The sequence below is a fragment of the Pseudomonas sp. TMW 2.1634 genome, from assembly GCF_001703595.1.
GTDB classification, from domain to species: domain Bacteria; phylum Pseudomonadota; class Gammaproteobacteria; order Pseudomonadales; family Pseudomonadaceae; genus Aquipseudomonas; species Aquipseudomonas fragi.
The window spans coordinates 4,442,501-4,673,186 of the sequence record NZ_CP016849.1 but is presented as its reverse complement, the minus strand read 5'-3'; the positions used below and the strand labels follow the sequence as shown (position 1 = coordinate 4,673,186).

Here is a 230,686-nt window from a genome sequence, read left to right as displayed (position 1 = left end):
GGCTCTTCCAGCTACCAAGCTATTACGCCGCGACGACTGCAGTCTTCGGAACGATGCTTACATAGCGACGACCGAAGGCGCCTTTAACCTGGAACTTGATCACGCCTTCCACTTTCGCGAACAGGGTGTGATCTTTGCCCATACCAACGCCGTAGCCAGCGTGGAATTGGGTGCCGCGCTGACGCACGATGATGTTGCCCGGAATGATAGCCTGGCCGCCATACATCTTCACGCCAAGGCGTTTGGCTTCTGAGTCGCGACCGTTACGGGTACTACCACCAGCTTTTTTGTGTGCCATGAGTCAATTCTCCTAGTGAGGAATTAGGCTGAAATTAAGCCTGAATACCGGTGATTTTGATCTCGGTGTACCACTGGCGGTGGCCCATACGCTTCATGTGGTGCTTACGACGACGGAACTTGATGATGCGGACTTTATCGTGACGACCTTGGGAGATCACTTCAGCCACAACAGTGGCGCCAGGTACAACTGGAGCGCCGATGTTAACGTCGTCGCCATTGGCGACCAACAGAACGCGATCAAAAGTTACGGATTCGCCGGTAGCGATTTCCAGTTTTTCGATCTTCAGGTATTCACCTGGAGCTACTTTGTATTGCTTGCCACCAGTAACGATTACTGCGTACGACATGGTATTTCTCCGATAATCCTGCTCACCCAGCGCTTTATAGGTAAAGGTATTGGCTGGCATGGCTGCATGGGGCTGGAACGGCCCAGATGCAATTGCGTAAGGCAGGTGCTGCCCAGGAAGTTCAGGGTGCGCGATTGTACGCAAGCCAAGTCAGGCTTGCAAGGGGCCGTCCATCCGCCTTGACAGGCCCAGCCCCCCGACCTAGCATGCCGCGCAACCCTTCTGGAGCACCTGTCGCTGATGCAACCCCAAGCTTTCTACCGCGCGGTGGCGGACGATTTTAGCGCCGTCGATGGCATCATCAAGAAGCAGCTGACTTCACGCGTACCGCTGGTCTCAAAAATCGGCGACTACATTACTTCGGCCGGCGGCAAGCGCCTGCGTCCTTTATTAGTGTTGCTGTGTGGCAAGGCCCTGGGGCGCGAAGGCGACGACTTGCGCCTGTTGGCCGCAACCATCGAGTTCCTGCATACCGCGACCCTGCTGCACGACGACGTGGTCGACATGTCGGGCATGCGCCGTGGCCGCAAGACCGCCAACGCCACCTGGGGCAATGCCCCCAGCGTACTGGTCGGCGACTTCCTGTATTCGCGCTCCTTCGAGATGATGGTTGAGCTTGGCTCGATGCCAGTGATGAAAATCCTGTCGCAAGCCACCCGCATCATTGCTGAAGGCGAAGTGTTGCAGCTGTCCAAGGTGCGCGACGCCAGCACCACCGAAGAAACCTACATGGAAGTCATCCGCGGCAAAACCGCGATGCTGTTCGAGGCTTCGACCCACAGTGCTGCGGCGCTGGCAGGCGCCACGCCCGAGCAGAGCGAAGCCCTGCGCACCTTCGGCGATCACCTGGGGGTGGCGTTCCAGCTGGTGGACGACCTGCTCGACTACCGTGGCGACGCCGAAACCCTGGGCAAGAACGTGGGTGACGATCTGGCCGAAGGCAAGCCGACCCTGCCGCTGATCTACACCATGCGCGAAGGCACGCCTGAACAGGCAGCCCTGGTGCGCAAGGCCATCCAGAAAGGCGGCATCGAAGACCTGGAAAGCATCCGCGCGGCCGTCGAGGCCTCCGGCTCGCTGGAATACACCGCACAACTGGCCCGCGATTATGTGGCCCGTGCGATTGTATGCCTCGAAGCCCTGCCGCCAAGCGAATACCGCGATGCGCTGGTTGAACTGAGCGAATTTGCGGTAGCGCGTACACACTGACTACCTGTGGGAGCGGGCTTGCTCGCTCCCACACGGTCAATCTGCCCTGCCATCCCCCGCCCCGCACTAAAACCCTATATAATGCGCGCCTTTTAGCCAGCCTGATTCTTAAGGAGCTTTAGTGAGCACGTTGCCACCCTGCCCAAAATGCAATTCCGAATACACCTACGAAGACGGCGCCCAGCTGATCTGCCCGGAATGCGCCCATGAGTGGTCCGCCAATGGCGTAGCTGAAGAAGCCAGCGATGAAAAAGTCTACAAGGACTCCGCAGGCACTGTGCTGACCGACGGCGACACCATCACCGTGATCAAGGACCTGAAAATCAAGGGGACTTCCCTGGTGGTCAAAGTGGGCACCAAGGTCAAGAACATCCGCCTGTGCGACGGCGACCACGATATCGACTGCAAGATCGACGGCATCGGCCCGATGAAGCTCAAGTCCGAGTTCGTGCGTAAAGTCTGATTCTGCTGCATGCCTTTCTGCGCCCTGCGCAGGAAGGTGCTTCACCCTCCCCACCAAGCAATATCAAAAAGCCAGCCACTTTGATCCGCAGCAGTTCTAACGCAGAAAGATCAGAAATCCGCCAATAGGCACTTGCTATTAATTGAATAAGAATTATTCTCATTGGTATTCATCAAGGAGATGACGACCATGACTTATTTAATTGATGCCTGGCTGGACCGTCCACACCCTTACCTGCGAATCCTGCATCGGGAAACCGGGGAAGTCTGTGCGGTACTGGAAGAAGAAGCACTCAACGAGCTGCAGGACCAGGGCGACCTGGATTTTACCGGGCTCAACTCAAGCGAGCCGGTAGTGCTCAAGGAGCTGGTGCGCAATCTGTTCCTGTTCTGCTATGCCCGGGCATTGCGCCCGTGCGGTACAACTGACACTCACCCGCACCACGCCAAGATACAAATATGACGCGGCCGGTGTAGCTGCGGGTTTGCCAGCAAACCCGCAGCCAACGTCAAACCCCGGGGTTCTTACAGAACGTCCAGCAGCTCAACGTCGAATACCAGCACGCTGTGCGGAGCAATGCTGCCAACGCCTTGGGCGCCGTAAGCCAGTTCGCTCGGCACGTAGATGCGCCATTTGCTGCCGGCGTTCATCAGTTGCAGGGCTTCGGTCCAACCGGCGATCACGCCACCAACCGGGAATTCAGCTGGCTGACCACGATCGTAGGAGCTGTCAAATACAGTGCCGTCGATCAGGGTACCGTGGTAGTGAACACGCACGGTGTCTTCACGGGATGGCTTGGCGCCTTCACCTGCAGTCACCACTTCAAATTGCAGGCCGGAAGCCAGGGTGGTGATGCCGTCTTTCTTGGCGTTTTCAGCCAGGAAAGCCTTGCCTTCGCCCGCTGCAGCTTCTGCCTTGGCAGCTGCTTCAGCTTGCATGATCTCGCGGATCACCTTGAAGCTTGCCGACATTTCTTCCTGGCCTACACGGCTTTCCTTGCCCGCGTAAGCGTCAGTCAGGCCAGCCAGGATGGCGTCCAGGCTGATGCCAGGTGGCGGGTTGTCGCGCAGCTGGTCACCCAGCTGACGGCCAATGCCGTAGCTGACGCGAGTTTCGTCGGTCGACAGATTTACTTCGGACATAACACTGCTCCGCTGTGGGGGTGCCCGGGAAAACCGCGCTAGCCGCGGCTGGCGAACACCCCGAACCAAAAAAAGGGCCAGCAGACTACCACAGCCCCCAAAGCCTTCGCAGCCCGGGTTGGTGTGCAACCTGCGGGCAGCCCTTAGTGTTTGGTCAATTTGTCCAGGTAGCCCATCGCAAACGCCGAAACCACAAAGGTCATGTGAATGATCACATACCACATCAGGTACTCGGTCTCGATATTGCGTGCATCCATGAAGACCCGCAGCAGGTGGATCGAGGAGATCGCCACGATCGATGCCGCGACCTTCATTTTCAACGAGGTGGAGTCCATCGTGCCCAGCCAGCTGAGCTTCTCCTTGTGCTCGTCGATATCCAGTTGCGAGACAAAGTTCTCGTAGCCGGAAATCATCACCATCACCAGCAAACCGCCCACCAGCGCCATGTCGATCAGCGACAGGATGACCAGGATCAAATCTGACTCAGTTAGCGCAAACACGTTGGGGATTACATGAAACACTTCCTGGAAGAACTTCAACGCCAAAGCCAGCAGGCCCAGCGAAAGCCCGAAGTAAATTGGCGCCAAAATCCAGCGCGAGGCGTACATTGCATTTTCGATAAAGCGTTCCATTGAATCTCACAGGACGTAACAAAATGGGCGCGAGTATATCAGTGAGAAAAGCACCGTGTTAAAGGGCTGGAAACAGCCTGTAAAAACATTTTCTGCTAGTGTCCACACTCTCAGCATTGTTTACGGACAGGAAAACCGAACCATGGATCTGCGATTCCCCTTGGCTTGTTTTGGGTTCTCGATGGCAATGCTCGCGGTCGGCGGCTGTTCTCCTGACGACGAACACCAGCAGGCCAGCCTGGAGCAGCGCAGTGCAGCGTTCGAACAGAGCCTGGACGGCATCAAGGATCAGCAACTCAAGGATGCTGTGGCCGACCTCGGCGGCTCCCTGCTGTTGCTCGAACGTGCGCGCCTCAAACTGCAGGACAAGCCGATCGAGACCGAGTACGGCGCCGATGACCTGGCATTGCTCAAGCACTACCCCAGCAGCCAGGCGCTTACCGATACCTATATCAACGGTTTGTTTGTACTGCGCAAACACTCAAGCTCCGATTACCTGACGGACCTGGAACCGGTATTCCCGTTCCCGCTCAACAGTGCAGCCGAGTTCCCGTTCCCCCATGCACTGGAATGGCAGTCGGTGACCCTGAGCAACAAACAAGTGGTGCCCTTCCAGCCGGAGTGGTCCGAAAGCGACCCGGGTATCCAGCTAAGCCCCTCCAGCGCCAACCTGAGCAACCCGGACGACCTGACCGTCACTTACCCCTATATCGACGGGATTGAAACCGCCAATACCCAACAGCCCCAGCCCCTGACCCTGCACGGCAAGGTCGAAGTCATCGCGCCAGGCAAAGTGGTCAACTTCAACCTCACGGCCAAGGACGTGGGTAAAACCCGGACCGACGGCACGATCAGCGTCACCCTGCTGGCACTGGGCAAGAACTTTGCCGAGGTGGACATCGTCAACAGCGCTCCCCTGGCCGAGCAAGTGCGTGACACCCCGCTCAACCCGCTGATCATCCAGGCTCGCGACACTAGCGGGCAGTTCCTTACACGTTCGGGATCGATCAACGAAAATGCCGAGCAACTGGCGTTTTATCAGCAGCAACTGGCCGAGATGCTCAAGCAAACCGCCTGGAGTGACGCGTTCGAGCAGCAACTGGATAACGAGCAAAAAGCCTTCGACCAGTTGCACCCGCACCACTACAGCAAGGTGTTTTTCAACGGCACGGTGGCCAATGTCGATATCAACGTGCTCGACTTCTCAAGCGCCGTTGTAACCCGCAAGTCCCTCGACCTGCCGGTGCGCATGCTGGACAAAAACGTGGTGGGCAAAGAGATCCAGCCCCTGGCGCTCAACGTCGTGGTGTATGACGATCAGGCCGCCAACGCGCTAAAAGACGCCACGCTGACCCCAGAACAGCTGGAAAAAAGCGTGGTGATCAGCCAGTCAGTGGAAGATGCCAGCGCAGCGTCCCTGGAGTTCAGCCACCCGGCTACGTTCAACAGCGAAATGCTCGGCGCGCTCCCGGACAAGTCTGACGCGCCGGTTACCTTCTTTGCCGAAGACGACAAGGGCAATCGCAGCGAGCCGCTGGAATTGCCTGCCGAAGCCTTCGATGTGGACCCGCACGCAGGCGTTATCACCTACGACCTGAACCTGTTCCCCGAAACTCCGGCCTATGCGGTTGGCTCGATCCCGCTGTTTATCGCGGATATCGACAAACAGGTGCTGGATATCGCCCACCTGCCCAAAGGCCTTGAGCTCAAGGGCAATGCCCTGATCGTTGATCAAAACGTGTTCCCGGCCGAGGCCTGGCGCTTTTTTGCCAAGGACGATACGGGGAATTATCTGAAGGAAGTGACTGCCGTCAGCCACAGCACCGAGCCCGATGGACCGCCGGTGTTCGACGTGCATTACTTTTATGGTCAGCCGACCCAACTGGAAAGCTATGCCCGCACCGCGCTCAACCCTGTCGAGTACGGGTTTGAAGTCAAACTCGACAAGGCCCCGGAAGCCAGCACGCCACGATAAAACACTGCCTAGCGCAAGGCGTGACAACGCCCGCCATTGATCTGACGCAGCTGGGCCTGCACATGCAGGCACCAGATTTGCGGGTCGTCAGCCAGTTGATAGCCATGCAGGGTCAGGCTTTCAACGATGGATTCAAGAATGGTTTCGGCCACGAACGGCCCGGGGAAAGGGCCCTGCGCCTTGATCGTGGAGGGTTGTTCGCCTGCCAGGCCCGCGGCGAAGAGCAGCGTCCACATCCCGTTATTGCCTGCCAGCGGTCGAATGCTGCATTCAATACGGGTCACTAGGCCCAAGCATTGGCGAGTAAGGCAAAGGTTGCGCGACATGACGGCGACCCTCGGTAGAGCCTGTCTTCAGCCGCAGACTACGGGCTGCATCGTTCCGGTGACGACAGTGGTGTCCATGCCATCAGAATAGAAGAAATTCTGCGTATGAAAAGCCGCCTATGACCAACGGCTTTGTCGATGGGCATCGCAGATCTGTGGGAGCGGGCTTGCCCGCGATGCCTACGCCGCGAGAGCCCTGACAGACTATGCCTGCCTGCATCGCTGGCAAGCCAGCTCCCACAGGTAATACAGCGCTCACACAATCCGGGCGCTTGGCGCTCCCACAGGTTTCGCTTTAAGGGATCAGGCCGGTTTTTTTGCGGCCAGGGCTTCCGCCAGCAGCTCCTTTTCGGCTTCCTTGAGTTCATCGTCGTTGATCATTTCAGCAATCACCCGCAACCGTTCGACCACACGGGCGTTAACGCTGCCTTCAGGGAACTGGCCCTCGGCATCCGGCTCACCGGCAGGTTCGCCCACCAGCAAACTCAAGGCCTCATCGGCCTGGCGCACCGCGTACACGTGGAACTTGCCCTCGCGCACAGCCTGCAGCACCTTCTCGTCGAGCATCAAGGTCGCTACGTTGGCCTGCGGAATGATCGCACCCTGCTCGCCTGTCAGCCCACGCGCCTCGCAAAGGCGGAAGAAGCCTTCGATCTTCTCGTTAACCCCGCCCACCGCCTGCACTTCGCCGAACTGGTTGATCGAACCGGTAATGGCAAAACACTGCTTGAGCGGTGTTTTGGACAATGCCGAAATCAACGTACAGGCCTCACCCAACGACGCACTGTCGCCATCCACATAACCGTAGGATTGTTCCAGCGCGATACTGGCCGAAATCGCCAGCGGGAACTCCTGGGCGTAACGGCTGCCCAGGTAACCGGTCAGGATCATCACCCCCTTGGAGTGAATCGGCTGGCCCAGATTAACCTCGCGTTCGATATCGACAATGCCGCTGCCACCCGGGTACACCGTGGCGGAAATTCGTGCAGGCACGCCAAACGCCGAGTCGCCGACTTCCAGCACGGTCAGGCCGTTGCATTTGCCCACGGCCGCGCCATCGGTGTCGATCAGGATGATCCCCGCCAGCATGTCATCGAGGATGCGCGCCGACACACGCCCGGTGCGGGTGGCCTTGGCCTTGAGGGCACGCTCGATATGGCCCGCGTCAGTCATCTCGTCGCTCGCCAGGTGACGGATGAAGTCCGCCTCGCTGACCAACTGGAACAAATCACCAATACGCGCCGACAAACGCCCCTGGTGTTCGGCCAGGCGCGCGCTGTAGGTGGCCAGGCGTGCCACGGCCCCGGCGGTCAGTGGCGCCATGCCCTCTTCCGAGGTGCGGGTGGTGAGCAATTGGGCGAACTGCTCCAGGCTCTCGTCGACCATCGGGATGTCTTCGTCGAAATCCACCAGTACGCGGAACATCTCCTGGAAGTCCGGATCCAGGTCCTGCAACGTGTAATACAGCTGGCGCGCACCGATGATGATGACCTTGACCTGCAGCGGGATAACCTGCGGGTTAAGGGTCACGGTGGCCAGGCGGCCCATCTCGCCCAGCGGCGATTCCATTTTCAGCTTGCGCGACTGCAGGGCGCGCTTAAGGGCATCCCAGACAAATGGCTCGCTGAGCATTTTCTCGGCTTCAAGAATCAGAAAGCCGCCATTGGCACGGTGCAAGGCGCCGGGGCGCAGCTGGCGATAGGTGGTGTACAGCGCGCCCTGGTCAGTGCTGTATTCGATACGGCCAAACAGGTTGTCGTAGGTCGGGTGCGGCTCGAACACCACGGGTGCGCCGCCACTCAGCGGCTGGCCCACCACCAGGCTCGGCAGGTATTGCTCCTCAAGCAGCTTGCGCGCCTGGGCATCGGTCTTGCTGTCGTCGACCAGTTGCTCGACCACGGTTTTCAGCAGGTACACCTGCATCGCCTGCAGATAGCCGCACACCGCAGCATTTTCGGCGTACTTCTGCGACAGCGGCGACAGCAATGGCTGCAGGGCCAGGGTAATGGTTTCTTCATTCAACTGGCGCAGCTGGTTGTTCGACTCGCGCTTCCACTGCGGCAGGCTGGCCAGCTCTTCGTTCAGTCGCTCTTCCAGTTCGGAAATATCCTCGTGGAAGCGTTCGCGATCGGCTTCAGGCAATTGCGAGAATTCGGCTTCGTCCAGCGCCTTGCCATCGCTCATCGGCGTGAAGGCCACGTTGCTGCTGTCGCGATACAACGCCACGCCTTTTTCCAGGGCCAGACGCTCGATCACATCCAGCGCGCGGTCATAGCGCTGGTTGAAGCCGCGATCAATCGCGCTTTTGCGCTGCTGATAGGTCGGGTGCTCAAACACGGCCGGGAAGGTTGCCAGCAGGTTGTCGATCAAATGGTTGATATCGCCAATAAAAGCGCCAGCGCTACTGGAAGGCAATTCCAGGGCGCGTGGCTCGCGGGGTTCGTCAAAGTTGTTGACGTAGACCCAGTCGCTCGGCGACTTCAAGCGCTTGCCCTCGGCCTTGAGGTAGCGTTTGACGAACGAGAAGCGACCCGTTCCCGGCTCGCCCATGACAAATACGTTGTAACCCGGGCGTGGCATGGCCACGCCGAACTGCAAGGCTTCGACCGCACGCTCCTGGCCGAGAATGCCGCGAAAAGGTTCCAGATCATTGGTGTTCGAGAAGCTGAACTGTTCAGCAGAAAAAGGACGGGTTAGCGCATCAGGCGCTAGACGCAAGCTGGTGGCAACAGAATCAGGCATCGGGCTTCCTTACATCGGGCGGGGCAGATGGCAGCATTCTGGCGCTGGCTGTACATCACTGGCAAGGCGTACAACACGGGAAAACTCGCCCCCCAGTGTTTACGGGGGTGAAATGTGTTCCGGCAGAGATTGTTTTACAAAAAATCACGGAACCTGCCGATCGTGCCTAGACTCCAAGCTGTTACGCGGCTGGAAGGCATAACTGGCCCGTACTGGCGCTTCAGGGCCAGAAACCCTTGTCCATTGGTTGCACACCTATAGAGAACACAGCTTATGAAACGGATTCTTCTTGGTACTCTCTTTACAGTTGTTTCCCTCAATGCGATGGCCCAGGCACCGGGCGGCCCGAACTGCGGTTGGGGCAACATGCTGTTCGAAGGCCAGCGTGGCACCCCTGCCCACTTCCTGGCATCCACCACCAACGGCACGTCCGGCAACGCCACCTTCGGCATGACCTCCGGCACCAACGGCTGTACCACCAAGGACGCCCTGACCTACGGCGGCAAATCGTGGATTGCCATGAATGGCATGATGAACGAGCTGTCCGAGGACATGGCCAAAGGCAATGGCGAAGCCTTGACCACCTACGCGGTGGTCCTGGGCGTCGCCCCTGAAGACCGCGAGCATTTCGCCGCCGTCACCCACGAGCACTTCCAGCAAATCTTCAGCAAGGCTGATGTGACAGCTGAAGACGTTCACTCCAACACCCTGGCCATCCTCAAGGGCGATGCACGCCTGGCCAAGTACGCCACCGCGGCGTAAGTCAATAAGACCTGCCCGCTCCTCCCGGAGCGGGTATTCTCCAGCTTTACTTCCCTTCGTCTGACAACAGTTGCCGAACATGCTCAAACGCCTTGCCTACCTGGCGCTCTGTGCCTGCGCCCCGCTGTATGCCGCACCCCATATCGACGATCAACGTGTGCAGCAGTTGGCCAACGACCCGTTCTGGATCTCACTGGGGCATTACGAAGCCGGCAAGCTGAGCGGTTGGCGAAGCTATGTCAGCGACGACAAATTCTTTCTCGCACCCGACGGCGCCCATCACCCCGATGCCGAACTGCGCGCCACCGTCGAGGCGTTGTATGCGCCCTTGAGCCTGGGCGACAAGCACCCGCAATGCGTCTACCCGGCCCGCACCCGCTGGCTCAAGGCTCAACTGAACCTGAACGACCTGCCCAAGGCCGAATGCGCAGAGTTCACGCAGTGGTTCAAGGACGTGGCGCCACACAGCACGGTGATGATTTTTCCGGCTGCCTACCTCAACAGCCCGTCCTCCATGTTCGGCCATACCCTGCTACGCATCGACCAGGCCGACGTGCAACACAACAAGACCGCCCTGCTCAGCTATGCGATCAACTTCGGCGCCTATATCGAGGGTTCCGACAACAGCATCCTGTATGCCTGGAAGGGCTTGGCCGGTGGCTATCCGGGCCTGTTTGCCCTGGTGCCCTACCAGGAAAAGCTCTCGGAATACCGCAGCCTGGAAAACCGCGACCTGTGGGAATACCGGCTCAATCTGACACCCGAAGAAACCCAACGCATGGTTGAGCATGTGTGGGAGCTCAAGCAGATCCAGTTCGACTATTTCTTCTTTGACGAAAACTGCTCTTATCGCCTGCTGGAACTGTTGCAAGTGGCCCGTCCCGGCCTGCAACTGACCACGCAATTTCCGCTAACCGCCATCCCCACCGACACGGTAAAAGCGGTCAAGGAAGCCGGGCTGGTGGAAAGCATCGAATACCGCCCGTCCCGCGAACGTGAATTGCTGGACCGGGCCAAAGCCCTCGACCCCGAAGAGCAGCAATGGGTATTGCAGGTCAGCGCCGATCAGGCCCAGTTGCAAAACCCGACATTCAAGGCGCTGCCCAAAGCGCGCCAGGCACTGATTATCGACGCCGCCTACCGGCTTGAGCGTTACCGGGCCAATGGCCTTGAGCGTGACCCGGCGCGCTCACAGCGCAGCTTTGAACTGTTGCGGGCGATCAATCAGAACCCGGCGCCCGAACTGCAGGTGGAAAAACCCGAGCTGCCCGAAAACGGCCATGAGTCGCGCACCTGGCAACTGGGTGCCGGTAGCCGTGACGACAAGGCCTTTGCCGAGTACGGCTTGCGCATGGCCTACCACGACCTCAACGATAACGGCCCGGGCTTCCCTCTGGGCGCGCAGATTGAAATCCTGCAACTCAAGCTGCGTCAGTACGAAGGCAACAAGTGGCAAGTGCAGCAACTGGACCTGGCCAATATCCGCTCCCTGACCCCGCGCAATGACCTGCTGCAACCCTGGTCATGGCAAGTGGGCGGCGGGCTGGAACGGGTGCTGGGCAAACACGGCGACGAAAACCTGGTCAGCCATGTCAACGGCGGTGCAGGCGGCACCTGGCAATTGGCGGACAACCTGCTCGGTTTCGCGCTCGGTACGGTGCGCATCGAGCACAACAACGACTTCGCGGCGTTTGTGGCCCCTGCTGCCGGCTTTGATACGGGGCTACTGTGGCGTAACCCGGTGGGCAACCTGAGCGTGGAAGCCAAGGGCGACTACTTCACCAACGGTGAAATCCGTCGTAGCTTGAGCCTGAATCAGCAATGGGAAATTTCGCGCAACCTGGGCCTGCGCCTGAGCGCACAGCGTGAGTTCAGCAAACTGAGTTCACCCATCAACGAAGTGATGCTGGAACTGAAGTGGTATCACTACTGAAAGGAGGTTTTACGACATGGCTGTTAACTGTGATTCCCTTGAGCAAGTGCGCGAGAAAATCGACGGACTGGATCGCCAGATTGTCGGCTTGATCGCCGAGCGGGGGGCTTACGTATCGCAAGCGGCACGTTTCAAGAAAGACAGCGATGCGGTCAGGGCGCCGCAGCGGGTTGAACAGGTGATTGGCAAGGTACGGGGCCTGGCCGATGAGCTGGGCGCCAACCCGGACGTCGCTGAGAGCGTGTACCGCGCCATGATCGCCGCCTTTATCGAACAGGAACTGACGGAGCATCAGGCGCTTGCAAAATAGACAACGCCCATGTGGGAGCGGGCTTGCTCGCGATTGGATCGACGTGATGCAGCAGATACACCGCGTCGTTTGCATCGCGAGCAAGCCCGCTCCCACAGCGGGGGTTGGAGGGAGGGCCTAGACCACGCCCTGGGCCAGCATCGCGTCAGCAACTTTGACAAAGCCCGCAATGTTCGCGCCTTTTACATAGTTGATCCGGCCATTTTCTTCGCCGTAATGCACGCAAGCATGGTGGATCGACTGCATGATGTTGTGCAGCTTGCTGTCCACTTCGCCCGCCGTCCACAGCAGGCGCATGGCGTTTTGCGACATTTCCAGCCCGCTGACCGCCACGCCACCGGCGTTGGACGCCTTGCCCGGCGCGAACAAAATACCGGCCTCGATAAACAGATCGACCGCTTCCAGGGTAGTCGGCATGTTCGCGCCTTCTGCCACACAAACGCAGCCATTGCTCAGCAATGTACGCGCCGCTTCGGCGTCCAGCTCATTCTGGGTCGCACATGGCAGCGCGATATCACATGCCAGGTTCCACGGGTGCTGCCCCTCCAGGAACTCCACGCCGAACTGCCCGGCCAACTCGCTGATACGCCCGCGCTTGACGTTTTTCAGCTCCATCAGTGCTTCCCACTGCTCCTCGCTCAGACCGGCCTCGCAGTACAGCGTGCCTTCAGAGTCCGACAGCGAGATCACTTTGCCGCCCAGGTCCATGACCTTGCGCGCCGCGTATTGCGCCACGTTACCCGAACCGGAAATCGCCACGCGCTTGCCATCGATACGCTGACCGCTGCGCTTGAGCATTTCCTGGGCGAAGTACACACAGCCAAAGCCGGTAGCTTCAGGGCGGATCAGGCTGCCGCCATAGCTCATGCCCTTGCCGGTCAGTACGGAAGTGAACTGGTTGCTCAGGCGCTTGTACTGGCCAAACATAAAGCCGATTTCGCGCGCACCCACACCGATGTCGCCTGCTGGCACATCAACATCCGAACCGATATGGCGATACAGCTCGCTCATAAAGGCCTGGCAGAAACGCATGACTTCGGCGTCGCTCTTGCCCTTGGGGTTGAAGTCCGAACCACCCTTGCCGCCGCCCATAGGCAGCGAGGTCAGGGAGTTCTTGAACGTCTGCTCAAAGGCCAGGAACTTGAGCACGCCCAGGTTCACCGACGGGTGGAAACGCAGGCCGCCCTTGTACGGGCCAATGGCACTGTTCATCTGGATACGGAAGCCGCGGTTGACCCGCACCTTGCCTTCGTCATCCACCCAGGAAACGCGGAACACGATCGCACGCTCAGGTTCGCAAATGCGCTCAAGAATGCCTGAAGTCAGGTAATGCGGATTGGCTTCAAGAAATGGCCACAGACTGCGCAGAACTTCTTCCACTGCCTGATGGAATTCAGGCTGGTCCGGGTCACGTTTTTTCAGGCGGGCAAGGAACTGGTCGACGGATTCGATCATGGTAAGTCTCGGCAAATTTATTGTCGTTAAACGGAGATTGACCGGAACTTTATCAATTCATGTGGCACCGCGACAGCGCAAAATGTCGCAGTTCTGAATTTAAATGGTGCATTTATATAAATAGCACCGATTTATCGGGGTTTTGCGCACCAAAAAAATACTTCTTGTACCCAGTTTTGCACCAACTTATAAACGCCAAAACCCCATTGTGGGAGCGAGCTTGCTCGCGATGGCATCCCTACGTCGTGTCAGGGAGACCGCGTCGTCTGCATCGCGAGCAAGCCCGCTCCCACAGGGACAGTATTGCTCTGCCAAAAAAAACGGAGCCCCGAGGGGCTCCGTCTTTTCTTGCAAACCGCCCTTACTGGGCCAGTTTTTTGTGACGCACACGGTGCGGCAGGGTAGCCGCTTCGCCGAGGCGCTTTTTACGGTCGGCTTCGTACTCGGTGTAGTTACCTTCGAAGAAGATCGCCTGCGAGTCGTCTTCGTACGCCAGGATGTGAGTCGCGACGCGGTCAAGGAACCACCGGTCGTGAGAGATCACAATGGCGGCGCCAGGGAAGTCCAGCAGGGCTTCTTCAAGCGAACGCAAGGTCTCAACGTCAAGGTCGTTGGACGGTTCGTCGAGCAGCAGCACGTTGGCGCCCTCTTTCAAGGTCAGGGCCAGGTGCAGGCGACCACGCTCACCACCGGACAGGTCCTTGACGAACTTCTGCTGATCGCCACCCTTGAAGTTGAAACGACCTACATAGGTACGCGACGGAATTTCGTAGTTACCGATACGGATCACATCGGAACCGTCAGAAATCGCCTGGAATACGGTCTTGCTGCCATCCAGGTCGTCACGGCTCTGGTCCACACAGGCCAGTTGCACAGTGTCACCGATTTCAATGCTGCCCGAATCCGGCTGCTCCTTGCCCATCAGCATGCGGAACAGGGTCGACTTACCGGCACCGTTACCGCCGATCACGCCTACGATGGCGCCTTTAGGCATGGCGAACGACAGGTTGTCGATCAACACGCGATCGCCATAACCCTTGGATACGTTCTTGAACTCGATCACCTTGTCACCCAGGCGCGGACCGGCCGGGATGTAGATTTCGTTGGTTTCGCTGCGCTTCTGGAATTCCTGCGATTGCAGTTCTTCGAAACGCTGCAGACGGGCCTTGGACTTGGACTGACGCGCCTTGGCGCCTTTACGTACCCATTCCAGCTCGTCTTTCATGGCCTTTTCATGGGCCGACTGTTGCTTGGATTCGGCAGCCAGACGATCGGACTTGGCTTGCAGCCAGCCCGAGTAGTTGCCTTCGTAAGGAATGCCCGCGCCACGGTCAAGTTCCAGGATCCAGCCTGCGACGTTGTCCAGGAAGTAACGGTCGTGCGTAATCGCAACCACGGTACCCGGGAAGTCGTGCAGGAAGTGCTCCAGCCAGGCCACCGAATCAGCATCCAGGTGGTTGGTCGGTTCGTCGAGCAGCAGCATGTCCGGGGCCGACAGCAGCAGGCGGCACAGGGCCACACGGCGTTTTTCACCACCCGACAGGTGCTCGACCTTGGCATCCCAGGCCGGCAGGCGCAGCGCATCGGCGGCGACTTCCAGCTGGCGCTCAAGGTTATGGCCGTCGCCGGCTTGCAAAATGGCTTCGAGCTTGGCCTGTTCAGCGGCCAGCTTGTCGAAGTCGGCATCCGGGTCGGCGTATTCGGCGTAAACCTGATCCAGACGCGCCTGGGCGTCCTTGATCACGCTCACGGCTTCTTCCACCACTTCGCGTACGGTCTTGTTTGGATCCAGCTGCGGTTCCTGCGGCAGGTAGCCGATGTTCAGGTCTGGCATCGGACGCGCTTCGCCGTCGAACTCGGTGTCAACGCCCGCCATGATTTTCAACAGGGTGGATTTACCCGAACCGTTGAGGCCCAGCACGCCGATTTTGGCGCCCGGGAAAAACGACAGGGAGATGTTTTTCAGGATTTCCCGCTTCGGCGGCACAACTTTGCCCAGCCGATGCATGGTGAAAACGTATTGAGCCATGGAGAACCTAGGGTCAGTGACGGGTGAATAAGGCGCGAGCAATGCCCGGATCAGGCCATAGCAGAAAGTCAGGGACTGATCGAGATCAATGCCTGCTCGCAGAAAAAGCACAAATGTAGACGCCAGAATCTACCTGAATGCGCGAGGCAGGGCAAACCAGCGCAGACCAGAGGACTGGCACTTTGCCACAACCCAAGGCATGCTTGGCGCCTTTAGGGGGCCTCGCGCCATTGCCGCCAAATTGCAGGATCACAAGTTGCCCAATGTCACCGCGCCCACTATTGTCAAAGCGTCCAACCCATTATTGGGGACGCCTGTGCGCGGAACGCTGAAAAGTGCATTGGCGGCGCTGGTTTTACTGCTGCTGGCCATGCTGTTCTGGTTGTTGATCGAACAGTTCCAGGAAACCCTGCAGCAAGAGCGCCAGGCCAGTATCAATTACAGTGCCGACCTGGCCGACCACATTGGCCTGAGCATGGCCCTGCGCGCTGAAACCGCCCTCAACCTGCTGCCTGTGGACAAGTCGCCGAAAACCGTGCGCCAGCAACAGGCCCTGGTCAAACAACTGAGCCAGTCCCTGCCCGCCTTGCAAAGCCTGGCACTGGTCAGCCCTGAAGGCGAAATCCTGCTCGACAGCCTGGGCACCAGCCCCGATGCCGCCAACCTGGCGGACTGGATCCGGCACAGCCCGTCGCGCAGCCGCACCGAGGGCTATTACTTCAGCAATAACCGTGACGCCAGCGTCATCTATCTGTTGCTGCGCCAGCCCAGTGGCACCATCAATGGCTACTGGCTGCTGCGCATGAGCCCGGATTTGTTGCAAAACCTGACCCATCAGAATGCCAGCAGCCAAAGGCCGCAATGGCTGGTGGAGAACAGCCAGACCCGCAAAGTCCTTAGCCGGGCGGATAAGAACGTGACCCCCGCCTCCACCCTGAACCCGGAGGATGAGGAAGACACCGTTCTGTTGACGCCCATCAACCACAGCGACTGGCAACTGCGCGGGCTGTTCAATGACCGCCAGGCGATCGAGCACCTGCTGCCCGGCCTGATCGGCAAATGCCTGCTTGGCCTGCTGTTTTCATTGCTGCCGATCATTGCCCTGCTGAACATGCGCCGCCGTCAGCGCCAGCTGCATGAAGGCCGGCGGCGCTATCACGATATTTTTGAAGGCACCGGCGTCGCCCTGTGCGTGCTCGACCTGTCCAGCCTGCCGGGGTTTCTCGACCGCGAAAAACTTCACGACGGCGACGCCCTCAAACAATGGCTGGGCGATCACCCCGAGCATCGCCGTCAATTGTTCGAGCAATTGCGCATCACCGAGGTCAATCAGGTGGCCATGCAACTGCTGGAGGTCGACTCCGGTGAGGGCGCCTGGCACAAGCTGATCAACGGTTGCCCGTCGACCAGCACGGCCATTGGCTATCAGATTGTCGAGGCCGTGCTTGAGCAACAACAGCAACTTGAGCTGGAAATAAAACTCACCGATGCCAATGGCCGCGACCAGCATTTATGGCTGGTGCTGCGCCTGCCTGCGGATCACGAGGATTACCACGCGGTGATCCTGAGCATCAGCGACATTACCAGCCGCAAGCTGATCGAACTGTCCCTGCAAGAGCGCGAGAGTTTCTGGTCCGATGTGGTGCGCACCGTGCCCGACCATCTTTATGTACAAAATGTGATCAGCCAGCGGATCATCTTCAGCAACCACCACCTGGGCCATACCCTGGGCTATAGCGCGGTCGAGCTGCAGGAAATGGGCGCGTACTTCTGGGAGTTGCTGCTGCACCCCGAAGACGCCGAGCGTTATCACCAGTTGCGCAAAGAACAGCGGGAAAACGGCTACAAGCAACTGCTGCAATGCCAGTTGCGCTTTCGCCATCAGCAAGGCACCTGGCGGCGCTTCGACATCCGCGAGCAGGCGTTCGCCCGTGACACGGGCAACCAGGTCACGCGCATTGTCGGGGTGGCCAAGGACATCACCGACCAGATCGAAGCCAGCGAGTCATTGCGTGACAGCGAGCAACGCTACCGGATGCTGGCTGAAAGCATCAGCGACGTGATTTTCTCGACCGACAGTTCGTTGCGCATGAACTACCTGAGCCCGTCCATACAAACCGTATTGGGGTATGAGGCGCAGTGGGTGTTCGACAATGGCTGGCAATCGATCATCGCCACCCCGCAACAACTGGAAGGGGTCAACAGCCTGATCGAGCGCATCCGCGCCGCACTGCACAAGCCCCAGCAACTGTCGGCCCTGCGCGCCCAGGTGCAAACCCAGCTGTTTTTGTTCGACTGCCTGCGCGCCGACGGCCACAAGGTGCCCATCGAGTTGCGCCTGGTTCTGGTGTGGAATGAGAACGATGGGTTTGAGGGGATTCTGGGCGTAGGCCGCGACATGAGTCAGCAGCGCCGTGCCGAAAAAGACCTGCGCATGGCCGCCACGGTGTTCGAACACTCCACCTCGGCCATCCTCATTACTGACCCTGCTGGTTATATCGTGCAGGCCAACGAGGCCTTCAGCCGAGTCAGCGGCTACGCCGTGGCGCAGGTGCTCGATCAACTGCCAAGCATGCTCACCGTGGATGCCCAGCAGCGTGCGCACCTGACCTATGTGCTCAAGCAACTGCATGTGCATGGCACCTGGGAGGGTGAGGTCTGGCTCAAGCGCCTGAACGGCGAGCACTACCCGGCCTGGGTCGGCATCACCGCAGTGCTCGATGATGAAGGCGACCTGGCGAGCTATGTGTGTTTTTTCAGTGATATCAGCGAGCGCAAGGCCAGCGAGCAGCGCATTCACCGCCTGGCCTATTACGACGCCCTGACCCACCTGCCCAACCGCACCCTGTTCCAGGACCGCCTGCACACCGCGCTGCAACAGGCCGAGCGTAACAAGTCGTGGGTGGTGCTGATGTTCCTCGACCTTGACCGTTTCAAGCCGATCAACGACTCCCTGGGCCACGCCGCTGGCGACCGCATGCTCAAGGACATGGCCATCCGCTTGCTGGCCTGCGTCGGTGACGACGATACCGTGGCGCGCATGGGCGGTGACGAGTTCACCCTCCTGCTGCAACCGCGCACCACCCGCCAGCAGGCCTTGAACCGGGCCATCAATGTGGCCGAGCAGATCCTCGCCAGCCTGGTAAAACCTTTCGTGCTCGAAAGCCGCGAGTTTTTCGTGACCGCCAGTATTGGTATCGCCCTGAGCCCGCAAGACGGCAACGAGCTCAGCCAGCTGATGAAAAACGCCGACACCGCCATGTACCACGCCAAGGAGCGCGGCAAAAACAACTTCCAGTTCTATCAGGCGGACATGAACGCCAGCGCCCTGGAGCGCCTGGAACTGGAAAGCGACCTGCGCCATGCCCTGGAGCAGCAGGAGTTCATCCTGTTCTACCAGCCGCAGTTCAGCGGCGACGGCAAGCGCCTGACCGGCGTCGAGGCGCTGTTGCGCTGGAACCACTCAAGGCGTGGCCTGGTTCCACCTGGCGACTTTATCCCGGTACTCGAGGAGTTGGGCCTGGTGGTGGAAGTCGGCGACTGGGTGCTGGCAGAGGCCTGCCGCCAGCTCAAGCACTGGCACCAGGCCAAGGTGCGTGTGCCCAAGGTGTCGGTGAATATCTCGGCGCGCCAGTTCTCCGATGGCCAACTGGGCACGCGCATCGCCACGATCCTCAAGGAAACCGGCCTGTCCCCGGCCTGCCTTGAGCTTGAACTGACCGAAAGCATCCTGATGCGCGAAGTCAGCGAAGCCCTGCATATCCTCGCCAGCCTGAAAAACCTCGGCCTGAGCATTGCCGTGGATGACTTCGGCACCGGCTATTCGTCGCTCAACTACCTCAAGCAATTCCCCATCGATGTCCTGAAAATCGACCGCACCTTTGTCGACGGCCTGCCCAGCGGCGAGCAGGACGCGCAGATTGCCCGGGCCATTATTGCAATGGCCCACAGCCTGAACCTGGCGGTGATCGCCGAAGGCGTGGAAACCCACGAACAGCTGGATTTCCTGCGCGAACACGGCTGCGACGAAGTGCAAGGCTACCTGTTCGGGCGCCCGATGCCAGCCGATCAACTGGTGGAGCAACTGCAAGCGGCAAGCTCACAGCTGCAAGCTTGAAGCTCATAGTTGCCCACCGTGAATCGCATTCATATGCCAGATAAAACCCATTGAGTTAGAATGCCCTCCTTTTCTGCCCCCGATCCTTGAGGACCGCCATGTTCAGCCGTGATTTGACACTTGCCAAGTTCGACGCCGACCTTTTTGCCGCCATGGAGCAAGAAGCTCAGCGCCAGGAAGAACACATTGAGCTGATCGCTTCGGAAAACTACACCAGCCCAGCGGTCATGGAAGCTCAAGGCTCGGTTCTGACCAACAAATACGCCGAAGGCTACCCAGGCAAGCGCTACTACGGCGGCTGCGAATACGTAGACGTGGTAGAGCAACTGGCTATCGACCGTGCAAAAGAACTGTTCGGCGCCGATTACGCCAACGTTCAGCCGCACGCCGGTTCCCAGGCCAACAGCGCCGTTTACCTGGCCCTGCTGTCGGCTGGCGACACCATCCTGGGCATGAGCCTGGCTCACGGCGGTCACCTGACCCACGGTGCCAGCGTTTCGTCTTCGGGCAAGCTGTACAATGCCATCCAGTACGGCATCGACGCCAATGGCCTGATCGACTACGACGAAGTTGAGCGCCTGGCCGTTGAGCACAAGCCAAAAATGATCGTGGCCGGTTTCTCTGCCTACTCGCAGGTACTGGACTTCCCGCGTTTCCGCGCCATCGCCGACAAGGTTGGCGCCTACCTGTTCGTGGACATGGCTCACGTAGCCGGTCTGGTGGCTGCTGGCGTTTACCCGAACCCGGTTCCATTTGCTGACGTGGTGACCACCACGACTCACAAAACCCTGCGTGGCCCGCGTGGCGGCCTGATCCTGGCCAAAGCCAACGCCGACATCGAGAAGAAGCTGAACTCGGCTGTATTCCCGGGTTCGCAAGGCGGCCCGCTGGAGCACGTTATCGCCGCCAAGGCCGTGTGCTTCAAGGAAGCCCTGCAACCCGAGTTCAAGGCTTACCAGCAACAAGTGGTGAAAAACGCTCAGGCGATGGCTTCGGTATTTATCGAGCGTGGCTTTGACGTGGTATCGGGTGGTACTGAAAACCACCTGTTCCTGCTGTCGCTGATCAAGCAGGAAATCTCCGGTAAAGACGCTGACGCCGCTCTGGGCAAAGCGTTCATCACCGTGAACAAGAACTCCGTACCGAACGATCCACGCTCCCCGTTCGTAACCTCGGGTCTGCGTTTCGGTACTCCGGCGGTGACCACTCGCGGCTTCAAGGTTGAAGAATGCCGTGAACTGGCTGGCTGGATCTGCGACATCCTGGCTGACATCAACAACGAAGCCGTTATCGACGCCGTTCGCGAGAAAGTCAAAGCCATTTGCGCCAAGCTGCCGGTATACGGCAACTGAGTGTCAAATAGCTGAATAAAAAGCCCGGCTCTTGAGCCGGGCTTTTTTGTGGGAGCGGTTATGGCGTCATCGTCAAGCGCGCAAACCCCTCGCGAATCTTGGCTTCAGGCAGATCATCGGCAATAAACACCATCACGCTTTCGCGCGCCTCACCTTCGGCCCACTCGGTGTCCCAGTCGAACCCATAAAGCTTCAACACACCCTGAAACACCAGGCGTCGATCCTCACCGGCAATGCTCAGCACGCCCTTGTACCGCAGCAATTGCTTGCCGTGATCTTCCAGCAACTCGTTCATGAATGCGCTGAGGCTGTCGATATCCAGCGGCTTGTCAGTGCGCAGCACCAGGCTGGAAATGCGGTCGACGGACGCCGCGGGTTGCACCGGGCGCAAACTCAGGCCACCGCCAAGGTCGGCATTGAGGTTGAACCCGCGCACATCCAGCAACTCGGCCAGGTCGATCTTGCCGTGCTCAACCACACGGATCGGCGCTCGGCGGTTGATACGGGTCAAGCGCTCGCACAACGCGTCAAAGGTGGCGTCATCCACCAGATCGCGCTTGCTCACCAACAGGCGGTCAGCAAAACCGATCTGCGCCTGGGCAATGGTCTGGCTCAAATGCACATCGGCGTGGGCCGCATCCACCAGGGTGATGATGCCGTCCAGCAGGTAACGCTCGCGCAGTTCTTCATCGATAAAGAAAGTTTGCGCCACCGGTGCCGGGTCGGCCAGGCCGGTGCATTCGATCACCAGGCGGTCGAAGGCGATTTCGCCACTGTCCAGGCGCTCGAGCAGCAGGTACAGCGCCTTGGTCAGGTCGGTGTGGATGGTGCAGCACACGCAACCATTGGCCAGGGTCATGACTTGCACCGGCTCGTCGCCCAGCAACTGGGTATCGATCCCGGCATCGCTGAATTCATTTTCGATCACGGCGATTTTCAGGCCGTGCTCGGCCTTGAGCAGGTAGCGCAACAAGGTGGTTTTACCGGCCCCCAAAAAACCGCTGAGGATGGTGACGGGGATTGGAGAGGTCATGCAGTGCCTCCTTAAACAAAACGCCAAAACAAATGTGGGAGCGGGCTTGCTCGCGATAAGAACGGCGCGGTGTGTCAGTCACACCGTGCCGCCTGAATCGCGAGCAAGCCCGCTCCCACAGTCAGATACAGCTCAACCCTGACGGGTTAACAGCACTTGGGCCCACCCTTGCCGCCGTAACGGGCTTCCTGGCGCTCACGAAAGAACGCCTCGTAGCTCATCACCGGCTTGTCCGGGTGCTTGGTTTGCATATGCTCGACGTAATTGTCGTAGTCGGGCATGCCGACCATCAGGCGGGCGGCCTGACCGAGGTATTTACCGAGGCGACTCAGGTCATTGAACATGCTTGCAACCCTCTATCAAACATCCGGCATGGCTTGGTACGGCGACTCTTTATCCGTACGTTCCTTGGTGCCCCATGCAGCGACACCCACTTTGATCGCAAAGAACAGAATGCTGAACACCACGAACAGGAACAGCACGGTCAGACCGGCGTTGGTGTAGGCGTTGATGATCACGTGTTGCATCTGGTCGATGTTTTTTGCCGGGGCAATCACCTGGCCGGCTTCCAGCGCAGTGCTGTATTTGTTGGCCAGGGACAGGAAGCCCACCGCCGGGTTGGCGTCGAACAACTTGATAAAACCAGCCACGGTGGTGCAGATCAGCAGCCAGACAGCTGGCAGCATGGTCACCCAAATGTAGCGCTGGCGCTTCATTTTGATCAGCACAACGGTAGCCAGCATCAGCGCGATACCCGCCAGCATCTGGTTGGAGATACCGAACAGTGGCCACAGGGTGTTGATGCCGCCCAGTGGATCGATCACGCCCTGATACAGCAGGTAACCCCACATCGCCACACACAGGCCGGTGGCCAACAGGTTGGCGCCCCACGATTCGGTGCGCTTGAGTGCAGGCACAAAGCTGCCCAGCAAATCTTGCAACATAAAGCGGCCAGCACGGGTACCGGCGTCAACGGCCGTCAGAATAAACAGGGCTTCAAACAAAATGGCGAAGTGATACCAGAACGCCATAGTGTTTTCGCCCGGCAGCACGTTGTGCAGGATCTGCGCGATACCGACCGCCAGGGTCGGGGCGCCGCCGGCACGGGCCAGGACGGTGGTTTCACCGATGTCCTTGGCCAGTGCGGTCAACGCATCCGGGGTAATGGCAAAGCCCCAGTTGGTGATGTTCTGCGCAACGGTGACCACGTCACCGCCGACGATAGCCGCCGGGCTGTTCATGGCGAAGTACACACCCGGCTCGATCACCGAAGCGGCAACCATCGCCATAATGGCCACAAAGGACTCCATCAGCATGCCGCCGTAACCGATGTAACGGGCGTTGCTTTCGTTATCCAGCAGCTTGGGCGTAGTACCTGAGGAAATCAGCGCGTGGAAACCCGATACCGCACCGCAAGCAATAGTAATGAACAGGAACGGGAACAGGCCGCCTTTCCAGACCGGGCCGGTGCCATCGGTGAACTGGGTCAGTGCAGGCATTTTCAGCTCTGGCATGGTGACCAGAATGCCGATAGCCAGCGCGACGATGGTGCCGATTTTGAGGAATGTGGACAGGTAGTCACGCGGTGCCAGCACCAGCCATACCGGCAGCACTGCGGCGACAAAACCATAACCGATCAGCATCCAGGTGATTTGCGTACCGGTGAAGGTGAACACCGGGGCCCACTCAGGGCTTGCCGCAATCTGGCCCCCCAGCCAGATGGAACCGAGCAGCAGCAGTACGCCGACGATGGAGATTTCACCGATGCGACCCGGGCGGATGTAGCGCATGTAAATGCCCATGAACATCGCAATCGGGATGGTCGCCATCACCGTGAACATGCCCCACGGGCTTTCGGCCAGGGCCTTGACCACGATCAGCGCCAGCACCGCGAGGATGATGATCATGATCAGGAAGCAGCCAAACAGCGCGATGGTGCCCGGGATCTTGCCCATTTCCTCACGCACCATGTCACCCAGCGAGCGACCGTTGCGGCGAGTGGACATGAACAGGACCATAAAGTCCTGCACCGCACCGGCCAGCACCACCCCGGCGATCAGCCAGAGCGTGCCCGGCAGGTAGCCCATTTGTGCGGCCAATACCGGCCCGACCAGAGGGCCAGCACCAGCGATAGCAGCAAAGTGATGGCCAAAGAGAATGTGCTTGTTGGTCGGCACATAGTCCAGACCGTCGTTATTGAGCACCGCAGGTGTGGCGCGGCTGGAGTCGAGTTGCATCACCTGGGTGGCGATAAACAGACTGTAATAGCGATAGGCAACCAGATAGATGGCAACGGCTGCCACAACAATCCACAAGGCGTTGATCGCCTCGCCCCGGCGCAATGCCACTACGCCAAGGGCGCAGGCTCCTACAATTGCCAGCACCAGCCACGGAATGTGGCGTAGCAGGCTATTTTTATTATTCATTTTTTTAATTCCGGCCAGTTGGACAAGAAAGACTGCCCCCGGAGTTTAGCGCTGTTGGCTCCAAAGACCAGCCCCCAAGGTTGGTCTAGAGCCTTCTTTTGCGGTTTTTTGACGGGCGCCAGCCTTACATGAAACGCCGGTGCAGGTCGGGAAAGACCAGTTGTGCGAACCATACCGGGAAGCCCGGATGAATTAGCCGCGACTTGGGCGACGGGCTTTCTACCACGCCCAACTGCACCAATTGTTTCAATTGGCTGATTGCGGTTCTTTCACCCAACCCCATGTACACCTTGAAGTCATTACGCAGCACGGCCCCTTGGGTAATCAGGATATGCAGTGCCCGAGCTGTTTGCGGCTTGATACCCGCTGCGACAAAGCGCTCGTCGAACGCAACGGCACGCTCAAGACGCGCTCTCAAGGCATCACGATCCAGCGCTTGGAGCATGTAAGTCATTTGATCGATGCAGGTTCGCAGCATAAACCTCACAAACTCCTGCAAGGCTTTCAACGACAGTTGCCCACGGCCGTCCAGATCCCCCTGGCGGTGTTGATCGGCCTGGGCAAGATGCCGGTAGTAGGCCTCATGCTCGCGGGCCACCCCCCGGGACAGCGACCATAACGGTGACGCCAACCCCAGTTTCAATAATTGAAGGTGAGTGATCATTCTCACAACCCGGCCATTGCCATCGGGAAATGGGTGCACCCACGCCAGCCGATGGTGGTAAGCCAAAGCGCCGATGAGCCTGTAGCGAGAGTCTGCGATACGCCCATAGACCACCTGCATTCGCTCAAGCATGGGACGCACAATCCGATAGGCCGGGGCATCATGACGACCGACCGAAACATCCAGCCGAGGGATGTCCCGCAGTTGTCCGGGCACCATGGGCGTGTCCCGTCCCTCGATGTGAAGCTCCTGCAGGCTTGCATCACGGAATAGCCCGCGATGAAGCAAGGACAGGAAATTCACGGAGAACAATTGACCCCAATCAGGCCCGCCATCCCTGTCAATCAACCGCTCAAGGGCGCGCTGGACATACACGTGGGAGGCGGCGATGTCGGTGAGCTGTTTGGCTGAACGTTTGATCCGGGCCTTTTGTTCGATGGCTTTGGGCTCGGTGTACTGCCCTTCGATCAGGTTTGAATAAAAGCTATTGGTCAGTTGCAACAACTGACCAATACGGTCGGCGGTTTCGGCGGGATAAAGCCCTTCTAGCCGCCCTTTCAGGGCCAACATCTGATCCGCCATCGCCACCAGATCGGCAGGGATCGGATCAATCAACAAGGGTTCCAACCAGCTAACGGAGTCATAAAGCGCTGACATTTTCGAACTCTTTTGCAGATTTTCAAGCACATCTTATTTATAGCCAACACCCTATAAACAAAGGCCTAAACCGACACTATCAGACTTCAAACTCCATGCCTATTGCAGATTTTTTTGCAGATTTAAAACCCTACTCGAACAACGCATCCAGTGCCTGCTCCAGACGGGTCACGCCAATCACTTTAAGGCCCGGCGGTGATTCCTTGGGGGCGTTGCCCTTGGGCACGATGGCGCGCTTGAAGCCGTGCTTGGCCGCTTCTTTAAGCCGCTCCTGACCGCTTGGCACCGGACGCACTTCGCCCGACAGGCCGACTTCACCGAACACCAGCAGGTCGTGAGGCAGCGGACGGTTGCGCAGGCTGGACATCACAGCGGCCATCAACGCCAGGTCAGAGGCGGTTTCCAGCACCTTGACCCCGCCGACCACGTTGAGGAACACATCCTGATCATGGGTAGGAATACCGCCGTGGCGATGCAGGACGGCCAGCAACATGGCCAGACGATTCTGGTCCAGGCCCAAGGTAACGCGGCGCGGGTTGGACATATGGCTGTCGTCCACCAACGCCTGCACCTCCACCAGCATCGGACGGGTGCCTTCCCAGGTGGCCATCACTACGCTGCCCGGGACTTCTTCCTGGGCGCGGGTAAGGAAAATCGCAGAAGGGTTGGACACTTCTTTGAGGCCCTTATCGGTCATGCCGAACACACCCAGCTCGTTGACTGCGCCAAAACGGTTTTTTACCGCGCGCAACAAACGCAGGCGCCCGTCGGACTCACCTTCGAAATACAGCACGGTATCCACCATATGCTCCAGCACCCGCGGCCCGGCCAGTGCGCCCTCTTTGGTCACATGGCCCACCAGGAAAATCGCCGTACCGCTGGATTTCGCATAGCGCACCAGCAAGGCCGCACTTTCGCGCACTTGCGACACACCGCCGGGGGCCGATTGCAGCTGCTCGGTAAAGATGGTCTGGATCGAGTCAATCACCATGACTTTGGGCTTTTCGAGCTTGGCGGTGGCGATGATGCTTTCGATGCAAGTCTCGGTCATCACCTTGAGCTGATCCTGGGGCAACCCCAGGCGCCGGGCGCGCATGGCCACTTGTTGCTGGGATTCCTCGCCGGTGACGTACAGCGCCGGCATGCGGGTGGCCATCTGACACAGGGTTTGCAGCAGGATGGTGGATTTGCCGATCCCAGGGTCGCCGCCGATCAATACCACCGAGCCATCCACCAGCCCGCCCCCGAGCACCCGGTCCAGCTCGCCGGAGGCCGTGGAAAAGCGCGGCAGTTCTTCAATGCTGACTTCGGCCAGGGTCTTGAGCTGGGCCTGTTGCCCGGTCCAGCCGGTACGGCCGCTGGGCGGCGCTGCAGCCCCGCTTTCAACGATGGTTTCGACCAGGGTGTTCCAGACGCCGCACTCGCCGCACTGCCCGGCCCACTTGGGAAAGGTTGCGCCGCACTCGGTGCAGCCGTAAATGCGCTTGGGCTTGGCCATCTGAACTCCACGGAAAAACCGCGATGATAGCCCACTGAGCCTGGATCAGCGCGCTACCGGCATGCGGATTTCGCCATTGACCAGCCGGGCGGCACTGTTGCCTGCCGTGTCTTCGGCATTCAGGTCGGCGCCTTTACGGGACAAGTCATTGAGCAGCTCAACGCGCTTGAACAGTCCCGCATACATGGCCGCCGTCTGCCCTGCACCATTGCGCTGATCGGGGTTGCAGTCAGTCGCCATCAGGCGATGGGCAATCTTGAGTTCGCCCTTGAAAATCGCGCCCATCAGGGCTGTGTTGCCGCGTTTGTCCTGCACACAGGCATTGGCGCCGGCCTTGAGCAAATGCTCCACCGCCTCGGGCTGGCCGTTGTAGGCTGCCAGAATCAGCGCGGTATAGCCTTTGCTGTCTTGAATATCGAGGGTGTAACCGGATTCGATAAAGGTATCGATGATCGCCACATCGCCTCGGCGGGCGGCGTCGAAATAGTAATCCTGAAGCTGGACCCGGACATCGGGACCGTCAGCCAGGCTCAGGCCGCTGACCAACATCAAGGCCAGGGAAATGAAAATACGCATGGTGCTCACCTGAATCAAAAGCCCCTCACCCTGGCCCTCTCCCAAAGGGAGAGGGGACTGACCGCGTGCGTATTCAAAATCACCGCAAATCAGCTCCCTCTCCCTCCGGGAGAGGGTTGGGGTGAGGGTCAGAGGTTAATCCGCCAGTTTGGCAGCCAGCGCTTTGACCCGGCTCAGATCGCCTTTGGCCACTTTGGCGACACCAGTGCCGTACTCGGGGTCAGCCTTGTAAAGGAACGACAGGATGATGTGCTTGCTTTCATCATCGGTTGTCGCCAGCGAGCCGCCGAAGCTTTCAATCAGGTCCTGACGCTCTTTCTTGCTGTATGAGCGGTACAAGTCACCGGCCTGCTTGAAGTTTTGCTCACGCTGGATCTTCGCCTGCTGCGTAGTACCCGACAGCGCCATTTCGCTGTAGCGCGCGGCTTGCGGCTCTTCACGCGGCATCAGGCGGCTCGGCTGGTAGTTCACACCCGAGGTGGTGTGGCCCAGGTTCATCGCACCATCCTGATTGCCATTGTTTACCGCGACACGAGGAGCGTTGATCGGCAATTGCATGGCATTTGCGCCCAAACGGTACATCTGGGTATCGGCATAGGAGAACACCCGACCTTGCAGCAAACGGTCTTCGGAAGGCTCGATGCCTGGCACCAGGTTGGCCGGGGCCATAGCGACCTGCTCGGTTTCCTGGAAGACATTGGCCGGGTTGCGGTTCAGGACCATTTGCCCGACTTTACGCTCTGCCACGTTCGGCCAGATCTTGGTGGCATCCAACGGATCAAAGTCGAAGGTCTTCAGCTCTTCAGGCTTGAGCACCTGCACATACAGATCCCACTTGGGGAAGTCGCCCTTGTTGATATGCGTGACCAGATCGTTGGTCATGTGGCTGTAGTCCTGGCCCTGAACCTGCGTCACTTGTTTCGGGTCAAGGTTGTTCAGCCCCTGCAGGCTTTTCCAGTGGAACTTCACATAGCGCACTTCCCCCTTGGCGTTGACCAGTTTGTACGCATGCACGCCGTTACCGTCCATTTCGCGGTAGCTGGCCGGGGTACCTGCGTTGGAGTACAGCTCGGTCAGCGTGCGTGTGGCTTCCGGTACATGAGAGAAGAAGTCGAAGCGGCGTGAGTCGTCATCCAGATTAGTACGCGGGTCAGGCTTGAAGGCGTGAACCATGTCCGGGAACTTGATTGCATCACGGATAAAGAAGGTGGGGAAATTGTTGCCCACCAGGTCCCAGTTGCCGTCTGCGGTGTAGAACTTGGTCGCGAAACCGCGCGGGTCGCGCAGGGTTTCTGGCGAGTGAGCGCTGTGGACAACGGCCGAGAAACGCACAAATACCGGGGTGGTTTCGCCCTTGGCAAACACTTTGGCCTTGGTCAGGTCGCTCAGGTCATTGGTCACGGTAAACGTACCGTGAGCGCCGGTGCCGCGAGCATGCACAACACGCTCCGGGATGCGTTCGCGGTCAAAGCGCTGCAGCTTTTGCAGCAATTGCACGTCTTGCAGGAGCACCGGGCCATTGGCCCCGGCGGTTTGCGAGTTCTGGTTATCACCGACAGCGGCACCGTTGTCACGGGTCAACGTGGCGGCCTGGGCCGTAACCGACAGCAGGCTGGCGCTTAATACACACAGCAGGCGGCGCTGTGAAAGCGCGCCGAAGCCTAGGGGGGTGGTCATGCGAAAGTCCTCTGGTTATTGGTTGCGCTATGGGGCGCTGACCAAAGGCTAGAGGCCTGCGAGGCAAATTCTAAATAGAAAGGTCTCAAGCCGGCCATTGAGAAAAAGGTCTGGTATTGAACCCTTCAATCGCGTAATGAGCGCCGATAGAAAACTTCTGACGGTCAAGCGGGTCGATTGCTTACCCGCAAACAGCTGCGCGGGCAAGATCAGCCATGCTGATTTACACTGCACCCACCAACCTCATCTGTAACAAGGAATAACCTATGGGCGTGATAAGTGAGTTCAAGGCCTTCGCGGTCAAAGGGAACGTGGTCGATATGGCCGTCGGTATTATCATCGGCGCGGCATTCGGCAAAATCGTTTCGTCCTTTGTGGGGGACGTTGTCATGCCACCGCTGGGGTTGTTGATTGGCGGGGTGGACTTCAGTGACCTGGCCATTACCCTGAAAGCCGCAGCTGGCGATGCGCCAGCAGTGGTGGTGGCCTACGGCAAATTCATCCAGAGCGTGATCGACTTTATTATCGTCGCGTTCGCTATCTTTATGGGTGTAAAGGCAATCAACCGCCTGAAACGCGAAGAGGCAGTCGCTCCGAGCGCACCGCCACTGCCTTCCAAAGAAGAAGAACTACTGGGCGAAATTCGCGACTTGCTAAAAGTTCAGAATAACCGGCCATAAGTGCTCAATATAAACAACGGCGCCCTTTGGGGCGCCATTGTTTTTTTGATGTCAAACACAATACAAACAACTACCAATAGTTCTCAACTGCAACTTGTCCTGGCCGACGGCTCAGACTCAATTGCATGTTGCGCGCCTTGAGCAACTTGCGCGTGTCATCGATCATTTGCGGGTTGCCACACAACATGACCCGTGAGTGTTCACTGCAGAGCGCAATGCCTGCAGCCTGTTCAAGCTCGCCATTTTCAATCAGCGCAGTCAGGCGCCCGTTCAATGCACCGGGAACCTGTTCCCGGGTAACAATCGGTATATAGACCAATTTGTGCGCATACTCGGCCAGGTATTCACGGCTGCATAACCCGGCGATCAGTTCCTGATAGGCCAGCTCGCAGGCATGGCGAGCGCTGTAAACCAGCACGATACGCTCGAATTTTTCCCACACTTCAAAATCCTGCAGGATCGACAGAAACGGCGCGATACCCGTTCCGGTGGCCAGTAACCACAAGTCACGGCCGTCGACAAAGCGGTCCAGGGTCAGAAAACCGAAGGCCTGACGCTCCACCAGCAAGGTGTCGCCAATTTCCAGGCGATTGAGTTCACTGGTAAATTCCCCGCCTGGCACCACGATCGAAAAAAACTCCAGAAACTCGTCATGGGGTGACGAAACCATTGAATAAGCGCGCCACACCGTGCTGCCATCGGCCTTGGTCACCCCCAGCCTGGCGAACTGCCCGGCGCGAAAGCGAAACCCCGGATCGCGTGTGGTACGCAGGGTGAACAGGCTGGGCGTCAGCGGCGTGACGTCGAGGATCGTCTGCTGGGTGAATTTTTCTGCACTGGCAGTCATGGGGCACTCCATTGGCGAATCTCCCTAGTGTCGCGCAAAGGCGCGCCGAGAAACACCGATGGTTTGTGCTGGCTTTGCGACACCTTGGCGCGTCGCAAACACGGGGGCAAAGGCAGGCCGGGCGAGAGTGACGCCATGCAGGTTCAGGCGCCAGCCCTATTAATCATCCGGCGACTGCTATATACAGGCACTCAAAAATGCATAACTAAATACGCCCTGCAAGTGCTTCAGCCCCACTTATACCCCAATAGATTCTCATGCAGCAAAAGCAACTTATTAAATACTTAGCAATATCTGAAACAGCACCTAAAATGAACTTATCACCCCCCCAAACATCACCACCCACTGACTGGCGGGCCGTAGGAGCGCCTTATGACTTCACATCATTTAATCAGCCAAACTCCCCCTGCTGTTTGCAGAAGCGAGGCGGAAATTTGTTCAGACACACTCAAACGGATAGAAGAGTACGGCTTTGACTTTTTTTTCTTCCGAATGATCCCTAGGCTTGGGAATATCACAACGAATAGTAAAGTAATAACAAACTATCCAAATGATTATGTAGAGCGGTATGAAAAAGGTGCTTTCACTCATAAGAATCCACTTGTAAACCACTGCCAACTGTCGATTGCGCCCATCCTCTGGAGCAGCGATATTTTTCGCGAAGCCCCTGATCAATGGAAAGCCACGCAAACCTTCGGGCTGACGTATGGATGGTCGCAGTCGGTGCACGACCCCAATGGTGTGGTGAGCATGCTGAGCCTTGCCAGAAGCAGCCATCCGGTGACCGAAGGCGAATTTTTCGAGAAAGCCGCCAAAGTATTGTGGCTCTGTAACCAGCTGCACAGTGCCATGCTCGAACGTTGCCACCTGCATCACCGGCTGGAGATTCATATCATCCGCCTATCGTGCCGCGAGCTGGAGGTATTGAAGTGGACTGCCGACGGTAAAATTGCCTCCGACATCGGCATGATTTTGGGCCTGAGCACCCGGACCGTGAACTTCCATATCAGCAGCGCCATGAAAAAACTGGGTGCCAACAACAAAACCTCGGCGGTAGTCATGGCGGCCAAGTCAGGCCTGTTGTAAACCCGCCCTGCCCAGCGGCAATAAACGCATCAGGTAATCTGCGGTAAAAAAAAGTAAAATCACGGCCACCTGTAAAACCCACGGACTCTTCTGCTTGCCCGGCGCCCTCAGGGCCAGGCCACGCAACAGTTGATTCCTCAGAGTTTGTATAAATGCCCGTGCTAGAAAGCCCTTTCGCCCAACTTCGTCTGATCCGCCAACCCGAGCAGCAAAATGAGCCCTTGCAGGCTTTTGATGCGGCGGATGAGTATTTGCTTAATCACTTGGCCGAACAGGCGCTGCCCGAAAATAGCCGGGTGCTGGTGCTCAATGACAGTTTTGGGGCCTTGGCGGTCAGCCTGGTCGGGACCTTGCAGGTCACCAGCAGCAGTGACTCTTTCCTGGCCATGCAAGCACTGGAAAAAAACCTGGTGCGCAATGGCCATGCCTACGATGCAGTCACGATCATCCCGGCCAGCGAGCCGTTGGTCGGCCCCTTCGACTGTGTGCTGGTACGTGTGCCAAAAACCCTGGCGTTGCTTGAAGAGCAATTGATCCGCCTGCAAGGCCAACTGGCACCGGGCGCCCAAGTGATCGCGGGGGCGATGGTCAAACACCTGCCTCGCGCCGCTGGCGACCTGCTGGAACGCTATATCGGTCCGATGCACGCTTCGCTGGCGGTCAAGAAGGCCCGCCTGCTGATCGCCACTGCGCAGGGCCTGGGGCCCTTTACCTCGCCGTACCCTACCCGCTACACGCTGGACAGGCCGGCCATCGAGCTGCTTAACCACGCCAACGTGTTCTGCCGCGAAGACCTGGATATCGGCACCCGGGCGTTCCTGCCGCACCTGCCGAAAAACCTGGGCTCGGCCCGGGTCGCCGACCTGGGCTGTGGCAACGGGGTGCTGGCCATTGCCAGTGCCCTGGCCAACCCGCAGGCACAGTACACGTTGGTCGATGAGTCATTTATGGCCGTGCAGTCTGCGCGTGAAAACTGGCAGGCGGCGCTGGGCGATCGTGAAGTGACTGTGCGGGCTGATGACGGGCTGGCAAGCCAGGCGCCGGACTCACTGGACGTGGTGCTGTGCAATCCGCCGTTTCACCAGCAACAAGTGGTCGGGGACTTTCTGGCCTGGCGCATGTTCCAGCAAGCGCGTGAAGCGCTGGTCGTGGGCGGCGCACTGTATATCGTCGGCAACCGCCATCTGGGCTATCACAGCAAGCTGGCCAAGCTGTTCCGTGGCGTCGAGCAAGTGGCCGCCACGCCCAAGTTCGTGATCCTCAAGGCGCGCAAGTAAGGCAGACCCACAGGTTTTGCGATGCCCGTCCATGTGGGAGCGGGCTTGCCCGCGATAGCATCACCTCAACCTGCCTGACTCACCGCAGCGCCTGCATCGCAGGCAAGCCAGCTCCCACAGGTTTGGCGATGCCCATCCATGTGGGAGCGGGCTTGCCCGCGATAGCATCACCTCAACCTGCCTGACTCACCGCAGCGCCTGCATCGCAGGCAAGCCAGTTCCCACAGGTTTGGCGATGCCCATCCATGTGGGAGCGGGATTGCCCGCGATAGCATCACCTCAACCTGCCTGACTCACCGCAGCGCCTGCATCGCAGGCAAGCCAGCTCCCACAGGTTTTGCGATGCCCGTCCATGTGGGAGCGGGATTGCCCGCGATAGCATCACCTCAACCTGCCTGACTCACCGCAGCGCCTGCATCGCAGGCAAGCCAGCTCCCACAGGTTTTGCGATGCCCATCCATGTGGGAGCGGGCTTGCCCGCGATAGCATCACCTCAACCTGCCTGACTCACCGCAGCGCCTGCATCGCAGGCAAGCCAGCTCCCACAGGTTTTGCGATGCCCATCCATGTGGGAGCGGGCTTGCTCGCGATAGCATCACACCGACAAAATCCAGCCGAAAAAAAACCCGCCGAAGCGGGTCATAAAACCGTAGCCGCAAGGCAACGGGATGGGAAGTCAGTGGCTTTTCATGCCTGCCGCCGTCATAAACATGCGGATCAGCCAGGCAAATACAGCCAGGGTGGCCACACTGCCGGTCCAGATCACCAGCAGCCAGCCAATGCGTTGCCATAAAGGCTTCTTTTCGCACTCTTGCACGTCGTGTAGATAATCCTTGCCAGCCATGTCGGGCCTCCTCTTGGGGAAAAGGCTGTGGCCCTCGGGCCACAGCGGCACTTGCTACTAGTGATAACCGTCTTCGTGGGTGACCTTGCCGCGGAACACGTAGTAGCTCCAGAAGGTGTAGCCCAGAATGAACGGGATGATAAACAGCGTACCCACCAGCATGAAGCCCTGGCTTTGCGGCGGTGCCGCCGCATCCCAGATCGAGATCGAAGGCGGGATGATATTCGGCCACAGGCTGATGCCCAGGCCGCTGTAACCCAGGAAGATCAGCACCAGGGTCAACAGGAACGGCGTGTAGTGTGCCTTGCGCGCAATTGCCTTGATCAAACCGTACATGGTCACCAGCACCAGGATCGGTACCGGCAGGAACCAGAACAGGTTCGGCAGGGTAAACCAGCGAGCGGCAATGTCAGTGTGCGCCAGCGGCGTCCACAGGCTGACCACACCCATCAATGCCAGCACGGCCAGTGCCAAAGGACGACCCAGCTTGTGCATGCGCTCTTGCAGCTCGCCTTCGGTTTTCATGATCAGCCAGGTGCAACCCAGCAAGGCATAAGCCACGATCAGGGCAATACCGCAGAACACCGTGAACGGTGACAGCCAGTCCAGCCCGCCACCGGCGTACTGGCGGTTGACGACCGGCAGGCCATCAATAAAGGCCCCCAGCGCCACGCCCTGGAAGAAGGTCGCCACCAGCGAACCGCCAATAAAGGACTTGTCCCAGATATGGCGTTTTTCCGGGCGCGCCTTGAAGCGGAACTCAAAGGCCACGCCGCGGAAGATCAGGCCCATCAGCATCAGGATCAGCGGCAGGTACAACGCCGACAACACTACCGAATAGGCCAGCGGGAAGGCGCCGAACAACGCTGCGCCGCCCAGTACCAGCCAGGTTTCGTTACCGTCCCAGACAGGGGCGACTGTGTTCATCATCACATCGCGGTCTTTCTCGCCCTTGATAAAGGGGAAGAGGATGCCGATCCCGAGGTCGAAACCGTCCATGACCACATACATCATGATCCCGAAGATGATGATGATTGCCCAGATAAGTGGCAGATCAATACCCATGACTCAATTCCCCTTAGTCAGGCTGTCGCTGTGGCCTTCATCTGTACCCTCATGGGCCGCAGACAGAGGACGGGCAGGCGTGCGTTGCTGGCCTGGGCCACCGTGGGTGTCGTCATCGCCTTCGTGAGTGATCGGGCCCTTGCGTACCAGACGCATCATGTAGCCCAGACCCACGCCGAACAGCGAGAAATACACCAGTACGAACATGACCAGCGTGATGCTCATTTGCGTGACGCTATGGTTGGACGAAGCATCCGCGGTGCGCATCAGCCCGTAGACCACCCACGGTTGACGACCAATCTCGGTGGTGAACCAGCCCGCGAGGATCGCGATCAGGCCCGATGGCCCCATCCACAGCACCAGGCGCAGGAACCAGCGGTTCTCGTACAACGTGCCACGCTTGCGCAGCCACACACTCCACAGGCCGATAAAGATCATCAGCATGCCCAGCGCAACCATGATGCGGAAGGTAAAGAACACGATGGTCGAGTTCGGGCGATCCGCCGCCGGGTAGTCCTTCATCGCCGGGATTTGCTTGTCCAGGCTATGGGTCAGGATCAGGCTGCCCAGGTACGGCACCTCGATCTTGTAGTCCGTGGTCTCGGTTTTCATGTTGGGAATACCGAACAGGATCAGCGGCGTTGGCTCACCCGGCTTGTTTTCCCAGTGGCCTTCGATCGCGGCGATTTTCACCGGCTGATACTCAAGGGTATTCAGGCCGTGGGCATCACCGATAAAGGCCTGCACCGGTGCAACCACCAGGGCCATCCACATCGCCATCGAAAACATGCGACGAATGGCCGGCGTGTTGCGACCGCGCAACAGGTGCCAGGCGGCCGAAGCACCGACGAAAAACGCCGTGGCAACAAAGGCAGCCGTGGCCATGTGGGCCAGGCGGTAGGGGAACGACGGGTTGAAAATCACCGCCAGCCAGTCCACCGGAATAACCCGGCCATCAATGATTTCGAAGCCTTGAGGGGTCTGCATCCAGCTGTTGGAGGCCAGGATCCAGAAGGTCGAAATCAGCGTGCCGATGGCCACCATGACGGTCGAGAAAAAGTGCATCCCGCGACCGACGCGGTTCCAGCCAAACAACATGACCCCCAGAAAACCTGCTTCGAGGAAGAATGCGGTGAGTACTTCATAGGTCAGTAGTGGCCCGGTAACAGCACCGGCGAAGTCCGAGAACCTCGACCAGTTGGTACCGAACTGGTAGGCCATGACCAGGCCCGACACTACGCCCATGCCAAAGTTGACGGCGAATATCTTCGACCAAAAGTGGTACAGGTCGCGGTAGGTGTCGTCACGGGTTTTCAGCCACATGCCTTCGAGCACCATCAGATAACTGGCGAGACCGATGGTAATGGCGGGAAAAAGAATGTGGAACGACACGGTAAACGCGAACTGAATTCGGGCGAGATCGAGAGCCTCCAAACCGAACATAAGTCTTCCTCTATCAGGTATCAGGTCGTTGGGGACACAGGCATCGCGCCTGTATCCAACTACCCTCGCAAGCCGTGGCCGCAGCGAATCGGTGCCCGCTTTTTATCCACAACCGTAAGGGATCTGGCCGGCTGGCCACCCAGATAAAACCCGAAGGGCTTTGATCTGGATCAAGCATGGATGAAAGAGTAGTCCATTCCTGACACACGGCTAATGTGGTTTGTTGTCGCGTGACATGATGCCTCAGCCCTTGATATAGACCGTTGCAAGAAGTGCAGGGAATCGACGCAAGCCCGCAATGCGGACCTTGGCTGATGTGATGTTTTGAGTCATTTCTTGTTACAAAACAGTGATAATCTCGACCTCCCCTGCCCTCGACCACGATCTGCCTACATGACCAGCCAGCCTCTTCTGCTTCGCCATCATCGGCCATTTGTGGCCTTCTGGTTTGCCCGTATCTTTACCGCCAGTGCGTTTCAAATGCTCACCGTGGCCATTGGCTGGAACCTTTACCAGCTCACCGGCAATGTGATGGACCTGGGTTGGGTGGGCTTGATCGAGTTCGCCCCGCGCCTGCTGTTTATGCTGCACACCGGGCATGTGGCCGACCGCTACGACCGGCGCCGGGTGGCGGCCGTGTGCCAGTCGCTACAAGCAATGATTGCCCTGACACTGGCCATCAGCAGCGCCAGCGACCATATCACCCGGGAAATGATCTTTATCCTGGCGTTTTTGCTGGGTGCTGCCCGCTCCTTCGAAATGCCCGCCACCCAGGCGCTGCTGCCTTCGATTGTGCCGGTGGAACTGTTCCCCCGGGCCGTGGCGGCGGCACAGGCGGCGCAGCAATCGGCCACCATCGTTGCCCCGGCATTTGGTGGCCTGCTGTATGCTTTTGGCAGCGTGTGGGTGTATGGCCCGAGCGTGGCGCTGTACTTGATTGCCGCACTGTTGATGAGCACCCTGCCCGCCCGTCAGTTGCCGCTGAACAAGGCCAAGGCCACGCTGGACTCGCTGCTGGCGGGCATCCGCTTTATCCGCAGCCGTCCGGACGTGCTGGGGGCCATCTCCCTGGACCTGTTTGCCGTGCTGTTGGGCGGCGCCACGGCGCTGCTGCCGGTGTTTGCCAAGGATATTCTGCTGACCGGCCCCTGGGGCTTGGGCATGTTGCGCTCGGCACCTGCCATCGGCGCCTTGCTGATGTCACTGTGGCTGGCCAGGTTTCCGGTGGAGCGCAAGGTGGGGCGCGTGATGTTTACCGCCGTGGGCGTGTTCGGGGTCGCAACCATCGCGTTTGGCCTGTCGACCTCCTTCTGGTTCTCGTTGGCGGTGCTGGTGGTACTGGGCGCGGCAGACATGATCAGCATGGTGATCCGCGCCTCGTTTGTGCAACTGGAGACCCCGGACGAGATGCGTGGCCGGGTAAGCGCGGTCAATGGTCTGTTTATCGGCGCCTCCAATCAACTGGGGGAATTTGAATCCGGGGCCACCGCCCACTGGCTGGGCACCGTGCCGGCCGTAGTGCTGGGCGGTGTCGGCACGCTGGTTGTTACCGGCCTGTGGATAAAATTGTTCCCGGGGTTGGCCAATCGGGACCGGATGGTGGAGCAAAAGCCTTGATCACAGCTACCTTGTGGGAGCGGGCTTGCTCGCGATAGGAGCGGCGCGTTTGGCCTGATACGCCGCAGCGATCCAATCGCGAGCAAGCCCGCTCCCACAGAAGGTTTCACCTTATATATAGCTTCACACTCAGCCGGTTGTGCGGTGGTACCAGTGAGCTGTTACTGAACTGGAACCAGCCGCCGTCCTTGTTACCCAGGTCAAAGGTATACACATGCCCCACCGTGGTGCCTGCCCCGTTGCAGGCCACCAGCCCCTCGCCCTGATTGCACACCGGTGACCGTACGCCATCCACTTCCTGGCCATCCAGTGTCACATTCGGCTGGCCGCCGTAGCCGCGCTCCAGCACATACACCTTGATATGCGGGCCGTTATGATCGCAGCGGGTCTGCTCGCGGCCATCCGATACATCCTCTACAGCACAGGAAACAGACGCTACCTTGAGAATTTCCAGGGTACTCAAGGGCATTGCTGGCGCGGCGCTGACGGCAGCACTCAGGAAAAGGCCAAAAAAGACTGATACATGTTTGATGAAGTGCTTCATGGGTCCCTCCGAAAACTGGCACGCAGTATGCCTGCCACATCAAGGTTATAAAACATGGCCCCGCAGGGTAACCAAAGCAGCCATATCCACGAGCTGCTGGTATGATGCGCGGCTTTTTCCAACAGACAGAAAATCTTCAGGCGGTCCGCGCCTGTGCTTTGCTGTTGAAAACGATTTAATCACGGCGCATTTGGCGCCACGGGGACTGGCATGCTGGAAAGGCTGTTTCAACTCAAAGCACACAACACCAATGTGCGTACCGAGATTCTTGCGGGTATCACCACCTTCCTGGCGATGGCCTACATCCTGTTCGTAAACCCGAGCATCCTCGGCGAGACCGGCATGGACAAGGGCGCCGTATTTGTTGCCACCTGCCTGGCAGCGGCCATCGGCTCGGCGGTGATGGGCATCATCGCCAACTACCCGATTGCACTGGCACCGGGCATGGGCCTGAACGCCTTCTTCACCTACACCGTGGTGCTGCACATGGGCCATACCTGGCAAGTAGCGCTGGGTGCGGTGTTTATCTCGGCGGTGTTGTTCTTCCTGTTGTCGATCTTTCGCATCCGCGAATGGATCATCAACAGCATCCCGCTGCCGCTGCGCTCGGCCATTGCCGCCGGTATCGGCCTGTTTTTGGCACTGATCGCCCTGGGTAACGCCGGCATCGTGGTTGCCAACAAGGCCACCCTGGTGGGCATGGGCGACCTGGCCCAGCCAAAAGTGATCCTCGCCTCCCTGGGCTTTGCCCTGATCGTGGCCCTTGAAGCGATGAAAGTGCGCGGCGCGGTGCTGATCGGCATCCTGGCCGTGACCATTGCCTCCATCGCCATGGGCGTAACCGATTTCGGTGGCGTGATGTCGATGCCGCCTTCGCTGGCCCCGACCTTCCTGCAACTGGACATCAAGGGTGCCCTGGACATCGGCCTGATCAGCGTGATCTTCGCCTTCCTGTTCGTTGACCTGTTCGACAACTCCGGCACCCTGATCGGTGTCGCCAAGCGCGCGGGCCTGATGGGCAAAGACGGCCACATGCCGAAAATGGGCCGTGCCCTGATCGCAGACAGCACCGCAGCCATGGCCGGTTCGCTGCTGGGCACTTCGACCACCACCAGCTACATCGAGTCGGCAGCAGGCGTGAGCGCCGGCGGCCGTACCGGCCTGACCGCCATCGTGGTCGGCATCATGTTCCTGCTGGCGCTGTTCTTCTCGCCATTGGCCGCCAGTGTTCCCGCCTTCGCCACCGCGCCTGCGCTGATGTTCGTGGCCGTGCTGATGATGAGCGGCCTGGCCGAAATCGACTGGGAAGACATCACCGTGGCCGCTCCGGTGGTGATCACCGCCCTGGCCATGCCGTTCACTTACTCCATTGCCAGCGGCATCGCCTTCGGCTTTATTTCCTGGACTGTGATCAAGCTGCTGTCGGGCCGCGCCCGTGAACTGAATGCGCCGCTGATCATTCTGTCGATTCTGTTTGTGGTCAAGCTAGGTTGGTTTCCTGCATGAGTGCCTTGCCGTTTGATTCTGCTACTTACGCCGTAGAGCTTGAAGCCAAGGCCAATCGCCTGCGCGAACTGCTGGCGCCTTTCGATGCACCTGAGCCTCAGGTGTTCGATTCGCCGCTGAAGCATTTCCGCCTGCGGGCCGAGTTCCGCCTGTGGCGTGAAGGGGGCGACCGTCATTACGCGATGTTCGCCCAGGACGACAAACGTACGCCGATCCTGATCGAAGACTTCCCGATCGCCAGCCTGCGTATCAACCAACTGATGCCCCAGCTCAAGGCCGCCTGGCAAGCCAGCTCGGCCCTGAGCCACAAGCTGTTCCAGGTGGAGTTCCAGACCACCCTGGCCGGCGATGCGATGGTCACTTTGTGCTATCACCGCCCGCTGGACGAGCACTGGCAAACCGCCGCCGAGCAATTGGCCAAAGACCTCGATATCAGCGTGATTGGCCGCTCCAAGGGCAAGCGCAGCGTGATTGGTCGCGACCATGTGGTCGAGAAGCTCGAAGTGGCGGGTCGCACCTTTACTTATCAACAACCTGAAGGCGCGTTCACCCAGCCTAACGGTACGGTCAACCAGAAGATGCTCAACTGGGCGTATGACGCCCTAGGTGAGAAGTCGGACGATTTGCTGGAGCTGTATTGCGGCAACGGCAACTTCACCCTGCCGCTGGCCACCCGCGTGCGCAAAGTGCTGGCCACTGAAATCAGCAAGACGTCGGTGTATGCGGCGCTAAACAACCTGCGCGACAACGCTGTGGATAACGTCACGCTGGTGCGCTTGTCGGCTGAAGAACTGACCGAAGCCCTCAATGAAGTGCGCCCGTTCCGTCGCTTGCAGGGTATTGACCTGAAAAGCTACGACTTCGGCAGCGTCTTCGTCGACCCGCCGCGTGCGGGCATGGACCCGGACACCTGCGAGCTGACCCGTCGTTTCGACAATATCCTGTATATCTCGTGTAACCCGCTGACATTGGCCGAGAACATCGCCCAACTGCACGATACCCACCGTATCGAGCGTTGCGCGGTATTTGACCAGTTCCCGTGGACGCACCATATGGAATCGGGTGTGTTGCTGGTTCGTCGGTAGGCGTCGACTGCATCGCGGGCAAGCCCGCTCCCACAGGATCAGCATAATACCTGTGGGAGCGGGCTTGCCCGCGTTGGCCACGCCGCAATATGGCTATGTTTAATGGGCTCGAAAATACCCCGCCACCTGCCGCAAATCCCCCTCGTTTAACACCCCCGCGTAATACCTCAGCTGCACCCGTGCCAATAAATAGGCATAGCGCGCCTCGGCCAGATCCCGCCTGGCACTGAACAGTTGCTGCTCAGCATCCAGCACATCCAGATTGACCCGCTCGCCGCCACTCACACTTTTCTGCGTCGCCTGCACCAGAGCACCGGCAGACGCCACCGCCATTTCATAGGCCCGCACCTTGGCCGCCGCACTGCTATTGAGGTTGTACTGCTTGCGCAGGTCCACCAGCGTGCTGGCTGTTTGCGCGTCCAGTTCATACTGGGCCTGGGACAATTGCCGCGCGGCCTGGCGGGTCGATGCCGACACCGATCCCCCCGCAAACAACGGCACGGTGAGCTGAATGCCGACACTGTTGGTGTCGTATTTCTGGTTATAGGTGCTCTCGGAGTCAGAACTGGTCTGACGGCTGCTGGCATACAAGCTGAGTTTGGGCAGATGCCCGGCCCGCTTGCGCTCCACCTCGTACTCGGCCGAGGTCAGCGCATGATGCTGCGACGCCAGCTCCGGGTTATTGGCCAGGGCCAGCTCGCGCCAGCTTTCAAAGCGCTGCGGCTCCAGCGGCGCAATCGCAAAGTGTGCCGCCAGCGGGGCCAATTGCTCGATCTGCAACGGCTCGCCTAGCATCGCCTCCAGCTCTCGCAGGGCTGCGTCCTGGTTGTCCTGCGCCTCGATTTCTTCGGCCACCGCCATGCTCAGACGTGCCTGGGTTTCCAGCACATCGGTGCGGGTGCCCTCGCCGCCCTTGAGCAATCGCTGGTTAAGCTGCAAACGCTCGGCAAAAGCACGCTTTTGCGCGCGGCTCAGTTCAATGCGCTCTTGCGCCAGCAAGGCCTGGCTATAGGCATTGAGCAGCCGCACCGCCAGGTACTGGCTTTTGCTGCGAAAGCGCTCATCAGAAAACAACGCCTGCGCCGCACCCTGCCGGAATCGTGCGTAGGCTTCGTAGTCCAGCAGCGGTTGCTGCAAGGTCAAGGTCGCCGCGTAACTGCGGTAATCGCGATCGGTCCGGGTGCTGGCCTGGGTAACTTCAGACTCGTTGCGTGAGTTGCTGTAGTTCCACGACAGGGTCGGCAGCAAGGCGGAGCGGCCCAGGGCGCGGTTCTCCTCACCGGCGGCACGCTCTTCGATGGCCGCCTGAAAGGTCGGGTCATTGCGCACGGCCAAATCGTAGGCGTCCAGCAACCCCAATGCCTGCACCGGCCCCGCGCACACCATCAATAATCCACATAAAAACGGGCGCACGGTCATTCTTCCACCAATGCCATGTGGGTGCGGTCGAGCAGCGGCTTGAACAGGTAATTGAGCATCGAGCGCTCGCCCGTGCGCACGAAGGCCTCAACCGGCATGCCCGGGCGAATCTGCAACCCGGCCAACTGGGCCATGCCCGCCTCGCTCACCTGGGCACGCAGCGTGTAATACGGCTCGTCCGTGCGCTCGTCCACTTGGCGATCTGCCGATACCAGCGTCACTTCGCCCGCCACCCGCGGCGTGGTGCTCTGGCTAAAGGCGGAGAACATCAGCTCCACCGGCAACCCGGCGTGCACCTTGTCGGCCAGCTCGACCGGCACCCGGGCCTCGACCAGCAGGGGCTCGCCCTGGGGCACGATTTCCATCAGCGCCTGGCCGGGCTTGATCACCCCGCCTTCGGTGAACACGTCCAGGCCCACCACAATCCCGGCCACCGGCGCACGCAACTGGCTGTTGGCCAGTTCAAACTCGGCCGATGCCAGCCGATTGCGCAGGTCCTCTGTTCGTACCCGGGTATCGGCCAACTGCGTACGCACTTCCTTTTGATATTCCTCAGCCAGTTGCCGAATTTTCAGACGCATCTCCAGCACTTGTCGCTGCAACTGGCCGATACGGCCGTAGTCTTCACTGATGGAACCCAGCACCTGGGCGTACACTCGTTCGCTGTCCAGCAGGCGGTTGCGCGGGATATAGCCTTCGCGGGCCAACTCACGCAAACCTTGCAACTGCTCGGCCAGGGCCGTGCGTTGCAGCACCTTGCTGGCCTGGGAGTCACGCACCCCACGCAGCTGCGCCTCGGCACCCGCGATGCTTTCATCGATGCCTTGCTGATCCAGCAATAACGCCTGACGCCGGCTATCGAACAATTGCCGTTGCAATGCCAGGCTGGACGCCACCTCCGGCTCGGCGGCCAATGCCGTCAACTCGACGGGAAAACTCACACTGGCCACACCGTCGCGCTCGGCATCAAGCCGCGCTTCACTGGCCAGCGAGCCATAAAACTGGCTGCGCAAAGATTGGGCCTGGCCCAGCAGCGGGGTTTCCTTCAAGCGAATCAGCACCTGGCCTGCGGCCACCTTGTCACCGTCGCGCACGTCGATGCGCTCAACAATCCCGCCACTGGGGTGCTGCACCACTTTGCGATGCCCCGAAACCATCACCTTGCCTGACACCGCGACGCCTTTATCCAGCGGCGCCAGCGCCGCCCAGCCGAGAAACCCGAGAAAACCACCAAGCATCAACATCCAGCCCAGGCGTGAATAGCGTGTGTCATCCAGTTGCAGCACATTGCTGTCGCCAACGGCCTTGGCGTTCAACTGCGTCATGCCTTGTTCGCCTCTGCCGTACCCAACCGGTAGCTCACATTCATCGCTGGTTTGGCCGCCGCAGGTTTAGCTGCAGCGGGTGCGCCTAGCACCTTGGCCGTCGGGCCAAAGGCTTGCAACTGGCCCTCGCGCAGAATCAGCAGTTGATCGGTGAGGGTCAGCACATTGGGTTTGTGGGTGATCAAAATCAGGGTTCGCTTGTGCTGTTTGAGCTGGACAATGGCCTGCAACAAGGCCTGCTCCCCGGCTTCATCGAGGTTGGAATTGGGTTCGTCGAGCACGATCACCGCAGGCAGGCCGTACAACGCGCGGGCCAGGCCGATGCGCTGCTTCTGCCCGCCGGACAGCCCGGCGCCACCCTCGCCCAGGCGCGTTTCGTAACCTTCGGGCAATTGCAGAATCAGCTGATGTACCCCCGCCAGTTGCGCGGCGGCCAGTACCTTGTCGGCATCCACCTCGGCAAAGCGTGCGATGTTTTGCGCGATGGTGCCGGCAAACAGCTGAATGTCCTGGGGCAAATACCCCAAGTGTGGGCCAAGCTGGTGTTTGTCCCACTGCGACAGCTCGGCACCGTCCAGCCGCACCTTGCCTGCCAGCGGCTGCCATACGCCGATCAACAGCCGGGCCAGGGTCGACTTGCCACAACCGGACGGCCCGATCACGCCCAGCACCTGACCGGCCGGCAGGGTGAAACTCAGGTTGGCCAGGGTGGCGCGACGGGTGCCGGGAGCACTGGCACTCAATTGCTCCACCGCCAGCTCGCCCCGTGGCGCGGGCAATGCCATGCGCTGCGCCCGGGCCGGATAGCATTGCAGCAAGGCTTCAAGGCGCTGATAAGCCAGGCGCGCCGAGCTCCACTGCTTCCACACGCCAATCAACTGATCGATGGGGCTCAATACGCGGCCCATCAGAATGGAGCCAGCAATCATCATCCCGGCCGTGATCTGCCCTTGCACCGCCAGCAAGGCACCGAGGCCGAGCACCAGGGATTGCAGGGCCAGGCGCACGCCCTTGGACCAAGCACTGACGGTGGCGGTTTTTTCGCTGGCCAGATTCTGCTGCGCCAAAAAAGCCGTGTGCTGCGCCAGCCAACGCCCGCGCAAGGTGTCGAGCATGCCCATTGCCTCAATGGCCTCGGCATTGCGCAGATGCGCGCTGGCCTGCTGGGTGGCCTGCACCGACAACTCGCTGGCGGCTTTGAGCGGCGCTTGCGACACACGCTGGTTAACCCACGCCAGAATCATCAACAGCACCGCGCCGCCCAGGGCCAACAGCCCCAGCCAGGGGCTGAACATAAAGATCACAAACAGATACACCGGAAACCACGGCGCATCGAAAAACGCGAACAACGCATTGCCCGTCGCGAACTGGCGCAGGCTGGTGAGGTCATTCAACGCCTGCGCTGCGGCCGGGCTGCCGGTGCGCAATTGCGCCTCGAAAGCGGCGTCGTAGACGCGCTGATTCAAACGCATGTCCATCTGCGTGCCGAGGCGGATCACCACCTGGCTACGCACCCATTCCAACGCGCCCATCAGGCCAAACAGGCCGAGGATCATCAGCGTCAGCATCAACAGGGTCATTTGATTGCCCGATGCCAGCACCCGGTCATAGACCTGCAGCATGTACAGGGCCGGGGCCAGCATCAGTAAATTGATCACGGCCGAGAACAGACCAATATTGAAAAAAGCACGTTTGTAGGCCGTCAAGGCAGCCAGCATCTCGTTGGCTTTGGGCCGGGTCATGGAAAGGTTCCGAGGAAATGGGCCGAAAACCCTGTGGGAGCTGGCTTGCCTGCGATGCATAGGTCGCGGTCTGACTGCCAGACCGTGCCGATGCCATCGCGGGCAAGCCCGGCTCCCACAGGATTGGAGTTCACTGGGGTGAGCGGGAGTTACGCCGCCAGTGCCCAGTCCTGAGCCACATCCAGCACGCCCACCAGGCTGATATCAGCCGCCAGCGGTGCATCGGCGTGAGCCAGGCCAGCCGCAGCCAGCTGGTCGAAGGTCGAATCGGTGCTCAGGCCAAACCCGCTCAGCAAGTTGTTGAGCACGCCTTCCAGACCCGATACGTCGCCTTTCATCAGGCCGTAGATCACGTCCTGAACAGCGTTGCCCGCACGGCCGGCATCGCTGGCGGCAGACAGGTCGAGGCCGTTGAAGGAGGCGGTGTAGTCGCCCAGCGTGAAATCGCTGCCCTGACCGCCGCCCAGATAGTTACCCAACTGCACGTTATCCAGATTGCCCCACAAAAAGTGGTTCATGTTGTCGCCCGCGGACAGCTTAGGGTTGAACACATAATTCAAGCCATTATCGGTATCGCTCTCTGCCACGAAGGCGTAGGTCGAACCGTTAGCGCCCTGAGTTGCATATTGCTCGCCCGTCATTGCACGGCCACCTGTGTTGAAACCACCGGTATGGGCTGCACCATGATCCGCGGTGCGGAAGCCGGTCGACCACTCACTCAATACGTCTTTAACAGAAATATCGCCATACACTGAGTTGTAAGTTACCGAGATAGTCATATTTACTTTCTTCCATTGATAGATTTAGTGACAACTTGCACACGTCTGCGTGCTTTTGCTCAACACGAGCAAAATCTTTAACAACGACAGAATCGCTGTTTTTTAAAATTTGTATTCGAGCATTCCGCTCAATGTACGACCCCGAGCCAAACTCAAGTTATTGGCATCGCCCATGGCAACGAAATATGCCTCATCGGTGGCATTCTCCAGCACCAAGGTAAGATTGATATCGTTAGTGGGCCAATAACTGGCATACAGGTCATACACACTGTATTTGGGCCAAGTGGCTTGCTCGATACTGTAATAGTTATGGGCATTCATATCGGCACCGTTGCCGCGACTGTAGCGCAAGCGAATACCCGTATCCAACCGTCGCTCCAGGAAGCGCGCACCAACTGTCAAGGAGCCCCGGTCGGCGGGCATATGCGCAGCGCTGCCCATAATTCCGCCACAGGCGACATGATTATTTCTTTTATCATCATCCAGATATTCAGACTCTCTCACTCTTCTAAAGCCCATTGACCCATCAGGCTTTACATAGCGTTCCAAGTAATTTACAAACACTTTTCCGCCTTTTTTTGCATCACCCAGATAGTAGTCATTGGCACAAAAATCGTTAGCACCAATCATATGGGTATAACTCAAATTGGTATACATGCGGCCCATATCGTAATTGAGCTGATATTCAAGCCCCCTGAAGCGCGTATCATTCAAGTTATTAACGTATGCCAGATCACCAAAATTACCAATTGCAGACTCCGGCAAGCCAATACCGTACTGCATAAACGTAAAGTTTTTGATGCGATTGTCAAAGTAAGACACTTTCACGCCCAGCCGGTCATTATTAAAAAATAACGACTCTTTGAAGATATTGAAGCCCACTTCCCAGTCTCTGGACTCCTCGGCCTTCAGGTAGGGATTGGGGAATACCCGCTCTGGAGCATTACCGCCATGCGGCCGCCCTGTCATCAATACTTCAGTGACTGCTGGTGGTCGCCAGCCTTTGCCCCAGCGTGCATATAATTGAAGCCAGTCCACACCCGGCTTGATCGCAAGACCGAAGGTAGGTGAAAACTGGCCACTCTCTTCGTCCAGGTCATAGGTATCCTCGACACGCTTAGCCGGATCCAGATTAACCACCGGTACACCATTTTCATAACGAATGATTTCTTTACGGAAGATCGTCATTCCGGTCTTGCCTTCAAGATGATAACGGTCATAGCGCAAGCCACCATTGAGGGTCAGCCAGTCGTTGTAGTTGTACTCCAAATTACTGAACAGGCTGGCCATGGTGCGTTTGCCTGTAGGATTTGCGCCTTCAACATAAGGCGTGATTGTCTCACTCAGGGCCGCAACTTTATCGGTCTTGGGCTTGAAGTTGTCCTGATACATCTCCAGGCCATAATTCCAGGTCAAAAGACCGTAGGTATCGAAGTTGAAGCGTGACGTGTTCTCGCCTTGCAGCCCCCAAGTATCGGTACGGAAATAGTCCTTGTAAGGGTCGTAGTTGTTCCTTACTTCGCTCGTCTGGTGCCCGGCGTTGGAACGCACCAGTTCAGTGGTGACGTAATACAGCTTGGCCTTGAAATCGATCAGTTCGTTGTCGGGATTAAAGCTGTAGTCCAGCCCGAAGTTGGCGGTGCCCAGATTGTTCTTGCTGTGGCGGACGTAGTCATAGTCCGTCTCGTTGTTGATCGCGTAGGTCCATGAATCATTGCTGTCACTGTCGGTATTCAGATAGCTCAGTTGTACACGCTGATCATTGGGCAGGTTGAGGCCGAACTTGACCATCTGTGAGCGCGTCACGCTGCCTGCATCCCCCACTTCATTGTTCAGCCAGTTGTTCCAGGCTTCGCGGCGAGTTTTTTTGACGCGGATTTCATCCCCCAGGTTGTCAGCGTTTTGCCGGCCGCTACGGTAGTTGCCGAAGTGTCGTTCACTGTAGGCAAACAAGGCATCGCCAATGTCGTTTCCGATGGCGAACACTCCACCACCGTTGAAATAAGTACCGTTGCCCAATTCACCGATACCGCTACCTGCCCGGATACGTCCGCCGAACTCTTTGCCATCTTTCAAAAAATCACTGGCTTCGATGGTTTTAAAGGTGGCGATCCCCCCGAGTACTGCAGCACCGCCCATGCCCGACTGAGTACCTTTATCGATTTCAATACTTGAGATCATCTGCGGATCGATCAGCATCACGCCGTTGCGATGCTGGTGACCATTGACGCTGAAGTCCTGGCGCATGCCATCAACGTTCATGTTGACCCGGCCATAGTCCTGAAGACCCCGGATATTGACCGACAAGCCTGGGTCGCGTTGGTCTACTGCGGTGTAGACACCGGGGGTTTCCTCCAGCATGTCGGCTGTGTGACGCGGGGCGCGCTTGTTGATTTGCTCGCTGGTAATCACGGACACCCCTTCAGGCGTCTGGTACACCCAATCCGCCGTATTACCCTCACTGGCCGTCACCGAGGTAGTGCCCAGGGCCAGGGCGCCGTTGTGTTCGCCGCTGACGCGGGTCAGGGTGATCTGGCGTTCGCCGGTAAAGCGATACTCCACCGGGTTGTTGCCCAGCAAGCGCGCCAGGCCTTCCTGTACGCCAAGGTCACCGTTCAACGCTACGGAGTTCAGGCCGCGCAGCATCTGGCTGTCAAACAGCACTTGCAGGCCGGCCTGTTCGGCAAATATCAGTACGGCCTTGTCCAGCGGCTGGGCCGGGATGTGGAAGGCAATAAATTCTTGCTGAACGGCGCTGCTGATCTTATTTGCGGCCTGCACCGGCATTTGCGCCGCCAACAGGGCGACAATCCCGACATGAACTGCAAAGGCTAACCGACTTGCGGATTGCACCCCTTTGCGCTGACTACCCATCATTTTTATTTTCCCCAGGCTTACGAGCTGCTTTGCGAATGAATCTCAATAGCAAGACGTAAGATGGGGGAAAAGTCAGTAAAGGTTTTTGCGATTAATTTGCAAAAGCGCTGAAGGGCACTGTGGGAGCGGGCTTGCTCGCGATGGCAACACTGCGGCCTGCTTGACACACCGTGGCGCCTGCATCGCAGGCAAGCCAGCTCCCAGACGTTTTGTGGTGACTCAATACACCAGGCTGACACCCGCCAGTTCGACGCGCTGCACCTGCAGTTCCCGGGTGAGGGTGTGCAGGGCGCTGTCGAGCATTTCCAGGCGGAATACGCCACTGACCTGTCGACTGGCCAGGGCCGGGTTGGCCAGTACGATCTGGCCGGGGCGATAGCGGTTGAGCTGTTCGATCACATGGCCCAGTGGCTGGCGGTCAAACACCAGCACGCCACGGCGCCAGCTGGTGGCCGCGCTCAAATCAAAACCGGGCAGTTTTTCTACACCCTGCGCTGCGCTGTAGCGGGCGCTCTGCCCCTCCTCCAGGGTTTGCTGCGCCGCGCCTTGAGCCGGTGGCGCCTGCAGGCTGACCTCGACGCTGTGTTGCAGCACGCCGACCCAGGCCCGGTCGCGGCTTTCGCGGCCCACCACAAATTGCGTGCCCAACGCCCGGGTACGCCCGCCCGCGCTTTGCACCACAAAAGGTCGTGTTTCAGCTTCGCCCATCGGGGCGACATCAAACACCGCCGAACCTGCCAGCAGGCTGATGCGCCGCTCGCCGCTGTCGTAGTCGATGCTGATGGCACTGGAGGCATCCAACTGCACCGAACTGCCGTCATCGAGTTGAACCGTGCGGATTTCTCCTGCACCTGTGCGGTAGTCGGCCTGCATCTGTATCAGCAACGTCGGGCCGCTAAACCAGCCGACAGCCAGCACCAACGACAGCACTGCTGCACGCCCGGCCCAGCGCAACGGCCGTCGACGGCGGGTAACCGGCGCGGGCCGGGCTTCTGCTGGTCGCTGGCGATGGGCTACAGGCCGCGGCTCAAGTGCCAAATCCCCCAGCGCGGCCCAGGTCTGCTCGGCAAAGCGCAAGGCCTCGGGATGGCGCGTGTCGGCCGCCAGCCACTGCTCCAGTTGCGCCTGCGCCTCCTCGCTCAACGCACCCGCGTGCAGACGCACCGCCCACTCGGCGGCCGCTTCAGTAATGCTCTGCTGTTCGGGGCCTTGGCTCATCAGGTGTGAATCTCTATTTCTCGTTATATATAAGCAGTGACGTCTCGCCGGCTAAAACTCAGTAAGCCGTTCATCTACATAGTTGAAAGTTATTTCTCGGGCTCTTGTAGGCGCTGCATGACGTAAGCCAAGGCTTTCGACAGATGCTTTTGCACTGAGCTGTCGGAAATTTCAAGATGGCGCGCAACTTGAGCATGGGTCATGCCCTCGATGCGGTTGAGACGGAAGATTTCCTGGGTGCGTTCGGGCAACTCGGACAATGCCTGCTTTAGAGCCATGCGCTGTTGTTCAGCCATCGCCTGGGCCTCCAGCCCTGCCATTTCGTCTTCGATTTCAGCCAGGGCTTCGTGAGTGACCGAGTCGGTCTTGCGCCGGGTTTCCTGACGGATATGATCGACCAGCAAGTTGCCGGCAATGCGGTACAGATAACCGGGGGAGTTGTCGATTTGCTCCTTGCGGCCACGCTCGGCCATGCGCAGAAAACTTTCCTGTACCAGGTCCGCGGCCAGCTGTGGGTCTCGCACCTTGCGCGCCAGATACCCGCGCAGGGTACTGGCATGCTTGAGGAACAAGCCCTTGAGATCCGTATCCAACAAACCGACTCCCTGAGCATGAAGGAAAGGGGCCGCTATCTTACTTTTTGTCGAGAATGATTTTCAATTGGTATTAGCCAATACGTAGCGCAATTGGACAAATCAATGGGTGGTGCACCGACTGTGTAGCAGCTGCCGCAGGCTGCGTCCGGTTGCGCAGCAACCGCAAACCCCGGCAATCGAGTTGAAATGACACACCGCAGTATCTGATTTCACGACTGCTGCGCAGCCGAACGCAGCCTGCGGCAGCTGCTACAAGTGTGCGGGCTGGTCAGGCCTTCAAGTAACGCAACACGGCATCACACATCATGTCGCGCTGACGCTGCTTGACCTGCAGATCGGAAAAGTCGACCTGGAAGATTTCACCCAGGGTGTAGCGATTCGACACCCGGTAAAAACAGAACGAACTGACCAGCAAATGCACATCCAGCGGGTTGAGCCCGGCGCGAAACACCTGTTGTTCTACGCCACGCTGCAGGATGTTCTCAAGTGCCTGCACGATCGTATCGTTCATGGCCTTGATGCCTTCCGAACGCTTGATGTATTCGCCCTTGTGAATATTTTCGATGCTGACGATGCGCACAAAATCCGCGTTCATGTCGTGGTGATCGAAGGTGAACTCCACCAGCCGCCGAATCGCCTCCACCGGCTCAAGCTGATCCAGATTCAGGCAACTTTCGATGCTGCGGATTTCGCCGTAGAGCTTCTCCAGCACCTCGACGTAGAGCTGCTCCTTGCTGGTGAAGTAGTAATAGATCATGCGCTTGGAGGTTTTGGTGCGCTCGGCAATCGCATCCACCCGCGCCCCCGCCAGGCCTTGCTCGACGAACTCGACAATGGCTTCTTGCAGGATGTTTTCCCGCGTCTTCTCGGGGTTGTTCTTACGGCTTTTACGCGGTTCGACTGCCGGTGCCGTGGCGCCGGTGTCGACTTCTGGAGTCTTGGTCATTTAAGGCTCACGGCCAGGTTGAAGTGCTGGCGATTATGGGGCGCCCTGCCCCATGAAGGAAGTCGCCCTACAACTTTGCCTGACGCGCCGCGCCACTGCGCGACTTGGCCATCGCCGCCAACCGCACCGCAACGTTCGCTGCGCCGTAGCCGGCATAGCCGTTTTTGCGCTGCAGCAGCTCGAAGAAAAACCGCCCTTCAAAGGCTTCGGTGTACACATGAAACAGCTCGCCGCCTTGCGCATCGCGGTCATACAAGACATTGAAATAAGCCAGCTCGCTCAAGAACTCATCATCGAAGTCAAAGCGTGCGGCCAGATCGTCATAGTAGTTAAGCGGGATATCCAGCAGCGGGACGCCCGCCGCCTTGGCGCGGCTGACTTCAGCAAACAGGTCGTCGCATTCGAAGGCAATATGATGCACACCCGAACCGCGATAACTCGACAAGGCATGTGAGATGGCGGTGTTTCTGTTTTCGGAAATGTTCAGCGGCAAGCGAATCGAGCTACAACGGCTACGCAACGCGCGACTCTTCACCAGACCATAAGGGTCAGGCAGTACCACTTCGTCATCCGCTTCGAAATCCAGCAGGCTTTTATAGAACAGCACCCAGCTGTCGAGGCTGTCGGCGGGCAATGCCATCGCCATATGATCGATGCGTTTAAGCCCGCCACGGGCTGATGGGGCTGACGTGAGGTTGAAGTCAGATTCATACAACGGCTTGCCGGTAGCATCCTTGTCCACCAGGTAAATCAGGCTGCCATCGGGCGCACGCACTGCCGCCAGTTCCAGTTCATTGGGGCCGACCAGCCCCCGGTAAGGCTGACCCTTGTAGGCCACGGCACGGGCCAGCGCGCTGGCGCTGTCTTGCACCCGAATCGCGGTGGCACATAACGAAGGGCCGTGGGCCTCAAAAAAGTTATGGGCAAACGAATAAGGTTCGGCGTTGAGGATCAGGTTGATATCACCCTGACGCAACAAGCTCACATTTTTTGAGCGGTGCTGCCCGGCCTTGCTGAAGCCCAGGCGTTCAAGCCAGTGGGTCAGTTGCGCGCCCTGGCTTTCATCCACGGCAAATTCGAGAAACTCGATGCCGTCATACGGGCTGGCGGCAGGTGGCGCAAACAGCGGCTGCAGAGTCGCGGCCGGGGTATTTTGCAGGGCAAGCCGCTCGCGGGTCTTCTCTTCCAGATACAACAGTGAACGCAGGCCGTCAGCAGCATTGGCGCGCGGCGGCGCGGCGCGGAATCCGTCGTTGAAAATCTCCAGCGACAGCGGCCCGGTGTAGCCGCTTTGTATGATCGGTGCCAGGAAGCCCGGCAGATCGAACTCGCCCTGCCCCGGGAAACAGCGGAAATGACGGCTCCATTCCAGTACATCCATTGCCAGAATCGGCGCATCGGCCATCTGCACAAAGAAGATCTTGTCGCCGGGAATCTGCGCAATGGCGCTCGGGTCGCCCTTGAGTGACAGGGTGTGGAAACTGTCGAGCAACACCCCGAGGTTAGGGTGATCGATCTCGCGCACCAGGTCCCAGACCTGTTGCCAGGTGTTTACGTGACGGCCCCATGCCAGCGCTTCGTAGCCAATGCGCAGGTTGCGTGCCCCGGCGCGCTCGGCCAGCAGGCTCAGGTCGTCGAGCAGAATGTGCCGGTCACCCACCGAGTCCGCTGCGGCATTGCTGCACACCAGCACCAGGTCGGTGCCCAGCTCCTGCATTAGGTCAAACTTGCGTTCGGCGCGGTCCAGATTGCGGGCAAGGCGGTCGCGACGGCAACCTTCAAAATCACGAAACGGCTGGAACAGGCTGACTTCCAGCCCCAGATCGGTGCATATCTGCCGCACTTCACGGGGGCTGCCGTCGTAATACAGCAGGTCATTTTCAAAGATTTCGACCCCGTCAAAACCTGCCGCCGCAATGGCGTCGAGCTTCTCCGGCAGGGTGCCGCTCAAGGAAACCGTGGCGATCGAACGCTTCATTTATAACTCCCAGGATTGGCGCAGCCTGCAGGCGACGGCATTTCTTAATGGCTTGATTATTAAGGGCGCCCTATTATTGAGCAACCAATCTGTACCAACCGGTTAGTTTTGCGTGCGATTATCGAACAATATGGCCTATCTTGAATTGACGACTTTTTGTCCACTCGCCACCATCAAGCCCGTACTCCTTGCGTCACTTGTTGTGCAACACCACATAAAAATTCCAAGAAACGGGTAAACATCCATGGTCCCTTCTCCGACTGCACGCACCACTTCTGCCCACGCTCCAGGCGCAGGAATCGGTGACAAGATTCGCGGCACCCTGGCGACTGGCAAAACCCGTTGGGGCATGCTCGCACTGGTGTTCTTCGCTACCACCCTCAACTTTATCGACCGCGCCGCCCTGGGCGTGATGCAGCCGATCCTGGCCAAGGAAATGAGCTGGACGGCGATGGACTACGCCAACATCAACTTCTGGTTTCAGGTGGGCTACGCTATCGGCTTCGTGCTGCAAGGCCGCCTGATCGACCGGGTCGGGGTCAAGCGCGTGTTCTTCTGCGCCGTATTGCTCTGGAGCCTGGCCACCGGCGCGCACGGCCTGGCCACTTCGGCAGTGGGCTTTATGATCTGCCGCTTTATCCTCGGCATCACCGAAGCCGCCAATTACCCGGCCTGCGTAAAAACCACACGCCTGTGGTTCCCGGCCAGCGAGCGCGCCGTGGCCAGCGGCATCTTCAACGCCGGCACCAACGTGGGCGCCATGTTCACGCCGATGATGTTGCCTCTGGTACTGCATGTGTGGGGCTGGCAGGCGGCCTTTTTGTGCATGGCGGCACTGGGCGGTATCTGGCTGATCTTTTGGGGTTTGAAGTACTACAACCCGGAAGATCACCCGACCGTCACCAAGGCAGAACTGGACTACATCCAGCAAGAGAAAGAGCCTGAGCAAACCACCGTCTCGTTCGGCACCATCCTCAAGATGCGCGGCACCTGGGCCTTCGCTTTGTCCTACGCAATGACAGCACCGGTGTTCTGGTTCTATCTGTACTGGCTGCCGCCGTTCCTGAACCAGCAATACAATCTGGGCATCAGCGTGACGCAAATGGGTATCCCGCTGATCATCATCTACATCACCGCCGACTTTGGCAGCGTGGGCGGCGGGATCCTGTCTTCGGTACTGATCAAGCGCGGCATGGCGGCGGTCAAGGCGCGCCTGGTGTCGATGCTGTTGTGTGCCATCAGCATCATCGGCGTGGTCATGGCCGCTGGCTCCAGCCAGCTGTGGGTCGCCGTGGGCGCCATTGCCCTGGCCCTGGGTGCGCACCAGGCCTGGACGGCCAACGTATGGAGCATGGTGATGGACTACACGCCCAAGCACATGATGGGCACCGTGTTCGGCTTTGGCGGCATGTGCGCCGCAATCGGCGGGATGTTTATGACCCAATTTGTGGGCTATGTGCTGACCGTCACCAACAATAACTACACCTTGCTGTTCACCATGATTCCAGCGATGTACTTCATTGCGTTAGTGTGGATGTACTTCATGGCACCGCGAAAAATCCCACAGGTTTAACGCATAGAACAACGAGGTATTCGATGACATTACCCACACCCCTTTCAGGGGTGAACCAACCCTTGAAGGGCATCTTGCTGATAGTGACAGCCACAGCGCTGTTCTCCAGCCACGATGCGCTGTCCAAGTACCTCAGTGGTTTTTACCCGGTGGTGATGGTGGTGTGGGCACGTTACCTGGTGCATACCGTACTGATGGCGGGGATCTTTCTGCCACAGTCGGGTTTGCGTGTATTGCGCAGTAAACGGCCTTTGCTTCAGGTGTTGCGGGCTATCTGCCTGCTGGGCTCGGGGCTGTTTTTCACTTACGGCTTGCTGTTTATCCCGCTGGCTGAAAATACCGCGGTCAACTTTCTGGCACCGCTGCTGGTGGCAGCCTTGTCCGGGCCGTTGCTGGGCGAGACGGTGACGCGGGGGCAATGGCTGGCCGTGGTGTGCGGGTTTATCGGGGTGGTGATCATCATCCACCCGGGCGGCGAACTGTTTACGCCTGCGGTGTTATTACCGATGGCAGCGGCGCTGTGCTTTAGCTGTTATCAAATCCTCACGCGCAAACTCAGCGCCTACGACAGCCCCACCACCAGCAATTTTTTTGCCGGGTTGTTCAACGTATTGGTGATGAGCGCGCTGGTGCCGTTTTTCTGGCAAACGCCAACCCTGACCCACGGCCTGCAAATGCTGGCATTGGGCAGCCTGGGCATGACCGCACACTTGCTGTTGACCCAGTCATTTCGCGTGGCGGCACCGGCATTGCTGGCGCCGTTCAGCTACTGCCAGATCGTGTTCTCGGGGATATTGGGCTGGTTGCTTTTTGACCACACACCGGACCTGGCCAGTCGTGTCGGTATTGCGATCATCTGTGCCAGCGGGTTGGCGGCGGCGTGGCAGCAAAGACGCGGGCGGGGCTGAGCCACCAACAAACTGTGGGAGCGGGCTTGCTCGCGATCGCCTCACCTCGCAATACCTAACAGACCGAGATGGCTCAATCGCGAGCAAGCCCGCTCCCACTAGAGCTGGGTGTTCTTAAAAGTCGAAAAACACCGTCTCGCCTTCGCCCTGAATGCGGATATCAAACCGGTAGGCCGTTTTGCCATCGACCTCACAGCGCTGGGCGATCAGGGTTTCGCGCCGTTGCGGTTGCTCGATCAGGTTGAGCACCGGGCATTTTGCATTCGCTTCAGGTTCATCGCTAAAGTACAGCCGCGTTTGCAAATGGATGTTGATACCCCGGGCAAACAGCGCCACGTTGATATGCGGTGCCATCGGCACGCCAGCTGCGTTGTGGACCACGCCCGGCTTGATGGTGTTCAGCGTCCACTCCCCCGCATCGAAGGTGGTCGCTGTGCGGCCAAAGCTGTTGAAGGGTTTTTCTGAGTCGAAATGTTCGTCATAGACCCCTTTATGGTCGGCTTGCCACAGTTCCAGAAACGAGTCGCGCACCAGGTGGCCATTACCGTCGTAGACGTTGCCAAACAGCACAATATGCTCGCCCGCAGCATCGGGCTTGGCCATTTCGCTCCAGACTTCTTCCGGGCGCGACGGGTTGCCGGCCGCAGCCAGCGCCAGGCCGATATGCACATAGGGGCCGGCCGTTTGCGATGGGGTTTCCGGTAGCAGTTCGATAGGCATGACGGGCTCCTCAGCAGTTTTCGAAGTGGGTCTGACGCTGACCGCGCAGCACAATGTCAAAACGATAAGCCAGACAATCCATCGGATTGGCCGCACCCATGTCCAACCGGGCAATCAGGCTCTGCACGGCATCGGCGTTGGTAATCGATTTGACGATCGGGCACATGGGGATCATCGGATCACCCTCGAAGTACAGCTGGGTAATCAGGCGAGTGGCAATCGAGGGGCCACTGATGGAGACGTGGATATGCGCCGGGCGCCAGTCATTAGGCCCGTTGCGCCAAGGATAAGGCCCAGGTTTGACGGTGCGAAAGCTGTAATAACCTTCACTGTCAGTCAGGGTTCGACCCACGCCGCCGAAGTTTGGGTCCAGCGGCGCCAGATAGCGGTCGTTCTTGTGACGATAGCGGCCGCCTGCGTTGGCCTGCCAGATTTCCACCAAAGTATGAGGAATCGGCTTGCCGTATTGATCGCGTACGCGACCTGCCAGGATGATCCGCTCACCTATCGGCAAACCGCCATTGTTGAAATTAAGCAGCAGGTCGTTGTCGAACTTGCCGAATTTCAAGTGGGAAAAGTCAGGCCCGCTGGTTTCGCTGACCGATTGCGGAATACTCACCAGCGCCTGGCGCGGGGAGCGGGCAATGGAGGTCTTGTAGTCGGGGGTCAGGGCTTTGGGGTGCCAGTTGCGGTCACGGATGATAAAGCGCCGGCTGTCTGCATCAGACATGTCGATCTCCTGTTGTTTTTATAAAGGCTGAGAGCCAGTTTTAACCAACAGGGGCGCAACGACTACTGAAAAGCCCAACCCAATACATAACCAAATGGTTATGGATAAATACCTTCGCCGTAAGCCTGGCCCAATTCACGTAACACCTCGACACAGCCCTGGGCCGCCACAGACATGGGCACATGGGCGTTGCTGCAAATACCGATCGAACCGCCCGGCTCACGCTGGCCCAGGTCGATCTCTTGCAGCTCGCCACTGGCCAGGTCCAGGCGCACGGCATCCAGCGGGGCGATCCACACCGCATCGTTGCGCAGCACATAACGTCGGCTGAGGGTAATGGACAGGGTTTCCAGGCGCTGGCGGGACTGGCTGATGCCGCACTGCACAAACAGGCTGTCGGCGAAGGCGCGAATGGTGGTGTTGGCCAACGGCACAACCAGCGGGTAGTGCTCCAGCTGGCTGCGGTCCAGTGCCCCCCGGGTCAGGGGGTGATTTGCGCGCACCACCAGGGTCATGGATTCGCTGTAGAGGTGTTCAAAATTCATACCCTGAATTTCCGGGCTGTCGGTCATGCGCCCCACTACCAAATCCACATCACCTACACGCAACTGCGATAACAGATAGGCGCTAGGCCCGGTCACCACGCTCACCACCAACGACGAATGCCGGGCGTGCAGGCGCTGCACCAACTCGGGTATCAGCAGGCTTTCGACCGTGGACAACACCCCCAGCCGCACTGTGCCGCCCACGTATTCGCCGCCGCGCAGGGCATTCACGCCCTCGCGCAAGGCCTGCACCGAAGGCGTTGCATAACGCAGAAACGCCACCCCGGCCTCGGTCAGGGTGACCCCGCTTTTACTGCGCACAAACAGGCTGACCGTCAACAGCGCCTCAAGCTCCTTGAGGGTTTTCGACATCGCCGGCTGGCTGACCGCCAGCACATCTGCCGCCCGCGCCAGACTGCCCTGGCGCGCCATCTCCAGAAAGCACACGAGGTGACGGTACTTGATACGGGTATCGATATTCACAGGGCTAACAACTCCGGGGCGGGGTCACGCATCATCAACGGGAACGTTCTGCAGATAAAACTCGTGCAGCTTGGCTTGCAATAACTTCTTGTCCGGCAGCCTGGTCTGATACTCAGCGATCAAAGCGGGAGACAGCGAGCGGTTAAGCGCGTATTCAACCACTTCATCGTCTTTGCTGGCACACAGTAAAACACCGATCGCCGGGTTTTCGTGAGCCTTGCGGTGGCCCTGATCCAGGGCTTCGAGGTAGAAGTTGAGCTTGCCCAAGTGTTCGGGTTCGAAGCGACCCACTTTTAACTCAATGGCTACCAGGCAGTTCAAGCCACGATGAAACAGAAGCAGATCTATAGAAAAATCCCTGGCGCCTACCTGCAACGGGAACTCTGAGCCTACGAAGCAAAAATCATGACCCAACTCGGTCAAAAACTCCTTTAGCCGCCCGAGCAATCCTTGATGCAGCCCCGACTCACTGTGACCTTTGGAGAGCTGCAAGAACTCAATGTAATAAGCGTCTTTGAATACGTCCGCCACGCCTGCAACACGTTCCTGCAATGCGGGTGAAAGTCTGGCCGGACGAATGACCATCCGCTCAAACAATGCGCTCTCCAATTGACGATTCAACTCGCGACTCGACCACTTTTGAGCAATCGCGTTACGCATGTAAAACTCTCGTTCCGCCAGTGATCTACATTGGCTCAAGAGCATCAGATGATGAGTCCAGGGCATTTGTGTCAGCAGCGCTGACACTAAGTTTTCATCCTCTTTATACGTTTCATAAAACTGGCGCATGCGGAACAGGTTTCGACGAGTGAACCCTCGTAGCCCCGGCTGGGTGGTGGCAATGTGATTGGCCAGCTGCTCGACTACAGCATCTCCCCATTCAGCCCGCTCCAGCTTGTGACTGATAAAAGCACCCACATGCCAGTAGAGCCCGATCAACTGCGTGTTCACAGCAAGAGCTGCATTTTGTTGGGCTCTCTTGATCATTTGCACCACCGGATCAAACCCGGCGGCGAGAGGCTGCTCTGCTGTAGTTGATGAGTTTGTGCTCACTGCGACCTCGATAAAACATGAGAAGTTGAGGTGCACAGACTACGACCCACCTCCTGCGCCGTCAGTCAGCCCCAGCCCACAAAAAGCCGATATGTGCTGTAGCCTTCATACGTAAATCTTGCCTCTCAGTGCCATACTCCAACCCCTCGCCTAATAAGCATCTGACAGCCGGGCTGGCGTAGCCTCGACTCAGCAACAACACTTTTGACCATGACTTATCAGAGGATTACCCCATGCTTTGGAAAAAAGGCCGACGTAGCGATAACGTCGAAGACGTCCGCGATCAAAGCACTGGCGGTGGCGGCGGAATGCGGATTGGCGGCGGCAAGGGCCTGAGCCTGATGGCTGTGGTGCTGATTGTCGGCTTCGGCTTGTTAACCGGGCAGGACCCGATGCAGATTCTCGGCCAGTTAAGCGGCGAGTTCACCGGCCAATCCTCGCCCCAGGTCACTCAGCAAGCCGGGCGCGCACCCGCTGCCAATGATGAGCAAGCTGATTTTGTGCGCGCAGTGCTGGGCGATACGGAAGACACCTGGCGTCAGATTTTTCAACAAGCCGGGCGCACCTATAAGGATCCGACCCTGGTGTTGTTTCGCGGCCAGATCAATTCGGCCTGCGGCTTTGCATCGTCGGCCAGCGGACCGTTTTATTGCCCGGCCGACCAGAAGGTTTATCTGGATATGAGCTTCTTCCAGGAAATGGCCCAGCGCTTCAAGGCCGGGGGGGATTTTGCCCAGGCCTATGTGATTGCCCACGAAGTTGGCCATCATGTGCAGACCCTGCTGGGTATCTCGTCGAAAATGCAGATGGCCCGTCAGCAAGGCCAACGCATGGAAGGCGCCGGCGGTTTGCTGGTGCGTCAGGAGTTGCAAGCTGACTGCCTGGCCGGAGTGTGGGCCTACCATGCACAAAAACGTTTGAACTGGCTGGAACCGGGTGATATCGACAAGGCGCTGGCCGCCGCCAACGCCATTGGCGATGATCGCTTGCAGCAACAGAGTCAGGGCCGCGTGGTGCCGGACTCCTTTACCCACGGCACTTCTGCGCAACGGGTCAAGTGGTTCAAGACCGGCTTTGCCCAGGGCAATATCAATCAGTGCGACACCTTCTCGGCAGCGAAACTGTAAATGGCGACACGTCCACTTGCGCCGATCCTGGGCCTGTTGCTGACGTGCTCGGCCGCTCAAGCAGCCGGGCACGGGGTTAAAGAACTGAGCCCCGATCATCTGACCATCGGCCCCGGTGAGTTGAGTGTCGGGGTCAGTCAGCAATGGCAACAACCACTGCCGCAGGTGCAGCGCGCATTGATTGTGATTCATGGCCGCCTGCGCAATGCCCAGACCTATCTGCACAGCGCCGAGCAGGCTGCGATCCAGGCCGGGCAGTTATCCACAACCCTGATCGTCGCGCCACAGTTTCTCAATGACACGGATGGCTCGCGCCACGCCCTGCCCGACGCCGTATTGCGCTGGCACGCCAATGACTGGATGGCGGGTGCTCCGGCGCTGAGCCCGGCGCCGCTAAGTTCCTACGCAGCACTGGATAAAATCCTTGAGCGACTCGATGACCGCAAGCGCTTCCCGGCCTTGCGCGAGGTGGTGATTGCCGGGCACTCCGGGGGCGCCCAGGTGGTGCAGCGCTATGCCCTCACCACTCAAGCCGACAAGGCCTTGCAGGCAGACGGGATCAAGGTGCGCTATGTGATCGCCAACCCTTCGTCTTATGCCTACTTCAATGCACAGCGGCCGATTCCGACATTTGATGCAGCGAACTGCCCGGGCTTCAACACCTGGAAATACGGGCTTAAGGAGCTACCTGCCTACGCTGAAGGGCAAAAGCATCGACAGTTGGAGCAGGCGTATGTCGAGCGTGACATCACTTATCTGTTAGGTGCCAAGGACATCGACCCCAATCACCCGGCGCTGGATAAAAGTTGTGAGGCCGAGGCACAGGGGGCGTTCAGGCTGGAACGGGGCAAGAACTACTTTGAGTATTTGACCCAGCGCCATCCGCAGGGGCTTAACCAGCGACTGGTTGAGGTGCCCGGGATCGGGCACAACGGCGAGCAGATGTTTACTTCGCCTGAGGGGCAGAAGGCGCTGTTTGGCGAGTAAGAGCACCCTGTGTAGCAGCTGCCGAAGGAACGAGGCTGCGTTCGATTGCAAAGCGATCGTGAAGTTTGAGTGCACGGTTTAACTGACTCACCGCGCGGCCTGGATTTACGACGGCTTCGTTCCTTCGGCAGCTGCTACACGTGTTTCGTTAACCGAGCAACTGCCGCAGCTCGTAGCAGTCTTTGGCGTGCCAGTCGGTCAGCTCCGGCCACGGGTTTTCAGGTACGTTGACCAGTACGGTCTGGCTGCCGGCGGCGCGGCCACAGGCCAGGTCAAAGTAGTAGTCCCCCACCATCACCATCTTCGCCGCCGCCACGTCCCAGGCCCGAGCCAGTTGCAGCAGGCCGTCCGGGTCGGGCTTGTGCGCCGCGTTGTCACGGCCCAGTACATCCTCGGGGGCAAAGCACTCGCCCAGGCCGATGGCCTTGAGGGTGATATGCGCCAGTTCCTGGGCATTGCGGGTCAGGATGCCCAGGCGACAGCCTCGTGCCGCCAGGTCGCGCACCAGCTCAACGGCACCCGGCGCGGCCGTGGAGGCCTGCGCCAGTTCGCGTTCATGCTCCAGCAGCCAGGCATGCTTGGCCGCCGCCACCTCGGCAGGCAAGCCATTGAGGTGGGTGAGGATGTCGGCATCTGCCGGGATTTCCAGCTCACGGCGGATCAGGGCAAAGTCATGCACGGCGACGGTGAGGGTGCCGTCCATGTCGAAAACCCAATGCTTGACGTCCTTGAGTGTCATGCCCAGTCCTTGCGGTGGCGAATCAAACCTTCCTGCGTGACGGACGCAACCAGCTGGCCAGCACGGTTGTACACGCTGCCCCGGGAGAACCCGCGCGAGTTGCCTGCCCACGGGCTGTCCATCGCATAGAGCAGCCAGTCATCGGCACGCAGGTCGGCATGGAACCACAGTGCATGGTCCAGGCTGGCGACCTGCATGTCCTTTTGCCATACGCCTTTGCCGTGGGGCAGCAACGAGGTGGTCAGCAAGCCAAAGTCCGAGGCATAGGCCAGCAGGTATTTATGCAGCGCCGGGGTGTCAGGCAAGCTGCCATCGGCACGAAACCACACATATTTGATCGGGTCAGTGACCTTGGGGTTGAACGGGTCTTCGCCTATTACCGGACGAAACTCGATGGGCTTGGCGCAGAGCAGTTTTTCCCGCATCGACTCGGGGATCAGGTGCGCACGCTGGCGGATCATGTCCAGTTCCGAAGGCAGATTCTCAGGGCCTACAACGTCAGGCATGGTCGTCTGATGTTCAAAACCGCCTTCGTCGTACTGAAACGAAGCGCTGCTGGTAAAAATCGGCTGACCCTTCTGGATTGCGGTTACCCGCCGCGTGCTGAAGCTACCGCCGTCCCGCACGCGGTCGACCTGGTACACCACCGGCAAGCTGGCATCGCCCGGGCGCAAAAAATAGCCGTGCATGGAATGCACATGGCGGGCGTCTTCTACCGTCTGGCTCATGGCCGACAGCGATTGACCGAGCACCTGACCGCCGAATAACTGGCGAAAGCCCAAGTCCTGACTGCTGCCGCGAAAGAGGTTCTCTTCGATCGGTTCCAGGGTCAGCAAATTGACCAGATCATCCAACACTTGGCTCATTCAGATTCTCCTCACACAGAGCATTACCGTCGTAATCTTCGTTACGCAGGTCAAAATTTTTGGCTTGCGCCGTTAAACACACGCCTAGCCGTGCAGGGTTTCCAGCCACTGTGCCCGCGTAATGCGGTACAGCACATGGGGCCTGAGCGGGTCATCCACGCCCAGTAAGGGATGGTCAAAATCACCGTCCACATCGTGCTGCATGCCAATGGCCTGCATGACTTTCTGCGAGGGCAGGTTCAGTCGGCTGGTAAACGACACCACCTGATCCAGCGCCAGGCGATCAAAGGCACAACGCAGCGCTGCCCAGGCCGCCTCACTGGCGTACCCCAGGCCCCAATGCTCAGGCGCGAGGCGCCAGGCAATTTCAACGGCCGGGGTAAACGGCGCCTCGAACGTGACATTCATCAGCCCGGTAAAACCGATAAAGGCACCGGTATCCTTGCGCTCCAGTGCCCACACCCCGTAGCCATATTCGGCAAAGTGACCACGAATCCGGCCAATTAGCGCGGCGCTTTCGAGGCGGCTCAGGGGCGCGGGAAAATAGCGCATCACCTGGGGGTCGGCGCACATGGCAGCGAACTCGGGCAAGTCTGTGTCACGCCAGGGGCGCAAGTGCAAACGGGCACTTTCGAGTTCTTTGATCTGCTCCATCGGTTCTCTCCGATTTGTTACCGGGCTTTGCGTATGTCAGCAGTGTACAGCGCTGTTAATATCCAGCGCTCGTTACGACGCGAAAATCCCTATGCCTGTACCGCTGATTTACCACGATGACTACAGCCCAGAGTTCCCGGCGGATCACCGATTTCCGATGGACAAGTTCCGGCTGCTGCGTGACCACCTGGTCGAGTCCGGGCTGACCCAGGATGCCCGGTTGCTGCGCCCCGAGCTGTGCCCTGTGGATATCCTCGCGCTGGCCCATGACCCGGCCTATATCGAACGCTACATGGCCGGCGAACTGGCCCGCGAAGATCAGCGCCGGCTGGGCCTGCCCTGGAGCGAGGCGCTGGCACGGCGCACCGTGCGGGCCGTAGGCGGCTCGCTGCTGGCCGCCGAGCAGGCGCTGGAACACGGCCTGGCCTGCCATCTCGCGGGCGGCACCCACCACGCGCACTACGATCACCCCGCAGGGTTTTGTATCTTCAACGATCTGGCGATCATCAGCCGCTATATGCTGGAAAGCGGCCGGGTAAACCGCGTGCTGATTTTTGACTGCGATGTGCATCAGGGCGACGGTACTGCACGAATTCTTGAACATACGCCGGATGCCATTACCGTTTCCCTGCACTGCGAAAAGAATTTTCCGGCGCGCAAGGCGCAAAGTGACTGGGATATCGGCCTGCCTATGGGTATGGGCGATGGCGAATATTTGCAAGTGGTGGACGAGGCGCTCAATTACCTGCTGCCGTTGTATCAACCAGATCTGGTGCTGTACGACGCCGGGGTCGATGTGCACAAAGACGATGCGCTGGGTTATTTGAAGCTCACCGACGCAGGCGTGGCCGCCCGTGACGAGAGCGTGATGCGCCACTGCCTGGGCCGCGACATACCGGTGGTCGGAGTGATTGGCGGCGGTTACAGCAAGGACCGCAAGGCCCTGGCGCGTCGCCACGGGATATTGCATCACAGTGCACAGAAGGTCTGGCTGTCATCGGGGTGTCACTAAGCTGTGATTTTTACCCACAATGCCTGTGGAACTGCCTGTGGATAACCTGAGTGAAAGCGCCTGCAGGCCACAGGTAGTATAGCTCTCAGAGGGCTGTATACTTTTCGTACAGTTATGAAAGCTGTGGGAGCGGGCTTGCTCGCGATGGCCTCTCCAGGGTTTGCCTGACACACCGCAGCGCCTGCATCGCGAGCAAGCCCGCTCCCACAAAGGGCAGATGCGGCCCAGTCAGGTAGAATGCCCGACCTATTTCGCCGATTTGCAGCCTTGCCATGACTGAACCCACCCCGCTCCCTTCCCGTCACGTCGCCATTATTGGCGGTGGCCCCGCTGGCTTGATGGCCGCCGAAGTGTTGAGTCAGGCCGGGGTGAAGGTCGATCTCTACGATGGCATGCCGTCGGTGGGCCGCAAGTTTTTGCTGGCCGGGGTCGGCGGCATGAATATCACCCATTCCGAAGCCTACCCGGCCTTCCTGTCGCGCTACGCCGAACGCGCACCGCAGATGGCCCCGTTGCTGCGCGCCTTCGATGCCGATGCGTTGTGCCAGTGGATTCATGAGTTGGGTATCGAAACCTTTGTCGGCAGCTCCGGCCGGGTGTTCCCCACCGATATGAAAGCCGCGCCGCTGCTGCGTGCCTGGCTCAAGCGTTTACGCGAGTCCGGTGTAGTTATCCACACCCGCCATCGCTGGCTGGGCTGGCAGGCCGATGGCCAGTTGCTGGTGGACAGTCCCGATGGCCAAAAGCAGCTCAACCCCGACGCGGTGCTGCTGGCCCTGGGCGGTGGCAGTTGGACGCGTCTGGGCTCGGACGGTGCCTGGATGCCGTTGCTGGCCGAGCGCGGCGTTGAGCTGGCACCGTTACAGCCGAGTAACTGCGGGTTTGATGTAACGGGCTGGAGCGAGGTGCTGCGCAGCAAATTCGCCGGGGCCCCGCTAAAAAACATCGCCATTGCCCTGGAGCACGGCACACCGCGCTTGGGCGAATGCGTGATCACCGCCAGCGGCATTGAGGGGAGTTTGATTTACGCCTGGTCGGCGCCGATTCGCGAGGCGATCAACCAACACGGCAAAGCGACCATCCTGATCGACCTGTTACCGGGCAAGCCTGTGGATAAAGTGGCGGCCGCATTGGCCAAGCCCCGCGGCTCACGCTCGATGAGCAAACACTTGCACAGCCAGTTGGGGATTGACGGGGTAAAGGCGGCGCTGTTGCGCGAATTGGCACCCGCTGAATGCTTCAACGACCCGGCGCAACTGGCCAGGGCCATCAAGGCGTTGCCTTTGCAGCTGATAAAAGCCCGCCCGTTGGACGAAGCCATCAGCAGCGCCGGTGGCGTGCGGTTTGAGGCTGTGGATGAAAACCTGATGCTCAAAGCATTGCCGGGGGTATTTTGTGCGGGCGAGATGCTGGACTGGGAAGCCCCCACCGGCGGCTACCTGCTCACAGGCTGTTTTGCCAGTGGCCGGGCTGCCGGGTTGGGGGTTTTAAGCTGGTTGCAGGCGCCACGCTGATCAACCTGTGGGAGCGGGCTTGCTCGCGATGCAGGCAACGCTGTCTGGCTGACCCACCGCATGGATGCCATCGCGAGCAAGCCCGCTCCCACAGGTGCCGAGTGTTTACGGCTTGCGCTTGCGCGGGCCGGTGTTGAATACCGGCACTTTACGCACCGGCTTGACCGACGGTTCGGCTGGGGCCGCTTCGCCGCTATCGACCCACTTGCCCAGGTTACGCTTGCCGCCACCGCCCGAGGTTTTCGGTTTTTTCGGCTTCTTCGGCTTTTTGATCACTTGACCCGACGCATCGGTCTCGGGCACGCGGTGCTCAGGTTCGAAATCCTGCTCTTCGTGGCGCGGTAGTGTCTGGCGCGTCAACATCTCGATCGCCGACAGCATATTCACTTCATCAGCACAGACCAGCGAAATGGCTTCGCCCTTCTGACCGGCACGACCGGTGCGACCGATACGGTGAATGTAGTCTTCAGCCACGATCGGCAGGTCGAAGTTGACCACCAGCGGCAGGTCTTCGATGTCCAGGCCACGGGCGGCCACATCGGTAGCCACCAGGATCTGCACTTCGCTGGCCTTGAAACGGTCCAGCGCCCGTTGGCGCGTGGCCTGTGGCTTGTCGCCATGAATACCGTCAGCGTTGACCCCCAAGGCTTGCAGCTTGCCTACCAGTTCATCGACACCGTTGCGGGTTTTGGCGAACACCAGCACCTGCTTCCAGTGCTGAGTGCGCAGCAAGTGCAGGAACAGCTCGGCCTTGCGTTTTTTGTCGACCGGGATGACCCACTGCTTGACGCTGCTGGCGGCCACGTTGCGCGGGCTGACTTCGATGCTCAGCGGGTTGTCGAGCATCTGCTCGGCCAACAGGCGGATCGCGTCCGAGAAGGTCGCCGAGAACAGCAGGGTCTGGCGCTTTTTCGGCAAGGCACGGTAGATGTCGCGCAGTTCTTCGCTGAAGCCCAGATCGAGCATGCGGTCGGCTTCGTCGAGGATCAGGGTTTGCAGTTGGTTGAACTTGATCGCCTTCTGGCGGTACAGGTCCAGCAGACGGCCCGGGGTGGCCACCAGCACATCAACACCTTTGCGCATCTTCATCATTTGCGGGTTGATGCTGACACCGCCGTATACCGCGTAGGTGCTCAACGGCAGGTGTTCGGCGTACTGGCGGATGCTCTCGTGAACCTGTTCGGCCAGCTCACGGGTGGGCACCAGCACCAGTGCGCGCACCGAGTTGCTGGCCACTTTCGGGCCTTCCATCGTCAGCGACTGCAACAACGGCAGGGCGAAACCGCCGGTTTTGCCGGTACCGGTCTGGGCCGCAGCCATCAGGTCGCGACCAGCCAGTACTGCGGGAATCGCTTGGGCCTGAACCGGGGTTGGGGTCTTGTAGCCGAGCGTCTCAAGGGCGCGCAGCAAGGGTTCGATCAGGCCAAGGGTGGCGAATGTCATGGGGATACCGTCGAAAAAGGTCAGCGCGTGGGTGCATAAGTTGCAATGGCGCGCAGTTTACCCTAATTCAGGCCGGTTTCTGCTTGCGCCACTGCGGCAAACCGATCAACACCACGGCACTGATGATGACCGCCATAGCCAGGCACTCCTCAAAACCGATGCTCTCGCCCGCAAAGGCAATCCCCAGCATGACCGCCACGGCCGGGTTGACGTAGGCATAGCTGGTGGCCGCAGCAGGACGCACGTTTTTAAGCAGGTACATATAGGCGCTGAAGGCGATGATCGAGCCGAAGAACACCAGATACAGCAACGCGCCCCAGCCGGCGGCGGTGGGCATTTGGGTCATGCGTTCGCCACTGAGCAGGCTGCCCGCCAGCAACACGGCGCCCGCCGTGAGCATTTCCGCAGCACTGGCCATTGGCCCGGCCGGAAGCGGCAAGTGACGGCTCCATACCGAGCCAAAGGCCCAGGCCGCGGCGGCAAAAATTACCATCGCCGCGCCCATCGGGCTGGCCTGCAGGTTGGACCCCAGGTTGAGCATGCCAATGCCGATCAGCCCCAGGACAATCCCGGCCCATTCCAGGCGGGTGTTGCGGTTGCCCCAGAAGTAGCCGAACAGCAGGGTGAACAACGGCACAGTGGCTACGGCCAGGGCGGCGACGCCAGAGGCCACGCCCGAGTGTTCGGCCAGGGTTACGCCGCCGTTGCCGCACGCGAGCAACAGAAAGCCGATCATGGCCGCCGAACGCCACTGTACGCCGGTGGGTGCCGGGGCACCGCGCCAGCGCATAAAGCCGTACATCAAGCTGCCTGCAATCAGAAACCGCACGCCAGCCATCATCAACGGCGGCCAGGACTCAATGCCAATGCGGATGGCCAGATAAGTCGAGCCCCAGATGATGTACAGGGCAAAAAAAGCACCGATCAGTTGTAGCGGAAAACGACGTGCGGCAGGCATGAAGGCAGCTCAAGGGCAGAGGCAGGGGACTGGAGAGTTTAGACAGGGCGCCGGGAAATAATAAGTAACAGAATGCACCAAAAGGGGCCGTACACTTTTAACGGAACCGAAAAACACTGTCCAGATTGCAGGCAAGGAACACAACCCCTCGTAGCAGCTGCCGAAGGAACGAGGCTGCGTCCGGCGGCAGAGCCGTCGTGAAATCAGGTTCGCCCGAGTGTCAGGCAGACCTGATGGTCTAGGTTTGCGAGCGCTACGCACTCGGACGCAGCCTCGTTCCTTCGGCAGCTGCTACACGATTTCTTGTCCTCGCAACCGCGTCGCGATGCTTTTAAAACCCGCGATAACGCTTGAGATGCTCGTTGATCTTCGCGGCCGGGACTTTTTGCAAACCACACAGCAGGTCGTGATTGAGCTCTTTCAACCCATGCTTCTGGCGCAACTGCTCAGCCAGATACGCCGTCAGGTTGGCCGCCATCTCGGCATCGGCCATGGCCCGGTGAGCCTGGCCGGTATGCGGCAAATCGGCAAAAGTGGTCAGGGTGCCCAGCTTGTGGTTGGGCGCCGCCGGCATCAGGCGTCGCGCCAGCAGCAAGGAGCAGGCGAAATTCTGCAAACGGGTGCGCTTGATGCGGCCCATTTCGAAATCCCAGAACTTTTGGTCAAACGCGGCATTGTGCGCCAGCAACGGTGTGATACCGACGAACTCGTTGACCTCGTTCATCACCTGCTCGGCCGACGGTGCAGTGCGCAACATGGCGTTGCTGATACCGGTCAACTGCTCGATAAACCCCGGCACCCGCACACCGGCATTCATCAGGCTCTGGTAACGCTCGACGATGCGCCCGCGCTCCAGAATCACCACGGCAATTTCAGTGGCCCGGCAACTGCTGCTCGGGGAGATGCCGGTGGTTTCAAAGTCAATTACCGCGATGCGTTCCAAACCTGGTCAATCCTGTAAAAAGTGGGTTACTTGAGCAACAAATTGCCTTCAATCGGCACATAGCGGCTGGCCGCGCGAATCAGTGAGTTGGCGGTCAGGCCGGGCACGCCGTAGGCCACGGTTTCGACGCCGTGCTTGCTGGCAATGCGCTCCAGCAGCAGGTCGAAATCACCGTCGCCCGAGGCCAGCACCACTTCGTCGACATTCGCCGCCGAGTCCATGATGTCGATGGTGATACCCACGTCCCAGTCGCCCTTGGCCGAGCCATCGCTGCGCTGGATATAAGGTTTGAGTTTTACGATAAAACCGAGGTTGCGCAGGATCTGCTGAAACTGCTGCTGCTTGCTGTCACCCCGGTCAATCGCATAGGCATAGGCCTCGACAATTTCGCCGCGCTGGCTGATATCAGCCCACAGGGCGGCGTAATTGAAATGGCAGCCATAGGCCTGGCGAACCGTGTAGTAGAGGTTCTGCACATCCGCGAAGACCGCAATTTTTTTCACCGGCAAACCTCATGGCGCCCGGGCAGCGGGCAGGCGACTGAAAACAAGGTTGCAGTATGCCAGCCTGCCGGGGGTTTGCGCGGATAAACCGCCCGGCGTGCAATCACGCGCCGGGCGAGGGGATCAAACGTAGGAGTCGTCGTCAGAAAAGAAGCCGTCATCGTCCAGACCGACGTCTTCAATGCCCGAGCCGCTGTTGGCGTATTGCTGGTTGCCACTGCCCCAGCCACTGTCGCTGGCAGGGGTTGGCTGTTCGATGATTTCTTCAATCACCTGCGGTTGCTGATTGTGGTGGAACAGGCTGCTGATGCCCTGCGCCAGCATCAAGCCACCCGCCACCCCCGCCGCCGTCTTGAGGGCACCGCCAAGAAAGCCGCCGCCCATTGCCGGGGCCGCAGGCGCCGCTTGAGGAGCCGGAGCCGCTTGCGCAGGGGCCGCAGGGCCATCACGCCAGCCACCACTGCCTGGCGGTGGGCTGGGTGCAGCAGCAGGGGCCTGGGCAGGCGCAGAAGCACCGCCACCAAACAAACCGGATAAAAAGCTGCCGCCTGTGGGCGCTGCGGCCGGGGCGGCCTTGGCCTGGGCCAGTTCGGCCTGCAATTGCCTGTTCTGCTGGTCGAGCTGTTTGAGCGCGGCCTCCTGCACCAGCAGTGCCTGAGCCATGTAGTACGTAGCCGCCGGCTGGCGCGCCAGATGCTCATTGATGCGCGCCTGCGCCTGGGCATCGCGCGGAGCAGAACCTGCCTCTGCTTGCTGCAACCGTGTAAACAACCCGTCAATCAGGGTTTGCTCTTCGCTGTTCATGACAACCTCGTTCGATTGCAGATAAAAACCTGCCCCTTGCACTACGCAGAAGCTCAAAAACCGTTATTGGGGCATTACAGGAAGTTTCAACGGCAAATAGCCTGCATGAACGTTTGTTCATTCAGGGGGTTCATCGGGTAAAGTGACGCACCGCTCTTGACTGCTGACAACTGCCAATGAATCCGCTGACTGTTCTTCGCGACTCCCTGTATTTCTTCCAGCGCAATCTGAGCCAGATCGTGACGCTGTGCCTGCCGCTGGTCATTGTTGAAGCCATATTGCAGCGCATCGTTGACGATGCCGTAGGCCCCGATGCGTCCGCCGGGTTTGGCCTGATCGTCGGCCTGTTGGTGTATCCGCTGTACACCGCGGCCCTGATCCTGTTTCTGGATGCCCGCAGCCGCGGTGAAAGCCCGCGCAACCGCGAGCTGCTGGCGCAAGCTGTGAATCTGTGGCCCAGGTTCGCCCTGCTCTCGGCGATCAGCACGTTGCTGATCGTGTTGGGGCTGTCGATGTTTTTTATTCCGGGTATTTTCCTCACCGTGGTACTGGCCTTCTCCGAGTACCGCCTGGTATTGCGCGGTGAAGCGCCACTGGCGGCCATGAAGTCGAGCTTCAGCCTGAGCCGTGGGCATTTCTGGCGGATTTTTGTTTGCATCCTGGCCGTGCTGGGGCCGTTGATGCTGCTCAAGGAGTTCAGTTATTCGCTGTTCTCCAAAGACGACAACACCCTGCTCTCACTGGTACTCGACAGTGCCAACAGCTTTTTGCAGTTATTTGTCTCTGTAGTCCTATTCCGCCTATTCATGTTAATCAGCGACAAGTCCGACCAATAAAAACGAAGTGCTCCTACAACAAGAGTCTTGGAGTGTCGCACTGCCGTCGGGTATGTTCGACTACTCCCTGTAACATCATAAGCCGAGCCCATGCCACGTTTCTTGCGCCGCACCGTATCTGGTTTGCTGCTGATTTCAGCATTGCTGGCTTGCCTGATTTTTAGCGTCACATGGCGACCCGATGCCCGGGAGGTGCTGGCCTTCACTTGCCCGATCACGGCCCCCGTGCTGGTGCCCGGCCAAGCGCTCAAGGTGATGACATGGAACATTCAGTACCTGGCCGGCAAGCGTTACGTGTTCTGGTACAACCTGGCCGACGGCAGTGGCCCTGATACCCGCCCCACTTTGGAAGACATGGCCTTCAGCCTGGATGAAGTGGCGCGGGTCATCCGTGATGAGCGCCCGGACCTGGTGCTGCTGCAGGAAGTCGATGACAACGCCAAGGCCAGCGCTTACCAGAACCAGCTGGCCCTGCTGCAAGAGCGTCTGGTCGACCTTTACCCCTGCAGCACCCAGGCCTTTACCTGGAAGGCCGACTTTGTGCCCGACTGGCATATTTTCGGCAGTGTCGGGCGTTCTCTGGTCACCCTCAGCCGCTTCCAGATCGAACACGCCGAGCGTCTGCAATTGCCCGTGGCCGCGGCCAACATCATCAGCCGCCAGTTCCAGCCCAGGCCTGCACTGCTGGTCAACTACCTGCCACTCAATGATGGCGGGCAACTGGCAGCGATCAACACCCAGCTGGATGCGCCCTCCGCCGACAACAGCAACCTGAGCCTGCAAATGCAGACCGTCGCCACACTGGCCGACAAGCTCGAAAGCCAGGGCACGCCGTGGTTGATCGGCGGGGATTTCAACCTGCTGCCCATCGGCCAGTACCTGCGCCTGCCCGCACCATTGCGCCAGGGCTACTCGCAAGACAGCGAGTTGCACCTACTCTGGGAAAAGTACCCGATGATCCCCAGCAACCCTGAAGCCACCGGTATCGACCGCGAACTGTGGCTGACCCATTTGCCCAACCGCCCCGACGCCGACGAGCCCGACCGCACCCTCGACTACCTGTTCCACAGCCCCAAGCTGCAACGCATTGAAGGCTATGTGCGCCAGGAAGACACCCAGACCATTTCCGACCACCTGCCCGTGCTGGGCCGATTGCTGCTGCCTGCAGACTGATGGGCGTTGCATCGCTGCATATTTTTCTCCATAGTTGTACGATGACAGATAACTAATAACAATCCCTGCCATCCCCCGAGCGGAGAAACGCCATGACTGATCCAAAGCGCCATAACCATTACATCGGGGGCGAGTGGGTCGCCGCCACGGCATACAGCGCCAATATCAACCCGTCCGACCTGAGCGATGTGATCGGCGAATACGCCCAGGCCGATGCCGCCCAGGTCCAGACCGCCATTGAGGCGGCGCGGGCCGCGTTCCCCGCGTGGTCGACCTCCGGTATCCAGGCCCGCAGCGATGCGCTGGACCAGGTCGGCAGCGAAATCCTCGCCCGCAAGCAAGAGCTGGGCACCCTGCTGGCCCGCGAAGAAGGCAAGCCCCTGCCCGAGGCCATCGGCGAAGTGAGCCGCGCCGGTAATATCTTCAAGTTTTTCGCCGGGGAATGCCTGCGCCTGTCAGGTGACTACCTGCCCTCGGTGCGCCCGGGCGTGCATGTAGAAGTGACCCGCGAAGCCCTGGGCGTGGTGGGCCTGATCACCCCCTGGAACTTCCCCATCGCCATCCCCGCCTGGAAGATCGCCCCGGCCCTGGCCTATGGCAACTGCGTGGTGTTCAAGCCAGCTGATCTGGTGCCGGGTTGCGCCTGGGCACTGGCCGAGATCATCTCCCGCGCCGGTTTCCCGGCTGGCGTGTTCAACCTGGTAATGGGCAGCGGTCGCGTAGTTGGCGACGCGATCGTCCACAGCCCGAAAGTGGACGGCGTAAGTTTTACAGGCTCAGTGGGCGTTGGTCGCCAGATCGCCATCAGTTGTGTGTCGCGTCAGGCCAAGGTGCAGTTGGAGATGGGCGGCAAAAACCCGCAGGTCATCCTCGACGATGCCGACCTCAAGCAAGCGGTCGAACTGGCGGTGCAGAGTGCGTTTTACTCCACCGGCCAGCGTTGCACCGCCTCCAGCCGCCTGATTGTCACGGCGGGCATCCACGACACATTCGTCGAGGCAATGGCCGAGCGCATGCGCTCGATCAAGGTCGGGCATGCCTTGCAGGCCGGGGTTGATATCGGCCCGGTGGTGTCCCGCGCCCAGCTCGAACAGGATTTGGGATACATCGACATCGCCCGCAACGAAGGTGCGCGCCTGGTCGCGGGTGGCAGCCTGGTGACGTGTGACACCGAGGGGTACTTCCTGGCCCCGGCCCTGTTTGCCGACAGCACGGCCAACATGCGCATCAGCCGCGAAGAAGTGTTCGGCCCGGTGGCCAATATCATCAAGGTTGCGGACTACGAAGCAGCGCTGGCGATGGCCAATGACACCGAGTTTGGCTTGTCGGCGGGTATTGCCACGACCTCGCTCAAATATGCCAACCACTTCAAGCGCCACTCCCAGGCCGGGATGGTGATGGTCAACCTGCCCACGGCGGGCGTTGATTACCATGTGCCGTTTGGCGGGCGCAAAGGTTCGTCCTATGGCTCGCGCGAACAGGGCCGCTATGCGCAGGAGTTCTACACCGTGGTCAAGACCAGTTATATCGGGTCGTGAAGCTCTACTCACCGCGTTGATGCCATCGCGAGCAAGCCCGCTCCCACAGGAACTGCGCATTTTTTGTGGGAGCGGGCTTGCTCGCGATGCGTACACCCGTTCACTACGGCTTGCGTGGCTTGATCCGCGCCGTGGCTTCGGCCACTAGCGGGTCATCTGGCCAGTAGTGCTTGGGGTAGCGCCCCTTCAGGTCTTTCTTCACTTCGGCATAGGTACTGCGCCAGAAGTTGGCCAGGTCCTGGGTTACTTGCACCGGGCGCCGCGCCGGCGACAACAGGTGCAGTTTGACCACCTGACGCCCGCCCGCAATGCGCGGGGTGTCCGCCAGCCCGAACAGCTCTTGCAGGCGCACCGCCAGAATCGGCGGCTGCTCGCTGTAGTCCAGCCGCACCGAGGAGCCCGACGGCACCTTGATGTGATGGGGCGCCAGTTCGTCCAGGCGCTGGGGCAGTGGCCATTTGAGCAGGTTATGCACAATGCTCGACAGGTCGAGGTTGGCAAAGTGGCTAAGCCGTGACACACGCCCCAGATACGGCCCCAGCCAGTCTTCAAGCCCGGCCAGCAAGGCGCCATCGCTGACGTCGGGCCATTCGCTTTGCCCCTGGGCCAGCAGATCCAGTTGGCGCAATAACGCCACCCGCGCCTGCCACTGACGCAGCTCGGGCGTCCACGGCAACAGTTCCAGGCCCTTGCGCCGCACCAGATTAACCAGCGCCTGGGTGCGCGCTGCTTCATCGAGCCCGGTCAAGGGCTCGCGGCTGAGCACCAGTTCGCCGACCTTGCGCTGACGCTCAGCGCGCAACACACCTTCGCGCTCGTCCCAGTCCAGTTGGTCGACCACGCTGACCTGCTCGCTTAATACGTTATCCAGCAATCCGGGGTCGAACTCGGCGGCCAGATAGATACGCTCTTCACGTTGCCCCTGACGGCTGCCCAGGTCGGCAATCACCAGCCAGGGCTGTTTCATCAGGCCGTCGACCTCGCTGAACAGCGCCGCCCGACCATTGGCCAGCCGATACTCTGCACCGCCGGGTTTGCGCTGCTGGGCCACGCGGTCGGGGTAGGCCAGCGCCAGCAAGGCGCCCAGCCAGCGCGGGTGATCGGGGTCGGCGACCGGTTGCGTGGCCTTGCCGCGCAGGTAGCCGCGGTATTGCCTGGCCAGTTGTCTGGCCCGCTGCACGCCACCCTGCCCGCCCCGTGCGACGCGGCTCTCGCCCGACAGCAGGGCCAGACGGCTGTGCACGTCCGCCCCGGCGCCGCGCAGGATATCCCGCTCACCGAGAAGCGCCGCCACGTCACAGGCCATTTCGGCCAGCCCCAAGTCCTGCCCGCGAATCAGCAAATGGGCAATACGTGGATGCGCCGGCAATTCAGCCATCGCTTCGCCGTGGGCGGTGAGTTTTGCTCCGTGCAAGGCACCCAGGCGTTCGAGCAATTGCCGGGCCTGTGCATAACTTGCCGACGGCGGCACATCGAGCCAGATCAGTTGCTCGGGCGCCACGCCCCAGCGCGCCAGTTGCAGGGCCAGCCCGGCCAGGTCGGCCTGGAGGATTTCCGCACTGCCATAGGCCGCCAGTTGCGCGTGCTGGTCTTCGGACCACAAGCGGTAGCACACGCCCGGCTCCAGCCGCCCGGCGCGACCGGCACGCTGGGTGGCGCTGGCGCGGGAGATGCGCTGGGTATCGAGGCGGGTCATGCCGCTGCCCGGGTCAAAACGCGGCACCCGCGCCAGCCCGGCGTCGATCACCACGCGCACGCCGTCGATGGTCAGGCTGGTCTCGGCAATATTGGTGGCCAGCACGACCTTGCGCAGCCCCTTGGGCGCAGGTTCGATGGCGGCGCGCTGGGCCGCCAGGTCGAGTTCGCCATGCAAGGGGCACAGCAAAATATCGCTGCGCGAACCCAGCGCCTCGGCCAACTGCTGGTTGACCCGGCGAATCTCCGCCTGCCCGGGCAGGAACACCAGCAGGCTACCGCTTTCATCGTGGATGGCATCGAGCACGGTCTGCACCACCCGCGGCTCGATAAACTCACCCGCCACAAACGGTCGCCCCCAGCGCATCGCCACCGGGTACATGCGCCCTTCACTGCGCAGGATCGGCGCATCGTCAAGGAGGCTGGCCAGCCGTTCGCCTTCCAGGGTGGCGGACATCAGCAGGATTTTCAGCGGCTGCTCGTCACGAAACAGCTCACGCCCGTTGAGGCTCAAGGCCAACGCCAGATCGGCATCCAGACTACGCTCATGGAACTCGTCGAAAATCAGCAGGCCCACCCCTTCCAGCGCCGGATCGTGCTGCAGGCGGCGGGTCAGGATGCCCTCGGTGACCACTTCGATGCGGGTCTCGGGGCCGACCTTGCTGTCGAGGCGAATGCGGTAGCCTACAGTCTGGCCGACTTTTTCACCCAGTTCACTGGCCAACCGCTCGGCCGCCGCCCGCGCCGCCAGGCGCCGGGGTTCGAGCATCAGGATCTTCTGCCCGGCCAGCCACGGCTCGTTGAGCAGGGCCAGGGGCACACGGGTGGTTTTACCGGCGCCGGGCGGCGCTTCGAGCACAGCTTCATGGCGCTCGGCCAGGGCCAGGCGCAGCGCAGGTAAAACTTCATCAATCGGCAAAGAAATCATGGTGGCTCCAGAACAGAGCGACGAGTATAACGGCGAACAGTAATGATCCAGTCCTTTGAGCATGTTTGAGGTTTTTTGTATGCGTATGCCTTCACGAGTCATCGGCGGTGTCGTGGTTGCGGCACTGTTCACCCAACTGACTGCCTGCGGCAGTATTTTCTTCCCTGACCGACGTGGCCAGATCGACGGCAAGATCGACCCCATGATCGCCGTGCTGGATGCCGTGGGCCTGCTGTTTTATGTGATCCCGGGGCTGATCGCCTTCGGTGTCGACTTTGCCACCGGGGCCATTTACTTTCCGCCGGGCAAGACCGCACAAATCGCTCCGGAAAAACTGCGCGAAGCCATCGGCGCGGATGGCAAGGTGGATAACGCCAAGCTGCAGGCCATCCTCGAAAGCGAACTGGGCCGCAGCTTCCCGCTCAACGACCCGCGCCTGATCCAGCACAAGGGCAGTGCCCAGCAACTGGCCATGTACGGCTTGCAGCCTGCGGCCTGAACCCTTTGCCCATCACCAAGGACGCGCCATGACCGGCAGCCCGGAACACGCCCGCCTGTTACGCCTGGCCACCCGCGCCTCGGTGGCGGTGGCCAGCCTGTTGATCGTGACCAAGGCCATCGCCTGGTGGCTCAGCGGTTCGATCAGCATGCTCGCCGGCCTCACCGACTCGCTGCTTGACGGAGTGACCTCGTTTCTCAATTTGCTCGCGGTGCATTACGCGCTGCGCCCCGCCGATGAGGACCACCGCTACGGCCACGGCAAGGCCGAGTCGCTGGCGGGCATGGCGCAAGCGCTGTTTATTGGCGTGAGTGCGGTGCTGATCGCCTTCCAGGCGGTGGAGCGGCTGAAAAACCCCGAGCCGGTGGGCGCGCCCTGGATCGGCATAGGCGTGATCGTGTTTTCGCTGCTGATGACCGTGGCGCTGCTGGTGCTGCAACACCGGGTGATCAAGGCCACGGGCTCCAACGCAGTGCGCGCCGACTCGCTGCATTACCGCTCGGACCTGATGCTCAATGGCAGTATTTTACTGGCGCTGGTACTGGCCAGCGTGGGCTTCCCGCAACTGGATGCCTGGTTTGGCCTGGGGATTGCAGTGTACATCCTGTGGAGCGCCATCCAGATCGCCCGTGAGAGTTTTGCCGTGTTGATGGACGAAGAGTTACCCACCGATGTCAGCGAGGACATGCTCAAACTGGCCTGTGCCGTGCCCGGCGTGTTGGGCGCCCACGACCTGCGGACACGGATCTCGGGCAATATCTGGTTTGTGCAGCTGCACCTTGAGCTGCCGGGCGAGCTGACCCTGTCTGCGGCCCATGCCATCTGTGACCGCGCCGCTGAAGCCATCGCCAAGGTCTACCCGCGGGCTGAAGTGCTGGTGCATGCAGACCCGAAGGAAGTGGTCAGGGGTAAAGCCCTGTAGTCGCTGCCGCAGGCTGCGAAGGGGGTAGCGGGGGCTTTGAGACAACGGGTTGCTACGCAACCCTTCGCAGCCTGCGGCAGCGACTACAGGTGTTCAGGTCAGTACGTCACCTGATATCCACGGCTGCTCAAACAACTGCCCTGCGCCTGCCGATAGGCTTGCACCACGGCCGGCGAAGGCGCATAGGTCACCTTGGCCGGGTCGAAGCCGCTTTGTGTCACCGCCCAGCGGTAACAGTCATAACCATCCTGGCTGACCTGCGCCTGGCTCTGGCCGTTCACGGGGTAGGCCACGACGTCATAACCGTTGCTCACCGGCTGCTGTGTGGTCGGAGGTTGCATCACGATGTAGTCCTGGGTTGCAGGCTGGTAGGCGTAATACGCTCCCGCCGCCAGAAACATCAGCGTGCTGCCAAACCATACTTCTCGCGCAAAGTCAGGCAAGTAGCTGACACGGATGCCGTAGGGCGGCTGCACCACGATGTAACGCGGGCCTTGTGGGCGATACCAGTAGCCACCTGAAAAGAAGTAATTCTGGCCGCGATAAGGTACCTGCCGGTATTGCCCGGGAAAACGGTCGATCACATAGCCGGGCCGGTATTGCGGCCCCGGCCCCCAGCCATTGCCGTGCCCGCTCGGCCGCCCCGGCCAGCGATGGTCGTTGGGGCGCGGCTCATTGGGGCGATAGTTGTTGGCCCCCGGGGCATTACCCGGCCTGTTAGTGGCGCCAGTACCGTGCCAGTTCTGATTGCTGCCTTGGTTCTGGTTTTGCTGCACCGTATCAGGCCGTGGCCGGATCGGCAGGTTATTGCCAGGTTGGGTCGGCCGCGCCGGCATATTGCTTTCACCCTGTGGCCGGGCTTGCCACTTGCCCCCCTGCTGCTCATGAGCGGGACGGTTTTCCGGGCGCGGCTGATTGCCTTCAGGCCGGCCCTGATTGTGTTCCGGGCGCGGCTGACCACCCTCGGCATGGCGCGGGCGATTGTCCTGGGCGTTGCCATCCCCTCGCTCATCGGCCAATAACTGGCCGCTGACACTCACACAGAGCACGCCAACTGTAGCCATCTGCCAGATGCGCGATTTCATGTTGTTACTCACTATGGGAAAGAGCCTAAACATAAGACTGAAAATTCGAGAACCGGTTCTACACCGAACAGTCAGTGAGGCAACTTATTTTTGCCAAACGAAAAAAGGGCGACCCGTCGGTCGCCCTTTGAATTTTTTCGTCCTGGCTCAACACTTGTGATGTTGGCTCACCTCGCTCCGTCTTCTGGACAGTGCGCAGCCCGGGGGCCGGGGCAACCCTGTGGGGTTGGCGGCCGCGGCTGGCCTGATTCGGCGGGCCGCAGTGGACTCTATGTCCGGGCAGTGATTCTGGTTTAAAGAATAGGCGTTTGGCCGCAGCAGGCGATTGCGAAGATTGCTCGATAAAACATTACTTGCGCAATTTTTGACTTAAGGTGGATACTTTCACGCAATAGTTATGACAAAGGGTAACTTCGTGAGCAAACTTGACCGGTATGACCTGAGCATTTTGGCCGAATTGCAGCGTGACGCACGCATCTCTAACCAGGAACTGGCCGAGCGTATAGGCCTGTCGCCATCCCCTTGCTCACGCCGTGTTAAACAGCTTGAGGATGACGGCTACATCAGCCGCCAGGTAGCACTGCTCGACCGCAAACTGCTGGGCTTGAGCCTTACAGCCTACGTTCTGATCGGAATGGACCGACATACACCAGAGCGTTTCGAGAATTTCGAAGCCTGCATCCGCGCATTGCCGCAGGTGCTGGAGTGCAGCCTGGTGACCGGGATGGACGCCGACTACCAGCTCAAAGTGGTGGTCGCCGACATGGACCACTACCAGAAACTGCTGCTGGGTGAATTGACCCGCATCGAAGGCGTGACCAGCGTGCGTTCCAGCTTTGTGCTCAATCAGGTGCTTAACAGTACAGAACTGCCGTTAACCCATTTGCGCACGTGAAAATAAAACCTGTAGCAGCTGCCGAGGAACGAAGGCTGCGTTCGGCTGCGAAGCAGTCGTAAAATCAGCACACGCGACTCTTCAGTTGTACCGTGCAGTCTGATCTTGCGATTGCTTCGCAATCGAACGCAGCCTCGTGCCTTCGGCAGCTGCTACGGGGATAGCGACACCCTCTCACTACCCAGATCAATATCCCCCAGTTCCCTGGCGTATACTCCTACGGCTTTTTCCCACGATGTCGCCGGAGAATACCGATGGATCCTGCCGTACTTGAAGAATGGATGATGACGATTCTGGTCAGCGTGCTGATCATTTTCATGGCTTTTATCGTCTGGGATCTGGCCAAAAAGTCCAAGGCCGGGCGCTTCGGCTCGATGATCCTGTTTTTCGTACTCGGCCTGGGCGTAGCCGCGTTCATCATCAAAAGCGTGGTCATCGGCCTGATCGAATCCGGGGCGCTATAGCCGCGCCGGCACTTCCCGGTATTGCCCCTGCTCCAGCCCTTCAATCGTCCAGTCGCCAATGCGCACCCGCACCAGGCGCAAGGTCGGCAACCCCACTGCAGCGGTCATGCGCCGAACCTGACGGTTGCGGCCTTCGCGGATCACCAGTTCAAGCCAGGCCGTGGGGATACTCTTGCGAAAACGCACCGGCGGGTTGCGCGGCCACAATTGCGGCTCGTCCAGGGCACGGGCCTCGGCGGGCAGGGTCTTGCCATCATTAAGCTGCACACCGTCGCGCAGCTGCTGCAGTTGCTCGGCCGTAGGCTCGCCTTCCACCTGCACCCAGTAGGTCTTGGGCAACTTGTGCTTGGGGTCGGCAATCCGCGCCTGTAACTGGCCATCATTGGTGAGCAGCAACAACCCTTCACTGTCCCGGTCCAGGCGTCCGGCGGGGTAGATCCCCGGGATGGGGATAAAGTCCTTGAGCGTGGCGCGCCCGCCTTCGTCGCTGAATTGGGTCAGCACATCGAAGGGTTTGTTGAACAGGTACAGCTTGGGCTCGGCTGGCGGTGCCTTGGCCACACGGCGGTTGGCAGCTTGCGGGTTGGGGCTTTTGGTGGCCGGGCGGCGCGGGGCGGGACGGGACATGACAAAAAAGGACATCTGGCGATCAGGGCTGGCAATGCTAGCCCCCGGACCGCCAAATGACCATCACCGATCAACGGAACGGCGGTTCGTCGAAGCTGCGCAGTTTGCGCGAGTGCAGGGAATTGAGCTGGCCGCGCATCAAGTCCACCGCCGCAATGCCGATCTTCAAGTGCTGGCTCACCGCACGCTCGTAGAAGGCATTGGCCGAGCCCGGCAACTTGATTTCACTGTGCAGCGGCTTGTCCGACACACACAGCAGCGTGCCGTACGGGACGCGCAAGCGATAACCCTGGGCGGCAATGGTGCCGCTTTCCATGTCCACGGCAACCGCACGGGACAAGTTGATCAGCGGCCGTTCCTGAGCCCAGCGCAGCTCCCAGTTGCGGTCGTCGTAGGTCAGCACGGTGCCGGTGCGCAGGCGCTTTTTCAGTTCGTCGCCGCGCTCACCGGTCACTTGGGCCGCAGCCTCCTGCAACGCCAGCTGGACTTCAGCCAGGGCCGGAATCGGAATATTCGGCGGCACGACCCGGTCGAGGATCCCGTCGCGGCGCATATAGGCGTGGGCCAGTACATAGTCGCCGATGGTTTGCGACTGACGCAGGCCGCCACAGTGACCGATCATCAGCCAGCAGTGCGGGCGCAATACCGCCAGGTGGTCGGTGATGTTTTTCGCGTTGGACGGGCCGACGCCGATATTGACCAGGGTCACGCCATGACCGTCATTGGCCTGCAAGTGATACGCCGGCATCTGGTAGCGGTGCCACACCACGCCCGCCGCGATGGCTTGGGCTTCGCCGTAGTCCATCGACTTTTCAATGATCACGTTGCCCGGCATCACCATGCGTACAAAACGCGGGTTGTCGCGCAGTTGCTCAAGGCCGTGAAGGATGAACTGGTCGACGTAGCGGTGGTAGTTGGTCAGCAGGATCCACGGCTGCACATGGCGCCAGTCGCTGCCGGTGTAGTGCACCAGGCGGCGCAGGGAGAAATCGACCCGCGCCGCGTCGAACAGCGCCAGCGGCAATGGATCGGTGTTCTCCCAGTCGTACAGGCCATCGGCAATGCCGTCGGTGGCCGCGGACAGATCTGTGCTGGGGAACACCCGTGCCAGGGCGGCAGCGGTGACGCCGGAACCGGCCAGCTCATCACCTTGTTCGACGACGTATGGGTAAGGGATGTTTTGTTCACTGACACCGACTTCCACCTCAACGGTGAAATCGCGCATCAACGGCACCAACTGCTCCAACAGGTAGTTACGGAAAGAGGAAGGATGGGTGACGGTGACACTGTATGTGCCGGGTAACTGGACCTTGGCATACGCACGGGTGGTGGTCGGCACTTCACCGTTGATACGGTAGGTCAAACGCAATTCGGGATAGCGAAACAGCGCGCGTTCTTGCGCAGAAGGTTCGACCCTATCCTTGAGATAACGCTTGAGGGCCTGGCTCAAGGCCGTGGTTGCGCGTTCGTGCAAAGCGGCAAGGCGATCAACGGCCTCTTGCGCGGTGGAAACGACAATAAAAGCTTCGGTCACGATAAGCATCCTGTCTTCTGAACGGGCAGGCCTTTATCTTGCCTGTATCGATGGCTAATGGCAGCTACAAAATTGCCTGTTAGAGATTTCCTGTGGGAGCCGGGGGATAACAGAATACTGGCGGCCATACGCAAATCAGTGTGGGAGCGGGCTTGCCCGCGATGGTATCAACGGGGTCTGCCAGGCAAACCGCGCCGTCTGCATCGCTGGCAAGCCAGCTCCCACAGGGCCAGGGATCAGGCCATCTGCGGGGTTGAGCGGGCAACGATGGCGGCCACGTTCACCCCCCGTGGCAAGGTGCCGTACACCCGGCCGCTACCCTGTAGCCGACTGGCGATAAAGCCGTCGCTGACGTCGCTGTTGCCCGCCTCCAGCAGCAATTTTGCCTGCAGGCCCAGGGCGATATCTTCGGTCAGTTGGCGAGCGCGGTACTGGATGTCATCAGTGTCCATAAACGCGTTTTTAAGCTGCGCAATGTGCTGCGCCAAGCGCCGGTCGCCATGCCCGTCGCCCAGCTCGGCAAACAGCGCATCGAGCACCCCCGGCTCTTTGGACAAGGCGCGCAGCACGTCCAGGCACTGCACATTACCCGACCCTTCCCACGTCGAATTGACCGGTGCCTCGCGGTACAGGCGCGGCAGGATACTGTCTTCAACATAGCCCGCGCCGCCCATGCATTCGGCCGATTCATTGATCATGGCCGGGGCCCGCTTGCAGATCCAGTACTTGCCCACTGCAGTCACCAACCGCGAAAACCGGGCCTCCTGCGGGTCATCCAGATGGTCGAGCGCCCGCCCCATGCGCAGGCTCAGGGCCAGTGCGGCTTCGCTCTCCAGTGCCAGGTCGGCCAAGACGTTCTGCATCAGCGGCTGCTCCGCCAGCACCCGGCCACCGACCAGACGATGAGCACAATGATGGCTGGCCTGGGTCAACGCCTGACGCATCAAGGCGCTGGAGCCGACCATGCAGTCGAAGCGGGTCATGGCGACCATTTCAATAATGGTCGGCACGCCACGGCCTTCTTCGCCGATCATCCAGGCCAATGCCCCACGGAACTCAACCTCGCTGGAGGCGTTGGAGCTATTGCCCAGTTTGTTCTTCAGGCGCTGGATATAAAACTCGTTGCGGCTGCCATCCGGGCGATGGCGCGGCAGCAAAAAGCAGCTCAAGCCCTTGTCGGTCTGGGCCAAGGTCAGAAAGCCATCACTCATCGGCGCCGAGCAGAACCATTTGTGCCCCAGCAGTTCATAGGCCTGCCCCGATCCCTTGGCGCCCACAGGGTAAGCCCGGGTGGTGTTGGCGCGCACGTCGGTGCCGCCCTGTTTTTCAGTCATGGCCATGCCCAGGGTCACCCCGGCCTTCTGGCTGATATCGACATTGCGCGGGTCATACTCGGTGGCCAGCACTTTGGGCAACCAGATGCCAGCGAGGTCCGGTTGCAGGCGCAAGGCCGGCACACTGGCGAAAGTCATGGTCAGGGGGCAGCCGCTGCCCGCTTCGGCCTGGCTGTGCAGGTAGGTCATGGATGCCCGGGCCACATGGGCGCCGGGTTGCGGGTGCGCCCAGGGCAAGGACGGCAAGCCGTGTTCAATCGCCGTGCGCATCAGCTCATGGTATGACGGATGAAATTCAACCAGATCGATCCGATGGCCATAACGGTCATGGCTGACAAACTGCGGCTTGTTTTCATTGGCCAGAAAGCCCGCAGCCATCAACGGCCCACCCGCCAGGGCACCGTACTCGTCAATCCGCCCCTGCGCCCAGCCTGCGCCGAAATGCTGGCTCCAGTGCTGGAGTGGCAGGTCAATGCGGTACAGGTTGACGCCGTCCAGGGACGGCGGCTGATTGGTCACCTGATGGGTTTCAGCGTATTGATGCAGGTTCATTGCGCGGGCTCCTGTGGCTCATGCCAATAAGCCAGTGAAGCACGCATCTGAACCTGAACAAGTGGCATAAACGCCTAAAACTCGGCGTTTTTACCACCCTCTTCAATCAATAAGCGCTGGCACAAGGTGTGCTGCAGGTCTTCAAAGCGCAGCGGCTTGAGCAGGTAATCGGTGATGCCATCCACCTGTTCAAGGGCCTCACGGGCCTCGGCCTCGGCGTCGAACAGAGCCAGTACGGGCAGTTGCGCGCACGCGGCAAGGGTCAGCAACTGGCTGCCCATCGAGGTGCCCGACACCAGGGCCAACGGGCACGCCAGCACTACCGCGTCCACCCGCTCGCGGCGCAGGGCTTCGATCGCCGCCTCGCCCGTATCGACACCCAGCACGCGGTAGCCCAGCTTGAGCAGCATGGCGCGTACCACGGCCGGGCTGACCGGGTCTTCCACCAACAACACGACGCACTCCCCCGGCGCACGCATCAGCGTGGGGCTATGCACCTGGAGGGGGGCCGCGGGCTCCAGTTCCAGCAACAATTGAAACTGTGAACCGTGCCCCGGCAGCGAATGATGAGTCAGGCGCCCGCCCAACAGTTCCACCAGGCGCCGGCAAATCGCCAGGCCGATACCCAGGCCGCCATATTCGCGGGTCATCGAGCCATCAACCTGGAAAAAGTGCTGGTACAGCTCGGCTTGCTCCTGGTGAACAAAACCGATGCCGGTGTCGATCACATTGAACGCCAGCGCCCAGCGTCCCGACTCGCCGGGTTTGCCGGTAACACGCACAAGCACGACCCCTTCACGGGTGAACTTGATGGCGTTGTCCAGCAGGCACTCAAGGCACTGACGGATTTTATCGGCATCACCCACCCAATGATCGGACAGCGTGCGTGTCACCTCATAGGAGAATGCCAGCCCTTTGCTGCGTGCCGCAGGCCCGAACTGCTCGCTCAGCCCCTGCAACAGGTCATTCAAGCTGAACGGCCGGGGGCGCGCCACCAGCCGCCCTGCCTGCAGCTCTGTGAGGGTCAGGATGCCATTGACCATATGCATCATTTCCCGCGCCGAGCCTTGCGCAGTCTGGGTGTACTGCTCAAGCTCCGGCCCCATGTCCAGGGTCTTGATCAGCTCAAGAGAACCAATCACACCGTTCATCGGCGTGCGCAATTCATGGGTGACGGTCGCCAGGAATTCGTCCTTTAGCTGGTTGGTGCGGGCCAGTTGCTGGTTCATCGCCGCCAGCTTCTGCCCGGACTCCTGCAGGGTACGCGCCTGCAGGTCACGCATGGCGTTGATGCGGTCGGCCAGCGCCAGCGACAGCAGGCCCACCTCAATCGCCGAGCCGATCTGGCTGGCGTACATGGTCAGGAACACATTGGGCAAATAACCCAGCACCATCAGCGTATTGACCAGCCCCCCCAGCAAAAAGGCCGACCAGGCGATCACGAAGTAGCGCGCCACCCGCAGGCCGCGAACCCAGGCCACCACACCGGCAGTAAAAATGGTGACGATAAACGCCAGCGCCAGGCCCGTGGCCAGGCGCAATGACACCGCATAACTGGTGGTCAGTGCGAGCACCATCACCAGCACGCCAACGGCCATCAGCACCATCAGTGCCCGATCAAGCCAGCGGCTGTGGGAGGCGGTATGCAGGAAGGAACGGGCAAACTGGCAGCCGAAGAAGGCCGACGCACCAATCAGGAACGGGGTGGAGGCATTAGCCCACCACGGGTTGTTTGGCCAGAAGTACTGCACTGCCGCACCGTTGACCGACAGCTGGTACAGACCGAACGAAGCAATATAAAAGATGTAATAGAGGTAACTGGTGTCACGCACGCTGAGGTAGATAAACAGGTTGTAGACCAGCATGCCCAGTAACACGCCGTAGATCAGGCCCAGGATGTAAATGCGCACGGGCTGCTCTTCGAGGTAGGACTGCGCTGACCACAGTGTCAGTGGCGCCTGCACCGAGCCCTGGCTGGCCAGGCGCAAGTACACCGTCTGCCGCTGCCCGGGGCTGAAGTTGATTTCAAAGAGGTAGTTGTTTTCTTTGATCTGCCGGCTGTCGAAGGGCAGCGCATCGCCGGTGCGCTCTACAAGCCGGTAATTGCCATCGGCATCTGCCAGGTACAGCTCGATGGAATCCAGCGGCGGGTAGGCCAGCTCCAGCAGCCAGGTGCGATGCACTTGCGGGTCACGGGGCTGGTACTGCAGGTCCACTTTGACCCAGAAGGCCGAGTGCGAGTAACCGGCGTTGAGTGTGTCTTGGGTATGGGGCTTGAACAGTTCGTCACGCGCGGTGATATCGGCCAGGGTTGCCGCGCCACCGGTGTCTTCAAACACTTGCATCACGCGGCCCAAGGGCAGGCTTTGTGTGGTTTCGTCAAAAGCGACTGCGCTGGCCAGCATCGGTAGCCAGCCCATCAACATCATCAGCAAATAGCGCATACAGCCCCAACGTAGCTCGCCCGGCGACCTGCGCGATCTCATCTTCCCTTCAAGATCACGTCGACCGAACGAGCGGTTATTAATTTAAAGGCACTTTAACATAGCCCTTAATGGCACATACACACTAGGCAACAAAACTATTTAAGCCCTCTAAACCGGGCATTACAGAGGCCCGCACAGATTCAACCCCAATAAACCCGAGCCGATTTAAACGCTATAAACGGCATCTGGCACAGCACCTGGCAAGCGCCGCCAAAAACAGTTTGGTGGTAAGCTCGCGCACCATGAATATCTACAGCTCTCGCCCCGTTGTCCTCTGTCTCTCCGGCCATGACCCCAGTGGGGGTGCCGGCTTGCAGGCAGATATCGAAGCCCTGCTGGCTCAAGGCTGTCACGCCGCCCCGGTGGTGACCGCCCTGACTGTGCAGAACACCGTCAATGTCAGCGATTTCCGCGTGCTGGACCGTGAGTGGGTGCTGGCGCAAGCCGCTGCCGTGCTCAGCGATTCCACGGTCGCGGCGGTCAAGCTGGGCATGCTCGGCTCACTGGAGATGGTCGACACCGTGGTCGAACTGCTGCAGGCCAACCCGCATCTGCCGATGGTCTGCGACCCGGTGCTGCGCGCAGGCGGCGGCGGACGACTGGGCAAGGACGAAGTGGGCTACGCCATGCGCGAGCGCCTGCTGCCCCTGGCCACCATTGCCACCCCCAACCTTCCCGAAGCCCGCATCCTGGCCGAACTGCCCGAGGGCAGCGCCGATGAGTGCGCCGAAAAGCTCCTGCCATTCTGTCGCCACCTGCTGATCACCGGTGGTCACGGTGATGAGCACGAAGTGCATAACCGCCTGTACAGCCGTGACGGCAGCCGCCACACCTTTACCTGCCATCGCTTGCCGGGCAGCTACCACGGTTCGGGTTGCACCCTGGCCAGCACCCTGGCCGGGCGCCTGGCCATTGGTGAAGAACTGGTCAGCGCCGTGCAAACCGCGCTCAACTACACGTGGCGCACCCTGCGTGATGCCGAGCAACTGGGCCAAGGGCAATTTGTACCGCGCCGCTTGCCGCTGGATTTTTGCGCGTAACCAATGAGGCTCACCCCATGACGCTTCGCGGACTTTATGCAATCACCGACAGCCAGTTGCTGGCTGGCAAACTGCTGCCCTATGTAGAGGCGGCTCTCGATGGTGGCCTGACGCTGTTGCAATATCGCGACAAAAGCAACGATGACGCCCGCCGCCTGCGCGAGGCCCAGGCGCTGCTGGATTTGTGCCAGCGCTACAAGGCGCACCTGATCATCAACGACGATGCCGAACTGGCCGCGCGCCTGGGTGTTGGCGTTCACCTGGGGCAAACCGACGGCCCGCTCACGCCTGCCCGTGCCCTGCTGGGGTCACAGGCGATTATTGGTTCGACCTGCCACAGCCAGCTCGAACTGGCCGAACAAGCGGCCAAAGAAGGCGCGAGCTATGTCGCCTTCGGCCGGTTTTTCAATTCCAGCACCAAACCCGGGGCGCCCACCGCGACCCTCGAAGTGCTGGACCATGCCCGCGCCCGCCTCAACCTGCCGATCTGCGTGATTGGCGGCATTACCCTGGACAACGCCGCGCCGCTGGTGGCCCACGGTGCCGACCTGCTGGCCGTGGTGCATGGCCTGTTTGGCGCCGAAAGCGCCCGGGAAGTCACCCTGCGCGCCAAGGCCTTCAACACCTTGCTGTCCATTTAAATACCGAATCCTGATTCAGAGAGAGCCCTCCATGTCTCGTTCCGAAACCCTGTTTGCCAATGCCCAGAAACACATCCCAGGTGGCGTGAACTCGCCCGTACGTGCGTTCAAGAGCGTGGGCGGCACGCCACTGTTCTTCAAGCACGCCGAAGGTGCCTACGTCACCGACGAAGACAACAAGCGCTATGTGGATTACGTCGGCTCGTGGGGCCCGATGATCCTGGGTCACAGCCACCCGGACGTGCTCGACGCCGTGCGTGCGCAACTGGAGCACGGCCTCTCGTACGGTGCCCCGACCGCGATGGAAACCGAGATGGCCGACCTGGTATGTGCCATCGTGCCATCGATGGAAATGGTGCGCATGGTCAGCTCAGGTACTGAAGCGACCATGAGCGCCATCCGCCTGGCGCGGGGTTTCACCGGCCGCGACAATATCCTCAAGTTCGAAGGCTGCTACCACGGCCACTCCGACAGCTTGCTGGTAAAAGCCGGCTCCGGCCTGTTGACCCAGGGCGTGCCAAGCTCGGCCGGGGTGCCGGCAGACTTTGCCAAACACACCCTGACCACCGAGTTCAACAATATCGACGCCGTTGCCCAGCTGCTGAGCGAAGTGGGCGACACCGTGGCCTGCATCATCGTTGAGCCGGTGGCCGGCAACATGAACTGTGTACCGCCTGCGCCGGGCTTCCTGGAAGGCCTGCGCAGCCTGTGCGACCAGCACGGCGTGGTACTGATTTTTGACGAAGTGATGACCGGTTTCCGCGTAGCCTTGGGTGGCGCCCAGGCCCACTACGGCGTGACCCCCGACCTGAGCACGTTCGGCAAGATCATCGGCGGCGGCATGCCGGTCGGCTGCTTTGGCGGCAAACGCGAAATCATGCAGCACATCGCCCCCCTGGGCCCGGTTTACCAGGCGGGCACTTTGTCCGGTAACCCGCTGGCAATGGCCGCAGGCCTGACCACCCTGCGCCTGATCAGCCGCCCGGGCTTCCACGCCGAGCTGAGCGACTACACCACCCGCCTGCTCGATGGCTTGCAGCAGCGCGCCGATGCAGCCGGCATCCCCTTCGTCACCACCCAGGCGGGCGGCATGTTCGGCCTGTACTTCAGCGGCGCCGATGACATCGTCACCTTTGACGACGTCATGGCCAGCGACGCCGACCTGTTCAAACGTTTCTTCCACCTGATGCTTGAAGGCGGCGTGTACCTGGCCCCAAGTGCCTTCGAAGCCGGTTTCACCTCGATCGCCCACGGCGAAGCCGAGCTGCAACTGACCCTGGACGCTGCAGAACGCGCATTTGCTGCACTGAAGTGATCCACAAAAACGGCAAGGGTTAATGCCCTTGCCGTTTTTTATGCCGGTAATGGCCTGATCTTTTGACCCGCCCGTCCAAAATCGTCTTAAATCAATGGATATCGCGCCCAGGCAGCAGAAAAACGAGTAAAGACTTTGTAAGGTTGCCTCCGCTTATTTCATAATGCGCGCCTATACATCCCATGATCGGGTTAACCCGTCATCCAGAGGTACGTCGATTCCCATGAACCGCACCGGCCGCGCCCTTGCACTGGGCTGCCTGTTGCTCCTACAGCCGTTGCTTGCCCAGGCAGGCGGTAACTCGTTGTTGATCCCAGCGATGGGTCGCTGCACCCTCAATACACAGCCTGAAGACCTCGCCGAGGCGCTTGCAGCCTGTGAAGAGGCGGCAAAAGCCGGGGATGCAGAAGCCGAATACGAGTTGGGCGAGTTCTATTACGACGGTAAAAACACCCCGCAAGACTTCAACAAGGCACTGAGTTACTTCGAAAAAGCCTCGCTGCAAGGCCACGCCATGGCCCAGTTCCAGCTCGGCACCATGTTTTTCAAGGGCGAAGGTGTACCCGCCAATAACATTCAGGCTTACATCGTGTTGAAAATGGCCGCGGTCAATGGCGCAGAAGACGCGCTGGACACTGCCGACCTGGTAGCCGAGCAAATGCCGCGCGACCAGCTCGAAACCGCCACCCAGATCCTGGGGCAGATTTTCCGCAAGTATTTGCAGGAGCTGCAATCAACCGATGCCCGCTCGCCGTTTTCGCCGTTGCCTTAACGGCTCACTCGTTGCCGTAACGCATACTGACGGGCTTACTTGTCCGGCATCGGAAACGGAAACGGCATCACATTGCTGACACCCCGCGCTTCGCTGATTTTCGGCGTACCCAGCCGCTCAACCTCATCAATACGCACAATCGAGTGCATCGGCACAAAGCTGCGCACCACGCCTTCGAACTGGGCCTTGAGCTTTTCTTCGCTGGGGTCGACGACCATTTGCGTGCGCTCACCGAAGACGAATTCCTCGACCTCCAGAAACCCCCACAGATCACTTTGATAGATCTGCTTGGCGTACATTTCGAACACCTGGCCCTGGTTGAGGAAAATCACCTTGTAGATTGGAGCTTCACGTTTGGTCATGGTGGGCGGGTAAGCATCTGGAGGTAAAAAAGAGGGCGCGAACTATAGCATAGCCATCAGACGCGCAGCGCTAGGAACCAACGGCTATGCCCCCTATAATGCGCGGTTCTTTGAACCACTTGATGAACACCCATGGCCAAGAAGCTTTACATCGAAACCCACGGTTGCCAGATGAATGAGTACGACAGCTCGCGCATGGTCGACCTGCTGGGTGAACATCAGGCCCTGGAAGTCACAGCGCGCGCCGAAGACGCTGATGTCATCCTGCTGAATACCTGCTCGATCCGTGAACGTGCCCAGGACCGCGTGTACTCGCAGCTGGGCCGCTGGCGCGAACTGAAACTGGCTAACCCCGAGATGGTGATTGCCGTGGGCGGTTGCGTGGCCAGCCAGGAAGGCGCGGCAATCCGTGATCGCGCCCCGTATGTGGACGTGGTGTTCGGCCCGCAGACCCTGCACCGCCTGCCAGAAATGATCGACGCTGCACGCATCACCAAGCTGCCGCAGGTGGATGTGTCGTTCCCTGAAATCGAAAAATTCGATCACCTGCCCGAGCCACGCATCGACGGCCCGAGCGCCTACGTTTCGGTGATGGAAGGTTGCAGCAAGTACTGCACGTTCTGCGTGGTGCCTTACACCCGCGGCGAAGAAGTCAGCCGCCCGTTCGATGACGTGCTGGCCGAGGTCATTCACCTGGCCGAAAACGGCGTGCGTGAAGTGACCCTGCTTGGCCAGAACGTCAACGGCTACCGTGGCCTGACCGAAGGCGGCCGCCTGGCCGACCTCGCCGAGCTGATCCGCGTGGTAGCCGCCATCGACGGCATCGAGCGCATCCGCTACACCACCTCCCACCCGCTGGAGTTTTCCGACAGCCTGATCCAGGCCCACGCCGAAGTCCCGGAGCTGGTCAAGCACCTGCACTTGCCGGTGCAGTCGGGTTCGGATCGCATCCTGTCGGCAATGAAGCGCAACCACACGGCGCTGGAGTACAAATCCAAGCTGCGCAAACTGCGCGCCGCCGTGCCGGGCATTTGCATCAGTTCCGACTTTATTGTCGGCTTCCCGGGCGAGACCGAAAAAGACTTCGAACAGACCATGAAGCTGATCGAAGACGTGGGTTTCGACTTCTCCTATTCCTTTGTCTACAGCCAGCGCCCGGGCACCCCGGCAGCAGACCTGACCGACGACACCCCGGAAGAGCGCAAAAAAGAGCGCCTGAACGCGCTGCAACATCGCCTCAACCAGCAGGGTTTCGAGATCAGCCGCCAGATGGTCGGCTCGACCCAGCGAATCCTGGTCACTGACTACTCAAAGAAAGACCCTGGCGAACTGCAGGGGCGCACCGAGAACAACCGCATCGTTAACTTCCGCTGCGACAACCCGCAGCTGATCGGGCAATTCGCCGATGTGCATATCGATGCGGCCCAGCCGCACTCGCTGCGAGGCTCGTTGCTGAACTGACACCTTCCCCGGTGGGAGCGGGCTTGCTCGCGATACATGCAACGCGGTCCATCTGGATTAGCGCGGTGATGCAATCGCGAGCAAGCCAGCTCCCACATCAAACATTTGGTGAAGTCCTTTCACGCTCGACCTGCTAGCGTTATCCTTGATTTCATCTCAATTGCCTAAGGGCGGCTAAATACGACCTTGAACGCACCCATCGAACCACATCGTTTTCTCCTCGAGCCCTTTGAGGCCCGCCGTTTCGCCAATCTGTGCGGGCAATTCGACGAGCACTTGCGCTTGATCGAGCAACGCCTGACGATCGAAATCCGCAATCGCGGTAACCAGTTCGAGCTGATCGGCGACCCGAAAATCACTTCCTCGGCAGAAAACCTGCTGCGCCGCCTGTATCGCGAAACCAAAGCTACCGAGCTTTCGCCAGACATGGTGCATCTGTTCCTGCAGGAATCCGAAGTCCAGGACCTGGCCAGCAACCCGGTGGCCGAAGCCAGTGTTTCGCTGCGCACCAAAAAGGGCATGATTCGCCCTCGCGGTATCAACCAGCAGCGCTACGTCAAGGAAATCCTGGGCAACGACATCAACTTCGGCATTGGCCCGGCGGGTACGGGTAAAACCTATCTGGCTGTGGCCTGCGCAGTTGACGCCCTGGAGCGCGAGCAAATCCGCCGCATCCTGCTGGTGCGCCCGGCGGTCGAAGCCGGTGAAAAACTCGGTTTCCTGCCGGGAGACCTGTCGCAAAAAATCGATCCGTACCTGCGCCCGCTCTACGACGCACTGTACGAGATGCTCGGCTTTGAATATGTGGCCAAGCTGATCGAGCGCCAGATCATCGAAGTGGCTCCGCTGGCCTATATGCGCGGTCGCACGCTGAACAACAGCTTCATCATCCTCGACGAAAGCCAGAACACCACCGTCGAGCAAATGAAGATGTTCCTGACCCGCATCGGCTTTGGCTCCACCGCCGTGATCACCGGTGACATTACCCAGATCGACCTGCCAAAAGGCACCAAGTCCGGGCTCAATCACGTCATCGAAGTGCTCAAGGACGTGCCGGGCATCAGCTTTACCCACTTCCAGTCCAAGGACGTCGTGCGCCACCCGCTGGTGCAGCGCATCGTAGAGGCCTATGGCCGCTACGAACAGGAAGCCGCCGACAAGCTGGCCGCACTGCCCGCTGCAAAGGATTACCGCCACGATGCTTGAGCTTGACCTGCAATTGGCGACCGACGCCAGTGCCCCCAGCGAAGCCCAGTTCCGCCAATGGTGCGAACTGGCTTTGCGCCAGCGCAGCGCCGATTCGGAAATGACCATTCGTCTGGTAGACGAACCCGAAGGCCGTGAGTTGAATCACACCTGGCGCCAGAAAGACTACGCCACCAACGTGCTGTCCTTTCCGGCCGATGTGCCCGATGAGTTCCTCGATATCCCGCTGCTGGGCGATCTGGTGATTTGCGTGGCCGTGGTTGAACGCGAAGCCGCCGAACAAGGCAAAAGCCTTGAGGCCCACTGGGCCCATCTGGTGATACACGGCTGCTTGCATCTTCTGGGTTACGACCATATAGAAGACGAAGAAGCCGAAGAAATGGAAGCGCTGGAACGAACGTTGCTTGCAGAACTGGGTCATCCTGACCCCTATGCAGACGACGAAACCGAATAACACCCACTGAAACTACCAAGGGATACGAGTAAATCGCTATGAGCGAAGACCGATCGAGCAACGGGCAAAAGTCATGGTTAGGTAAGCTGACCCAGGCCTTTGCCCATGAGCCGAAAAACCGCCAGGAGCTGCTTGAGCTGCTGCGCGAAGCACACCAGAACAAACTGTTGGACAGTGAAGCGCTGGCCATCGTCGAAGGCGCCATTCAAGTGGCTGACCTGCAGGTACGGGACATCATGGTTCCGCGCTCGCAGATGATCAGTATCAAGGCGACCCAGACCCCCCGCGAATTTCTCCCGGCGATCATCGATGCGGCGCACTCGCGCTACCCGGTGATCGGCGAAAGCCACGACGACGTCCTCGGCGTCCTGCTGGCCAAAGACCTGCTGCCGCTGATCCTTCAAGAGAACGGCGACAAGTACAACATCAAGGATTTGCTGCGTCCGGCGACATTTGTCCCTGAGTCCAAGCGCCTTAACGTGTTGTTGCGTGAGTTCCGCGCCAACCACAACCACATGGCCATCGTGATCGACGAATACGGCGGTGTGGCGGGCCTGGTGACGATTGAAGACGTTCTGGAGCAGATCGTCGGCGATATCGAAGACGAACACGATGTCGAGGAAGACAGCTATATCAAGCCACTGCCCAGCGGTGACTTCCTGATCAAGGCCCTGACCCCGATCGAAAACTTCAACGAGTTCTTCGATACCGAATTCTCCGACGACGAGTTCGACACCGTGGGTGGCCTGGTCATGAGTGCATTCGGGCACTTGCCAAAACGCAACGAAACCACTGAAATCGGCCCTTACCGCTTCCGCATCCTCAATGCTGACAGCCGCCGGATTCATTTGATTCGTCTGACGCCGATAGCCCGCTAAACCCCAATACCAAGGATTGAAATGCGCTGGATAACCTCCCCCGGCTGGCCCGGTAACTTGCTGGCCGTGGTGGCCGGCGCACTGACAACCCTGGCGTTGGCCCCCTTCGATATCTGGCCATTGGCACTCGTTGCCCTGGCCCTGTTCTATCTCGGTTTGCGCGACCTGTCGCCAAAACAGGCGCTGGGCCGTGGCTGGTGCTTCGGTTTTGGCCTGTTTGGCGCGGGCACCAGCTGGATCTACTACAGCATCCACCACTTCGGCGGCGCGTCTGTGCTGCTGGCTGGCTTCCTGATGCTGTTGTTCACCGCAGCCATTGCCTGGTTCTTTGCCCTGCCCGCCTGGCTGTGGGCGCGCTGGATCCGCCGCAACGAAGCGCCGCTGGCCGACACCCTGGCGTTTGCTGCGCTGTGGGTCGCTCAAGAGGCCTTCCGTGGCTGGTTCCTCACCGGTTTTCCGTGGCTTTACTCCGGTTACAGCCAGCTCGACGGCCCACTGGCCGGGCTCGCGCCACTGGGCGGCATGTGGCTGATCTCATTTGCCCTGGCCCTGAGCGCAGCCCTGCTGTGCAACCTGCCACGCCTGATCAAGGCCAGGCGCAAAGCTTTTGTCGCCGCAGGCGTGATCTTGCTGATCGGCCCCTGGGTGATCGGCCAGGCACTCAAGCACCACGCCTGGACCAGCCCATCGGGTGACCCGCTGAGCGTGGCGGCGATCCAGGGCAATATCGAACAAAGCATGAAATGGGACCCGGCGCAGGTCAATGCACAGCTGGCCCTGTACCGCGACATGACGTTCAGTTCAAAGCGTGTGGACCTGATCGTGTGGCCAGAAACCGCCGTCCCTGTCCTCAAGGAGAACGCTGAAGGCTTTTTGAGCATGATGGGGCGCTTTGCCGCCGACCGGAATTCAGCGCTGATTACCGGCGTGCCGATCCGCCAGGAAGTGCGTCATGAACCGCGCTACTTCAACGGCATCACGGCCGTAGGCCAGGGCGACGGGGTTTACCTGAAACAAAAGCTGGTGCCGTTTGGCGAATACGTGCCGCTGCAGGATGTACTGCGCGGCCTGATCGCATTTTTTGACCTGCCAATGTCTGACTTTGCCCGCGGCCCTGCCGACCAGGCAATGTTGCAGGCCAAGGGTTATCAGATCGCGCCATTGATTTGCTATGAGGTGGTGTACCCGGACTTCGTCGCCGGGCTTGCGGCCCAGAGTGACATCCTGCTGACCATCAGCAACGACACCTGGTTCGGCACCTCGATCGGGCCGCTGCAGCATCTGCAAATGGCGCAGATGCGCGCCCTGGAAGCCGGGCGCTGGATGATTCGGGCCACCAACAACGGGGTCACGGCACTGATCGACCCGTTTGGGCAAATCACCACGCAGATTCCGCAGTTCGAGCAAGGCATCCTGTATGGCGAAGTGGTGCCCATGCACAACCTGACACCTTACCTGCAATGGCGCTCCTGGCCGCTGATCATCCTGTGTGTCTTGCTGATTGGCTGGGCGCTGGTCACCAGCCGGATTGCCAAGACGGTCTAAGCCAGCCACCTGCACCCACACTGTTCCCTGCGGGTTCGGACTGTGTGGGCGCCGCAAAACCTGTGGGAGCTGGCTTGCCTGCGATGGCAGCAGCGCGCTTTGCCTGTCAGACCGCGCCGCCTGCATCGCGAGCAAGCCCGCTCCCACATGAGTTCATCGACTTAATTAGCGATAAAACAACGGATAGGCCATCTGCCCCACCGCCTCATTGATCAACAACCCGGACTGCCAGAACGCTTTGTACTCCGGCATCCAGCCCCCCAGCGGCCGCGCATTGTCTGCACTGAAAAAACCCACCGGCGCGGGCACCACTTCAAAACCGGCCTGTTCAAAACTCCAGACCGAACGCGGCATATGCCAGCCGTGAGTCACCACGACCACGCGCTTGATCCCCAGCGGCAGCAGAATGCCTGCAGTCATTTGGGCGTTTTCCCAGGTCGTACGGCTTTGTTCTTCTTTCCAGCGTACTTGCACGCCGAAGTCATCACGCAATGAGTCCGCCATCAATTGCGCTTCGCTGGGCGGCGAGCCGTAGTGCAAACCTCCGGTCGTCAGTACCGGCAAGCCCGAGGCCTTGGCCAGTCGCGCGGCATAACGCTGGCGCTCAAGACCAATGCCCGTCGGCTGATCGCTGCCCCAGGCCGGATCACCCCGCTCACGCCCCGAGCCCAGCACCACAATGGCATCGGCACGCCCGGCCAGCGTCGCCCACTCGCTCTGCGCCAGCGGCGGCTCGCGCTCCAGCACCCGGGCGCCCCACTCCACCATCACTGGCAAGCTCATCAGCCAAAAACCACCCAGCCCCAGGGCAAACAGCACGCCCGCCACACGCGGACGCGAACGCCGCAGCCACCAGGCAAGCACCAGGAGCAAGATCAAAATGCCGGGAGGCAACAGAAGTTGTTTCAAAAAATATCGAATAGGCATCGAGCATCTCCAAAGATGCCCGAAGCCTAAGGGGGTTGAGTGAGCGCATCAATAACGCAGGTGAGAAACCCAAACACAAACGTGTGATGCATCAACCCGGGGTACAACCTGTTTTGATACGGCTTTTGTTAAAGGCCGGGCCTGATTCGCCGTACGGCCTAAGCTCCCTGCACCCTGTCTTTGAGCCAGATAACCTTGGCTCTGGGGGCATCCTGCATGTTCACGCTGCCTTGCGAGCGTTTGACTGCCTCACGCCCGATCCGATTCAAATAGAGGTTGATCAATTCCAGCTCGGCATGACTCAAGCCTCGCAATTCCAGTTCGACTGGGCGTTCATCTCGTAATACGACAGCCGTCTTTGCTGAATCAAGAGCCATACTTAAACGATCAATCAGCCGCTCATACACTTGCGATGTTGCTACGCTGCGTTGCAACTCTGCCATCCGTCCACCTCATTTAAGGAAATGAATCTCCCCCAAAGGAGAGCTTAGCTGCGCATGTAAAAGGGGCGTGCTGCTGCGACCAACGGAGTGATGAGGCAATCAGGGTTTCCCTCGATAGAGCGGGGTCATGTATGCTACGGGACTTCCTGTAACCCCTGCTCCAACCTGACCGGGCAACACTGTCGCCGGTCTATGTTGAAGAGGATTAGGCCACCCTTTATCAGTACAAGTAGCCATGCACGAACAATATCAGCCCCGTGAAATAGAAGCCGCCGCCCAATCATTCTGGGACAACCAAAAGTCCTTCGAAGTCAGCGAAGATCTAGGCAAAGAGACGTTCTACTGCCTATCGATGTTCCCGTACCCAAGCGGCAAGCTACACATGGGGCACGTGCGCAACTACACCATCGGTGACGTGATCTCCCGTTACCAGCGCATGCTTGGCAAGAACGTTTTGCAGCCGATGGGCTGGGACGCCTTCGGCATGCCGGCCGAAAACGCCGCGATGAAAAACAAGGTCGCGCCGGCCAAGTGGACCTACGAAAACATCGCCTACATGAAAACCCAGCTGCGCAGCCTGGGCCTGGCCGTTGACTGGTCCCGCGAAATCACCACCTGCAAGCCGGATTACTACCGTTGGGAACAATGGCTGTTCACCCGCCTGTTCGAAAAAGGTGTGATCTACCGCAAGAACGGTACCGTTAACTGGGACCCGGTAGACCAGACCGTTCTGGCCAACGAGCAAGTGATCGACGGCCGTGGCTGGCGTTCGGGCGCGGTGATTGAAAAACGCGAAATCCCGATGTACTACTTCAAGATCACCGCTTACGCGGATGAACTGCTTGAAAGCCTCGACGACATGCCGGGCTGGCCCGAGCAGGTCAAAACCATGCAGCGCAACTGGATCGGCAAATCCCGCGGCATGGAAGTGCAGTTCCCTTACAACGTCGAGTCCATCGGCACAGCGGGCGCACTCAAGGTCTTCACCACCCGTCCTGACACCCTGATGGGCGCCACCTACGTCGCCGTGGCTGCCGAGCACCCGCTCGCCACCCAGGCCGCGCAGGGCAACCCTGAGCTGCAGGCGTTTATCGCCCAGTGCAAAGGCGGCAGCGTGGCTGAAGCCGACATGGCCACCCAGGAAAAAATGGGCCTGCCAACTTCGCTGTTCGTCGAGCACCCGCTGACCGGCGAAAAACTTCCGGTCTGGGTCGCCAACTATGTGCTGATGCATTACGGCGACGGCGCAGTAATGGCGGTACCGGCACACGACGAACGCGATTTCGAATTCGCCACCAAGTACAACCTGCCAATCAAGCCGGTTGTGCGCACCAGTGCTGGCGACGAGTCCCCTGCTCCCTGGCAGGACGCTTACAACGAGCACGGCCCGCTGATCAACTCCGGCGAATTTGACGGTCTGGATTTCGACGCTGCCTTCGCCGCCATCGAAGCCGCCCTGACCGCCAAAGGCCTGGGCCAGGCGCGCACACAGTTCCGCCTGCGCGACTGGGGCATCAGCCGTCAACGCTACTGGGGCTGCCCGATCCCGATCGTGCATTGCGATACCTGCGGTGACGTACCGGTCCCTGAAGCCCAGTTGCCAGTGGTCTTGCCGGAAGATGTCGTACCCGATGGCGCCGGTTCGCCACTGGCACGCATGCCTGAATTCTACGAGTGCAGCTGCCCTAAATGCGGCGCACCGGCCAAACGCGAAACCGACACGATGGACACCTTCGTCGAGTCCTCGTGGTACTACGCCCGTTACGCCTCGCCGCACTATGAAGGCGGTCTGGTCGAAAAATCGGCAGCGGACCACTGGTTGCCGGTGGACCAGTACATCGGCGGTATCGAACACGCCATTTTGCACCTGCTGTACGCGCGCTTCTTCCACAAGCTGATGCGTGACGAAGGCCTGGTCAGCTCCAACGAGCCGTTCAAGAACCTGCTGACCCAGGGCATGGTGATCGCCGAGACTTACTTCCGTACGCTGGACAACGGTGGCAAGGATTACTTCAACCCGGACGACGTGGAAATCGAACGTGATGCCAAGGCCAAGATCATCGGCGCCAAGCTGAAGACCGACGGCCTGCCGGTGGAAATCGGCGGCACGCAAAAAATGTCCAAGTCGCTGAACAACGGTGTTGACCCGCAATACATGATCGAACAGTACGGCGCAGACACCTGCCGCCTGTTCATGATGTTTGCTTCGCCGCCAGACGCCAGCCTGGAATGGTCCGACTCGGGTGTTGAAGGTTCGCACCGTTTCCTCAAGCGCGTCTGGCGCCTGGCCCATGCCCATGTTGGTCAGGGCCTGCCGGGGGCACTGGATATCGCCAGCCTGACCGATGAGCAAAAAGTCATCCGCCGCGCCATCCACCAGGCTATCAAGCAAGCCAGCCAGGACGTCGGCCAGCACCACAAATTCAACACCGCCGTCGCCCAGGTGATGACCGTGATGAACGTGCTCGAAAAAGCACCGCAAGCCACTGAACAAGACCGCGCCCTGCTGCAGGAAGGCCTTGAGACTGTTGCCCTGGTGCTGGCCCCGATCACCCCGCACATCAGCCATGAGCTGTGGAACCAGTTGGGGCATGCGGGTGCAATCATCGACGCTGCATGGCCAACCCTGGATGAAAGCGCGCTGGTTCAAGACACCTTGCAACTGGTTATCCAGGTCAACGGCAAACTGCGCGGGCATATTGAAATGCCAGCCAGCGCCAGCCGTGAAGAGGTTGAAGCCGCAGCCCGCGTCAATGAAAACGTGTTGCGCTTTACCGAAGGCCTGACGATCCGCAAAGTGATCGTGGTACCGGGCAAACTGGTCAATATCGTCGCCAGCTAATTGGAACAGGCGCCCGTGCCAAGCGCGGGCGCCCAACAAGACCTTCAGGGCCGCTCAGTCGGCCTCTCTGGTTTCAAGGGGAGCAACACATGATCAAACGCAACTTGCTGGTGATGGGTCTCGCTGTTCTGCTGAGCGCCTGCGGCTTCCAGCTGCGCGGCACCGGCACCAACCAGCTGACGATCACCGAACTCGACGTCAGCGCCCGTAACGCCTACGGCGACACTGTGCGCCAACTGCGTCAGGTACTGGAAAACAGCGGTGTAAAAATCACGCCAAACGCCCCCTACAAGCTGGTTCTGACTGACGAGAAAGAAACCCAGCGTGCCGCCAGCTACACCGGCAACACGGGCACCGCCGAGTATCAGTTGAACAGCGTGGTCAACTACGAAATCCAGGGCCAGAACCATCTGGTGCTGCTGAGCGACAAGGTTGAGGCCTACAAGGTTTACCTGCAGGACGGCAGCAACGTGGCCGGCAGCAACCAGGAAGGCGTGATGATCCGCAAGGAAATCCGTCGCGACCTGATCCAGCAACTGGTTCTGCGTCTGGAGCAGTTGACCCCGGCCCAGCTGGAAAAACTGCAGCAGCAAGCGCAAGCGAAGGCCAAGGCTGAAGCCGACGCCATCGAAGCTGCGCGCAAGGCTCAAGAGGAAACTCCTCAACAGTCGCCTCTCGAACTGCAAAACCAGTAAGGCATACGGGGCGCTCAAGCGCCCCGCTATCGTTATGGCCCTATGAAACTCGCTCCCGCCCAACTCGCCAAGCACCTGCAAGGCACGCTTTCGCCGGTCTATATCATCAGCGGTGATGACCCGTTGCTGTGCCAGGAAGCCGCCGACGCCATTCGCAGCACCGCCCGCCAGCAAGGTTTCGATGAACGCCAGGTGTTCAGCGCCGATGCCAGCTTCGACTGGGGCACGCTGCTGCAAGCCGGTGCCAGCATGTCGCTGTTTGCCGAAAAACGCCTGTTGGAGCTGCGCCTGCCCTCGGGCAAGCCTGGTGACAAAGGTGCTGCGGCGCTGATCGAGTACTGCTCGCGCCCTGCCGAAGACACCCTGCTGCTGATCAGCCTGCCCAAGCTCGATGGCAGCGCGCAGAAGACCAAGTGGGGCAAGGCGCTGATTGAAGGTGCGCAAACCCAGTTCGTACAGATCTGGCCGGTGGACGCCAACCAGTTGCCGCAATGGATTCGCCAGCGCTTGTCGCAGGCCGGGCTGTCCGCCACCCATGACGCCGTGGAGCTGATAGCCGCGCGGGTTGAAGGCAACCTTCTGGCTGCCGCGCAAGAAATCGAAAAGCTCAAGTTGATGGCTGAAGACGGGCAAATCACGGTCGAAACCGTGCAGGCGGCAGTAGCCGACAGTGCGCGCTTCGACGTATTTGGGCTCGTAGATGCGGTACTTAACGGCGAGGCTGCCCATGCCCTGCGCATGCTCGAAGGGCTGCGCGGTGAGGGTGTCGAGCCGCCGGTGATCCTGTGGGCCCTGGCCCGTGAGCTGCGGGTACTGGCCAACATAGCGCTGCAATATAGTCAGGGCACACCGCTGGACAAGGCCTTCAGCCAGGCCCGGCCGCCGGTGTGGGACAAGCGCAAGCCGTTGATGAGCAAAGCCCTGCAGCGCTATTCAGCCCAGCGCTGGGCGCAATTGCTGCTGGATGCACAGCGTATTGATGCCCAGATCAAGGGCCAGGCAGCAGGCTCGGCCTGGAGCAGCTTGAGTCGCTTGGCGTTGCTGATGTGTGGGCAACGGCTGAACCTGCCAGCTGAATAAACACTGCTTTCTGTGGGAGCGGGCTTGCTCGCGATGCAGGCGCCGCGACCTGACAGGCTGATTGCGCTGATGCTATCGCGAGCAAGCCTGCTCCCACCGATCACTATCCAGTGGACAATACGAAAAAACCGGCCGATGATTTGCGCTTGTTCAAACCACGCGAGAGCAAATGCCATGAGCAAGCGCCCCAACAAGGCCAAATCCATCGTCGCCCAACCCCTGTTCCGCAGCCGCCAGGAACGCCCCGCCAAAGGCAAAGGCAGCTACCGCCGCGAAGCCTTCCAGTCGAGAGACCGGGAGGCTTTTTACTTTCTGGCTGCCTGAGGGCGGGGATGATAAGGTCTGCATCTGATTTGCATTACCTGGACCTGCGCATGCCCTTAAGTCATAAACGTGGTTGGCCGATGCGCCAACTGATTGCTGCTTCCAGCGTCATCCTTTTAGTCGCCTGCGCCGAGAAACCGACTGCAGCCGATGCTCAACCCCTGCCAGTGACGCCTCCCGCTCCTGCGGTGACCACCAGCGCGCCTGTTACCGATATCCCCTTTGTCCAACCCGCCCAGAGCTTTGGCGAGTGGCAAGCCAATTTCCGCGTCCAGGCCCTCAAGGCCGGGATCAGCCCGCAAGTCTTCGATAATGCCTTTGCTGGCATTACGCCGGATATGAGCGTGATCAAGGCCGATCGCAGCCAGCCCGAATTCAGCCGCCCGGTCTGGGAATACCTCGACGGCGCGCTGTCACCTTTGCGCGTGCGCAATGGCCAGCGCTTGCTGGAGCAAAACGCCGAGCTGCTGAGCCGCATCGAACAGCGTTATGGCGTCGATCGCCAGGCCCTGGTTTCGGTCTGGGGTATGGAAAGCAATTTCGGTTCGTTCCAGGGCAACAAGTCGGTTATTCGTTCATTGGCCACCCTGGCCTATGAAGGTCGCCGCCCGGAGTTCGCCCAGAGCCAATTGATCGCAGCCCTGAAAATCATTCAGGAAGGCGATATCAGCCCCGACAAAATGCTTGGTTCGTGGGCAGGCGCAATGGGCCAGACCCAGTTTATCCCCACCACCTATGAAACCCACGCCGTGGATTTCGATGGTGATGGCCGTCGCGATATCTGGAACAGCTCGGCTGATGCACTGGCCTCGACGGCGCACTACTTGCAAAGCTCGGGCTGGAAACAAGGCCAGCCGTGGGGCTTTGAGGTGACGTTGCCTGCCGGCTTCGATTACGCACTGGCGGATGGCGCCGTCAAAAAGAGTGTCGCCGAGTGGCAACAACTGGGGGTCAAGGCACCTGCCAGCGCAGCCGGTTCAGAGCAGTTGAGCGCCACCCTGCTGCTGCCTGCGGGCTACCGTGGGCCGGCGTTCCTGGTGCTGGATAACTTCCGCGCCATCCTGCGTTACAACAACTCGTCGTCCTATGCGTTGGCCGTTGGCCTGCTTTCCCAACGCTTCAACGGTGGCGGGACCATTTTGGCTGACTGGCCAAAAGACGACCGCCCGCTGAGCCGCTCGGAGCGTGTTGAACTGCAAACCCTGCTGAGCCAGCGCAACTACGATGCGGGCAATCCAGACGGCATTATCGGCGCCAACACGCGCAAGGCGATCCGTAGCGCGCAGCAAGCTATGGGTTGGCCAGCCGATGGCTACCCGAGTCACAAGTTGCTGGAAAGTTTGCGTAGCCGCTGAGTCGCGACTCAGCCTGTAGGAGCGGGCTTGCTCGCGATTGCATCGACTCGTTTTGTCAGAGATACCGAGTTGATAGCATCGCGAGCAAGCCCGCTCCCACGGCTCAGGTTTTGACTGTGACCACTGCCTGCTCTAGTACCAATAACTGCCGATCAGCATCCAGCCGCACTTGAGCCCCCATCGGCAAGGTCAGGTTCGGATCGCAATGCCCGCTGCGCCAACCGGCCAGCACCGGTATACCCAGCCCGCCCAGCTCCTGGGTGAGCAACCGCTCCAGCGCCGCAACATCAACCCCGGCCACATCCCCCACCAACACCCCGCGCAACCTGTCGAGCTTGCCCGCCAGGCGCAAATGCGTCAGCAGACGGTCGACCCGGTACAAAGGCTCATTGACGTCTTCGATAAACAGGATGATGTCGTCGCTGTCCAGTTCAAACGCCGTGCCCATCACCGCGCAGATCATCGACAGATTGCCTCCCAGCAAACGGCCACTGGCGCAGCCCGGGGCAATGGTCGTCAACGGCCAGGCCGCGGGATGGTCCAGCACAGGCGGCTGTTGCCCGCTGAGCATACGCAGCAACGAAGTTTCAGTAGGCGGTTGTTTGTTGCCCAGCAGATCAGCGTTCACCATTGGCCCGTGAAAGGTCACAAAGCCCGCGTAACGAGTGATCGCCAGATGCAACGCGGTGATATCGCTGTAGCCGACAAACGGCTTGGGATGACGACGCAACAGCTCAAAATCGATGCCATCAAGCAAGCGCGGGCTGCCATAGCCGCCGCGCAGGCAGAAAATGGCATCAATGCTGTCATCGGCAAAAGCCTCATGCAGGTCGCGTAAACGCTCTGCATCAGAGCCGGCAAGATAACCCTCCCGCTGCCACACCCCCGGATAGACCCGCAGCTGGTAGCCGCGTGCATGCATCCATTGGGTCGCGAGGTTCAGGTCAAGTTCGGCAGGGCCTGCCGGGGCGATCAGGGCGATCACCCCGCCAGCGGGCAACGCGGGCACCGCGCTGTGGGCCTTGAAGGACACTGGCGCGGTGAGCTGGTTAGTCATGGAGTCAGGCACTCACCAGCATGGATTTGACCAGCTTGGCTTGTTCATCAGCGTGGTACGAAGAACGTACCAGCGGGCCGGATGCCACGTTTTTAAAGCCCATTTTGTAGCCTTCCTCGGCAAACCACGCGAAGGTGTCCGGGTGTACGAAACGCTGGACCGGCAAGTGGTTGCGCGACGGTTGCAGGTACTGGCCCAAGGTCAGCATGTCGATGTCATGTTCGCGCATGCGCTTCATCACTTCGATCACTTCGTCGTCGGTTTCGCCCAGGCCCAGCATCAAGCCGGATTTGGTCGGGATGTGCGGCATCATCTGCTTGAAGCGCTGCAGCAGAGTCAGCGACCACTGGTAGTCGGAACCCGGACGCGCAGCCTTGTACAGGCGCGGCACGGTTTCGAGGTTGTGGTTGAACACGTCTGGCGGCTCGGCGGCGGTGATTTCCAGCGCTACGTCCATGCGGCCACGGTAGTCCGGCACCAGGGTTTCGAGCAGTACGCCCGGCGACAGCTTGCGGATCTCGCGGATGCAGTCGGCAAAGTGCTGGGCACCGCCGTCACGCAGGTCGTCGCGGTCTACAGAGGTGATCACCACATACTTCAACCGCAGGTCAGCAATGGCAATGGCCAGGCTTTCCGGTTCGTTGGTATCCAGTGGCTTCGGTCGGCCGTGGCCCACGTCGCAGAACGGGCAACGACGGGTGCAGATGTCACCCATGATCATGAAGGTCGCGGTACCACCGGAGAAGCACTCGCCCAGGTTCGGGCAGGAGGCTTCTTCGCACACGCTATGCAGCTTGTGCTTACGCAGCAGGGACTTGATGCGGTCGACTTCCGGGGAAACCGGAATACGCACACGAATCCAGTCGGGTTTTTTCGGCAACTCGGTGGTCGGAATGATCTTTACCGGGATACGCGCAACCTTCTCGGCACCGCGCAACTTGACGCCGGTCTCAACCTTGGAACGGGCCTCGCTGGCGCGGGCTGCACGTTCTGAGATATCCAGCGTTGGGATCAGGGTTTGAACAGCGTCTTGCGCAGTAGTCATATCAATCGATTCCGCCCGTCAGGGTCGTCTGCTCAGCATAGTCGAGGTGTTTGACGAGCTGCGAGCGCAGCCGGGCACCTACCTCGGCAAATTCAATCGGCCCTGCATGGTCACGCAGCTGGGTCATCGCCAGCCCCGCATAACCACAGGGGTTAATCCGTCGAAACGGTTCCAGGTCCATGTCCACATTCAGGGCCAGACCGTGGAAGGAGCAGCCATTGCGGATCCGCAGGCCCAGTGAGGCGATTTTCGCGCCATCGACATACACGCCCGGCGCATCGGCCTTCGCTGCAGCGCTCACGCCATAGCTGGCGAGCAGGTCGATCAGGCACTGTTCCATCCGCGTGACCAGCTCACGCACGCCATAGCCCAGCCGGCGCACGTCGAGCATCAGGTAGGCAACCAGCTGGCCAGGGCCGTGATAGGTTACCTGGCCACCGCGATCCGACTTGACCACCGGGATGTCCCCCGGCAGCAGCAGATGCTCGGCCTTGCCTGCCTGACCTTGGGTAAACACCGGCGGATGCTGCACCAGCCAGACTTCGTCTTGCGTGTCCGGCACCAGCTTGCGCTCGTCGGTGAATCGCTGCATCGCCAGCCAGGTGCGCTCGTAATCAAGCACACCCAGCTCACGAATACCCAAGACCTGTGACATCACAACACCATATGTACGAAGCCGGTGGCCCGCAATTCGCTGTTGATGTTGTAGAGCTGATCCTGATCGGTTGCCACGATGTGCAACTGGATCGTCGTGTACTTGCCGTTGGTGCTCTGGCGTTCATCGACACGATCATCGTTGACCGTCGCGTGCTTCTTGACGATATCGATGATCTTGTCCTTGTTGCCCACACCCGTGTCGCTGATTACCTTAACCGGGTAATCCACGTTGGGAAATTCGATCTTTGGCGCCTTTACTTCGGTATCGCTCATGGCGTATTGGCCTCGTAAGCCCGGAACAACAAAGGTGCTCCCGCGCAGGGTAAAGCGCGGGGGCACTCAGGTGGGTGCAATCAGTTGAACAGCCCGTAGAAGAATAGACGGATGCTATCCCACACGCGTCGGAAAATTCCACCTTCCTCGACAGGCTCAAGCGCGATCAGGTCAGCGCTGTGCACAACCTTGTCATCGAGTTTGACCTCAACCTTGCCGATCACATCGCCTTTGGCGATAGGGGCCATCAGTTGCGGGTTCATGGTCATGCTTGCGGCCAGCTTTTTCAATTGGCCTTTTGGCAGGGTCATGGTCAGGTCATCTGCCAGACCGGCTTTAACCTGGCTGGTGGTGCCTTTCCAGACTGGAGCCTGAGCCAGCTCGGTGCCCTTCTGGTAGAAGGTCTGGGTTTCGAAGAAACGGAAACCGTAGGTCAGCAGCTTCTGGGTCTCGGCAGCACGGGCGGCTTCGCTGTTGGTGCCGAACACCACGGCGATCAGGCGCATGCCGTCGCGTACAGCCGAAGACACCATGCAGTAGCCGGCTTCGTCGGTGTGACCGGTTTTCAGACCGTCAACGGTCTTGTCACGCCACAGCAACAGGTTGCGGTTAGGCTGCTTGATACCGTTCCAGAAGAACTCTTTCTGCGAGTAGATCGCGTAGTGAGTCGGGTCTTCGTGGATGATGGCGCGAGCCAGCAACGACATGTCGTGGGCCGAGGAGTAGTGATCCGGGTTCGGCAGGCCGGTCGGGTTCATGAAGTGGCTGTTGGACATGCCCAACTCGCCGGCCGTCTTGTTCATCATGTCGGCAAACGCGTCTTCGCTGCCGGCAATGTGCTCGGACAGGGCGACGCTGGCGTCGTTACCCGACTGGATGATGATGCCGTGCAACAGGTCGCTGACCGACACCTGGGTGCCGACCTTGATGAACATCCGCGAACCACCGGTGCGCCATGCGTTTTCGCTGACGGTAACCGGGTCGTTTTCGCCGATCTGGCCACGACGGATTTCCAGAGTCGCGATGTAAGCGGTCATCAGCTTGGTCAGGCTGGCTGGCGGCAGACGCTGGTCGCCGTTGTTCTCGACCAGCACGTTACCGCTGCTGGCATCCATCAGAACATAGGACTTGGCTGCAAGTTGCGGCGGCGACGGCATCATCTCGACTGCCCAGGCGGCAGGAGTGACGATCAGCGGTACTAGCAGGCACAGGCGTTTGGCAAAGGTGGTGATGTTCATCCGTCTCTCGAAGTTGTTAATGGAAACTTACCCTCGCGGGCAAAACTGTACAGGCAGTGCGTTCGACTGACTGCTGCGTATTCAGTTGCAGCCCCTGCCCCTGGAAGGGCTTTTATTCTTGACCTCTGCAACTGCGTTTGGGCCGCGAATGTTCGCGGCCCAACGCTTTGTTCGGTGTTACTGATCCGACGTCACAACGCTCGGCTGGCCCAGATTGGCCAGGCGCACGCTGTTTTGCGTTTGTGCCACTTCACCCGCCGAGGCGATAGGCCCCAGGCGCACGCGGTGCAAGGTTTGCTGATTGCGCACAATCGAGCTGATAAATACGGGTGTGCTGACCATGCCACTGAGTTTGGAGCGAAGCAACTCGGCGGCGTCCGGATTGGCAAAGGCGCCTACTTGCAAGTAGGTGCCCTGGCCCTTGACCATCGGGCTCACTGGCACCACATCGGCGGCATGCTGCTGGGCCGGCGGTGTCCATTGCTCAACCTTGCCGGTCGACACGGTCGGGGCGGTGTTCTGGGCCACTTTCGGCTCGTTGAGCATCAGTGGCGCAGGGCGCCCACGTTGCGCCCACCAGGCTTGCGGGTCAATGCCTTCAACCTTGACCCGGGCCGTACCGGTCTCGGCATAGCCGAGTTTTTTGGCTGCGGCGTACGACAGGTCGATGATGCGGTCCGAATAAAACGGGCCACGGTCATTGACCCGCAGGATCACGGCCTTGCCGTTATCGAGGTTGGTCACCTTGACGTAGCTGGGCAACGGCAGGGTCTTGTGCGCCGCGCTCATGCCATACAGGTCATACACTTCGCCGTTGGCGGTGTTCTGCCCGTGAAACTTGGTGCCGTACCAGGACGCCGTGCCCGAGGCCACATAGGTCTTGGACTCTTGCAGCGGGAAATAGGTCTTGCCCAGCACCGAGTACGGCGCGGCCTTGTACGGGCCGGTGTGCAGGGTCGGCGTGGCGTCGGGGATGCGCGATACGTCGACATCCCACCACGGCGCGCCGTCCTTGTGCGCGCGGTTGATGTCCAGGCCCGGCTTGGAGGTGACGCCCGTCGACGTTTGTGGCGGCGTGCGGCTGCTCGAACAGCTCACCACCAGCAGCGCAATAGCGGCGCAGGCAGCGAGTTTCAACGGTGTGCGGATCGCTTGAAACGGCATTACTTGTTGCCCCGTGCTTGAACCAGCAGATCGGACAGTTGATGCACTGCCATGGCGTACATCACGCTTCGGTTGTAGCGCGTGATCGCATAAAAGTTCTTCAGCCCCATCCAGTATTCAGGGCCGTCGGCGCCTTCAAGACGGAACGCTGTGACCGGCATGTCGTCGCGCAGCGCATCATGACTCGACCAGCCCAGCGCTCGCAACTCCCCGACGGTCTTGACCGGCTCGATGCCCTGGGTCAGGCCTTCATCGACCCGATCACCGCGCACATCGGCGCGGCTCACCACCGGCTCGCCACCTATCCAGCCATGACGCTTGAAGTAGCTGGCAACGCTGCCAATGGCATCGTCCGGGTTACTCCAGATATTGATATGGCCATCACCGTCGAAATCCACGGCATAAGCACGGAAACTGCTGGGCATGAACTGCGGCAAACCCATCGCCCCGGCATAGGAACCCTTGAGGGTCAGCGGGTCGACCTGCTCTTCGCGGGCCAGCAACAGGAATTCACGCAGCTCCTTGCGAAAGAACTCGGCGCGGGGCGGGTAATCGAAACCCAGGGTCGACAGAGCATCGATCACCCGGTAATTGCCGGTATTACGGCCATAAAAGGTTTCAACGCCGATGATCGATACAATCACCTGGGCCGGTACGCCGTATTCCTGCTCGGCACGGGCCAATACGGCCTCGTGTTCACGCCAGAAGTCGACACCACGCGCCACCCGGGCGTCAGTGAGGAACATCGGGGCGTACTCTTTCCATTGCTTGACGCGTTCGGCGGGGCGCGAAATGGCATCCAGGATGCTCTGCTTGCGCTCGGCCTCGCGGAACACGCCCATCAGCTGCTCACCGGCAAACCCGTAGTCACGGGTCATTTCACCGACGAACTCGGCCACTTGGGGCGAGCCTTCGTAATCACCGGCCAGCGCGCCCGGCGCTGCCCCGAACAGGCCCAACAGGCCCACCCACGGCGCGTATCGAGCGGCCCAGCCACGCATTGCTTGCATTGAATAATTCACCTTAATCAAACTTGTGCGATCCACTTGCGATGCGTGTGAATCGACATCAAAACCCCAAACGCTGACAACAGCGTCACGAGGGAAGTGCCGCCGTAACTGATAAATGGCAAGGGCACACCCACGACGGGCAACAAGCCACTGACCATACCGATGTTGACGAAAACATAAACAAAAAACGTCATGGTCAGGCTGCCCGCCAGCAACTTGCCAAACAGGGTCTGGGCCTGGGCGGTAATCACCAGGCCACGACCGATCAACAGCAGGTAGATCAGCAGCAAGGCACAAATGCCCACCAGGCCGAACTCTTCGCCCATTACCGCAATAATGAAGTCGGTATGGCTTTCAGGCAGGAAGTCCAGGTGCGACTGGGTGCCCAGCAGCCAGCCCTTGCCGAACACCCCGCCCGAGCCGATGGCCGCCTTGGACTGGATAATGTTCCAGCCGGTGCCCAGCGGGTCGCTTTCCGGGTCAAGGAAGGTCAGCACGCGTTGCTTCTGGTAGTCGTGCATCACGAACATCCACATGGCAATCGCCACTGGCACGGTGGCGGCCAGTACGCTGAGGATCCAGCGCCAGCGCAACCCGCCCATAAACAGCACAAACGCTCCCCCCGCCAGTACCAGCAGCGCCGTACCCAGGTCCGGCTGACGCACGATCAGGGCAAAGGGCACGCCGATCAGCATCAGGCTGACCGCCACATGCTTGAGCTGCGGCGGCAGGGTGCGCTTGGACAGATACCAGGCGATGGTCGCGGGCATCAGGATTTTCATGAACTCCGAGGGCTGAAAGCGGATCACCCCGGGAATATTGATCCAGCGCGTTGCGCCCATTGCGTTGTGGCCCATGATGTCCACCACCACCAGCAACATCACCCCGATCAAGTAGCCGATCGGCACCCAGCGTGCCATGAACCGTGGCTCCAGCTGGGCGATGATAAACATCGAGACCAGGCCGATGCCGAACGAGGTTGCCTGCTTGCTCAGCAGGTCCCAGCTCTTGCCGCTGGCCGAATACAGGACAAACAGGCTGCCCGCCGCCAGGGTCAGGAGCAGGATCAGCAACGGGCCATCGATATGCAAACGCTGAAGCAGCGTGGCACGGCGACGCATCACATCCTCACTGGAGAGGATGCGGTCGAAATTACTCATCATTGGCCGGAACCTCTGCCTTTACGGGGCCGCCGTACTCGGGTTTGAGTTTGCCGTCTTCACCCAGCAACCAGGCATCCATGACCTTGCGCACCACGGGCGAGGCGACACGGCTGCCGGCTTCGCCGTTTTCAATCATCACCGAAACGGTAATCTGCGGGTTGTTGGCCGGCGCAAAGCCGACGAACAAGGCGTGGTCGCGGTGACGCTCCTGCACCTTGGAGCGGTCGTATTTTTCGCCCTGCTTGATCGCCACTACCTGCGCCGTACCGCTCTTGCCGGCAATCAGGTACTGCGCACCAACGCCCGCCACCCGCGCCGTGCCGCGCGCGCCATGCACCACTTGCTGCATGCCGTGGTTGACCTTGGCCCAGTTGGACGGGTCACGCAGGACGATATCCGGCACCGGGTCCGGATCCACCGGCGGCACGCCCTCGATGGTCTTGGCCAGGTGCGGGCGGATCCACTTGCCTTTGCTGGCGATCAGCGCGGTGGCCTGGGCCAGCTGCAAGGGGGTGGACTGCATATAGCCCTGGCCAATCCCCAGAATCAGCGTCTCGCCCGGGAACCAGGCCTGGCGCCGGGTGGCGCGCTTCCATTCGCGGGACGGCATCAGCCCGGCGGACTCCTCGAACATGTCCAGCGAGACCTTGCGGCCGATGCCGAACTGGTTCATGTAGCTCGACAGGCGGTCGATGCCCAGTTTGTGGGCCAGGTCATAAAAATAGGTGTCGTTGGAACGCATGATTGCGGTATCCAGATCGACGTAGCCATCACCGGTGCGGTTCCAGTTACGGTATTTGTGATCGTAATTGGGCAACTGGTAATAGCCGGGGTCATACACCCGCGACGAGCCGGTGATCACGCCGCTGTCCAGGCCAGCAATCGCCACCGCAGGCTTGATCGTCGAGCCCGGTGGGTACAGGCCGCGCAGGATGCGGTTGAACAGCGGTCGGTCAATGGAGTCTCGCAGCTCGGCATAGGCCTTGAAGCTGATGCCGGTGACGAACAGGTTGGGGTCAAAGCTCGGCTGGCTGACCATGGCCAGCACTTCGCCCGTCATCGGGTTCAGTGCCACCACCGCGCCACGACGCCCCGCCAGGGCTTCTTCGGCCGCCTCTTGCAGCTTGATGTCGAGGCTGAGCACGATGTCCTTGCCGGGGATCGGGTCGGTGCGCTTGAGTACGCGCAATACCCGGCCACGGGCATTGGTCTCGACTTCTTCGTAACCCACCTGACCGTGCAGCTCGGCTTCGTAGAAACGCTCGATGCCGGTTTTGCCGATATGGTGGGTGCCGCTGTAATTGACCGGATCGAGGGTTTTAAGCTCTTTTTCGTTGATCCGCCCCATGTAACCCACCGAGTGCGCAAAATGCGCGCCCTGCGGGTAATGACGTACCAACTGCGCAACCACTTCAACACCGGGCAGGCGGAACTGGTTCACGGCAATCCGGGCGATCTGTTCTTCGTTGAGCTCAAACAGGATGGGCACCGGCTCAAATGGCCGCCGCCCCTGCTTCATGCGCTTTTCGAACAGGGCGCGGTCTTCGGGCGTGAGCTGCAGCACTTCAACAATAACGTCGAGCACTTGCTGCCAGTCGCCAGAACGCTCGCGGGTCATGCTCAGGCTGAAGCTGGGACGGTTGTCCGCGATAACCACGCCATTGCGGTCAAAAATCAGACCCCGGGTCGGTGGAATCGGCTGCACATGCACCCGGTTGTTTTCCGACAAGGTGGAGTGGTAGTCGTACTGCACCACCTGCAGGTAATAAAGACGCACGAGCAGCACACAAATAAGTGTCACCACCACAATTGCACCAACCACGACCCGTCCGCGCACAAGGCGTGAGTCTTTCTCGTGGTCTTTAAGGCGAATCGGCTGAGACATTCAGGGCGCTGAGCTATTTGTGATACGGGTGCCCGGACAATACAGTCCAGGCGCGATACAACTGCTCACCGATCAGAATCCTTACCAACGGGTGTGGCAGCGTCAACGGCGACAGCGACCAGCGCTGGTCGGCGCGGGCGCAGACTTCCGGCGCCAGCCCTTCCGGGCCACCGACCATAAAGTTCACCGTGCGCGAATCCAGGCGCCAGCGGTCAAGCTCAACCGCCAGCTGCTCGGTACTCCACGGCTTGCCGTGCACTTCGAGGGTGACGATGCGCTCACCCGGGCCGACCTTGGCCAGCATGGCTTCGCCTTCCTGACGGATAAAGCGGGCCACGTCGGCATTCTTGCCACGGGTGTTAAGCGGAATTTCCACCAGTTCAAGCGCCAGCTCGGATGGCAGACGCTTGGCATATTCATGCCAGCCTTCTTCCACCCACTTGGGCATACGCGAACCGACAGCGATCAAACGCAGGCGCACAGCGAACCCTTACTCTTGGTCTTTGTTGAGCTTCAGGAAGTGCTCATGGGTGTTTTCCGGGCTGTGGTGAGCAGCGCTGCCGGCACGGCTTTGTTCTGCACCGGCCCACAGACGCTCCAGGTCGTAGAACTGACGGGCACTGGCAGTCATCATGTGAACGATCACGTCGTCCATGTCCAGCAGGACCCAGTCGCTGTCGCCCTTGCCTTCTTCGCCCAGCGGCTTGACGCCCAGAGCCTTGACCGCTTCACGGATCTTGTCGAGCATCGCGCCGATCTGGCGGTTCGACGTACCGGTAGCGATGATCATGAAGTCAGTGATGCTGTGCTTGTCACGCACGTCGATGACCTGGATGTCCTGGGCCTTGACGTCTTCAAGGGCTGCAACAGCAACCTTGACCAGCTCTTCACCTTTCAAAGGCTCGGCGCTGAAGGTTTTTTCTGGCAATGGCGCGCTTTTGAAGGTGCCTTTGCGCTTTACTTTGCTTACATCTTTGTCAGTCATATAAAACTCGTTTTGCTCGTATGTTCGGGTGTTTCAATACGCGTCAATTGGCGCCTTGAAACACACCCTTTTCAGTTCGACGCACGGTAAAGCCCGTGCGCATCGATGTAGGCCAGGACCGCGTCGGGCACCAGGTAACGTACCGACTTACCGCTGGCCAGCAGTTGACGGATCTGGGTGGCGGATACCGCGAGCGGCGTCTGCCAAACGAATGCAATCTGCCCGCTGGCCCCCTTCAGGGCCAGCGGGTCGCTTACCGAGCGCGCTGCCAGCAGGTTGCGCAAGGCATCCGGCGGTTCGCTGTCGGCATCCGGGCGCTGTAGCACCAGGATATGGCAATGCTGGAGCAACTCTTCCCAGCGATGCCATGTGGGCAGGCCGCAAAACGCGTCCCAGCCCAACAGTAAAAACAGCTGGTCATGCGCGGCCATCTCGGCCCGCATCAATTCCAGCGTATCGATCGTGTAGGACGGTTTGTCCCGTTGCAGCTCCCGGGCGTCCACTACCAGCGTAGCCACTCCTGCGACCGCGCACTCGACCATCGCCAGACGGTCGTGGGCCGACACTTGCGGCGTGTCACGGTGAGGCGGCCTGGCGTTGGGGGTCAGACGCAGCTCGTCGAGCCCCATCATCTCCGCCACTTCCAGCCCGCCACGCAGATGGCCGATATGCACCGGATCGAAGGTTCCGCCCAGTACGCCAATGCGCTGGGGTAACACGTCGATCACAGGGGCCGGCGCTGACGCTTTCAGGGTGGCCAAGTCAGACCGGCTCCTGGCCGCGCAACTGGCCATCACCGACCACAATGTACTTCTCGCAGGTCAGACCTTCGAGACCCACCGGGCCGCGGGCGTGCAGCTTATCAGTAGAAATGCCAATCTCCGCACCCAATCCGTATTCAAATCCATCGGCAAAGCAGGTGGGTGTGTTGAGCATCACGGAACTGGAGTCCACTTCGGCCATAAAACGCCGGGCATCGCCCTGGTGTTCGGTGACGATCGAGTCGGTGTGATGGGAGCCATAGTGATTGATATGCTCAATCGCCTGGTCCAGCCCGTCAACGATGCGAATCGACAAAATCGCGTCCAGGTACTCGGTGCTCCAGTCTTCTTCGGTAGCGGCAACCACGTCGATCAGCGCCCGGGTGCGTTCGCAGCCGCGCAGTTCGACGCCCTTGGCGCGGAATTGTTCAGCCATTGCCGGTAAAAACTCTGCGGCCACGGCCTGGTCCACCAGCAGGGTTTCCATCGCCCCGCAAATGCCATAACGGTAGGTCTTGGCATTGAACGCAATGCGCTGCGCCTTGGCCAGGTCGGCGTGGGCACTGACGTACACATGGCAAATACCGTCCAGGTGCTTGATAACTGGCACCTTGGCGTCACGGCTGACCCGTTCGATCAGGCCCTTGCCGCCACGAGGCACAATCACATCAACGTACTCGGGCATGGTGATCAGCGCGCCAACGGCGGCACGATCGGTCACTTCAACCACTTGCACCACGGCCGGCGGCAAACCGGCCTCGGCCAGGCCGCGCTGGATGCACACGGCAATGGCGCGGTTGGAGTGAATCGCCTCGGAACCACCGCGCAGGATGGTGGCGTTGCCCGACTTCAAGCACAGGCTGGCCGCATCGATGGTCACGTTCGGACGCGACTCATAGATGATTCCCACTACACCCAGCGGCACACGCATCTTGCCTACCTGAATACCCGAGGGGCGGTAGCTCATGTCGCGGATCGCGCCAATGGGATCTGGCAGGCTTGCCACCTGACGCAAACCGACAATCATGCTGTCGATGCGTGCAGGGGTCAGCGCCAGGCGCTCCAGCATGGCCGGCTCCAGGCCGTTGGCCCGGCCGGCGGCCAGGTCCAGTTCGTTGGCGGCAACCAGCTCCAGACGAGCGGCGTCCAGGGCAGCAGCAGCGCCGTGCAGGGCACGGTTTTTCTGCGCCGTACTGGCACGGCCGATCACGCGGGAGGCTTCGCGAGCAGCGCGACCCAGGCGGGTCATGTAGTCAAGAACGGACTCAGTCATGGTCTCAAGGGTCTTGGCAGGGAGGAAAGCGGCCGATTATAGCGGTCCAGCCGCCTTACGCACAGCGGTGGCAGGCGGATGGTCGAAATGGACTGCAAATACACAGTGTTCAGCTGCGATTAAGCATGACTTGCTATGATCTGCGCCTTTTCAGCTATCCACTGACCGTCCTGCACATGCCCACAATGCTGCCCGATGCCTTTTTCGACCGTGACGCCCAGCTGGTTGCCCGCGAACTGCTGGGTAAAGTCATTCGCCATCGGGTCAACGGCCTGTGGCTCAGCGCACGGATTATCGAGACTGAAGCCTATTACCTTGCCGACAAGGGCAGCCACGCCTCGCTGGGCTATACCAACAAACGCAAGGCGCTGTTTCTTGATGGCGGGCACCTCTACATGTATTACGCCCGCGGCGGCGATTCGCTGAACTTCAGCGCCCACGGGGCCGGCAATGCCGTGCTGATCAAGTCGGCCTTCCCCTGGCAGGACGAACTGGCAGGCCCGGACAGCCTGGTGCAAATGCAACGCAACAACCCCGATGCCCAGGGCAACCCTCGGCCGCCGCAAAAACTGTGCGCGGGGCAAACCCTGCTGTGCAAGGCGCTGGAGCTGAAGGTGCGCGAATGGGATGCAAAATGTTTCGACCCCGAACGTTTGTGGGTCGATGACGTCACACAACGACCTTCGCGAATCATCCAGACCACGCGCCTGGGCATCCCTCACGGGCGGGACGAGCATTTGATGTACCGGTTTGTGGACGCTGACTACGCTAAGTACAGCACCCGCAATCCGTTGCGCCGTGGCCAGGTTGAGGGGCGGGACTTCATCATCCTGGAACACAACTGACCCTGTGGAACGGGCTTGCTCGCGATGGCATCAGCGCATTTTTCCTGACAGACCGCAGGGCCTGCATCGCGAGCAAGCCCGCTCCAACAAATAGAGCCGGGCCAGCTTCAAGACTGTAGCCCCTGCAAACACCCCAAACGCAGACAAGGAAATCGAAACATGGGCCCGTGGCTCGATAGCATCACCGGCTGGCTCACAGCCAACCCGCAGTGGCTGGGCCTCGCGGTATTTATTGTGGCCTGCGTCGAATGCCTGGCAATTGCCGGGATCATCGTCCCCGGCACCGTGTTGCTGTTCGCCATTGCCGTCATGGCTGGCAGCGGCGCCCTGTCTCTGGGCCAAACCCTGCTGCTGGGGTTTCTTGGCGGGCTACTGGGTGACGCCGTGTCCTACGCCCTGGGCAGACGCTTCCATCAGAACATCCGCCGCCTGCCCCTGTTGCGCTCGCACCCGGAGTGGATGAACGGCGCCGAAAGCTATTTTCATCGTTATGGCATCGTCAGCCTGCTGGTCGGGCGTTTTATCGGCCCGCTACGCCCCATGCTGCCAATGGTGGCAGGGATGTGCGACATGCCAATCCCGCGTTTTATCGGTGTCAGCCTGCTGGCGGGTGCTGGCTGGTCGGTGGCGTACCTGCTGCCGGGCTGGGCGACCGGCGCGGCCATTCGCCTGCCGTTACCTGAAGGCTTCTGGCCCCAAGCTGCCATCGTAGCGGTGGGCCTCGCCGCACTGCTGGGCTTGAGCATCAATGCCAGCATCCGCCGCCAGCCCCGGACCACGCTGCTGATCGGCACACTCAGCCTCGCCCTGCTGCTGGCCGTTTTTGTCGGTTATCCGCATATGACCGCCTTCGATCAGGGCATCACCGCCCTGGTACAAGAACATCGCAGCAGCACCCTGGACACCGCTGCCGTACTGGTGACGCAAATCGGCAACTTCCGCACGCAGTTTCTGGCGGCAGCACTGGTGTGCGTCATTCTGCTGTTTACCCGGCAGTGGCGGGCGATGTGGTTCTTTGGCGGGGTCACGCTGGTTACCGCGCTGGCCAATACCGCCACCAAGCACTTCTTCGCCCGGGTACGCCCCGAAGTACTGGCCGACCCGCTGACCAGCTACAGCATGCCCAGCGGCCACAGTTCGGGCGCCTTTGCGTTCTTTGTCGCCCTGGCGATCCTCGCCGGGCGCAATCAGCCACAGCGCATGCGCGTCACCTGGGTATTGCTGGGCTGCCTACTGGCGATCACCGTGGCCATGTCACGGGTGTACCTCGGCGCTCACTGGCCGACCGACATCACCGCAGGCGCCCTGCTCGCCATCACCGTCAACGCGTTTGCCCTGGCCCTGAGCCAGCGCTTCATGCCCCTGGCACCGGTCCCGCAAAAAGTCTGGTGGCTGATCTTGCCGTCAGTCACCGCGCTCTACGGGTTTTTCATGCTCGCGCATTTGTCCAGGGAGTTGCTGCGCTACGCCTACTGACCTCAGTTGAGGGCCTCGCCCTGGATCTCATCGAGCAGCACCTGGATCCCGTCCAGTCGCTGCTGCGGGTCATTGACCTGCAGCAGCTCGATCTTGTCGGCCTCGGCAAAGGGCAACAGGTACGCCAGCTGATTGGACAAGGACTGCTGCCCCGCCACCTCGGTACTCATGTTCAGGGCCGCCACCATCGGGTGCTCGGCCAGGGCCTTGAGCAAGGCCAGCAGGTCCTGATCCTCTTCCTGCAGCGGCTGCTCGGGGATTTCATCGAGCCACTCGACTTCGGCTACCAGCAGTTGATCGCGCTGCAACTCGGTACTCAGCACTTCAAAGCGGCGCCCGCCTTCTACCCGAATCCCCAAGAGGCCGTTGTCCTGGCGCTGGAAATCGCGGATCAGTGCTTCACAGCCAACCCCGGCGATGTCCTGCGGGGCATTGCCGACTTCACGGCCATCCAGAATGCACACCACGCCAAAGCCTGTGCCCTGTTTCATGCAGCGGGCGATCATGTCCAGGTAACGCGCTTCAAAGATCTGCAAATCCAGCACGCACCCCGGAAACAGCACGGTATTCAACGCAAACAGCGGCAATGTCATAGCTTCACCCTTACACCATAAGGGTCACGGCCAACGGCAAGAACACCGCCGTAGCCACACCCATCAAACTCATCGCCAACGCCGCAAAGGCGCCGCACTCTTCACTTTCCTGCAGGGCCACCGACGTGCCGACCGCGTGCGCCGTCATGCCCAGCGCCATGCCCCGGGCCTCGGGGCTGCTGACCCGCAACAGATTCAGCAGAGCTGGCCCGCAAATCGCGCCGATCACACCGGTGATCAACACAAATACCGCCGCCAGCGCCGCAACACCACCAATCTGCTCGGCCACCAGCATGGCGATCGGCGAGGTGACGGATTTGGGCGCCAGGGTCATCAGCACCATGTGCTCGGCCCCGAACCACCAGGCCAGGCCCACCACCAGCGCGGTGGCAAACACCCCCCAATCACTAGCGTAGTAAAAATGGGCCAGAACAACTGCCGGATGCGCCGCAGGTTCAGGTACAAGGGCACCGCCAGCGCCACAGTCGCGGGGCCCAGCAAAATACTCAGGATATCGGTGCTTTTTCGGTACTCCGCGTAGCTCAAGCCGCAACTGAGCAACACACCGATCACCAGCAGCATCGAAGCCAGTACCGGTTGCAGGAAAATCCAGCGGGTTTTTTCGTACGCGGCGAGCACCAACTGATAGGCGCCCAGGGTGATACCGATGCCAAACAGCGGATGGTGGATAACGGACTCCCAAGCGCCCTGCCATTGCATATTCATGGGCGTTCCTCGGTATGGCTGTGGTTCTTGAGCAGTCGCTGCATCAACACCCCGACAAACGCCATCGAGATCAACAGCGACAGCACCAGCGCCCCGACAATGGCCCAGAAATCGGCAGCAATGTCGGCGGCATACACCATCACGCCCACCGCAGGCGGCACCAGCAACAATGGCAAATAGCGCAACAGCCCGCTGGCAGCCTGGCTCAATGGCTCGCTGACTTGACCGCGCACCACCAAAAAGCCCAGCAGCAGCAACAATCCGATAATAGGCCCGGGCAACACGGGGACGAACAAGTGATTGAGGGCCGTACCGAGCAATTGAAACAGCACCAGCCACGTCAAGCCGCGTAACAACATTTCACCTCTCCAGCGAATATTTTTGTGCCGCATTATAAGCACGTCCCGCCGACCAACGGCCCAGGCTTACACCTTGGCATTGAATAACTGTTGATGTTTCATCCGGGCCTATAGACAGCCTGTATTGCTACGGCATACTCGGTGGCTTAATTATCCGGATCCCGTTATGCGCCCACTTGCCCCCCTTGCTTTGACCCTGCTGCTGACGGCCTGTGGTGACGGTGAATCACTGTCCCCCCCCGATGCACGCCTGCCCGATGGCGGACGCTACCGAGGCGAAGTGGTCAACGGGTTGCTGCAGGGCCAGGGCCGTATCGACTACCCGAACGGCAATTGGTACGCAGGGGGCTTCAAAAATGGCCAGTGGCACGGCCAGGGCGAGTGGCACGCCAGCAATGGCGACAGCTATCGCGGCGATTTCGCCCAAGGCCTGTACAGCGGCCAGGGCCGCCTGACGACCCACGACAGCACCTACGAGGGCGGGTTCAAGCTGGGTAACCGCGAGGGCGAGGGCACGCTCAAGCAAGGTACCCTGAGCTATCGCGGCGACTTCAAGGATGACCAGTTCTCGGGCGAAGGCCATCTGGAGCTGGAAGACGGCAGCCAGTACCAGGGCCAGTTTGCCCACGGCAAACCCCACGGCACCGGCCGGCGCAGCGACGCCAGCGGCAATGAGTTCGTCGGCGAATTCGTCAATGGCGAGCTGGAAGGCAACGGCGTGTTCAACAGCGCCGACGGCGACCAGTATGAGGGCGCGTTCAGGAACAACCAGCTCAACGGCAAGGGCCGCTATGAAAATGCCGACGGCGATGTGTGGATCGGCGACTTCAAGGACGGCGCCTTGACCGGCCAAGGTGAACTGATCGGCATCGACGGCAGCCACTATCGCGGCCAGTTCAACGAATGGCGCTTCAATGGCCCCGGCCATCTGAGCCTGCCTGACGGCAGCACCTATGACGGCGAATTCGCCGCAGACACCTATCAGGGCCAGGGCACCCTGACCCTGAGCGACGGCACCGTACAAAGCGGCTACTGGCTCAACGGCCAGCGGGTGCGCGATGCCAAGGGCGCGATCCTGCCCGACCCGCTGGAGCTGGGCCTGCTCAATCAGGGCACACTGCTTAACCAGGCCCTGGCCGACGTTGCCCCGTCCACCCCGGCCATCGAGCTATACAGCCTGGTGCTGGCGGGCGACGGCAAGCAGAGCGTGTTCAAGCGCGAGGCCGACTACGTCAGCGACATGCTCACCAGCCGCTTTGGCAGCCGTGGCCGGATCACCCTGGTCAACCACCGCGATCATTTGCTCGATCGCCCGATGGCCACCCGCGAAAACCTGCACCGCGCCGCAAAAACCCTGGCCGAGCGCACCGGCCCCGAAGACCTGGTGTTTATCTACCTCACCAGTCACGGCACCCAGGAGCACGAGCTGGTACTGGACCAGCCGCGCATGGAGCTGGCCGATCTGCCCGCCGACGAACTGGCGGCGGCCCTGGCGCCGCTGAAAAACCGCGACAAGATCATCGTGATTTCATCCTGCTACTCGGGTGGTTTCATCCCCGCGCTCAAGGATGAAAAAACCCTGATCATGACCGCATCCCAGGCTGATCGGGTGTCCTTTGGCTGCTCGGAAGAAGCCGACTTCACCTATTTCGGCAATGCCTTGTTTGCCCAGGCCCTGAACCAGACCGACGATCTGCAAAAAGCCTTCAAGCTGGCCAAGCAGTATGTGGCCGAGCGCGAACAGGCTGATGGCTACGAGCCATCCGAACCGCAAATATGGGCGCCAAAAGGCGTTCTGACCCACTGGCAACGCTTACGTCAGCAACAGGCAAAACAGGCTTTGCAGTAAGCAAATACCCCTGCAATGACTAAGCTGTTTGTATCAAGGGAGAAACACTATGCACTTGACGCCGTCACATATCCTGCTCGCCGGGGCCACTGGCCTTACGGGCGAACTGTTGCTCGACCGCCTGCTCAATGAGCCCACCATCAGCCGCGTGCTTGCCCCTTCGCGCAAACCCCTGGCAGCGCATCCGCGCCTGGAAAACCCGGTGGGTGACCCGGTGGTGTTCCTGCCCCAGCTCAGTGGCCGGGTCGATGTGGCCTTCTGCTGCCTGGGCACCACGATCAAACAGGCCGGCTCCGAAGCCGCCTTCCGCGCCGTCGACCATGACATGGTGGTGGCTTTCGCCAAGCGCGCCCGGGAAATGGGCGCACGCCATCTGGTGGTGGTCAGCGCGATTGGCGCCGACCCCAAATCCTCGGTGTTTTACAACCGGGTCAAAGGCGAGATGGAGCAATCTTTACGCGCACAGGACTGGCCGCAACTGACCATCGCACGCCCTTCGCTGCTGCTGGGCGATCGCGTCGAGCCCCGCCTGGCCGAACAGATCGCCGGGCCCTTGTCCAAGCTGATTCCGGGCAAGTACCACGGCATTGAAGCCTGCCAACTGGCCCGTGCGCTGTGGCGACTGGCACTGGAAGAGCAGGACGGCGTGCGGGTGATCGAATCCGATGAGCTGCGCAAACTGGGCAAGTAATCGCCCAGCCTGCGGGCTACAAGCCGCCGCTGGCCTGAAAGCCCACACCCAGCACCGTCAGCACGGACAACGGCAACAGCACGGTATCGAGCAGCGCGCTGGCGGGCAGGTCCAGGCCCGGGTGGCGCGGCGCCTCGGCGCCGAAGCGATCCTTGGCACAACATCCGCCCTCCAGCGCATACAGGTCCAGCCGGGTCCCCGAATAGACCACCGGCGCGCCGGGCTTGGCGGCATCCAGCGTACGAACGCTGGCACATCCACACACCAGAGCCGCTACCAGCAGTGCCAGCAGCGCCTTACTCATCGCCGCCAACATGATGCTCACCCCAGCGCGGCAGCATATCCTGGGGAATGTTGAGCAGATTGAGAATGCGCGCCACCACAAAATCCACCAGATCATCGATGGTTTGTGGCTGGTGATAGAAACCCGGCGATGCCGGCACGATCACCGCGCCCATATTGGACAGCTTGAGCATGTTTTCCAGGTGAATACTGGAATATGGCGCCTCACGCGGTACCAGAATCAGCTGGCGGCGCTCCTTGAGCGTCACGTCGGCCGCCCGCTCGATCAGGTTGTTGCAAGCCCCGGTGGCTATCGCCGACAGGGTGCCGGTCGAACACGGCACCACCACCATCGCGGCGGGCGCTCCCGACCCCGAAGCCACCGGCGACATCCAGTCTTCCTTGCCGTATACGCGAATCTGCCCGGCGGCAGCGCCCGTGTATTCAGTCAGAAAAGTCTGCATTGCCTGTGGCTTGGGCGGTAGATTGACGTCCGTTTCGGTCGCCATGACCAATTGCGCGGCCTTGGAGATCAAGAAGTGGACTTCGCGGTCTTCGCGCACCAGGCAATCGAGCAGACGCAAGGCGTAAGGCATGCCGGAAGCACCGGTGACCGCCAGGGTAATGCGCTCAGGGCCACTCATTGCAGCGCTTCCGCCAGTTTGCCGTGCAAGCCGCCGAAGCCGCCGTTGCTCATGATCACCACATGGGTGCCGGGTTTAACCCGGGTTTTGACCTCGGCAATGATGGCCTCCAGCGAATCGCAGACGTTGGTCGGCACCGGGCTCGACGCTACGGTCGCCGCCAGGTCCCAGCCCAGATTGGCCGGCGCATACCAGACCACGTGATCGGCCTGTACCACGCTCTGCGGCAGGCCATCACGGTGGGCACCCAGCTTCATGGAGTTGGAACGCGGCTCGATCACCGCGATCAACGGCGCGTCACCAATATGCTTGCGCAAGCCATCGAGGGTGGTCGCGATCGCCGTCGGGTGGTGAGCAAAGTCGTCGTAGATGGTAATGCCGTGAACTTCGGCAACCTTTTCCATGCGCCGTTTCACACTTTTGAACGCACTCAGCCCGTCAATGGCCATGCTCGGCACTACGCCTACATGGCGGGCAGCTGCCAGGGTCGCCAGGGCATTGGCGACGTTGTGCTGGCCGGTCATGTCCCACTCGACGGTACCTTGCAGCACGCCTTCAAACAGCACGTCAAAACGTGAACCGTCATCGCTGAGCAACCTGGCTTGCCATTGGCCGTCAACGCCCGTGGTCTGTACCGGGGTCCAGCAACCCATTTCGATCACGCGCTGCAATGCAGGCTCGGTGGTCGGGTGGATCACCAGCCCTTCACTCGGAATGGTACGCACCAGATGGTGGAATTGCCGCTCGATGGCCGGTAAATCCGGGAAGATGTCGGCATGATCAAACTCAAGATTATTGAGGATCGCCGTGCGCGGGCGGTAGTGGACAAACTTGGAGCGCTTGTCGAAAAAGGCGCTGTCATATTCATCGGCTTCCACCACAAAAAACGGCGTGTCACCCAAACGGGCCGACACGGCAAAGTTTTGCGGTACGCCGCCGATCAGGAAGCCCGGGGCCATGCCCGCGTGCTCCAGCACCCAGGCCAGCATGCTGCTGGTGGTGGTTTTACCGTGGGTACCGGCCACAGCCAGTACCCAGCGGCCCTGCAGCACATGGTCGGCCAGCCATTGCGGGCCGGACACATAAGGCAGGCCCTTGTTGAGAACGTACTCCACCGCCGGGTTGCCACGGGACAGCGCGTTACCGATCACCACCACATCAGGGGCCGGATCGAGCTGTGCAGGATCGTAGCCCTGGGTCAACTCAATGCCTTGAGCCTGCAACTGGGTGCTCATCGGCGGATAGACGTTGGCGTCAGAGCCTGTAACGTGATGGCCCAGTTCTTTGGCCAACACCGCCAGCGAGCCCATGAAAGTGCCGCAAATACCAAGAATATGAATGTGCATAGTCGACCTCGTAAATCATCGAGGAAGGGTAGCGTAGGAGGGTTGTTTTAGCACCTGATGATTCTGATCGACGCTCACACACATCGCTGTTGTGGGAGCGGGCTTGCTCGCGAAGGCATCACCGCGATTTGCCTGACAGACCGCGCTGATACCTTCACGAGCAAGCCCGCTCCCACATGCTCAAGTCACTCTGCTCAGCGTTCAATCCCATGCTTGCGCAGCTTTCTATACAGCGTATTGCGGCTCACCCCCAGTTGCAGGGCGGTATGGGTCATGTGCCAGCGGTGCAGCTGCAGCGCCAGAATCAACGCCTGTTTTTCGGCATCTTCGAGCGGGTGCTCACAGGGCTCGGGCGCCTTGACCGGCGCCAAACGGATGATGGCCGGCAAGTCCTCAAACTGGATGACGTCGCCCTCGCACAGCGCCGCCAGGGTACGCAGCACCGTGCGCAATTGGCGCACGTTGCCCGGCCACGAGAACCCCAGCAGCGCCTCACGCGCCGCAGGGCTGATCCGCAGCCGTTGCCCGGCCGCCTCTTCAGCCAGCAAAAAGTCCAGCAACTGGGATTTGTCCGTGCGATCGCGCAACGCCGGCAAGCCGACTTCCAGCCCGTTGAGGCGGTAAAAAAGATCTTCACGGAAACTGCCGTCGGCCACACGCTCCTGCAAGTTGCGGTGGGTGGCACTGATGATGCGCACGTTGACTGCCAGCGGCTCGCCACCAATGGGCACCACCAGACGATCCTCCAGCACCCTTAACAGACGGGTCTGCAGGGCCAGCGGCATGTCGCCGATTTCGTCCAGGAACAAGGTGCCGCCATCGGCCTGCTGCAACTTGCCCTGCATGCCCTCCTTGCGCGCCCCGGTAAAACTGCCGCCGCGATAGCCGAACAGCTCACTCTCGATCAGGCTTTCGGGGATCGACGCGCAATTGAGCGCTACAAAGGGCCTGCTGCTACGCAAGCTGGCCTCATGCACGGCCTTGGCAAACGCCTCCTTGCCCGAACCGGTCTCACCATTGACCAGTAGCGGCACATCACGTTCAAACACCCGCAATGCCCGGCGAAAGTCCTCCTGCAGCGCCTCATCCCCCAGGCAGATACCGCTCGGGCGCGCACGCGTGGGCTCAGCCTGCACGACGACCGGGGCTGGCACATATCGCGGCTGGCCGCGCAGGGCCGCAAACAATCGGCGCCCGTCGCGGGTGCGCAGCGGCCAGCTGGTACTGGCCTGGGGTGTGGCCCGGCTGAACAGCTCATCACGCGGGCAATCGAACACACTGTCGACCGACTGCCCCAGCAAGCTGTCACGCATATGGCCCAACAGGTTCAAGGCGCTTTGGTTGACAGCGCAGATCACCCCGTCGCCATCAAACGCCAGCATGCCTTCGCTGAACAGCCCCACAGACTCGGCCTGCAGATGAAAGCGCAGCAGCCACTGGTTCTCGAAATGCCCCAAAAAGTAGCTGTTTTCGATGATTTTCGCCGACAGATTGACCAGCGCCATCGTATGAAACTGGCTCTGGCGCGAAGCCTCATGCCGTGCCGAAGACACATCGAGCACCGCCAGCAACTCGCCCTGCGGGTCGAACACCGGGCTGGCCGAACAGGTCAGGCCGGTGTGGCGCCCGCGAAAGTGCTCATCCTGGTGGATGGTCAGGGCCTGGCGCTCCACCAGGCAGGTGCCGATGCCGTTGGTGCCCTCCCGCGCCTCGCTCCAGTCCGCGCCCAGCCACAGCCCGGCTTGCTCGAACACCTTGCGCTCGGAGGGGGCCGTAACGCAGTTGAGGATCACGCCGCGGGCATCCGTCAGCAGTACCGCGTGCCCGGCACCGGAGAGCTGCTGGTGCAGGCTGTTCATTTCGTGACCGGCGATTTTCAGCACCTGCTGCAAACGTTCGCGGCCTTCAAGGATGCGACCTTGCTCAAGCACGGTCGGGGCGATGGTTTGCGCGGGGTCGAGGTGGTAGTCCTCCAGGCAACGCTGCCAGGAGCGGACGATAGACGGGTCACACCCTTGCGGGCGGCCACGGGTGACATCAATGACTTGCCGTGCGTGACGGCGCAAATCGGTGCTGTGCATTTCTTATTGTTCTCCGCTCTGTCTCGGCGGTCCCGTGCTCGTCAGAGGCAAACTTCCCTCAGCGGCAACAAGGATCCAGTCCAAACCGAACCCTCAGCATCCTCTTGCTCTGCGGCCATTGCAATCGCGAACTGACCCGCCGGTCATCGCTTGTGCCAGCGATGGTACAAATTGTCACAGCCACTGTGCCACAACGGTGACATCCGCCCTGCCCCAACACCCCCCTTAAACCCGCAAAGCCACGGCCTGCAAGGCTTTCGCAAATCTGGCCCAGCCCTTGCTCCTGCTTGTAGCAGCGCCACAGCGCGTCCTCCCATAAGCACAATAAAGCCAGGAGACACCCACCATGCGTTACGCACAACCCGGTACTGAAGGCTCGATCGTCTCGTTCAAGAGCCGCTACGGTAACTACATCGGCGGCGAATTCGTGGCGCCCGTCAAAGGCCAGTACTTCACCAATACCTCGCCTGTAAACGGCAAAGCCATCGCCGAATTCCCGCGTTCGAGCGCCGAAGACATCGACAAGGCCCTCGACGCCGCCCATGCCGCCGCCGACGCCTGGGGCGCCACCAGCGTGCAGGCGCGCTCGCTGGTACTGCTGAAAATCGCTGACCGTATCGAGCAGAACCTCGAACTGCTGGGCGTTTCCGAAACCTGGGACAACGGCAAGGCCGTGCGCGAAACCCTGAACGCCGACGTACCGTTGGCCGCCGACCACTTCCGCTACTACGCCGGTTGCATCCGCGCCCAGGAAGGCAGCGCCGCCGAGATCGACGGCAACACCGTGGCCTATCACATCCACGAGCCGCTGGGCGTGGTCGGGCAGATCATCCCGTGGAACTTCCCGCTGCTGATGGCCGCCTGGAAACTCGCGCCAGCACTGGCTGCCGGCAACTGCATCGTACTCAAGCCTGCCGAGCAAACCCCGCTGAGCATCACCGTGCTGATGGAGCTGATCGGCGACCTGCTGCCACCGGGCGTACTCAACGTGGTGCAAGGTTTCGGCAAGGAAGCAGGCGAAGCGCTGGCCACCAGCAAGCGCATCGCCAAAATCGCGTTCACCGGCTCCACGCCTGTGGGCTCGCACATCATGAAATGCGCGGCGGAAAACATCATTCCGTCCACCGTCGAACTGGGCGGCAAGTCGCCGAACATCTTCTTCGAAGACATCATGCAGGCCGAGCCGACCTTTATTGAAAAGGCCGCAGAAGGCCTGGTGCTGGCGTTCTTCAACCAGGGCGAAGTGTGTACCTGCCCGAGCCGTGCGCTGATCCAGGAATCGATCTACGACGAATTCATGAAAGTAGTCATGAAAAAGGTCGAGTCGATCAAGCGCGGCGACCCGCTGGACACCGACACCATGGTCGGCGCCCAGGCCTCCGAGCAGCAATTCGACAAGATCCTGTCCTACCTTGAAATTGCTAAAAAAGAAGGCGCGCAACTGCTCACCGGCGGTGCCGTGGCCAAGCTTGAAGGCGACCTGGCAACCGGCTATTACATCCAGCCGACCCTGCTCAAGGGCACCAACAAAATGCGCGTGTTCCAGGAAGAAATCTTTGGCCCGGTGGTCAGCATCACCACCTTCAAGGACGAAGCCGAAGCACTGGCGATTGCCAACGACACCGAGTTCGGTCTGGGTGCCGGGCTGTGGACGCGTGACATCAACCGCGCCTACCGCATGGGCCGGGCGATCAAGGCCGGTCGCGTGTGGACCAACTGCTATCACCTGTACCCGGCCCACGCCGCGTTCGGTGGTTACAAAAAATCCGGTGTTGGCCGTGAAACCCACAAGATGATGCTCGACCACTACCAGCAAACCAAAAACCTGCTAGTGAGCTACGACATCAACCCGCTGGGTTTCTTCTAACCCCTACGCTCGCCCCGTAGCAGCTGCCGAAGGCTGCGTCCGGCGGCGGAGCCGTCGTAAATCCTGATAATGCGGTGTTTCTGTACGACCGCATTGTTTGAGCTTGCGACGGCTTCGCCGCCGGACGCAGCCTGCGGCAGCTGCTACACAAGGCCCTGTGGCCCAGCTCTTGCTTATCTCCCTGTCATATTTTCTCAAACTATAAAAGAACAGGTGAATTCCCATGCCTAGCGAACCAACTGCCGCTGCGGCGGCGTCCTCTGTCGACTTCGAAAAAGTCGGCTCCGAATATTTCCAACAACGTGAACTGAAAAAAGGCGCTGCCGGCTGGGTCCTGCTGGTGGGCCTGGGTGTGGCCTATGTGATTTCCGGTGACTACGCCGGCTGGAACTTCGGCCTGGCCCAGGGCGGCTGGGGCGGGATGTTTATCGCCACACTGCTGATGGCCACCATGTACTTGTGCATGTGCTTTTCCCTGGCCGAACTGTCCTCGATGATCCCCACGGCCGGCGGCGGCTACGGTTTTGCCCGCAGCGCTTTCGGGCCCTGGGGCGGATTCCTCACCGGCACTGCGATCCTGATTGAATACGCCATCGCCCCCGCGGCCATTGCCTGTTTTATCGGCGCCTACTGCGAGTCGCTGTTCGGTATTGGCGGCTGGATGATCTACCTGGCGTTCTACATCATCTTTATCGGCATCCACATTTTCGGGGTCGGCGAAGCGCTCAAGCTGATGTTTATCATCACCGCGGTAGCGGCTATTGCCCTGGGGGTGTTTCTGGTCGCGATGGTGCCGCACTTCAGCGTCGCCAACCTGCTGGATATCCCGGTTACTGAGGCCAAGGGCGCCAGCACCTTCCTGCCTTTCGGTTATGTCGGCGTATGGGCCGCCATCCCTTACGCGATCTGGTTTTTCCTCGCAGTGGAAGGCGTGCCGCTGGCCGCCGAAGAAACCAAAAACCCCAAGCGTGACCTGCCTCGCGGGCTGATCGGCGCCATGTTGGTACTGGCCACCTTTGCCCTGCTGATTCTGGTGATCGGCCCGGGCGGCGCCGGCGCGCACCACTTGATGGCATCGGGCAACCCGCTGGTTGAAGCTCTGAGCAAGGCCTACGGTGGCTCGACCTGGATGGGCGGTTTTGTGAACCTGGTGGGGCTGGCCGGTTTGATCGCCAGCTTCTTCTCGATCATTTACGCCTATTCGCGTCAGATCTTTGCCTTGTCCCGTGCGGGTTACTTGCCACGCAAGCTGTCCGAAACCAATAAAAGCAAGGCGCCGGTACTGGCCTTGATCATTCCCGGCATTATCGGTTTTGGCCTGTCGCTGACCGGCCAGGGCGATTTGCTGATTCTGGTGGCGGTATTTGGCGCGACCATTTCCTATGTGCTGATGATGGCCGCGCATATCACCCTGCGTATTCGTCGCCCTAAAATGGAGCGCCCGTATCGCACTCCGGGCGGGATTTTCACGTCGGGCACTGCTTTGGTGCTTGCCTGTGTTGCGGTGGTGGCCGGCTTCCTGGTTGATCCACGCGTGGTGATTGGCGCCGCGGTGATCTATGGAGTATTAATTGCCTACTTCGCTTTCTACAGTCGCCACCATTTAGTGGCCGGTACGCCGGAAGAGGAATTTGCGGCTATTCAACAAGCCGAAAAGGCCTTGCACTAACCGCTGAGAATCCGCCAGACGCTTCGCGTCTGGCGTCATGGAGCACGCAAATGGCAACTTTCTCCCATGCGGTTGGCACCCAGACCTACCGTTTCGACAGCCTTAAAGACGTGATGGCCAAGGCCAGCCCGGCGCGATCCGGGGATTTCCTGGCCGGTGTGGCGGCGCAAAACGACGGTGAACGGGTTGCTGCGCAAATGGCCTTGGCTGACATCCCGCTCGCCTATTTCCTGCAAGAAATGCTGCTCCCTTATGAGAGCGATGAAGTCACCCGGCTGATCATCGACAGCCACGACCTGCTGGCCTTCGCCCCGGTCAGCCACCTGACGGTCGGCGGCTTTCGCGACTGGCTGCTCAGCGACGCCGCCGACGAGCACAGCCTGCGCGCCCTGGCGCCGGGCCTGACCCCGGAAATGGCCGCCGCTGTGTCAAAAATCATGCGCGTACAAGACCTGATCCTGGTGGCCCAGAAAATTCGTGTGGTCACCCAATTTCGCGGCACGATGGGCCTGCGCGGCCGCCTGTCGACCCGCCTGCAACCCAACCACCCCACCGATGATCCGGCCGGGATTGCCGCCAGCATTCTCGACGGCCTGCTCTACGGCAACGGCGACGCCATGATCGGCATCAACCCGGCCACCGACAGCATTGCCTCGATCTGCGATTTGCTGAACATGCTCGATGCGATCATCCAGCGCTATGAAATCCCTACTCAGTCCTGCGTGCTCACCCACGTCACCACCTCGATCGAAGCGATCAACCGCGGTGTGCCGCTGGACCTGGTATTTCAATCGATTGCCGGCACTGAAGCGGCCAACGCCAGTTTTGGCATCAATCTGAATATTTTGCAGGAAGGCTACGACGCCGGCTTGAGCCTCAACCGCGGCACGCTGGGCAATAACCTGATGTATTTCGAGACCGGGCAAGGCAGCGCGCTGTCGGCCAACGCCCATTTCGGCGTGGATCAACAAACCTGCGAAACCCGCGCCTACGCTGTGGCACGGCATTTCAAGCCGTTTCTGGTCAACACCGTGGTCGGTTTTATCGGCCCCGAGTACCTGTACAACGGCAAGCAGATCATCCGCGCGGGCCTTGAAGACCACTTCTGCGGCAAGCTGCTGGGCGTGCCGATGGGCTGTGACATCTGCTACACCAACCACGCCGAAGCCGACCAGGACGACATGGACACCCTGTTGACGTTGCTGGGCATAGCCGGAATCAACTTCATCATGGGCATCCCGGGGTCGGACGACATCATGCTCAACTATCAGACCACGTCTTTCCATGACGCGTTGTATGCGCGCAAAACCCTGGGGCTCAAGCCAGCACCCGAGTTTGAACAGTGGTTGAGCAAGGTCGGCATTTTTACCCAGAGCGATGGCCGCATCGAGTTCGGCCATCAGTTGCCTCCGGCATTTCGCCAGGCACTGGCTCATTTGGGAGGGCGCTAAATATGGCCGACAACCTTAACCCGTGGCTGGAGCTGCGCCGCCTGACCCCGGCGCGGATCGCCCTGGGCCGCACCGGCACCAGCCTGCCGACCCAGGCCCAGCTCGACTTCCAGTTTGCCCACGCCCAGGCCCGGGATGCGGTGCATTTGCCGTTTGACCACCCGGGGTTAAGCGCCCAGTTAAGCGAGCGCGGCCGCCAGAGCCTGCTGCTGCACAGCGCGGCCGCCGATCGCCACAGCTACCTGCAGCGCCCGGATTTGGGGCGCAAGCTCAACGACGATTCTGCCCAGCGACTGCGCGACTACGCCGCAGCCAACCCGGGCGGCATCGACGTAGCCGTGGTGGTGGCCGACGGTTTGTCAGCGCTGGCCGTGCATCGCCATACCCTGCCTTTTTTGGCGCGCATGGAGGAACATACGGCGACTGACGGCTGGTCGTTGTCGCCGGTAATATTGGTGGAACAAGGCCGTGTCGCGGTGGCCGACGAAATTGGCGAACTGCTGGGCGCACGCATGGTGGTGATGCTGATCGGCGAACGTCCCGGCCTGAGTTCCCCCGACAGCCTGGGACTGTATTTCACCTATGCGCCAAAAATCGGCCTGACCGATGCGTATCGCAACTGTATTTCCAATGTACGGCTTGAAGGCCTGAGCTACGGCATGGCCGCTCATCGGCTGGCGTACCTGATGCGCGAAGCCTGCCGTCGGCAATTGTCGGGGGTGAACCTGAAGGATGAAGCGCAGGTGCAGACGCTGGATATGGAGGCGCCCAGCGAAAACTTCCTGCTAAAGGGCGAGTAATTCCTGTGGGAGCCGGGCTTGCCCGCGATGGCATCAACGCGGTTGCTATCGAGACCAGGGGGCCTGCATCGCTGGCAAGCCAGGCTCCCACACATTCACGCCGTGATTAACGGTCAATTGAGCACCCTGTCACCCCCAATACACGCTTCGCTACAAACTCAACCTGCAGAATTTGTCTCAATCCGTATAATCCGAATCTTCAAAAAAGTACGAAAAAACTACAATTGTTGTAGTTAACTACGCATCCCTACCCGCACAGACCTGCAGAGCCGGGTCATCAACACAGGTGCTTCACATGGATTTCAACCCGATCGACATTATCCTGCACCTCGATGTGTACCTCGACATGCTGGTAAACAATTACGGGCCATGGATCTACGCCATCCTGTTTCTGGTGATTTTTTGCGAAACCGGCCTGGTAGTGATGCCGTTTTTGCCGGGTGATTCGCTGCTCTTTATCGCCGGCGCCGTAGCCGCAGGTGGCGGCATGGACCCGGTACTGCTCGCAGGCTTGCTGATGCTGGCTGCGATCATGGGCGACAGTACCAACTACGTTATCGGACGAACGGCAGGCGAACGCTTGTTCAGTAACCCGAACTCGAAAATTTTCCGTCGCGATTACCTGGAAAAAACCCACGACTTCTATGAGCGTCATGGCGGCAAAACCGTAACGATGGCGCGCTTCCTGCCGATCTTCCGCACCTTTGCCCCGTTTGTTGCCGGTGTGGCACGCATGTTCTACCCGCGCTTCTTTATGTTCAGCGTGTTTGGCACGATCTTGTGGGTCGGCGGCCTGGTGACCCTGGGTTACTTCTTCGGCAACGTGCCCTTTATCAAGAAGAACCTGTCGTTGCTGGTGGTGGGCATCATCCTGCTGTCGCTGGTACCGATGATCATTGGCGTGATCCGCAGCCGCCTGGGCCGAACCCCAGTCAAAGCCAAAGCCTGATCGGGACGGCGCCACCATGTGGTCTCTAAGTGAATGGCGGCGCCAGCGAATCCTGGCGCAGCACCCGGTCGCCCCTGACGTCTGGCACACGGTGCGCCAGCATCTGAGCATTCTCGACGGGCTGACTGACGAGCAAGACAAATGGCTGCGTGACAGCAGCGTATTGTTTCTGCAAGACAAGCACCTGACCCCCATGCCCGGGGTTGAACTGACTGATGAGGGCCGGCTGTTGCTGGCCGCTCAGGCGCAACTGCCGCTGCTTAACCTGGGTGATCTGGACTGGTATCAGGGCTTTCACGAAATCGTGCTCTACCCCGACGACTTCATCAGCCCCCAGCGCCATCGCGACGCCAGCGGAGTCGAACACGAATGGGAAGGTCATCACAGCGGCGAAGCCTGGCAGCACGGCCCCGTTGTTCTGGCGTGGCCGGGCGTGCTGGCCAGCGGCGGCTGGGAAGGCTACAACCTGGTGATCCACGAACTGGCGCACAAGCTCGACATGCTCAATGGCGCCGCCAATGGCATGCCGCCCTTGCACAGCAGCATGCAGGTCAAAGACTGGACCCAGGCCATGCAACAGGCCTACGACCACCTCAACCACTACCTGGATCACCATAACCCCGATCACGCGCCTATCGACCCCTATGCGGCCGAAAACCCGGCGGAGTTCTTTGCGGTGACCAGCGAGTATTTTTTCAGCGCGCCAGACCTGTTGAACCATGCCTACCCGCTAGTCTATCAACAGTTGAGCCTGTTCTATCGTCAGGACACGCTTGCCCGCCTCAGGCAGCTGCAAACCGAACACCCCGAATACCGCGCGCAGCACTGATCGCCCAAGGGTGACGTCCTTATAGGAATACGCCTATAATCGCCGCCACTTTTTGGCCAAATCGGCCAACCAAACTGGCCTACTAACGGGGGCACCGCCCAATGAGCTACAGCAAGATTCCGGCTGGCAAAGACCTGCCGAATGACATCTACGTCGCTATCGAGATTCCGGCTAACCACGCGCCGATCAAATATGAAATCGACAAAGACAGCGATTGCCTGTTCGTTGACCGCTTCATGGCCACCCCGATGTTCTACCCGGCCAACTACGGTTTTATCCCTAACACCCTGGCAGACGACGGTGACCCGCTGGACGTGCTGGTAGTGACCCCTTACCCGGTAGCTCCAGGTTCGGTAATCCGTGCTCGCCCGGTTGGCATCCTGCACATGACTGACGACGGCGGCGGCGATGCCAAAGTGGTTGCAGTGCCTCACGACAAGCTGTCCCAGCTGTACGTTGACGTGAAAGAGTACACCGACCTGCCACCGCTGCTGATCCAGCAGATCCAGCACTTCTTCGAGAACTACAAAGATCTCGAAAAAGGCAAATGGGTAAAGATCGAAGGTTGGGGCGACGCTGAAGCTGCCCGTGCCGAAATCACCAAATCGGTTGCTGCCTACAAAGGCTAAGCAAACGGTCAAGAAAACCCCGGCTCGCCGGGGTTTTTTTATGCCCGCATAAACGCAATAACACAGCCTGTTTACGACACACAGATGACCTATCGACCGATGTAGGAAATAACTCTGCAAGCCTAGGAATTTTCTAGTTTTATTGTGCTTTTATTGAACGCTTAGTTTATTTAAACGGGCTTGGCTTGCCCGTAGACTCTGTGTTCATGAATACATCCGGTGATCGCCTGAAAGCCCTCCTGCGGGAGTGCCATTTAACCGCTTCGGACTTCGCAGCCAATCGCCGCGTTACGCCGCAGCACGTCAACAACTGGTTCAAACGGGGCATCCCCATGGCTCGCCTGGACGAAATCGCCGAACTGCTGTGCGTCAACAGCCGCTGGTTGCGCACGGGTGAAGGCGTCAAGCATCCGGGCCTTGCCAGCAGCAACGACGAAACCTCGCCGGCCCAGGTGCCGGGGCAACACAAACCGGCGGCTGCCGATGACATTGAGGTGCCGCTCTACAATGAGTCCTTGCACCCCGATGGCTCGGGCAAGACCCGGGTGGTGAGAATGCCCGATTGCACCGTGCGGCTCAGTTGTTCAACCTTACAGGCTCTGGACGTCAGTCCCGACCAGGCCATTTGCGCACCCATGATCGGCAATAGCATGGCCCACCGAATCCAGGACGGCTCCACGGTGGCCATCGACCGCAGCCTGACACAAATCGTCGACGGCGAAATCTATGCCCTTGAGCAAGATGGCATGCTGCGCATCCGCTACGTTTACCGCCTGCCCGGCAACGGCCTGCGTTTGCGCTGCCACAGCAGCCGGGAGTATCCGGACGAAGTGTTCAATGCCGTGCAAGTGCAGGCCCAGCAGATACGGATACTGGGTTGGGTATTCTGGTGGTCCACGCTTAACAGCAGACGACCGCGCGTGCCTTGCGCGCTGGACGAATAGCCTTGGGTCTGGGAAAAGTCCGCAAACCCCAGTATGATTCGCCGCACTTGCGCATCCCCCTCGCAGCCAGCGAGCCGGAATGCAGGGCCCGGCAGCAAAAAGCCGCCCCGCCCCACACCCAGCTGCACTGCACTGGATGTCCCGATTGAAGGCGAGTACGGTTTACCAAAAATAAACCAAACCCGCCCCCGAGAAGCCGGCCACAAGCCGGCTTTTTAATGCCTGAAATACCCCCAATCACCCACCATCATTCCTCGATAGCGATGCCATCACCTGCCAGTTCGCGCTCGATTTGCTCGATGCTGGGCAAACTGGTCTGCAACTCTGCCGGCAGGGAGTCCACCAACTGGTACTCGGCTACGCCGATGGGCCGGGTGTTATCGCGCAAGGCGTACTCGGCCACCACCTTGTTTTTGCTGGAGCACAGCAACAGGCCGATGGTGGGGCTGTCCTGGGGATCCTTTACCTGCCCATCCACGGCGGCCAGATAAAAACCCAACTGCCCAAGGTGCTCCGGTTTGAATTTACCGGCCTTGAGTTCAACCACTACATAGCAGTGCAGCTTGAGGTGGTAGAACAGTAGGTCGATGAAAAACTCATCACCTCCCACATTCAAAAGCACTTGTTTGCCAACGAAGGCAAATCCTGCGCCCAGCTCCAGCAAGAAATCAGTCACATGCCTGACCAGAGCTCTTTCAATTTCTCGCTCATGGGCATCAGCGCCAAGACCAAGAAAGTCGAAGCGATAGGGATCTTTCAACGACTCACGGGCCAGATCGGACTGGGGTTTGGGCAAAAAGAATTCAAAATTACTCACGGCCTTGCCGCTGCGCTCCAGTAAACGGTTCTGGATCTGCATGACCAGCGTATTTCGCGACCAGTTGTGTTCGATGGCCTTGGCCGCATACCAGCGACGGGTCTCGGGGCCGGGGAGTTTGTCCAGCAGCACCAGATTGTGCCCCCAAGGCAATTGTGCAACAGCCTGCTGCACTATTGCCGTGTCAGGCCATGCCTGGGCAAAGGCACGCATGTATTTGAGGTTGCGTGGCGAGAAGCCTTTCATGTCCGGGAAGGCTGCACGCAGATCCAGCGCCAGACGTTCAATCACTTTCGTGCCCCACCCTTGCTGCGTCTGGCGGGTCAAAATGTCGTAACCGATTTGCCAGTACAGCAGCACCAGCTCGCGGTTCACCGCCAACGTGGCGCGCTGCTGGGCGCCATGAATGCGGCCTTTAAGGTCGCTCAACCAGTCACTGTAACCCTCGGGCTGCGCACTCAAACCAACAGGAATTTCACGCATGGCTTTTTCTCTCGTGGCCACGCCAGCGGGCTTGAGACATCTGCAGGGCACAGATGCAATCGCTGGCAGGGCGCACAACATAAGCCTTCAAACTCAGCTTTTTTGTACGAAGCTTCGCTTTCACTCCAGTGAAGCGTCCGAAAATATTCGATTCGGCCAATAACCTGATCTGGCGTTAACACTTGGTGCAGGAGGGAACGGGCCAGCTCCAACCTCTAGCCCGCTCCTGCACAAGGAATGCAATTGCGAGGCTTAGCGGAACACCAACCCGCCATCAATCAGCGGCGCCTGACCGGTCATGTAGTCGGCATCCGGGCTGGCGAGGTAAGCCACGAACGCCGCTACGTCTTCCGGAGTTTCTGCACGGCCCAAGGCAATGCCGCTGACGAATTTCTCGTAGGTCGCGCCAATCGGTGCGCCGGTGATTTCCGACATGCGCTTGTCGATATCCACCCACATATCGGTCCCCACCACACCCGGGCAGTAGGCGTTGACGGTGATGCCGTGTACTGCCAGTTCCTTGGCTGCCGCCTGGGTCAGAGCACGCACGGCGAATTTGGTGGAGGAATACACCCCCAGCAGGGCATAGCCTTCGTGACCGGCAATAGAGCTGGCATTGATGATTTTGCCCTTGCGCTTGAGCGCCTGGAATTTCTCGGCCGCCGCCTGAATCCCCCACAAGGTGCCCTGCACGTTGATGCGGTAGATGCGCTCGACTTCTTCCTGAGTGACATCGGCCAGCGGTTTGACCTGGGAGATACCCGCGTTGTTGACCATGATGTCCAGCCCGCCAAGCTGGTTATGGGCGTAGTCAACTGCCGAGAACACCTGTTCGCGGTCGCCCACGTCGGCCACGAAGGTGACGGCCTTGCGCCCCAGTGCCTGCACTTCTTCGGCAACGTGGCGCAGTTTGTCCAGGTTCAGGTCAACCAGTGCAATGTCGGCGCCATCCTTGGCCAGTCGCAGTGCGATGCCGCGACCAATGCCCTGGGCCGCCCCCGTTACCAATGCAATCTTTCCTGAGAGTTTCATTCGTTGGTTTCCTTTCAACAATGGGTCAGAGTCCAGCCGGCCTTTACCATAGACCACTGAGCAAAAGACCTATTGATGCAGGGCACGATTGTTCGCCGCTCACCCGCGCCTGCCAGGGTTGCCCGCCTCCCGAAAGTTGCCGGTCGGCGCCTGGGAACCCATTGAAAACACCTTTATCTGAATACATGGGCGCCCTGTCGATTTGCCCCAAAACCCGCCGTCTGCTAGTGTCAGCCGGTTTTAACGCCTACCGAGAATGCCGCCATGGCCCGCAAAAAAGCTTCCCTGGATTTCGAGCAGTCACTCGCTGACCTGCAAACACTGGTCGAGCGTCTGGAAAATGGCGAGCTGTCGCTGGAAGACTCTCTGACTGCCTTTGAACAAGGCATCCGCCTGACCCGTGATTGCCAGGGCGCACTGGCACAGGCCGAACAGAAAGTGCAGATCCTGCTTGAACGCGATGGTGAACTGGCCCAAGAGCCTTTTGATGCGGAACAGTCCGAATGATTGATGCTTATCAAATCAGCAGCCAGGCCCGTGTCAACGCGGCGCTTGAACTCTTGTTTGTCGCTCCGGCACCGGAGCTGGCGCGCCTTTACGAGGCCATGCGCTACAGCGTCATGAACGGTGGCAAGCGGGTTCGCCCGCTGCTGGCCTATGCGGCCTGCCAGGCTCTGGGCAGCGCACCTGAACAAGCCAATGGCGCGGCCTGTGCCGTGGAGCTGATCCACGCCTACTCGCTGGTGCATGATGATTTGCCCGCAATGGACGATGACGATCTGCGTCGCGGCCAGCCAACCACCCATAAAGCCTTCGACGAAGCCTGCGCCATCCTGGCGGGCGACGGCCTGCAAAGCCTGGCGTTCAGCGCACTGCTCGACCCGCGCCTGAGCGACCTGGATGCCGACACGCGCTTGCGCATGGTGACGGCCCTGGCCCTGGCTGCAGGCCCGGCGGGCATGGTGGGCGGGCAAGCAATCGACCTGGGCTCGGTTGGCCTCAAGCTCGATCAGGCTGCCCTTGAAAACATGCACCGGCACAAAACCGGCGCCCTGATCGAAGCCAGCGTGCAACTGGGCGCCCTGGCCAGCGGCAACGCAACCGCTGAAAACCTGCAGGCATTGAATGTCTACGCACGCGCCATTGGCCTGGCATTTCAGGTGCAGGACGACATCCTCGATGTTGAAAGCGATACCGCGACCCTGGGCAAGCGCCAGGGTGCCGACATCGCGCGGGACAAGCCGACCTACCCGGCGCTAATGGGTCTGGAGCAAGCCAAAGGCTATGCACTGGAACTGCGCGACCAGGCGCTCAACGCCCTGCGACATTTTGATGCAGCTGCCGAGCCGCTGCGCGAATTGGCACGATATATCGTTGAACGCCGCCACTAAAAGCCGCTCTTCAGTAACGATTTCTGACAGGTCTAATGCCAAGGTCTTACTAACGAGTGCCAGACTGCGTGGGCAGCTTACGTTCCATAAGGTAAACTGCCGCCTCTTCTTATACCTATAACGATTCGCCTGATGCCAACGACGTTTCAAGAGATTCCCCGCAACCGTCCGACTACGCCCCTGCTTGACCGGGCGGGCACGCCTGCGGGCCTGCGCCGCCTGGCCGAAGCCGAGCTGGAAACCCTGGCCGATGAGTTGCGCCTGGAATTGCTCTATACCGTCGGCCAGACGGGCGGGCATTTTGGTGCCGGCCTGGGTGTCATTGAGCTGACCATCGCGTTGCACTACGTGTTCGACACCCCGGACGACCGGTTGGTGTGGGACGTGGGCCATCAGGCGTATCCACACAAAATCCTCACAGGGCGTCGCGAGCAGATGGCCACCTTGCGCCAGAAAGACGGCATTGCCGCTTTCCCGCGCCGCTCCGAGAGCGAATACGACACCTTTGGCGTCGGCCACTCCAGCACCTCGATCAGCGCAGCGCTGGGCATGGCCATTGCCGCCCGCCTGCAAAAAAGCGAGCGCAAGGCAATTGCCGTTATCGGTGATGGCGCCCTGACTGCCGGCATGGCCTTCGAGGCGCTGAACCACGCGCCCGAAGTGGATGCCAACATGTTGGTTATCCTCAACGACAACGACATGTCGATCTCGCGCAATGTCGGGGGCTTGTCCAATTACCTGGCCAAGATCCTGTCGAGCCGCACTTACGCCAGCATGCGCGAAGGCAGCAAGAAGGTGCTCTCGCGTCTGCCTGGCGCGTGGGAAATTGCCCGTCGCACCGAAGAATATGCCAAAGGCATGCTGGTACCCGGCACCCTGTTTGAAGAGCTGGGCTGGAACTACATCGGCCCGATCGATGGCCACGACCTGCCGACCCTGATCGCAACGCTACGCAACATGCGCGATCTCAAGGGGCCGCAGTTCCTGCATATCGTCACCAAAAAAGGCAAGGGCTTCGCCCCGGCCGAAGCGGACCCGATCGGCTATCACGCCATCACCAAGCTTGAGCCGTTGAATGCGCCGAAAGCACCGCCAAAAGCACCGGGCGGGCCGAAGTACTCAGCCGTGTTCGGCGAGTGGTTGTGCGACATGGCTGCGGCCGATGAGCGCCTGGTAGGCATCACCCCGGCCATGAAAGAAGGCTCGGACCTGATCGCTTTCAGCGAGCGTTATCCAAAGCGCTATTTCGACGTGGCGATTGCCGAGCAACATGCGGTGACCTTTGCGGCCGGCATGGCCTGCGAAGGTTCCAAGCCGGTAGTGGCGATCTATTCGACATTCCTGCAACGCGGCTATGACCAATTGGTGCATGACGTTGCCGTGCAAAATCTGGACGTGCTGTTTGCCATCGACCGTGCCGGACTGGTGGGTGAAGACGGCCCGACCCACGCTGGCAGTTACGACCTGTCGTACCTGCGTTGTATTCCGGGCATGGTCATCATGACCCCGAGCGACGAGAACGAACTGCGCAAAATGCTCACCACCGGCCACCTCTACAACGGCCCGGCGGCTGTGCGTTACCCGCGTGGTACCGGGCCGAATGCGCCAATCGAAAAAAACCTTGAGCCGCTGGAAATCGGCAAGGGCGTGATTCGTCGCCAGGGTTCGAAAGTCGCCATGCTGGTATTCGGCGTGCAACTGGCCGAAGCCCTGCAAGTGGCTGAAAAGATCGACGCCACCGTGGTCGACATGCGCTTTGTAAAACCGATGGATGAAGCACTGGTTCGCGAAATGGCTGATAGCCATGAGTTGCTGGTGACCATCGAAGAAAACGCCATCATGGGCGGCGCAGGCGCAGGCGTCAGCGAGTTCCTGGCCCGTGAAAACGTGCTCAAGTCGGTACTGCACCTGGGCTTGCCGGACGTATACGTGGAGCACGCCAAGCCGAGCCAGATGCTGGCCGAGTGCGGCCTGGACGCTGCCGGCATTGAAGCCTCGGTGCGCCAGCGCATGGCGCTGCTGGGGCTGTAAAGAGACATCACCAACTCGTAGCAGCTGCCGCAGGCTGCGTCCGGTGGCGAAGCCATCGTAAACCCTGCCCCCTCGGTATGACCGATACACCGAGGCGTATGGGTTTGCGGCGGCTGCGCCACCGAACGCAGCCTACGGCAGCTGCTACGGATTTCGAGCTTGCCTCAAGTCCTGTAGACCCCCTATGAAACACCTTCGCATTGCCCTGATTCTGGGCTGCATGCCCGCCAGCCCTGTACTCGCCGACTCCCTGGAACGCGAAGAAGCGCTCAAACTCCCGCAAACCCTGATCACCGGCAACCGCCAGGTCGAGGCACGCTCGGACAGCAGCAGCGCCAGCAGCGTATTCACCCGCGATGATATCGACCGCCTGCAACCCACCAGCCTGACCGACCTGCTGGGCCGGGTGCCGGGCGTACAAGTGGCCCGCAGCGGCGGACGCGGCGGCCTGCCGGGGATTTATATTCGCGGCACCAAGTCGGCGCAAAGCCTGGTGCTGGTCGATGGCCAGCGCATGGCCAATGCCACCTCGGCCGACAGCAACCTGCAGTACCTGGCCATGGACCAGATCGAGCGCGTAGAAGTGCTGCGCGGCTCGCGCTCGGTGATCTATGGCAGCGATGCCATTGGCGGGGTGATTCAGATCTTCACCCGCCGCGGCGCCGATCAGGCGCCACAGCTTCGGGTTCACAGTGCGCTGGGCAGTTATGGCAGCCTGGACAACAGCCTGGGCATCTCCGGTGGCAATACGCAAACGCGCTACAACCTGAGCGCCAGCCTGGAGCAGACTGCCGGGATCAACCGCACCCACGAGTCCTTCCCCAGCGACAGCGACCACGATGCCTATCGCAACACGTCACTGAGCCTGAACCTGAGCCACTCGCTGAGCGATGACCTTGAAGTCGGCGTGTCGGCGCTGAAGAACATCGGCAAGACCGAACTCGACAATTCGTTCGGGCGCTGGGACCCGGACACGTTTACCGTCAGTGGCCAGCAGCTTTACAGCGATTTTGATATCAGCAGCGTTGCCAGCTTTATCGACGCACAGCTGAACGAGCACTGGAACTCACGACTGGAGTTTGGCCACAGCGAGAACCGGGAAAAAACCCGGGACAAGCTCAGCACCGATATTTACAGCTTCAACACCTATCGCGACTCGCTGAACTGGCAAAACAACCTGACGCTGGACGATCAGAACAGCCTGATCCTCGGCACCGATGCCTATGAAGACCGTGTACGCAGCAGCACCGTTTTCGAGGAAGACAGCCGCTGGAATCGCGCCGGGTTTATCCAGCACCGCTTCCACGGCGAATACTTCTCGACCGAACTGGGCCTGCGTCACGACCAGAACCAGCAATTTGGCAGCCACAACACCTGGAGCGCCAGCCTGACTGTGCCGCTGAACGCCGACAACGACGTTTTGCTGACTTACAGTGAAGGGTTTCGCGCACCGACGTTCAATGACCTGTACTACCCGCAATTCGGCAATCCCGATCTCAAGCCGGAATACTCGAAAAGCTACGAGCTGCAATGGCGCAGTCAGCTAAGTGAAACCAGTCGCCTGGAAACTTCGCTGTATCGCACAGATATTCGCGACGCAATTGTGGCCGATGCCGACTTTATCCAGCAGAACATCGGCGCGGCGCAAATCACCGGTTTCGAAAGCGCCTTGCAGCAAGAGTGGTTCGGCTGGCAGAGCAGCCTGGGCCTTGCGATTATCGACCCGCGCGATCGCGACACCGGCCACACCTTGAGCCGCCGCGCACGCCGGACCTTGAGCCTGGATCTGTAGTGGTCAACTAATCCCGGACACGACGTTAAGTTTTTTCTCGGCCTGAGCCGGCGTTAGCCCGCCATTAAATTGATGAGGCCGTATCCAGTTGTAGCGATGCATCAAATAATGACTGATGTCTCGTTGTGCCTGCTGAACCGACATATAACCCACTGAAGGTATCCACTCGGTTTTCAAGCTGCGAAATACTCGCTCCATCGGCGAGTTGTCGTAGCAATTGCCCCGGCGACTCATGCTCTGGCTGATGCGGTACCGCCACAGACGCTGACGGAAGTGGCGACTTCCATATTGCGATCCCTGATCCGAATGAAACAGCAGCCCTTGAGGCTTCCCGCGTTGCTCATAGGCCATATCCAGTGCTTTGGTGACCAAGTCAGCATCCGGGTTTCCTGATAACGCCCAGCCCACTATCCGGCGAGCATAGAGATCCATAACCACGGCCAGGTAGTGCCATTTCCCTTGCGCCCAGATGTAGGTGATGTCACCGCACCAAACCTTGTTTGGCTCGGGAACATCGAATTTACGATTCAGTGTATTTGGAATGTCAGGCCGCTCGACCGTTGCTTTTTTGTAGGCATGCGAGCCAGGCTGCTTGCTGATCAACCCCAGTTCCCGCATCAAGCCTCGCACCTTGAAACGCCCGATCTGCTCGCCATCATCCTGCATCATCGACACGATACTTCGGCTGCCAGCAGCGTTTCGGCTCTGGGTGAACAGTTCGTTGACTCGACTGCGTAATCGAATTCTCTCAACGCCCGGAGAACGCCGCCTGAGGTGATGGGCGTAGTAAGTCGAACGGGTGATTTCGAACACCTCGCACAAGCAGTCAACAGGTTCATGGGCGCTTAGCTGATGGATCAGTGCGAACGCTCGAGATCTTCCGACATCAAGAGCGCGGTAGCCTTTTTTAATATCGATTTCTCTCGTTCAAGACGGGCGATTCGGGCTTCCAGTTCCTGGATCTTTTGCTGCTCTGGGGTGAGCGCCTTGCTCTGCGGGGTGACGCCTGTGCGTTCCTGCAGAAGCTGACTGACCCAACGGCGCAGGGCCGACTCGCCAATGCCGAGTGAACGACTGGCTTCGATGCAGCTGTAATTTTGTTTGAGTACGAGGTCAGCAGCCTCGCGTTTGAATTCAGCGGAAAAGACACGACGTTGCTTGGTCATCTGACACCTCGATATGGCGAGCATTCTCGCCTAAATGAGTGTCCGGTTTCATTAGACCACTACAATCTGGATCGGCAATTTGACAGGCTGGGCGTGGGCGCCAGCTGGCAAGCGGTGAGCAGCAGTTTCAACGATGAAAACAACCAGCAGCCCATAGCCGGTTACGCGGTGCTGGGGCTGCGCGGCAACTGGCAGGCCAGCCCCGAAGTGCGCCTGGACGTGAAGGTCGACAACCTGCTGGACAAGACTTTCACTCGCGCGCTCTACAGCTATGACGGCAACTACTACGGCTACCGCGAAGAGCGGCGCAGCTTGCAGTTGGCCATCACCTGGACCCCAACGCTCTGAGTTTGTGGGAGCGGGCTTGCTCGCGATGCAGGCGATGCGGAGTTTCAGGTAAGTCGTGGTGATGCTATCGCGAGCAAGCCCGCTCCCACAGGGGGGGGGGATTAGGGTGACGCCAGTTGCTCACACAGTTTTGCCGTTGCTTCCAGCATCTGCCCGCTCGGGCGCTCCAGGCCTTTGTCGGCCAACAGCAGCAAACGTCCGTGCTTGACCGCGTCAAGCTGCGGCCAGGCGTTCCAGGCATCCAGCTGCGCCTGGGTACTGGCAATGATCACCTCGGGATTACGCTGCAACACGGCCTCGATACTGACCTGCGGCGCCGGCAACGTAAGGTCATCAAACACATTGCTGGCCCCGCACACCGCCAGCGCATCGCTGATGATTTGCCCGCCGCCGAGGGTGTACAGCGGCTGGTCCCACACCTGATAGAACGCCCGCACTGGCGGGTCGCGCCGGTATTGATCGCGCAGTTGTGCCAGGCGTTGGCGCAATTGCGCCGCCAGTGCCTGGCCACGCTCAGGCCGGTTCAAGGCTATCGCCAGCGCTTCAACCTGATCGGCCAACTGGTCGAGGCTTGCCGGTTCGGCTGTGTAGGTGGGGATATTCAGACCGCGCAGTTGTTCACGCTGGGCAGCGCCCACACTGCCCGGCCAGAGCAACAGCAGGTCAGGTTGCAGGCTGACCAGGCGCTCCATGTCCAGTTGCCCGTAACGGCCCACTGAAGGCACGCTGGCAAGCTCAGGCAAGGGTTCGCCCGCCTCCAGACGCCCCACCAGCAAATCGGCGGCGCCCAGTTCAACCACCATTTCGGATAAGGCCGGAGACAGACTGACGACACGAGAGGCCGCCAGTGAAGGCATGCTGACGGTCAGCAGTAATGCCGCCAGCCAGACGCGCATCAGCCGACCTGGCGAGGAATGCGGTAGAGGTAAAACAACACCAGCGTTGACAGCACCAGCAGCAAGAGCGGCACCCCTTCAAGCCCGACAAACACCGCCAGGGTAGCGATCCAGGTGGGCAGGCCCGCCGCCAGCAAGGCACGCTGACGCGCACGCGCCAGCTCATCCCAGGCGGCTGGCTCTTGCGCGGTATCGAGGGCTTTTTGCAGGTTGATCAGGCCATGTTTGTAAGGCCCGAACGTGCGCAACGTGACGAACATCGATGCAACGCCCGCGATAAACAACGGCATCGCCAGCTCAGGCAGCAGCGGCTCGGACTTGCCGAAAAGCCAGGTGACCAGCACCAGCGGCAGCAGAGTCAGCAGCAGTTGCTGCCACCAACTGAAACTCAGGCGCCGGCGACGCTGGCCACGGGTCATGCCGGGTCAGCCTCGTTCTGATGCTGGTTGCCCATCATATGCCCGAGCTTGTTGGCTTTGGTCGCCAGGTACAGCTTGTTGTGCGGGTTGTGCCCGGTGTGCAACGGCACACGCTCGGCCACGGTGATGCCCATGTCGGTCAAGGCTTTGACCTTGCGCGGGTTGTTGGTCATCAGGCGCAGCGAATGCACGCCCACATGCTCCAGCATCGGCAGGCAGATGGCATAGTCGCGCTGGTCGGCGGCAAAGCCCAGGCGCTCGTTGGCTTCAACGGTATCGGCACCGCCGTCTTGCAGCTCGTAGGCGCGGATCTTGTTGAGCAAACCGATGCCACGGCCTTCCTGACGCAGATACAGCAAGACGCCACGGCCTTCGCGGGCAATGGTCTGCAAGGCGGCTTCAAGCTGTGAGCCACAGTCGCAACGCTGGCTGAACAGGGCATCGCCAGTCAGGCACTCGGAGTGCACCCGGCCCAGAACTGGCGCGCCATCCGCCACGTCGCCCAGACTGAGCACAACGTGTTCACGACCCGTGGCCTTCTCAAGGAAGCCATGCATGGTGAATTCGGCAAAGGGGGTGGGTAATTTGCAAGCGGCAACGAAAACGACGGGCACCGTGTGCTCCTGATCAGTTTGAGTACTGGGAATTCGCAAAGGCGACATTGTAACAGGAGGTTCCTGGAGACGCTTAGGCTGAATTACCGAGGATAAATATCTAAAAGTTTGATGACTTACGGCACACACAGGCCCCGTGGGAGCGGGCTTGCTCGCGAAACAGACGATGCGGTGTATCAGGCTTAACGCGGTGATGCCATCGCGAGCAAGCCCGCTCCCACGGGATCACGCACGAAAATGCTGATAACCGCGAACTGCCGGGGTGATGTCCCGCCCTTCGTCATCCAGCAACATCACGCCCTGCCCCTCAACCACGCGACCCACCACATGGATCGGCCAACCATCGGCCAGCAGGGTCGGCAATTCAACGGCTGGCAAGGTAAACGCCAGTACATAGTCATCACCGCCACTCAACGCCGCCTGTTGCGCACCGGCCTCACCCAGAAACTCTTCCAGCACCAGCGACACCGGCACCCGGTCGAGCTCAACCACCAGGCCCACCCCGGATGCCGCCGCGATATGCCCGCAATCGGCCAGCAGGCCATCGGAGATATCCAGCGCCGAGGTGGCCTTGCCGCGCAGGGCCTGGCCCAGCGCCAGCTGCGGTTGCGGCGACCAGTAATGAGCCAGCAACGGTTCGCTGATCATGGGTTGCGCGCTGCGCTGGCCCAATACCAGCGGTAACGCCCCGGCGGCATTGCCCAACTCGCCCCCCACACACAGCAGGTCACCGGGGCGTGCGCCGCTGCGGGTCAGGGCACGGCCCGCGGGCACCCGGCCAAACACGGTAAGGGTCAGGCACAACGGCCCACGCGTGGTATCACCACCAATCAGGCGCAGGCCACAGGTCTGAGCCATCAGGTTCAAACCGCGGGCATAGGCTTGCAGCCAGTCGGCGTCGAACGCCGGCAGGGTCAAGGCAAGGGTAAATGCGAGAGGGGTTGCGCCCATGGCCGCCAGATCGCTGGCCGCCACCGCCAGCGAGCGCTGACCGAGCAGGAAAGGGTCGCAAGGATCTGCGAAGTGCACCCCGGCTACCAGGGTGTCGGTGGAAATCGCCAGCTGTTCCCCGAAGGGAACATCCAGCAGGGCGCAGTCGTCGCCAATACCCAGGGCAACACCCTCGCCGCCCTGCGCACAGGGCGCGGCAGCGAAGAAGTTGCGGATCAGCTCAAACTCGCCCATGGCCGACAGCGCGGTTTAGCGCTTGTAAGCCTTTACTTCAGCTTCACGCAGGCGCGGAGCCAGTTTGTCGAGCACACCGTTGACGAACTTGTGGCCGTCGGTGGAACCGAAAACCTTGGCCAGCTCGATACCTTCGTTGATCACAACGCGGTAAGGCACGTCGACACGCTTGATCAGCTCCCAGGTGGACAGGCGCAGCACCGACAGCTCAACCGGATCGAGTTCTTCGATGGTGATGTCCAGGCACGGAACCAGGGCCGCATCGATCTCGCCTTTGTGCGCAGGCACGCCGTGCAGGATTTCACGGAAGTAGGCAGCGTCAACGTCGGTGAAGTCGTTATCGACGCGGAACTGCGCTTCGATTTCGTTCAACGATTGCTTGGCCATGTGCCACTGGTACAGGGCCTGAGTCGCGAGTTGACGCGCTTCACGGCGCTTGGCGCTCTTGGATGGCTTGCCAGCGTCCGCAGGTTTTGGATCGCGCGGGTTGAAACGATCGCTTTCGTCGGAAATCACTTGGCCTCCAACTGTGCCAACAGGCTGACCGTTTCAAGGGCGGACAAGGCAGCTTCAGCGCCTTTGTTGCCGGCTTTGGTGCCGGAGCGCTCGATGGCTTGCTCGATCGAATCAACCGTCAGCACACCGAATGCAACCGGTACGCCGAACTGCATGGACACCTGGGACAGGCCCTTGGTGCACTCGCCGGCCACGTATTCGAAGTGCGGGGTACCGCCACGAATCACGGCGCCCAGGGCGATGATGGCGGCGAATTCGTTGCGCTGGGCAACTTTTTGCGCAACCAGCGGGATTTCGAACGCGCCAGGGGCACGGACGATGGTGATGTCGCTTTCGTTCACACCGTGGCGAACCAGGGCATCAACGGCACCACTCACCAGGCTTTCGACGACAAAGCTGTTGAAACGGCCAACTACGAGTGCGTAGCGACCTTTGGGGGCGATGAAGGTACCTTCGATGGTCTTCAGGGTCATTCGGTATGTCTCGTATTAAAGAGCCAGAGCGCATTTGCATGCGCTCTTTAGGATATTGGGCCACGAATTCGGACTGGACACGACCGGTCTTTATTCGGAGGGCACGTATTCTACAACTTCCAGATCGAAACCGGATATGGCATTGAACTTCATTGGTGAACTCATCAGGCGCATTTTGCGCACACCGAGGTCACGCAGGATCTGCGAACCGGCACCGACGATGCTGTAGGTGGTCGGTTTTTTCGCCGGTGCGTGGTCCGCCGTTTCGCGGATATTGGCCAGCAATACATCGCCGTCCAGCGGGTGCCCGAGCAACAGCACCACACCGCTGCCCGCCTCTGCCACCGCGCTCATGGCGGCGCGCAGGCTCCAGCGGCCGGGCTGCTTGACCATCAGCAGGTCGCGCAGCGGGTCCATGTTGTGTACACGCACCAGGGTCGGTTCTTCGGCGCAGATCTTGCCCAGGGTCAGTGCCATGTGCACATCGCCTTCGACTGAATCACGATAGGTCACCAAATTGAATTGGCCCAGTTCGCTGTCCAGTGGCTGCTCGGCAATCCGCTGAACGGTACGTTCGTGGATCATGCGGTAGTGGATCAGGTCGGCGATGGTGCCGATCTTGATGCCGTGCTCGGCGGCGAAGGTTTCCAGCTCAGGGCGACGGGCCATGGTGCCGTCATCGTTCATCACTTCGCAGATCACGCCGCTGGGCTCGAACCCGGCCATGCGTGCCAGGTCGCAGGCAGCCTCGGTGTGGCCAGCGCGGGCCAGGGTGCCGCCCGCCTGGGCCATCAGCGGGAAGATATGGCCCGGGCTGACGATGTCTTCGGCCTTGGCATCCTTGGCGGCGGCCGCTTGCACGGTGCGGGCACGGTCGGCGGCCGAGATGCCGGTGGTGACGCCGGTGGCGGCTTCGATCGAGACGGTGAACTTGGTACCAAAGCCAGAGCCGTTGCGCGGTGCCATTAATGGCAACTTGAGCAGTTCGCAGCGCTCGCGGCTCATCGGCATGCAGATCAGGCCACGGGCGAAACGCGCCATGAAGTTGATGTGCTCGGCCTTGCAGCACTCGGCGGCCATGATCAGGTCGCCTTCGTTCTCGCGGTCTTCGTCATCCATAAGGATGACCATCTTGCCTTGGCGGATGTCTTCAACCAGTTCTTCGATGCTGTTGAGCGCCACGCGGCACCCCCTTACGTCAGGATTTGAGGAAGCCGTTGGCGGCCAGGAAGCTTTCGCTGATACCACCCGAAGTCGGCTCGGCGGCTTTGTCGCCCAGCAGCAGACGCTCCAGGTAGCGCGCCAGCAAGTCGACTTCAAGGTTAACCCGGCGACCCGGGCGGTAGTCGCCCATGATGGTTTCGCTCAGGGTGTGCGGGATGATGGTCAGCGAGAACTCGGCGCCATTGACCGCGTTTACAGTCAGGCTGGTGCCGTCGACGGTGATCGAGCCTTTATGGGCGATGTACTTGGCCAGCTCCTTGGGTGCGCGGATGCGAAACTCGATAGCACGCGCGTTCTCTTCACGGGAGATCACTTCGCCCACGCCATCAACGTGGCCGCTGACCAGGTGACCACCCAGGCGGGTGGTGGGGGTCAGGGCTTTTTCCAGGTTAACCCGGCTGCCGCTCTTGAGGTCGTTAAAGGCGGTGCAATCGAGGGTCTCGCGGCTGACGTCAGCGGCAAAGCCGTTGCCCGACAGCTCGACGGCAGTCAGGCACACGCCGTTGATCGCGATACTGTCACCGAGTTTGACGTCGCCCAGGTCGAGCTTGCCGGTGTCGATGGAAACGCGCACATCACCGCCCTTGGGGGTCAATGCACGGATGCTGCCGATGGATTCAATAATGCCGGTAAACATGTCGTTCCCCTTGAGAACAAAGCCTGTTTGAAACGAAGGCTGAGAATTATACGCTGGCTGATGGCACAGGTATGGCTGTGACTCGCCAGTCATCGCCCACCGCGCGCATTTCCGTGATCTTGAGCAATGGCGCTTCGCTCATATGGGTCAGCGGCAGCTCCAGTAATGGCCGCGCCGTAGAGCCCAAAAACTTGGCGGCGACAAAAATCTGGTATTCGTCGACCAGCCCCTGCTCGGCAAAAGCCCCCGCCAGACGCGGCCCGGCCTCTACCAGCACTTCGTTGACGCCACGCGCAGCCAGCGCCTGCAGCAGCTTGCGCAGATCGACCTGGCCGTTGGCGCCGTGGATCACCAGGCACTCGGGGCCCGTGCGGTATTGCTCGGCAGGCGGTACGCAGGTGGCGACCAGGGCCGGGCCAGCCTTGAAAAACGGCGCATCCAGCGGCACCCGCAGGCGCCCGTCGATCAGCACCCGCAATGGCGGGCGGCTAAGCGCCAAGGCTGTCAGCTCGGGGCTCAGGCCCAGCTCGGGGCCGCGCACGGTCAGGCGGGCGCCATCGGCCAGCACGGTGTCCGCACCGGTCAGCACCACGCTGGCCTGCGCCCGCAGACGCTGCACTGCAGAGCGCGCTTCAGGCCCGGTGATCCACTGGCTTTCGCCATTGGCCATCGCCGTGCGGCCATCAAGACTCATGGCCATTTTCACCCGCACAAACGGCAGGCCGTGTTCCATGCGCTTGAGGAAACCCGGGTTCAACGCCCGGGCATCGGCTTCGAGCACACCGCTGCGCACTTCAATGCCGGCATCGGCCAGGCGCTTGAGGCCGCGCCCGGCAACTTCCGGGTTGGGGTCCTGCATGGCCGCGACCACCCGTGCCACGCCTGCCGTGATCAGCCCTTCGGCGCACGGCGGGGTATGCCCGTGATGGCTGCACGGCTCGAGGGTGACATAAGCCGTGGCCCCTCGGGCCAGCTCGCCCGCCGCGCGCAAGGCGTGGACTTCGGCATGGGGCTCGCCGGTGCGCACATGCCAGCCTTCGCCGACGATCTGCCCGTCACGCACGATCACGCAGCCAACCCGCGGGTTGGGGTGGGTGGTGTACAGGCCGTTGCGCGCCAGTTCGATGGCGCGCGCCATGTAGTGGGTGTCTAGAATCGATTGTTCAGGGGACTGGGTCATTCTTTGGAAGGCTCACGGGCAAGGCGGTCGATCTCTTCGCGGAACTCGTTCAAGTCCTGGAAGCGTCGATAGACCGAGGCAAAGCGGATATAGGCCACTTCGTCGAGCTTTTGCAGCTCGCCCATGACCAGTTCACCAACAACCAGCGACTTGACTTCGCGTTCGCCGGTGGCGCGCAGCTTGTGCTTGATCCGGGCCAGCGCGGCTTCAAGGCGCTCGACACTCACCGGGCGCTTTTCCAGCGCACGCTGCATGCCGGCGCGCAATTTATCTTCGTCAAAAGGCTGACGACTGCCGTCTTGCTTGATCAGGCGGGGTAGTACCAACTCGGCTGTTTCAAAGGTGGTGAAACGCTCACCACAGGCCAGGCATTCGCGCCGGCGACGCACCTGATCGCCCTCGGCGACCAGACGCGAGTCGATGACTTTAGTGTCGTTGGCACCGCAGAAGGGACAGTGCATGGTGGCAGCCAACAAAAATGGGGAGCGCCATGTTAGCGCATCCCACTGGCAAGACAAGCCATAGGCTTTACGGTATACAGACGGGCTACTATGTTTTACACCAACTGATACACCGACTGACCTGCCGCTGGAGCCGTGTATGCCGCTACGAACGCTTGTTTTGCTGTGCCTTGCCAGTTTGCTGGTGGCTTGTAGCAGTGAACCGCCAAAATCGGCACAGCCCCAAGTGCTGGCGCAGCCCAAAACCGACGCCCCGGCCGACCTCGGTCCGCTGCCGTCTTATCAGCGCGAGTTGAGCGGCGTATTGACGGGCGTACCCGCAGGCGCCGAGGTGGAGCTGGCCATGCTGATCGTCGACGACCGTGGCCGTCCCCAGGGGCTGATGGCCAGCAGCAAGATCCTCGGCAACAACCAGGCCCTGCCCTTCAAGCTGCGCTTCAACCCTCAGGCCTTCCCGACCGGCATGCGCGTCGAGCTGCGCGGCCGCGCCAGCCAGTCCGGGCAATTGATCCTGCATTTGCCCTCACGCATCATCAATCAACCCACCACCCAGGCGCTGGGTACCCTGGCCTTCGTCAAGGCACCATGAATACACCGCTTGGCCTGCAGCAGTCGCTGAGCGAGTTACTGGGTGATGCGCGGCTGGTGGCCACCGACTTGCCCGGTACTGCGCTCAAGCTCTGGCTGATCGATGCGCACAACATGGATCGCGCTTTCACCCCCGACGAGACCCGGCGCATTCTCTACGAGCCGCCCTACTGGGCCTTTTGCTGGGCCAGCGGGCTGGCACTCGCACGCTTTCTGGCCGAGCAGCCGCAGTGGGTCAAGGGCAAGCGCGTGCTGGACTTTGGTGCCGGCTCCGGCGTTGCCGCGATTGCTGCCGCCAGGGCCGGGGCGCTGGAAGTGGTGGCCTGCGACCTTGACCCGCTGGCGTTGGCGGCCTGCCGGGCCAATGCGCAACTCAATGATGTGCAACTGGGTTATTCCAGCGACTTTTTTGCCGAAGCCGACCGATTCGATCTGATCCTGGTGGCGGACGTGCTCTACGACCGTGAAAACTTGCCATTGCTGGATCAGTTCCCCACCCGCGGGCAACAAACCCTGGTGGCCGATTCCCGCGTGCGCGACTTCCAGCATCCGCTTTATCGACAACTGGCCATGCTCAAGGCACTGACCCTGCCCGACCTGGCCGAGCCCCACGAATTTCGCAACGTCAGCCTGTATCACGCGTGCCGTGAGCCAAGCGCTTTCAGCCGCCCGGCACAGCCTTTATAGTTGCCCTCATTTACCTGCTTCGAGACACATAATGAATCAGCCTACGCCCTCTTTCAGCTTCGACGTAACCTCCGCTGACTTCGACAAACTGGTGGTCCAGGCGTCTTTCGACCAACCCGTACTGGTGGATTTCTGGGCCGAGTGGTGCGCACCGTGCAAAGTGATGCTGCCGATCCTGGAACAGATCGCCGAGGACTATCAGGGCGAATTGCTGCTGGCCAAGGTCAACTGCGACGTTGAGCAGGACATTGTGGGTCGCATCGGCATACAGACCTTGCCCACCGTGGTGCTGTTCAAAGACGGCAAAGTTGTCGACGGTTTCCAGGAAGCCCAGCCTGAGTCGGCCATTCGCGCCATGCTCGCGCCTCACGTGGTCATGCCCGAAGCCGCGGTTGAAGACCCGCTGGTGCAAGCCCAGGCGCTGTTTGCCGAAAGCCGCTTTGCCGATGCCGAAGCCCTGCTCAAAAACATCCTGACTGAAGACAACAGCAACGCCAAAGCGCTGATCCTGTATGGCCGCTGCCTGGCCGAGCGTGGTGAGTTGACTGAAGCGCAAGCGGTGCTGGATGCGGTCAAGAGCGACGAGCACAAGGCCGAGCTGGCAGGCGCCAAGGCGCAACTGACGTTCTTGCGCCAGGCCGCTGACCTGCCGGATGTAGCCGATTTGAAGACCCGCGTGGCGCAAAACCCGCAGGACGACGAAGCCGCCTATCAGCTAGCCATTCAACAATTGGCGCGCCAGCAATATGAAGGGGCGCTGGACGGGCTGCTGAAGCTGTTTACCCGCAACCGCAGCTACAACGAAGGCATTACCCACAAGACCCTGCTGCAAGTGTTCGACCTGCTGGGCAATGATCACCCGCTGGTCACCACCTACCGCCGCAAGCTGTTTGCTGCGCTGTACTGACCCTCACTGTGGGAGCGGGCTTGCTCGCGATTCAGGCGCTGCGATTTACAGACAAATTGCAGTGACGCCATCGCGAGCAAGCCCGCTCCCACAGGGTGTTTTGCCGATTGTTCTACTCAACCCAGCTATAGATCGGTGAATCCGCCCCGCTGACCACTTTCACCTCGGCACAATGGCGCAGGCGCACCAACAGGCGTTTGCCTGCGCCTGTGCTGCCGGCCAGTGCTTCAAGCTGCCCCAGCAACTCAGGCCCGGTCATTTGCCCGGCTTTGCGCAGCAAGTCCTTGGTGGCTTCCCACACGGCATCATCCTGGTTCACGGGCCTGGCAGCCGGCTGGCTCACCGGTGCATCAGCCACAGGCAACTGCGCGCTCAGCTTCGCCCAATCGCTGTCATCCAGCTCCACCGTCAAATCCACCGGCCAGTCGCCTATTGTTCCGCGAATGCGCACCATCGTCGTGCTCCTCAATTTTCATCTCGCCATGCTCCCATGCGTCTTGCGTAACGCCAAGCACACGGGCAAACTCTCGGCATACTTGTTATAAGATCACATAACAAAATTTTCACATTTCTTGCCGGAGTCATCCCATGCGCCGTTTGCTTCTTGCTTTGCCGTTTGCCTTGTTGCCGCTGGCGATGGCTCATGCCGCCGACGATCACGACCATGAGCACGACAGCCTGCCGCCCCACGAGCATGGCGTGGGCAGTTTGAACGTCGCGCTGGATGGTCAGACCCTGGAACTGGACCTGGACGGCCCGTCGATGAACTTGGTGGGTTTTGAGCATGTGGCCACTACTGAGGCGGACAAGGCCAAGGTCGAGTCGACGCGCAAGCAACTGGAAAACCCGCTGGTGCTGTTCAGCATTCCCAAGGCCGCCGGTTGCACTGCCGAGGCCCAGGAACTGAAAAGCCCGCTGTTCGACCCGGCACCTGAAGAAGGCAACGCCAAGGGCGAGCACCATCACAGCGATATCGAAGCCCACTATGCGTTTACCTGCAGCACGCCGGACGCTCTGAAAACGCTGGATCTGTCGCAGTTTTTCAAGACATTCCCGGGCACGCATAAATTCAAGGTGCAACTGATTGGCCCAAGTGGCCAGCAAGCGGTGGAAGTGACGGCCAAGGCACCTACGCTGAAGTTTTAAACACCTGCCTCCCCCTGTGGGGGCGGGTTTGACCGCGATGACATCACCTCGGTGTGCCTGACAGACCGCAGCGTCTGAATCGCGAGCAAGCCCGCTCCCACAGACAGCATTCCCCCACTCCCAGGCGATTCTCCCCCCATGACCCAAGCACTTATCGAACTGAGCGACCTGAGCTTCAGCTGGCCGGGCCACCCCGTGCTGCTGGATATTCCGGCGTTTCGCCTGGAGCCGGGTGAAACCCTGTTTCTCAAAGGCCCCAGTGGCAGTGGCAAAACTACTTTGCTGGGCCTGCTGGGCGGCGTGCAAAAAGCCAACAGCGGCACCATCCGCTTGCTGGGCCAGGAGCTGGGGGAGTTGGGCTCCGGCGCCCGCGACCGCTTCCGGGTTGATCACACCGGTTATATCTTTCAGCAGTTCAACCTGCTGCCGTTTTTGTCGGTACGCGAGAACGTCGAACTGCCTTGCCACTTCTCCAGGCTGCGTGCCAGCCGCGCCGCGCAACGCCACGGCAGTGTGGATAACGCCGCGCAAACCCTGCTCGCGCATCTGGGCCTCAAAGACCCGGCGCTGCTGGAGCGTCGCGCCGATTCGCTGTCCATCGGCCAACAACAGCGCGTGGCCGCCGCCCGTGCCCTGATCGGCCAACCCGAACTGGTGATTGCCGACGAGCCCACCTCGGCGCTGGATGCCGATGCTCGCGAAGCCTTTATCCAGTTGCTGTTTGCCGAATGCCGCGAGGCCGGCACCAGCCTGCTGTTTGTCAGCCACGATCAAAGCCTGGCGCCCTTATTCGACCGCAACCTGTCGTTGTCTGAACTCAATCGCGCCGCCCTGTCGGTAGAGGTCTGAGATGTATCTGTTTCGTCTAGCGCTGGCCAGCCTGGCCAACCGTCGCTTTACCGCACTGCTGACCGCCTTCGCCATCGCCCTGTCGGTATGCCTGCTGCTGGCCGTCGAGCGGGTGCGCACCGAAGCCCGCGCCAGTTTTGCCAGCACCATCAGCGGCACCGACCTGATCGTTGGCGCCCGTTCGGGCTCGGTCAACCTGCTGCTGTATTCGGTATTCCGCATCGGCAATGCCACCAACAATATTCGCTGGGACAGCTTTGAACACTTCGCCAACAACCCGAAGGTGAAATGGGCGATCCCCATGTCCCTGGGCGACTCGCATCGCGGTTATCGGGTGATGGGCACCAGCGAAGCGTATTTCGAGCACTACCAGTACGGCCACAAGCAAAACCTCAAGCTGGCCAGCGGCCGCCCTTTTGCCACTGATCCGTTCGAGGTGGTGCTGGGCGCCGAAGTCGCCGAGGCCCTGCATTACAAGCTGGGTGACAAGCTGGTGCTGGCTCACGGCGTAGCCGCGATCAGCCTGGTCAAGCACGACGACAAACCGTTCACCGTGGTCGGTATTCTCGCGCGCACCGGCACCCCTGTAGACCGCACGTTGCATATCAGCCTGGGCGGCATGGAAGCGATCCATATCGACTGGCATAACGGCGTGCCAGCCCACGGCGCCGGGCGCATCAGCGCCGATCAGGCGCGCAATATGGACCTAACGCCCCAAGCCATCACCGCGTTTATGCTGGGCCTGAACAGCAAGATTTCGACCTTTGCCCTGCAACGGGAGATCAACGATTTCCGCGGTGAGCCGATGATGGCGATTTTGCCCGGCGTGGCCCTGCAGGAGCTGTGGAGCCTAATGAGCACCGCTGAAAAAGCGCTGTTTGTGGTGTCGCTGTTTGTGGTGCTGACCGGGTTGATCGGCATGCTCACGGCCATCCTGACCAGCCTTAATGAACGTCGCCGGGAGATGGCGATTCTGCGTTCCGTGGGCGCCCGGCCCTGGCATATCGCGACCCTGCTGATTTTCGAAGCCCTGGCGCTGGCATTGGCCGGGGTGATCGCGGGCGTAGGGTTGCTGTATGTATGCATTGCCGTTGCTCAAGGCTATGTGCAATCCAATTACGGCCTGTATTTGCCGCTGGCATGGCCAAGTGAATATGAATGGACCCTGCTCGGCGGTATTCTGGCTGCAGCCCTGCTGATGGGCTGCGTGCCGGCATGGCGCGCCTACCGACAATCGCTGGCCGATGGTCTGTCCATTCGTTTATGAGCTTGAGTCTATGAAAAGGTCTGCAATGTCCCGCGTGCTGCTGGCGCTGTTACTGCTGGTGGCGACCCCGCTGTGGGCGGCCGAACCCAAGGAGCTGACCTGGTCGGAGATGATCCCGGCGGATGCACCGCCCGAAGCACCCGACATGACGCCGCTGCATGACCTGTCGCAGATGGGCAGCATGGAAGCCGCCCCGGCAGCCAAACAGGACTTGCCCAATGCGCCGGTGGTCCCGGCGCTGGACGGTCAGCTGATTCGTTTGCCGGGCTATATCGTGCCCCTGGAGGTCAGCGAAGACGGGCGTACCACCGACTTTTTGCTGGTGCCCTACTTCGGCGCCTGCATCCATGTGCCGCCACCGCCGTCCAACCAGATCGTGCATGTGACCAGTAAAGAGGGGGTCAAGCTCGACGAGTTGTACCAGCCGTACTGGATCGTCGGGGCACTGCAGGTCAAGCCAAGCACCAGCGAACTGGCGGATGCGGGGTATCAGATGGATGCGCAGAAGATCGTGGTGTACGAACTGCCGGAGTAAACCCAAGGGCCCCTCACCCAGGCCCTCTCCCAGAGGGAGAGGGGACAAAAAGCAAAAGCAGGTTTGCGCAACGCCCCCAATCAGCCCCCTCTCCCTCCGGGAGAGGGTTGGGGTGAGAGCGCTCTTGGCAATTAACGAATTTTTCACAACTTCACGTTTTCATTGAGCTGGGTCAACTGAAGAGGCCGGGGCGCTCATTACCATTGGTTATATAAATTTTAAATATCCCAATGGAGCTCCCATGCACAAGTCTTTGCTCAGCGCAGCCGCCCTTGCGCTCGCCGTCGTCGCCCCTCTGGCCCACGCCCACACGGAAGGCGACATCATCGTGCGTGCCGGTGCCATCACGGTAAACCCGAAGGCCGACAGCTCCAGCGTCAAGGTTGATCAGGGCCCGTTGGCGGGTGCCGACCTGGGTGGCAAGGCAACCATGAGCAGCGACACGCAATTGGGTCTGAACTTCGCCTACATGATCACCGACCATGTGGGTATCGAACTGCTGGCGGCCACACCGTTTGAGCATGACGTCAAACTCAAGGGCACCGGCCTGGCAGCCGCCAACGGCAAACTGGGTACCCTCAAGCACTTGCCGCCAACCCTGAGCGTTGTGTACTACCCGCTGGACTCCAAGTCGGTATTCCAGCCTTACGTCGGTGCCGGTATCAACTACACCTGGATCTACGACGAACACGTCGGCAGCCGCGCCAGCGCCGAAGGTTTCGACAACTTCAAGGCAAAAAACTCGTGGGGCATGGCCTGGCAGCTGGGTGCTGACTACATGCTGACCGACAACATCATGATCAACGCCCAGGCACGCTATATCGATATCGATACCCGTGCCACCGTCGAGAACAACGCCGTAGCGCCGGGCACCCGTGCCAAGGTCAACGTAGACGTCGATCCGTGGGTCTACATGGTTGGCCTGGGCTACAAGTTCTAAACCCGGCAATCATAAAAAAAGGCGCCTTTGAAAGGCGCCTTTTTTGTGGGCGGGTGGTTCTTAGCGGCCCAGCAGGCGCGCCAGCCCGACACTCATTGGTGTGGTTTCACCCAATGTGAAGCGCTGCAACAAACGGCTGTTGTCGGCACGCGAATGGCGAATGTCGCCGGAGCGGGCCGGACCGTGGCTGATCGGTGGCAGCTCGCCGACAACTTCGCTCAGTGCAGCAAGCATCTGGTTGAGTGTCGTGGCCTTGTTCAAGCCAACGTTGATCGCACCCTCTTCAGCTTTATCGGTCTCGACAGCTTGCACCAGAATCTTGACCAGATCGCCCACATACACGAAGTCGCGGGTTTGCTCGCCATCGCCAAAAATGGTGATGGGCAGGCCTTTTTCTGCTCGTTCGCAAAAAATGCTGATAACGCCAGAGTACGGCGATGACGGATCCTGATGTGGGCCATAGATGTTGAAAAAGCGGAAAATCACAGGTTCAAGACCGTGCTGGCGGCGGTAGAAGTCCAGGTAGTACTCGCTGGCCAGCTTGTCGGACGCATAAGGCGTCAACGGTGCTTTGGGAGTGTCTTCGACTATCGACTCGCCTTCACCGTTATTGCCATACACAGCCGCACTGGATGCAAAGACAACACGTTTGACGCCTGCTTCACGCATGGCTTCGCACACGTTAAGGGTACCGATAAAGTTGCTTTGGTGGGTGCGTACAGGATCATCCACCGAGGCTTGCACCGAAGCCACCGCCGCCAGATGAACCACTGCGCTGCAGCCGGCCATAGCCTTGGCCACCACGGTTGCATCGGCGACATCACCCTCAATCAACTCGACCTTGGGATTATCCAGCGGCAGGTTGCTGCGCTTGCCTGTCGAAAGGTCGTCGAGAATACGCACGCAATGGCCATTGGCCAATAAGGCAGGTACCAGGTTGGAGCCGATAAAACCGGCGCCACCGGTGATTAAAACGGGGGCATCAGCCATGACGATAAAACCTGTCCAGTAAAGCGGGAAGAGCCGCACGCCAGGCGCGAGGCTTGATCCCGAAGGTGTGTAGAATTTTTTTGCACGCCAGCACCGCGTGCTGGGGTTCTTCTGCCGCATCGGGCCGTGCGGCGTGCGCCTGGGGTGTCGGCGCTTCAATTGCCAGCGGGTGCAGGTTGCGGGCCTCGGCCAGGATCGCCTGCCCCAGCGCCAGCGGCGTTGTCGCCTCATGCCCGGCGTAGTGGTAGGTGCCCCACAGCGGCGCCGCGCAATCAAGTTGCTTGAGCACCGAGATAATCACCCGCGCGGCGTCATCCACCGGTGTCGGGTTGCCCCGTCGGTCATCGGCCATCAACAACTCGCCCGGCTTCTCGGCCTGAGCCAGGAAGCGCCCCAGAGTGCCATCGGGGCTGTCATCGAGCAGCCAGCCAAAACGCAGCAGTACGTGTTGCGGGCAAATGGCCCGGACACTTTGTTCAATGCGCCACAACGCCTGACCACGCAACCCAAGCGGGACGGGTTCGTCTTTTTCGCTGTAGGCCGTCGCCCGTGAACCATCGAATACCCGATAGCTGGAAGGCTGCAACAAGATGATGTTGTGGTGCTGGCACAGCTCCGCCAGACGCTCGACAGCGCGCTCCTGGCTGGCAAGCCGGGCCTCGCTTACTGACTGCGCCTGAAACCAGTCGAAGTAGTACGCAAGGTTGATGACCGCATCCGGGCGGGTGTCATCGAGCAGTTGCGTGAGGCTCGCGGCGTCCCAACCGTCTTGCGGCGGGCGCGGGGCTAGGAAATTGATGTCTTCCTCGGCACCCAGACGAATCAGCGCCTGCCCGAGGGCATTTCCGCCGCCCAATAACATAAGGCGCATTCGCATAAAGTATGCAGGCTCAGTCTATTCAGAACGGTGATGTATACCAGAAAATCAGCCGTGAAAGCTGCTGACCCTAATCAAGATAGCCGCATTTTGCGGGTTTCTGGCCCACTCGTCACTGACAAACTGCCTCATGTTAATAGGCCTTCATTGGGATCCGGGCGGAATATCCGTCAGTAATACCCCAGACCGTTGCGCCAAAGCCTGCGCGGACGGCGTTTGTTCCGTCTCGCGCACGGGCATCAGAAACCCCTGTGGGTAATGTTGCGCGAAATGAACATCCGCCGATTTATCCACAAGCTTTTTAAGCCGGTCGTTGAATGCCCGGCTCACGGTGTTCTGCGCCCCGGACATGGTGCGGAACTGCGCGGTGATGGTCACGCCGTCGAGGTTCATGCTGTCGACCCCGAAAATCGTCAGCGAACCTTGCAGGCTGAGCCTGAGCAAGGGGTCGTTGCTGATCTGGTTGCCGGCCTCGCGGATCAGGGCAGTGGCTTTATCCATGTCGGTGTCATAGGTGAACTGCACTGAGAAAAAGGCATAGGCAAACTGGCGCGAATGATTGATCACCGCCTTGATCTGCCCAAACGGCACCGAGTGGACAAAGCCACGCGAATCCCGCAGGCGCAAGGTGCGAATGGTCAGCCCCTCCACTGTCCCCGCGTGGGCAGAGTCGATCACCACCCAGTCGCCGACCGAGATGGTGTCTTCAATAATGATAAACAGCCCGGTAATCACATCCTGTACCAGTTGCTGGGAACCAAAACCGATGGCCAGGCCGATGACCCCGGCCCCCGCCAGGAAAGGCGCAACGTTGACGCCCAGATTGGCCATTGTGGTGATGGTGCAGATCACCACCAGAATCACTTTGATCGCATTGCGCGCCAGCGGCAGGATGGTTTTGATCCGCGTGCTGGGCTCATGGCTGCCACGACGGTTGGTGGCCGGTTCCAGGGCTTGTTGAATGGCCGTATCGAGCACCACCCAGGTCAGCCAGGTCACCAGCAGAATCAACAAAATATGGCCCAGTGAGTCGCTGATGACCTTGCCGGTACTGCTGTCTGACGCAAAGGCCAGCAACGAAAAACCCCAGACTTTGGCCAGCAACTCAATAAAGGTCACGGCCAGGGCAATACGCAGCAGTGCGTAGACCACGCTTATAAACCGCTCCTGGTAGGCCCCCGCACGCTGGGTTCGGGTTCGAAACGAATGGTGCAGCACCGTGCTCAAAAAAACCGTACCGATCAGCAGGCCCGATGTCAGCAAAGCACTGCGCAAGGCGCGTTCACTGCCCTCGCCCACCCCCAGCAAATTACGCGCGCTCACCAGCAACATCAGCAGCACAGGCCAATACCAGAGCACCGAAAAAATCCGCAAGGACTCCTGCAAGGCCGGCTGCCCGAGCCGCTGCGCCAGGGCCCGATTGCGAATCAGGTGGGCCACCGGGCGTCGCACCCGCACCACCAGCCAGGCAAACACACAGCACGCCAGCAGCCCGGCAAACACCGACAGGCAACTGGCGATATTGCCACCGATTTGCCGGGCGATTTGCGGGCTGCCCATCGCATCACTCAGGGCTGAAGAGAAACCGATCAGAAACAGCGGGCGCCTGGAATACTGGCGAATGATCTGCACCGCGCGCCGCTTGTGCCCCGTATCGAACAAGGTGCTGAGGGACAGCACCAGCGCCACGCAAAACACCCCGCCGCTGCCGGCATACGTCAGGCTCAGGCCGAACGAGCGGCCCAGCGTGTCTTGCAAGAATCGGCTGGCATACAGGGTCAGCAACAAGGACAGCAGCGCGGGCACCATATACGGCACCACATACTTGACCAGCGCCTGAATGCGCGGCCTGCCAGCAATCGGCCGGGTTGTGAGCAGATAACGCGCCAGCCATCGCCCGGCAAACATCAGCCCGAAAAATGCGCCAAACCAGATGACCGACAACAGGAAAAAATCGGCCAGCCCGCTCCATGAAGGATGACTGGATGCCTGCTCGACCAGTGCCCCCACTTCATCAGCCGCGCGCTCGGTACGCAGCCCCCAGGTGTCCAGCAGGTGCATGCTCAAGCCCAGTTTGTCCTGAACCTCGTCCATGCCAGCACCCAAAGCCCCCAGCAGGCCGCCATCAACCAGAACAGGCGGTTTGCCATCCGCCTCTTCGGCCTTGATCACGGAAGCCAGTGTGGGCGCGGCATGGAGCAGGCCGTTGCCTGAAAACAACACGACGAACAACAAAATCAACGTTTTGAATTTGAACAAACCCGGGGGCCTCCTGAGCATCCTTGACAGGCCAGCCGAATCGAAGGGATTAGGCTCGATACGGGGCGCGCCTGCGTTTTCGATCACGTGCAGCATAGTCAATGTCACGTCAGGTGCCGGAAATAATCGGTCGAGGCCTGACTGAAGTGACCGCCCTGGCATACACAACCAGACAAAATGTGTAATTAAATACCGGCCATCAGCACCGCAATAAACATCACGCAGAGGATCAAGTATTCAATAAGTGACCGACTTCACTATTATTAAAATAGTTTGACCGCCTCGATAAACGAAACCTTTAAAACCCGGTTTATTCTGCCTCACCCCAAGACTTACTTAAGACGGTACGACTGACTTATAACGTCGCCACGTACTACAAAAGCAAACAACGGCACACGCCCTTTAAATACAACACACCCCACTCAGCGCACTCAATGTTTAGAACACTAAACAGCTGCACACCCACTTCAGAACACGGCAATACCGCAGCGCGCAAAACCCACATGAAAGATTATGAAAGTTTTACCTGACATATTTACAAACACTATTTCATCCCCTAGAGTCCGCCACACCGGGCACTACAGGCTTGTATGCTCATTCGAGTGTTGTATTGAATTTGTAACATTTAACAGTCTTACTTGATTGACTTCCCGGAGTTCGGAAATTGGAAACAATGATCGATGCTATTTTGTCTGCCCTGGATAACCCACAGCAAAGCGCTCTGCGACAGATTACTGTCATAGAAGAGAACGGGGAAGAAAAGAGCATTTCCTATGCCGCGTTGGCACAACAAGCATTGGCCGTTTCTTCAGCCCTGACCGAAATGGGGGTTGTTCGTAATGACTTGGTTATTCTTGCCCTGCCGGCATCCATCGATCATTTGTTGCTACTGACAGGGTGCGTTTTGATGGGCGCCTTGCCCTGCACCGTCGCGCTGCCTGGAAGACTGATGGCAGACTCGCCGCGCAACCAGATACATGTGGCCTGTCAGTTGTTTGCACCGCGCCTGCTGATCGCATCCGAAAGCAACACCCCCGCACTCCAGCGTTTGCTGGCTCACCTGCCTGTGCGTGTGATCTCAAGCCCAGAGGTGAGGGTCGCAGCCAGCGCAGGGTTTCCAGTGCGCGTGGAGCGCTGCCATCCAGACAGCGGCCATCATGTGCAACTGACCTCGGGCTCGACCGGCCGCCCCAAGGCCGCCATCCTCAGCCATCGCAATGTCATCGCCAATGTGCGCGGTATCGGCGGTGTGGTTGGCTACAGTGCCGAGCGCGGCGATGCCTCTGCTTCCTGGCTGCCGCTGCATCACGACATGGGCCTGGTGACGCTTTTGTCGAACCTGTATTACCAGGCGCCCCTGCTGTTGATGCAACCGGCCAGCTTTATTCGCAACCCGCTGGGCTGGCTCAAGCGCATGTCCAGTTTTGGCGCAACCACCACGGCGGCGCCGACGTTCGCCCTGCAGTACTGCATTCGCCGTTACCGCGAAGCGTCCATGAAAGAGGTGGATCTGCGCAACTTGCGCAATATTTTTGTCGGCGCCGAAAGGGTGGATGAAGTTTGCCTGCGGGACTTTGCACAGACATTCGCGCCGCACGGGCTTTCACGGTCTGCACTGCAGCCCTGTTACGGCATGGCGGAATCGACGCTGGCGGTGACCATGCACAATACGAACTTCAATTACGACAAGCAGGCGCTCTCCTACGTCATTGCTGACCGTATCGATTCCGGCGCGGTGATCGACCATTGGCAGGCTCGCCGCGCCGACGAGAACACCCACAGGGTAGAAACCGTACTGTCGATGGGCCGGCCGATTGAGGGCATGCAAGTTGCCGTCAAAGCCCTGGACCGTTCCGACGCCAAGGACCGCGAAGTGGGCGAGATCTTTATACGCGGCACCTCGGTCATGTCCGGCTATTTACCCGCCGCAGGCCAGGCCGAGCCGTACCAAAGCGGCGACTGGTTTGCGACCGGGGATATAGGTTATCGAGTGGATGAACATGTATTTGTACTCGGCCGCAAGAAAGAACTGATCATCATCCGTGGCAGTAATTATTTCCCCCATGAAATTGAAGATGTCATTGCCGCACACCCTTTATTGGCCAGCGGCGGTAATGCCATTGCGGCCTTCGGCATCTACGACGAAGCGCAGAGAACCGAAAGCCTGGCGATTATGATCGAGCTTGACGCGAAACAGGCTCAAATCGAGCTGCGCACCCAACTTCAAAACCAGTTGCGCGACAAGTTTGGATTTGGCGCCCACGCCATCACCTTCGTTGCACCCGGAAGTTTGCCACGCACCACCAGCAACAAACTTAAACGCCTGGAGTGTCGGACAATTTATCTCCAAACAGTAATGGACAATAAAGACAAAACCGATATATCGCAGCTTGTTATTTAAAGTACCCGCCAGCCAGTGACACCGATCGTCTGACGCACTGCAACTTTTAAATACTGGATCATTCACTATGCAAACCTTGACGCAAGGTATAGATGCTCGTTCGTCACGTCATTCATTATTGACTCTTTGTGCACAACCGGTTGTTCATCGCTTATCAATATATGGCGAACTGCCTGCTCACTTGATCCAGATTATCTCGCGCGCTTGCGTGCGACTGATGGATTCAGACATGTTGATTTCGCAGACGATGCACAACTACGAGTCTGCTGAACAATTGAACCGACCTTCGGTGGCCCTGTCGCAGCCGACCCACGAGTTGGAACATATTCTGGAGCGCATTCAGCAAGACGGTCTGGCGTTGCACTACCGATCCTTCATGCAGAACTTCGCCCATTTGTTTTCGCTGTTCCTGACACCGGATCAATACGCACGGGCCCGCGCCAGCATTGATGCCGGCAGCGCCCTGCGTTTCCTGATGAGTGATGCCGGCGGCCCTACCCTCACGAGCTGGCGCACGCTCGCCCAGCCGGAAGGTGAGGGTTTCAAGCTGCATATCGACAAGGTCTGGGGCATGTACGCCAACCTCGACGGTATGGCCATCGTCGCCGCCCGCACGCCGGGCTCGTTTTTCCCGTCGGCCTTCCTGGTCTGGCCCGAGCAATACAAGCCCCTCAAGCGAACGCTCTGCGGCGAGCCCTTTCTCGGCGATGTCGTGCAGCTGGGGAACGTCCAGGGCACGGTGCAGGTTTCCCAGGAGGATCGCCTGAAAGTGGGCGGCCCTGCGGTACTCAAAAAATACCTGACGACGGTACGGCCTTTTCTGGTGCGCGCACTGATGGCCCATCTCGACTGGCTGGCAAGTCAGGGGCGCCTCGAACTGACGCCGGACGAACGCGCGTCCCGCGACTTCATCGCCGCCGCCGCCCGCACCAAGACGCTCTCCGAGCGCTACGAGAGCGAAGACGTACAGCGCGTGCTGGCACTGAAACTCGCCTCCAATGAACTGCTTTTGCAACTGGTCAGCCGCGGCGCCGTGGCGAGTTTTCTCGACCAGCGTGACCTGTTGGCGTTTACCAAAATGGAAGGCAGCTCTTACCGCTGTTACCACGAATTGCGCGCCAGCATGCGCGTAGCCAAGCCTGAATCCGACTCACTCTAATCCGCTCTAACCCCCCCAGGAGAAGCACCTATGACAACGACAACTGAAACCCTCAACACCCTGGAACTTCTGAAGAAGGAAGCCGCCAAGATTCTCAATATCGAATCCGTCGACACCCATGTCGGCTTGGGCGAACTGGGTATCGATTCACTCAATGTGGTTGAGCTGATCGTCTATTGCGAACAGCTCTACGGATCCATTGATCCTGAGCAACTGAACATCACCCAGTACACCACCCTGGAGCAAATCGACACCCAGTTGCATCAGCAACAAGTCGCCTGATCGCCAGCCACCCTCATACCAGAAGCTCACCATGTCGAACTCGCCGCCCTTTGCATCAACGCCGCCACTTGGCACCGTTCCGGCTTTCACGGTCCATACGCTGGCTTACCTGCGCACAGAAACACCCTTTGTGTCGCCCCAGGTGAGCCTGGAGGATGCCGCGTTGGCGTTGGGGCAGCGGGTCGGCGATGAGGCGTGCCGTTATGCAAGCGACGCAGGCCCTGTCGACGATTACGTGGTGAGCTCGACCGTGCTGTCGCAGTTTTTGGCAGACGGTTCGCCCCATGCAGACTATTTCCAGGAGGCGATTGCCACCCGTTACGGGCGCCGTCCTGACTGGATAACCAACGCCTATGAATGCACGGGTTGGGGTTTCATCCTGCGCTATATCCAGGACAAGGCGCAGTTCAACGGTCGTCGCAGGCTGTTGCTGCAGATTGTCGACACAGACATTCACAATTTTACGTACTGGCTAGGCAACAACCGTTGGGGCAAATCCGGGTTTGGCATCTGCACGTTAGTGATTGATGTCATTGCAGAGTCTCAAAACATGCTGCTCATCGGCACTGCAAGCCAGGCCAATGCGCTGCTGCAATTAGGGCGAGGCCTGCGCAGTTTCACCGAAAGCCGGCCAGGCCTGGGTATCGCCGTGCCGTTCTTTCCTGAGATGTCGCGCCGCGCCCTGTTCAAGTGCTTCGACACAGCTTGCGTGCATGCCGACCACTATCAACGATTCGGTCATTCCTTCGGCAGCGACCCCTGGCTTTCGCTACTGGGCGAGCTTGGCGCGGGGTCCGCGCACCCTGGCAGTGACTGCATCGTGTCGTCGCTGGCCATGAACGGCTATTTTTCGATTGCCCAGGTAACCCTCGCGCCCGATCTGCACTCTGCACTGGAAGGTGAAATGTGAAGAGCGCGCAAACCTGTTCGCTGCTGTTGCAGCGCAATCCGGATCACAGCCGGCCTGTCCCTTGTTCGGCTCGCAACCTGCCACTGTTCGAAACGCAAGACTATGCACGCCGAAGTGTGTACGCACACGACAACCCCACCCCGGTGCTGGTCAACAACCAGCAGTACTACACCCTGCTGTCGACGCTGGCCCGGCACATTTGGGACCGCTGTGGTGAGCACACGCGGCTCCTGGCGCAGGTACGCATGCCGTCCATCGACCTTGCGCTGCCAAAAAACCTGCTCGACCCACGTGTGACGCTGGGCGCCCATTTATGCAATGAAGCCTTGTTCTGGGCACGCCAGCTAGAGACGCCAGTGGTCTGGATCAGCGCCGAACAGATTCGGCGCGACCTGTGGGACGGCGGCGATAACTGCCTGCACATCGCCGCCTGGAATACCGCACACACCCCAGCCATCACCGAGTGGTTCTTGCCCGATCTGGACTACTTCGTGGCGCAGGTACACCCATCACCTGCGCATGAGCCGTTCACCACATCTCAACCGAAATGCACGCACGTACAGGGGTGATCATGCAAAACGAGCACACACCGGCACTGGATGATGACCAGCCGATCAAGTGGAATTTCTCGGTCGATGCGTTCATGTCGCAGACCTACGATTTCAGCAATGACAGCTTGAATGCGCTGTATCAGAAAACCAAGGCCAACCAGTGGGATGTCAATACCGACATCGATTGGAGCTACGAGCTCAACCCGGACAATCCACTGGGCATGCCGGACGGCACGCTGCTGATCTACGGCACCGATGTCTGGAACAAAATGAATGAAAAAAACCGTGCCGAAATTCGCCATCACTCCCAAGGCTGGACCCTGTCACAGGTACTGCACGGTGAACAGGCGGCCCTGATTTGCGCATCGAAACTGGCGGTGGCCGAAGAAAGCCTCTCGGCCCGTCTCTGTGCCGCCGGGCAAATCATCGATGAAGCCCGTCATATCGAAGCCTTCGGTCGCCTGGTCAATAACAAGCTGCCCATCAGCTACCCCATGAGCAAGGCGCTCAAAGGCCTGCTGGAAGACACCATTACCACCAGCAAGCTCGACATGACCAACCTTGGCATGCAAGTGCTGGTGGAGGGCATCGCGCTGTCACTGTTTCAAAGCATGGTCGCCTACACCCAGGACCCTTTTATCAAAGACCTGATGACGCGCATTCAGCGCGATGAGGCGCGCCACTTCGCCATTGGCCGCATCACGCTGGGCAGTGTGTACAAGGAAATGAGCAGCACTGAACGCAAGGAACGCGAAGAGTTTGTGGTTGAAGGGGCTTACACCTTGTACGAACACCTGTGCGCCGACGACATATGGGAGCCGATGGGCTTATCCAAAAAAGAGTGCAGCCATCTGGTCAGGAGTTCGGAAGTGGCCAACTCCATGCGCCGTTCCATTTTCCGGCGGCTGGTGCCAACCATCCGCGAAATGGGTTTGCTGACGCCCCGTGTAAGCGATGCCTTTGAAAAGCTCAAAGTGCTGGATTACGCCGCCATGCCAATGCCGGCTTAACAGGAAGACAGTCATGACGCCCCCAACTACCGCGCCAACAAACAGCCCCGCCCCCTTCACGATCGGTATTGAAGCCGCCGCATACGAATTGCCCGGCGAGCGCCAGGACCTCAATGACTGGGCTCAGCAACACAGGTTGCCCGCCGAGCGCATTGAGATGATCCGCAATGCGGGTTGCCGTTATTTCCATGTGTCACCGGACATCGACGAGGTCGAGCTGGCCAAGCGCGCTGTTGCTCGCCTGCAAGAGGAGCAAGGCTTCAAGGGCAGCGACATCGGTGCAGTGATCCATGTGCATACCGGGCTGTTCAGCGTACCGCCGGCGCCACGCAGCCTGCCGCTGGAAGTGGCCACGGCATTCGGCATACAGCCTGTCTGGGCCGGCTCGATCGCACAGCTCAATTGCTCCTCGATCAGCGTCGCCTTTCAGATGGCCCAGGCGTTGATGACGGTGCATAGCCAACTGCACTCGGTGCTGATCGTCTCGTCTGATCGCGTCTTTATCGAGCGGTACCGGGTGCTGCAGGCGAGCATCTTAAGTGATGGCGCGGGGTGTCTGCTGGTGACCCGCAACAGCCGGCGTAACCGGGTTGGCGCGGCGGCCGTGCGCAACTATGGCAGCTGGTACCTGGGCTCCGTGACCAATAACGCGGTGAAACAGGCCATGTTCAATCTGGAGTGGCACTACACCCGCAAAGTCATGATGCAAGCCGTGGCCGACTGTGGCATGGCGCTCAGCGATTTCACCTGCATTTTGCCTTACAACTCCAACCACACTGGCTGGAGCGCCTTCTGTGGCGCCATGGCGATTCCCGCCACCACGCTCTATAGCGACAACATCCTGAACAAGGGTCATTCCTTTGGCTCGGACCTGGCGATCAACCTGGCCGATAGGGGCTTGAGCAAGGTCGATGCGGGCGCGCACCTGATGAATATAACGGAATCGGACAACGGTTCATTTTCGGCATTGACCCTTCATCCGGTGAATTGACATGAGCATGACCCATGCCTCCCCGCCGGTCCGGGACGATGCAGCAACGACCGATCAATGGCTACTGAGTCTTAAAACGCCGTGCTATGTACTGGACCCCACCGTCGTGATGGCCCGTTACGCTGACTTGCGCGAGCGCTTGGGGACACCGCTGATTGTGTCGCTCAAGGCCAACCCCAATCTGGACTTGTTGATCCGTTGCGGCCACGCGTTCATCGACGGTGTGGAGCTGGCCAGCCAGGGCGAACTCGATATTGTCGCGGGTCGCATCAACACCCCCAAATACGTGAACAACCCGTCAATGGATGAAGAGTTCATGCGGGCGGCCCTGGCTTCCCGCTGCATTTTCATCATCGACAGCCTGGAGCAAGCGCAGCGCCTGATTCACGTCATCGGCAAACAGGCCGCGCCGCAAACGGTATTGCGCTTGAACGCGGGCCAACTGGTCAGCTCGGGCAAACACGTGGCGGACCATTTCGGCATGAGTCGCCACGACGCCTTGCTGACGACGGTTGCATTGACCCAGGCCAACGTGCCCATCGTCGGCCTCCATACGTTTGCGGGTTCCAACAGTTTCCACATTGACGACAAGGGTGCCGATGCCGCCGCCCTTGCCCATGCGCTCGCAGCCTTTGCGCCGCAAGTTGCACGACTGAGCGGCCTGCCCGTTACGTTTCTTAACGTCGGCGGCGGTTTCTCCGAGCACTTGCACAACCAGGCACAGACGTTTGACGCGTATCGCCAGCGTATTGCCCCGCTGCACGAAGACTTCAAGGTCGTCCACGAGTCCGGACGCGGCGTCTTCGCTGGCGCAGGCACCTTCGTGACCCGCGTGCGTTCAGTCAAGGCCTTGGGTGAACGCTACGTTGCCGTCTGCGACGGTGGCCTGAGCCACAACTTCCTGCTGGCCAAAACCGAATCCATGTTGAAGCACTACGCGCAGCCGCGCCTGCTGCGGCGCCAGCAGGCACCGGTTGACGCGCCCCTGTTGCCGACCCAGTTCGTGGGCAGCACCTGCAGCCGCGCCGACGTGATCGGCTGGAGCCATGACGTGTCGGCCCCGCCGAGCGTGGGCGATCTGGTGATCTTCGACAACTGTGGCGCCTATAACCAGACGTATAGCGTCAGCGCTTTTCTCTCGCAGAGCCCGGCACACACCTATATCCACCAGTCCTAGGGACGTCACCATGACCGCCCACATCAGTTTGTATGACCTGTTGAAAGACAGCGCCCACCACCACGGCGAGCGCCGTGCGTTCGCCCAGGGCGCAAAGATGGCAACGTATGCCGAGTTGCTGGAGGACGTGCGCCTGACGGCAAAGAGGCTGGCCGATAGCGGTGTGCAAGCGGGCGAACGCGTCGCTGTGTATGCGGGCAAGCAGTACGAAACCATCGTCACGTTCCTGGCGATCAATGCCCGGGGTGCGATCCTGGTGCCCATCAACCCTCAGCTAAAAGAACCACAGGTACGCCATATCCTGCTGGACAGCGGTGCTCGCTTGCTCATCAGTACGGGCCCGCGCCTCAGGCGTATCGAGGCGATGGTGCAGGACATCGGGCTCGATACCTGGCAACTGGAAAAACTACAGGCCGATAACCTGAACACACCGACCGATGCGGCGCTTGTCACCGCCGCCAGCGCAGTCACCGACAGTGACCCTGCCGCTATTTTGTACACCTCCGGCTCAACGGGACGGCCCAAAGGCGTGGTGTTGTCGCAACGTAACCTGGTGTCTGGTGCCGATAGCGTCGCTCACTATCTGGGCTTGCGGGCCGATGACGTCATCCTCGGAATATTGCCGCTGAGCTTCGATGCCGGGTTCAGTCAACTGACCACAGCACTGGTCAGCGGTGCGTGCTACGCGCCGCTGGATTTCCTGCAAGCGGGCGAAGTCCCGACGTTCTGCGAAGCCCAGGGCGTTACCATGATTACCGGCGTGCCGCCACTGTGGATGCAACTGGCGTCAGTGCAATGGCCGCAGCCTGCCGGCGCGCGCATTCGCTGCTTTGCCAATACCGGCGGGCATATGCCACCGCCGTTGCTGGAAAAACTCAAAAACGCATTCCCTGATGCGCAGCCCTACTTGATGTACGGCTTGACCGAGGCTTTCCGCTCGACCTATCTGGCGCCGGAAGCGGCCGCCACACGGCCCGACTCCATCGGCAAGGCGGTGCCCAACGCCGATATCCGCGTGATGCGCCCGAACGGCACTGAATGCGCCGCTGGAGAGCACGGCGAGTTGGTTCACCGCGGCGCGTTCGTCACGCTCGGGTACTGGAATGACCCCGAGCTGACCGCTCAACGCTTTCGTCCCTGGCTACACCCGAACGGGCAGGTTCCGCGCGCCGAAACAGCGGTCTGGTCGGGCGATATCGTCTACCGCGACAGCGACGACTTTCTGTATTTCGTTGCCCGTAGCGACGACATGATCAAGACCTCCGGCTACCGCGTCAGCCCCACCGAAGTCGAGGAAGTCCTGTTTGCCGTGGATGACGTGATCGAGGCGGCAGCGTTTGGTGTGCCGCATCCGCAACAGGGCGAGGCCATCATCATCAGCCTGTTCGCCCACCCGCAGACACAGCTCACCGCCCAGGCACTGATCAAGCTATGCAGGGACAAACTGCCGACCTACATGGTGCCGCTGCATGTGTCCTTTCATGACTCGGCTTTACCGCGCAACCCGAACGGCAAGATCGACCGCAAGCAGTTGAAGCAGCAGTTTTCCGAGTTTTTCTCCTCCCCACTTACGGTCACGGAATAGCCTCATGCTTCGAATCCGCGCTATCGCTTCCCACGTCCCCGACACGATCCCGTTCCGGGCGGTACAAGCCCAGGAAAAAAACATCGGCTATGGCCATCTGTTGTACAAATCCGCGGTCTTTTCCATGCCTCGCGCCAGGGGCAGGATCGACGCCGAAGAAGCACTTCGGCTGCTGCCCACGGCGAGCATCGCCCTGCCGGTAGCCCCCCCCTTGCAAAGCGGCGCCGACCTGGCGCTGGAAGCGGTCGCGCAATTGCGCCAACAGATTCCGGCAGAAACCCTGGCGCAGGTAACCCACATTGTGGTGACCAATGCCGCCCTTAACCAACGCATTAATGAATCGGTCGCCGGCCGCATCCAGCATGCACTGGGTTTGCCCAAAGCGTTGCCATTCGCCATCGGCCAAGCGGGTACTGCCGGCGTGTTCAACGCCCTGAGCATGATCGAAGCGCTGGTCAGCCTCGGCGGCAAGGTGCTGTTGGTGGCGTCCGATAAGTGGCTCTACCCCTTCTTTCGCGCCTGGGGTGATCTGGTGGTGTACGGCGACGGCGCAGCGGCGATCTTGCTCGATGGCGATAGTCAGCCGGCACCAGGCTGGGGGGCGATACGCGCCTCGGCCATGCACTATGGCGCGGCCATCGACAATCCCTGGGGGCTGACGCCTGCCGCCCTGGCTGAACGCCTGCATCCGCTGGCGGTGAGTGCAGCGCAAACGGCGATCGAGCGGGCGGGCCTGCAAGCCAGCGACATCGACTGGGTGCTACCGGCAGGGTTCAGCGACAGCTTCACCCTCGGCGTCAGCCGCGAACTGGGCATTGCACAAGACCGACATTTCGAATTCGGTGTCCGAGGCCATCAGTCGAGCGCGGCCCCCTTGCTGTCGCTTATGCGTCTGCGCGCCACCCTGCCCCCCGGTAAAACGGTCACCGCCCTGCTGTGGGATGCAGCCTTGTGCGGCACTGCCGGTGCCATTGTGGCCGAGATCCAGGCTGGCGCCTGACCCCGGATGCAAACCGCTTATTAATCAGGAAAACCTATGTCTGCTTATAAAGTCAGCCTGCGTGAGCTTCGCTTTTTTTTGTGGGAACTGCATAAAACCGACCAGCATTTTCTCACTCGGGCGCCGTTCAACGACAAGAGCCGTGCCTACTACGATGCCTTGCTGGAGCGCGCCAGGGCGTTTGCTGATGAGTTAGGCAAGGCCTATCAAGCCTCCGACCGCCAGGAATGCCGCTTGCTGGAAAACGGCAATGTCGAAATCCCCAAGGAGTTCCACACACTCTGGCAACGCTACAAGGATGAGTGGATTCAGGTGCTGGGCAACGACAGCGAAACCCAGCAACCGGCCTTGCCCCCCCTGATCCGGCAAACCATCCAGGAGATGTTCATGGGCGCCAACCCGGCGTTCATGACCTACGGCGGCTTCAATTTTCCGGCTATCAAACTGTTGAAGCTGCACGGTACCGAAGCGCAAAAGGCCACTTACCTGCGCAAGCTTCAACGCTACGACTGGGACGCCTGTTTCTGCGCCACCGAGCAACAGGCCGGCAGCGACCTGACGGCCGTCACCACTGTCGCAAAACCTCTTGAAAACGGCGAATACGCCGTCAGCGGCGAAAAGGTCTACATCTCGGCGGGCATGCATACGCTGACCGAAAACACCGTTTACTTTGTCCTGGGCCGCATCAATACCACCACCTCGACCTCCTACTCACTGTCCTGCCTGCTGGTGCCGCGCTTCTGGCCCAACCCGCAAACCGGAGAGCTGGAAGACAACCATGTCGAGTGCACGTCATTGCTGCGCAAAATGGGCTTGAAGGGCTGCGCCAATACCCAACTGGTGTTTGGTCGCAGCGGCACCACCCGCGCTGTCTTGCTGGGCGATCGCAAAAATGCCGGGTTGCTGCAGCTGGTGCCCTTGATGAACCAGGCGCGCATGAGCACGGCGATTATCGGCCTGGGCCTGGCGTCCAGTGCTTATCTGCACTCAGTCGATTTCGCCGGTAAACGGTTGCAGGGCCGCGCCATCAGTCGCACGTCCGATGCCAGCGCTCCTGCGGTGCCCATCATCGAACACGCCGACGTACAGCGCATGCTGCTGGAAATGAAGGCGCGGGTAGAGGGCTGCCGCGGGCTGCTCGGCAAATTGACCGGCGCATCGACCCAGGCATTCGCCCTGGAAGCCGAGCCGGTACTGGACGAAGCCCGGGTCGAAAAGTACCGCAAGCTGGTGCTGCTGTTCACGCCGACCTGCAAGGCGTTCGTCTCGGATCAGGCCTGGAAAATCTGCGAACTGGCGATCCAGGTGCATGGCGGCATCGGCTACACCGATGCTTACCCTGTGGAGCAAAATGCCCGCGACGTGAAAATCCTGTCGATCTGGGAAGGCACTAACTATATACAGTCCCAGGACCTGGTGCGCGACAAGTTGGGATTTGGCCGAAACTCACGCCTGATCAAGTACCTGCGCGAAGAGCTGGATGCCTTCTTGAGCAGCAAAATGGGGGTCGGCACTGAGCTGCAAGCTAAATTCCCGCTGCTGGAAAACGCCATGCTCGCTGTTGAGCAGGCGCTTGCATTCATCAATGAGCACGTGCGTGCGGGGCGCACCCACGAAACCAGCCAGTTCTATACCCGCTTCCTGGAAATGCTCGGTCTCACTGCCAGCGCCTGGGTCTTGCTGGAATCGGCCTGCCTGGCAGAGCGCCAGCTGCACCAGCAACCGAGTGCCGAAGAAGCCGCTTTTTACCGGGGCAAGGTCAAGACCGCGCAGTATTTTTTCGCCAACATCCTGCCGACTGTCACGCAACACGCACAGGCCATAGAAAACCTGCTGGACGCCCACTGCAGCATTGCCCTTGATGAACTGGTACAGGCCGACACGCCCACACCCGCACCGCCGCAGAGCCTGTTTGGCGGACCGCGCAGCCTGTATCGCGGCACCAATATCGACGGTGCCACGCTTGAGCCCAATGAAGGCCTGTGGGTCAGGGGTCGCAACCTCAATGACCTGATCGGCATTGTCGACTTCCCCACGGCGCTATGGCTGGCGTGGTTTGGCAGCCTGCCGTCGCCTGCCGAGAGCCAGGCCGTTGACGCCGTCCTGGTACACATTGCTCGCCACCTGTCGCAGGCACCCGCCTATCGACGCGGCATCGAAGCGGTGGCCGACAGCGGTGCCGGCATGGTGCAGGCAGCCGCCTGCGGCTTTCTCGGCGATCTGGGCGCGCTGGAAAATATCGCCCTGCGCGAAGCGACCGCGCGCGGCTTGCCCACCCATCAGGACTTTATCCAGGGCCTGGTCAGCGTTGCCTCAGCGCCGCACTTTTTGCACGCGGCGCTCGGTCATCAAGCCCCCGGCGCAGCACCGGGCCAACACGCCGAGGGGGTGTTGGCGGCAATGGGCGCGAGCAATATCGACGCATTATCCATTCGTGTCGTTGACGCCCTGCTGGTGGCCTGGCACGCCGGTTTCGGCTACATCACGCCGACGGTGCTGGTACCACGCACCGCCATCGGCACCGGCGTCACCCTTGCGCAGGCCGTAGCGGCCGGGTTTATGGCCAGCGGCCCCAAACATGTCGGCGCAGCCGAAGAAGCGGTGACGTGGCTCAAAACCATCAGTGCCCAAGCCAGCCATGCCGACATACGGCAAGCGGTCGACCACGCGCTGGATCAGCCCGGCAACCTGTTGTTTGGTTTCGGCCATCCGCTGTTTGTGCAGGATCCACGGCCGCCGCATATCAGGGCCCTGTTTGCCCAATGGGGATTCGGGGGGCGCTACCTGGAGATTTTCGACGTCGTCTGTGCCCACGTCCTGGAGCGTAAAGGCCTGCGTCCGAATATTGATTTCATCACCGCCGCAGCCCTGCTTGATCTCGGTGTGACGCAAGCCCGCTGGAGTGTCGGCCTGGGGCTCTGTGGCCGGGTGGCGGCCATCGTCGCGCATGCCATCGAGCGGCGCGACCGTCCTGCTTTCGGTGTCAGCAGCAAAGCCGCGCGCAAGTTGCTGGCCACCGTTCCAGTGGGGTGGCTGTAAGACAAGAAATGAGCCAGACGCAATTGATAGTTCAACGCTGAATCTGCTTCTAACGCCATCCAAGACGAGAACGTATCCATGTTATTGAAAAATCTACGCCCTGCTGACGAATACGATCGCTTTGCCTCGCAAGCACTGGAGCCCTGGGACGTGATGTTCGTCACCCGCATCCGCCAGATTGCCCGCGACCTGCCCGCCGGCGCCCTGGTCGATATCGGCACGGCCACCGTCGTGGTCCCGGTGCGCCTGGCGGCCGACCCGGTATTGAAAGGCTGGCATTTCATCGGCCTCGATCTGGACGAAACCATGCTCGACGGTGGCCGACCGCGCATCGAAGCGCTCGGCCTGAGCGACACCATCGAACTCAAGGTGGGCGACGCCCTGGACCTGCCCTTCGCGGACAACAGCCTGACCATGGCGGTCAGCCGCGCCACCTTGCATCACTTGCCGGACAAGGCGAAAAGCCTGACGGAGATGTACCGCGTCCTGCAGCCGGGCGGCGTCGGCCTGGTACACGACATGCGCCGCGACGTCGCCCCCGACTTGCTGGAGAAATTCACTCAAATGCGCGCATCGGTGGGCTATCCACCGACCCATGTTGAAGAAAAGGTCACCCTGCAAGAAGCGCGCGAACTGGTCATCGAGGCGGGTCTGGAGCATTGCACAGTCGTGACCAGCCCGAGTTCCGGCATGGGCGCACTGGGTTTTGAAATCCTCATTAAAAAGCCTTTGTTGGCTTGATACGCAACTCGCCGGGGAAAAGGCTATGGATCAACGTACAGATCGGGTTGAGCATTTTCAGGCAATGCTGGGCAGCTCGCAGGTGCAGTGTGGTTTCCTGTCACTCGGGCCCATGCCACTCGTTATAACGCCTGTGGACCGCACGCTAAGCGATGACAGCGAAGCGTTTGCGACGTGGTATCGCCACCACCAGTCGATTTTCGACAGCATGCTGCTGGCGTTCGGTTGCCTGTTGTTCCGTGGTTTTGCATTGCGCGAAAGCGCGGACTTCCAGGCCATTGCGCAACAATATCCTGAGCATGCGTTCGGTTATATCGGCGGCGCCACGCCCCGCAACAATATCGAGGGCAGAGTCTACGAATCGACCCGCATCCCGCCCACCCTGAAAATCGGCCTGCATCAGGAAAAGGCCTACATGGCCCACTATCCACAGAAACTCGCCTTCTTTTGCAAACAGCCCTCAGCAGAAGGCGGCGAAACCATCCTGTGCGACATGCGAGCCGTTACCCGTCGCCTGCCACCGCACTTGATCGAACGCTTTAGCGCCGCGCGCATCCAGTACTTGCGCAACTTCCGTGCCCCCAGCACGCCCGGGAATGAACCGCGCAACACCCATATGCGCGAATACCACCGGCCCTGGAATGAAGCGTTCATGACCGATGATCCGCAGCAGGTGGAACAGCTGTGCCGCGATACGCACCTCGACTTCCAATGGCTCGACGATGGCAGTATCACGGTGTCGCATACCGGTGACGCCATGTTGAAACATCCGCTGACGGGCGAATCCATCTGGTTCAATCAACTGTCGACCCAACACAACAATGCCCGCTCCCTCGGCAAGCCGGGTTACGCCTACATCCAGCGCGCCTATCAGGACAAACCGGCACGCCCTTACGAGGTGCGGCTGGGCGACGGTACGCCGATCCCGGAGGATGACATCGCGCCGATTTACGACGCGCTGCAAGCGCAGGAGATCGCGTTTCCCTGGCACAGCGGTGACCTGCTGTTGATCGATAACATTGCCGTCGCCCATGGCCGCAATCCCTTCAAAGGCCAACGCGATGTCCAAGTCGCGTTGTTCGATTGAACATGAACAGTCAAATCCTGCTGACAGACGACAAACACGGGCTGTCCGAACCTGCCGTGCATCCCGGGATGCACTTGGCACCCACGCGTACTGAGGAACCCTATGCGGCGGCGGCCAAACTGATCCGGGTCAGCGCCGGCAGTTTCCGCTTCGAGGTCCGCGATCTGCAGTTCCGCCGCGGTCGGCATACCGCCATCATCGGCCCCAATGGCGCCGGCAAAACCACCCTGGTCGAAGCCCTGCTCGGCTTCCGTCAGGCACATCTGGAAGACGCGCAGATTCTGGGGGTTGCGGCGGCGCGCTTTCTGCAAAGCACCCGCCACCGCAAGCGGCTGGGGGTGCAATTGCAACGGGTCGAATATGAAGACTCGTCGAATGTCAGGGAAATCCTCGATTTGCATCTGGCCCTGTACGGCAAGCAAGACCCGCAGGTGGCGCAGGCGCTGGACATCGAAGCGCTGCGCAAACTGCCCTACCGGGCACTGTCACGCGGTCAAAAGCAGCGGCTCGATTTGTTCGTGGCGCTGGCCCATCATCCGGAACTTGTCGTACTTGATGAACCGTTTACCGGGCTTGATCGCGCTTATATCGAGCGCGTCGCACACCTGCTGCGCTACGACCTGGCTGGCCTGACCATCATCATGATTTGCCATTCGGAGGAAGAGCTGGATGCCGCCAGCGATGTGGTGTGGGTGTGCAATGGCGGGGTTGAGTATCGGGGCGATAAAGAAGCACTGAAGAACCGCCTGGTCGGCACCTTCCATGCTCGTCTGCAACTGGACGACAGTGAACAGATCAACGCCATCTATCGCCAGCTGGAGCGCGAAAGCGCCACGCTGCGGCTGTCGAGGCCATCCAGCACTGAAATCAGCGTCTATGGCACGCAGGCACTGGACCCGTTGATACGCGCCCTGATCGGTCATATTGCGTTCCAGCACTTTGAATTCGGCCCCACCCACTACCGCGATATGTTGCACATCTGCGCCCAGGGAGAACAGGATGTTTAGCATACTGGCGATATTGACGCGCAACGAGCTGCTGGGGTTTTTTCGCAGCAAGTCGGCGCTGTTCTGGGCGCTGGCCTTCCCCATCCTGCTGCTGACCGTGATGCTGATGGCTTTCGGTCATCCAGGCTCACTGGGTACGGTCAATGTCGAGTTTCAGGAAGCTGGCGCCCAGGCCAGCCCGGACACCCGCTGCCCGTTGGCGATTGAACAGGCATTTGCTGGCGGCGATCCCGTAAAGGCCCATTTTTCAACCGTCAGCAGCACTGCCCCCATCGCAGCAGACACGGTGCGCATCGTCTTTGCGGCCGGCGACGAACCGATGCAGGTGCGCTATGACTTCAAGGGTCAGCTGGCGGTACGCGCCGCAGCACGCGTGATCGAGATCGCTGCGGTCAGGTGTTCAGCGGCCAAACACGGCATTGTGTCGACAGACCTGGTGCGTTTCGAAGACACGGCCTCCGGCGCAAAGCCCTTCGACTACGGCCAGTTTTTTACCACCGGCATCTTGGTCATCTGTTTGATGTCACTCGGCATCATGTCCACCGCCTTGTCCATTGCCAGCTTGCGTGAACACAACGCCCTCAAGATCTACGCCTGTTTTCCAGTGCCGAAACTGATTTTTCTGGCCTCTATCCTCTTGTCGCGGGTGGTCATGATGCTGATTTCGGTGGGCACCTTGCTGCTGGTGGCGCGGTACGGATACGGCATCGACCTCTCGCTGTGGAGTGTGCAGACCTTGCGTGCGTTGCCGGTCATTGTGCTGGGCGGGGTCATGTTGCTGTGCCTCGGCACCCTGCTGGCCAGTCGTACCGCCTCGATAAAAGAAACCGAATTGTTGTGCCATCTGATCCATTACCCGGCCCTGTTCTTCGGCAACCTGACCATCCCGTTGAACGATGCGCCAGCCTGGATCAAAAGCATTCTCTCGGTGGTTCCGATCAACCAGTTTGTCTCGGTACTGCGCCAAGTGATGCTCGACGGAGCGTCCCTGCCAACGCTGTGGCTGCCCTTGTTGACCCTGGCAGGCTGGACCGCGTTATTTCTCACCGCCGCCACCTTCATGTTCCGCTGGCACAAAAGTTAAGCCCGGGACCCTGGCATTACAGTGCATCTCTATTCAAGGAAACCAGCATGTCTATCAGCAAGCTAGGCCGTGCCTATTTGTCGAATGCCAGCGCATTCATTCCGGTCATCGTGTTCCTCTTGTATGGCCGTTTCGGCCCCGGTGAGGCAGGCGTGCGCTGGGAGACTGCGTATGTGGTCAGCGGTATTCTGAGCATTGCCCACATGGTCTGGCTGCTCAAATACCGCCCCGGCCATTGGATTGCACTGAGCGTCGACCTGTATCTGATGATTGGTGCCCTGTTGGCCTTGGTCTCTACCGCCGCCTTGCAAGTGTGGGGGCAGGAGCTGGGTGCTGCACCCGTGCTGGCGTGCGTATTGGTGATTGGCTTGGGCGCTACCCGGCTTTCGCCACTCGGTTTCATCGGCGAAGCCAGCAGCGATCATGGGTTGATTAGAAAACTCTCGGTGATGCTGCTGGTTGCCGCTGCCATCGCCGTCGCGGTGTCATTGGCTTTTCGCCATAACACGCTGCTGGGAGGCGTATTGCCAATCGTCGCGCTGGTGCTCACACGCAGCCAGTTGCTCAAACGCGTGGTTGCGACGCCATGAGCAACCTGGAACCTGCATCGGGACTCCACGCGTTCCTGACCGAAGTCGCCGAAGTGCTGGGGCAGGAGTCGCTGCTGACCGGGGTGGCCTGTGCCCCCTATGAAATCGACGTCACTCATTACCGTGGCAAAGCGGCGGCGGTCGTCCTCCCGCGTGATACCCCTGCTGTCAGCGCGCTGATGCGCATCGCTGTGCGCCATCGCATACGGCTGGTCGCCCAGGGCAACCGCAGCGGATTGGTGGGTGGCGCCGTTACCGACAACTCCGGCACGCAAGTGATCGTTTCGCTTTCGCGCTTGCGCCAAGTGCGCGAGATTGATCCCTTGAATCGCACGGTCATTGTCGAAGCCGGTGCGCTCTTGTCAGAACTCAATCGCCAACTGGAAACCCATTCGCTGTACTTCCCTATTGATATCGGCAGCGACCCGGCGATAGGCGGACTGATCGGCGCCAATGCCGGCGGCAGCCGCCTGCTCAAGCATGGCGACGTGCGCCATAACCTGCTCGGTATCGAGGTGGTGCTGGCCGATGGCGACGGCACCGTGGTGCAACTGCTCGCGCCGTTGCGCAAGAACAATACCGGGCTCGACCTCAAGCAGATGTTTGTGGGCACCGGCGGCGCCTTCGGGATCATTACGGCGGCGACGCTTGATCTAAAGCGCATCGACCAGTCGACGCAAAGCGTCTTTGTGGCCTTGCCTGACCACGCGACAGCGCTGCAGGTACTGGATGCCTTCGAGCATCAGTTTGGCGATCTGCTGTGCGCTTTCGAAGTGATATCCGAAGCGGCACTCGCCCTTACCGTGCGTAACTTCCCCACGCTGCGCCACCCGTTTGGCCAATCGCAGGCCAGCTGTTATGCCCTGATAGAGATCGCCAGCAGCATGCCAGGCTTGCACACGATCTTTGCGCAACGAACCGAGCAGGTGCTGGAACAGTTGTATGAAAGCGGCCGGATTCTCGACGCTGTCCTGGGCAATGCCAGCAGCTTTTGGCCGCTGCGAGACAACCTGCCGCTGGCCATTGCCCAGGAAGGTATCCCGCTCTCGTTCGACGTGGCGTTCTCGCGCTCGCGATTGGTCGCTTTCCGCGATCAGGCTGCACAGTGGCTTGAGCACGAACATCCGCTGCTGCAGCTGTACGATTTCGGCCATTTTGCCGACGGCGGCTGCCATTTGATTGTGCTTGTGCCGCACGCCCATATCGCCCAATACGGCATCGCCAGGGTCGTCGCGGTGCGTAGCGGCCTCTACAAGCTGGTGTCCGAAAACGGCGGCTGCTTCAGTGCAGAGCATGGCGTCGGGCCAATGAATGGCGCTTATTACAGCAAGTACACGCCCCCTGGGGTGCAGGCAATCAGCAGGGCCATGCAGCAGTTGATGGACCCGCAGGCGGTGCTGGGCCGCTATCGCTACACCTAAAACCCACCTCCTGCGCCGTTCATTTCAAAGATAAATCGGGCCTGACGATGGCACAGCAAGCGATAGGAAACATGATGATTACCGGCAAAATGCTCATCGGCCAGTCGGCAGTGCGTGGCGATAAAGGATCGCTGGCTGCAATCAACCCTGCCACCCACGAAAAGCTCAGTCCCGACTTCGGCGTCGGCGGTATCGCTGACATCGATCAGGCCTGCACGCTGGCGCAACAAGCCTGCGATCCCTACCGCGCGACCACGCCAGAGCAGCGCGCTCAATTCCTGGAAGCGATTGCCACGGGCATCCTGGCGTTGGGTGTCACGCTGATCGGGCGAGCGTCTCTCGAAACAGGCTTGCCTGCCGCGCGCCTGATTATCGAACGGAGCCGCACCGTGAGCCAGTTGCGGCTATTTGCACAGGTGGTGCGCGACGGCCAATACCTCGGCGCCACCCTGGACTGCGCCTTGCCGACGCGCATCCCCTCTCGCCCCGACCTGAGGTTGCAAAAGATCGCCCTCGGTCCGGTGGCTGTATTTGGTGCAAGCAACTTTCCATTGGCGTTTTCGGTTGCCGGCGGCGATAGCGCCGCAGCCCTGGCTGCTGGCTGCCCGATAGTGGTCAAGGCGCACGAGGCTCACCTGGGTACGTCTGAACTGGTAGGCCAGGTGATTCAACAGGCAGCCGCTGCCCACCACTTGCCTGAGGGCGTGTTTTCCCTGCTTATCGGCGACGGTCACCTGTTCGGCCAGACCCTGGTCAGCCATCCCGCGATCAAGGCAGTCGCCTTCACCGGTTCGCGCCAGGGCGGCCTGGCGCTGATGCGTACCGCGGCGCAACGCAGCGAGCCGATCCCGGTGTACGCCGAAATGAGCTGTATCAATCCCGTGTTCCTGTTGCCCCATGCACTGTCGATACGCGCCAGCGAAATCGGCCGTGGATTCGTGGAGGCTCTGACGATGAGTGCGGGGCAACTGTGTACCAATCCGGGCTTGGTGATTGCCCTGGAAGGTCAGCCCCTGACCCAGTTTTGCAGCACGGCCCAGGACGCACTGCGCAAAAAGGCGGCGGCCACCATGCTGACCCCGGGGATTCATCGTGCCTACCTCGCCGGTATCGAAGAGACGGGCACTATCAACGGCGTTACGACGCTGGGGCAAGGTTGCCCTGCTCAAACGCCATGTGCAGCGCAGGCCACCTTGTTCGTAACGGATGCAGCCACTTTTCTGACGACGGCACGACTGGGCGACGAAATATTCGGCCCCGGCTCGCTGATCGTCGCCTGCAAGAATGAAGATGAAATGCTGGCGGTCGCCGAGCACCTGTCAGGGCAGCTGACGGCGACATTGCAACTGGACCACGCGGATCATGCGCTGGCCAGAAAACTGCTGCCCATCCTTGAGCGCAAGGCGGGCCGGATCCTGGCGAACGGTTACCCGAACAATGTCGAGGTGTCTCATGCGATGGTGCACGGCGGCCCGTTCCCGGCCAGCTCGGACAGTCGTAGCAGCGCCGTGGGCGCCACTGCCATCGACCGATTCTTGCGGCCGGTGTGCTATCAGGACCTGCCTGCGGCCTTGATGCCTGAAGCGCTACAAGATGGCAATCCGCTAGAACTGTGGCGCACGGTCAATGGTGAATGTGTGCTTGCCTAAGCCGAGTAGAGAGGTAGCGTCTTCAAGTCGGAGCCATTTCCCTGATGAAAACCACACTTCAAGGTTAAAAACTTTACGCCGCAAAGCCATAAAAAAAGCCCCTAAACCGGGGCTTTCAAGCTGAATCTTTACATCTATGTCTCAGGTAATTCTCAGAACGGGATATCGTCATCAAAGCTGTCGAAATCCGGAGCTGGCTGCGGTGCCTGCTGTTGCGGTGCAGGACGCGACTGCTGCTGTTGTTGCGGTGCAGGGCGTTGAGCCTGCTGACGCGGAGCCGACTGTTGTTGCTGGTAGTTGTTGCCACCACCCTGGTTTTGCTGGTCGCCCTGTGGACGGCCACCCAGCAGCTGCATGGTGCCTTGCATGTCGACCACGATTTCAGTGGTGTAACGCTTGATACCGTCTTTTTCCCACTCGCGGGTTTGCAGCTTGCCTTCGATGTACACCTGCGAACCCTTGCGCAGGTATTCGCCGGCAATTTCGGCCACTTTGCCGAACATCGATACACGGTGCCATTCAGTCTTTTCGACTTTCTGGCCGGTTTGCTTGTCAGTCCACTGTTCGCTGGTTGCCAGACTCAGGTTGGTCACGGCATTACCGTTAGGCAAGTAGCGAACTTCGGGATCCTGGCCGCATGTGCCGACCAATATAACTTTGTTAACCCCACGGGCCATAACGTTCTCCTAGGCTTCGCACGTCGGCGCTGGGTTAACCAACTGCTCGAGTGTCGCGCGATCCAATAGTTCGGTGTCCAATTTGATATAAATCGCGGACTCTTCAGCCACGATCACTGCATCTGTAACGCCAGTAACAGCCTTCAAACGCTCAGCCAGACCTGCTTCGCGCAGCGCCTCAGGTGATAACGGCAGGCGCAGGCTTGTTACATACGGTGGTTCGCGCATGGTAACAGCAAAGGCTAGCCAGAGTGCAGCCAGACCTGCGCATCCAAGGAACACAACCGACAAACCGCCATGCTGGAACAACCAGCCGCCGAGGATGCCGCCCAGTGCCGAACCGAGGAATTGGCTGGTGGAATAAACCCCCATTGCCGTGCCCTTGCCGCCTGCGGGTGAAACTTTGCTGATCAGCGAAGGCAGTGAAGCCTCCAACAGGTTGAACGCGGTGAAAAACACCACGGTGCCGATCACCAACGCCCGCAAACTGTCGCCGAACTTCCAGAAGAATAGCTCAGTGAGCATCAACGTAACGACGGCACCGAGCAAAACTCGTTTCATTTTGCGTTTCTTTTCGCCGTAGATGATGAACGGGATCATGGCGAAAAAAGAAATCAGCAAGGCTGTCAGGTACACCCACCAGTGCTGCTCCTTGGGCAGGCCGGCCTTTTCGACCAGCGCCAGCGGCAAGGCGATAAAGCTCGACATCAACATGGCGTGCAACACAAAAATGCCAAGGTCCAGGCGCAACAGGTCAGGGTGACGCAAGGTTGGCAGCAACGCCTGCTTCGCCACACCGGACTCACGATGCTGCAAGGTCCCGGTGGAACGCGGCACCATAAACATCACGATCACGATCCCGCACAGAGCCATTGCCCCCGTGGCCAGAAACAGCCCAGACAACCCGAATGCACGGGTCAGCAACGGTCCCACCACCATAGCGACAGCAAAGGACAAACCGATGGTCATGCCGATCATGGCCATCGCCTTGGTGCGATGCTGTTCACGGGTCAGGTCTGACAGCAACGCCATGACGGCTGCAGAAATCGCCCCTGCGCCTTGCAGGATACGTCCCGCAATAACGCCCCAGATCGAATCGGAATTGGCCGCCAGTACACTGCCCAGCGCAAAGACAATCAAGCCCAGGTAAATCACCGGGCGCCGTCCAATACGGTCGGAAATGATCCCGAACGGGATTTGAAAAATCGCCTGGGTCAGGCCATAAGCGCCAATTGCCAAGCCTATAAGGGCAGGCGTCGCGCCAGCCAGGTCCATCCCATAGGTCGCCAGCACCGGCAACACCATAAACATGCCCAGCATACGGAAGGCGAACACAAGGGCCAGACCGCTTGCTGCTCGGGTCTCGCCGCTGCTCATGCGTTCGCTGTGGGGATCGTGCATGGAAAAACCTCATGTGAACCGGCGGCGATTCTATCAGTCCCATCGAGTAACAGCACATACACGAGAGCGCCGCGACGCTTTGTCACGCAAAAGTTATAAAGGCTGCTTGAATGACATCGGGCCATCAAGGCCTGCACAGCTTTCACACAGATCCGTATACTCATTCGTTTACGTTATGCCCGCCAAGCGAGGCCGCAGTGGACAAGATCCTGATACGTGGGGCACGAACCCACAACCTGAAGAACATCGACCTGACCCTGCCAAGGGACAAACTGATCGTCATCACCGGACTGTCTGGCTCCGGCAAATCATCCCTGGCGTTTGACACCTTGTACGCCGAGGGCCAGCGACGGTATGTCGAGTCGCTGTCAGCCTATGCGCGGCAATTTCTGTCGATGATGGAAAAGCCTGACGTGGACACCATCGAGGGTCTGTCGCCGGCGATTTCCATCGAACAGAAATCGACCTCGCACAACCCGCGCTCCACCGTCGGCACCATCACCGAGATCTACGATTACCTGCGCCTGCTATATGCCCGCGTCGGTATCCCGCGCTGCCCGGACCACGATATTCCTCTGGAAGCGCAGACCGTCAGCCAGATGGTCGACCTGGTGTTGGCGCAGCCTGAAGGCAGCAAATTGATGCTGCTCGCACCGGTGATTCGCGAGCGCAAGGGCGAACACCTGTCGGTGTTTGAAGAGCTGCGCGCCCAGGGCTTTGTTCGCGCCCGGGTCAACGGCAAGCTCTGTGAGCTGGACGAGCTGCCCAAGCTCGACAAACAGAAAAAACACTCCATCGATGTGGTGGTCGACCGCTTTAAAGTGCGCGCCGACTTGCAACAGCGCCTGGCCGAGTCGTTCGAGACCGCGCTGAAGCTGGCCGATGGCATTGCCCTGGTCGCGCCGATGGATGATGAGCCCGGCGAAGAGATGATCTTCTCCGCACGCTTTGCCTGCCCGATTTGCGGCCACGCGATCAGCGAGCTGGAACCCAAGCTGTTCTCCTTTAACAACCCGGCAGGTGCATGCCCGACCTGCGATGGTTTGGGGGTCAAGCAGTTCTTCGATATCAAGCGCCTGGTCAATGGCGAGCTGACCCTGGCCGAGGGTGCGATACGCGGCTGGGACAGGCGTAACGTGTACTACTTCCAGATGCTCGGAGCGCTGGCCAAGCATTACGACTTCAGCCTTGAAGTGCCGTTCAGCGAGCTGGCGGCCGACAAGCAAAAGGTCATCCTGTATGGCAGCGGCACGCAAAACGTGGATTTCCGCTATCTGAACGATCGCGGCGATATCGTCAAACGCGCGCACCCGTTCGAAGGCATCGTGCCGAACCTCGAACGCCGCTACCGCGAAACCGAGTCGGCGACCGTGCGCGAAGAACTGGCCAAGTTCCTCAGCACCCAGTCCTGCCCGGATTGCCGCGGTACCCGACTGCGTCGTGAAGCCCGTCATGTATGGGTCGGCGAAAAAACCCTGCCAGCGGTCACCAGCCTGCCTATCGGTGATGCTACCGAATACTTCAGCACATTGAGCCTGACCGGGCGTCGTGGCGAAATCGCCGACAAAATCCTTAAGGAAATTCGCGAACGCCTGCAGTTTTTGGTGAATGTGGGGCTCGACTATCTGTCCCTGGACCGTAGTGCCGATACGCTGTCGGGCGGTGAAGCCCAACGTATTCGTCTGGCCAGCCAGATTGGCGCGGGTCTGGTCGGAGTGCTGTATATCCTCGACGAGCCCTCTATCGGCCTGCATCAGCGCGATAACGATCGCCTGCTGGGCACCCTCAAGCATCTGCGTGATATCGGCAACACCGTGATTGTGGTGGAGCACGACGAAGACGCCATCCGCCTGGCGGACTATGTGGTAGACATCGGCCCCGGTGCAGGTGTGCATGGCGGCCATATCGTCGCGCAAGGCACACCGGCCGAGGTAATGGCCCACCCTGACTCCCTGACGGGCAAATACCTGTCGGGCCGGGTGAAGATTGCCGTGCCTGCCAAGCGCACGCCGCGCAACAAGAAGCTGACACTGTCGCTCAAGGGCGCTCGTGGTAATAACCTGCGCAATGTGGATCTGGAAATCCCCATCGGCCTGTTGACCTGTGTCACCGGGGTGTCCGGCTCAGGCAAATCGACCCTGATCAACAACACGCTCTACCCGCTCAGCGCCACGACCCTCAATGGCGCGACCACGCTGGAAGCGGCGGCGCACGACAGCATCAAGGGGCTGGAGCATCTGGACAAGGTCGTCGATATCGACCAAAGCCCGATCGGCCGCACCCCGCGCTCCAACCCTGCAACCTACACCGGGTTGTTCACGCCAATCCGTGAGCTGTTCTCGGGCGTGCCTGAATCGCGCTCGCGGGGTTACGGCCCCGGGCGTTTCTCCTTCAACGTGAAGGGCGGACGCTGCGAGGCCTGTCAGGGTGATGGCCTGATCAAGGTAGAAATGCACTTCCTACCAGACATCTATGTGCCGTGCGATGTGTGCAAGAGCAAGCGCTATAACCGTGAAACCCTTGAGATCAAATACAAGGGCAAGAGCATTCACGAAGTGCTGGAAATGACCATCGAGGAAGCGCGGGAGTTCTTCGACGCAGTGCCTGCACTGGCGCGTAAGCTGCAAACGCTGATGGATGTAGGCTTGTCCTATATCAAGCTCGGACAATCCGCCACCACGCTGTCAGGCGGTGAGGCGCAGCGGGTCAAGTTGTCCCGCGAGCTGTCCAAGCGTGATACCGGCAAGACCCTGTATATCCTCGATGAGCCTACAACCGGTTTGCACTTTGCCGATATCCAGCAATTGCTGGATGTGCTGCATCGTCTTCGCGACCACGGTAATACCGTAGTCGTGATCGAGCACAACCTGGACGTCATCAAGACAGCTGACTGGCTGGTGGATCTTGGGCCGGAGGGAGGGTCCAAGGGTGGGCAGATTATTGCTACCGGTACACCGGAAGAAGTAGCCGAGATGAAGCAATCTCACACGGGCTTCTACCTGAAGCCACTGTTGATTCGCGACAAGGCTTAAATCGCGGTAAGAAAAAGCCCCTGCCATCGTGAGATGGCAGGGGCTTTTTACTGAGCACTAATCAATCTCTTGTGGGAGCGGGCTTGCTCGCGATGGCAGCGATGCGGCGCATCAGAAAGACTGCGTTGCCTGCATCGCGGGCAAGCCACGCTCCCACCAAAAGCATCTCAGCGTCCCTGGATCAGAACTGCGATTGCAGGTAGTTCTGCAAACCAATCGACTTGATCAGGCCCAGCTGTTTTTCCAGCCAGTAGGTGTGATCTTCTTCTGTGTCTGCCAGTTGAACACGCAGCATGTCGCGGCTCACATAGTCCTTGTGCAGCTCGCACAGGGCGATGCCCTTGCACAGCGCGGCACGGACCTTGTATTCAAGACGCAGGTCGGCAGCGAACATCTCAGGCACCGTGGTGCCCACATCCAGGTCATCCGGGCGCATGCGCGGGGTGCCTTCGAGCATCAGAATCCGGCGCATCAACGCATCAGCGTGTTGTGCCTCTTCTTCCATTTCGTGGTTGATGCGTTCGTACAACTTGGTAAAGCCCCAATCCTCGTACATACGGGAATGGACGAAATATTGGTCACGCGCAGCCAATTCGCCGGTCAGCAACGTGTTGAGATAATCGATTACATCCGGGTGGCCTTGCATCGCCTTACATCTCCCTGCTTGAAAGACTGTAGTTTGAACCAAGCCGACTGAGAGGTCACGGCCAAATCGCAATAAAACCCCTGTTTTGAAGAGAAAACAGGGTTAAAAAACGCAAAAACCGCCCAATTGAGGGCGGTTCTGCTTCTCACTTAGAGTTAGTTACGCTGTACACCCAGGGCCTTGGCAACACCATCGCCATAAGCCTGATCAGCATTGTAGAAATGCTGCAACTGACGCTCGACGACATCCGCCGTCACACCAGCCATAGCCCCTGCAATATTGTTGATCAGCAGCGCTTTCTGCTCGTCGTTCATCAGACGGAACAGGGCACCGGCGTGGCTGTAGTAATCGCTGTCAACACGATGATCGTAGCGATCAGCGGCGCCACTCAGGGCCAACGGTGGCTCAGCGTATTGAGGCGCTTGCTTTGGTGCGTCGCCATAACTGTTTGGTTCGTAGTTCGGTGCAGCGCCACCATTGTTACCGAAGGCCATCGAGCCATCGCGCTGATAGTTATGCACAGGTACCCGTGGCGAGTTGATAGGCAGGTGCTGGTGGTTGGTGCCTACACGGTAGCGATGGGCATCGGCATACGCGAACACACGTCCTTGCAGCATACGGTCAGGCGACAGGCCCACACCGGGGACCATGTTGCTAGGGCCAAACGCTGCCTGCTCAACCTCAGCAAAGTAATTCAACGGGTTGCGGTTCAACTCCAGCTCACCGATCTCAATGAGCGGGAACTCTTTCTGCGACCAGGTCTTGGTCACGTCAAACGGGTTCTCGTAGTGAGCCGCCGCCTGGGCTTCGGTCATGACCTGCATGCACACGCGCCATTTCGGGAAGTCACCACGCTCGATGGCACCAAACAGATCGCGCTGCGCGTAATCCGGGTCGGTACCGGCAAGGCGTGCAGCCTCTGCAGGTGGCAAGTTCTTGATGCCCTGCTTGGTTTTGTAGTGCCATTTGACCCAGTGACGCTCACCCGCAGCATTGATCAGGCTGTACGTATGGCTGCCGAAGCCATGCATATGACGGTAACCATCAGGAATCCCGCGATCGGAAAACAGGATGGTGACCTGGTGCAGCGACTCCGGGGAGTGCGACCAGAAGTCCCACATCATCTGCGCACTTTTCAGGTTGCTTTGCGGCAGGCGTTTTTGGGTGTGGATAAAATCGGGAAACTTCAAAGGGTCGCGGATAAAGAACACCGGGGTGTTGTTACCAACAATGTCCCAGTTGCCTTCCTCGGTGTAAAACTTCAGGGCGAAACCACGAGGGTCACGCTCTGTGTCTGCCGAGCCGCGCTCACCGCCTACGGTGGAGAAACGCAGAAAGGTCGGGGTTTGCTTGCCGATGGTGTCAAACAGCTTGGCGCTGCTGTACTGAGCCATGTCCCGGGTCAGGGTGAAGGTACCGTGGGCACCCGATCCCTTGGCGTGTACGCGACGCTCAGGAATGTTTTCACGGTTGAAGTGCGCGAGCTTTTCAATCAGGTGAAAGTCATCGAGAAGCAAAGGGCCACGAGGGCCGGCAGAACGAGAATTCTGGTTATCAGCAACTGGAGCGCCGCTGGCGGTTGTAAGCGTTTTGGTCTGGCTCATGTGTTTGCTTCCTCAGTCAGTCTTTGTACTGCCGGCTAATCGGCTGACGAGGAGTATTGACCATGAACTACACATGGGCAAATGCATTAAATGATCAGGATCAATAGATAATGATAATCGAACGCGCACAAAAAACCGGGCACTAGGCCCGGTTCTTTGTAGAGACTGACGTCTTACTCAGCGGATACAGCTTCACCGCCAACTGGACGATCAACCAACTCGACGTACGCCATAGGCGCGTTGTCGCCAGCGCGGAAACCGCACTTGAGGATGCGCAGGTAGCCACCCTCACGAGTTGCATAACGCTTGCCCAGATCGTTGAACAGCTTACCAACCATGGCTTTCGAACGAGTACGGTCGAAGGCCAGACGGCGGTTAGCAACAGAATCAATCTTGGCCAGAGTAATCAGCGGCTCAGCAACGCGACGCAGTTCTTTGGCTTTCGGCAGAGTCGTTTTGATCAGCTCGTGCTCGAACAACGACACTGCCATGTTTTGAAACATAGCCTTGCGGTGCGAGCTAGTGCGGCTCAGGTGACGACCACTTTTACGATGACGCATGGTTCATTCCTTACCAAACACAACGTTCGGTGATTACGACGATCAGGCAGTCGCCTTGTCGTCCTTCTTAAGACTTGCAGGCGGCCAGTTGTCGAGGCGCATGCCGAGGGACAGACCACGGGAGGCCAGAACGTCCTTGATTTCAGTCAAGGATTTCTTGCCCAGGTTCGGAGTCTTCAACAGTTCTACTTCGGTGCGCTGAATCAGGTCACCAATGTAGTAAATGTTCTCCGCCTTAAGGCAGTTGGCCGAACGCACGGTCAGTTCCAGATCGTCAACAGGACGAAGCAGGATCGGATCGATCTCGTCTTCCTGCTCGATTACCACTGGCTCGCTGTCACCTTTGAGGTCGACGAATGCAGCCAACTGCTGTTGCAGGATGGTTGCAGCACGACGAATGGCCTCTTCAGGATCCAGTGTACCGTTGGTTTCCAGATCAATAACCAGCTTGTCCAGGTTAGTGCGCTGCTCGACACGGGCGTTTTCCACCACGTATGCGATACGGCGAACCGGGCTGAACGAAGAATCCAGCTGCAAGCGACCAATGCTGCGGCTTTCGTCTTCATCGCTCTGACGCGAGTCTGCTGGTTCATAACCACGACCACGAGCTACGGTGAGCTTCATGTTCAAGGCGCCGTTAGACGCCAGGTTGGCGATTACGTGATCGGGATTAACGATCTCGACATCATGATCCAGCTGAATATCGGCAGCGGTAACCACCCCCGAACCCTTCTTCGACAAGGTCAGCGTAACTTCGTCACGGCCGTGCAGCTTGATAGCCAGACCTTTAAGGTTCAACAGGATTTCAATTACGTCTTCCTGTACACCTTCGATGGCGCTGTACTCGTGGAGCACACCGTCAATCTCGGCCTCGACTACTGCACAGCCTGGCATTGAGGACAACAGGATGCGGCGCAGCGCGTTGCCCAGGGTGTGGCCAAAACCACGCTCGAGAGGCTCGAGAGTGATTTTAGCGCGGGTTGGACTGACAACTTGCACATCAATATGGCGAGGTGTCAGGAACTCATTTACCGAAATCTGCATGGATGCACCTATTTTCTAGCCCTTACTTGGAGTAGAGCTCGACAATCAGGCTTTCGTTGATGTCGGCGGACAGATCACTGCGAGCAGGAACGTTCTTGAAAACGCCCGACTTCTTCTCAGTGTCTACTTCTACCCATTCTACGCGGCCACGTTGGGCACACAGATCGAGAGCTTGGACAATGCGAAGCTGGTTCTTTGCTTTCTCGCGGATAGCGACCACGTCACCAGCACGAACCTGGTAGGACGGAACGTTTACGGTCTGACCGTTAACGCTGATCGACTTGTGCGATACCAACTGACGAGATTCGGCACGAGTAGAACCGAAACCCATACGGTATACGACGTTATCCAGGCGGCATTCGAGCAGTTGCAGCAGGTTTTCACCGGTTGCACCTTTTTTGCCAGCAGCTTGTTTGTAGTAGCCGCTGAACTGACGCTCGAGAACGCCGTAGATACGACGGACCTTCTGCTTTTCACGCAGTTGGGTACCGTAGTCGGATTGGCGACCGCGGCGTTGGCCGTGGATGCCTGGAGCAGCTTCAATATTGCACTTCGATTCGATAGCGCGCACACCACTCTTCAGGAAGAGATCAGTGCCTTCACGACGTGCCAGTTTGCATTTTGGACCAATGTAACGAGCCATTCTTTACAGTCTCCTGATTACACGCGGCGCTTCTTCGGCGGACGGCACCCGTTGTGCGGGATTGGCGTCACGTCGGTGATGCTGGCGATCTTATAGCCACAGCCGTTCAAAGCACGGACAGCGGACTCACGACCTGGACCTGGGCCCTTGACGTTAACGTCAAGGTTTTTCAGGCCATATTCCAGCGCAGCTTGACCAGCACGTTCAGCAGCTACTTGAGCAGCGAACGGGGTGGACTTGCGTGAACCGCGGAAACCCGAACCACCAGAGGTAGCCCAAGAAAGCGCGTTACCCTGACGATCCGTGATGGTCACGATGGTGTTGTTGAAAGACGCGTGGATGTGGGCGATGCCATCAACCACTGTCTTTTTAATTTTTTTACGAGGACGAGCAGCAGGTTTTGCCATGACTAAATTCCTGTCGATTCGCTGGTGCGATTACTTGCGGATCGGCTTACGCGGACCTTTGCGAGTACGCGCGTTGGTCTTGGTACGCTGACCGCGCACTGGAAGACCACGACGATGGCGCAGACCGCGGTAGCAGCCCAGGTCCATCAAGCGTTTGATTTTCATGTTGACTTCACGACGCAGGTCACCTTCAGTGGTGAACTTCGCCACTTCGCCACGCAGCAACTCAATCTGCTCGTCGCTCAGATCCTTGATCTTAGCGGCTGGGTTTACACCAGCATCCGCACAGATTTTCTGTGAGGTAGTGCGACCAACACCATAGATGTAGGTCAGCGAGATAACAGTGTGCTTGTTATCTGGAATGTTAACGCCTGCAATACGGGCCATTCAGTGGGACTCCAATTGACAGCTACCTACGCCCCGGAAGCCAAGAAATAGGGCGCGAGATAATATCGCTGTAATAACAAATAATCAACCCAGCAGCGCACTAGCTGCTGGGCTTCAAACAGATCACACTCAGCCTTGGCGCTGTTTGTGACGTGGTTCCGCGCTGCAAATTACCCGAACAACACCTTCGCGGCGAATAATCTTGCAGTTACGGCACAGCTTTTTCACCGATGCACGAACTTTCATCACCAACTCCTCTCACCTTACGGGGTAGTACTTCAGCGGAGCATGCCGCTGCCGTAGCCCTTCAGGTTGGCTTTCTTCATCAGGGATTCGTACTGGTGCGAAACGAGGTGCGATTGTACTTGGGACATGAAGTCCATAACAACCACAACAACGATCAGCAACGAGGTCCCGCCAAGGTAGAACGGAACGTTTGCCGCAACCACCAGGAACTGGGGCAACAGGCACACGGCCGTCATATAAAGAGCACCGAACAGAGTCAAACGAGTCAAAACGCCATCAATATAGCGTGCCGACTGCTCACCTGGACGGATACCCGGAATAAAGGCACCGGACTTCTTCAGGTTTTCCGCTACGTCTTTCGGATTGAACATCAACGCCGTATAGAAGAAGCAGAAGAAAATAATCCCTGCACTAAACAGCAGAATATTCAACGGCTGACCAGGAGCGATCGACTGCGAGATGTCCTGCAACCAGCCCATACCTTCAGACTGACCGAACCAGGCACCCAGCGAAGCCGGGAACAGCAAAATGCTGCTCGCAAAAATAGCCGGGATAACGCCGGCCATATTCACTTTCAGCGGTAGGTGGCTAGTCTGCGCAGCAAACACCTTGCGGCCCTGCTGACGCTTGGCGTAGTGAACAGCAATACGACGCTGGCCACGCTCAATGAACACCACAAAACCGATAATCGCTACTGCCAGCAAACCGATAGCAACCAGGGCGAAGATATTGATATCGCCCTGACGTGCAGACTCGAAAGACTGCCCGATTGCTCTCGGAAGACCGGCGACGATACCCGAAAAAATCAACATCGAGATACCGTTGCCAACACCACGCTCAGTAATCTGCTCACCCAGCCACATCATGAACATTGCACCCGCCACAAACGTGGTTACTGCAACGAAATGGAAGCCCAGGTCACCAGTGAACGCTACGCCCTGCCCTGCCAGACCAATGGACATGCCAATAGCCTGGACAAGAGCAAGAACGACAGTGAGGTAGCGGGTGTACTGGCTAATCTTGCGACGGCCAGCTTCACCTTCCTTCTTCAACTGCTCCAGTTGCGGGCTGACAGCGGACATAAGCTGCATGATGATCGATGCCGAAATGTACGGCATGATCCCCAGCGCAAAAATACTCATCCGCTCCAGCGCGCCGCCGGAAAACATGTTGAACAAGCTAAGTATGGTCCCCTCATTCTGTCGAAACAGGTCCGCCAGCCGGTCCGGGTTAATACCTGGAACTGGGATGTGTGCGCCTATCCGGTAGACGATAATCGCCAGGAATAGAAAACGCAGTCGAGCCCAGAGCTCGGATAACCCGCCTTTGCTGAGCGCTGAGAGAGCACCTTGCTTAGCCATTTATTCCTCGAACTTGCCGCCAGCTGCTTCGATAGCCGAACGCGCACCTTTGGTGGCGCCGATTCCCTTGCCGATTGTGACAGCGCGAGTCACTTCACCGGACAGCATGATTTTCACACGCAGTACGTTGACGTTGATCACGTTGGCATCTTTCAGGGTCTGCACAGTTACGATGTCGCCTTCCACTTTAGCCAGCTCGGACAAACGCACTTCTGCGCGATCCATGGCTTTCAGGGATACGAAACCGAACTTAGGCAGACGGCGATGCAGTGGCTGTTGGCCGCCTTCAAAGCCTGGAGCGATGGTGCCACCGGAGCGGGAAGTCTGACCTTTGTGACCACGGCCACCAGTCTTACCCAAACCACTACCGATACCACGGCCCGGACGATGCTTTTCGCGACGGGAACCCGGCGCTGGACTCAGATCATTGAGTTTCATCGATTAACCCTCTACACGCAGCATGTAGTAAGCCTTGTTGATCATCCCGCGATTCTCGGGAGTATCAAGTACTTCTACAGTGTGACCGATGCGACGCAGACCCAGACCCTTAACGCACAGTTTGTGGTTAGGGATGCGGCCGGTCATGCTTTTGATCAGCGTTACTTTAACGGTAGCCATGATCAGAAGATCTCCTTGACGCTTTTGCCACGCTTGGCGGCAATAGATTCAGGAGACTGCATAGCTTTCAAACCTTTAAAAGTGGCGTGAACCACGTTTACCGGGTTAGTCGAGCCGTAGCACTTAGCCAGTACGTTCTGAACGCCAGCAACTTCGAGGACAGCACGCATAGCGCCGCCAGCGATGATACCGGTACCTTCAGAAGCAGGCTGCATGTAAACCTTGGAAGCGCCGTGGGCGGATTTCATGGCGTACTGCAGAGTGGTGCCGTTCAGGTCCACTTGGATCATGTTGCGGCGAGCAGCTTCCATTGCCTTCTGGATCGCAGCAGGCACTTCACGTGACTTGCCACGGCCGAAGCCAACGCGCCCTTTACCATCACCAACCACGGTCAACGCGGTGAAAGTGAAGATACGGCCGCCTTTAACGGTTTTGGCTACGCGGTTAACTTGAACCAGCTTCTCGATGTAGCCTTCGTCGCGCTTTTGGTCGTTATTTGACATAACTTAGAACTCCAGCCCAGCTTCACGAGCAGCCTCAGCCAGCGCTTTCACGCGGCCGTGGTACTTGAAGCCAGAGCGGTCGAAAGCCACCTGCGAGACGCCAGCGGCTTTTGCACGCGTAGCGACCAGCTGGCCAACCTTTGTGGCCGCGTCGATGTTGCCAGTGGCACCATCACGCAGTTCTTTGTCCAAAGTCGAGGCGCTTGCCAGGACTTTGCTGCCGTCGGCCGAGATGACCTGGGCGTATATGTGCTGTGCCGAGCGGAACACGCAGAGACGCACGACTTCTAGTTCGTGCATTTTCAGACGTGCTTTGCGAGCGCGGCGCAGGCGAGTAACTTTTTTGTCGGTCATTTGCTATGCCCTACTTCTTCTTGGCTTCTTTACGACGGACGACTTCGTCCGCGTAACGTACACCCTTGCCTTTATAAGGCTCTGGCGGACGGAAACCGCGGATCTCAGCGGCCACCTGACCTACCAGCTGCTTATCAATACCCTTGATCAGGATATCGGTTTGGCTAGGAGTCTCAGCGGTGATGCCTTCCGGCAACTCGTAATCCACTGGGTGCGAGAAGCCAAGAGCCAGGTTCAGCACTGTGCCTTTTGCTTGCGCTTTGTAACCAACACCGACCAGCTGGAGCTTGCGCTCGAAGCCTTGGCTTACGCCTTGGACCATGTTGTTTACCAACGCACGAGTGGTACCAGCCATTGCGCGAGTTTGTTGATCGCCATTGCGAGCAGCGAAACGCAGCTCACCAGCTTCTTCAACAATCTCAACGGACGAATGGATGTTCAGTTCTAGAGTACCCTTGGCACCCTTCACCGAAAGCTGTTGGCCGGCGAATTTTACTTCGACACCAGCTGGCAGCTTAACGGGGTTCTTAGCGACGCGTGACATGCTTATCCCCCCTTAGAACACAGTGCAAAGAACTTCGCCGCCGACACCGGCAGCGCGCGCAGCACGATCCGTCATCACACCTTTGCTGGTGGAGACGATAGACACACCCAGACCGCCACGAACTTTCGGCAGATCTTCGGAGGACTTGTACTGACGCAGGCCTGGACGGCTAACGCGCTTAACTTCTTCGATAACCGAACGGCCTTCGAAGTACTTCAGCTCGATAGACAGCAGTGGCTTGATTTCGCTGCTGATCTGATAATCCGCGATGTAACCTTCGTCTTTGAGAACTTTGGCTACAGCTACCTTCAACGTGGAAGATGGCATGCTTACGACGGACTTTTCAGCCATCTGGGCATTACGGATTCGAGTTAGCATGTCCGCTAACGGGTCCTGCATACTCATGGGCTAGACGCTCCTGATACAAAAAGAATTAGCCTTGCGGCTACAACTGTCGCCGAGTACTCAATGCTTAAAAAGCACGGGCTCAGGCGAGCCGGTCATTCTAGACACACGCCAGAAATGAATCAAGCCCCAATAGGGGCTTGATTCATATTCAAGGTCACCGGCTGTCAGGATCTTGCAACCCTGACAGGGGTAACTTTGCCTGTACGCCTTACCAGCTGGCTTTAACCAGACCTGGTACGTCGCCACGCATTGCTGCTTCACGCAATTTGTTACGGCCAAGGCCGAACTTGCGGTAAACACCATGCGGACGGCCAGTCAGGCGGCAGCGGTTACGCATGCGCGCAGCGCTTGCGTCACGTGGCTGCTTCTGCAGAGCAACTTGAGCTTCCCAACGTGCTTCTGGACTTGCGTTCAGATCCACGATGATAGCTTTCAGTGCTGCACGCTTCTTGGCGAACTTGGCAACCGTGAGCTGACGTTTCAGCTCGCGGTTTTTCATGCTCATCTTAGCCATGGTCCTACTCCAATCAGTTGCGGAACGGGAATTTGAAAGCACGCAGCAAGGCGCGACCTTCATCATCCGTCCGAGCAGTGGTGGTCAGGGTAATGTCCAGACCGCGGAGAGCATCGATTTTGTCGTAGTCGATTTCCGGGAAGATGATCTGCTCTTTAACGCCCATGCTGTAGTTACCACGACCATCGAAGGACTTGGCATTCAGGCCGCGGAAGTCGCGTACCCGAGGCAGGGAGATCGACAGCAGACGATCCAGGAATTCGTACATACGCTCACGGCGCAGAGTAACCTTAACGCCGATCGGCCAGCCTTCGCGAACTTTGAAGCCTGCGATGGACTTGCGAGCGTAGGTCACTACACATTTTTGACCCGTGATTTTTTCCAAATCAGCTACAGCGTGCTCGATGATTTTCTTATCACCGATCGCTTCGCCCAAACCCATGTTCAGGGTGATTTTGGTAACGCGCGGAACTTCCATCACGTTCGAAAGCTTAAGTTCTTCCTTAAGTTTCGGAGCGATTTCCTTCCGGTAAATCTCTTTTAGTCGTGCCATGGTCTCATCTACCTAGCAGTGTTCAAGCATCAACCGCTTTTTGGGTCGACTTGAAGACACGAATTTTTTTGCCTTCTTCTACTTTGAAACCAACGCGATCTGCTTTGCTGGTTTCGCTGTTGAAGATGGCCACGTTAGAAGCGTCCAGTGGAGCTTCTTTCTCGACGATACCGCCTTGTACGCCCGACATCGGGTTAGGCTTGGTATGACGCTTAACCAGGTTCAGACCGCCAATAACCAGACGGTTGTTAGCGAGAACCTTAAGCACCTTACCGCGCTTACCTTTGTCTTTGCCGGCGATCACGATGATCTCGTCGTCACGACGAATCTTTTGCATGTCGGATCTCCTTACAGCACTTCTGGGGCGAGCGAGACGATCTTCATGAACTTCTCAGTACGAAGTTCACGGGTCACTGGCCCAAAGATACGGGTGCCGATCGGCTCTTGCTTGTTGTTCAGAAGAACAGCAGCGTTGCCATCAAAGCGGATAATGGAGCCATCAGCACGACGTACGCCGTGACGAGTGCGGACTACAACAGCAGTCATCACTTGGCCTTTTTTCACTTTACCGCGAGGAATTGCTTCCTTCACGGTAACTTTGATGATGTCACCGATACCAGCGTAACGACGATGGGAGCCACCCAGCACCTTGATGCACATAACGCGGCGTGCGCCGCTGTTATCGGCCACATCGAGCATGGATTGAGTCTGAATCATATAATTTCTCCGACCCCTAGTCCTTAGACTTCCACAGCGCGTTCGAGAACATCAACCAGGGCCCAAGACTTGGTCTTGGCCATCGGACGAGTTTCACGAATAGTGACTTTGTCGCCGATGTGGCACTGATTGGTTTCGTCGTGCGCGTGCAGCTTAGTCGAACGCTTAACGTATTTACCGTAGATCGGGTGCTTAACGCGACGCTCGATCAGTACGGTGATGGTTTTGTCCATCTTGTCGCTGACAACACGGCCAGTCAGCGTACGGACAGTCTTTTCGGCTTCAGCCATGATTACTTACCTGCCTGCTGTTTGAGCACAGTCTTCACGCGAGCGATGTCACGCTTAACTTGCGAGAGCAGATGCGACTGCCCCAACTGGCCAGTTGCTTTCTGCATACGCAGATTGAACTGGTCGCGCAGCAAGCCGAGCAGTTGCTCGTTCAGCTGCTGTGCGGATTTTTCACGAAGTTCATTCGCTTTCATCACATCACCGTCCGTTTAACAAAGGAGGTGGCGAGCGGCAGCTTTGCAGCAGCCAGGGCGAAAGCCTCACGCGCCAGCTCTTCAGTAACACCCTCGATTTCATACAGGACTTTGCCTGGCTGAATCTGGGCAACCCAATATTCCACGTTACCCTTACCTTTACCCATACGAACTTCTAGGGGCTTCTTGGAAATAGGCTTGTCCGGGAATACACGGATCCAGATCTTGCCGCCACGCTTAACGTGACGGGTCAGTGCACGACGCGCTGATTCGATCTGACGAGCGGTGAGACGACCACGAGCAACAGACTTCAGCGCGTATTCGCCGAAGCTGACTTTGCTACCGCGCAATGCCAAGCCACGGTTGTGGCCAGTCATTTGCTTGCGGAACTTCGTACGCTTAGGTTGTAACATTTGGCGTACCCCTTACTTAGCAGCTTTTTTACGAGGCGCTGGTGCTTGTGGCTTCAGTTCTTCTTGGCGACCACCAATTACTTCGCCTTTGAAGATCCAAACCTTTACACCGATCACACCGTAAGTGGTGTGAGCTTCGTAGTTGGCATAGTCGATGTCGGCACGCAGGGTGTGCAATGGCACACGACCTTCGCGATACCATTCAGTACGTGCGATTTCAGCACCGCCGAGACGACCGCTCACTTGGATTTTGATGCCTTTGGCACCAATGCGCATAGCGTTCTGTACAGCGCGTTTCATCGCGCGACGGAACATTACACGACGCTCCAGCTGCTGAGCTACGCTCTGCGCAACCAGCATACCGTCGAGTTCCGGCTTGCGGATCTCTTCGATATTGATGTGCACAGGCACACCCATTTGCTTGGTCAGGTCCTGACGCAGTTTCTCAACATCTTCACCTTTCTTCCCGATAACGATACCTGGACGAGCGGTGTGGATGGTGATACGTGCAGTTTGGGCCGGACGATGGATATCGATACGGCTTACGGACGCGCTTTTTAGTTTGTCTTGGAGGTATTCACGCACCTTCAGATCAGCGAACAAGTAGTCCGCATAAGTCCGGCCGTCTGCGTACCAGACGGAGGTGTGCTCCTTGACGATTCCCAGGCGAATGCCAATGGGATGTACTTTCTGACCCATCTCTTCGACTCCGTTACTTGTCAGCAACCTTGACAGTGATATGGCAAGACCGCTTGACGATGCGATCAGCGCGGCCTTTGGCACGCGGCATGATGCGCTTCAGCGAACGCCCTTCGTTGACGAAAACGGTGGCGACTTTCAAGTCGTCAACGTCTGCGCCTTCGTTATGCTCGGCGTTGGCTACGGCCGACTCCAGCACTTTCTTGATGATCTCGGCGGCTTTCTTGTTGCTGAAAGCCAACAGGTTGAGCGCTTCGCCCACCTTCTTCCCGCGGATCTGGTCGGCGACCAAGCGGGCTTTCTGGGCGGAGATTCGAGCGCCCGACAACTTAGCGGCTACTTCCATCGTTCCTTACCCCTTAACGCTTGGCTTTCTTGTCTGCCACGTGCCCACGATAAGTGCGGGTACCGGCAAACTCGCCTAGTTTATGGCCAACCATGTCTTCGTTCACGAGAACTGGGACATGAAGACGACCGTTATGCACAGCGATGGTCAGACCGACCATTTGTGGCAGGATCATCGAACGACGCGACCAGGTTTTCACCGGTTTGCGATCGTTCTTTTCCGCCGCCACTTCGATCTTCTTCAGTAGGTGAAGATCAATAAAAGGACCTTTTTTCAGAGAACGTGGCACTGTCGTATCCCTCTATTTACTTGCGACGACGGACGATCATTTTGTCGGTACGCTTATTACCACGAGTCTTCGCGCCCTTAGTCGGGAAGCCCCATGGCGATACCGGATGACGACCACCAGAGGTACGACCTTCACCACCACCATGTGGGTGGTCAACCGGGTTCATGGCAACACCACGAACGGTTGGGCGAACGCCACGCCAGCGTTTGGCACCAGCTTTACCCAGCGAACGCAGGCTGTGCTCGGAGTTCGAGACTTCACCCAGGGTCGCACGGCATTCAGCCAGGACTTTACGCATTTCACCAGAGCGCAGACGCAGGGTCACATAGACACCATCACGAGCGACCAGCTGAGCCGAAGCACCAGCGGAACGTGCGATTTGCGCGCCTTTACCCGGCTTCAATTCGATGCCGTGTACGGTGCTACCAACTGGAATGCTGCGCAGTTGCAACGAGTTACCCGGCTTGATTGGGGCCAAAGCACCCGAAATCAGCTGGTCGCCAGCACTCACGCCTTTAGGGGCGATGATGTAGCGGCGCTCGCCGTCTGCGTACAGCATCAGAGCGATGTGAGCAGTACGGTTTGGATCGTATTCGATACGCTCAACAGTGGCTGGAATGCCATCTTTGTCGTTGCGACGGAAGTCGACCATACGGTAATGCTGCTTATGACCACCACCGATGTGACGAGTGGTAATACGGCCATTGTTGTTACGACCACCAGACTTCGATTTCTTCTCGAGCAGCGGTGCGTGAGGAGCGCCTTTATGCAGCTCCTGGTTGACCACCTTGACCACATGACGGCGGCCAGGGGAAGTCGGTTTGCATTTAACGATTGCCATGATGCACCCCTTCCTTACTCAGCACTGCTGCTGAAATCGAGATCTTGGCCTGGCTGAAGGGAGATTACTGCCTTCTTCCAGTCATTACGCTTGCCCACGCCGCGAGCGGTGCGCTTGCTCTTACCCAGAACGTTCAGGGTAGTAACACGCTCAACTTTCACGCTGAACAGGCTTTCGACGGCCTTCTTGATTTCCAGCTTGGTTGCATCAGTAGCAACCTTGAAAACGAACTGGCCTTTCTTGTCTGCCAGAACCGTAGCCTTCTCGGAAACGTGCGGGCCAAGCAGAACTTTAAATACGCGTTCCTGGTTCATCCCAGCAGCTCCTCGAATTTCTTCACGGCCGACACGGTGATCAACACCTTGTCGTATGCGATCAGACTAACTGGATCGGAACCTTGCACGTCACGTACATCAACGTGTGGCAGGTTACGAGCAGCCAGGTACAGGTTCTGATCAACACCTTCAGACACGATCAGGACATCAGTCAGACCCATGCCATTCAGCTTGTTGAGCAGATCTTTGGTTTTCGGTGCTTCAACAGCGAAGTCCTGAACCACGACCAGACGATCAGTACGCACCAGCTCAGCAAGGATGGAACGCATTGCTGCGCGATACATCTTCTTGTTCAGCTTCTGAGAGTGATCCTGTGGACGAGCTGCGAAAGTGGTACCGCCGCCACGCCAGATTGGGCTACGGATAGTACCGGCACGAGCACGGCCAGTACCTTTCTGACGCCAAGGGCGCTTACCGCCACCACGAACGTCGGAACGGGTCTTTTGCTGCTTGCTACCTTGACGGCCGCCGGCCATGTAGGCCACGACTGCTTGGTGAACCAGCGTCTCGTTGAATTCGCCGCCGAAAGTCAGTTCGGAAACTTCGATCGCTTGAGCGTCATTTACATTTAATTGCATGTCAGCTTCCCCTTAACCGCGAGCCTTGGCCGCTGGACGTACAACCAGGTTGCCGCCAGTAGCGCCAGGAACAGCACCCTTGACCAACAACAGATTGCGTTCAGCGTCGACGCGCACTACTTCCAGGGACTGCACGGTCACGCGCTCAGCGCCCATATGACCGGACATTTTTTTGCCCTTGAATACACGACCAGGAGTCTGGCACTGGCCAATAGAGCCCGGGACGCGGTGGGAAACGGAGTTACCGTGAGTGTTGTCTTGGCCACGGAAATTCCAACGCTTGATCGTACCCTGGAAGCCTTTACCTTTGGACTGACCGGTTACATCAACCAGTTGGCCAGCGGTGAAGATTTCAGTGTTGATCAGATCGCCAGCCTGGTACTCGCCTTCTTCAAGGCGGAATTCCATTACGGTACGACCGGCGGCAACGTTTGCTTTAGCGAAGTGACCCGCTTGAGCAGCTGTTACACGCGAAGCGCGACGCTCGCCGACAGTGACTTGCACTGCACGATAGCCATCGGTTTCTTCAGTTTTGAACTGGGTGACGCGATTCGGCTCGATCTCAATGACCGTGACCGGAATGGAGACACCTTCTTCGGTGAAAATACGGGTCATACCGCATTTACGACCGACTACACCAATAGTCATGTTGTAAACCTCATGAGTGTACGGGGCTTTCACCCGCTATGGCCGCCCATTTCAGAGCGTTACACGACTAAGACCCAAGTCTTAGCCGAGGCTGATCTGCACTTCCACACCGGCCGCAAGATCAAGCTTCATAAGTGCATCAACGGTTTTATCCGTTGGCTGGACGATGTCCAGTACGCGCTTATGAGTACGGATCTCGTACTGGTCACGCGCGTCTTTGTTGACGTGCGGGGAGACCAGAACGGTGAACCGCTCTTTACGGGTAGGCAGTGGAATTGGACCACGCACTTGAGCACCAGTACGTTTCGCGGTTTCCACGATTTCCTGGGTTGATTGGTCGATCAGGCGATGGTCAAAAGCCTTCAACCTGATACGGATTTGCTGATTTTGCATTGGATTTCAGACTCCAGATTGCTGTTCCCACCGAGCGCAATACGCCCGTTAAAAGGAGGCGCAATTCTATAGACGACCCCAGTAGGTGTCAACTCAATAAAAAAAGCCCCCGCTGAGCGGGGGCTTTTTTCAGGCAAACATCACTTACGCGATGATTTTGGCTACAACGCCAGCGCCAACGGTACGACCGCCTTCACGGATTGCGAAACGCAGACCGTCTTCCATTGCGATGGTTTTGATCAGGGTAACAACCATTTTGATGTTGTCGCCCGGCATTACCATCTCAACGCCTTCCGGCAGTTCGCAGTTACCAGTTACGTCAGTAGTACGGAAGTAGAACTGAGGACGGTAGCCTTTGAAGAACGGAGTGTGACGACCGCCTTCTTCTTTGCTCAACACGTACACTTCAGCTTCGAAGGTAGTGTGTGGCTTAACCGAGCCTGGCTTAACCAGAACCTGGCCACGCTCTACGTCGTCACGCTTGGTGCCGCGCAGCAGCACGCCGCAGTTCTCGCCCGCACGACCTTCGTCGAGCAGCTTACGGAACATTTCAACGCCGGTGCAGGTGGTAACAGTAGTGTCACGCAGACCAACGATTTCCAGCGGATCTTGAACGCGAACGATACCGCGCTCGATACGACCGGTAACAACAGTACCACGACCCGAAATCGAGAATACGTCTTCGATTGGCATCAGGAATGGCTTGTCGATTACGCGAACTGGATCTGGAATGTAGGTGTCCAGAGTTTCAACCAGTTTACGAACGGCAGTGGTGCCCATTTCGTTGTCGTCTTTGCCTTCCAGCGCCATACGAGCCGAACCGATGATGATCGGAGTGTCGTCGCCTGGGAAGTCGTAAGTCGACAGCAGGTCACGAACTTCCATCTCAACCAGTTCCAGCAGCTCAGCGTCGTCTACCAGGTCAGCCTTGTTCAGGAAAACCACGATGTACGGAACGCCAACCTGACGGGACAGCAGGATGTGCTCACGGGTTTGTGGCATCGGACCATCAGCGGCCGAACAAACCAGGATCGCGCCGTCCATCTGGGCAGCACCGGTGATCATGTTCTTCACGTAGTCAGCGTGACCTGGGCAGTCAACGTGAGCGTAGTGACGAATGTGCGAGTTGTATTCAACGTGCGCAGTGTTGATCGTGATACCACGAGCTTTTTCTTCTGGCGCGCTGTCGATTTTATCGAAGTCAACGATTGCCGAACCGAAAACTTCGGAGCAAACACGGGTCAGAGCTGCAGTCAGCGTGGTTTTACCATGGTCAACGTGACCGATAGTGCCAACGTTGACGTGCGGTAGGGAACGATCAAATTTTTCTTTAGCCACGACAATTAACTCCTTGCCTAAAGGACTGAACTAAATCAGCCTTGTTTTTTAGTAACAGTTTCGACGATGTGCGCCGGAGCTGTATCGTATTTTTTGAATTCCATAGAGTAGCTTGCGCGACCCTGGGACATGGAACGAACGTCGGTCGCATAACCGAACATTTCACCCAACGGTACTTCAGCACGAATTACTTTGCCGGAGACCGTATCTTCCATACCCTGGATCATGCCGCGACGACGGTTCAAGTCGCCCATCACGTCACCCATATAGTCTTCAGGTGTAACAACCTCTACCGCCATGATCGGCTCAAGCAGCTCACCGCCACCTTTGGTAGCCAGTTGCTTGGTCGCCATGGAAGCAGCCACCTTAAACGCCATCTCGTTGGAGTCGACGTCGTGGTAAGAACCATCAAACACGGTAGCCTTCAGGCCGATCAGCGGATAGCCGGCAACAACACCGTTCTTCATCTGCTCTTCGATACCCTTCTGGATAGCCGGGATGTATTCCTTAGGAACCACACCACCTACCACTTCGTTCACGAACTGCAGACCTTCCTGACCTTCGTCAGCAGGTGCAAAACGAATCCAGCAGTGGCCGAACTGACCACGACCGCCGGACTGACGAACGAACTTGCCTTCGATCTCACAGTTCTTCGTGATGCGCTCACGATACGAAACCTGAGGCTTACCGATGTTGGCTTCGACGTTGAACTCACGGCGCATCCGGTCAACCAGGATGTCCAGGTGCAGCTCGCCCATGCCAGAGATGATCGTTTGACCAGTCTCTTCATCAGTTTTAACGCGGAAAGATGGATCTTCCTGAGCAAGTTTGCCCAGTGCAACACCCATTTTTTCCTGGTCATCCTTGGTCTTAGGCTCTACGGCAACCGAAATAACCGGCTCCGGGAAGTCCATGCGAACCAGAATGATTGGCTTGTCAGCGTTGCACAGAGTCTCACCAGTGGTGACGTCCTTCATGCCGATCAAGGCCGCGATGTCACCAGCGCGTACTTCCTTGATCTCTTCACGGGCGTTTGCGTGCATTTGCACCATACGACCCACGCGCTCTTTCTTGCCTTTAACCGAGTTGATCACGCCGTCGCCGGAGTTCAACACGCCCGAGTAAACACGGACGAAGGTCAAGGTACCCACGAATGGGTCGGTAGCGATCTTGAACGCCAGAGCCGAGAACGGCTCGTTGTCGTCTGCATGACGCTCCAGCTCGATAGTCTCGTCATCCGGGTCAGTACCCTTGATGGCAGGAATATCGGTTGGTGCAGGCAGGAAGTCGATAACGGCGTCGAGAACCAGGGGAACACCCTTGTTCTTGAAGGAAGAACCGCAAACAGCCAGGACGATCTCACCAGCGATAGTACGCTGACGCAGAGCCGCCTTGATTTCCGCGATGGTGAACTCTTCACCTTCGAGGTACTTGTTCATCAGCTCTTCGTTGGCTTCGGCCGCAGCCTGAACCATGTTGTCGCGCCACTCGTCAGCAAGATCTTTCAGCTCAGCTGGAATCTCTTTGCGAACAGGAACCATACCTTTGTCAGCATCGTTCCAGTACACAGCTTCCATGTTGATCAGATCGATCTGACCCTGGAAGTTGTCTTCGGAACCGATAGCCAACTGGATTGGAACTGGAGTGTGGCCCAGACGCTTCTTGATCTGCTCGATAACGCGCAGGAAGTTAGCGCCAGCACGGTCCATCTTGTTTACGTAAACAAGACGTGGAACGCCGTATTTGTTGGCTTGACGCCATACGGTTTCCGACTGAGGCTCAACGCCCGAGGTACCACAGAACACAACGACCGCGCCGTCGAGTACACGCAGGGAACGTTCAACTTCAATGGTGAAGTCAACGTGGCCCGGGGTATCGATTACGTTGAAGCGGTGCTCGTCTTTGTACTGCTTGGCAGAACCTTTCCAGAAGGCGGTAATGGCAGCAGAAGTAATGGTAATACCACGCTCCTGCTCCTGAACCATCCAGTCTGTGGTCGCGGCGCCATCATGCACCTCGCCCATTTTGTGACTTTTGCCAGTGTAAAACAGTACGCGCTCGGTGGTGGTGGTTTTACCAGCATCCACGTGAGCGACGATACCGATGTTACGGTAGCGACTAATCGGAGTAGTACGAGCCATAAAGCCCTCGCAAAATTAGTGAAGCTGAAATTAGAAGCGGTAGTGCGAGAAAGCTTTGTTAGCTTCGGCCATACGGTGCACGTCTTCACGCTTCTTAACAGCAGCACCTTTACCTTCGGCAGCGTCCAACAGTTCGCCAGCCAAACGCAGAGCCATAGACTTCTCGCCGCGCTTGCGGGCGAAGTCTACCAACCAGCGCATTGCCAGGGCGTTACGACGGGACGGACGAACTTCGACCGGAACCTGGTAAGTAGCACCGCCTACACGGCGCGACTTCACTTCGACCAGCGGAGCGATGGCGTCGAGAGCTTTCTCGAAGAGTTCCAGGGGATCGCTGTTCTTGCGTTCTTTAACCTTTTCCAGCGCGCCATAAACGATACGCTCGGCAACGGCTTTCTTGCCGCTTTCCATCACGTGGTTCATGAACTTGGCCAGAATTTGGCTTCCGTATTTTGGATCGTCAAGCACTTCGCGCTTGGCTGCTACGCGTCTTCTTGGCATGGATAAGCCCTCAAACGGTCTTCAGGTTAGCTCGGAACCATTACATCTGAAAGATGCAGGTCCGACCTTACTCTTATCGACTCAGAAAAAAAGAAATCTGCATTATTTACCGGAAACCGAAGACTACTTCGGCTTCTTGGTACCGTACTTCGAACGACCTTGGTTACGACCTTTAACGCCGGAAGTATCCAAAGAGCCGCGAACGGTGTGATAACGAACACCTGGCAAGTCTTTTACACGACCGCCACGAATCAGTACCACGCTGTGTTCTTGCAGGTTGTGACCTTCACCACCGATGTACGAGGAAACCTCGAAACCGTTGGTCAGGCGCACACGGCATACTTTACGCAGTGCCGAGTTAGGTTTTTTCGGCGTAGTTGTATACACACGGGTGCATACGCCACGACGTTGCGGGCAGTTTTGCAGCGCAGGTACGTCGGATTTCTCGACGATACGCTTACGCGGCTGACGTACCAGCTGGTTGATAGTTGCCATCTACTAGCTCCACTGTTGTCTTGCGACGCTATTGTCTTGCAAGAAAAGCAAAATGGCAGGAACGAATTCCCGCCAAATTTAGGGGTACAAGAGTCTAAAGAGGATCTTGTCCCCAGTCAAGGCAAGGCCCCGACCTTCCTGCTCATCAAACCCAGACAAAATGTCTCGATTCGATGAACGGAACGGCCGGGGCCCACCCTTCATCTACCGCAGAACTCAGTTACCGCTCGAGTTCAGCGCTTCGGTCAGTGCAGCTTCCACTTCACTGGCGCTTACGCGCAACGGCTTGTCAGCCTCACGGCGGCGCTTGCGCTCGCTGTGGTATGCCAAACCGGTACCTGCCGGGATCAGACGACCCACGACAACGTTTTCTTTCAGGCCGCGCAGGTAATCGCGCTTGCCGGTTACCGCTGCTTCGGTCAGTACGCGGGTGGTCTCTTGGAAAGAGGCCGCGGAGATGAACGATTCAGTCGACAACGACGCCTTGGTGATACCCAGCAGGACGCGAGTGAACTTGGACACGAACTTGTCTTCGTTGCCCAGACGCTCGTTCTCGGTCAGTACCTGCGTCAACTCCATCTGGTCGCCCTTGATGAAGGTGGAATCGCCAGACTCGGCAATTTCAACTTTACGCAACATCTGACGCAGGATGGTCTCGATGTGCTTGTCGTTGATTTTTACGCCTTGCAGACGGTAAACGTCCTGGATCTCGTTAACGATGTACTTGGCCAGCGCACTCACACCCAGCAGACGCAGGATGTCGTGTGGATCGCTAGGACCGTCGGAGATAACTTCGCCGCGGTTCACTTGCTCGCCTTCGAAGACGTTCAGGTGACGCCACTTTGGAATCAGCTCTTCGTACGGATCAGTACCGTCGTTCGGGGTAATAACCAGACGGCGCTTGCCTTTGGTTTCTTTACCGAACGCGATGGTGCCGCTGACTTCAGCCAGAATCGAGGCTTCTTTCGGACGACGGGCTTCGAACAAGTCAGCAACCCGTGGCAGACCACCGGTGATGTCTCGAGTTTTCGAAGTTTCTTGCGGAATACGAGCGATAACGTCACCGATCGCGATTTCCGCACCATCCGCTACACCGACCAGGGCGTTGGCTGGCAGGAAGTACTGAGCGGGTACGTCGGTACCCGGCAGCAGCAGATCCTTGCCATCCACACCTACCATCTTGACGGCTGGACGGATGTCCTTGCCGGCAGCTGGACGGTCTTTGGCGTCAAGTACTTCAATGTTGGTCATACCGGTCAATTCGTCAGTCTGACGCTTGATCGTGATGCCTTCTTCCATGCCCACGTAGGTCACGGTACCTTTCATTTCGGTAACGATTGGGTGAGTGTGCGGATCCCACTTGGCTACGATCGAGCCAGCGTCAACCTTGTCACCTTCTTTAACCGAAATCACGGCGCCGTACGGCAGCTTGTAGCGCTCACGCTCACGACCGAAGTCATCAGCGATGGCCAGCTCACCGGAACGCGATACCGCTACCAGGCAGCCATCTACGCGCTCAACGTGCTTCAGGTTGTGCAGACGGACAGTACCGCCATTCTTCACCTGAACGCTGTCAGCAGCGGAGGTCCGGCTTGCCGCACCACCGATGTGGAACGTACGCATGGTCAGCTGTGTACCCGGCTCACCGATCGACTGGGCAGCGATAACGCCGACAGCTTCACCGATGTTCACCTGGTGACCACGAGCCAGATCACGGCCGTAGCACTTGGCGCAGATACCGAAACGGGTTTCGCAGCTGATTGGCGAGCGCACGATCACTTCGTCGATGCTGTTCAGCTCGATGAATTCAACCCACTTCTCGTCAACCAGAGTGCCGGCAGGAACGATAACTTCCTCGGTGCCCGGCTTGAATACGTCACGGGCGATCACTCGACCCAGTACGCGCTCACCCAATGGCTCAACAACGTCGCCGCCTTCGATGTGCGGAGTCATCAGCAGACCGTGTTCGGTACCGCAGTCGACTTCAGTCACAACCAGGTCTTGCGCAACGTCTACCAGACGACGAGTCAGATAACCGGAGTTAGCTGTCTTCAAGGCGGTATCCGCCAGACCCTTACGAGCACCGTGAGTCGAGATGAAGTACTGAAGTACGCTCAAACCTTCACGGAAGTTCGCAGTAATCGGCGTTTCGATGATGGAACCGTCCGGCTTGGCCATCAGACCACGCATACCGGCCAGCTGACGGATCTGCGCAGCAGAACCCCGTGCACCGGAGTCGGCCATCATGTACATCGAGTTGAACGACTCTTGCTCAACCTCAACGCCGTGACGGTCGATAACCTTCTCTTTCGAGAGGTTGGACATCATCGCCTTGGACACTTCATCGTTAGCTTTCGACCAAAGGTCGATTACTTTGTTGTACTTCTCGCCCTGGGTTACCAGGCCGGAGGCGTACTGGCTTTCGATTTCTTTCACTTCATCGGTTGCAGCCGCGATGATGCGAGCTTTTTCATCCGGGATAACGAAGTCGTTAACACCGATGGAAACGCCGGAAATAGTCGAGTAAGCAAAACCGGTGTACATCAACTGGTCAGCGAAGATAACGGTCTCTTTCAAACCAACCACGCGGTAGCACTGGTTGATCAGCTTGGAGATCGCCTTTTTCTTCATTGGCAGGTTGACGACGTCGTACGACAGGCCTTTTGGCACAACCTGGAACAACAGCGCACGGCCGACAGTGGTGTCGACGATACGGGTGTTGGTCACGCTGCCGCCGTCACGGTCGTTAACGGTTTCGTTGATACGAACCTTGACCTTGGCGTGCAGAGCGGCTTCGCCGGCACGGAATACGCGGTCTACTTCCTGCAAGTCCGCGAATACACGACCTTCGCCCTTGGCGTTAATCGCTTCACGCGTCATGTAGTACAGACCCAATACAACGTCCTGCGACGGAACGATGATTGGCTCACCGTTGGCTGGCGACAGAATGTTGTTGGTCGACATCATCAACGCACGCGCTTCCAGCTGGGCTTCCAGCGTCAGCGGTACGTGCACGGCCATTTGGTCGCCGTCGAAGTCGGCGTTGTACGCAGCACAGACCAGAGGGTGCAGCTGGATAGCCTTACCTTCGATCAGTACCGGTTCAAACGCCTGGATGCCCAGACGGTGAAGGGTCGGTGCACGGTTGAGAAGCACCGGGTGTTCGCGGATAACTTCAGCGAGAACGTCCCACACTTCCGGCAGCTCGCGCTCAACCATCTTCTTGGCAGCTTTGATGGTGGTAGCGAGACCACGCATTTCCAGCTTGCCGAAAATGAACGGCTTGAACAGCTCGAGAGCCATTTTCTTCGGCAGACCGCACTGGTGCAGACGCAGGGTCGGACCTACGGTAATTACCGAACGACCCGAGTAGTCAACACGCTTACCGAGCAAGTTCTGACGGAAACGACCCTGCTTACCCTTGATCATGTCAGCCAGGGATTTCAGAGGACGCTTGTTGGAACCGGTGATAGCGCGACCACGACGGCCGTTGTCGAGCAAGGCGTCGACCGCTTCTTGCAACATACGCTTTTCGTTGCGCACGATGATGTCCGGAGCGGACAGATCAAGCAGGCGCTTCAAGCGGTTGTTACGGTTGATCACTCGACGGTACAGGTCGTTGAGGTCGGAAGTCGCGAAACGACCACCATCCAACGGTACCAGAGGACGCAGATCTGGCGGCAGAACCGGCAGAACGGTCAGCACCATCCACTCAGGAAGGTTGCCGGAGCCCAGGAAGGCTTCCATCAACTTCAGGCGCTTGGACAGTTTTTTGATCTTGGTTTCGGAGTTGGTTTGCGGAATTTCTTCGCGCAGACGGCCAATCTCGTGTTCCAGGTCGATAGCGTGCAGCAGTTCACGGACAGCTTCAGCACCCATGCGGGCATCAAAGTCGTCGCCGAACTCTTCCAGCGCTTCGAAGTACTGCTCATCGTTCAGCAGCTGACCTTTTTCCAGAGTGGTCATGCCCGGATCGATAACGACATAGCTCTCGAAGTAGAGAACGCGTTCGATATCACGCAGGGTCATGTCCATCAGCAAACCGATACGGGACGGCAGCGATTTCAGGAACCAGATGTGAGCAACTGGCGATGCCAGTTCGATGTGAGCCATGCGCTCGCGACGGACCTTGGCCAGTGCGACTTCAACGCCACACTTCTCACAGATCACACCGCGGTGCTTCAAGCGCTTGTACTTACCGCACAGGCACTCGTAATCCTTTACCGGGCCAAAGATTTTGGCGCAGAACAGGCCGTCACGCTCAGGCTTGAACGTACGGTAGTTGATGGTTTCCGGTTTTTTAACTTCACCGAACGACCACGAACGGATCATCTCAGGCGATGCCAATCCAATACGGATGGCGTCGAACTCTTCGACTTGACCCTGGTTTTTCAGCAAATTCAGTAGGTCTTTCAAGGCCTTTCCTCCTGGCGGAGCAGAGAGCGGGCCATACAGCCCCGCTCTCGATTCGCGTCACGTGTTATTCGGTTTCCAGATCGATATCGATGCCGAGGGAACGAATTTCTTTGATCAACACGTTGAAGGACTCGGGCATGCCCGGCTCCATACGGTGATCGCCGTCCACGATGTTTTTGTACATCTTGGTACGACCGTTCACATCGTCCGACTTCACTGTGAGCATTTCTTGCAGAGTGTATGCCGCGCCGTAGGCTTCCAGCGCCCAGACCTCCATCTCCCCGAAACGCTGACCACCGAACTGCGCCTTACCACCCAGCGGCTGCTGGGTAACCAGGCTGTAAGAACCGGTAGAACGAGCGTGCATCTTGTCGTCTACCAAGTGGTTCAGCTTCAGCATGTACATGTAGCCAACGGTAACCGGACGCTCGAACTTGTTGCCGGTACGGCCATCAGTCAGCACCATCTGGCCGCTGTCTGGCAGGTCTGCCAAACGAAGCATTGCCTTGATTTCGCTTTCCTTGGCACCGTCGAACACCGGGGTAGCCATTGGCACACCGCCGCGAAGGTTCTTCGCCAGATCCAGGATTTCCTGATCGGAGAAGTCATCCAGGCTTTCTTGACGACCGCCAATTTCGTTGTAGATCTCATGCAGGAACTTACGCAGGTCAGCGACCTTGCGTTGTTCTTCAATCATGAGGTTGATCTTCTCGCCCAGACCTTTGGCTGCGAGGCCCAGGTGAGTTTCGAGAATCTGACCAACGTTCATACGCGAAGGTACGCCCAACGGGTTGAGGACCACATCCACCGGGGTGCCATTGGCATCGTACGGCATGTCTTCAACCGGCATGATCACGGAGACCACACCTTTGTTACCGTGACGACCAGCCATCTTGTCACCCGGCTGGATGCGACGGCGGATTGCCAGGTAAACCTTGACGATTTTCAGCACGCCTGGAGCCAGGTCATCGCCCTGCTGCAGTTTGCGCTTCTTGTCTTCGAACTTGTCGTCCAGCAGACGACGGCGATCGATGATGTAGGCCTGAGCTTTTTCAAGCTGCTCGTTCAGAGCATCTTCAGCCATACGCAGCTTGAACCACTGACCATGCTCAAGACCGTCCAGGATTTCATTGGTGATTTCCTGACCTTTCTTCAGACCGGCACCGCCTTCGGCAATGCGGCCAACCAGAGCAGAGCGCAGACGTTCGAAGGTAGCGCCTTCAACGATACGGAACTCTTCGTTCAGATCCTTGCGGATCTCGTCCAGCTGGGTCTTCTCGATCGACAGTGCACGAGCATCACGCTCAACGCCGTCACGGGTGAAGACCTGCACGTCGATAACAGTACCTTTGGTACCGGTAGGTACGCGCAGGGAAGTGTCTTTAACGTCGCTGGCTTTTTCACCGAAGATTGCACGCAACAGCTTCTCTTCCGGAGTCAGCTGGGTCTCGCCTTTCGGAGTGACCTTACCTACCAGAATGTCGCCAGCGCCAACTTCAGCACCTACGTAAACGATACCGGCTTCGTCCAGTTTGTTCAGTGCAGCTTCACCCACGTTCGGGATGTCTGCAGTGATCTCTTCAGGCCCAAGCTTGGTGTCACGTGCCACACAGGTCAGTTCCTGGATGTGGATCGTGGTAAAGCGATCTTCTTGAACAACTCGTTCCGACAGGCAGATGGAGTCTTCGAAGTTGTAACCGTTCCAGGCCATGAACGCGATGCGCATGTTCTGGCCCAACGCCAGTTCACCCATATCGGTGGACGGGCCGTCAGCCATGATGTCGCTGCGCTGTACACGGTCACCCTTGCGAACCAGCGGACGCTGGTTAATGCAAGTGTTCTGGTTGGAGCGGGTGTATTTGGTCAGGTTGTAGATGTCGACACCGGCTTCGCCAGTTTCAACTTCATCATCAGCAACGCGAACAACGATACGGCTGGCATCAACAGAGTCGATCACGCCGCCACGACGAGCCACGACGCAAACGCCGGAGTCACGAGCTACGTTACGCTCCATGCCGGTACCTACCAGCGGCTTGTCAGCGCGCAGGGTTGGTACAGCTTGACGCTGCATGTTGGAACCCATCAACGCACGGTTGGCGTCATCGTGTTCCAGGAACGGGATCAGCGACGCTGCAACCGAAACAACCTGCTTCGGCGAAACGTCCATCAAGGTGACGTCTTCCGGCGCCTTGACGGTGAATTCGTTCAAGTGACGAACAGCTACCAGCTCGTCGATCAGCACTTTCTTGTCGTTCATCGTGGCCGAAGCCTGAGCGATCACGTGATCAGCTTCTTCGATGGCGGACAGGAAAACGATCTCGTCGGTCACCAGTGCGTCTTTCACCACACGGTACGGGCTCTCGAGGAAGCCGTACTGGTTGGTGCGCGCATAGGCAGCCAGGGAGTTGATCAGACCAATGTTCGGACCTTCCGGTGTCTCAATCGGGCATACACGGCCGTAGTGAGTCGGGTGTACGTCACGAACTTCAAAGCCGGCACGCTCACGCGTCAGACCGCCCGGGCCCAGTGCAGAAACACGGCGCTTGTGGGTGATCTCGGACAGCGGGTTGTTCTGGTCCATGAACTGGGACAGCTGGCTCGAACCGAAGAACTCTTTCACCGCCGCAGCCACTGGCTTGGCGTTGATCAGGTCTTGCGGCATCAGGCCTTCGCTTTCAGCCATCGACAGACGCTCTTTGACCGCACGCTCAACACGTACCAGGCCAACGCGGAACTGGTTTTCAGCCATTTCGCCTACGCAGCGAACACGACGGTTACCCAGGTGGTCGATGTCATCGACGATGCCTTTACCGTTACGGATGTCGACCAAGGTCTTCAGCACGGCAACGATGTCTTCTTTGCACAACACGCCCGAACCTTCGATCTCGGTACGACCGATACGACGGTTGAACTTCATCCGGCCGACCGCAGACAGGTCATAGCGCTCAGGGCTGAAGAACAGGTTGTTGAACAGAGTCTCGGCAGCGTCTTTGGTTGGCGGCTCGCCTGGACGCATCATGCGATAGATTTCGACCAGCGCTTCCAGTTGGTTGCTGGTGGAGTCGATCTTCAGCGTGTCGGAGACGAACGGACCGCAGTCGATATCGTTGGTGTACAACGTTTCGATACGGACAACCTGGCCCTTGGCAACTTTTGCCAGGATTTCAGTGGTCAGCTCGGTGTTGCACTCAGCAATGATTTCGCCGGTAGCCGGATGCACGATAGCCTTGGCCGTTGTGCGACCCAGGACATAGTCCAGAGGCATAACGAGCTCTTTGACACCGGCTTTTTCCAGCTGGTTGATATGACGAGCAGTGATACGACGACCCTGCTCAACAATCACCTTGCCTTTGTCATCGGTAATGTCGATGGCCGCGATTTCACCGCGCAGACGCTGTGGAACCAGCTCCAGGCTGATGCTCTCACCCTGAACGTGGAACACGTTGGTGGTGTAGAACGCGTCCAGCACTTGCTCAGTGGTATAACCCAGCGCGCGCAGCAATACCGATGCAGGCAGCTTGCGACGACGGTCAATACGCACGAACACGCAGTCTTTCGGGTCGAACTCGAAGTCCAACCACGAACCACGGTAAGGAATGATACGCGCGGAATAAAGCAGCTTACCGGAGCTGTGCGTCTTGCCGCGGTCGTGGTCAAAGAACACGCCCGGGGAACGGTGCAGCTGGGAAACAATTACACGCTCGGTACCGTTGATTACGAAGGTACCGTTTTCAGTCATCAGGGGGATTTCACCCATGTAGACTTCTTGCTCTTTGATGTCCTTGATCGCTTTGTTCGACGATTCTTTGTCGAAAATGATCAAACGAACTTTTACCCGCAAAGGTACGGCGTACGTTACGCCACGCAACACGCATTCTTTGACATCAAATGCCGGCTCGCCCAAGCGATAACCGACGTACTCCAGCGCAGCATTGCCGGAGTAGCTGATGATCGGGAAAACGGATTTGAAGGCCGCATGCAGGCCCACGTCGCGGAACTGATCTTTAGTCGCTCCCGCCTGCAAGAATTCACGATACGAATCCAGCTGGATTGCCAGAAGGTACGGCACATCCATGACGTCCGGCAACTTGCTAAAGTCCTTGCGGATACGTTTTTTCTCAGTATATGAGTAAGCCATCAGCGTTCCCCAGCTTGGTCACCTGCTTGTTTGGCCTCTCCCGACGGGAGCAGCCAGAAAATCGTGCAAACCCCTTGGTTTGCTCCACCGCACAGGGTGGTTACAGCACGTTAAAGGCACCAACCTAGTCGGCTGCCAATAACGGAAAAAGGCCGGTGGCAAGAGCCACCAGCCATCAGCCTCAGCTTAACGCTTGGGCTGGAGACGCAAGGTCGATGCTTACTTCAGCTCGACTTTAGCGCCTGCTTCTTCCAAGGTAGCCTTGGCTTTGTCAGCTGCTTCTTTAGCAACAGCTTCCAGGACCATAGCTGGAGCGCCGTCAACTACTGCCTTGGCTTCTTTCAAGCCCAGACCAGTCAGTTCACGAACAGCCTTGATCACGTTAACTTTCTTCTCGCCAGCTTCCAGCAGCATAACGTTGAATTCAGTTTGCTCTTCAACAACAGCAGCGGCAGCAGCAGGACCAGCAGAAGCAGCAGCAGCAGAAACGCCGAACTTCTCTTCCATTGCTTTGATCAGTTCAACGATTTCCAGAACGGATTTTTCGCCGATTGCTTCGATGATTTGGTCGTTAGTCAGAGACATGACTATAAATTCCTGTATTGGGGTGACAGCCTACGCGGCCATCGAAATAAACAATAAACGCTGAAAGGAGTAGCCGAGCCTTAGGCTGCAGCAGCTTCTTTCTGGTCGCGAAGTGCCGCCAGAGTACGAGCCAATTTGCTGGTAGCGCCTTGAATCACGCTCATCAGCTGAGAAATTGCTTCGTCACGGGTCGGCAGACTTGCCAGTACGTCGATCTGATTAGCTGCGAGGAACTTGCCCTCGAACGCAGCTGCCTTGATCTCGAACTTATCCTGACCTTTTGCGAACTCTTTGAAGATACGAGCAGCAGCGCCCGGATGTTCTTGCGAGAAAGCAATCAAGGTCGGGCCAGTGAACACGTCGTTGAGGACACTGTATTCAGTGTCAGCAACAGCGCGCTTGAGCAGGGTGTTACGTACAACACGTACGTAAACGCCAGCTTCACGAGCCTCTTTACGGAGTCCGGTCATAGCGCCTACTGTCACACCGCGGGCATCAGCCACAACAGCGGACAGGGCAACTTTGGCAGCCTCGTTGACTTCAGCGACGATGGCCTTCTTGTCTTCGAGTTTAATTGCCACGGGTTTAACTCCTGCTTGTTACCGTTTCATCTGGCCGAGGCCCGATGTCGTTTTGGTGTCTGATTCGGTAAGGAACCGGGAGCACCATCTGCGTAGGCTTGAGGTTTAAGACTTGCGTCGCCTACGGTCTTGGATAGCCCCCGCCAGGCAGGGACCCCAATCTTTCAATTGGCGCATTTGACTGCGCCAATGTTGTCTTACGCGTCCAGGGAACCCTGGTCGATGACCAGGCCCGGGCCCATAGTGGTGCTCAGGGTTACGCGCTTAACATAAATACCTTTCGAAGAAGCTGGCTTGATACGCTTCAGATCAGCGATCAGGGCTTCAACGTTTTCCTTCAGCTGAACGGCGTCGAAGCCGATCTTGCCAACGGAAGTGTGGATGATACCGTTTTTGTCGGTGCGATAACGAACCTGACCAGCCTTCGCGTTCTTAACAGCGGTGGCTACGTCTGGAGTTACAGTACCAACCTTAGGGTTAGGCATCAGGCCGCGTGGGCCCAGGATCTGACCCAACTGACCAACAACACGCATTGCGTCCGGGGATGCAATAACTACGTCGTAGTTCAGGTCGCCGCCTTTCATTTCGGCAGCCAGGTCGTCCATACCAACGCGATCAGCGCCGGCAGCCAGAGCAGCTTCAGCAGCTGGACCCTGAGTGAACACAGCTACACGTACAGTCTTGCCAGTGCCGTGTGGCAGCACAGTAGCGCTACGAACAACCTGGTCAGATTTACGTGGGTCTACGCCCAGGTTTACGGCGATGTCAAACGACTCGCTGAATTTTACAGTCGACAGCTCAGCCAGCAAAGCAGCAGCGTCTACAAAATTGTAAGACTTGCCAGCTTCGATTTTACCGGCGATTGCCTTTTGACGCTTGGTCAGCTTAGCCATTACACACCCTCCACGTTAAGGCCCATGCTACGAGCAGAACCGGCGATAGTACGCACGGCTGCTTCCATATCAGCTGCAGTCAGATCCGCGTTTTTGGTTTTCGCGATTTCTTCCAGCTGAGCACGAGTTACAGTGCCAACCTTAACGGTGTTTGGACGAGCGGAACCGCTAGTCAGACCAGCAGCCTTCTTCAGCAGAACCGAAGCAGGGGTCGACTTGGTTTCGAACGTGAAGCTACGGTCGCTGTATACAGTGATGATCACTGGAGTCGGCAGGCCTGGCTCAATACCCTGAGTACGGGCGTTGAAAGCCTTGCAGAATTCCATGATGTTCACGCCGTGCTGACCCAGAGCCGGGCCAACAGGTGGGCTTGGGTTGGCCTGAGCGGCCTTCACTTGCAGCTTGATGTAAGCGGTAATCTTCTTAGCCATGAGGCACTCCAATTACGGGTTCAATCGCCTAAAGAGGCTCCCCGGTTACTTGCGCGTTTATCCCAGTGACGACAAAACCCCACAGCCGAAGCCATGGGGTTGGGATTCGTGTTTAACTAGACCTTTTCGACCTGGCTAAACTCTAGCTCTACCGGAGTAGAGCGACCGAAAATGAGCACCGCCACTTGAATGCGGCTCTTTTCGTAGTTAACTTCTTCAACCGTGCCGTTAAAGTCGGCAAACGGACCGTCGGTAACACGGACGACTTCGCCCGGCTCGAACAGCGTTTTCGGCTTGGGCTTGTCGCTGCCATCGGCTACGCGACGCAGAATTGCTTCTGCTTCTTTATCAGTGATCGGTGCCGGTTTATCAGCAGTACCACCAATGAAGCCCATGACGCGCGGAGTGTCCTTGACCAAGTGCCAAGTCCCTTCGCTCATGTCCATTTGAACCAGCACATAACCAGGGAAGAATTTGCGCTCGCTTTTGCGTTTCTGGCCATTACGCATTTCAACCACTTCTTCAGTGGGAACCAGAATTTCGCCGAAGCCTTCTTCCATGCCTGCCAGCTTAATACGCTCTATCAGAGAGCGCATAACATGCTTTTCGTAACCCGAATAAGCATGCACTACGTACCAACGCTTAGCCACGGGACACCCTTAGCCAACAATCAAGGAAACGAGCCAGCCGAGCAGGGAATCTAAACCCCACAACAGCAACGCCATAACAAGAACAACAGCCACCACGATCAACGTGGTCTGCGTAGTTTCTTGGCGAGTTGGCCATACGACTTTACGAATCTCAGTACGAGCTTCCTTTACCAGGACAGCGAACGACTTGCCTTTTGCCGTCTGCAAGCCCACATAGGCAGCAACAGCAGCGATCACAAGAAGTGCAATGACGCGATACAGGATCGGCGAACCAGAATAATACTGATTCCCAACAACGCCAACCACCACAAGAGCAACCACTACAAGCCACTTGAGGAGATCGAAGCGAGAGCCTTGAACTTCAGCCTTGGGAGTCATCTAAGAGGATCCTGTGAAAAGAAAGCCAGACGCAGTGAGGCGAATCTGGCAGGTCAGGAGGGAATCGAACCCCCAACCTACGGTTTTGGAGACCGTCGCTCTGCCAATTGAGCTACTGACCTAAAACATTATCGAGCCGCCGATTATGCCGACCCGAGAGAGACTTTTCAACCATCAATGCAATTACTTTTGCCGACAACCCAAAAACAGATCAATCAACACTGCAGGAAGCTGTATGCAAGCGACCCACGACAGCAATTACGAACCGGAGCAGCAGCACCAGAATCGGCACCACCAGCAAACACCCCAGACAGGCTATTAAGCCTGTTAAAACAAAGGCAGATATTTTCATATCTGCCTTGTTATATGGAGCTCTTGAGCGGATTTGAACCGCTGACCTCACCCTTACCAAGGGTGTGCTCTACCAACTGAGCTACAAGAGCAAAACACGTTGCGAAAACAGCTAGACTGGAGCGGGTGGCGGGAATCGAACCCGCATCATTAGCTTGGAAGGCTAAGGTTCTACCACTAAACTACACCCGCAAATCTTGCTGCTCTAGCTTGAATATGGTGGAGGGGGAAGGATTCGAACCTTCGAAGTCGTAGACGTCAGATTTACAGTCTGATCCCTTTGGCCGCTCGGGAACCCCTCCTGAGCTGGCTAGAATTCTACATCATTCTAACCTGGTGTCAACCACTTTCTTCAATTAAATCAGGAAGTTAGCAACTTGACTCGCTTCACACCTAGTAGCCTGTTTGGCGTTCACTGTGGAGCGGGCGCCATTCTATGCAAACTATCGGGTACCTGCAAGCCCTCACAGCGCATTTTTTTGTATTTTAAGCCATTGAATTCATTAACAAGGTTCTGCAAAACCATTTCACTCGCCGCAGGAGTGGCTTGCGGGCCGATCTTGAGGGCATAGCCCGGCATTTCAGGCTGCTGCGCTTCAACTTGCACGGATGGCATCCCCATATCAGACAACCTGCGCTGCAGGCTGTGCAGTTGCTCTTCAGTCGGTAAATTGCCGAGTAACAGGCATTGCGCACCCTGCACCTGAACGACGGGGGCTGCAGCCTCGCCAGCCCCAGGTCGCGCCTCGCTAAGCAGGCGTATACCCTGTTGACTGCCCTTGTATAAAGACAAGGAAACCACTTCTTTGGCCCTCAGCGGCGCCTCTTGCTGATGCCATATGTAATAAAAGACATTCAGAACAACCAGCAGCAGAAACAGCCAACGCATAGAAACCTCAAGGAAGGGGACACACTACCGCCAAACCGACAAATACCAGGTCTTGCACCACGCGAGCGTCTGGAACCATATCCCTCACCAGACTCGCGTCACCTCCGGTCAGGAAAACCTCAAAGTCCTCCCCCCAGTACTCGCGCGCCAACTCCAGCTGGGTCAGCACAAAGCCCCGCATCATCAGCAAGCAGCCGCGCTCCACCGCCTCAACCGTCGTTCGCCCAGGCTTACGCTGGAGCAACGCCTGCTCGGCAGACAGGTCGTCATACCTGATACGCCGGGTATGGGTACGCAGCTGATCGCGCATCAAGGGCATGCCCGGGCAAATAAACCCGCCCAGGTGCTGACCATCAGCCGCAACAAAGTCCGCCGTTACCGCCGTGCCGAAATCCAGCACCAGGCACGCATTCTTGGCCAGTTCAAAAGCGCCTACGACTGCGAGCCAGCGATCGAGCCCCAAACGGGCAAATTCTTCATAACCGTTGCTGACACCTGCCACACTTCTTGCAGGTTGTGCGCACTGCGCGACAACCCCGAAGGTCGTGATGATGGAGGCGACCAGGCTCGATGTCTCATCATCACTGCGCACACTCACCAAACGGCAGTGGGTTATGTTCAAACCCGGAATAGCCAATACCGCGGCCAGCAGCGCGGCATCAGAGTCGACCACACCCCCGCCTACAGCCACTCCAGCCTCAAGGGCGCGCCACTTTATAAAACTGTTGCCACAGTCCATCTCAAGAATCATGGCGCAACCTCAAGCTAAGCTCACCACCGCTGTACACTTTTTCTTCACCATTGACTCTCATGCGCAGTGCGCCCTGCTGATCAATCCCCAGGACAGTGCCATCTACCTGATGCACACCAGCTATCAGGGATACTTCACGCCCCTGCCACAAATGATTTTGCTCCCACTGCGCCTGTATCGCCGAGAAACCCTCGGTAGCATGGCGTTTGAGGTACTCAAGCAGGCTATCGTTGAGCCTGGCAATCAGTGCATTACGGTTTACCAGATGACCTGACTCAAGATATACCGAGGTCCAGGCCTGATCGACCTCGCTGGCCAGGCGCATATTGACGTTGATGCCGATACCCAGCACCACATGGCATACATCCGCCGGGTCCCCGACCAACTCAAGCAAGATGCCGGCAATTTTCTTGTTGCCCACCAGCACGTCATTTGGCCATTTGAGGCCTGCATCGGTGATACCGACACCCCGAAGCGCGCTCAACACTGCCAGGCCAACCACAAGGCTAAGCCCCTCAAGCTGACGCATCCCCCCGTCCATGCGCAGGACCAGGCTGTAGTAGATATTTTCTGCGAATGGGCTGACCCACTTGCGGCCTCTGCGTCCACGACCGGCCGTTTGTCGCTCAGCCGTGACCACAAACGGCGCCGCAGCCCCACGGTCAATCGCGCGCAATGCCTCGGCATTGGTGGAATCGAGTGAATGATGAATCAAGACAGGCCAGGGACTGGAGTCCAACTGCTCCTGCTCAAGAAGCTCCAGCGGTGTAGCCAACTGATAGCCACGACCACGAACTTTATGAATAGACAGGTTCAGATCCGCCTCCAGGTGCTGCAACTGCTTCCACACTGCACTGCGACTAACGCCAAGTGCTGCGCCAAGCGCTTGCCCTGAATGGAATCGACCATCTTTGAGGAGTTTCAACAACGTCAGCATGCAAGTATCGCCTCACAATGAGGCACGCATAATAGCCATGAGCGGAGCCATTGCATAGAAACCCCGAGTCACCACAAGCCAGAACGCGCACTCAATGACGTTAACAAGAAAGGGCCGCGCCCCGAATTTCTGCGCACAATAACAAACCCCCTGTCTGCGTGAGCAGACAGGGGGTTTGGAATTTAATCTTGACGATGACCTACTCTCACATGGGGAAACCCCACACTACCATCGGCGATGCATCGTTTCACTACTGAGTTCGGGATGGGATCAGGTGGTTCCAATGCTCTATGGTCGTCAAGAAATTCGGTAGCCAGGTCGTTTGCCTTGCGGCGCACGCTCCAGCGAATGGGTATGTAATAGTTGGTGTTTTGTGAACCGCAAACTTTCGGTTTGTATCGTCTTCACACACCGCAATTCGCTCTAAGCAAATTGCTTGGGTGTTATATGGTCAAGCCTCACGGGCAATTAGTATTGGTTAGCTCAACGCCTCACAGCGCTTACACACCCAACCTATCAACGTCGTAGTCTTCGACGGCCCTTTAGGGAACTCAAGGTTCCAGTGAGATCTCATCTTGAGGCAAGTTTCCCGCTTAGATGCTTTCAGCGGTTATCTTTCCCGAACATAGCTACCCGGCAATGCCACTGGCGTGACAACCGGAACACCAGAGGTTCGTCCACTCCGGTCCTCTCGTACTAGGAGCAGCCCCTCTCAAATCTCAAACGTCCACGGCAGATAGGGACCGAACTGTCTCACGACGTTCTAAACCCAGCTCGCGTACCACTTTAAATGGCGAACAGCCATACCCTTGGGACCGGCTTCAGCCCCAGGATGTGATGAGCCGACATCGAGGTGCCAAACACCGCCGTCGATATGAACTCTTGGGCGGTATCAGCCTGTTATCCCCGGAGTACCTTTTATCCGTTGAGCGATGGCCCTTCCATACAGAACCACCGGATCACTAAGACCTACTTTCGTACCTGCTCGACGTGTCTGTCTCGCAGTCAAGCGCGCTTTTGCCTTTATACTCTACGACCGATTTCCGACCGGTCTGAGCGCACCTTCGTACTCCTCCGTTACTCTTTAGGAGGAGACCGCCCCAGTCAAACTACCCACCATACACTGTCCTCGATCCGGATAACGGACCTGAGTTAGAACCTCAAAGTTGCCAGGGTGGTATTTCAAGGTTGGCTCCACGCAGACTGGCGTCCACGCTTCAAAGCCTCCCACCTATCCTACACAAGCAAATTCAAAGTCCAGTGCAAAGCTATAGTAAAGGTTCACGGGGTCTTTCCGTCTAGCCGCGGATACACTGCATCTTCACAGCGATTTCAATTTCACTGAGTCTCGGGTGGAGACAGCGCCGCCATCGTTACGCCATTCGTGCAGGTCGGAACTTACCCGACAAGGAATTTCGCTACCTTAGGACCGTTATAGTTACGGCCGCCGTTTACCGGGGCTTCGATCAAGAGCTTCGCGTTAGCTAACCCCATCAATTAACCTTCCGGCACCGGGCAGGCGTCACACCCTATACGTCCACTTTCGTGTTTGCAGAGTGCTGTGTTTTTAATAAACAGTCGCAGCGGCCTGGTATCTTCGACCGACAGGGGCTTACGCAGTAAATGCTTCACCTCCATCGGCGCACCTTCTCCCGAAGTTACGGTGCCATTTTGCCTAGTTCCTTCACCCGAGTTCTCTCAAGCGCCTTGGTATTCTCTACCCAACCACCTGTGTCGGTTTGGGGTACGGTTCCTGGTTACCTGAAGCTTAGAAGCTTTTCTTGGAAGCATGGCATCAACCACTTCGTGTTCTAAAAGAACACTCGTCATCAGCTCTCGGCCTTAGAATCCCGGATTTACCTAAGATTCCAGCCTACCACCTTAAACTTGGACAACCAACGCCAAGCTGGCCTAGCCTTCTCCGTCCCTCCATCGCAATAACCAGAAGTACAGGAATATTAACCTGTTTTCCATCGACTACGCTTTTCAGCCTCGCCTTAGGGACCGACTAACCCTGCGTCGATTAACGTTGCGCAGGAAACCTTGGTCTTTCGGCGTGGGT

At 59.1% G+C, this 230,686-nt stretch carries 218 protein-coding genes, 4 tRNA genes, 2 rRNA genes and 2 pseudogenes (1 of these 226 only partly in view); 86 read left to right on the top strand and 140 right to left on the bottom strand.

All coding sequences use genetic code 11. From position 1 onward, the window contains the following. Window positions 1–22 precede the first annotated feature (22 nt). A complete protein-coding gene (gene rpmA, locus BFC21_RS22180; RefSeq protein ID WP_003443913.1) occupies window positions 23–298 on the bottom strand; it encodes a 50S ribosomal protein L27 in 276 nt (91 codons plus the stop codon). A 34-nt stretch (window positions 299–332) separates the two neighbouring features. Then, on the bottom strand, window positions 333–647 hold the full coding sequence (gene rplU / locus BFC21_RS22175; RefSeq protein ID WP_007901869.1) for a 50S ribosomal protein L21: 315 nt from the start codon (window positions 645–647) through the stop codon (window positions 333–335). Between the two features lie 240 nt (window positions 648–887). Here rplU and BFC21_RS22170 point away from each other — a divergent pair, with 240 nt between their 5' ends. From BFC21_RS22170 to BFC21_RS22160, 3 genes are all read left to right on the top strand, one after another. Beyond that, window positions 888–1,856: a polyprenyl synthetase family protein gene (locus tag BFC21_RS22170; protein WP_016779416.1), complete on the top strand. Its 969-nt coding sequence runs from the start codon at window positions 888–890 to the stop codon at window positions 1,854–1,856. Window positions 1,857–1,977: 121 nt separating this feature from the next. Continuing rightward, window positions 1,978–2,319, top strand: coding sequence for a zinc ribbon domain-containing protein YjdM (locus BFC21_RS22165; RefSeq protein ID WP_016779415.1), 342 nt, complete (start codon window positions 1,978–1,980; stop codon window positions 2,317–2,319). 189 nt (window positions 2,320–2,508) lie between these two features. After that, window positions 2,509–2,781: a hypothetical protein gene (locus BFC21_RS22160; protein WP_088378937.1), complete on the top strand. Its 273-nt coding sequence runs from the start codon at window positions 2,509–2,511 to the stop codon at window positions 2,779–2,781. Window positions 2,782–2,843: 62 nt separating this feature from the next. Here BFC21_RS22160 and BFC21_RS22155 read toward each other — a convergent pair whose 3' ends face one another. Together BFC21_RS22155 and BFC21_RS22150 are read right to left on the bottom strand one after the other, a co-directional pair. Next, window positions 2,844–3,461 carry an FKBP-type peptidyl-prolyl cis-trans isomerase gene (locus BFC21_RS22155; protein WP_016779413.1) on the bottom strand — a complete coding sequence of 206 codons (618 nt, stop codon included), beginning with the start codon at window positions 3,459–3,461 and terminating at the stop codon, window positions 2,844–2,846. Between the two features lie 143 nt (window positions 3,462–3,604). Then, window positions 3,605–4,093 carry a TIGR00645 family protein gene (locus tag BFC21_RS22150; protein WP_016779412.1) on the bottom strand — a complete coding sequence of 163 codons (489 nt, stop codon included), beginning with the start codon at window positions 4,091–4,093 and terminating at the stop codon, window positions 3,605–3,607. A gap of 142 nt (window positions 4,094–4,235) precedes the next feature. Between BFC21_RS22150 and BFC21_RS22145 the strand changes: the two genes are divergently transcribed. Continuing rightward, entirely contained in the window at window positions 4,236–6,068 is a 1,833-nt protein-coding gene (locus BFC21_RS22145) for a hypothetical protein (protein WP_095005515.1), read from the top strand. An 8-nt stretch (window positions 6,069–6,076) separates the two neighbouring features. On the opposite strand, the gene BFC21_RS22140 is transcribed toward BFC21_RS22145, so the two are convergent. Further along, window positions 6,077–6,394, bottom strand: coding sequence for a hypothetical protein (locus tag BFC21_RS22140; protein WP_088378935.1), 318 nt, complete (start codon window positions 6,392–6,394; stop codon window positions 6,077–6,079). A gap of 303 nt (window positions 6,395–6,697) precedes the next feature. Continuing rightward, window positions 6,698–9,136: a Lon protease family protein gene (locus BFC21_RS22135; protein ID WP_088378934.1), complete on the bottom strand. Its 2,439-nt coding sequence runs from the start codon at window positions 9,134–9,136 to the stop codon at window positions 6,698–6,700. A 273-nt stretch (window positions 9,137–9,409) separates the two neighbouring features. On the opposite strand from BFC21_RS22135, the gene BFC21_RS22130 reads away from it, so the two are divergent. The 3 genes from BFC21_RS22130 to BFC21_RS22120 all read left to right on the top strand — a co-directional run bounded on the left by BFC21_RS22130 (window position 9,410) and on the right by BFC21_RS22120 (window position 12,141). Further along, the gene (locus BFC21_RS22130) at window positions 9,410–9,898 is read left to right on the top strand and encodes a DUF3015 domain-containing protein (protein ID WP_029611228.1); all 489 of its coding nucleotides are present in this window, start codon (window positions 9,410–9,412) and stop codon (window positions 9,896–9,898) included. A 79-nt stretch (window positions 9,899–9,977) separates the two neighbouring features. Continuing rightward, window positions 9,978–11,831 carry a DUF4105 domain-containing protein gene (locus BFC21_RS22125; protein WP_120266486.1) on the top strand — a complete coding sequence of 618 codons (1,854 nt, stop codon included), beginning with the start codon at window positions 9,978–9,980 and terminating at the stop codon, window positions 11,829–11,831. A 16-nt stretch (window positions 11,832–11,847) separates the two neighbouring features. Then, window positions 11,848–12,141: a chorismate mutase gene (locus tag BFC21_RS22120; protein ID WP_088378932.1), complete on the top strand. Its 294-nt coding sequence runs from the start codon at window positions 11,848–11,850 to the stop codon at window positions 12,139–12,141. A gap of 117 nt (window positions 12,142–12,258) precedes the next feature. On the opposite strand, the gene gdhA is transcribed toward BFC21_RS22120, so the two are convergent. Together gdhA and ettA are read right to left on the bottom strand one after the other, a co-directional pair. Beyond that, window positions 12,259–13,596: an NADP-specific glutamate dehydrogenase gene (gene gdhA / locus BFC21_RS22115; RefSeq protein ID WP_120266485.1), complete on the bottom strand. Its 1,338-nt coding sequence runs from the start codon at window positions 13,594–13,596 to the stop codon at window positions 12,259–12,261. A gap of 361 nt (window positions 13,597–13,957) precedes the next feature. Continuing rightward, window positions 13,958–15,625, bottom strand: coding sequence for an energy-dependent translational throttle protein EttA (gene ettA / locus BFC21_RS22110; protein WP_086795841.1), 1,668 nt, complete (start codon window positions 15,623–15,625; stop codon window positions 13,958–13,960). 256 nt (window positions 15,626–15,881) lie between these two features. Here ettA and BFC21_RS22105 point away from each other — a divergent pair, with 256 nt between their 5' ends. Further along, a complete protein-coding gene (locus BFC21_RS22105; protein WP_088379575.1) occupies window positions 15,882–19,742 on the top strand; it encodes an EAL domain-containing protein in 3,861 nt (1,286 codons plus the stop codon). A gap of 98 nt (window positions 19,743–19,840) precedes the next feature. Continuing rightward, the gene (glyA, locus tag BFC21_RS22100; protein ID WP_088378929.1) at window positions 19,841–21,094 is read left to right on the top strand and encodes a serine hydroxymethyltransferase; all 1,254 of its coding nucleotides are present in this window, start codon (window positions 19,841–19,843) and stop codon (window positions 21,092–21,094) included. A gap of 58 nt (window positions 21,095–21,152) precedes the next feature. Here glyA and yjiA read toward each other — a convergent pair whose 3' ends face one another. The 7 genes from yjiA to katB all read right to left on the bottom strand — a co-directional run bounded on the left by yjiA (window position 21,153) and on the right by katB (window position 29,625). Next, window positions 21,153–22,127: a GTPase gene (yjiA, locus tag BFC21_RS22095; RefSeq protein WP_120266484.1), complete on the bottom strand. Its 975-nt coding sequence runs from the start codon at window positions 22,125–22,127 to the stop codon at window positions 21,153–21,155. Between the two features lie 146 nt (window positions 22,128–22,273). Further along, entirely contained in the window at window positions 22,274–22,471 is a 198-nt protein-coding gene (locus BFC21_RS22090; protein WP_007937254.1) for a YbdD/YjiX family protein, read from the bottom strand. A 15-nt stretch (window positions 22,472–22,486) separates the two neighbouring features. Then, the gene (locus tag BFC21_RS22085) at window positions 22,487–24,553 is read right to left on the bottom strand and encodes a carbon starvation CstA family protein (protein ID WP_088378927.1); all 2,067 of its coding nucleotides are present in this window, start codon (window positions 24,551–24,553) and stop codon (window positions 22,487–22,489) included. A 124-nt stretch (window positions 24,554–24,677) separates the two neighbouring features. Further along, window positions 24,678–25,874 carry a Fic family protein gene (locus tag BFC21_RS22080; protein WP_256557595.1) on the bottom strand — a complete coding sequence of 399 codons (1,197 nt, stop codon included), beginning with the start codon at window positions 25,872–25,874 and terminating at the stop codon, window positions 24,678–24,680. Window positions 25,875–26,004: 130 nt separating this feature from the next. Next, window positions 26,005–27,372 carry a DNA repair protein RadA gene (radA, locus tag BFC21_RS22075; RefSeq protein WP_083369766.1) on the bottom strand — a complete coding sequence of 456 codons (1,368 nt, stop codon included), beginning with the start codon at window positions 27,370–27,372 and terminating at the stop codon, window positions 26,005–26,007. Between the two features lie 45 nt (window positions 27,373–27,417). After that, on the bottom strand, window positions 27,418–27,948 hold the full coding sequence (locus BFC21_RS22070; protein WP_088378926.1) for an ankyrin repeat domain-containing protein: 531 nt from the start codon (window positions 27,946–27,948) through the stop codon (window positions 27,418–27,420). Window positions 27,949–28,083: 135 nt separating this feature from the next. Next, the gene (katB, locus tag BFC21_RS22065; RefSeq protein ID WP_088378925.1) at window positions 28,084–29,625 is read right to left on the bottom strand and encodes a catalase KatB; all 1,542 of its coding nucleotides are present in this window, start codon (window positions 29,623–29,625) and stop codon (window positions 28,084–28,086) included. A gap of 266 nt (window positions 29,626–29,891) precedes the next feature. On the opposite strand from katB, the gene mscL reads away from it, so the two are divergent. Then, on the top strand, window positions 29,892–30,305 hold the full coding sequence (gene mscL / locus BFC21_RS22060; RefSeq protein ID WP_016779363.1) for a large-conductance mechanosensitive channel protein MscL: 414 nt from the start codon (window positions 29,892–29,894) through the stop codon (window positions 30,303–30,305). Between the two features lie 70 nt (window positions 30,306–30,375). Here the strand turns inward: mscL and BFC21_RS22055 are convergent, their stop codons facing one another. Next, entirely contained in the window at window positions 30,376–31,152 is a 777-nt protein-coding gene (locus BFC21_RS22055; protein WP_088378924.1) for a ferredoxin--NADP reductase, read from the bottom strand. Between the two features lie 372 nt (window positions 31,153–31,524). On the opposite strand from BFC21_RS22055, the gene BFC21_RS22050 reads away from it, so the two are divergent. Both BFC21_RS22050 and BFC21_RS22045 read left to right on the top strand, forming a co-directional pair. Then, the gene (locus tag BFC21_RS22050; RefSeq protein WP_088378923.1) at window positions 31,525–32,238 is read left to right on the top strand and encodes a LuxR family transcriptional regulator; all 714 of its coding nucleotides are present in this window, start codon (window positions 31,525–31,527) and stop codon (window positions 32,236–32,238) included. Window positions 32,239–32,390: 152 nt separating this feature from the next. Further along, window positions 32,391–33,515, top strand: a complete 1,125-nt coding sequence (locus BFC21_RS22045; protein WP_088378922.1) for a class I SAM-dependent methyltransferase — start codon at window positions 32,391–32,393, stop codon at window positions 33,513–33,515. Between the two features lie 676 nt (window positions 33,516–34,191). On the opposite strand, the gene BFC21_RS22030 is transcribed toward BFC21_RS22045, so the two are convergent. From BFC21_RS22030 to BFC21_RS22020, 3 genes are read right to left on the bottom strand one after another with little or no spacing between them, the layout of a single operon-like run. Continuing rightward, the gene (locus BFC21_RS22030; protein ID WP_016779358.1) at window positions 34,192–34,359 is read right to left on the bottom strand and encodes a DUF2474 domain-containing protein; all 168 of its coding nucleotides are present in this window, start codon (window positions 34,357–34,359) and stop codon (window positions 34,192–34,194) included. Window positions 34,360–34,416: 57 nt separating this feature from the next. Further along, on the bottom strand, window positions 34,417–35,424 hold the full coding sequence (gene cydB / locus BFC21_RS22025; RefSeq protein ID WP_016779357.1) for a cytochrome d ubiquinol oxidase subunit II: 1,008 nt from the start codon (window positions 35,422–35,424) through the stop codon (window positions 34,417–34,419). 3 nt (window positions 35,425–35,427) lie between these two features. Beyond that, entirely contained in the window at window positions 35,428–36,867 is a 1,440-nt protein-coding gene (locus tag BFC21_RS22020; RefSeq protein ID WP_016779356.1) for a cytochrome ubiquinol oxidase subunit I, read from the bottom strand. 393 nt (window positions 36,868–37,260) lie between these two features. Between BFC21_RS22020 and BFC21_RS22015 the strand changes: the two genes are divergently transcribed. Beyond that, window positions 37,261–38,484, top strand: coding sequence for an MFS transporter (locus tag BFC21_RS22015; protein WP_095003805.1), 1,224 nt, complete (start codon window positions 37,261–37,263; stop codon window positions 38,482–38,484). 106 nt (window positions 38,485–38,590) lie between these two features. Here BFC21_RS22015 and BFC21_RS22010 read toward each other — a convergent pair whose 3' ends face one another. Further along, a complete protein-coding gene (locus BFC21_RS22010) occupies window positions 38,591–39,028 on the bottom strand; it encodes a DUF4879 domain-containing protein (protein ID WP_088379574.1) in 438 nt (145 codons plus the stop codon). A 210-nt stretch (window positions 39,029–39,238) separates the two neighbouring features. On the opposite strand from BFC21_RS22010, the gene BFC21_RS22005 reads away from it, so the two are divergent. Together BFC21_RS22005 and trmA are read left to right on the top strand one after the other, a co-directional pair. Then, window positions 39,239–40,534, top strand: coding sequence for an NCS2 family permease (locus BFC21_RS22005; protein WP_016779353.1), 1,296 nt, complete (start codon window positions 39,239–39,241; stop codon window positions 40,532–40,534). Beyond that, entirely contained in the window at window positions 40,531–41,619 is a 1,089-nt protein-coding gene (gene trmA / locus BFC21_RS22000) for a tRNA (uridine(54)-C5)-methyltransferase TrmA (protein ID WP_095039873.1), read from the top strand. Before BFC21_RS22005 ends, trmA begins: the two co-directional genes overlap by 4 nt. 99 nt (window positions 41,620–41,718) lie before the next feature. Here the strand turns inward: trmA and BFC21_RS21995 are convergent, their stop codons facing one another. The 9 genes from BFC21_RS21995 to quiC all read right to left on the bottom strand — a co-directional run bounded on the left by BFC21_RS21995 (window position 41,719) and on the right by quiC (window position 54,499). After that, window positions 41,719–43,038, bottom strand: coding sequence for a TolC family outer membrane protein (locus BFC21_RS21995; protein WP_162939366.1), 1,320 nt, complete (start codon window positions 43,036–43,038; stop codon window positions 41,719–41,721). Beyond that, window positions 43,035–44,363 carry an HlyD family type I secretion periplasmic adaptor subunit gene (locus BFC21_RS21990; protein ID WP_088378918.1) on the bottom strand — a complete coding sequence of 443 codons (1,329 nt, stop codon included), beginning with the start codon at window positions 44,361–44,363 and terminating at the stop codon, window positions 43,035–43,037. Before BFC21_RS21990 ends, BFC21_RS21995 begins: the two co-directional genes overlap by 4 nt. Then, a complete protein-coding gene (locus BFC21_RS21985) occupies window positions 44,360–46,105 on the bottom strand; it encodes a type I secretion system permease/ATPase (RefSeq protein ID WP_120266483.1) in 1,746 nt (581 codons plus the stop codon). Before BFC21_RS21985 ends, BFC21_RS21990 begins: the two co-directional genes overlap by 4 nt. Before the next feature lie 149 nt (window positions 46,106–46,254). Continuing rightward, on the bottom strand, window positions 46,255–46,884 hold the full coding sequence (locus tag BFC21_RS21980) for a heme acquisition protein HasA (protein ID WP_120266482.1): 630 nt from the start codon (window positions 46,882–46,884) through the stop codon (window positions 46,255–46,257). Between the two features lie 102 nt (window positions 46,885–46,986). Beyond that, complete coding sequence (locus BFC21_RS21975; RefSeq protein ID WP_120266481.1) at window positions 46,987–49,761, bottom strand: TonB-dependent receptor; 2,775 nt, start codon at window positions 49,759–49,761, stop codon at window positions 46,987–46,989. Between the two features lie 219 nt (window positions 49,762–49,980). Next, window positions 49,981–50,979, bottom strand: a complete 999-nt coding sequence (locus tag BFC21_RS21965) for a FecR family protein (protein WP_088378916.1) — start codon at window positions 50,977–50,979, stop codon at window positions 49,981–49,983. A gap of 89 nt (window positions 50,980–51,068) precedes the next feature. Next, window positions 51,069–51,575, bottom strand: a complete 507-nt coding sequence (locus tag BFC21_RS21960; protein ID WP_086795829.1) for an RNA polymerase sigma factor — start codon at window positions 51,573–51,575, stop codon at window positions 51,069–51,071. A 268-nt stretch (window positions 51,576–51,843) separates the two neighbouring features. After that, entirely contained in the window at window positions 51,844–52,521 is a 678-nt protein-coding gene (locus BFC21_RS21955; protein ID WP_088379573.1) for a TetR/AcrR family transcriptional regulator, read from the bottom strand. Between the two features lie 67 nt (window positions 52,522–52,588). After that, complete coding sequence (quiC, locus tag BFC21_RS21950; RefSeq protein WP_088378915.1) at window positions 52,589–54,499, bottom strand: 3-dehydroshikimate dehydratase QuiC; 1,911 nt, start codon at window positions 54,497–54,499, stop codon at window positions 52,589–52,591. A 244-nt stretch (window positions 54,500–54,743) separates the two neighbouring features. Between quiC and BFC21_RS21945 the strand changes: the two genes are divergently transcribed. Together BFC21_RS21945 and BFC21_RS21940 are read left to right on the top strand one after the other, a co-directional pair. Beyond that, window positions 54,744–56,072: an MFS transporter gene (locus BFC21_RS21945; protein ID WP_088378914.1), complete on the top strand. Its 1,329-nt coding sequence runs from the start codon at window positions 54,744–54,746 to the stop codon at window positions 56,070–56,072. 23 nt (window positions 56,073–56,095) lie between these two features. Then, the gene (locus BFC21_RS21940; protein WP_095003814.1) at window positions 56,096–56,980 is read left to right on the top strand and encodes a DMT family transporter; all 885 of its coding nucleotides are present in this window, start codon (window positions 56,096–56,098) and stop codon (window positions 56,978–56,980) included. Window positions 56,981–57,094: 114 nt separating this feature from the next. Here the strand turns inward: BFC21_RS21940 and pcaG are convergent, their stop codons facing one another. From pcaG to BFC21_RS21920, 4 genes are all read right to left on the bottom strand, one after another. Continuing rightward, window positions 57,095–57,700 (bottom strand): protocatechuate 3,4-dioxygenase subunit alpha, encoded by a 606-nt coding sequence (gene pcaG / locus BFC21_RS21935; protein WP_088378912.1) that lies wholly within the window; start codon window positions 57,698–57,700, stop codon window positions 57,095–57,097. A gap of 10 nt (window positions 57,701–57,710) precedes the next feature. Then, a complete protein-coding gene (gene pcaH, locus BFC21_RS21930) occupies window positions 57,711–58,430 on the bottom strand; it encodes a protocatechuate 3,4-dioxygenase subunit beta (RefSeq protein WP_016779340.1) in 720 nt (239 codons plus the stop codon). 98 nt (window positions 58,431–58,528) lie between these two features. Next, the gene (gene pcaQ, locus BFC21_RS21925) at window positions 58,529–59,458 is read right to left on the bottom strand and encodes a pca operon transcription factor PcaQ (protein WP_088378911.1); all 930 of its coding nucleotides are present in this window, start codon (window positions 59,456–59,458) and stop codon (window positions 58,529–58,531) included. A gap of 24 nt (window positions 59,459–59,482) precedes the next feature. After that, entirely contained in the window at window positions 59,483–60,445 is a 963-nt protein-coding gene (locus BFC21_RS21920) for a YhcG family protein (RefSeq protein ID WP_095004035.1), read from the bottom strand. A 299-nt stretch (window positions 60,446–60,744) separates the two neighbouring features. On the opposite strand from BFC21_RS21920, the gene BFC21_RS21915 reads away from it, so the two are divergent. Next, window positions 60,745–61,638, top strand: coding sequence for a neutral zinc metallopeptidase (locus BFC21_RS21915; protein WP_095003816.1), 894 nt, complete (start codon window positions 60,745–60,747; stop codon window positions 61,636–61,638). Beyond that, window positions 61,639–62,625, top strand: a complete 987-nt coding sequence (locus tag BFC21_RS21910; protein WP_120266480.1) for an alpha/beta hydrolase — start codon at window positions 61,639–61,641, stop codon at window positions 62,623–62,625. Between the two features lie 148 nt (window positions 62,626–62,773). On the opposite strand, the gene BFC21_RS21905 is transcribed toward BFC21_RS21910, so the two are convergent. The 3 genes from BFC21_RS21905 to BFC21_RS21895 all read right to left on the bottom strand — a co-directional run bounded on the left by BFC21_RS21905 (window position 62,774) and on the right by BFC21_RS21895 (window position 64,884). Beyond that, window positions 62,774–63,364 (bottom strand): HAD family hydrolase, encoded by a 591-nt coding sequence (locus BFC21_RS21905; protein WP_086795821.1) that lies wholly within the window; start codon window positions 63,362–63,364, stop codon window positions 62,774–62,776. After that, a complete protein-coding gene (tesB, locus tag BFC21_RS21900) occupies window positions 63,361–64,230 on the bottom strand; it encodes an acyl-CoA thioesterase II (protein WP_088378909.1) in 870 nt (289 codons plus the stop codon). Before tesB ends, BFC21_RS21905 begins: the two co-directional genes overlap by 4 nt. Window positions 64,231–64,314: 84 nt before the next feature. Beyond that, window positions 64,315–64,884 (bottom strand): GNAT family N-acetyltransferase, encoded by a 570-nt coding sequence (locus BFC21_RS21895; protein WP_120266479.1) that lies wholly within the window; start codon window positions 64,882–64,884, stop codon window positions 64,315–64,317. Between the two features lie 91 nt (window positions 64,885–64,975). On the opposite strand from BFC21_RS21895, the gene BFC21_RS21890 reads away from it, so the two are divergent. Both BFC21_RS21890 and BFC21_RS21880 read left to right on the top strand, forming a co-directional pair. After that, window positions 64,976–65,896 carry a histone deacetylase gene (locus BFC21_RS21890; RefSeq protein ID WP_088378907.1) on the top strand — a complete coding sequence of 307 codons (921 nt, stop codon included), beginning with the start codon at window positions 64,976–64,978 and terminating at the stop codon, window positions 65,894–65,896. A gap of 272 nt (window positions 65,897–66,168) precedes the next feature. Beyond that, window positions 66,169–67,410 (top strand): TIGR03862 family flavoprotein, encoded by a 1,242-nt coding sequence (locus BFC21_RS21880; RefSeq protein WP_088378906.1) that lies wholly within the window; start codon window positions 66,169–66,171, stop codon window positions 67,408–67,410. A gap of 105 nt (window positions 67,411–67,515) precedes the next feature. On the opposite strand, the gene BFC21_RS21870 is transcribed toward BFC21_RS21880, so the two are convergent. The 5 genes from BFC21_RS21870 to BFC21_RS21850 form a co-directional block, all read right to left on the bottom strand. Next, the gene (locus BFC21_RS21870; RefSeq protein ID WP_083369759.1) at window positions 67,516–68,853 is read right to left on the bottom strand and encodes a DEAD/DEAH box helicase; all 1,338 of its coding nucleotides are present in this window, start codon (window positions 68,851–68,853) and stop codon (window positions 67,516–67,518) included. Window positions 68,854–68,920: 67 nt separating this feature from the next. Continuing rightward, window positions 68,921–69,811, bottom strand: a complete 891-nt coding sequence (yedA, locus tag BFC21_RS21865) for a drug/metabolite exporter YedA (protein ID WP_095003821.1) — start codon at window positions 69,809–69,811, stop codon at window positions 68,921–68,923. Window positions 69,812–70,142: 331 nt separating this feature from the next. Next, window positions 70,143–70,754, bottom strand: a complete 612-nt coding sequence (locus BFC21_RS21860) for a PolC-type DNA polymerase III (protein ID WP_088378903.1) — start codon at window positions 70,752–70,754, stop codon at window positions 70,143–70,145. Between the two features lie 26 nt (window positions 70,755–70,780). Further along, complete coding sequence (locus BFC21_RS21855; protein ID WP_016779328.1) at window positions 70,781–71,257, bottom strand: NYN domain-containing protein; 477 nt, start codon at window positions 71,255–71,257, stop codon at window positions 70,781–70,783. Window positions 71,258–71,380: 123 nt separating this feature from the next. Continuing rightward, window positions 71,381–72,061 (bottom strand): DUF2076 domain-containing protein, encoded by a 681-nt coding sequence (locus BFC21_RS21850; RefSeq protein WP_120266478.1) that lies wholly within the window; start codon window positions 72,059–72,061, stop codon window positions 71,381–71,383. A 176-nt stretch (window positions 72,062–72,237) separates the two neighbouring features. On the opposite strand from BFC21_RS21850, the gene BFC21_RS21845 reads away from it, so the two are divergent. From BFC21_RS21845 to BFC21_RS21835, 3 genes are all read left to right on the top strand, one after another. Next, window positions 72,238–72,897: a YciC family protein gene (locus BFC21_RS21845; RefSeq protein ID WP_120266477.1), complete on the top strand. Its 660-nt coding sequence runs from the start codon at window positions 72,238–72,240 to the stop codon at window positions 72,895–72,897. Between the two features lie 90 nt (window positions 72,898–72,987). Next, on the top strand, window positions 72,988–74,070 hold the full coding sequence (locus BFC21_RS21840) for an endonuclease/exonuclease/phosphatase family protein (protein WP_095003824.1): 1,083 nt from the start codon (window positions 72,988–72,990) through the stop codon (window positions 74,068–74,070). 92 nt (window positions 74,071–74,162) lie between these two features. After that, window positions 74,163–75,608, top strand: a complete 1,446-nt coding sequence (locus BFC21_RS21835) for an aldehyde dehydrogenase family protein (protein ID WP_088378900.1) — start codon at window positions 74,163–74,165, stop codon at window positions 75,606–75,608. 103 nt (window positions 75,609–75,711) lie between these two features. Here BFC21_RS21835 and hrpB read toward each other — a convergent pair whose 3' ends face one another. Beyond that, window positions 75,712–78,231 (bottom strand): ATP-dependent helicase HrpB, encoded by a 2,520-nt coding sequence (gene hrpB, locus BFC21_RS21830; protein WP_120266476.1) that lies wholly within the window; start codon window positions 78,229–78,231, stop codon window positions 75,712–75,714. A 79-nt stretch (window positions 78,232–78,310) separates the two neighbouring features. On the opposite strand from hrpB, the gene BFC21_RS21825 reads away from it, so the two are divergent. Beyond that, window positions 78,311–78,730, top strand: coding sequence for a hypothetical protein (locus BFC21_RS21825; protein WP_029611210.1), 420 nt, complete (start codon window positions 78,311–78,313; stop codon window positions 78,728–78,730). Window positions 78,731–78,758: 28 nt separating this feature from the next. Next, window positions 78,759–79,652, top strand: coding sequence for a cation diffusion facilitator family transporter (locus BFC21_RS21820; RefSeq protein ID WP_095003827.1), 894 nt, complete (start codon window positions 78,759–78,761; stop codon window positions 79,650–79,652). Window positions 79,653–79,750: 98 nt separating this feature from the next. Here BFC21_RS21820 and BFC21_RS21815 read toward each other — a convergent pair whose 3' ends face one another. Beyond that, entirely contained in the window at window positions 79,751–80,737 is a 987-nt protein-coding gene (locus tag BFC21_RS21815; RefSeq protein ID WP_095003828.1) for a DUF6515 family protein, read from the bottom strand. A 397-nt stretch (window positions 80,738–81,134) separates the two neighbouring features. Here BFC21_RS21815 and BFC21_RS21810 point away from each other — a divergent pair, with 397 nt between their 5' ends. After that, entirely contained in the window at window positions 81,135–81,632 is a 498-nt protein-coding gene (locus tag BFC21_RS21810) for an Lrp/AsnC family transcriptional regulator (RefSeq protein WP_016779293.1), read from the top strand. Between the two features lie 254 nt (window positions 81,633–81,886). Further along, window positions 81,887–82,096 carry a DUF2788 domain-containing protein gene (locus tag BFC21_RS21805; RefSeq protein WP_016779292.1) on the top strand — a complete coding sequence of 70 codons (210 nt, stop codon included), beginning with the start codon at window positions 81,887–81,889 and terminating at the stop codon, window positions 82,094–82,096. Here BFC21_RS21805 and BFC21_RS21800 read toward each other — a convergent pair. The 4 genes from BFC21_RS21800 to BFC21_RS21785 form a co-directional block, all read right to left on the bottom strand. Next, window positions 82,091–82,657 carry a pseudouridine synthase gene (locus BFC21_RS21800; RefSeq protein WP_162939405.1) on the bottom strand — a complete coding sequence of 189 codons (567 nt, stop codon included), beginning with the start codon at window positions 82,655–82,657 and terminating at the stop codon, window positions 82,091–82,093. The two genes, BFC21_RS21805 and BFC21_RS21800, sit on opposite strands and share 6 nt — an antisense overlap. 136 nt (window positions 82,658–82,793) lie before the next feature. Then, window positions 82,794–84,266: an AMP nucleosidase gene (amn, locus tag BFC21_RS21795; protein WP_162939365.1), complete on the bottom strand. Its 1,473-nt coding sequence runs from the start codon at window positions 84,264–84,266 to the stop codon at window positions 82,794–82,796. Between the two features lie 227 nt (window positions 84,267–84,493). Continuing rightward, a complete protein-coding gene (locus BFC21_RS21790) occupies window positions 84,494–86,143 on the bottom strand; it encodes an acyl-CoA dehydrogenase family protein (protein WP_120266475.1) in 1,650 nt (549 codons plus the stop codon). Window positions 86,144–86,217: 74 nt separating this feature from the next. After that, entirely contained in the window at window positions 86,218–88,587 is a 2,370-nt protein-coding gene (locus tag BFC21_RS21785) for a hybrid sensor histidine kinase/response regulator (protein WP_095003830.1), read from the bottom strand. A gap of 284 nt (window positions 88,588–88,871) precedes the next feature. On the opposite strand from BFC21_RS21785, the gene BFC21_RS21780 reads away from it, so the two are divergent. The 4 genes from BFC21_RS21780 to BFC21_RS21765 all read left to right on the top strand — a co-directional run bounded on the left by BFC21_RS21780 (window position 88,872) and on the right by BFC21_RS21765 (window position 92,397). After that, on the top strand, window positions 88,872–89,669 hold the full coding sequence (locus tag BFC21_RS21780) for a hydroxymethylpyrimidine/phosphomethylpyrimidine kinase (protein WP_088378895.1): 798 nt from the start codon (window positions 88,872–88,874) through the stop codon (window positions 89,667–89,669). Between the two features lie 17 nt (window positions 89,670–89,686). After that, entirely contained in the window at window positions 89,687–90,310 is a 624-nt protein-coding gene (thiE, locus tag BFC21_RS21775; protein ID WP_086795791.1) for a thiamine phosphate synthase, read from the top strand. Window positions 90,311–90,341: 31 nt separating this feature from the next. Beyond that, window positions 90,342–91,625: a glutamate-1-semialdehyde 2,1-aminomutase gene (hemL, locus tag BFC21_RS21770; protein WP_016779284.1), complete on the top strand. Its 1,284-nt coding sequence runs from the start codon at window positions 90,342–90,344 to the stop codon at window positions 91,623–91,625. 223 nt (window positions 91,626–91,848) lie between these two features. Next, window positions 91,849–92,397, top strand: a complete 549-nt coding sequence (locus BFC21_RS21765; protein ID WP_016779283.1) for a tetratricopeptide repeat protein — start codon at window positions 91,849–91,851, stop codon at window positions 92,395–92,397. A 35-nt stretch (window positions 92,398–92,432) separates the two neighbouring features. On the opposite strand, the gene BFC21_RS21760 is transcribed toward BFC21_RS21765, so the two are convergent. Beyond that, a complete protein-coding gene (locus BFC21_RS21760; protein ID WP_016779282.1) occupies window positions 92,433–92,759 on the bottom strand; it encodes a DUF1820 family protein in 327 nt (108 codons plus the stop codon). Window positions 92,760–92,891: 132 nt separating this feature from the next. Between BFC21_RS21760 and miaB the strand changes: the two genes are divergently transcribed. From miaB to lnt, 5 genes are all read left to right on the top strand, one after another. Then, window positions 92,892–94,220, top strand: a complete 1,329-nt coding sequence (miaB, locus tag BFC21_RS21755; RefSeq protein ID WP_095003832.1) for a tRNA (N6-isopentenyl adenosine(37)-C2)-methylthiotransferase MiaB — start codon at window positions 92,892–92,894, stop codon at window positions 94,218–94,220. 186 nt (window positions 94,221–94,406) lie between these two features. Then, a complete protein-coding gene (locus BFC21_RS21750) occupies window positions 94,407–95,426 on the top strand; it encodes a PhoH family protein (RefSeq protein WP_016779279.1) in 1,020 nt (339 codons plus the stop codon). Beyond that, window positions 95,419–95,880 (top strand): rRNA maturation RNase YbeY, encoded by a 462-nt coding sequence (gene ybeY, locus BFC21_RS21745; protein WP_016779278.1) that lies wholly within the window; start codon window positions 95,419–95,421, stop codon window positions 95,878–95,880. Before BFC21_RS21750 ends, ybeY begins: the two co-directional genes overlap by 8 nt. Window positions 95,881–95,918: 38 nt before the next feature. After that, window positions 95,919–96,758 (top strand): HlyC/CorC family transporter, encoded by an 840-nt coding sequence (locus tag BFC21_RS21740; protein ID WP_016779277.1) that lies wholly within the window; start codon window positions 95,919–95,921, stop codon window positions 96,756–96,758. Window positions 96,759–96,779: 21 nt separating this feature from the next. Further along, window positions 96,780–98,303 carry an apolipoprotein N-acyltransferase gene (gene lnt / locus BFC21_RS21735; protein ID WP_088378893.1) on the top strand — a complete coding sequence of 508 codons (1,524 nt, stop codon included), beginning with the start codon at window positions 96,780–96,782 and terminating at the stop codon, window positions 98,301–98,303. A 165-nt stretch (window positions 98,304–98,468) separates the two neighbouring features. Here lnt and BFC21_RS21730 read toward each other — a convergent pair whose 3' ends face one another. Together BFC21_RS21730 and BFC21_RS21725 are read right to left on the bottom strand one after the other, a co-directional pair. Beyond that, window positions 98,469–99,230 (bottom strand): YdcF family protein, encoded by a 762-nt coding sequence (locus BFC21_RS21730; RefSeq protein ID WP_088378892.1) that lies wholly within the window; start codon window positions 99,228–99,230, stop codon window positions 98,469–98,471. Between the two features lie 158 nt (window positions 99,231–99,388). Next, complete coding sequence (locus tag BFC21_RS21725; RefSeq protein ID WP_016779274.1) at window positions 99,389–99,673, bottom strand: hypothetical protein; 285 nt, start codon at window positions 99,671–99,673, stop codon at window positions 99,389–99,391. Between the two features lie 235 nt (window positions 99,674–99,908). Between BFC21_RS21725 and leuS the strand changes: the two genes are divergently transcribed. The 5 genes from leuS to BFC21_RS21700 all read left to right on the top strand — a co-directional run bounded on the left by leuS (window position 99,909) and on the right by BFC21_RS21700 (window position 105,969). Then, a complete protein-coding gene (gene leuS / locus BFC21_RS21720) occupies window positions 99,909–102,515 on the top strand; it encodes a leucine--tRNA ligase (protein WP_088378891.1) in 2,607 nt (868 codons plus the stop codon). Between the two features lie 89 nt (window positions 102,516–102,604). Further along, window positions 102,605–103,210, top strand: a complete 606-nt coding sequence (lptE, locus tag BFC21_RS21715; protein WP_095003834.1) for an LPS assembly lipoprotein LptE — start codon at window positions 102,605–102,607, stop codon at window positions 103,208–103,210. A gap of 42 nt (window positions 103,211–103,252) precedes the next feature. Beyond that, window positions 103,253–104,290, top strand: coding sequence for a DNA polymerase III subunit delta (gene holA / locus BFC21_RS21710; RefSeq protein ID WP_016779271.1), 1,038 nt, complete (start codon window positions 103,253–103,255; stop codon window positions 104,288–104,290). Window positions 104,291–104,464: 174 nt separating this feature from the next. Next, window positions 104,465–104,614, top strand: a complete 150-nt coding sequence (arfA, locus tag BFC21_RS21705; protein ID WP_003444166.1) for an alternative ribosome rescue factor ArfA — start codon at window positions 104,465–104,467, stop codon at window positions 104,612–104,614. A 50-nt stretch (window positions 104,615–104,664) separates the two neighbouring features. Next, window positions 104,665–105,969 (top strand): lytic murein transglycosylase, encoded by a 1,305-nt coding sequence (locus tag BFC21_RS21700; RefSeq protein ID WP_095003835.1) that lies wholly within the window; start codon window positions 104,665–104,667, stop codon window positions 105,967–105,969. Window positions 105,970–106,072: 103 nt separating this feature from the next. Here BFC21_RS21700 and BFC21_RS21695 read toward each other — a convergent pair whose 3' ends face one another. From BFC21_RS21695 to BFC21_RS21635, 13 genes are all read right to left on the bottom strand, one after another. Further along, window positions 106,073–107,026 (bottom strand): LD-carboxypeptidase, encoded by a 954-nt coding sequence (locus tag BFC21_RS21695; RefSeq protein ID WP_088378889.1) that lies wholly within the window; start codon window positions 107,024–107,026, stop codon window positions 106,073–106,075. A 4-nt stretch (window positions 107,027–107,030) separates the two neighbouring features. Continuing rightward, window positions 107,031–108,071, bottom strand: a complete 1,041-nt coding sequence (gene lipA / locus BFC21_RS21690) for a lipoyl synthase (RefSeq protein WP_016779268.1) — start codon at window positions 108,069–108,071, stop codon at window positions 107,031–107,033. Window position 108,072: 1 nt separating this feature from the next. Beyond that, the gene (gene lipB / locus BFC21_RS21685; RefSeq protein ID WP_088378888.1) at window positions 108,073–108,726 is read right to left on the bottom strand and encodes a lipoyl(octanoyl) transferase LipB; all 654 of its coding nucleotides are present in this window, start codon (window positions 108,724–108,726) and stop codon (window positions 108,073–108,075) included. Continuing rightward, entirely contained in the window at window positions 108,726–109,001 is a 276-nt protein-coding gene (locus tag BFC21_RS21680) for a DUF493 domain-containing protein (RefSeq protein ID WP_016779266.1), read from the bottom strand. The genes lipB and BFC21_RS21680 overlap by 1 nt, the downstream gene beginning before the upstream one ends. An 80-nt stretch (window positions 109,002–109,081) precedes the next feature. Beyond that, window positions 109,082–110,239 (bottom strand): D-alanyl-D-alanine carboxypeptidase family protein, encoded by a 1,158-nt coding sequence (locus tag BFC21_RS21675; protein WP_016779265.1) that lies wholly within the window; start codon window positions 110,237–110,239, stop codon window positions 109,082–109,084. Window positions 110,240–110,416: 177 nt separating this feature from the next. After that, entirely contained in the window at window positions 110,417–111,403 is a 987-nt protein-coding gene (locus tag BFC21_RS21670; protein WP_088378887.1) for a septal ring lytic transglycosylase RlpA family protein, read from the bottom strand. After that, on the bottom strand, window positions 111,403–112,413 hold the full coding sequence (mltB, locus tag BFC21_RS21665; RefSeq protein ID WP_088378886.1) for a lytic murein transglycosylase B: 1,011 nt from the start codon (window positions 112,411–112,413) through the stop codon (window positions 111,403–111,405). The genes BFC21_RS21670 and mltB overlap by 1 nt, the downstream gene beginning before the upstream one ends. A gap of 17 nt (window positions 112,414–112,430) precedes the next feature. After that, window positions 112,431–113,534, bottom strand: a complete 1,104-nt coding sequence (gene rodA, locus BFC21_RS21660; RefSeq protein WP_162939404.1) for a rod shape-determining protein RodA — start codon at window positions 113,532–113,534, stop codon at window positions 112,431–112,433. 31 nt (window positions 113,535–113,565) lie between these two features. Further along, window positions 113,566–115,461, bottom strand: a complete 1,896-nt coding sequence (mrdA, locus tag BFC21_RS21655) for a penicillin-binding protein 2 (protein WP_029611206.1) — start codon at window positions 115,459–115,461, stop codon at window positions 113,566–113,568. Window positions 115,462–115,474: 13 nt separating this feature from the next. Then, window positions 115,475–115,942 carry a 23S rRNA (pseudouridine(1915)-N(3))-methyltransferase RlmH gene (gene rlmH / locus BFC21_RS21650; RefSeq protein WP_003444191.1) on the bottom strand — a complete coding sequence of 156 codons (468 nt, stop codon included), beginning with the start codon at window positions 115,940–115,942 and terminating at the stop codon, window positions 115,475–115,477. A 9-nt stretch (window positions 115,943–115,951) separates the two neighbouring features. Next, entirely contained in the window at window positions 115,952–116,446 is a 495-nt protein-coding gene (gene rsfS, locus BFC21_RS21645) for a ribosome silencing factor (RefSeq protein ID WP_016779261.1), read from the bottom strand. 71 nt (window positions 116,447–116,517) lie between these two features. Further along, window positions 116,518–117,240 (bottom strand): nicotinate-nucleotide adenylyltransferase, encoded by a 723-nt coding sequence (gene nadD, locus BFC21_RS21640; RefSeq protein WP_088378885.1) that lies wholly within the window; start codon window positions 117,238–117,240, stop codon window positions 116,518–116,520. Continuing rightward, window positions 117,209–118,480 carry a glutamate-5-semialdehyde dehydrogenase gene (locus BFC21_RS21635; RefSeq protein ID WP_088378884.1) on the bottom strand — a complete coding sequence of 424 codons (1,272 nt, stop codon included), beginning with the start codon at window positions 118,478–118,480 and terminating at the stop codon, window positions 117,209–117,211. The genes nadD and BFC21_RS21635 overlap by 32 nt, the downstream gene beginning before the upstream one ends. Window positions 118,481–118,656: 176 nt before the next feature. On the opposite strand from BFC21_RS21635, the gene BFC21_RS21630 reads away from it, so the two are divergent. Beyond that, on the top strand, window positions 118,657–119,325 hold the full coding sequence (locus BFC21_RS21630; RefSeq protein WP_120266739.1) for a DNA-3-methyladenine glycosylase: 669 nt from the start codon (window positions 118,657–118,659) through the stop codon (window positions 119,323–119,325). A 159-nt stretch (window positions 119,326–119,484) separates the two neighbouring features. Then, window positions 119,485–120,801, top strand: coding sequence for a bifunctional DedA family/phosphatase PAP2 family protein (locus tag BFC21_RS21625; protein ID WP_120266474.1), 1,317 nt, complete (start codon window positions 119,485–119,487; stop codon window positions 120,799–120,801). 2 nt (window positions 120,802–120,803) lie between these two features. Here the strand turns inward: BFC21_RS21625 and BFC21_RS21620 are convergent, their stop codons facing one another. From BFC21_RS21620 to BFC21_RS21610, 3 genes and pseudogenes are all read right to left on the bottom strand, one after another. Further along, window positions 120,804–121,394 carry an LON peptidase substrate-binding domain-containing protein gene (locus tag BFC21_RS21620; RefSeq protein WP_095003839.1) on the bottom strand — a complete coding sequence of 197 codons (591 nt, stop codon included), beginning with the start codon at window positions 121,392–121,394 and terminating at the stop codon, window positions 120,804–120,806. 10 nt (window positions 121,395–121,404) lie between these two features. Continuing rightward, window positions 121,405–122,120, bottom strand: a pseudogene (locus BFC21_RS21615) (LrgB family protein). Next, a complete protein-coding gene (locus tag BFC21_RS21610) occupies window positions 122,117–122,479 on the bottom strand; it encodes a CidA/LrgA family protein (RefSeq protein ID WP_016779254.1) in 363 nt (120 codons plus the stop codon). The pseudogene BFC21_RS21615 and the gene BFC21_RS21610 overlap by 4 nt, the downstream one beginning before the upstream one ends. A gap of 166 nt (window positions 122,480–122,645) precedes the next feature. On the opposite strand from BFC21_RS21610, the gene BFC21_RS21605 reads away from it, so the two are divergent. After that, entirely contained in the window at window positions 122,646–124,328 is a 1,683-nt protein-coding gene (locus tag BFC21_RS21605; RefSeq protein ID WP_088378880.1) for a C13 family peptidase, read from the top strand. A 49-nt stretch (window positions 124,329–124,377) separates the two neighbouring features. Then, entirely contained in the window at window positions 124,378–125,019 is a 642-nt protein-coding gene (locus BFC21_RS21600) for an oxidoreductase (protein WP_088378879.1), read from the top strand. 16 nt (window positions 125,020–125,035) lie between these two features. On the opposite strand, the gene BFC21_RS21595 is transcribed toward BFC21_RS21600, so the two are convergent. From BFC21_RS21595 to BFC21_RS21575, 4 genes are all read right to left on the bottom strand, one after another. Continuing rightward, window positions 125,036–125,323, bottom strand: a complete 288-nt coding sequence (locus BFC21_RS21595; protein ID WP_029611202.1) for a YceK/YidQ family lipoprotein — start codon at window positions 125,321–125,323, stop codon at window positions 125,036–125,038. Beyond that, window positions 125,316–125,945, bottom strand: coding sequence for a flavin prenyltransferase UbiX (ubiX, locus tag BFC21_RS21590; RefSeq protein WP_016779250.1), 630 nt, complete (start codon window positions 125,943–125,945; stop codon window positions 125,316–125,318). The genes BFC21_RS21595 and ubiX overlap by 8 nt, the downstream gene beginning before the upstream one ends. Continuing rightward, window positions 125,942–127,291: a UDP-N-acetylmuramate:L-alanyl-gamma-D-glutamyl-meso-diaminopimelate ligase gene (gene mpl / locus BFC21_RS21585; RefSeq protein WP_086795779.1), complete on the bottom strand. Its 1,350-nt coding sequence runs from the start codon at window positions 127,289–127,291 to the stop codon at window positions 125,942–125,944. Before mpl ends, ubiX begins: the two co-directional genes overlap by 4 nt. 194 nt (window positions 127,292–127,485) lie before the next feature. Further along, window positions 127,486–129,372: a sigma-54-dependent Fis family transcriptional regulator gene (locus tag BFC21_RS21575; RefSeq protein WP_095003841.1), complete on the bottom strand. Its 1,887-nt coding sequence runs from the start codon at window positions 129,370–129,372 to the stop codon at window positions 127,486–127,488. A gap of 346 nt (window positions 129,373–129,718) precedes the next feature. Between BFC21_RS21575 and BFC21_RS21570 the strand changes: the two genes are divergently transcribed. The 8 genes from BFC21_RS21570 (at window position 129,719) to BFC21_RS21535 (ending at window position 138,510) form a co-directional block, all read left to right on the top strand. Continuing rightward, window positions 129,719–131,239 carry an aldehyde dehydrogenase family protein gene (locus BFC21_RS21570; protein WP_088378877.1) on the top strand — a complete coding sequence of 507 codons (1,521 nt, stop codon included), beginning with the start codon at window positions 129,719–129,721 and terminating at the stop codon, window positions 131,237–131,239. A 223-nt stretch (window positions 131,240–131,462) separates the two neighbouring features. Beyond that, window positions 131,463–132,908 carry an ethanolamine permease gene (gene eat / locus BFC21_RS21565; RefSeq protein WP_016779246.1) on the top strand — a complete coding sequence of 482 codons (1,446 nt, stop codon included), beginning with the start codon at window positions 131,463–131,465 and terminating at the stop codon, window positions 132,906–132,908. 50 nt (window positions 132,909–132,958) lie between these two features. Continuing rightward, window positions 132,959–134,359, top strand: coding sequence for an ethanolamine ammonia-lyase subunit EutB (locus BFC21_RS21560; RefSeq protein WP_088378876.1), 1,401 nt, complete (start codon window positions 132,959–132,961; stop codon window positions 134,357–134,359). A 2-nt stretch (window positions 134,360–134,361) separates the two neighbouring features. Next, on the top strand, window positions 134,362–135,159 hold the full coding sequence (gene eutC, locus BFC21_RS21555; RefSeq protein WP_120266473.1) for an ethanolamine ammonia-lyase subunit EutC: 798 nt from the start codon (window positions 134,362–134,364) through the stop codon (window positions 135,157–135,159). 295 nt (window positions 135,160–135,454) lie between these two features. Next, window positions 135,455–136,108, top strand: coding sequence for a DedA family protein (locus BFC21_RS21550; RefSeq protein ID WP_016779243.1), 654 nt, complete (start codon window positions 135,455–135,457; stop codon window positions 136,106–136,108). 16 nt (window positions 136,109–136,124) lie between these two features. Further along, window positions 136,125–136,937, top strand: a complete 813-nt coding sequence (locus BFC21_RS21545; RefSeq protein ID WP_088378875.1) for a zinc-dependent peptidase — start codon at window positions 136,125–136,127, stop codon at window positions 136,935–136,937. Window positions 136,938–137,038: 101 nt separating this feature from the next. Further along, window positions 137,039–137,566, top strand: a complete 528-nt coding sequence (ppa, locus tag BFC21_RS21540; protein WP_016779241.1) for an inorganic diphosphatase — start codon at window positions 137,039–137,041, stop codon at window positions 137,564–137,566. Window positions 137,567–137,772: 206 nt separating this feature from the next. Beyond that, a complete protein-coding gene (locus BFC21_RS21535; protein WP_088378874.1) occupies window positions 137,773–138,510 on the top strand; it encodes an XRE family transcriptional regulator in 738 nt (245 codons plus the stop codon). Between the two features lie 247 nt (window positions 138,511–138,757). Here BFC21_RS21535 and BFC21_RS21530 read toward each other — a convergent pair whose 3' ends face one another. Beyond that, the gene (locus BFC21_RS21530) at window positions 138,758–139,810 is read right to left on the bottom strand and encodes a YhcG family protein (RefSeq protein ID WP_088378873.1); all 1,053 of its coding nucleotides are present in this window, start codon (window positions 139,808–139,810) and stop codon (window positions 138,758–138,760) included. Window positions 139,811–140,062: 252 nt separating this feature from the next. Further along, window positions 140,063–140,842 carry an acetoin reductase gene (locus tag BFC21_RS21525; protein WP_088378872.1) on the bottom strand — a complete coding sequence of 260 codons (780 nt, stop codon included), beginning with the start codon at window positions 140,840–140,842 and terminating at the stop codon, window positions 140,063–140,065. Between the two features lie 264 nt (window positions 140,843–141,106). On the opposite strand from BFC21_RS21525, the gene BFC21_RS21520 reads away from it, so the two are divergent. The 4 genes from BFC21_RS21520 to BFC21_RS21505 all read left to right on the top strand — a co-directional run bounded on the left by BFC21_RS21520 (window position 141,107) and on the right by BFC21_RS21505 (window position 146,056). Beyond that, a complete protein-coding gene (locus tag BFC21_RS21520) occupies window positions 141,107–141,349 on the top strand; it encodes an exodeoxyribonuclease VII small subunit (protein WP_016779237.1) in 243 nt (80 codons plus the stop codon). Next, window positions 141,346–142,233: a (2E,6E)-farnesyl diphosphate synthase gene (ispA, locus tag BFC21_RS21515; RefSeq protein ID WP_016779236.1), complete on the top strand. Its 888-nt coding sequence runs from the start codon at window positions 141,346–141,348 to the stop codon at window positions 142,231–142,233. The genes BFC21_RS21520 and ispA overlap by 4 nt, the downstream gene beginning before the upstream one ends. A gap of 132 nt (window positions 142,234–142,365) precedes the next feature. Then, window positions 142,366–144,264, top strand: coding sequence for a 1-deoxy-D-xylulose-5-phosphate synthase (dxs, locus tag BFC21_RS21510; RefSeq protein ID WP_095003848.1), 1,899 nt, complete (start codon window positions 142,366–142,368; stop codon window positions 144,262–144,264). 184 nt (window positions 144,265–144,448) lie between these two features. After that, entirely contained in the window at window positions 144,449–146,056 is a 1,608-nt protein-coding gene (locus BFC21_RS21505) for a TonB-dependent receptor domain-containing protein (protein WP_256557594.1), read from the top strand. A 3-nt stretch (window positions 146,057–146,059) separates the two neighbouring features. Here the strand turns inward: BFC21_RS21505 and BFC21_RS21500 are convergent. After that, window positions 146,060–147,222, bottom strand: a protein-coding gene (locus BFC21_RS21500; protein WP_087148787.1) for an IS3 family transposase whose coding sequence is annotated in 2 segments (ribosomal slippage) — window positions 146,060–146,967 and window positions 146,967–147,222 — 1,164 coding nt in all. Because the reading frame shifts where the segments join, the coding sequence is not laid out codon by codon here. Window positions 147,223–147,282: 60 nt separating this feature from the next. Between BFC21_RS21500 and BFC21_RS21495 the strand changes: the two are divergent. Then, window positions 147,283–147,570: pseudogene (locus BFC21_RS21495) on the top strand (TonB-dependent receptor); the annotation flags it as partial. A 101-nt stretch (window positions 147,571–147,671) separates the two neighbouring features. Here BFC21_RS21495 and BFC21_RS21490 read toward each other — a convergent pair. The 10 genes from BFC21_RS21490 to nrdR form a co-directional block, all read right to left on the bottom strand. Then, the gene (locus tag BFC21_RS21490; protein WP_088378869.1) at window positions 147,672–148,466 is read right to left on the bottom strand and encodes a cobalamin-binding protein; all 795 of its coding nucleotides are present in this window, start codon (window positions 148,464–148,466) and stop codon (window positions 147,672–147,674) included. After that, the gene (locus BFC21_RS21485) at window positions 148,466–148,885 is read right to left on the bottom strand and encodes a hypothetical protein (protein ID WP_016779232.1); all 420 of its coding nucleotides are present in this window, start codon (window positions 148,883–148,885) and stop codon (window positions 148,466–148,468) included. The genes BFC21_RS21490 and BFC21_RS21485 overlap by 1 nt, the downstream gene beginning before the upstream one ends. Then, on the bottom strand, window positions 148,882–149,499 hold the full coding sequence (ribA, locus tag BFC21_RS21480) for a GTP cyclohydrolase II (protein ID WP_162939364.1): 618 nt from the start codon (window positions 149,497–149,499) through the stop codon (window positions 148,882–148,884). Before ribA ends, BFC21_RS21485 begins: the two co-directional genes overlap by 4 nt. Window positions 149,500–149,724: 225 nt before the next feature. After that, window positions 149,725–150,684 carry a thiamine-phosphate kinase gene (thiL, locus tag BFC21_RS21475; protein ID WP_095003852.1) on the bottom strand — a complete coding sequence of 320 codons (960 nt, stop codon included), beginning with the start codon at window positions 150,682–150,684 and terminating at the stop codon, window positions 149,725–149,727. 15 nt (window positions 150,685–150,699) lie between these two features. Continuing rightward, window positions 150,700–151,200 carry a transcription antitermination factor NusB gene (nusB, locus tag BFC21_RS21470; RefSeq protein ID WP_016779229.1) on the bottom strand — a complete coding sequence of 167 codons (501 nt, stop codon included), beginning with the start codon at window positions 151,198–151,200 and terminating at the stop codon, window positions 150,700–150,702. Beyond that, a complete protein-coding gene (ribE, locus tag BFC21_RS21465; RefSeq protein WP_088378866.1) occupies window positions 151,197–151,673 on the bottom strand; it encodes a 6,7-dimethyl-8-ribityllumazine synthase in 477 nt (158 codons plus the stop codon). The genes nusB and ribE overlap by 4 nt, the downstream gene beginning before the upstream one ends. 90 nt (window positions 151,674–151,763) lie before the next feature. Continuing rightward, complete coding sequence (ribBA, locus tag BFC21_RS21460) at window positions 151,764–152,855, bottom strand: bifunctional 3,4-dihydroxy-2-butanone-4-phosphate synthase/GTP cyclohydrolase II (protein WP_016779227.1); 1,092 nt, start codon at window positions 152,853–152,855, stop codon at window positions 151,764–151,766. Window positions 152,856–152,871: 16 nt separating this feature from the next. After that, window positions 152,872–153,534 carry a riboflavin synthase gene (locus BFC21_RS21455; protein ID WP_088378865.1) on the bottom strand — a complete coding sequence of 221 codons (663 nt, stop codon included), beginning with the start codon at window positions 153,532–153,534 and terminating at the stop codon, window positions 152,872–152,874. A gap of 46 nt (window positions 153,535–153,580) precedes the next feature. Beyond that, window positions 153,581–154,714 (bottom strand): bifunctional diaminohydroxyphosphoribosylaminopyrimidine deaminase/5-amino-6-(5-phosphoribosylamino)uracil reductase RibD, encoded by a 1,134-nt coding sequence (gene ribD, locus BFC21_RS21450; protein ID WP_162939363.1) that lies wholly within the window; start codon window positions 154,712–154,714, stop codon window positions 153,581–153,583. Further along, the gene (nrdR, locus tag BFC21_RS21445; protein WP_019824317.1) at window positions 154,711–155,175 is read right to left on the bottom strand and encodes a transcriptional regulator NrdR; all 465 of its coding nucleotides are present in this window, start codon (window positions 155,173–155,175) and stop codon (window positions 154,711–154,713) included. Before nrdR ends, ribD begins: the two co-directional genes overlap by 4 nt. A gap of 139 nt (window positions 155,176–155,314) precedes the next feature. Here nrdR and BFC21_RS21440 point away from each other — a divergent pair, with 139 nt between their 5' ends. Genes BFC21_RS21440 through trxA form a run of 3 tightly spaced genes read left to right on the top strand, consistent with a single transcriptional unit; the run spans window position 155,315 to window position 157,357 of the window. Then, a complete protein-coding gene (locus BFC21_RS21440) occupies window positions 155,315–155,764 on the top strand; it encodes a hypothetical protein (RefSeq protein WP_016779223.1) in 450 nt (149 codons plus the stop codon). Beyond that, a complete protein-coding gene (locus BFC21_RS21435) occupies window positions 155,761–156,450 on the top strand; it encodes a methyltransferase (RefSeq protein ID WP_088378864.1) in 690 nt (229 codons plus the stop codon). The genes BFC21_RS21440 and BFC21_RS21435 overlap by 4 nt, the downstream gene beginning before the upstream one ends. Window positions 156,451–156,481: 31 nt before the next feature. Next, window positions 156,482–157,357 carry a thioredoxin gene (gene trxA, locus BFC21_RS21430; RefSeq protein ID WP_016779221.1) on the top strand — a complete coding sequence of 292 codons (876 nt, stop codon included), beginning with the start codon at window positions 156,482–156,484 and terminating at the stop codon, window positions 157,355–157,357. Window positions 157,358–157,469: 112 nt separating this feature from the next. On the opposite strand, the gene BFC21_RS21425 is transcribed toward trxA, so the two are convergent. After that, complete coding sequence (locus tag BFC21_RS21425) at window positions 157,470–157,811, bottom strand: hypothetical protein (RefSeq protein ID WP_095003853.1); 342 nt, start codon at window positions 157,809–157,811, stop codon at window positions 157,470–157,472. A 134-nt stretch (window positions 157,812–157,945) separates the two neighbouring features. Between BFC21_RS21425 and BFC21_RS21420 the strand changes: the two genes are divergently transcribed. The 5 genes from BFC21_RS21420 (at window position 157,946) to BFC21_RS21400 (ending at window position 162,094) form a co-directional block, all read left to right on the top strand. Beyond that, window positions 157,946–158,503, top strand: a complete 558-nt coding sequence (locus BFC21_RS21420; RefSeq protein WP_088378862.1) for a DUF2796 domain-containing protein — start codon at window positions 157,946–157,948, stop codon at window positions 158,501–158,503. 138 nt (window positions 158,504–158,641) lie between these two features. After that, a complete protein-coding gene (locus BFC21_RS21415) occupies window positions 158,642–159,352 on the top strand; it encodes an ABC transporter ATP-binding protein (RefSeq protein ID WP_088378861.1) in 711 nt (236 codons plus the stop codon). 1 nt (window position 159,353) lies between these two features. Beyond that, window positions 159,354–160,619 carry an ABC transporter permease gene (locus tag BFC21_RS21410; RefSeq protein ID WP_088378860.1) on the top strand — a complete coding sequence of 422 codons (1,266 nt, stop codon included), beginning with the start codon at window positions 159,354–159,356 and terminating at the stop codon, window positions 160,617–160,619. 25 nt (window positions 160,620–160,644) lie between these two features. Beyond that, window positions 160,645–161,154 carry a DUF3299 domain-containing protein gene (locus BFC21_RS21405; RefSeq protein ID WP_177342614.1) on the top strand — a complete coding sequence of 170 codons (510 nt, stop codon included), beginning with the start codon at window positions 160,645–160,647 and terminating at the stop codon, window positions 161,152–161,154. Window positions 161,155–161,395: 241 nt separating this feature from the next. Then, on the top strand, window positions 161,396–162,094 hold the full coding sequence (locus tag BFC21_RS21400; RefSeq protein WP_016779215.1) for an OmpW family protein: 699 nt from the start codon (window positions 161,396–161,398) through the stop codon (window positions 162,092–162,094). A 60-nt stretch (window positions 162,095–162,154) separates the two neighbouring features. Here the strand turns inward: BFC21_RS21400 and BFC21_RS21395 are convergent, their stop codons facing one another. The 3 genes from BFC21_RS21395 to BFC21_RS21385 form a co-directional block, all read right to left on the bottom strand. After that, window positions 162,155–163,084 (bottom strand): NAD-dependent epimerase/dehydratase family protein, encoded by a 930-nt coding sequence (locus BFC21_RS21395; protein WP_088378858.1) that lies wholly within the window; start codon window positions 163,082–163,084, stop codon window positions 162,155–162,157. Then, window positions 163,077–163,961 carry a sugar nucleotide-binding protein gene (locus tag BFC21_RS21390; protein WP_029611199.1) on the bottom strand — a complete coding sequence of 295 codons (885 nt, stop codon included), beginning with the start codon at window positions 163,959–163,961 and terminating at the stop codon, window positions 163,077–163,079. The genes BFC21_RS21395 and BFC21_RS21390 overlap by 8 nt, the downstream gene beginning before the upstream one ends. Before the next feature lie 144 nt (window positions 163,962–164,105). Beyond that, entirely contained in the window at window positions 164,106–166,220 is a 2,115-nt protein-coding gene (locus tag BFC21_RS21385) for a mechanosensitive ion channel family protein (protein ID WP_088378857.1), read from the bottom strand. 673 nt (window positions 166,221–166,893) lie between these two features. Here BFC21_RS21385 and BFC21_RS21380 point away from each other — a divergent pair. From BFC21_RS21380 to BFC21_RS21295, 18 genes are all read left to right on the top strand, one after another. Further along, a complete protein-coding gene (locus tag BFC21_RS21380; RefSeq protein WP_088378856.1) occupies window positions 166,894–168,621 on the top strand; it encodes an AMP-binding protein in 1,728 nt (575 codons plus the stop codon). A 229-nt stretch (window positions 168,622–168,850) separates the two neighbouring features. After that, window positions 168,851–169,780: a hypothetical protein gene (locus BFC21_RS21375; RefSeq protein ID WP_218188526.1), complete on the top strand. Its 930-nt coding sequence runs from the start codon at window positions 168,851–168,853 to the stop codon at window positions 169,778–169,780. A gap of 30 nt (window positions 169,781–169,810) precedes the next feature. After that, a complete protein-coding gene (locus BFC21_RS21370; protein WP_016779209.1) occupies window positions 169,811–170,062 on the top strand; it encodes an acyl carrier protein in 252 nt (83 codons plus the stop codon). A gap of 31 nt (window positions 170,063–170,093) precedes the next feature. Further along, entirely contained in the window at window positions 170,094–170,972 is an 879-nt protein-coding gene (locus tag BFC21_RS27465; RefSeq protein ID WP_218188525.1) for a hypothetical protein, read from the top strand. Continuing rightward, complete coding sequence (locus BFC21_RS21360; protein ID WP_088378854.1) at window positions 170,969–171,541, top strand: hypothetical protein; 573 nt, start codon at window positions 170,969–170,971, stop codon at window positions 171,539–171,541. The genes BFC21_RS27465 and BFC21_RS21360 overlap by 4 nt, the downstream gene beginning before the upstream one ends. Before the next feature lie 2 nt (window positions 171,542–171,543). Beyond that, entirely contained in the window at window positions 171,544–172,533 is a 990-nt protein-coding gene (locus BFC21_RS21355; RefSeq protein ID WP_088378853.1) for a ferritin-like domain-containing protein, read from the top strand. Window positions 172,534–172,546: 13 nt separating this feature from the next. Beyond that, window positions 172,547–173,524, top strand: coding sequence for a 3-oxoacyl-ACP synthase (locus tag BFC21_RS21350; protein WP_162939362.1), 978 nt, complete (start codon window positions 172,547–172,549; stop codon window positions 173,522–173,524). 1 nt (window position 173,525) lies between these two features. Then, complete coding sequence (locus BFC21_RS21345) at window positions 173,526–174,701, top strand: PLP-dependent decarboxylase (protein WP_120266471.1); 1,176 nt, start codon at window positions 173,526–173,528, stop codon at window positions 174,699–174,701. Window positions 174,702–174,711: 10 nt separating this feature from the next. Then, the gene (locus BFC21_RS21340; protein WP_120266470.1) at window positions 174,712–176,286 is read left to right on the top strand and encodes an acyl-CoA ligase (AMP-forming), exosortase A system-associated; all 1,575 of its coding nucleotides are present in this window, start codon (window positions 174,712–174,714) and stop codon (window positions 176,284–176,286) included. Window positions 176,287–176,290: 4 nt separating this feature from the next. Beyond that, a complete protein-coding gene (locus BFC21_RS21335; protein ID WP_088378849.1) occupies window positions 176,291–177,286 on the top strand; it encodes a hypothetical protein in 996 nt (331 codons plus the stop codon). A gap of 36 nt (window positions 177,287–177,322) precedes the next feature. Then, window positions 177,323–180,325, top strand: a complete 3,003-nt coding sequence (locus BFC21_RS21330) for a citrate/2-methylcitrate synthase (RefSeq protein WP_120266469.1) — start codon at window positions 177,323–177,325, stop codon at window positions 180,323–180,325. Window positions 180,326–180,403: 78 nt separating this feature from the next. Further along, entirely contained in the window at window positions 180,404–181,066 is a 663-nt protein-coding gene (locus BFC21_RS21325) for a class I SAM-dependent methyltransferase (protein ID WP_088378847.1), read from the top strand. A 25-nt stretch (window positions 181,067–181,091) separates the two neighbouring features. After that, window positions 181,092–182,153: a TauD/TfdA family dioxygenase gene (locus tag BFC21_RS21320; RefSeq protein ID WP_120266468.1), complete on the top strand. Its 1,062-nt coding sequence runs from the start codon at window positions 181,092–181,094 to the stop codon at window positions 182,151–182,153. Between the two features lie 2 nt (window positions 182,154–182,155). Continuing rightward, window positions 182,156–183,160 carry an ATP-binding cassette domain-containing protein gene (locus BFC21_RS21315; RefSeq protein WP_198344899.1) on the top strand — a complete coding sequence of 335 codons (1,005 nt, stop codon included), beginning with the start codon at window positions 182,156–182,158 and terminating at the stop codon, window positions 183,158–183,160. Then, the gene (locus tag BFC21_RS21310) at window positions 183,153–184,244 is read left to right on the top strand and encodes an ABC transporter permease (RefSeq protein WP_088378845.1); all 1,092 of its coding nucleotides are present in this window, start codon (window positions 183,153–183,155) and stop codon (window positions 184,242–184,244) included. The genes BFC21_RS21315 and BFC21_RS21310 overlap by 8 nt, the downstream gene beginning before the upstream one ends. A gap of 47 nt (window positions 184,245–184,291) precedes the next feature. Beyond that, on the top strand, window positions 184,292–184,834 hold the full coding sequence (locus BFC21_RS21305; RefSeq protein WP_095003866.1) for a permease: 543 nt from the start codon (window positions 184,292–184,294) through the stop codon (window positions 184,832–184,834). Next, window positions 184,831–186,255 carry an FAD-binding oxidoreductase gene (locus BFC21_RS21300; protein ID WP_120266467.1) on the top strand — a complete coding sequence of 475 codons (1,425 nt, stop codon included), beginning with the start codon at window positions 184,831–184,833 and terminating at the stop codon, window positions 186,253–186,255. Before BFC21_RS21305 ends, BFC21_RS21300 begins: the two co-directional genes overlap by 4 nt. A gap of 71 nt (window positions 186,256–186,326) precedes the next feature. Further along, on the top strand, window positions 186,327–187,904 hold the full coding sequence (locus BFC21_RS21295) for an aldehyde dehydrogenase (NADP(+)) (protein WP_088378842.1): 1,578 nt from the start codon (window positions 186,327–186,329) through the stop codon (window positions 187,902–187,904). Window positions 187,905–188,056: 152 nt separating this feature from the next. Here the strand turns inward: BFC21_RS21295 and BFC21_RS21290 are convergent, their stop codons facing one another. Together BFC21_RS21290 and BFC21_RS21285 are read right to left on the bottom strand one after the other, a co-directional pair. After that, window positions 188,057–188,581, bottom strand: a complete 525-nt coding sequence (locus BFC21_RS21290) for a single-stranded DNA-binding protein (protein WP_016779190.1) — start codon at window positions 188,579–188,581, stop codon at window positions 188,057–188,059. Between the two features lie 9 nt (window positions 188,582–188,590). Continuing rightward, entirely contained in the window at window positions 188,591–189,982 is a 1,392-nt protein-coding gene (locus BFC21_RS21285) for an MFS transporter (RefSeq protein ID WP_016779189.1), read from the bottom strand. A gap of 197 nt (window positions 189,983–190,179) precedes the next feature. Here BFC21_RS21285 and uvrA point away from each other — a divergent pair, with 197 nt between their 5' ends. Then, a complete protein-coding gene (gene uvrA, locus BFC21_RS21280) occupies window positions 190,180–193,014 on the top strand; it encodes an excinuclease ABC subunit UvrA (protein ID WP_088378841.1) in 2,835 nt (944 codons plus the stop codon). 181 nt (window positions 193,015–193,195) lie between these two features. On the opposite strand, the gene bfr is transcribed toward uvrA, so the two are convergent. From bfr to BFC21_RS21025, 51 genes are all read right to left on the bottom strand, one after another. After that, a complete protein-coding gene (gene bfr / locus BFC21_RS21275) occupies window positions 193,196–193,660 on the bottom strand; it encodes a bacterioferritin (protein WP_016779187.1) in 465 nt (154 codons plus the stop codon). A 155-nt stretch (window positions 193,661–193,815) separates the two neighbouring features. Then, complete coding sequence (locus tag BFC21_RS21270) at window positions 193,816–195,264, bottom strand: catalase (protein ID WP_088378840.1); 1,449 nt, start codon at window positions 195,262–195,264, stop codon at window positions 193,816–193,818. Between the two features lie 173 nt (window positions 195,265–195,437). Next, complete coding sequence (rplQ, locus tag BFC21_RS21265) at window positions 195,438–195,824, bottom strand: 50S ribosomal protein L17 (RefSeq protein WP_016779185.1); 387 nt, start codon at window positions 195,822–195,824, stop codon at window positions 195,438–195,440. Window positions 195,825–195,866: 42 nt separating this feature from the next. Then, complete coding sequence (gene rpoA, locus BFC21_RS21260) at window positions 195,867–196,868, bottom strand: DNA-directed RNA polymerase subunit alpha (protein WP_003176403.1); 1,002 nt, start codon at window positions 196,866–196,868, stop codon at window positions 195,867–195,869. Between the two features lie 22 nt (window positions 196,869–196,890). Beyond that, window positions 196,891–197,511, bottom strand: a complete 621-nt coding sequence (gene rpsD, locus BFC21_RS21255; RefSeq protein WP_003444359.1) for a 30S ribosomal protein S4 — start codon at window positions 197,509–197,511, stop codon at window positions 196,891–196,893. Between the two features lie 17 nt (window positions 197,512–197,528). Further along, on the bottom strand, window positions 197,529–197,918 hold the full coding sequence (rpsK, locus tag BFC21_RS21250) for a 30S ribosomal protein S11 (protein WP_007924177.1): 390 nt from the start codon (window positions 197,916–197,918) through the stop codon (window positions 197,529–197,531). Between the two features lie 30 nt (window positions 197,919–197,948). After that, entirely contained in the window at window positions 197,949–198,305 is a 357-nt protein-coding gene (rpsM, locus tag BFC21_RS21245; RefSeq protein WP_016779184.1) for a 30S ribosomal protein S13, read from the bottom strand. 129 nt (window positions 198,306–198,434) lie between these two features. Beyond that, window positions 198,435–198,551 (bottom strand): 50S ribosomal protein L36, encoded by a 117-nt coding sequence (gene rpmJ / locus BFC21_RS21240; protein ID WP_002555468.1) that lies wholly within the window; start codon window positions 198,549–198,551, stop codon window positions 198,435–198,437. 32 nt (window positions 198,552–198,583) lie between these two features. Continuing rightward, entirely contained in the window at window positions 198,584–199,912 is a 1,329-nt protein-coding gene (gene secY / locus BFC21_RS21235; protein WP_029611193.1) for a preprotein translocase subunit SecY, read from the bottom strand. Next, the gene (gene rplO, locus BFC21_RS21230) at window positions 199,913–200,350 is read right to left on the bottom strand and encodes a 50S ribosomal protein L15 (protein WP_016779182.1); all 438 of its coding nucleotides are present in this window, start codon (window positions 200,348–200,350) and stop codon (window positions 199,913–199,915) included. Window positions 200,351–200,353: 3 nt separating this feature from the next. Further along, the gene (gene rpmD, locus BFC21_RS21225) at window positions 200,354–200,530 is read right to left on the bottom strand and encodes a 50S ribosomal protein L30 (RefSeq protein ID WP_003186033.1); all 177 of its coding nucleotides are present in this window, start codon (window positions 200,528–200,530) and stop codon (window positions 200,354–200,356) included. A 2-nt stretch (window positions 200,531–200,532) separates the two neighbouring features. Next, window positions 200,533–201,033: a 30S ribosomal protein S5 gene (gene rpsE, locus BFC21_RS21220; protein ID WP_003186035.1), complete on the bottom strand. Its 501-nt coding sequence runs from the start codon at window positions 201,031–201,033 to the stop codon at window positions 200,533–200,535. A gap of 3 nt (window positions 201,034–201,036) precedes the next feature. Further along, window positions 201,037–201,387: a 50S ribosomal protein L18 gene (gene rplR / locus BFC21_RS21215; RefSeq protein WP_016779181.1), complete on the bottom strand. Its 351-nt coding sequence runs from the start codon at window positions 201,385–201,387 to the stop codon at window positions 201,037–201,039. A gap of 10 nt (window positions 201,388–201,397) precedes the next feature. After that, a complete protein-coding gene (rplF, locus tag BFC21_RS21210; protein ID WP_016779180.1) occupies window positions 201,398–201,931 on the bottom strand; it encodes a 50S ribosomal protein L6 in 534 nt (177 codons plus the stop codon). A 12-nt stretch (window positions 201,932–201,943) separates the two neighbouring features. Next, on the bottom strand, window positions 201,944–202,336 hold the full coding sequence (gene rpsH, locus BFC21_RS21205) for a 30S ribosomal protein S8 (RefSeq protein WP_003444366.1): 393 nt from the start codon (window positions 202,334–202,336) through the stop codon (window positions 201,944–201,946). Window positions 202,337–202,547: 211 nt separating this feature from the next. Further along, on the bottom strand, window positions 202,548–202,853 hold the full coding sequence (rpsN, locus tag BFC21_RS21200; RefSeq protein WP_003444367.1) for a 30S ribosomal protein S14: 306 nt from the start codon (window positions 202,851–202,853) through the stop codon (window positions 202,548–202,550). 13 nt (window positions 202,854–202,866) lie between these two features. Then, entirely contained in the window at window positions 202,867–203,406 is a 540-nt protein-coding gene (rplE, locus tag BFC21_RS21195; protein WP_003444368.1) for a 50S ribosomal protein L5, read from the bottom strand. A gap of 22 nt (window positions 203,407–203,428) precedes the next feature. After that, the gene (rplX, locus tag BFC21_RS21190) at window positions 203,429–203,743 is read right to left on the bottom strand and encodes a 50S ribosomal protein L24 (RefSeq protein WP_016779179.1); all 315 of its coding nucleotides are present in this window, start codon (window positions 203,741–203,743) and stop codon (window positions 203,429–203,431) included. An 11-nt stretch (window positions 203,744–203,754) separates the two neighbouring features. Beyond that, a complete protein-coding gene (rplN, locus tag BFC21_RS21185) occupies window positions 203,755–204,123 on the bottom strand; it encodes a 50S ribosomal protein L14 (protein WP_002555479.1) in 369 nt (122 codons plus the stop codon). Window positions 204,124–204,146: 23 nt separating this feature from the next. Continuing rightward, window positions 204,147–204,413 carry a 30S ribosomal protein S17 gene (gene rpsQ, locus BFC21_RS21180; RefSeq protein WP_003194644.1) on the bottom strand — a complete coding sequence of 89 codons (267 nt, stop codon included), beginning with the start codon at window positions 204,411–204,413 and terminating at the stop codon, window positions 204,147–204,149. A 2-nt stretch (window positions 204,414–204,415) separates the two neighbouring features. Beyond that, window positions 204,416–204,607: a 50S ribosomal protein L29 gene (gene rpmC / locus BFC21_RS21175; RefSeq protein ID WP_003444371.1), complete on the bottom strand. Its 192-nt coding sequence runs from the start codon at window positions 204,605–204,607 to the stop codon at window positions 204,416–204,418. Then, on the bottom strand, window positions 204,607–205,020 hold the full coding sequence (rplP, locus tag BFC21_RS21170; protein ID WP_016779178.1) for a 50S ribosomal protein L16: 414 nt from the start codon (window positions 205,018–205,020) through the stop codon (window positions 204,607–204,609). Before rplP ends, rpmC begins: the two co-directional genes overlap by 1 nt. A 12-nt stretch (window positions 205,021–205,032) precedes the next feature. Beyond that, window positions 205,033–205,719, bottom strand: coding sequence for a 30S ribosomal protein S3 (gene rpsC, locus BFC21_RS21165; RefSeq protein ID WP_003176422.1), 687 nt, complete (start codon window positions 205,717–205,719; stop codon window positions 205,033–205,035). Window positions 205,720–205,732: 13 nt separating this feature from the next. Further along, window positions 205,733–206,065, bottom strand: a complete 333-nt coding sequence (gene rplV / locus BFC21_RS21160) for a 50S ribosomal protein L22 (RefSeq protein ID WP_003444373.1) — start codon at window positions 206,063–206,065, stop codon at window positions 205,733–205,735. Between the two features lie 13 nt (window positions 206,066–206,078). Continuing rightward, window positions 206,079–206,354: a 30S ribosomal protein S19 gene (rpsS, locus tag BFC21_RS21155; RefSeq protein WP_003232420.1), complete on the bottom strand. Its 276-nt coding sequence runs from the start codon at window positions 206,352–206,354 to the stop codon at window positions 206,079–206,081. Window positions 206,355–206,370: 16 nt separating this feature from the next. Further along, window positions 206,371–207,195, bottom strand: a complete 825-nt coding sequence (gene rplB, locus BFC21_RS21150) for a 50S ribosomal protein L2 (protein ID WP_016779177.1) — start codon at window positions 207,193–207,195, stop codon at window positions 206,371–206,373. A 14-nt stretch (window positions 207,196–207,209) separates the two neighbouring features. After that, window positions 207,210–207,509: a 50S ribosomal protein L23 gene (rplW, locus tag BFC21_RS21145; RefSeq protein ID WP_003444375.1), complete on the bottom strand. Its 300-nt coding sequence runs from the start codon at window positions 207,507–207,509 to the stop codon at window positions 207,210–207,212. Then, a complete protein-coding gene (rplD, locus tag BFC21_RS21140) occupies window positions 207,506–208,108 on the bottom strand; it encodes a 50S ribosomal protein L4 (protein ID WP_016779176.1) in 603 nt (200 codons plus the stop codon). Before rplD ends, rplW begins: the two co-directional genes overlap by 4 nt. A gap of 12 nt (window positions 208,109–208,120) precedes the next feature. Continuing rightward, window positions 208,121–208,756: a 50S ribosomal protein L3 gene (gene rplC, locus BFC21_RS21135; protein ID WP_016779175.1), complete on the bottom strand. Its 636-nt coding sequence runs from the start codon at window positions 208,754–208,756 to the stop codon at window positions 208,121–208,123. Between the two features lie 81 nt (window positions 208,757–208,837). Next, complete coding sequence (rpsJ, locus tag BFC21_RS21130; RefSeq protein WP_003186070.1) at window positions 208,838–209,149, bottom strand: 30S ribosomal protein S10; 312 nt, start codon at window positions 209,147–209,149, stop codon at window positions 208,838–208,840. Between the two features lie 144 nt (window positions 209,150–209,293). Next, window positions 209,294–210,487, bottom strand: coding sequence for an elongation factor Tu (gene tuf / locus BFC21_RS21125; RefSeq protein ID WP_016779174.1), 1,194 nt, complete (start codon window positions 210,485–210,487; stop codon window positions 209,294–209,296). A gap of 35 nt (window positions 210,488–210,522) precedes the next feature. Further along, entirely contained in the window at window positions 210,523–212,628 is a 2,106-nt protein-coding gene (fusA, locus tag BFC21_RS21120) for an elongation factor G (protein ID WP_094999500.1), read from the bottom strand. A 30-nt stretch (window positions 212,629–212,658) separates the two neighbouring features. Then, the gene (rpsG, locus tag BFC21_RS21115; RefSeq protein ID WP_016779172.1) at window positions 212,659–213,129 is read right to left on the bottom strand and encodes a 30S ribosomal protein S7; all 471 of its coding nucleotides are present in this window, start codon (window positions 213,127–213,129) and stop codon (window positions 212,659–212,661) included. A gap of 123 nt (window positions 213,130–213,252) precedes the next feature. Continuing rightward, window positions 213,253–213,624, bottom strand: a complete 372-nt coding sequence (gene rpsL / locus BFC21_RS21110) for a 30S ribosomal protein S12 (RefSeq protein WP_002555494.1) — start codon at window positions 213,622–213,624, stop codon at window positions 213,253–213,255. A 216-nt stretch (window positions 213,625–213,840) separates the two neighbouring features. Next, window positions 213,841–218,040: a DNA-directed RNA polymerase subunit beta' gene (rpoC, locus tag BFC21_RS21105; RefSeq protein WP_016779171.1), complete on the bottom strand. Its 4,200-nt coding sequence runs from the start codon at window positions 218,038–218,040 to the stop codon at window positions 213,841–213,843. Window positions 218,041–218,104: 64 nt separating this feature from the next. Then, window positions 218,105–222,178, bottom strand: a complete 4,074-nt coding sequence (gene rpoB / locus BFC21_RS21100) for a DNA-directed RNA polymerase subunit beta (RefSeq protein WP_016779170.1) — start codon at window positions 222,176–222,178, stop codon at window positions 218,105–218,107. 219 nt (window positions 222,179–222,397) lie between these two features. Continuing rightward, window positions 222,398–222,763 carry a 50S ribosomal protein L7/L12 gene (gene rplL, locus BFC21_RS21095; RefSeq protein ID WP_016779169.1) on the bottom strand — a complete coding sequence of 122 codons (366 nt, stop codon included), beginning with the start codon at window positions 222,761–222,763 and terminating at the stop codon, window positions 222,398–222,400. Window positions 222,764–222,843: 80 nt separating this feature from the next. Then, window positions 222,844–223,344: a 50S ribosomal protein L10 gene (gene rplJ, locus BFC21_RS21090; RefSeq protein ID WP_016779168.1), complete on the bottom strand. Its 501-nt coding sequence runs from the start codon at window positions 223,342–223,344 to the stop codon at window positions 222,844–222,846. Between the two features lie 197 nt (window positions 223,345–223,541). Next, window positions 223,542–224,237: a 50S ribosomal protein L1 gene (rplA, locus tag BFC21_RS21085; RefSeq protein ID WP_016779167.1), complete on the bottom strand. Its 696-nt coding sequence runs from the start codon at window positions 224,235–224,237 to the stop codon at window positions 223,542–223,544. Beyond that, window positions 224,237–224,668, bottom strand: coding sequence for a 50S ribosomal protein L11 (gene rplK / locus BFC21_RS21080; RefSeq protein WP_008008888.1), 432 nt, complete (start codon window positions 224,666–224,668; stop codon window positions 224,237–224,239). Before rplK ends, rplA begins: the two co-directional genes overlap by 1 nt. 116 nt (window positions 224,669–224,784) lie before the next feature. Beyond that, complete coding sequence (nusG, locus tag BFC21_RS21075; RefSeq protein ID WP_003444397.1) at window positions 224,785–225,318, bottom strand: transcription termination/antitermination protein NusG; 534 nt, start codon at window positions 225,316–225,318, stop codon at window positions 224,785–224,787. A gap of 9 nt (window positions 225,319–225,327) precedes the next feature. After that, entirely contained in the window at window positions 225,328–225,696 is a 369-nt protein-coding gene (gene secE / locus BFC21_RS21070; RefSeq protein ID WP_016779165.1) for a preprotein translocase subunit SecE, read from the bottom strand. A 46-nt stretch (window positions 225,697–225,742) separates the two neighbouring features. Then, a tRNA-Trp gene (locus tag BFC21_RS21065) sits at window positions 225,743–225,818 on the bottom strand. Between the two features lie 245 nt (window positions 225,819–226,063). Continuing rightward, a tRNA-Thr gene (locus BFC21_RS21060) sits at window positions 226,064–226,139 on the bottom strand. Window positions 226,140–226,165: 26 nt separating this feature from the next. Continuing rightward, a tRNA-Gly gene (locus BFC21_RS21055) sits at window positions 226,166–226,239 on the bottom strand. Window positions 226,240–226,264: 25 nt separating this feature from the next. Beyond that, window positions 226,265–226,349 (bottom strand) — tRNA-Tyr (locus BFC21_RS21050). Window positions 226,350–226,459: 110 nt separating this feature from the next. After that, on the bottom strand, window positions 226,460–226,936 hold the full coding sequence (locus tag BFC21_RS21045; RefSeq protein ID WP_120266466.1) for a hypothetical protein: 477 nt from the start codon (window positions 226,934–226,936) through the stop codon (window positions 226,460–226,462). A 7-nt stretch (window positions 226,937–226,943) separates the two neighbouring features. Next, complete coding sequence (locus BFC21_RS21040) at window positions 226,944–227,687, bottom strand: pantothenate kinase (protein WP_088378838.1); 744 nt, start codon at window positions 227,685–227,687, stop codon at window positions 226,944–226,946. Beyond that, window positions 227,677–228,624 (bottom strand): bifunctional biotin--[acetyl-CoA-carboxylase] ligase/biotin operon repressor BirA, encoded by a 948-nt coding sequence (gene birA, locus BFC21_RS21035; protein WP_088378837.1) that lies wholly within the window; start codon window positions 228,622–228,624, stop codon window positions 227,677–227,679. The genes BFC21_RS21040 and birA overlap by 11 nt, the downstream gene beginning before the upstream one ends. Before the next feature lie 186 nt (window positions 228,625–228,810). Continuing rightward, window positions 228,811–228,926: ribosomal RNA gene (gene rrf / locus BFC21_RS21030) — 5S ribosomal RNA — on the bottom strand. A gap of 145 nt (window positions 228,927–229,071) precedes the next feature. Beyond that, a 23S ribosomal RNA gene (locus BFC21_RS21025) occupies window positions 229,072–230,686 on the bottom strand (it continues 1,279 nt past the right edge of the window).

Coding starts and splice junctions, on each gene's coding strand:
- rpmA (WP_003443913.1), bottom strand. CDS start 298: ATGGCACACAAAAAAGCTGGTGGTAGTACCCGTAACGGTCGCGACTCA.
- rplU (WP_007901869.1), bottom strand. CDS start 647: ATGTCGTACGCAGTAATCGTTACTGGTGGCAAGCAATACAAAGTAGCT.
- BFC21_RS22170 (WP_016779416.1), top strand. CDS start 888: ATGCAACCCCAAGCTTTCTACCGCGCGGTGGCGGACGATTTTAGCGCC.
- BFC21_RS22160 (WP_088378937.1), top strand. CDS start 2,509: ATGACTTATTTAATTGATGCCTGGCTGGACCGTCCACACCCTTACCTG.
- BFC21_RS22155 (WP_016779413.1), bottom strand. CDS start 3,461: ATGTCCGAAGTAAATCTGTCGACCGACGAAACTCGCGTCAGCTACGGC.
- BFC21_RS22150 (WP_016779412.1), bottom strand. CDS start 4,093: ATGGAACGCTTTATCGAAAATGCAATGTACGCCTCGCGCTGGATTTTG.
- BFC21_RS22145 (WP_095005515.1), top strand. CDS start 4,236: ATGGATCTGCGATTCCCCTTGGCTTGTTTTGGGTTCTCGATGGCAATG.
- BFC21_RS22140 (WP_088378935.1), bottom strand. CDS start 6,394: ATGTCGCGCAACCTTTGCCTTACTCGCCAATGCTTGGGCCTAGTGACC.
- BFC21_RS22135 (WP_088378934.1), bottom strand. CDS start 9,136: ATGCCTGATTCTGTTGCCACCAGCTTGCGTCTAGCGCCTGATGCGCTA.
- BFC21_RS22130 (WP_029611228.1), top strand. CDS start 9,410: ATGAAACGGATTCTTCTTGGTACTCTCTTTACAGTTGTTTCCCTCAAT.
- BFC21_RS22125 (WP_120266486.1), top strand. CDS start 9,978: ATGCTCAAACGCCTTGCCTACCTGGCGCTCTGTGCCTGCGCCCCGCTG.
- BFC21_RS22120 (WP_088378932.1), top strand. CDS start 11,848: ATGGCTGTTAACTGTGATTCCCTTGAGCAAGTGCGCGAGAAAATCGAC.
- gdhA (WP_120266485.1), bottom strand. CDS start 13,596: ATGATCGAATCCGTCGACCAGTTCCTTGCCCGCCTGAAAAAACGTGAC.
- ettA (WP_086795841.1), bottom strand. CDS start 15,625: ATGGCTCAATACGTTTTCACCATGCATCGGCTGGGCAAAGTTGTGCCG.
- glyA (WP_088378929.1), top strand. CDS start 19,841: ATGTTCAGCCGTGATTTGACACTTGCCAAGTTCGACGCCGACCTTTTT.
- yjiA (WP_120266484.1), bottom strand. CDS start 22,127: ATGACCTCTCCAATCCCCGTCACCATCCTCAGCGGTTTTTTGGGGGCC.
- BFC21_RS22090 (WP_007937254.1), bottom strand. CDS start 22,471: ATGTTCAATGACCTGAGTCGCCTCGGTAAATACCTCGGTCAGGCCGCC.
- BFC21_RS22085 (WP_088378927.1), bottom strand. CDS start 24,553: ATGAATAATAAAAATAGCCTGCTACGCCACATTCCGTGGCTGGTGCTG.
- BFC21_RS22080 (WP_256557595.1), bottom strand. CDS start 25,874: ATGTCAGCGCTTTATGACTCCGTTAGCTGGTTGGAACCCTTGTTGATT.
- radA (WP_083369766.1), bottom strand. CDS start 27,372: ATGGCCAAGCCCAAGCGCATTTACGGCTGCACCGAGTGCGGCGCAACC.
- BFC21_RS22070 (WP_088378926.1), bottom strand. CDS start 27,948: ATGCGTATTTTCATTTCCCTGGCCTTGATGTTGGTCAGCGGCCTGAGC.
- katB (WP_088378925.1), bottom strand. CDS start 29,625: ATGACCACCCCCCTAGGCTTCGGCGCGCTTTCACAGCGCCGCCTGCTG.
- mscL (WP_016779363.1), top strand. CDS start 29,892: ATGGGCGTGATAAGTGAGTTCAAGGCCTTCGCGGTCAAAGGGAACGTG.
- BFC21_RS22055 (WP_088378924.1), bottom strand. CDS start 31,152: ATGACTGCCAGTGCAGAAAAATTCACCCAGCAGACGATCCTCGACGTC.
- BFC21_RS22050 (WP_088378923.1), top strand. CDS start 31,525: ATGACTTCACATCATTTAATCAGCCAAACTCCCCCTGCTGTTTGCAGA.
- BFC21_RS22045 (WP_088378922.1), top strand. CDS start 32,391: ATGCCCGTGCTAGAAAGCCCTTTCGCCCAACTTCGTCTGATCCGCCAA.
- BFC21_RS22030 (WP_016779358.1), bottom strand. CDS start 34,359: ATGGCTGGCAAGGATTATCTACACGACGTGCAAGAGTGCGAAAAGAAG.
- cydB (WP_016779357.1), bottom strand. CDS start 35,424: ATGGGTATTGATCTGCCACTTATCTGGGCAATCATCATCATCTTCGGG.
- BFC21_RS22020 (WP_016779356.1), bottom strand. CDS start 36,867: ATGTTCGGTTTGGAGGCTCTCGATCTCGCCCGAATTCAGTTCGCGTTT.
- BFC21_RS22015 (WP_095003805.1), top strand. CDS start 37,261: ATGACCAGCCAGCCTCTTCTGCTTCGCCATCATCGGCCATTTGTGGCC.
- BFC21_RS22010 (WP_088379574.1), bottom strand. CDS start 39,028: ATGAAGCACTTCATCAAACATGTATCAGTCTTTTTTGGCCTTTTCCTG.
- BFC21_RS22005 (WP_016779353.1), top strand. CDS start 39,239: ATGCTGGAAAGGCTGTTTCAACTCAAAGCACACAACACCAATGTGCGT.
- trmA (WP_095039873.1), top strand. CDS start 40,531: ATGAGTGCCTTGCCGTTTGATTCTGCTACTTACGCCGTAGAGCTTGAA.
- BFC21_RS21995 (WP_162939366.1), bottom strand. CDS start 43,038: ATGACCGTGCGCCCGTTTTTATGTGGATTATTGATGGTGTGCGCGGGG.
- BFC21_RS21990 (WP_088378918.1), bottom strand. CDS start 44,363: ATGACGCAGTTGAACGCCAAGGCCGTTGGCGACAGCAATGTGCTGCAA.
- BFC21_RS21985 (WP_120266483.1), bottom strand. CDS start 46,105: ATGACCCGGCCCAAAGCCAACGAGATGCTGGCTGCCTTGACGGCCTAC.
- BFC21_RS21980 (WP_120266482.1), bottom strand. CDS start 46,884: ATGACTATCTCGGTAACTTACAACTCAGTGTATGGCGATATTTCTGTT.
- BFC21_RS21975 (WP_120266481.1), bottom strand. CDS start 49,761: ATGATGGGTAGTCAGCGCAAAGGGGTGCAATCCGCAAGTCGGTTAGCC.
- BFC21_RS21965 (WP_088378916.1), bottom strand. CDS start 50,979: ATGAGCCAAGGCCCCGAACAGCAGAGCATTACTGAAGCGGCCGCCGAG.
- BFC21_RS21955 (WP_088379573.1), bottom strand. CDS start 52,521: ATGACCAAGACTCCAGAAGTCGACACCGGCGCCACGGCACCGGCAGTC.
- quiC (WP_088378915.1), bottom strand. CDS start 54,499: ATGAAGCGTTCGATCGCCACGGTTTCCTTGAGCGGCACCCTGCCGGAG.
- BFC21_RS21945 (WP_088378914.1), top strand. CDS start 54,744: ATGGTCCCTTCTCCGACTGCACGCACCACTTCTGCCCACGCTCCAGGC.
- BFC21_RS21940 (WP_095003814.1), top strand. CDS start 56,096: ATGACATTACCCACACCCCTTTCAGGGGTGAACCAACCCTTGAAGGGC.
- pcaG (WP_088378912.1), bottom strand. CDS start 57,700: ATGCCTATCGAACTGCTACCGGAAACCCCATCGCAAACGGCCGGCCCC.
- pcaH (WP_016779340.1), bottom strand. CDS start 58,430: ATGTCTGATGCAGACAGCCGGCGCTTTATCATCCGTGACCGCAACTGG.
- BFC21_RS21920 (WP_095004035.1), bottom strand. CDS start 60,445: ATGATCAAGAGAGCCCAACAAAATGCAGCTCTTGCTGTGAACACGCAG.
- BFC21_RS21915 (WP_095003816.1), top strand. CDS start 60,745: ATGCTTTGGAAAAAAGGCCGACGTAGCGATAACGTCGAAGACGTCCGC.
- BFC21_RS21910 (WP_120266480.1), top strand. CDS start 61,639: ATGGCGACACGTCCACTTGCGCCGATCCTGGGCCTGTTGCTGACGTGC.
- BFC21_RS21905 (WP_086795821.1), bottom strand. CDS start 63,364: ATGACACTCAAGGACGTCAAGCATTGGGTTTTCGACATGGACGGCACC.
- tesB (WP_088378909.1), bottom strand. CDS start 64,230: ATGAGCCAAGTGTTGGATGATCTGGTCAATTTGCTGACCCTGGAACCG.
- BFC21_RS21895 (WP_120266479.1), bottom strand. CDS start 64,884: ATGGAGCAGATCAAAGAACTCGAAAGTGCCCGTTTGCACTTGCGCCCC.
- BFC21_RS21890 (WP_088378907.1), top strand. CDS start 64,976: ATGCCTGTACCGCTGATTTACCACGATGACTACAGCCCAGAGTTCCCG.
- BFC21_RS21880 (WP_088378906.1), top strand. CDS start 66,169: ATGACTGAACCCACCCCGCTCCCTTCCCGTCACGTCGCCATTATTGGC.
- BFC21_RS21870 (WP_083369759.1), bottom strand. CDS start 68,853: ATGACATTCGCCACCCTTGGCCTGATCGAACCCTTGCTGCGCGCCCTT.
- yedA (WP_095003821.1), bottom strand. CDS start 69,811: ATGCCTGCCGCACGTCGTTTTCCGCTACAACTGATCGGTGCTTTTTTT.
- BFC21_RS21850 (WP_120266478.1), bottom strand. CDS start 72,061: ATGAACAGCGAAGAGCAAACCCTGATTGACGGGTTGTTTACACGGTTG.
- BFC21_RS21845 (WP_120266477.1), top strand. CDS start 72,238: ATGAATCCGCTGACTGTTCTTCGCGACTCCCTGTATTTCTTCCAGCGC.
- BFC21_RS21840 (WP_095003824.1), top strand. CDS start 72,988: ATGCCACGTTTCTTGCGCCGCACCGTATCTGGTTTGCTGCTGATTTCA.
- BFC21_RS21835 (WP_088378900.1), top strand. CDS start 74,163: ATGACTGATCCAAAGCGCCATAACCATTACATCGGGGGCGAGTGGGTC.
- hrpB (WP_120266476.1), bottom strand. CDS start 78,231: ATGATTTCTTTGCCGATTGATGAAGTTTTACCTGCGCTGCGCCTGGCC.
- BFC21_RS21825 (WP_029611210.1), top strand. CDS start 78,311: ATGCGTATGCCTTCACGAGTCATCGGCGGTGTCGTGGTTGCGGCACTG.
- BFC21_RS21820 (WP_095003827.1), top strand. CDS start 78,759: ATGACCGGCAGCCCGGAACACGCCCGCCTGTTACGCCTGGCCACCCGC.
- BFC21_RS21815 (WP_095003828.1), bottom strand. CDS start 80,737: ATGAAATCGCGCATCTGGCAGATGGCTACAGTTGGCGTGCTCTGTGTG.
- BFC21_RS21810 (WP_016779293.1), top strand. CDS start 81,135: ATGACAAAGGGTAACTTCGTGAGCAAACTTGACCGGTATGACCTGAGC.
- BFC21_RS21805 (WP_016779292.1), top strand. CDS start 81,887: ATGGATCCTGCCGTACTTGAAGAATGGATGATGACGATTCTGGTCAGC.
- amn (WP_162939365.1), bottom strand. CDS start 84,266: ATGCTTATCGTGACCGAAGCTTTTATTGTCGTTTCCACCGCGCAAGAG.
- BFC21_RS21790 (WP_120266475.1), bottom strand. CDS start 86,143: ATGAACCTGCATCAATACGCTGAAACCCATCAGGTGACCAATCAGCCG.
- BFC21_RS21785 (WP_095003830.1), bottom strand. CDS start 88,587: ATGCGCTATTTGCTGATGATGTTGATGGGCTGGCTACCGATGCTGGCC.
- BFC21_RS21780 (WP_088378895.1), top strand. CDS start 88,872: ATGAATATCTACAGCTCTCGCCCCGTTGTCCTCTGTCTCTCCGGCCAT.
- thiE (WP_086795791.1), top strand. CDS start 89,687: ATGACGCTTCGCGGACTTTATGCAATCACCGACAGCCAGTTGCTGGCT.
- hemL (WP_016779284.1), top strand. CDS start 90,342: ATGTCTCGTTCCGAAACCCTGTTTGCCAATGCCCAGAAACACATCCCA.
- BFC21_RS21765 (WP_016779283.1), top strand. CDS start 91,849: ATGAACCGCACCGGCCGCGCCCTTGCACTGGGCTGCCTGTTGCTCCTA.
- BFC21_RS21760 (WP_016779282.1), bottom strand. CDS start 92,759: ATGACCAAACGTGAAGCTCCAATCTACAAGGTGATTTTCCTCAACCAG.
- miaB (WP_095003832.1), top strand. CDS start 92,892: ATGGCCAAGAAGCTTTACATCGAAACCCACGGTTGCCAGATGAATGAG.
- ybeY (WP_016779278.1), top strand. CDS start 95,419: ATGCTTGAGCTTGACCTGCAATTGGCGACCGACGCCAGTGCCCCCAGC.
- BFC21_RS21740 (WP_016779277.1), top strand. CDS start 95,919: ATGAGCGAAGACCGATCGAGCAACGGGCAAAAGTCATGGTTAGGTAAG.
- lnt (WP_088378893.1), top strand. CDS start 96,780: ATGCGCTGGATAACCTCCCCCGGCTGGCCCGGTAACTTGCTGGCCGTG.
- BFC21_RS21730 (WP_088378892.1), bottom strand. CDS start 99,230: ATGCCTATTCGATATTTTTTGAAACAACTTCTGTTGCCTCCCGGCATT.
- BFC21_RS21725 (WP_016779274.1), bottom strand. CDS start 99,673: ATGGCAGAGTTGCAACGCAGCGTAGCAACATCGCAAGTGTATGAGCGG.
- leuS (WP_088378891.1), top strand. CDS start 99,909: ATGCACGAACAATATCAGCCCCGTGAAATAGAAGCCGCCGCCCAATCA.
- lptE (WP_095003834.1), top strand. CDS start 102,605: ATGATCAAACGCAACTTGCTGGTGATGGGTCTCGCTGTTCTGCTGAGC.
- holA (WP_016779271.1), top strand. CDS start 103,253: ATGAAACTCGCTCCCGCCCAACTCGCCAAGCACCTGCAAGGCACGCTT.
- arfA (WP_003444166.1), top strand. CDS start 104,465: ATGAGCAAGCGCCCCAACAAGGCCAAATCCATCGTCGCCCAACCCCTG.
- BFC21_RS21700 (WP_095003835.1), top strand. CDS start 104,665: ATGCCCTTAAGTCATAAACGTGGTTGGCCGATGCGCCAACTGATTGCT.
- BFC21_RS21695 (WP_088378889.1), bottom strand. CDS start 107,026: ATGACTAACCAGCTCACCGCGCCAGTGTCCTTCAAGGCCCACAGCGCG.
- lipA (WP_016779268.1), bottom strand. CDS start 108,071: ATGACTACTGCGCAAGACGCTGTTCAAACCCTGATCCCAACGCTGGAT.
- lipB (WP_088378888.1), bottom strand. CDS start 108,726: ATGTCACAGGTCTTGGGTATTCGTGAGCTGGGTGTGCTTGATTACGAG.
- BFC21_RS21680 (WP_016779266.1), bottom strand. CDS start 109,001: ATGAGCGATACCGAAGTAAAGGCGCCAAAGATCGAATTTCCCAACGTG.
- BFC21_RS21675 (WP_016779265.1), bottom strand. CDS start 110,239: ATGAACATCACCACCTTTGCCAAACGCCTGTGCCTGCTAGTACCGCTG.
- BFC21_RS21670 (WP_088378887.1), bottom strand. CDS start 111,403: ATGCCGTTTCAAGCGATCCGCACACCGTTGAAACTCGCTGCCTGCGCC.
- mltB (WP_088378886.1), bottom strand. CDS start 112,413: ATGCAAGCAATGCGTGGCTGGGCCGCTCGATACGCGCCGTGGGTGGGC.
- rodA (WP_162939404.1), bottom strand. CDS start 113,534: ATGCGTCGCCGTGCCACGCTGCTTCAGCGTTTGCATATCGATGGCCCG.
- mrdA (WP_029611206.1), bottom strand. CDS start 115,461: ATGTCTCAGCCGATTCGCCTTAAAGACCACGAGAAAGACTCACGCCTT.
- rsfS (WP_016779261.1), bottom strand. CDS start 116,446: ATGACTGACAAAGATGTAAGCAAAGTAAAGCGCAAAGGCACCTTCAAA.
- nadD (WP_088378885.1), bottom strand. CDS start 117,240: ATGGCCAGTTGCGCGGCCAGGAGCCGGTCTGACTTGGCCACCCTGAAA.
- BFC21_RS21635 (WP_088378884.1), bottom strand. CDS start 118,480: ATGACTGAGTCCGTTCTTGACTACATGACCCGCCTGGGTCGCGCTGCT.
- BFC21_RS21630 (WP_120266739.1), top strand. CDS start 118,657: ATGCCCACAATGCTGCCCGATGCCTTTTTCGACCGTGACGCCCAGCTG.
- BFC21_RS21625 (WP_120266474.1), top strand. CDS start 119,485: ATGGGCCCGTGGCTCGATAGCATCACCGGCTGGCTCACAGCCAACCCG.
- BFC21_RS21620 (WP_095003839.1), bottom strand. CDS start 121,394: ATGACATTGCCGCTGTTTGCGTTGAATACCGTGCTGTTTCCGGGGTGC.
- BFC21_RS21610 (WP_016779254.1), bottom strand. CDS start 122,479: ATGTTGTTACGCGGCTTGACGTGGCTGGTGCTGTTTCAATTGCTCGGT.
- BFC21_RS21605 (WP_088378880.1), top strand. CDS start 122,646: ATGCGCCCACTTGCCCCCCTTGCTTTGACCCTGCTGCTGACGGCCTGT.
- BFC21_RS21600 (WP_088378879.1), top strand. CDS start 124,378: ATGCACTTGACGCCGTCACATATCCTGCTCGCCGGGGCCACTGGCCTT.
- BFC21_RS21595 (WP_029611202.1), bottom strand. CDS start 125,323: ATGAGTAAGGCGCTGCTGGCACTGCTGGTAGCGGCTCTGGTGTGTGGA.
- ubiX (WP_016779250.1), bottom strand. CDS start 125,945: ATGAGTGGCCCTGAGCGCATTACCCTGGCGGTCACCGGTGCTTCCGGC.
- mpl (WP_086795779.1), bottom strand. CDS start 127,291: ATGCACATTCATATTCTTGGTATTTGCGGCACTTTCATGGGCTCGCTG.
- BFC21_RS21575 (WP_095003841.1), bottom strand. CDS start 129,372: ATGCACAGCACCGATTTGCGCCGTCACGCACGGCAAGTCATTGATGTC.
- BFC21_RS21570 (WP_088378877.1), top strand. CDS start 129,719: ATGCGTTACGCACAACCCGGTACTGAAGGCTCGATCGTCTCGTTCAAG.
- eat (WP_016779246.1), top strand. CDS start 131,463: ATGCCTAGCGAACCAACTGCCGCTGCGGCGGCGTCCTCTGTCGACTTC.
- BFC21_RS21560 (WP_088378876.1), top strand. CDS start 132,959: ATGGCAACTTTCTCCCATGCGGTTGGCACCCAGACCTACCGTTTCGAC.
- eutC (WP_120266473.1), top strand. CDS start 134,362: ATGGCCGACAACCTTAACCCGTGGCTGGAGCTGCGCCGCCTGACCCCG.
- BFC21_RS21550 (WP_016779243.1), top strand. CDS start 135,455: ATGGATTTCAACCCGATCGACATTATCCTGCACCTCGATGTGTACCTC.
- BFC21_RS21545 (WP_088378875.1), top strand. CDS start 136,125: ATGTGGTCTCTAAGTGAATGGCGGCGCCAGCGAATCCTGGCGCAGCAC.
- ppa (WP_016779241.1), top strand. CDS start 137,039: ATGAGCTACAGCAAGATTCCGGCTGGCAAAGACCTGCCGAATGACATC.
- BFC21_RS21535 (WP_088378874.1), top strand. CDS start 137,773: ATGAATACATCCGGTGATCGCCTGAAAGCCCTCCTGCGGGAGTGCCAT.
- BFC21_RS21530 (WP_088378873.1), bottom strand. CDS start 139,810: ATGCGTGAAATTCCTGTTGGTTTGAGTGCGCAGCCCGAGGGTTACAGT.
- BFC21_RS21525 (WP_088378872.1), bottom strand. CDS start 140,842: ATGAAACTCTCAGGAAAGATTGCATTGGTAACGGGGGCGGCCCAGGGC.
- BFC21_RS21520 (WP_016779237.1), top strand. CDS start 141,107: ATGGCCCGCAAAAAAGCTTCCCTGGATTTCGAGCAGTCACTCGCTGAC.
- ispA (WP_016779236.1), top strand. CDS start 141,346: ATGATTGATGCTTATCAAATCAGCAGCCAGGCCCGTGTCAACGCGGCG.
- dxs (WP_095003848.1), top strand. CDS start 142,366: ATGCCAACGACGTTTCAAGAGATTCCCCGCAACCGTCCGACTACGCCC.
- BFC21_RS21505 (WP_256557594.1), top strand. CDS start 144,449: ATGAAACACCTTCGCATTGCCCTGATTCTGGGCTGCATGCCCGCCAGC.
- BFC21_RS21490 (WP_088378869.1), bottom strand. CDS start 148,466: ATGCGCGTCTGGCTGGCGGCATTACTGCTGACCGTCAGCATGCCTTCA.
- BFC21_RS21485 (WP_016779232.1), bottom strand. CDS start 148,885: ATGACCCGTGGCCAGCGTCGCCGGCGCCTGAGTTTCAGTTGGTGGCAG.
- thiL (WP_095003852.1), bottom strand. CDS start 150,684: ATGGGCGAGTTTGAGCTGATCCGCAACTTCTTCGCTGCCGCGCCCTGT.
- ribE (WP_088378866.1), bottom strand. CDS start 151,673: ATGACCCTGAAGACCATCGAAGGTACCTTCATCGCCCCCAAAGGTCGC.
- BFC21_RS21455 (WP_088378865.1), bottom strand. CDS start 153,534: ATGTTTACCGGCATTATTGAATCCATCGGCAGCATCCGTGCATTGACC.
- ribD (WP_162939363.1), bottom strand. CDS start 154,714: ATGACCCAGTCCCCTGAACAATCGATTCTAGACACCCACTACATGGCG.
- nrdR (WP_019824317.1), bottom strand. CDS start 155,175: ATGCACTGTCCCTTCTGCGGTGCCAACGACACTAAAGTCATCGACTCG.
- BFC21_RS21440 (WP_016779223.1), top strand. CDS start 155,315: ATGCCGCTACGAACGCTTGTTTTGCTGTGCCTTGCCAGTTTGCTGGTG.
- BFC21_RS21435 (WP_088378864.1), top strand. CDS start 155,761: ATGAATACACCGCTTGGCCTGCAGCAGTCGCTGAGCGAGTTACTGGGT.
- trxA (WP_016779221.1), top strand. CDS start 156,482: ATGAATCAGCCTACGCCCTCTTTCAGCTTCGACGTAACCTCCGCTGAC.
- BFC21_RS21425 (WP_095003853.1), bottom strand. CDS start 157,811: ATGGTGCGCATTCGCGGAACAATAGGCGACTGGCCGGTGGATTTGACG.
- BFC21_RS21420 (WP_088378862.1), top strand. CDS start 157,946: ATGCGCCGTTTGCTTCTTGCTTTGCCGTTTGCCTTGTTGCCGCTGGCG.
- BFC21_RS21415 (WP_088378861.1), top strand. CDS start 158,642: ATGACCCAAGCACTTATCGAACTGAGCGACCTGAGCTTCAGCTGGCCG.
- BFC21_RS21410 (WP_088378860.1), top strand. CDS start 159,354: ATGTATCTGTTTCGTCTAGCGCTGGCCAGCCTGGCCAACCGTCGCTTT.
- BFC21_RS21405 (WP_177342614.1), top strand. CDS start 160,645: ATGTCCCGCGTGCTGCTGGCGCTGTTACTGCTGGTGGCGACCCCGCTG.
- BFC21_RS21400 (WP_016779215.1), top strand. CDS start 161,396: ATGCACAAGTCTTTGCTCAGCGCAGCCGCCCTTGCGCTCGCCGTCGTC.
- BFC21_RS21395 (WP_088378858.1), bottom strand. CDS start 163,084: ATGGCTGATGCCCCCGTTTTAATCACCGGTGGCGCCGGTTTTATCGGC.
- BFC21_RS21390 (WP_029611199.1), bottom strand. CDS start 163,961: ATGCGAATGCGCCTTATGTTATTGGGCGGCGGAAATGCCCTCGGGCAG.
- BFC21_RS21380 (WP_088378856.1), top strand. CDS start 166,894: ATGATCGATGCTATTTTGTCTGCCCTGGATAACCCACAGCAAAGCGCT.
- BFC21_RS21375 (WP_218188526.1), top strand. CDS start 168,851: ATGTTGATTTCGCAGACGATGCACAACTACGAGTCTGCTGAACAATTG.
- BFC21_RS21370 (WP_016779209.1), top strand. CDS start 169,811: ATGACAACGACAACTGAAACCCTCAACACCCTGGAACTTCTGAAGAAG.
- BFC21_RS27465 (WP_218188525.1), top strand. CDS start 170,094: ATGTCGAACTCGCCGCCCTTTGCATCAACGCCGCCACTTGGCACCGTT.
- BFC21_RS21355 (WP_088378853.1), top strand. CDS start 171,544: ATGCAAAACGAGCACACACCGGCACTGGATGATGACCAGCCGATCAAG.
- BFC21_RS21350 (WP_162939362.1), top strand. CDS start 172,547: ATGACGCCCCCAACTACCGCGCCAACAAACAGCCCCGCCCCCTTCACG.
- BFC21_RS21345 (WP_120266471.1), top strand. CDS start 173,526: ATGAGCATGACCCATGCCTCCCCGCCGGTCCGGGACGATGCAGCAACG.
- BFC21_RS21340 (WP_120266470.1), top strand. CDS start 174,712: ATGACCGCCCACATCAGTTTGTATGACCTGTTGAAAGACAGCGCCCAC.
- BFC21_RS21335 (WP_088378849.1), top strand. CDS start 176,291: ATGCTTCGAATCCGCGCTATCGCTTCCCACGTCCCCGACACGATCCCG.
- BFC21_RS21330 (WP_120266469.1), top strand. CDS start 177,323: ATGTCTGCTTATAAAGTCAGCCTGCGTGAGCTTCGCTTTTTTTTGTGG.
- BFC21_RS21325 (WP_088378847.1), top strand. CDS start 180,404: ATGTTATTGAAAAATCTACGCCCTGCTGACGAATACGATCGCTTTGCC.
- BFC21_RS21320 (WP_120266468.1), top strand. CDS start 181,092: ATGGATCAACGTACAGATCGGGTTGAGCATTTTCAGGCAATGCTGGGC.
- BFC21_RS21315 (WP_198344899.1), top strand. CDS start 182,156: ATGAACAGTCAAATCCTGCTGACAGACGACAAACACGGGCTGTCCGAA.
- BFC21_RS21310 (WP_088378845.1), top strand. CDS start 183,153: ATGTTTAGCATACTGGCGATATTGACGCGCAACGAGCTGCTGGGGTTT.
- BFC21_RS21305 (WP_095003866.1), top strand. CDS start 184,292: ATGTCTATCAGCAAGCTAGGCCGTGCCTATTTGTCGAATGCCAGCGCA.
- BFC21_RS21300 (WP_120266467.1), top strand. CDS start 184,831: ATGAGCAACCTGGAACCTGCATCGGGACTCCACGCGTTCCTGACCGAA.
- BFC21_RS21295 (WP_088378842.1), top strand. CDS start 186,327: ATGATGATTACCGGCAAAATGCTCATCGGCCAGTCGGCAGTGCGTGGC.
- BFC21_RS21290 (WP_016779190.1), bottom strand. CDS start 188,581: ATGGCCCGTGGGGTTAACAAAGTTATATTGGTCGGCACATGCGGCCAG.
- BFC21_RS21285 (WP_016779189.1), bottom strand. CDS start 189,982: ATGCACGATCCCCACAGCGAACGCATGAGCAGCGGCGAGACCCGAGCA.
- bfr (WP_016779187.1), bottom strand. CDS start 193,660: ATGCAAGGCCACCCGGATGTAATCGATTATCTCAACACGTTGCTGACC.
- BFC21_RS21270 (WP_088378840.1), bottom strand. CDS start 195,264: ATGAGCCAGACCAAAACGCTTACAACCGCCAGCGGCGCTCCAGTTGCT.
- rplQ (WP_016779185.1), bottom strand. CDS start 195,824: ATGCGTCATCGTAAAAGTGGTCGTCACCTGAGCCGCACTAGCTCGCAC.
- rpoA (WP_003176403.1), bottom strand. CDS start 196,868: ATGCAGATTTCGGTAAATGAGTTCCTGACACCTCGCCATATTGATGTG.
- rpsD (WP_003444359.1), bottom strand. CDS start 197,511: ATGGCTCGTTACATTGGTCCAAAATGCAAACTGGCACGTCGTGAAGGC.
- rpsK (WP_007924177.1), bottom strand. CDS start 197,918: ATGGCAAAACCTGCTGCTCGTCCTCGTAAAAAAATTAAAAAGACAGTG.
- rpsM (WP_016779184.1), bottom strand. CDS start 198,305: ATGGCCCGTATTGCAGGCGTTAACATTCCAGATAACAAGCACACTGTT.
- rpmJ (WP_002555468.1), bottom strand. CDS start 198,551: ATGAAAGTTCGTGCATCGGTGAAAAAGCTGTGCCGTAACTGCAAGATT.
- secY (WP_029611193.1), bottom strand. CDS start 199,912: ATGGCTAAGCAAGGTGCTCTCTCAGCGCTCAGCAAAGGCGGGTTATCC.
- rplO (WP_016779182.1), bottom strand. CDS start 200,350: ATGAAACTCAATGATCTGAGTCCAGCGCCGGGTTCCCGTCGCGAAAAG.
- rpmD (WP_003186033.1), bottom strand. CDS start 200,530: ATGGCTACCGTTAAAGTAACGCTGATCAAAAGCATGACCGGCCGCATC.
- rpsE (WP_003186035.1), bottom strand. CDS start 201,033: ATGTCAAATAACGACCAAAAGCGCGACGAAGGCTACATCGAGAAGCTG.
- rplR (WP_016779181.1), bottom strand. CDS start 201,387: ATGACCGACAAAAAAGTTACTCGCCTGCGCCGCGCTCGCAAAGCACGT.
- rplF (WP_016779180.1), bottom strand. CDS start 201,931: ATGTCACGCGTCGCTAAGAACCCCGTTAAGCTGCCAGCTGGTGTCGAA.
- rpsH (WP_003444366.1), bottom strand. CDS start 202,336: ATGAGTATGCAGGACCCGTTAGCGGACATGCTAACTCGAATCCGTAAT.
- rpsN (WP_003444367.1), bottom strand. CDS start 202,853: ATGGCTAAGATGAGCATGAAAAACCGCGAGCTGAAACGTCAGCTCACG.
- rplE (WP_003444368.1), bottom strand. CDS start 203,406: ATGGCACGACTAAAAGAGATTTACCGGAAGGAAATCGCTCCGAAACTT.
- rplX (WP_016779179.1), bottom strand. CDS start 203,743: ATGCAAAAGATTCGTCGTGACGACGAGATCATCGTGATCGCCGGCAAA.
- rplN (WP_002555479.1), bottom strand. CDS start 204,123: ATGATTCAGACTCAATCCATGCTCGATGTGGCCGATAACAGCGGCGCA.
- rpsQ (WP_003194644.1), bottom strand. CDS start 204,413: ATGGCTGAAGCCGAAAAGACTGTCCGTACGCTGACTGGCCGTGTTGTC.
- rpmC (WP_003444371.1), bottom strand. CDS start 204,607: ATGAAAGCGAATGAACTTCGTGAAAAATCCGCACAGCAGCTGAACGAG.
- rplP (WP_016779178.1), bottom strand. CDS start 205,020: ATGTTACAACCTAAGCGTACGAAGTTCCGCAAGCAAATGACTGGCCAC.
- rpsC (WP_003176422.1), bottom strand. CDS start 205,719: ATGGGTCAGAAAGTACATCCCATTGGCATTCGCCTGGGAATCGTCAAG.
- rplV (WP_003444373.1), bottom strand. CDS start 206,065: ATGGAAGTAGCCGCTAAGTTGTCGGGCGCTCGAATCTCCGCCCAGAAA.
- rplB (WP_016779177.1), bottom strand. CDS start 207,195: ATGGCAATCGTTAAATGCAAACCGACTTCCCCTGGCCGCCGTCATGTG.
- rplW (WP_003444375.1), bottom strand. CDS start 207,509: ATGAACCAGGAACGCGTATTTAAAGTTCTGCTTGGCCCGCACGTTTCC.
- rplD (WP_016779176.1), bottom strand. CDS start 208,108: ATGCAATTAAATGTAAATGACGCTCAAGCGATCGAAGTTTCCGAACTG.
- rplC (WP_016779175.1), bottom strand. CDS start 208,756: ATGACTATTGGTGTAGTCGGTCGTAAATGCGGTATGACCCGTATTTTC.
- rpsJ (WP_003186070.1), bottom strand. CDS start 209,149: ATGCAAAATCAGCAAATCCGTATCAGGTTGAAGGCTTTTGACCATCGC.
- fusA (WP_094999500.1), bottom strand. CDS start 212,628: ATGGCTCGTACTACTCCGATTAGTCGCTACCGTAACATCGGTATCGTC.
- rpsG (WP_016779172.1), bottom strand. CDS start 213,129: ATGCCAAGAAGACGCGTAGCAGCCAAGCGCGAAGTGCTTGACGATCCA.
- rpsL (WP_002555494.1), bottom strand. CDS start 213,624: ATGGCAACTATCAACCAGCTGGTACGTCAGCCGCGTAAGCGTATCGTC.
- rpoB (WP_016779170.1), bottom strand. CDS start 222,178: ATGGCTTACTCATATACTGAGAAAAAACGTATCCGCAAGGACTTTAGC.
- rplL (WP_016779169.1), bottom strand. CDS start 222,763: ATGTCTCTGACTAACGACCAAATCATCGAAGCAATCGGCGAAAAATCC.
- rplA (WP_016779167.1), bottom strand. CDS start 224,237: ATGGCTAAGCTGACCAAGCGTCAAAAGGCAATCGCCGGTAAAATCGAA.
- rplK (WP_008008888.1), bottom strand. CDS start 224,668: ATGGCTAAGAAGATTACCGCTTACATCAAGCTGCAAGTGAAGGCCGCT.
- secE (WP_016779165.1), bottom strand. CDS start 225,696: ATGACTCCCAAGGCTGAAGTTCAAGGCTCTCGCTTCGATCTCCTCAAG.
- BFC21_RS21045 (WP_120266466.1), bottom strand. CDS start 226,936: ATGCGTTGGCTGTTTCTGCTGCTGGTTGTTCTGAATGTCTTTTATTAC.
- BFC21_RS21040 (WP_088378838.1), bottom strand. CDS start 227,687: ATGATTCTTGAGATGGACTGTGGCAACAGTTTTATAAAGTGGCGCGCC.
- birA (WP_088378837.1), bottom strand. CDS start 228,624: ATGCTGACGTTGTTGAAACTCCTCAAAGATGGTCGATTCCATTCAGGG.